Raw genomic sequence first — 225,705 nt, forward strand, 5'->3', positions numbered from 1 at the left:
TCGCGGCCCACATTGCCTGTGGCGCCTACGACAACAACACGGTAGCCCATGTTAGGTTCTCCTAGAATTTGGTTTTGGACATGTCCTTATTGGACGTCGGCCATGTAGCGTGGTTTACGGATAAGTGAAATGCCTTTGGCATGATTTATTGTTAACAAGGGCGTCAAAAGGAGTGATTTGCGATGAAATTAGGTGTTTTGGCAACGATTGGCGTGGTTTTTGCGGGGGCAGCCTTTGCTGATTCTGCGGTTGTGACGGATGTGGATGCGCGAAAATCGGGGGAAACGTGGACGTTTTCGGTGACGATCAAACATGCTGATACGGGCTGGGAGCATTATGCCGATGGATGGGGTGTGTATTTGGAAGATGGCACGGAGCTGGGGTATCGGGTGCTGCATCATCCTCATGTGAATGAGCAGCCTTTCACGCGGTCTTTGAGTGGGGTGAAGGTGCCAGCAGGGGTAAAGCAGGTGGTGATTGTGCCCCGTGACAGCAAGCACGGTGTTGGCGAAGGGGTTTCGGTGGCTTTAAAGTGACGCGCGACCTGTTAACTGAAATCGTTTTCTATGAAACGGAAGTTTGGCAAGCCCTTGTGTCGGGTGAAGCCGAGCGGGATGCGGCCTTGTTATCTGACGCATTCCTTGGTGTTTACGCTGATGGGTTTGCGACAAAAGCTGATCATGTGGGGCAGTTGTCTGATGGTCCAACGATTTTAACGTTTTCAATAGATGATGCCCGTGTGATGGCAGTAGGGGCCGATCACGCGCTGTTAAGTTACTGCGCAACATTTACGCGTGTGGGGCGCGACGCATCGGACGCGATGTATGTGAGTTCCTTGTGGCGCCGACAAGACGAGCGATGGATCAATGTGTTTAGCCAAGACACGGCTGCGGACAGGTCAGCACCGATTCAATTATAGGTAAATTGCGCTTATTTGAGGCACTACTCTTAATTCAAAATAAGGGTGATTAGGGCATGTTTCCGTAACGTTAGGCTGGGCAAAACGGACCGAATCACGCCAGAGGCTTGCATGTATCTGTCGCAATGCCCACGTGGGTGACGATAGGGAAACGCACGTCGTGAGCTGCCGCTGTTTAGACGTGTAAGAGTATGGGGTACTGATATGACGCTTGTGATTGCTGCAACGTTTACGATGGGTTTGATCGCTGGTTTTGTTTTGCTGGCACTGATGTTGGCATTCTACGGATAGAGCGCCGCGTTTCACCGAATTCTGAAATTTGGAACAGGCCATCTGTGTGATGGCCTGTTTGTGCTGTCTTACATGGCTGCGCCAAACAGGTTGCCACCTGTAATAACATGAATACCTCCGTCGAGCGGCAGGATTGCACCCGTAACATAGGCCCCTGCTGGGGAACACAGGAACAGCGACGCGCCTTGGATATCGGAGGGTTTGCCGATACGGCCCAGCGGGACATCGCCGCCGACGGCTTTGGCTTGTTCTTCTTTGGCGGTGGCAAAGGCTGTCATTTTGGATTGGAAGGGGCCGGGGGCCAGTGCGTTTACGGTGACGCGGTGCCCTGCCAGTTCTTTGCCGAGAATTGCGGTGAGGTGATGTACGGCGGCCTTGGACGCGGAGTAGCTGTAGGCGCCATCAGCCAGCGGGTGTTTGCCCATGACAGAGCCGAGATTCAGCACGCGTGCAGGGTCTTCATCCGTTGCGGTTTTGATCAGGATTGGCAGAAGCTGTTGAGTAAGGTGGGCAAGGCCCGCCACATTCACGTTCATGACCTTTTCCCAAGCGGAATGTGGAAATTGGCCGAGCGGTGCGCCCCAGCTGATACCTGCGTTGTTCACAAGGATATGGAGGTCGTCGGTGCGGTTGTTGACCTCGGCGACGATGGCGTCAATGCCGTCTTCGCTCCCGACATCACCTGAAAAGGCTTCGACGCTGCCTGATGGGTTTGTGGCGTTGATCTGGGCTGCCGTGTCTTCCACTTGATGCAGTTTGCGCGAGCAGATGATGACGCGGGCGCCTGCGTGGGCAAAACCATGGGCCATCATGGCACCAATACCCGAGCCGCCCCCCGTGATAAGCGCCGTTTTGCCAGAAAGACCGAAAAGTTCGTTGAGCATGCTGTGTTCCTTTGTGCCGTAGCGGATTTGTTGACAGTTTAGGACGTGCGCTATTCTGATGCCAAGCAAATAGCCGCAAGACTGCGCGTTGGACGCGGCGTCACATGAAAAGGACCAAGCCATGAGCGATCTGCCAAACGAGACATTTTCCGTTATTCAAAAACTGGATGGGTATTCTGGCCGATCCGAAGGCCCTGTGATTGAGGACGCGGCGGAGTATCTGAAGGATGGGATGTTGCCGATGCCAACACCGGGCAAAGGGCAGGTGTTGATCAAGCTGCGCATGGCGTCGGTGAACCCGTCCGATCTGCATTTCATTAAAGGTGAATATGGCCAGCCACGGGAGCAGGGGAAGGCCGCTGGATTTGAAGGCTGCGGTGATGTTGTGGCCGCGGGTGAAGGTGCCGAGCATTTGGTGGGACAGCGCGTGGCGTTTGTAACCACAGGGGCGTGGTCGGAGTATTGTGTGACTATGGCGATGATGTGCATTCCGCTGCACCCCTCTGTGAAGGACGAGGACGGCGCAGCGCAGATCGTGAACCCGCTGACGGCTGTGGGTATGGTCGATATCGCCGAAAAGAATGGCGATTGTTTTGTGATGTCGGCTGCGGCGAGCCAGCTTGGGAAACTGATGCTTGGATTGGCCAAGGATAAGGGGTTAAAGACGATCTGTTTGGTGCGCCGTAAAGATGCAGCTGATGCGTTGATGGCGCTGGGCGCGACAGTTGCTTTGGACGTGACAGCGGATGATTTTGATGCGCAATTCGCGGCGGCGTCCCGTGAGCATAAACCACGGGTTTTCCTCGATGCGGTGACGGATGCGATTTCGGAGCGGGTGTTCACGATGATGCCGAACCGCGCGCGCTGGGTGAGTTATGGGAAGCTGAACCCAGAGCTGTTTCCGATGACGCAGATGGGGCAGTTGATTTTCCAATCCAAAGTGATCGAAGGCTTTTGGCTGACACCGTGGATGCAGGCCAATGGGGCCGAGATGCCACGGTTTGCCAAAGAGGTGCAGACGCGGTTTGCAGACGGCACGTGGAAAACAGATGTGGCGACTTATCTGCCGCTGCGGGATGTGGTGTCTGGATTGGCTGCGGCAACGCAGATCAAAGACGGCAAGATCATGATTACACCGTGAAGGGGTGATCACCATTAACAGCGGGTTAACCTAGACGCGTCTTCTATGACGCGTCGTAGTTAACGATTTGGTAATTTGTGCAGAAGTCTGTCCGAGCGTTCGAAGGGATTGCTCGTTGTTTCAGCGCATGCAGATTAAACCGCTTCGGCCATACCGTTCATTTTGTTGAACAACACGCGGGATTCCTTTTGATCCAGGGTCATGCGCGCGGTTTCCGTATGCAGGATTTGTGAAACGTCAAAATCATTTGCCATGATCCAAGACCGTGGATGTTCTTGGGTTTGTTTGGGTACATCACCAAGGAATAGACTTTCTGTCCAAGCGCCAGCGGAGCCGATTAGCTCATGACGGTCGAGCAGCAGTTGAAAGTATTGTGGAGGGCGTTTGCGGGCATCTTCGTAAATGCCAAGGTGGCCGACGCAGCTGCGGGCAGGCGCAAGCACATCTGGCGTGCCAAAAATCATGTCCGCAAAGATTGATGTGAGGAATACGCGGTGCATGCCGCAGAACCGTAATTCGGTGTCATTGCCAATGCTGTCTTTGGGAAACACGATGGGCCGCAGTTCGGGTTGGCGGATCATGTCCCAGCGGGACACGGTATAACTGCCAATACCGCGCAGGGGCACAAATTCAGCATCCTTGGTCATGACAAAATCGCCAGGCTGTAGAAACTCTACGGGCAATTCGCCCTTGTCCGTTGTGATCGGCGTGCCTGCCAGAATGCTCGAAACGCTTTGCGGTCGCCCAGTTAGGTCCGCGTCGGCGGATTGACGGATGGCGGGGTCATAAACGGGGGTGTTTTCCACCGTAAGGGGCATTGAATGATCTAAGGACATTGGCAGCACTCATAAAGCTAGGGACACTTTTTATTAAAAATAACTTTACCCATTGAAGGGGCCGAAATGAGGCAAAACACCCCGAAAATCGCCCTTAAACGGGGCAAGTTTGAGGCATTGTTTCCGCCGTTAGGACAATGATCCCCATATGAGATCGCGCGTCTGTTTTTTGGCATCAGTGCAAAAGGGACTGGCGATCACTTTTCGGTGATTCCTAGCGCGTTAATGATACGTCACAGTGCGCGCGAGCCTCGTTTCATTCTATCCGCAGTGTGTTTCTGCTTGTCATTGACCTTCTTCTTATTTGGGTAGACCATACCGAAAAGGCGTTTGACGAAGGGTCCTGCAATGAACACTGTTTTTATCCAAATCCGATGCAAGCCTGGCAAGACCTATGCCGTTGCGGATGAAATTGCGTTGCGTGAAACCTATGCTGAATTGCATTCCACCAGCGGTGATTATGATCTGCTGCTCAAGCTGTATATTCCAGAGGGCGAAGATACAGGGCGATATATCAATGATTACATCCTTGATATCGATGGGATTGAACGCACCCACACAATTATGACGTTTAAGGCGTTTTAAACCTTATTGCCGATACCAAACCAGTTGTGTGCCAGAGGCGAGGATTTTGCCGTCTGTGCTGAACAACTGCATAGTTTGATCGTGGAATTGGTTGTGCATGCGGTTGGCATCCACCACGCCGAGCAAATGGCTTTCTCCTTGTCGGGCCAGATCGTCTGGTGTGGCGAGGAAATGTGTGGTGAGCGTGACCGTTCCCATCGGTTCCATCGTGCCGCGAATTTGGATCAGGCGTAGAAAGAAGCAATCTGCCAGCGCCGCCAGCGACAGATAATCGAGCGGACGGCGCGGGGCATCGGCGAGCCAAACCCGTGTTTGGCTGTCCCCCAATGTTTCGCGTGGTGTGCCGAGCCCTTCGGGGCCGCCGTTTACAAAGCGGTAATCGTATCGGTTGGTCCATTGGAGCGGAATGATATTGCCCATCGGCGTGATGTCTTGGGCTGGGGGCACGTCTGGCATGGGCGCGGGTTGGTGGCTGAACGTTTCAGACCGATTGCCCATCACGACGGACGACGTGGCGATGATCGTGTCGCCTTGGGTCAGTTCGGTGGACCAGTGTTGGATGTATTTTCCTGCCCGTTGCAATTTCGTTGTGATGCGAAATGCGCCTGCACCGAGCCCTGTGCAAAAATTGACGGTTTGGGACACGGGTGTGCCCGCACCGCGGCTGTCTGACAGGACGCTGTTCAGTAGGGTTGCCGCCACGATGCCACCATATGCGCCGACCATGTTGGCGTAATCGGGGCTCGATTGCCCAGACCATTCGCCCGGTGCGGTTTCAGTGAGGGCAATGGCGGTGTCGAAAACAAGATCAGTCATGGCACGACTATGCGTGCGGGGCCATCGTAAGGAAACTGTGACGTTTCGTCAGGGCTGTGTGACGCGGGCTTGCGCGGGGGTCATACCTGTCCAGTTTTGAAAGGCACGGTAGAACGAGTTTGGATCGCGGTAGGCCAGCAAGTAACTGACTTCCTCCACGCTCATGTCGTGTTTGCGCAGATAGTGGAGCGAGAGATCAGACCGCGTGGTATCTAGCACCATCTGATAGGTGGTTCCTTCGGCTGCGAGTTGACGTTGCAACGTCCGCTTTGAGATATGCAAGCGCTGGCAGGCGTCATCCGCCGTGTGTTTCCCGCTGGGCAGCATTTTGTGCAACGTGGCGCGCAAGCGATCAGTGGTTGGCGTGTCTTTTTCGTGGATCGCGAGCTTTCGTGTCAGGTCTTTTTCGTAATAGGCCCACAACAGATCATTTTCTGTAACGAGGGGCAGATCCGCAACAGCGGAGTCAAAGGTCACAGAGACTTTGATACCGTGTTCCACTGGTGTGCCAATAAAGGATTCAATCTTGGCAATGCCGTCTACGGTATGGGGCAGTGTGGCGTGCCGTGGCGTGATGGTTTCACCCGTCGTGGTGCGCAGCAGTTCCACGAAAAACACAATATCCATCGCGCCGACCAATGGGGGCAGTGGTAGTGTTGGCAGCGACGATTCCATTGTCACAGTATAGGTTTCAGCCGTGCGCGTTGTTGTCAGTTTGAATGGCCCCGCGAGGGGTTTAAACACAGCGATCCGATCAAATCCTTCGGCGACCGTGTGCGAACAGGTGAAGGCAAGGATAATTGGGCCTGAATTCCCATTGGCCAACGCCTTTCCCAAAAGGATCGGCAGATCGTCGCCCGTGTATTCTTTGGCTGAAGCATCCCAAAGGGCAAACATCTGTTCCGGAGAAACACCCGGATCATCGGTATCGAAATAATCCGCAGGCAGGCCAGAGCGGCGCAGGATGTTTTGCGGCGATACGCCAAGCGAGGCGCACATGTGCTGCATCTCGTTTGCGATGTAATATTTGGTACGGGGTTGCATGGCCTGATTTTACGAAATGCGGTGCGAAAGAGAATGGGCTTCACGGGTGTTGGCGCGATTTGTTAGTGTTTTGGCGCGATTTGCAAGTTTCCTTTTGTGGGTGGTTCGGTATCTTGAAGCCACGCCACACCGCAGATGGAGGATTTTGTGATGAAGCTAACCGTGAACGGAACCGAGCACACGCTTGATGTTGAACCCGAGATGCCGCTGTTGTGGGCGCTGCGCGACGAGCTCAAGATCACAGGGCCGAAATACGGATGTGGCATTGCCCAGTGCGGCGCTTGTACGGTGCATGTGGACGGCACTGCGGTGCGATCCTGTTCCATCAATGTGGGCGATGTAGACGGGGAAATCACAACCATCGAAGGATTGGGCACACCCGCCGCGATGCACGCGGTTCAAGAAGCGTGGGTCGAACATCAGGTGGCGCAATGTGGGTACTGTCAGGCTGGGCAGATCATGCAAGCCGCATCCTTCCTCGATTTTAACAGCGAGCCGACGGATGCCGATATTGACGCGGCCATGTCCGCGAACCTGTGTCGGTGCGGGACCTATCCGCGCATTCGCGCCGCCGTTAAATCCGCAGCCAAAAAACTGAACGAGGCATAATCATGGGCAAGTTGAGAACAATTGGTCGTCGTGCATTTTTAATTGGGTCTGCTGCCGTTGTGGGTGGCGTGGCCTTTGGCGTTTATGCGGTGAACAGCCCGAATGCGAACCCGAACCTAGCTGATCTGGGGGATGGGGAAGCGAGTTTTAACCCGTGGGTGCGGATTGATGGGGAGACCATCACACTGATCACGCCGCATGGGGACAAAGGGCAGGGTGTTGTCTCTTCCCAGGCGGCCTTGATCGCGGAGGAGATGGATCTGGAGCTGGGGCAGTTTGAAACCAGTTTTGGCAAACCTGATGCGGCTTATTGGAACACAGCGATGGGGGGAGAATTGGCCCCGTTTGCAGCCACGGATCAGTCTGCAACAGCGGAAACTATGCGGTCTATGATGGGCGGTTTGACGAAACTGATCGGGCTGCAAGGCACGGGTGGATCGACCACCATTCCTGACAGTTTCGACAAGCTGCGCAAAGCGGGTGCAGTGGCGCGTGAGACCCTGAAACTGGCCGCATCACAACGCACGGGCGTGCCTGTTGATCAGCTAAAGACGAAAGCGGCGGCGGTTATTTTGCCAGATGGTACGTCGATCAAATATACGGATTTGGCGGCGGAAGCGGCAACGCTTGATCCAGTGATGGATGTAACGCTGCGCGACCCAAGCGAATGGCGGTTGATCGGGAAGCCGATGCAGCGGTTGGATATTGTGGGCAAGTCCACGGGCACGCTGCCTTACGGCATTGATATTGAAGTGGACGGCATGGTTTATGCCGCCGTGCGCACCAACCCGCGCCAGGGTGGATCGATCGAAGGGTACGATGCGACCGAAGCGAAAAAGATGCGGGGAGTGTCCAATGTTCTGGACATCACGGGTGGTGTGGCTGTTGTCGCCGACAATACTTGGCGGGCGTTTCAAGCGGTGGATGCGATTGATGTCACATGGGGTAAGGCCCCCTATCCAGCGGAGCAGACAGATCATTGGGCGGCATTGGCCGAAAGTTTTGGGCCAGAAAAGCTGGATCGTGAATGGCGCAATGACGGTGATGTTGAAACCAAGATTGGCGGCGAGGATGTGATTGAGGCGGAGTATCGTTCCCCTTACGTGGCGCATGCGCCGCTCGAACCGCTCAACGCCATTATTCGCGTGACGGATGACGCGGTTGAGGTGTGGACAGGCCACCAAGTTCAGCGTCAGTTGCAGCTGATTGTGGGTGGTGTCACGGGGCATGCGCAGGATCAGGTGATTTTGCACAACCAATATATGGGCGGCAGTTTTGGCCATCGGTTGGAGTTTGAGCACATCAAACAGGCCGCCGAGATCGCAAACCAGATGCGCGGCACGCCTGTAAAACTAACATACAGCCGCGAAGAGGATTTCGCACATGACTTCCCACGCCATATTGCGATGGGGCGGGCGAAGGGCTCGGTTGCGGACGGAAAAGTTGTGGCACTTGATCTGAATATTGCGGCACCCTCGGTGATTTCTTCGCAGATGGGGCGGGCGAATATTCCAGCGGCGGGGCCTGATTCACAGATTGCGGCGGGGTCTTGGAACAATCCTTACGGCATTCCAAACTTCCGCATGTGTGCATTTCGCGCCGCAGAGCTCGCGCCGACGTCTTCTTGGCGGTCCGTCGGAGCGCCAGCGGCTGGCTTTTTCTTTGACACATTTCTTGATGAATTGATCCATCAGGCGGGCGCTGATCCGATGGAGGAGCGCATTCGTTTGATGGCCGACCCTGTGTCTCGCAAAGTGCTGGAAGCGGTTGCTGAAATGTCCTCTTGGGGCGGGGAGTTGGGGCCGAACAAGGGCCGCGGCGTTGCCTTTGTTGAGAGTTTCGGTGTGCCGACCGCAGAGGTTATTGAAGTGACCAACACCGACGCTGGCATCAAGATTGATAAGGTTTGGGTGGCTGCGGATGTGGGCACCGTGGTGGACCCGATCAACTTTGAAAACCTCGTGCAAGGTGGCGTTGTCTATGGTCTTGGCCATGCGATGAACTGTGAGATCACCTATGCTGATGGGATGGCGGAGCAGGAAAATTATCACGCGCATGAGGCGATGCGGTTGTACCAATGCCCAGATATCACGGTGAAGGGGTTGGAAAATCAGGCGCAAATTCGTGGGATTGGCGAACCGCCTGTGCCGCCTGCGGCCCCTGCGCTGGGCAATGCGATTTTTGCGGCCACAGGGCAGCGGTTGCGTGAAATGCCTTTCAACAAATTCATCGATTTTGTTTGAGGTTGGGCATGAAAATTAAAGCAATTCTTGCCGCTCTTTTGATGGCTGCGCCTGTCGCGCAGGCCGAAGAGATTGATATTGTTGTGCCTGAAAATGTGTCAGAGGCGCAGGGTCTTGAGGCATGGGCGCGGATGTATGAGGTGGTGTCGCACCCCCGTTGTGCGAACTGTCATGTGGGCGAGAGCGATCGGCCCATGTGGTCTGGCCCGACCTATGGCAAGGCGCGACCCCATGGCATGAACATTCGCGCAGGGGAGAGCCGTATTGGGGTGGAAACGTTGTTATGTTCTACCTGTCATGTGGGCACTGCTTCGGACGAACCGCATACGCCCCCAGGGGTTGATGGTGACTGGCGGTTGGCTCCACCCGAGGCGGCATGGTTTGGCAAAGGTTCTGCCGAGATTTGCGCGCAACTGCGCAATCCAGAGACCAACGGTGGGCGCACATTCGAAGAAATCGCCAGCCATTTGGGCCATGATGTGGTATTGCACTGGGCGTGGAAGCCCGGCGGTGGCCGAGAGCCAGCACCCTATTCGGTGCAAGAACATGCCAATGACGTTTTGCTGTGGGGCGCGGCCAATATGCCCTGCCCAGAGGAGTAAGAGATATGGAACAATCCCAAAGCCCGTTTCGTTTGGCAGCATTGGTTCTGCTGGTATCGGCGGTATTGCACATCGTGGTCATCGCTGTGTCTGGCGGTGGATTTTTGGTGCCGATGATCGTCGGCGCGGTTATGTGGTTTGTCATCGGTGCAGGCCTGCAACGGGGCATGCGCTGGCTGGCACACATCGCGTTTCTGCTGGCCATGATCGGCGGCGTTTACGCGATGGGGGCTGGCATGGGGCAGACGGGGCTGACACGTATGGCGCTGTTTGGCATCATGGCTGCGGATTGGATCGCGGCGGTAATGCTGTTTGGGGCGCTGTGGAAAGCGCCGCAGGCTCAACAATAACCATAATAGCCGTTAGAGAAGCTGCAGTATTCTTCAGCGTGACCGGCATCGAGGATCATTGGTGCGATGTCTTTGCCACCGAGATAGCAGGTGGCCACAGTGCGTTTGTATTTGTCGACCACGACAAGATCGCAGTTTAGGCGTTTGCCTTTGATGAGATTGGTGACAAATGCGCGCGCGGCTTTCCCCTTGGGCGTGTCGCGTTCGGCAGCGTCAATGCCCCAGATGCGAATGGCCCAGCGGTGTTCTGACATTTTGAACGTGTCCCCATCGCTGACCCATGTGACGCGACCTGAAAAAGTTTGGTTTTCGATAACGGTTGGGGCGATAAAGGCCGTGATTATCAGGATGATGGGGAGGTTTAGGAAGAAGGACAGGACGTTCATGCTGATTGGATACGAGTGCGAACCGTGTGGCGCAAGAGGTGTGGGCTCTTGATTTTTGTTCCAAACATCTGTCGGGCAGCGCTCAGACGCTCTCAGAGTTTCTGCGAAACACCTGCCGCTATGCGAAGTTGGGTGGATGACGCGAGCAAGTTTGGCGACTTGCTCTGTGGTGCTGCCGGGGAGATTTGAACTCCCGACCTCTCCCTTACCAAGGGAGTGCTCTACCCCTGAGCTACGGCAGCGTCCTAGAATGGCGCGGTTTTAGCGGAAATGCGTGCATATGCAAGCGTAAACTAGACGTTCTGGCAAGTGTGATGTACAGACGTCTGCATGGGCAAGACGCAAGCAGATAAGGGGGCTCAGATGTCCCCAAAAGAAAAGAAAGCCGCTGAACGGGCGGAACGGTTGCGCAAGCAATTGCGTGAGAATTTGCAACGTCGAAAACAACAAACACGCGGACGCATCAGCGACGCGGATAAAGAGACTTAAAGGGCAGCGCGTATGGACAGCATTATCGTTAAGGGGAATGGCCCCGTGAATGGGCAAATTCCAATTGCGGGGGCGAAAAACGCGTGTTTGACGTTGATGCCTGCCACGTTGTTGTCCGAGGAGCCGTTGACGCTGACCAATGCGCCGCGGTTGTCTGATATCAAAACGATGGCGGAATTGTTGGCCTCGCTTGGCACGGAAGTGGCGGGTTTGCAGGATGGTACGGTTCAGGCGCTGGGCACGAAAGAGATTACCAACCACGTGGCGCATTACGATATTGTTCGTAAAATGCGGGCGTCGAACCTTGTTCTGGGGCCAATGTTGGCGCGGATGGGCCATGCGGTTGTGTCCTTGCCAGGGGGCTGTGCCATCGGGGCGCGGCCGATGGATATTCACACCGATGCGCTGGAAAAAATGGGCGCGACGATTGAGTTGAAGGACGGGTATCTGCACGCCAAGACATCTGGTGGGTTGAAAGGAGCCGTTGTGCCATTGCGGTTTGCGTCTGTTGGGGCGACCGAGAATATTTTGATGGCGGCGACCTTGGCCAAAGGCACGACTGTGATCGAGAATGCGGCCAAAGAGCCAGAGATTGTGGATTTGGCGGAATGTCTGCGCAAGATGGGTGCGCAGATCGAAGGCGAAGGCACAAGCCGCATTGAAATTCAGGGTGTAGACCGATTGCATGGTGCGACGCATCCTGTTGTGACGGATCGCATTGAGCTTGGAACTTATATGCTGGCCCCTGCCATTGCAGGGGGTGAGGTCGAACTGCTTGGTGGGCGGCGCAATCTTTTGGATGCGTTTTGTGACAAGCTGGAAGAGGCTGACATTTCTGTCACTGAAACCGCCACGGGTTTGAAGGTAAAGAACAAGGGCTCACGGGTTAAAGCGGTGAATGTTAAAACCGAGATTTTCCCTGGCTTTCCGACCGATTTGCAAGCGCAGATGATGGCGTTGTTGTGTACGGCAGAAGGTACGTCTGTGTTGGAAGAAACCATCTTTGAAAACCGATTCATGCACGCGCCAGAACTGACGCGCATGGGTGCGAATATTGAGGTTTCTGGTGGCACAGCCACGGTGCATGGTGTGGATCAGTTGAAGGGCGCGCCTGTGATGGCGACTGACCTGCGGGCGTCTGTTTCGATGATCCTCGCGGGCCTTGCCGCAGAAGGCGAAACGATTGTCAGCCGTGTCTATCACCTTGATCGTGGATACGAAAAAGTTGTGCGCAAATTCAGCGGCATCGGCGCACACATAGAACGGGTTTCTGACTGATGGTTGATGATGCACGTTTTGAAGATGGAGCCGAGAAACCGCTGCGCCTAAAGGCACAAGATTCCGAAGATTTGGTGGCGATTTCTGCGGTGCTGCAAGATGCGGTTTTGCCAGTATCCGAAATGCAGTTTCAAGCAGGCGAGCAGCGGTTTGGACTGCTGGCCAATCGGTTTCGTTGGGAAGACGTCGATGCTGCGGCGGCGTCAAAACGGGCTGTGGAACGCGTGCAAGCGGTTGTTGTGTTTGATAGTGTGTTGAAGGTGCGGTCTTCGGGGCTGGACCTGAAAGACAAAGAGCAGGTGATTTCTGTGCTGTCCATGACGTTTGAAGCAGGCGAGGATGGAGCGGGTACGGTTGTGCTGACACTGGCTGGTGATGGTGCAATTGCGCTCGATGTAGAATGTGTGGAGGTGACGTTGGCCGATGTGACGCGGCCTTATATCGCGCCGTCTGGTAAGGTTCCTTCGCATCCTGCTTGAGCCTGTGCCTGTGCGCGGGTAAGACCGTGGCAGGAGACACCACATGCCGATTTTTCTGAACAGTTCTGATTCTGATTTTGCCGCTGCATTCGAGGGCTTGCTTCATATGAAGCGGGAGTCTGACGCGGATGTGGATGCTGTTGTGGCGGACATCCTTGCGGATGTTCGGGACCGTGGCGATGCGGCAGTGATTGAGCTGACGGCGAAGTTTGATCAGCTGGACCTGACAGCAGACACGTTGGCGTTTACCCGCGAAGAGATTGATGCGGCGATTGAAACAGTTCCGAGCGCAGAGCGGGACGCGTTGGAGTTGGCGGCGGATCGTATTCGGGCCTATCACGAACGGCAAGTTCCAGAAGATGCTTGGTGGACAGATGACAGCGGCGCACAGCTTGGGTGGCGTTGGACCCCTGTTGAGGCGGCGGGCCTGTATGTGCCAGGTGGGCTGGCGAGTTACCCGTCGAGCGTATTGATGAATGCGATACCTGCCAGCGTGGCAGGGGTGGAAAATCTGGTCATTTGTGCGCCGACCCCGCGCGGAGAGGTGAACCCTTTGGTGTTACTGGCGGCACGATTGTCGGGTGTAGAAACAGTTTACCGTATCGGCGGGGCGCAAGCAGTGGGCGCGATGGCCTATGGCACGCAGACGATTGCCAAGGTGGATAAGATTACAGGGCCAGGCAATGCGTTTGTGGCGGCGGCGAAACGGCGGGTGTATGGGACCGTGGGCATTGATATGATTGCGGGTCCGTCCGAGATTTTGGTGATCGCGGATAAAGATAACAATCCTGATTGGATCGCGATGGATTTGCTGAGCCAAGCGGAACACGATGAAAGTGCGCAGTCGATTTTGATCACGGATGATGCGGCATTTGGCGAAGCGGTTGTGGCGTCTGTTGAGGCCGCGCTCGAAACGCTGGAGCGGCGCGATATTGCGCGGGCAAGCTGGCGGGATTTCGGGGCTGTGGTTTTGGTTAAGGATTTGGACGAGGCCGCCGCGCTGTCGGATCGGATTGCACCTGAACATCTGGAGTTATGTGTTGCGGACGCCGAGGCCTATTCCAAGAAAATCCGCCATGCGGGTGCGATTTTCATTGGGGCGTGGACGCCCGAAGCGATTGGTGATTACATCGGTGGACCAAACCATGTGTTGCCAACGGCGCGGTCGGCGCGGTTCTCTTCTGGGCTTAATGTGCTCGATTTTATGAAGCGAACGACATTGGCACAAATGACGCCAGCGGCATTGCGGGCGATTGGGCCGGCGGCGGAAACGTTGGCAAAGTCAGAAAGTTTGCAGGCCCATGGCCTGTCGGTTCGAGCGCGACTCGAGCAATTAAATGAAGGTACTGAGTGATGGCTGAGATGTCGAAACTGATCCATGTTGAACTGGACGATCGTGGTTTACCCGCCCCCACACCAGAAGTGGAGCGGGAGCGTAAAGTGGCGTTGTTCGATCTGATGGAAGAAAACGTGTTCGGTCTGGTTCAGCGAGGGGATAAACCTGTGCCAGAGGGGCCGTATCGGTTGATGTTGTCGATCAAGGATCGCCGTGTGGTCTGTGATGTGCGCACCGAAGATGGATCGCCCGCATCGGAATTTCATCTGTCTGTGTCACCGTTGAAGCAGGTGATTAAGGATTACTTTCAAATTTGCGAAAGCTATTTTGATGCAGTGAAAAAGCTGCCTCCCGCCCAAATCGAGGCGATTGATATGGGGCGGCGCGGCATTCACGATGAAGGTTCGCGCCAGTTGTTGGAGCGGCTGGACGGTAAGATCGAAACAGACATGCCGACCGCGCGACGACTGTTCACCTTGATCTGCGTTTTGCACATGCGCGGATGATATGAGCGAGCTGTTTCAACCCCAATCGGTCCTGTTTGCCTGTGACCACAACTCGATTCGGTCGCCGATGGCCGAAGGGTTGTTAAAGCAGCATGTGGGCACGTCGATTTTTGTGCAATCGGCGGGGGTGAAAGGGGACATGGAAATCGATGGATTTGCGATCAATGTCTGCCGCGAAGTGGGCGTGGAATTGTCCCGCCATCGCACGCGATCTTTTGATGATCTGATGGAATGGGGTGATGATCTGGACAGCTATGACCTGATCGTGGCCTTGTCCCCCGCAGCGCAACGCCGCGCACTGGAATACACGCGGTTTTATTCGCTTGAGGTGGAGTATTGGCAAACAATGGACCCCAGCGGATTTGGCGATAATCGTGAAGCAAAGCTGAACCAGTATCGTTTGGTGCGCGATCAGATTGCCCATCAGATTCAACAACGTTTTACGGCGGTTTAAACAGGAAAGACACATGACGGTATTGATTGCAGGTGGGGGCATCGCGGGATTGGCGTTGGGTCTGACCTGCCATCAAATTGGTGTGCCGTTCAAAGTGTTCGAAGCCGTGCCCGAGATCAAACCACTGGGCGTGGGTATCAATTTGCAGCCCACTGCGGTGCGCGAATTGTATGATTTGGGGCTGGAACACGCTTTGCCCAAGATTGGGGTCAAGACCCGCGATTATGGAATGTATTCGAAATCCGGTCGGCAAGTTTGGCTGGAGCCGCGGGGCACCTGGGCGGGATATAACTGGCCGCAATATTCAGTGCATCGAGGCGAATTACACATGATGTTGCACCGCACGCTGATTGAACGGGCGGGAGCGGAATGTGTGGAAACAGGTTGGTCGGTACAACGGTTTGAAAACACAGCAGATGGGGCGGTGTTGCATCTGACACATCGGGATGCTTCCCAAAAACAGGCAGAGGGTGCGGTGGCCATTGGGGCGGATGGAATCCATTCAGCCATTCGCAAACAGATGCAACCAGATCAGGGTGAACCGCATTGGGCAGGGCATGTTTTGTGGCGCGGCACAACACAAGCCAAGCCGTTCAAAAGCGGCGCGTCGATGGTGATGATCGGAAACAATGATGTACGGTTTGTGTCTTATCCCATTAGTGCAGCAGATCCAAAAACAGGTTTGGCCACAATCAATTGGATTGCGGAGTTGAAGTTTGTTCCCGGGGATGCAGGGGAGCGCGGAGACTGGAACCTGAAGGCGAACTTGGATGATTTTCTGCCCCAAATGGCGGCCTTACAAGCGGAATGGATTGACATCCCCGCGCTGATTAAGGGCGCGAAAGCAGTGTATGAATACCCAATGGTGGATCGCGATCCGATTGAAACATGGACCGATGGACATGTGACGCTGATGGGAGATGCGGCGCATGCGGCCTATCCCGTTGGATCAAATGGTGCTGGTTCTGCAATTATTGATGCGCGGCAGTTGGGCGTGGCGTTTCTGGATCACGGGGTGAATGCAGCGGCCTTGCAGGCCTATGAAGCAAAGATGTTACCGCCGGCATCCAAAGTGGTTTTGATGAACCGTGGGTCGGGGCCAGATTCGATTTTAGGTGTGGTCGAAGAACGCTGCGGCGGGGTGTTCGACGACATCGAAGATGTGATCCCCAAAGCAGAGCTGGCTGCCCATGCGGCCAAATATAAGGCGGCCGCAGGGTTTGGTATTGCCGAAACAAATGCTGCCCCACAGACCATAGCGACGGGTGCAAAAGTGCGCTGACCGTTGTGTCATGTTTTATGACTAAATTTCGGCTATCCAAAACCGAAGAGTCATAAAACTCTCATTTCTTGAAATAACTTGGTTTTCTTTTGTTGGATTAAGCACACTAACCACTATAGGTCTTCCATTGAATAGAGGATCAATCAATGGACCATGAGAAACAAACAATCCTTTCGTTGCGATATTGGAAGCTGGAGCCAATTCCGCTTCAAGCCAACTTGGGAAAGTAATTTCCTCAAAAATTTTGACTAAAACAGTCTCTCCAGCTGGAATCACAACCTCTTTCTCAGATTCAATAAATTCACGCTCGCCATTTTCATCTATTCTTGCGATGCCGTGGGCTCTCGTATCGTAACTTGAAACCTCCAAAAAGTCTGGGTCGAAATTGGTGATTTCGACTTCTTCAGATTTCCCTCTAAACTCGTAGGAGCCGCTTGGATTGTTGCCAAACACTTCTAAGATGTCATCATGACGTAATTGCCGGACCCGTTTCCCCAGAAAATCTTCGTTCTTTTTCTTCCCCAAAAGACGTTCCATAAAAAATTGATGGGTATTTTGGGAACCTGCTTCCAATTCGTTAAACACTGCAAGAAGAACATCGGATTTGACACCAAGTGGACCAGCAATTTTTTCGGCCAACTTTTCTGATAAAGAACGACTACCAGATTCAATTCTACTCAGATATGATTGACTAATGTCGCACTTGAACGCCAATTGCGCCTGCGTCAGACGTTTTTGATGCATCAAGTCGCTCATTATTTCGCGAAATGAAGTCGCTGCTTTTGCCGTGTTTTGCTGTGAAGAATCAACCGACATAAATCACTCCGTATACAGTTGCAAAAATCGTACACACCGCTGCCGTGAAAATGACGCCCTTGAAAATCCGATCCGGAATGGAACGGGGACGCTCGTTTTTATTCATATTCATTTTAAGCCTCCAAGCTAGATGGTTATGCTCGCCTCGCTTGGTGCGCTCTACTTGGCGCTTGTCATAGATATATGACTATAATTTGATATCTGTCAACAATCATGACAATTCTCTTTTGACTGTTTCCGTGATGAAAACTGGCAATTTCCTTAGTAAACTTTGATATTTTATATGTGTAGTGAGAACGAAATAGGAACTACACAATATGTAGGTCGTCTGTCTAGAGAAATTTTTGTCATAAATATTTACAAAATTCATAAAAGGGGAAGCTATGCCCCCCTTTTGCTTTGAAAGATTGTGTCAGGAAAAATTACAGGCTGGATTGCAGCTCTGCGATGATGGCGTCTGTCATTTCTGAAGTAGAGACAGGTTTGCCGCCATCCGCTTGCATCAGATCGCCTGTGCGAATGCCTTTGGCGAGCACTTTTTCGATAGCGGATTCCAGACGCGTGGCTTCTTCGCCTTGGTCAAAGGAGTAGCGCAGCGCCATGGCGAGAGACAGGATACAGGCGCAGGGGTTGGCTTTGCCTTGGCCCATGATATCTGGGGCGGAGCCGTGGACGGGTTCGTACATCGCCTTCGGGCGGCCGTTTTCCATCGGCGCGCCGAGTGAAGCAGACGGCAACATACCAAGTGAGCCTGTGAGCATCGCCGCACAATCAGACAGGATATCGCCAAACAGGTTGTCCGTGAGGATCACGTCGAATTGTTTCGGGGCGCGGACCAGCTGCATCGCGCCGTTGTCGGCGTACATGTGGGACAGTTCCACATCGGCGTAATCAGCTTCGTGAACGGCCGTCACCACTTCGCGCCAGAGGATGCCGCTTTCCATGACGTTGGCTTTTTCCATGGAGCAGACTTTGTTGTTGCGCTTGCGGGCCAGTTCGAATGCGGAACGGGCCACGCGGTCGATTTCTGCTTCGGTGTAGCGCTGAGTGTTGATGCCAACGCGTTGGCCGTCTTCTTCAAAGATGCCGCGCGGTTCGCCGAAGTAAGAACCAGATGTCAGTTCGCGCACGATCATGATGTCGAGGCCAGAGATCAGCTCTGGTTTCAGAGATGAGAAATCGGACAAGGCGTCAAAACACTGGGCAGGGCGCAGGTTCGCAAACAGATCCATTTCCTTGCGCAACCGCAACAGGCCGCGTTCTGGTTTGACTGAGAAATCCAAATCGTCGTATTTCGGGCCACCTACAGCGCCGAGCAGAACTGCGTCGACCTCTTGTGCTTTGGCCATGGTGCTGTCGGCTAAAGGTGTGCCGTGTGCATCGTAGGCTGCGCCACCGACGAGGTCTTCGGACACGTCAAATTTCATGTCACGTTTATCGCCGAACCATTCGATGACGCGCTGTACTTCGGTCATGACCTCTTGGCCGATTCCGTCCCCTGGCAAGATCAACATTGATGGAGTGTTCATGGTCCCGTGTCCTTTTCAAAAATATCCACCGTGTCCTAAGTCGCGCGGGTCATAGGGTCAAGCGATCTGCGTTTCAATGTTCCCCAAATACTTAAAATCACAACCGTGCGGGCAAATGATCCGCCAGAAAGTCAAACACGCGGCGGACGCGGGCGGAGGTGCGCAATTCTGTGTGGGCGGCGAGCCAGACAGGGAGAGAGGGGAGCTTGAGTTCTGGCATGACCTCGATCAGGTTATATCGCTCCGCTTGGCGGCGTTGGGATGCGCCGATGCCGACGCCTGCGCGGATGGCCTCCAAATAGGCGACTTGGTTGTCGATGCGAAAGGCGAAATCTTCGCGTTTGGCCTGCATGCCAAATTCCGCCATGCCGCGAATGATCAGATCGGATTTGTCGTAACCCAAAACAATGTGGTCAGCGAAGTCTTCGAGACCTTTGGGTGTTCCCTTGCGATCCAGATAGGGTTGCGCGGTGAACAGGCCGATTTCGATCTCGCCAAGTTTGCGGGCGATCAAGTCTTGTTGGTCAGGTTGGACCATGCGCACGGCGATGTCGGCTTCGCGCATGGACAGGTTTTCGCTGGAATTGGTGGCGACCAGTTCGATTTGTAATTCGGGTTCTTGGTCCAGCAGCTCTGCCAAGAGTTCGGGCAGAATGTATGTGGCGACAATTTCGGATGCGGTGACGCGGACTGTGCCGCGTAGCTCCTCGGCTTGGCCTTCGGTGATCAGGCTGATTTTTGCGGCCGCCGCTTGCATAGTGCGTGCGTGATCCACCAGCGCAGTGCCCGTTGGCGTAAGGGTATAGCCAGAGGTGGCCCGTTGAAACAGCACCGCGCCCAGCTGGGTTTGCAGCTGTTCAATGTGGCGCCCAATGGTGGGCTGACTGCGCCCTATTGCACGCGCCGCGGCGGAGTAGCTGCCCGTTTCGGCCACGGACAGAAAGCTTTGCAGAAGGGTCCAATCGAAAGTTTGCATGTTTACTTTATACATTTTTGTATAGTCAAAATGCAAGTTATGGGAATTTCTATACAAAATTGGATTGAATAGGTTTGGGTTAGACAGTTTTGGAAAGGAAACGATATGACACAAACTGCTTTAATCCTTGGCCCGACGGGTAAATTTGGGCGCAACATGGCGTTGGCTTTTGAAAATGCAGGGTGGGCCGTGCGGCGATTCGATCGCAAAACGGATGATTTGCTCACCGCAGTGAATGGTGTGGACGTTATCGTGCAGGGCTGGCATCCGTCTTATGAATTGTGGGCCAAAGACGTGCCCGTGCTGACCGCGCGGGTGATTGACGCGGCGCAGCGATCAGGGGCCACAGTGTTGATCCCAGGCAATGTGTATGTGTATGGCGCAGACGCACCTGCCGTATGGAACGAAGACACACCGCACGCCGCGACAAATCCATTGGGGCGCATTCGCACGGAAATGGAAGCCACCTTCAAAGCCAGTGGCGTGCGTACAATTATTCTGCGCGCAGGGGATTTTCTGGATACCGTTCCATCGGGCAATTGGTTTGATAGGATCATTGTTAAGAACCTGTCTAAAGGGAAGTTCGCCTACCCCGGGCCCACGGATATCCCACGGTCTTGGGCGTATTTACCAGATATGTGCCGTGCGTTTGTGATGCTGGCTGAAAGACGGGCAGAGCTGCCTGTGTTTACCACGCTGAACTATGAAGGGTACACGATGAGCGGGCAGCGGATGGCGAAGATTCTGGGGGTAAATGCAGGGCAGATGAGTTGGTGGCCGCTGTATCTGCTGATACCGTTTTGGAAGCTGGCGCGGCCAATCATCGAAATGCGGTATCTGTGGAATAAACCGCATCAGATGGACGGATCTGCTTTGCGTAAGCTGTTGCCCGATTTTGTGGAAACACCGATGGAAGAGGCGGTGCTGACTGCCGCATCATTCCAGATCAACCCAGACCAGCCGATGATCGGAGGACGCGCGACCGTCTGACCCGATCCATTCATATCCTAATTCATCAGGGGCTGGCCAAAAGACGCCGGCCCCTGTCACGTTGAGGGCTGTGGATGGAAGCACATAATCCACGCGCAGGTTTCCAGGGCCACCTTTGTCACGCCAATCGGCGGTGTCGGTGGCAGGGTCGGTTTTGTGGTTGTTGTTTGCGCCACCTTGGGTTTGCGCCGCAATTGCACCGCCGCTTGATCGGGGTTCTGGGTCCGTCACGTAGCCAGCGGTGAGTAGGGTTTGAATGGCGTCGTGGCTGCCGTCCCCATCATTTGGATCGGCGTTCAGATCGCCAAGGATTGCGAATCTTGCATCCGCATCAAATGTGTCGCGGATGTAGCGATCCCAAAACAGAATCTCGGCGCGGTTGCGTTTGCCGTTGCGATCTTCTGGTCCATCAAAAACGGGGGGTGTGGGATGGGATGCTAGGATGTGTAGCGTATCCCCTGTTGGCAAGGCGATGGGCACATCCCAGTGTCCCTTGGACGACAGGCGCAAACTGTTCGCGGCGGCGTCTGTGGGAAACAGGGATCCATCCGCATTGCGCGGCAAATCCGTATCGGGAACGTCTTTCCACAGGATGTCAGAAAAATCCTTCGTCTCTGCCAAGAGAACGGGATAGCGCGACACAAGAGCCATGGCATATTGGCCGCGAAAATTGCCAAACCCGTGGGCATCGGCGGGACCACCAAGTTTGCCATCGCCGTTCATGTCCATGCCACTGGGCAGGCCCACGTTCTGTGGCGGTGCATAGGTGTAGGGGTATCGAATACCCTTTCGATCACCGATGTCTTGGGCCAGCAGATCAAGAAACGCGATCAGCGCGAGGTTTTCGTAATCGTGATCCAGTTCGTTGATCAGCAAAATGTCAGGGCGCACCGTTTGAATGATGGCAACTACATTGCGGATTTGGGGATCGTTAAGCTGTTGAATATCCCGCAGCAAAAGGCCCGGACCTTTGCGGGTGAGTGACGCGTTGAAGGTTGCGATGCGCACGGGTTCAGCGTGAAGAGCGGTGCTGACCCAGACGAAAGCTGTGATCAGGACCCAACGAAACATTATGTGTCCTGTTCCTGTTCCAAATTCATCTGACCCACCAGATTTGCCACTTTATAAAGTGCTACAGATCGCAGGATAGACGCGGCTGGGACAAAGCACCAAATAGCGATCATCCACAAAAGAAGGAGCGAGTTGGTGGCCGTGATCGGTTGTAGCGGGCCCATAAAGACCAGCGCGGCCTGTGGAATCAAGAACGGTAAGCTGAGCCCGATGACCATGCTTACCAATGCGGATTGGCGCAGAGTTTGTTGGGTTTCGTCGTCAATGTTGCTGTCAAAATTTGGCATGTTCACCCAAAGGTTAAAGTTCTTGGCCTTTAGCGGCCAATGGAACATCCAAATAACAGTGCTGAACAGGATCAATGCCAAGAGCGTGATAGACAGCGCCAAAGCAGCGGCGTTTGAAAGCAAGATGCGGCCTTCGGTTTCCAGCTCTTGAGTCAGAGCATTAAAGAAGACGAGCGGACTGCCAGAAAATTCCCAGATGTTTGCGCTGGTGACGGCAAAGGATGACACGGCAATGGTGGTTGCCGTTTGTTCGACGGTGCCACGGAACGCAAATGCGATGGCCGTTAATAGCAATGCCAGCAACGCAAATCGGATACGGTTGTAGGGTGCGGCAAAGCGGAATTCGATCAGGCTGGGTGTGGTGAAGCCGTATTCAAACACAACAAAAGCCGCAGCAATCGCCGCCGACAAAATCGCAAGATCCGCCGCATTGGGGGATATTTCGGGTAATACAATCGCCGGCAATACAATCATTGCGGCAACTAGGGCGGCCCTTACGGACGCGCCTGCAAGCCTCGTCAACACTGCTCTCATCCTCTCGCCCAGTTCGTGCTGGGCTTTTGTATAGGCCTAAGCCTTATTTATGCCTTAATGAAACCGAAATTGGATTCTCGATCAAGACAAGATGGATAAAATTGTTAGGAATCAGAGGGTTTTGGGGCGGTGCTGTAGTAATCCTGCACCACCACAATATGGCCACATTTAACCGTGGCCATATCTATATATAGTGTGTGAGCGGATTTAGGCCCAAGGCGTCTTTGCGGCGTAGGTTGCCTCAAAGCTGTCGATGGATTTTTCCTTTTGCATTGTCAGGCCGATGTCATCTAAGCCATTGGCAAGGCAATGCTTTTTAAAGGCGTCCACTTCGAAAGAGAACTCGGTTCCATCGGTGGAGGAAACGGTTTGGTTTTCCAAATCCACGGAAATGCGTGCGTTTTCACCGCGCTCTGCGTCTTCCATCAAAACATCAACGGCTTCCTTGGGCAGAACCACGGGAAGGATGCCATTTTTAAAGCAGTTATTATAAAAAATGTCTGCAAAAGATGTTGAGATCACAACCTTGATGCCAAAATCTTTGAGCGCCCAAGGGGCGTGTTCGCGGGATGAGCCACAACCAAAGTTATCGCCAGCCACCAGAATTTCGGCAGAGCGATAAGCAGGTTTGTTTAGAACGAAATCTGCGATTTCTGATCCATCGCGGTTAAAGCGCATTTCATCAAACAGGTTCGCACCAAGGCCCGAGCGTTTGATGGTTTTCAGGAACTGCTTTGGGATGATCATATCGGTGTCGATATTGACCAGCGGCATTGGGGCAGCGACGCCCGATACGTTTTCGAATTTTTCCATCTGATCTCTCCTTAACCGAATTCACGGATGTCTGTGAGTTTACCCGTTACCGCTGCGGCGGCGGCCATGGCGGGGGACACGAGGTGGGTGCGGCCTTTGTAGCCTTGGCGGCCTTCAAAGTTGCGGTTGGAGGTCGACGCGCAGCGTTCACCTTCGGACAGCTGATCGGGGTTCATGGCAAGGCACATGGAACAGCCCGCCATACGCCATTCAAAACCAGCCTCTTTGAAGATGTCGGCAAGGCCTTCTTCTTCGGCTTGGGCGCGGACAAGGCCAGAGCCTGGAACGATCATGGCGCGCATGCCGTCCTTAATCTTTTTGCCTTTCAGAACCTCAGCTGCGGCACGCAAATCTTCGATGCGGCCGTTGGTGCAGGAGCCGATGAACACGGTGTCGATTTCAATGTCTGACAGTTTAGACCCTGGTGTCAGGCCCATATAATCGAGCGAGCGAGCCACCGCTTCGGATTTGCCTTCTGGGAAATCACTGGGGGATGGAACAACCGCATCAATGGGCAGCACGTCTTCTGGCGAGGTGCCCCATGTAACGGATGGTGCAATGTCTTCGCCCTTGAGAGTGATGACTTTGTCAAAGTGTGCGCCTTCGTCTGTGTAAAGCTCTTTCCAAGCTGTCACAGCCATTTCCCATTCGGCGCCTTTGGGGGCGTGTGGGCGACCTTTACAGTATTCGAACGTCTTTTCGTCAGGGGCGATCAGGCCAGCGCGTGCGCCGCCCTCAATCGCCATGTTACAGACAGTCATGCGCCCTTCCATGGACAGTTCTTCAATGGCTTGGCCACAATATTCGATCACATATCCTGTGCCGCCAGCTGTACCTGTGACACCGATCACGGACATGGTGATATCCTTGGCTGTAACGCCTGGACGCAAAGAGCCCGTGATTTCGACTTTCATGTTTTTGGATTTTTTCTGAATCAGCGTTTGCGTGGCCAGAACGTGTTCTACCTCGGATGTGCCGATGCCATGCGCCAATGCGCCAAATGCGCCGTGGGTGGCGGTGTGGCTGTCACCGCAAACAACTGTCATGCCTGGCAAAGTCCAGCCTTGTTCTGGGCCAACGATGTGGACGATGCCTTGGCGTACGTCGTTCACCGGATAGTAGTGCAGGCCAAATTCCTTGGCGTTTTTGTCCAGCGCCTCTACTTGGATGCGGCTGTCTTCGGTCATGGTTTCGGCGTTGGCGCGATCCAGTGTTGTTGGCACGTTGTGATCTGGCACAGCGATTGTTTTTTCAGGAGCGCGCACTGTGCGGCCCGCCATGCGCAGACCTTCGAATGCTTGGGGTGAGGTCACTTCGTGAACGAGGTGGCGGTCAATGTAGAGCAGGCATGTGCCGTCTTCGGCTTCGTGGGCAACATGGGCGTCCCAGATTTTATCATAGAGTGTTTTAGGTGCGGACATTTTGTATCCTCCGGCTGGAAATTTTGGCTGTGAGTTTAGGGGCGTAAAGGAATTACGCCGATAGCCCTGTGATGCGCGCAACGAGGCCGCCGTGGAAACGCCACGGCAGGCGGGTGCGGTCATCCATTGTGAATCTGATCATCATGGGCAGGGCATACCGTGTGGTAGGGATTCTCGCAAGGGGGGACGGTGTGAGAGGAATGCCCCTTATCAAATGTGGAAAATGCGTTATCCTGTAGGAAAATAATGAGAGCAGGCCCGTGGACGAAGACGAAACAAAACCAAGTACCGAAACAGTGACACCACCCGAAAGCACGGAGCCCGTGGCTGAGCTGCCAACGGTAGCGGAGCAATCTGCTATTGTTTTGGATATGTTTGACAAATTGGCCACGCGTTTGATGCAACCGTGGTCGGCGTATCAGTTGATGATCATTCTTGGGGTGATCTTTGTGGCGTGGTGTATCGCCCAATATTATCGCCCACGGGTGCGTGCAGCACTTGGCGCATCAAATGGGCTGCCAAAGTGGTTTTTGCGGTTCTGTTCCGTTCTGACGAAGTGGATGTGGCTGCTGGTGTTTGTAGTGTTGTCGTGGACCGTTGTGTTCGTGATGCGCGAAATGACTTGGCCGAGCCGATCCTATTTCGTGACCATTGCCGCGACGCTGGCGATGTGGTGGCTGGTGGTGGTTGTGACCACGCGGTTGATCCGTTCCAAATCGGCGCGATCTGTTGTGCGATGGCTGGTCGGCATATTTGTGGTGCTGGAGATTTTTGGCCTGCGCGAAACGGCAGCCAATGCACTGGATACCATCGCGCTTGATACTGGGGGCACACGGGTTTCGATGCTGACCGTCTTGGTGGCGGTTGTGTCGTTGGCGGTGCTGTTTGTGGTGGCCAGTTTCCTATCGAAAATCGGATCACGGCGGATCAACGGGATCGAGGATATGTCGCCGTCGATCCGTGTTCTGATGAACAAGGCCTTGCAATTGGGTCTCTATACGATTGCGTTCCTGATTGGTTTGCGCGTGGTTGGATTTGATATTGGCAATCTGGCGCTGTTGTCGGGTGCGATTGGTCTGGGTATCGGGTTTGGCTTGCAGAAAATCGTGTCGAACCTTGTGTCGGGTGTGATCATTCTGCTGGATAAATCCATTAAGCCTGGGGATGTGATTTCCCTTGATGGGACGTTTGGTTGGATCACGCAATTGGGCGCGCGCTATGCGTCTGTTTTGACGCGCGATGGGCGCGAATATCTGATCCCGAACGAAGATTTCATCACCAGCCAAGTGATCAACTGGTCCCATTCATCCGATCTGGTGCGTTTGGAAATTAAGTTTGGCGTGGCCTATGACAGTGATCCCCACATGGTGAAAAAGCTGGCGTCCGAGGCGCCATTACAAGTGTCACGCGTGGTAAAGATTCCAAAACCCGTGTGTCACATTGTAAACTTTGGGGATAGCAGCATTGATTTTACGCTGCGGTTTTGGATCCGTGACAGCACCGCTGGCCTGACCAATGTGCGGGGGGATGTATATTTGGCGCTGTGGGATACGCTGAAGGAAAACGAGATTGAAATTCCGTTCCCACGCCGCGATGTCACGATCCTGAATGATCCCCCGACACCTGCGCCTTTACCCAACGATTAAACTGAATGCGCCAAACGGCGCGGGCTTGCATCGCGCTTGTTTGGTTAATTTTCCTTTAACGCCGACACGTCCAAATAGACGTGTCGGCGTTAAGGGTTTGGTAAGGTGTGGGTTGGGAAATGTGAGTGATGTTCGCATGGAATTTCGTAAAACGCGAAAAAGGCATTTAACCCGCCAAAGGAATGAGAGTAGCGTGTGGCAAACCGCAAGGAGGTCCTTATGTCAGCCCAATTCGCCGCCCCAACAGATGCCGCAATCCCAATTGATGTGATTGCCTCAGATCAGTTTGAAACCTTTGAACAACAGGCCGCGCCTGAAACTGTTGCGTGGGCAAAGGCGAATGGGTTTACAGGCAAATTGGGCCAAGTGCTGTGTGTGCCATCGGGGAGCGGTATTTCACGGGCGTTGGTCGGTTGGGGCACAGAGAAAACGCGCACAAGGGATCGGCTGCATTTTGGGTACGCCGCGGTCAAACTGCCCGAAGGGGTTTATGCCATTGCTTCAGGTTTAGAAGATGACGCGCTGAACGAGGCTGCTTTGGCGTGGTTGTTGTCTGGTTATGTCTTTGATCGCTACAAAAAGAAGTCAGCTCCCAAGGCGCGGTTGGTTGCGCCACAGGGTGTGGATGCTGCACGGATAGAAGCGATTGTGGCAGGGGATTTCCTGACCCGTGATCTGATCAACATTCCTGCATCGGACATGGGACCAGAAGCGTTGGAGGCGGCGTTCCTAAAGGTTGCGCAGGAACATGGCGCAACAGCACAAGCGATTTGTGGGGATGATCTGTTGGCGCAGAACTTTCCGATGGTGCATGCAGTAGGGCGAGCATCCGATCAGGCGCCGCGCTTGCTTGATATGGTTTGGGGGGACGACACTGCCCCAAAGATAACGTTGGTGGGCAAAGGCGTTTGCTTTGATACGGGTGGCTTGAACATCAAACCTGGGGCGTCCATGGGATTGATGAAAAAGGATATGGGCGGCGCGGCAACCGTGCTGGGTTTGGCGCATATGATTATGACGCTTGGCATTCGGGTGCGATTGCGCGTGATTGTGCCTGCGGTGGAAAATTCGATTTCCGCAGGGGCGTTTCGTCCGCAGGACGTGCTGACATCACGCAAAGGTTTGACTGTCGAGATTAACAACACGGACGCCGAGGGACGGTTGGTTTTGGCGGATGCGCTGGCCTTGGCGGATGAAGAAACCCCTGATCTGTTGGTGTGCAAAGCAACGCTTACGGGGGCTGCGCGTGTGGCGCTGGGGCCAGATGTAATGCCGTACTATACCGATGATGATACGCTCGCCGCCGAGATCGCAACAGCGGGCGCTGCGGTGGCTGATCCTTTGTGGCGGATGCCGTTTTGGGAAGCGTATGAAGGGATGATTGAACCTGATGTGGCAGACCTCGACAATGCGCCTGCGGGTGGGTTTGCAGGGTCGATCACGGCGGCACTGTTCCTGCGTCGCTTTGTGGAAAACACTGCAAATTTTGTGCATTTGGATATCTATGGTTGGACCCCAAGCGCAAAACCTGGACGGACGAAAGGCGGGGCCTGTATGTCGGCCCGCGCCATGCTTGAAGTGATCGAAGCGAGGGCGGCCAAGTGATGGATCGGCGTGACTTTCGGTGCAATGGGACCGTGGCACATGCCAGTCTAAAAGGGCAGGTTGACGGTGTTGCGTTCGTGGATGGGCAGGCACAATCAGTTGCCGCGTCGGTCGCGGATTTGCTGGTGGCGCCGAATGGGGTATTGGATCGGCAGTTGATCTATGGCGAACGGTTTTGTGTGCTGGATTATCAAGACGGATTTGCGTTCGGCTTTGCGGTGCCCAGCGGCTTTGTTGGGTACGTTAGGCAGGACCAGTTGCAGGATCAAACCGCACCGACCCACCGTGTCGTGACTTTGGGTGCGCACATTTATCCAACGCGATCTATCAAGACGACGCCGGTAATGGCGCTGCCGTTTGGGGCAGTGATGCAGGCATCGGATCAGGCTGATGGTTTCTGGCGCGTTGGGGATGGATATATCCCCGTGCAGCAAGTGCAGGAAATTGACACCCACGAGGATGATACAGCTGCTACGGCACTGCGTTTCTTGGGTGTGCCATACCTTTGGGGCGGGGACAGCAATTGGGGGCTTGATTGTTCGGGGCTGGTGCATGCCGCTTTGCGAGCTGCGGGACGGGATTGTCCGCGCGACAGTGATCAGCAAGAGGCGTTTTTTGCCCCTGCTGACGGGCCAGCGCAGCGCGGTGATTTGGTGTTTTGGAAAGGCCATGTTGGCATGATGGTGGATAGGGACACCTTCGTTCACGCCAACGGACACCACATGGCGACCACGCTGGAGCCACTGGATGTGGTTAAAGCGCGAATAATGCAAGCAGAAGGCAAAGAGGTGACGTCGATCAGACGCCCCTAGTCAATTGCGCGGATGAGTTTGCGTTCCAACACGCGCAGCACGGTTTTCAGATCATTGCCGCGTTTCAAGATACGGCCATCCATACCGATAATGCAGTACATACCCTGCTTGCCCGCCAGTTTTGGGCGTTTTTCAATGCGGTAGAGCGCGTGTTCGGCTGTGCGGCGAAAGATCGAGAAGACCGCGACGTCGCGCAGGGCACTGATGCCATAATCACGCCATTCGCCTGCGGCCACCATACGGCCATAGAGTGAAATGATCGGACCAAGTTCTGTGCGATGAAAGTGGATCGCATCCGGAGCTTTGCCAGCAGGAAATTTGGTCACTGTGTGCATGTTCATGATCGGAGTTTGGGCCGTGTAAATGTTAAAGGCAAGTAAATATGCGTCGAAATTGCGGCGCGAAAAGACCCCTTTCTTGCCCCATTTGGATCACAGAATCGTCGCGTTAGGGTGCGAAAAGTGACTCACGCGTAAAGTGAGTAACGAGTAACAGCCCCGTACAGGCCGCCGTGTGTTGGCGAAGCTGGCGGGGTATTTCTCGGCTCACTTTTCGCGTTTTAGAAGGACCCTTTAGACGGAGCGCTCGCATAGGAATGATTGGAAAGGTATTGAGAAATCAAAATTTCACAATATTGCCTTATTCCTTCCCTGCATTTGCCCCGTTTGACCAGCATTCCTTTAGACAGAGCTGAAATATTGCTTGCATCCGACGCGGCGGCCATAACAGCCCCCACCCTTGATCGCCGCGTCGGATCACTTTCTCAAAACATCAAAAAAGGCCCCACGCGGTTCAGCGTAAGGCGTTTGCGATTCAAAAGATGACGGGATGCCGAATAGTCGGCGTTAGTTCATCTGAACATCGAGCTGATATTGCCCATTGTTCAACTCACCAAACATTGCGATGACCTCTGGGTGATCCACAGGTGCGCCAGACGTGTCTGAGACAAGATTTTGTTCGGATACATACGCCACATAATAAGAAGAATCGTTTTCAGCCAAAAGGTGATAAAATGGTTGTTCCTTGCGGGGACGTGCGTCTTCGGGGATGCTTTCCCACCATTCTTCAGTATTGGAAAAAGTTGGGTCCACGTCAAAAATAACACCGCGAAACGGGTGTTTGCGGTGGCGGACAACCTGTCCAATCGTGAATTTTGCTTCTGCGTGCAGCATCTTCGAACGTACTTCCCCAAACTCGAATCCCAACGATCCGATTGACATTTTGTCTTAAATTGGCGGAAAGATTGCAAGCAATTTTAAGGAAACAGTAGATGGCCCTTTTCTTAACAGTTCTGCAAATTGTGGCACCTGTTTTCCTTTTGGCGCTGATTGGCGTGGTCTGGGTTAAGCTGGGGTACGAGTACCGCGTGGCCTTTGTTACGCGGCTGGCAATGACCATTGGCGTGCCTGCGCTTATCTTTACATCGTTGATGAAGACAGAGATCGAACGGGGTGCTTTGTTCGATGTGGTTTGGGCGAGTTGTGCGGCCTACGCCGCTGTTACCGTTGTGTTTTTTGTTCTGGTAAAGCTCGGTCGATTGGATGTTCAAACCTTTCTTGCTCCTCTGATCTTTGGCAATACAGGCAATCTTGGTTTGCCACTGGCGTTGTTCGCTTTTGGGGAGGTGGGGCTTGGCTATGCCGTGGTGATTTTCGCGGTGATGGGGATTTACTCATTCACCTTTGGCATTTGGCTGGTGTCCGGTGGCGGATCCCCGCTCAAGGTGATTAAGGAGCCGTTGGTGGGGGCGACGCTGTTGGGCGGGTTGTTCATGGTGCAGGGCTGGCAAACGCCGATTTGGTTGACCAATACGTTGGAGCTGATTGGGCAAATGGCGATTCCGCTGATGCTGATTACGCTTGGCGTGGCTTTGGCCAGGCTGACACCTGAAAATGTAATCCGTGCGGTGGTGTTGTCCCTTGTAAAAGTGGTGATTTGTGCAGGGTTGGCGTTTGGAATTGGGCAATATTTTGAACTGGCGCCTGTGGCATTGGCTGTGCTGGTTTTGCAGGTGTCCACGCCTGTAGCTGTCACATCTTATTTGTTGGCAGAAAAATATGGGGCAGAGTCAGGTGAAGTGGCGGGCCTTGTGGTTGTGTCCACGCTTTTGTCGGTTGTGACAATTCCGATCACATTGGCGTTTTTGGTTTAATTGAGGCCACCAAACTCTTTATTTTTACACGCTAATAGTGTATTTCATCCTCAATACCGACGTTAGATCGGATGATGAGGCAGATATGAAATATAGCACGATCCTAATTGCGGTCCTGATCCTTGCCGCCTGCTCAGGTGGACGATCCGCACCGCCCCGAAATCTTGATAATGCGTGTGTCATGCTGAAGGAACGCAAGGGTTGGTCCCGCGATCTGAAAGCGATGGAACGCAAATGGGATGTCCCACGCGAGGTGATCCTTGCCACGATTTACCATGAGAGCCGATTTGTCGCCAAAGCCCGCACGCCCCGCAAATATGCGTTGGGTGTGATCCCGATGGGGCGTCAATCTTCGGCTTATGGTTACAGCCAGGCGCTGGATGGAACGTGGGATTGGTACAAAAAATCCACGGGCAAACGGTTTGCGCGCCGTGACAATTTTGGTGACGCGGTGGATTTCATGGGTTGGTACATGAACAAGACCAAGGAAAAGACCGGCGTGTCAAAATCCGATGCCTACAACCAGTACCTTGCGTATCACCAAGGGCACACAGGGTTTAACCGTGGCAGTTATCGCGGCAAACAGTGGTTGTTGAATGTGGCGGCGAAAAACCGAGCGCGTGCAAACATGTACGGGCAGCAACTGGCCACCTGCCGCCGACGGTAAAATGCAGTGACCTCCGTTAGCGGAGGTCGCCTTCTTTCACGATACGATCAATATCAAACAGGCGACCCGAAATGCGGGTCGTTTTGTCCAACTCCCCCAAAATCACCGTGGTTTTTTGCCCGCTTTCGTCTGTGACAATCCATTGGCGTAGTTCGGTTGGGCTGTCGGTGAAGACCAGTTTCACGTTGCCAAAGTTCGGGTTTTCGGGGTCTTGGGCCGTGATAGTTGTGGCGGTTCCATCGTGTTGATGGGCGGTGACCATGCCGCTGGCATTTAGGTTCACATTCCTTTTCAAGATAATGTGCAGCGGTGTTTTGTGCAGTGGATATTGTTGCGGGCCCGCGTTGGAACGATTGTCGAAAATGGCCAATCGGCTTTGCCCTGCAATGACCAGCGCGTCGTTGGGGGGTTCATATTCAAACCGCATCCGCCCAGGACGTTTGAGGTAAAACGTGCCTTTGGACAGGGTGCCATCAGGGTTCACTTGGGTGAACGCGCCCTTGGCGTTTGTGAGATTGTTCAAGTATTTCGAAATCTCGGCCAAAGACAGTGGCTTGGTATTAGCCAATGCCGGCGTTGCGAGCGGGAGCGCTGCAAGAGCGCCAAGAAAGGATCTTCGTTTCATCAGGTTAATATAGGGGGCGCGGGTCAGGGAAAAAACCCCGTCTGTAAACAAACCGTTGTGAGTCCCGCCGTGCGGCGGAATCTCGCTTTAGTGCTGTTCAGGGACGAGGATTTCACGTTTGCCCACATGGTTGGCTTGGGACACAACGCCCTGATCTTCCATTTCTTCGACCAGCTTCGCCGCTTTGTTATAGCCGATGGACAGCTTGCGCTGAATATAGCTGGTGGAGCATTTGCGATCTTTGATGACGATGGCCACAGCCTGATCGTAGAGCGCGTTTTCCCCGTTGGTGTTGCCACCAAGGCCAAGAACCGCGTCGATATCGCTTTCTTTGTCGTCAGCTGGGCCTTCGACCACGCCTGACACATATTCGGGTTCGCCGAATTGTTTCAGATGATTGACCACTTCTTCCACTTCTTCATCCGATGCAAATGGGGCGTGAACACGGGTCACTTTGCCTCCGCCCGCCATGTACAACATGTCGCCCATACCGAGCAGTTGCTCCGCACCCATTTCACCCAGAATGGTGCGGCTGTCGATTTTTGACGTCACTTGGAACGAAATCCGCGTTGGGAAGTTCGCTTTGATTGTACCGGTAATCACGTCAACGGATGGACGCTGGGTCGCCATGATCAGGTGAATGCCAGACGCACGGGCCATTTGGGCAAGGCGCTGAATGCAGGCTTCGATTTCTTTGCCTGCAACCATCATCAGGTCGGCCATTTCATCCACGATCACAACGATGAAAGGCATTTTTTCAGGTGTAAAGGTTTCCGTTTCAAACACGGGTTCGCCCGTGTCATCGTCAAACCCTGTTTGTACGGTGCGGGTGAAATCCTCGCCTTTGGCCAGCGCTGCCTCGACACGGGCATTGTAGCCGCCGATGTTGCGCACGCCCATTTTGGACATTTTGCGATAGCGCTCTTCCATTTCGCCAACAACCCATTTCAAAGCGACAACGGCCTTTTTCGGGTCGGTCACTACGGGGGATAGAAGGTGTGGGATGCCGTCATACACAGACAGTTCCAGCATCTTTGGATCGATCATAATCATGCGGCATTCTTCTGGTGACAGCTTGTACAGCAGTGACAGGATCATCGTGTTGATCGCCACAGATTTACCAGAGCCTGTCGTACCTGCGATCAGCAAGTGAGGCATTTTCGCAAGGTTTGCGATTTGGGATTTGCCGCCGATGTCTTTGCCAAGCGCAAGAGGCAGACCGTGATCGCCATCGCCGTAATCACGGGATGCCAGCAGTTCGCGCAACAATACTGTTTCGCGGTTTTCATTCGGCAGTTCGATGCCAATAACGGACTTTCCGGGCACGGTAGATACACGTGCGGACAGGGCCGACATAGATCGCGCGATGTCATCGGCCAAGCCGATCACGCGGGATGCCTTGAGGCCTGGCGCGGGTTCTAGTTCGTACATGGTTACAACGGGGCCAGGACGTACAGATACGATATCGCCTTTGACACCATAGTCATCGAGCACGCTTTCGAGCATACGCGCGTTTTCTTCCAAAGCTTCGTCAGACAATTGATGGCGAACGATGGTTGTTGGGTTTGCCAACAATTCCAGCGGTGGTGTTTCATAGTCTGTTTGTGGCTGCTTAAACAGGCTCGGCTGTGCCTCTGCTTTGGCTTTTTTGCTTTGCTGAACAGGGGCTTGCGATCGTGGCTTCACAACAGATTTTTGTTCTGTGGCGGGCGCACGGTGGCGTGACATAAATGTTGGAATGGGCTGTTCTTCTTCTGCACCACGAGATGCGCCACCCAGTGACGGGGCCGCTGGGTCTTCAAAATCGGGTTGTTCGCGAAAGATGTTTTCTGTCACGACAGGTTCATCGGCAACGCGCAAAGTGCGGGCGCGCAGAACTTTGGACTTAATGGCATCGTTGATGCGATTGCGCACACGATCTTGTTCTTCGTCATCTTCAGCGGTGAGATCAATGACTTCATCAAGATCACTGGCAGGGGCATCTTTGCGCAGGGTTGGAAGTTTGAATTTTGGCACAGACCAAGATTTGGCTGTTGGTGCTTGCTCTGCTGGCTTGCCCCCTGTTGCGGGCTCTTCTGGCATGCCGCGCAGGGTTTCAACAGTTTGGGTTTCGGCGTTTGCTTCGCGACGGGCATCAATCGTTGCCTTAGCCGCCAATGCCCCTTTGGCCCCACCGCGTGCGACAAAGCCAAGAATGGTGACAATCGACGCGTACGTCAGGATAATCGCAATCAACGAATAATGTGCGATGTAACGCAGTTCTAATTTTGAAAAACCAAGTGTAAACAACCCTGTTACAATGAACAGCGCACCCAAAGCCAAAGACACAACGATCAAACGAATGGTCAGGCTGAGCGGAACCAAATCCATCACAATGCCAAGGGCGGCGTCCCCTGACAGGCCGCCAAGACCAAAGCCATGAGGCCAGATAGACGGTGGCACATGTGTGGCAAGGAAAATGGCGCTGACTGCCAAGAAAACAGGGATCACAACAGCGCGACCGATGAGGCGCGTATCGCCCAGATGCAGGACAAAGCGCGTACCCCACACAAACAACAAAAGTGGCATGCACCAAGAAGCCCAGCCAATGGCAAGGATTAGCTTGGACGCGATGCCTGCGCCAAAAGCGCCGAGCATGTTTTGAGCGGGTTGGGATGTGGCCGAAGACCAACTGGGATCCGTGGGGGAATACGACCACAGCATCGCAGCAAACAGAATGGAAACGGCCACCATGGCCAATCCAATCAGTTCACGACCGCGTTTGCGGATCGCTTCTTGCATGTGTGTTTCCAAAAGTGGATCGCGTGACCGTGTTTGATACGCCATGTCCCTATCCCTCGTACAAATGGCGGCGAATTTCGTGCAATCCGCGCGTCATGTCATCAATTGGCGCGACCATCGCTGCACGGATATATCCGTGACCTGGATTGTGGCCGTCGACCTCTCTTCCTAGATACGCCCCGGGGAGTACTTTGACTCCAGACGCTTTCCAGAGTTTCAATGTGGCTTCTTCGCTGTCCTTCACGGGGAGCCACAGGAAAAACCCTGCTTGCGGTGGGACGTAGCCGTCCACATCGCCAAAAATCTCATCTGCCAGTTTGAATTTCGCACCGTACAGGGCGCGGTTTTCCACCACATGATCTTCGTCGCGCCAGCAGCGGATTGCGGCGTGCTGCAGTGGCAATGGCAGTGGTGTGCCTGCATAATTGCGCAGCTGTTTCATGGCCGCGATGTTTTGTGGGCCACTGGCGGCGAACCCAGACCGAAGACCGGGCAAATTGGATCGTTTGGATAGAGAATGAAAAATCACCAACCGTTCAGGGTTTGCGCCCATTTCGGTGGCAACTTCGATTGCACCCGTTGGGGCGTCGCCGCGATAAATCTCGGAATAGCATTCATCGGCAAAGACACGGAAATCATGTTTTTCAGCCAATTCCAGTAGGTTGCGCCAGTATTCTGATGTGGCCACAGCCCCTTGTGGGTTTGACGGTGAACACAGATACACAATGGTTGTGTTGTCGAGCGTTTCAGCGGACACCGTGGAAAAATCAGGCAAAAACCCATTTTCGGCGGTGGCGTTTACATAAACAGGGTTCGCGCCAGCAGTCATGGTGGCCACAGCGTAGACCTGATAAAACGGGTTGGGCATCAACACGTTTGGACGCTTGCCGTTTTTCACTTCGGGGCAGGTGGCGATACAGGCGTTGAACAGCCCTTCGCGTGTGCCGTTCAGGGTGATGATTTGCGTCGCTGCATCTAGTTTTACGTTGAACCGCTTGTTCACCCAATCGGCAATCGCAGACAACAGTTCAGCCGAGCCGTCATTGGGGGGGTAATTGGCAAAACCCGCTGCGTTCTTAACGATTTCTTCGGTGATAAACGTGGGAAACGGGTGTTTTGGCTCGCCCAAAGACATAGCCAATTCTTCTCCGCCTGCAGGATGGGAATCCAACAGCGCGCGTAAACGCGGGAAAGCGTATTCTGGCAGGTTCGAAAACCGCTCTGGAAATTGCATGTCTGCCTCAGGGTCTGGGGTCTAAACGCCCCGTTTGACTACACTTTAGCCAAAAGAGGCGGTTGCGCCAAATGTCTTTTGGCGATCATGGCAAATCTGTGGCTTTTTTGTCGTCTAGGCTGGGATTATGGCCTACCCGCGAAGGGCGGCTTCCATCGCATTGCCGATACGCAGCAGTTTTGCTTCGGAAAATGGGGCAGATAGAGCCATGAGCCCGACGCTTTTCTCATCCGTTGGCAAAGTCAGGGCGCACAGGCCCATCAGATTGCCGATACGGGTGTTGCGCAAGGCAAGCAAGTTCACGCGTTGATAATATTCACTGTCCGTTTCAAGCCGTTGTACATTTGGCGGCATCACGGGGGATGTAGGTGCGATAACTGCATCAAATGGCGCGGTTAGGGCGTTGTATTCGCGCCGCAATTGCATCATGCGTTTTTGCGCCCGCACGTAATCGACAGCTGAGTGGTTGAGGCCAATGCGGAACCGCTCGAGGATTTCAGGGAACATGACATCAGGGGTCGCTTCGATTTCTGTTTTCCATTCTGCGTAGGCTTCGCCTGTGAACAAGACGCTCGAAAGACCGAGGGCTTCAGGCATGAAAGGAATGTCGAGCTCGGTGATTTTTGCCCCTGCGGCGGTCAGTTTTGCAACGGTGGCGTCAAAGCCTTTCATCACGGTTGGGTCCACATCGTCGAGCGCGGATGTTTTGCAGATGGCAAAGTGGCGCCCCGCAAGTGTGGTGTTTTTTAAATCAGGAGCAGTGCCGCCTGTCATGGCTGCCAACAGGTGGCCAGCGTCTTCGACAGAGCGGCAGAGCGGGCCGATTGTGTCAAAGGATTCTGCGAGCGGGACGACGCCATTGAGAGAAACGAGTGTGGCAGTGGTTTTCAGGCCAACCAGATCGTTCCACGCGGAAGGAATGCGAACAGACCCGCCCGTGTCCGACCCGATACCAGCGGCAGCGGTGTTAAATGCCACGGATGCAGCCGCGCCAGAAGAGGAGCCACCCGGTGCGGCATCGTGATTATTAACGCAAGGAGGGGTAGCGGTGATTGGGTTCACTCCAAGGCCAGAAAACGCCAGTTCGGACATGTGGGTTTTCCCCATGCAAACCAGCCCGGCGCGGGTGGCACTGGCCAAGCATTCGCCGTCATGCTGAGGGACGCGGCCAGACAACAGATCGGAGCCTGCTTTGGTTTCTATCCCTGCGGTATCCACAAGGTCTTTCCAAGAAATCGGAACGCCATCCAACAACGAGCGGCGCAAGCCCATATCTGCGCGGGATTTGGCGGCGTTTGCTTCGGCCATGGCGCGATCGCGGGTGACATGGGTGTAAATTCGACTACTGAATTCGTGGGATTCAGCCGCATTAAGGTATGTTTCTGTCAATTCAACGGGATCAATATCGCCAGCGGCGATGCCACGGCCAAGGTCGCTTGCGGTTGCGGAAAGCCAAGTGTCTGACATGAGAAACCCTTTCGTCTTTTTCGTGACCGTAGCGGCGGAATGCCCAATGGACAATCCCAGCATTTGGGGCATATCTGGCGTATGAGTTTTGATACGGATATCCTGATTGTTGGCGGTGGGCTGAATGGCACGGCGCTGGCCTTGGCTTTGGCGCAGGTTGGTTTTGACAGCGTGATTGTTGACGCAATGCCAGTGGACGCGCGCAAAGATGCTGCATTTGACGGGCGGGGGTATGCGCTGGCGCTAACGTCACAACGGATGCTGCGCACGCTTGGCGTGTGGGATGCGGTGGCGGCCGACAGCCAGCCGATTTTGGATATCAAAGTGTCCGATGGGCGGCCAGGTGAGGGGGCATCCCCATATTTCGTGCATTTCGATCATACAGAAATCGAAGAAGGCCCGATGGGGCACATGATTGAGGATCGTTTTTTGCGCCGTGCCTTGCTGGATGGGATCGTAGCGGCGGGTCATGTGACCCATTTGGCAGGTGCTTCGGTCGTGGCGCATGATGTGGATGCTGGCGGTGTGACCATTACGCTTAAGGATGGGCGAACGTTGCGCGGGCGGATGTTGGTGGGCTGTGATGGACGGCAAAGTGCGGTGGCGCAGCGCAGCGGTATTCGGCGGATAGGTTGGCAATATGCGCAATCTTCGCTTGTGTGTGCGGTTGAACATGACTTGCCCCATCAAGGCTGTGCGCATCAGTTGTTTATGCCTGCTGGGCCGCTGGCGATTTTACCGTTGCCAGGCAACCGGTCTTCGATTGTGTGGACCGAAACTGCGGATCGGGCGGATGTCATTCACGGGCTGTCAGATGCGGAGTATCTGGCCTGTTTGCGTCCTTGTTTTGGCGAGTTTTTGGGGGATGTTTCGCTGGCAGGGGAACGTTTTAAGTATCCGCTTGGCTTGTCTTTGGCGCAATCTTTTGTGGCGGACCGTGTGGCCTTGGTTGGGGACGCGGCCCATGGCATTCATCCATTGGCTGGGCAGGGATTGAACCTTGGCCTGCGCGATGTGGCGGCATTGGCCGAAGTGCTGGCAGATGCGGCACGGCGGGGGCAGGACATAGGGTCACTCACAGCGTTGCAACCCTATGAGCAGTGGCGGCGATTTGATACGGCGGCTTTGGCTGTGGCAACGGATGGGATCAATCGCGTGTTTTCGAATGATAATCCGTTGTTGCGTGGTCTGCGGGATTTGGCGCTGGGGGCGGCAAATGCGGCCCCAACGGTGCGGCGCACAATGATCCGACAGGCGGCGGGATTAACGGGAGATTTGCCCCGATTGATGCAAGGCCGCGCGATTTAATCCAAAATTGGGTTCTTGTGCAATCGACGTATTCCTTAACGAATTCTAAAAGCCGACACGTCCAAATGAACGTGTCGACGTTAAGGGTTTGGTAAGAGGTGAGTGATGATTTTAGTGCAGCAAAAGAGATAGGATTACGCGAAAATTGCGTTCCAGAAAGGCGCTGAGTTAGTCCAATTTTCGCGCCTCATCGATCAGCAAAATCGGAATGCCGTTTCGGATCGGAAATGCCAGCTTTGCCTGAGGCGAGATCAATTCTTGCGCATCGGAATCGAGCGTGAGCGTGCAGTGTGTTTCGGGGCAGATCAGTGCCTCGAGCATTTTAACGTCGAATTTGGTTTCTGCTTGGCTCATTGCAAAAGATCATCGCCTGGATCGCCCGCCACTGCAAACTCCATCAATGTAACCAGAGTTTCACGGCGGTTCGCCAAATCAGGGGCTTCTAACAGTGCTTGTTTTTCGGCCGGTTCGAACGGGCACAACATCGACAGAGAGTTCACCAGTAATTCTTCGTCCGCCTCCTTGAGGCTGTCCCAATCGGTGGACAAAGACGTGGCATCGAAAAACCGCGACAGGGTTTTTAGAAATTTCGGTCGATCAAAGCGGGTGTCCACATCCGCACCGCCCCGATCCGCAGCAAAGCTGGACCAATCCACATCAGCGGTAAGATAGGGTTTAAAGCCGTGGTGCGCTGCAACCAAACGAAAGCGGCTGATCCCAGAAAGCGTGATCAGATACCGCCCGTCTTCGGTTTCAGAAAAAGATGTTATGCGACCCGCGCAGCCAATTTGTTGCAGACTGGTTTCCGTTTTGCCTTTGGGCGTTTCGCGTGGCTGGATCATCCCAATCAGGCGATGATCGGTTTTCAACGCGTCTTCGATCATGGCCAGATACCGCGGCTCAAAAATATTGAGCGGCAAGCGTGCCCGCGGCAAAAGCAGTGCGCTTGGCAGCGGGAACAAAGGAATGGTCGATGGAAAGTCAGTTATGGTCATCATAGGTCTGACATAGCCCTTTGATCGGTTTAGGCAAAAATCATCGACGACAATTTGCGACGGCCTGTTTTGGCCATTTCGTCCATCGGGCCGAGGCTGTCGAAGATTTTGAAAAGCTGTTCCTTCGCCGCGCCATCATTCCAGTCGCGGTCACGGCGAAACAGTTCTAAGAGCTCGTTGATGGCCTCTTCCATTTTGCCATCGCCCACATAGACAGTGGCGAGTTCTTGACGCGCGGCGTGGTCATCTGGGTTGGCTTCCAGTTTTGCCAGCAACTCCCCTGCTTCGCCTGCGTCTGCGGCACTGGCGGCCAATTCAAATTGGGCTTTGGCGGATTGTACATCGCTGTCTTCCGCAATTGCGGCAGGGATGTTCAGAACAAGTGTTTCGGCTTTTTCCAAATCGCCAAGCGCCATCAACGCGCGGATCAAACCTGCATAGGCCCCTGCATTTTCGGGTTCTTCATCCAGAACCGCAACAAAGGTTTGTGCGGCGTCTTCGGCAGCACCTTCGGCCAGCATTTCTTCTGCGGCGATCACAGCATCTGCCAGACCATTGTCCTGTTCTGGGGCAAGGTCGGCCATTTTTTTCACAAAGGCTTCGACTTCGGATGGGGGCAACGCGCCTTGGAATCCGTCAATGGGTTGGCCGTCTTGAAAGGCAAAGACCGTTGGAATGGATTGCACGCGCATTTGGCTGGCGATCATTTGGTTTTCGTCAACGTTGATTTTCACCATCTTTACCTTGCCGCCAGCTGCGGTCACTGCCGCCTCGAGCGCGGGGCCTAGCGTTTTGCATGGGCCACACCACGGGGCCCAGAAATCAACAATCACAGGCGTGGATTTCGATGCTTCGACAACATCGTCCATAAAGGTGGTTTCGTCCGTGTCTTTAATCAAATCACCAGCGGGGGCGGATTGGTTTGCGTTCAGTTCGAGCATTGGTCTCTCGTTTCAAAAATCTGAGGTTGATGCTGATTTAGGGGATTAAGCGCCACGCGACAAGGGTTCAGAGAAAAGCCTGCGGCGGTTTCAGACAACCCGTTAATCCTGCGGGCAACACCAACCACGCCCCCGCCGCATAAAGTTTGCGGGTTAGGTGGGGTTCGGTGCTTGAAAGGGTCACAGAAATGCGGTTGCCGCCCGTGACGGCCGTATCATCGGGCAAGTTCGACATAAGCGCGTTCGAAGGAAAAAACACCAATGCCCCGGGCGCAGCGTCCGTTGCCCACATAACACCCGCGGAAAGGGTTAACCATGCGGCGGCGATCACGCTAGTAATCGAATATATGTTCCAGCGTTGCATCTGTTCCTTCCAATGCGCGAATGACAGTGTGAAGATCGGTCAGTTGTACATCCACGAGCCATCGCAGATCATCATAACCCTGACGTTGCAGCGTGGCCAGCACGGGCAAGTCCGCAAGTATATCAGGACGATCAAAGCCTGTGATCGTGATCATGATTTCATCATTGCCGGCAATTTCGCTGATGCGTCCGCCTTTGGCTGCGATCTGGCGCAGGATATCGGTAAAGGCGGCATAGCGGGGCGTGTCGATTTCGGTTCCATCTGGTGTGGCACGGATCACTGTGACGCCGTCAATGCCGCGGAGTTCTTCGACCGTGAGATTGTTCACGATGGAGCGAATGGTTAGCTTGGCTTGACCCGTGGTTTCGACGGCTTTGGCAATTGCTTTTGCGTATTGCGCTTTTGCGCCAAATTCGAGCCCAAGTGCAAATTGCCGTTCCCGATCGCGCAGTGTTTCAGGGCCAATGGCCTTTAGCTCTGCGATGTCGGATGGAAAGTCGTATTTATACCATGGGATTTGGTGCAGGAACTCCGCATAATCGCGGGCCATTTGTGCAGAGGCCTTATCGCTAGCAGATCGCCCACCGACCCATGTGAAAAACCGCCCGATGGTTTCTTCATAGGCCGCTTTGGCGAGCAGTTCGGCGGTGAAAGACACACCGATCACGTAAACCATGTTTTTAGTATCAGGCGCCCCGCCGTGATTGTCAGCGGTTTCTGTTAGGTTACAGAGTGCAGACCAAAACCCTGATATGGAACGCCAATATCCAAATTCGTGCGGATTTCCAGTCTCTAGCACTTTGGCGTAATCGTCATAGGCAAAGACAATGTGCCATTCGGGATAAGTTAGATATGTGGCGGATTCATCGCGATGATCTTCTGCTGCGATTTGGGGCTCGAACGCCTCGTCCATCACATCGCCCCGGCAAGCAATTTCGTTGTAGCCGACGGGGGCCAACAGGCCGATCACAAGAATGACCAGCAACAGGATCAGCCGCGTTGTCCACCGCCACAGAAACCGCATCACTTACGATCCCACATCCAAACCGCGAACAAGGCGAAACCGCCAAGCGCAAGGTGAGGGAGATTGTTGAAGACTTTGAACATGAATCCAAGATCTTGGATGCCGTAGTTGAAAATCCCAAAGTCGAGGTAGCCTGATCCTGTAATCAATCCCAAAAGGCCATCGCCGAGGTAAAGCGCCCCAAAATAGGTGAGGAAAATACGCGCCGCGCGATGAGACATAAGGCCCGCGATCAATGCCCAAAGAGCAGAGAAGAAGTGCAGACTGTCGTCAAAAATATCGAGTGCGAAGATGCCAAATGCGAGACCTTCGGCATCGGTAAGACCGGGGATGTAGTTGAGCGACGCGGCAATCAACAAAGATACCGTGTAGCCAAAACAGATATAACGGAGTGTGGTCATCAGAGGTCTGCCATGTAGGTGTCCCACAGTGCATTGCGGAACAGAAGTTGCGGATCAAGCGCACGTTTCGCGGCGGCGAATTGCGTGGCGGCGGGGTAGTTTTGGATGAACTGATCTTGTGTGGCGTGCAATCGGTACGGCAAATAATACGCCCCACCAAGCTCTGCTGTGCCTTGGATCAATTCACGGGTCATGCGGGCCATATCGGCCTCGCCTCGGGCTGTCATTTCTTGGGAAAACAGCATCACACAGGCGATGCGATCCACGGGGGCATAGGACAAAACCGCCTCGTTATCAGGGGCCACATAACGCAGGGTGATGTTGAGGAGCTCTTGATAAGACCCTGGAATCACGCGTTTACATACATCAACCCACTCCGCAAAACGGCTCGGTTCGATGAAGTATTCGTGCAGGATATCGGTGCGAGTCGGATCGCGATCATCAAGGGTGACAACAGGTTCGTTGATCAGACTGTTACGGGTGACTTCGCCCGCCGTCAGCTTGGCTTGCAGATCGGTTTCCACCCACCAACGGCGGCGTTTTACACTCTCATGGCCGAGCTGCGCGCGGAAGAGGTTACGGGCAAATTTTGAGACGAAGCCAGAGCCGCTGGCGGGCGGCAGATCATCTTGGTTTTCGGTGGGGCGATAGGTGATCATCAGAGCGTTATCAAAGAAATCCCGCTTATCCACGTTCATGCGACCGTAGGCCATTTGCACAGTTGGGTCCTTGAGCACTGCCATGAATTTGGTGCCAAACTCTTTGCCAGACATCTCTTCGAACGTGGGCAGAAGGCGGGCATTGGGGACCATCTCCACGTCCATTTCGGTGATAAGACCCGTGAGCCCATATCCCCCCATGGTGAGGTTGAAAATGTCCTGATTTTCGCTACGCGAGCAGGTTATCAGCTCTCCGTCGTGCATCAGCATTTTGAAACTGCGCGTTGTGCTGCCCATTGCGGAATAAGGCACGGGCCAGCCGTGCGCGTTGACACAAAAAGTGGATGCAATTCCGAAATCATTGTTCGATTGCATAACCTTGGGGCCAAAACCGATGGCGTCCATTTGCTTGATGGCACTGTCCCAGCGCAGGCCAGAAGAACACCGAAAGGTGCTGTTGGCGGTGTCTGGTTCGAACATGTCCGTCGCCAGTGTGATGGCATGGCCGTCACGGGGGATGGATTGACCACCCATGGAATGCCGTGCGGCGGACAGGCTGACGGGGCGTCCTTCGGCCTTGGCAGTTTTCAACTCGTCACGCAGGATTGACACCAACCCTTGGCCAGGATCCTGTTTCACAATTATATGCTTGTGAACGGGCGTTTCGGACAGACCGCTTGCATCGTTCAAAGTGATCGGTTTTTCTTTGCTCCAAGGCTCTGGTTGCAGCGATGTTGTGCCGTCCAACACAGGGACCTTAGGCCCGTATTTGGCGCCAAAATAGCCGCCTATCAACGCCCCTGACCCAAGCAGGAGGGCGCGTTTCGTAATGAGGTTCATAATCGTCCCCTAAGTTGAAATGACCTTAGGTCCAGTCTGATTCAACTTGGGGGGTGTTGCAAGCGTTGCAAGAGAATTGCCGTAAAAGGTGCGTTGATGCGTGACTTAATCAACATCAAATGTTGCAAATAAAGGTGCGTGATCGCTTGGTTTTTCCCAGCCACGCGCATCGCGCAAGACGCGGGATGAATGTGCTTTGCCCGAAATATCGGGGGTTGCCCAGATGTGATCGAGGCGGCGTCCCTTGTCTGCGGCGTCCCAATCGCGGGCGCGATAGGACCACCATGTGTAAAGTTTGCCCTCTGTGATGTCTTGACGTGTGACATCGACCCAGTTGCCTGCATTTTGGGTTTCTGCCAGTGCTTCGACCTCGATCGGGGTGTGGGATACGACCTTGAGCAATTTTTTGTGGTCCCAAACATCATCTTCACGTGGAGCGATATTCAAATCCCCCACAAGAACGGATTTTTGCATGGCTTCGGCTGTGAACCAGTCCCGCATTTCAGCAAGGAAATCCATTTTGTGCCCGAACTTTTCATTCTTTTCACGATCCGCCACATCGCCCCCTGCTGGGACATAAAAATTGTGGATTGTCATACCATTAGGAAGCTGCGCTGACACATGTCGCGCGTCCCCTTTTTCACAAAAATCGCGGTGGCCCGTGTCAATCAGAGGATGTTTGGACAAGATCGCCACGCCGTTATAACCCTTCTGCCCCCGCGCAACCATGTGGGGATATCCAAGGGCGGCAAAGTTTTCGGTGGGGATCAGGTCAACTGGGCTTTTGCATTCTTGCAGGCACAGAACGTCTGGTTGTTCCTGTTTAAGCAAATCCAACACAATGGGTTCACGCAAACGGACGGAGTTGATGTTCCATGTGCAAACGGTGATGGGCATAGGCGCGGTCCTTGATGAGTTTCGCGGACCGTAGCGGATGGAATTACTCGCTGCCACCCGAAATTTGCGCCAAGGCCCCGAGCAGGTGTTTGTGGAACAATTCGGAATTTTCGATCTGCGGGATATGGCCGATGTCTGGCATAACATCAAGCGTGCTGCCCGCGATCAATGAGTTGAGGGTTTGACCGACATCGAGAGGGGAAACTTCGTCTTTGTCGCCCCAGATAAAGGCCGTCGGCATGGTAAGTTTTGCGATTTCATCCTTGCGCGTTGAAAGCGCGTCTTTGGGTGGCACCAACAGATCAACGAGCCAATCCGCATGAGCGGCAGTTGTGCCTTTGCGGATCATCGGTTGTTGCAAAACGGTGGCGTATTTCGACACGTCTAGGGATTTATCGTAAATAAACGATTTGATTAGGCTTTCTGTCATTAGCCCATTGGTGGACGTGAGCGCTACACCTGCGCGGCGGACGTATTTGCTGCGGGCCGGCAGTGGCAATGTGTCGGGCCCAGTTTCATGCGCGTTCAGGCCGACGGCCCCTGAAACGATAACCAAGCCCGCAAATTTTTCAGGCGCCAGCAAGACAGTTTCCAATGCGACAGAGGCGCCAAAAGAATGGGCTACGACGATGGGTTTGGTCCCCAGCGCATCAACAGTGGCAATAATGCGGTTGGCCTGCGCCACGCGTCCATAATTGCCATCTGGTGCGCGATCACTGTACCCAAAAGGGGGCACATCAAGCGCCAGCGCGTAATAGTCATTGGCGGCGATAATATCTGCTGTTTCCTGCCAATATCCACCCCAACTGCCAGTGCCGTGAATCAGCAAAACGGGCGTATCCGTGTTGGTTCCGGTGGGGGTGATATGGACGGTCAGTTCGCTCGTTTCAACGCGCAGGCCATTTTCAGGCAGTATGTCCGCGAGTTGTTCTGTTTCGCGCAGCTTCACGCTCGCCCAAAGTGCCGTGCCGCAAATGAAAACAATGAGGAGGAGGGCGTAAATAGCATAGAGCAAAAGTTTTTTCATATCTTAACGTAACGCCGTGGTAGCGTTGCGCAAACAAAAAAGACCCGCCAAAAGGCGGGCCAGTCCGGGGAGAAACTATGAAAAACTCCAAGGGAAATTTTATACGTTCAGGCGATAACCACCTGATTCTGTGACCAAAAGCCGTGCGTTGCTGGGATCAGGCTCGATCTTTTGACGCAAACGATAGATGTGTGTTTCCAACGTATGGGTTGTGACACCCGCGTTGTAGCCCCAAACTTCGTGCAACAGCACATCGCGGGCAACCACACCATCTTGGGCGCGGTAAAGGAATTTAAGAATATTCGTCTCTTTCTCGGTCAAACGAATTTTCTTTTCATCCTCTGTAATCAACATCTTAGAGGCGGGTTTGAAGGTGTATGGTCCAAGATTAAACACCGCGTCTTCAGACTGTTCATGCTGGCGCAGCTGCGCACGAATGCGAGCGAGCAGCACAGGAAATTTGAACGGTTTTGGCACATAGTCGTTTGCACCAGCATCCAAGCCGAGGATCGTGTCGGCGTCTGTGTCGTGACCTGTCAGCATCACAATTGGGCATTTCACACTCTGTTTGCGCATCAGGCGGCACAGTTCGCGGCCATCCATATCGGGCAGGCCCACGTCCAAAAGCACCAAATCATAAAGGGCTTCTTTTGCGCGTTCTAAACCAGAGGCACCATCTTCGGCCTCGAATACATCGAAATCTTCGGTGAGAACCAGCTGGTCGGCGAGTGCTTCGCGCAGATCCTCATCATCGTCTACCATCAGAATTTTTTTAACGTTGCTCATCTGTCAACTCCTTCGCTTGAGTTGAAGTTGCGCTGAAACAGAGTTTTGAGCAATCCGCCTCACAGGCATGTGTCGAAAACCGATCAAATGTTTCACTTCTGACCGATCACAGATATAGAAAGCGAAGGAAATGTTTCAAAATGCAGGAACGAGATGCCGTTTTCCGTAACATTAGACGAAAAGATTGCGCGTGCGCGGGCTGATTTGCGGATTGGCGTGCCGATTGTGCTGCGGGATGGGACCACGGATTGGGCTGTGAGTGCGATTGAAACGCTAAGTTCCGAACGATTGGCTCAGATTCGCGATATGTCGGGTGCGTTGCATTTGGCGTTAACGGATCGACGCGCGGAAACGCTGGCCGCACCCCCCTATGATGGAGATTTGGTGCGCATTGCCGTACCAGCAGATGCACCCGCCACGTGGGTTCACGCGATGGCGGACCCGTCATTGGACCTGCAAGTGCCGATGAAAGGCCCGTTTCAATACATGCGCGAGGGACAAGCCATTGCGGATCGCGCGGCAATATCATTGTGCAAGGGGGCTGGGTTGTTGCCAGGGGCTGTTTTTGCGCCGATGTCTGGGGCGATGGATGGTTTGGTGCAGTTGGATGTATTTGATGTCATGGCAGCGGCGGCGAAACGGATGCCGCTTGATCTGATATCTGGGGCGCGGGTTCCATTGTTGGCGTCCGAAAACTCCAAGGTGCATGTGTATCGCAAACGGGATGGTGGCGAAGAGCATTACGCGATCGAGGTGGGCAACCCCGCGCGGGATCAACCCGTTCTGTCGCGGTTGCATTCGGCCTGTTTTACAGGCGACATAATGGGATCGTTAAAATGTGATTGCGGCGCACAGTTGCAGGCGGCCATGGCGCAGATCGGGGCAGAGGGTGCAGGTGTTTTGCTGTACTTGAACCAAGAGGGCCGTGGAATTGGGTTGGCCAATAAGATGCGGGCGTATTCGTTGCAGGATCAAGGATTCGATACGGTAGAGGCCAATCACCGCTTGGGTTTTGAAGATGATGAGCGGGATTTCAAGTTGGGCGCTGAGATTTTGCGCGCACTTGGGTTCAAATCCACACGGTTGATGACGAACAATCCCTCCAAAGTGGCCAAGATGGAAGAAGCAGGGGTTTCTGTGGCGGAGCGTGTTCCCTTGCAAGTGGGGCGCACCACGCAAAACACGGATTATTTGGACGTGAAAGCCAAAAAAAGCGGACACCTGTTTTGACACGGTTTGATGACTTGGTGATCACGCGCTGGGGCGCACGGTTTCAAGGTGTGACGATGCCCTGCGCTATTGGGCGCGGTGGCATTGGTGTGAAAGGCGGTGAAGGGGATGGAATCACCCCTCGCGGCACGTTTCAGATTATGGGCTGTGGGTATCGGCCTGATCGGATTGGGTTTGATGCACCAAATGTTCATTGCCAACCCATTGCGTTGATGGATGTGTGGTCGGATGATCCGCGCGATCCTGACTATAATCACAGCACCGATCTTCGAACCCATCGGTTTAGCCATGAAAGACTGCGCCGCGCCGATCCGCTTTACGACATTTTTGTTATCCTTGATTATAATTTTCCAAACGCGGTGGCGGGCAAAGGCAGTGCAATCTTCCTGCACAAGTGGCGTAAGCCACGGCACCCAACTGAGGGCTGTGTCGCGTTTCGTGAAGATGATTTGGTGCGGATTTTGGTGAACTGGAAGCCAAAATCGCGGGTCGTGATCCGCTAGCTGTACGTTCTATCGCCAAAAATTGCAGAGCCGACGCGGATGTGGGTTGCCCCCAATGCAACGGCGCGTTCAAAATCGCTGCTCATGCCCATTGAAAGGCCATCGATGCCGTTTCGTTCCGCAATTTTGCGCAAAAGGGCAAAATGCAGGCTCGGCTCCTCGTCCACAGGCGGAATAACCATCAAACCCGCAATGGTCAGATCCATATCACGGCATTCTTTGATGAACGCATCGGCCTCGGCGGGCAGAACGCCAGCTTTCTGATCTTCTTCGCCGGTATTGACTTGGATGAACAAGTCAGGGGATTTGCCCTGCGCCTGAATTTCGGAAGCAATTTTACGGGCGAGTTTCGGGCGATCCACGGCATGGATGGCATCGAACAACTCTACTGCGGCTTTAACCTTGTTGGTTTGCAAGGGGCCGATCAGATGAACATCGACGGGGCCAAATTCTGCGCGAAAGTCGGGCCATTTGCCTTGGGCTTCTTGGACTTTGTTTTCGCCAAACAGGCGGTGTCCTTGTTCCAGAACTCCATGCACGCGTTCATTTGGCTGTACCTTTGACACAGCGATGAGTTTCGTGCTGCCGATGTCACGCCCTGCGGCGGCTTCGGCTTTTTCGATGCGGGATTTGATATCTGATAGGGACATAAAACCTATGTGGCGCGAGGCAGATCATTCGGCAAGTCTAAAAATCCGAATGCACAAAAAGAAAGAGCAGGCCGGAGCCTGCTCTTCCAATAAGGTATTTCATCTTCAAATTAGAAGTTGAAACGAACACCCAAGTCAGCACGAGTGTTGTCGTTGAAGCTTTTGGAAACACCACCAGCCAGAACCGCACCACCCAAGGAGTGTGTGAAGCCGATACCGTATACAGTGTCTTCAGTTGCGCCAACCAGTGCTTGAGAAGCTGCGGAGTCGAAGTCTGTGTTACCAACGAAACCAGTGATAGATGTATCACCGAAGTCGTAAGAACCGGACAGAACAACTTTGCCGCCGATGTCTTCCAGATCGGAGTATGCCAAAGACACACCGAAGTCACCGATGGAACCAACAACAGATGCGGATACCAAGTCACGTGCTACGCCACCGATAGTCGCTGCGTCGTCTGCGTAACCAGCAGCAACAGTCCAGTCGCCGAAGTTGTAGTTTGCAGCGATTGCATCTTCAGAACCGTTGGAGAGGTGATCACCTGTGGAGTCTGTAGACAAGGATACGCCGAAGCCACCTACGTTGAAGTCCAAGCGAACAACGTCACCTGTGTTGCCACGGGATGAGAAGGAGTTCACGTAGAAGGACGCGCCGGAACCGAAGGAACCGATGTTGAATGACAGGTTCTGCCAGCCAATACCTGTCAGACCTACGTTACCGTGTGCGTAGTAGTTCAGACGCTGCATCATAGCGCCGTCAGCGTTACCAACTGTGATACGGAATGTGTCGTTACCCATCCATACGTTCGCAGAAGAAACTGGCAATGTTGCATCGCCTTCTTGTGAACGCAGACGAATGCGACCACCGAATTCCAGGCCACCGTCTGTGGAACCGGAACCGTCGATGTTGATTGTCATACGACGTTCGATTTTTGTGGAGCTGCCGCCAGCAACGTCGCCAGCTTGCTCGTTGTATTCGATACCGAAGCGACCGCCACCGGAGAGTGTTACGCCGCCAGCGTGACCGTCAGCATATGCCATAGAAGCAGAAGCGACGAGTGCTGAAGTAGCAAAGAGAACTTTTTTCATAGTTTTCCCTCGTTTGAGTTTAAAAGGTGCACCTCAATCCGAGGAATCCGGAAAGAGTGTTACTGCTTTTCACTCTGCGAGGCCTGAATTTCAAGCGGATGTAGGAAGGATCGGAAGATAAGGGCAAAATTGGTGCATTGATGCCACAGTAATTTTTCTGGCCCTTTTAAAAGGAAATGAAGCAGGCATCACGCAATAATAACTTGTCCGATGCAGGAACTAACGGTAAACGAGTGAAACAGCTGAAAAGCTCGGGGCAGAGAGTATGAATACTATATATATGAAAGCAGCGTTGATTGGCACACTTTGTGTTGCCTTGTCTGGCTGTGGTGGGTTCAGAAATTCCAGTGCGGGGGGCAGCGGCCTGTTTGGCGGCAATCGCCCATCGGGTTTGGCGCAACAACAAGCGGCCAATGAAAACCCGAGCGCAGGTGCGCAATTGCGCGCGTTGGGTGAGGATGGAAACGAAGCTGTTTCCATTTTTGATGCGCTGCGCTCTCCTGATCAAAACGTTAATGTGCGTGTGAACAAGTATTTGTGGAACGCTTCGTTGGAAACACTCAGCTTTTTGCCCGTTGAATCAGCTGACCCGTTTACAGGTGTGCTGGTTATGGGCTGGGGTCGCGCCCCGGGAAGCAGCCGTCAGTATCGTGCAACCGTTCTGGTTCAGGACCCAGCCTTGGATGCGCGGTCTTTGAAAGTGTCCGTTCACACGCGTGGCGGTACGGCAAGCGCTGAAACTGTTCGTCGTATCGAAGATGCGATTTTGACCCGTGCCCGTCAGTTGCGTGTGCGCGACAAAAACCTATAACGCGGTACATACCGCCCGTAGAAGAATCAAACGCCGGGCAAATGTCCGGCGTTTTGCTGTTTAAGGAAAAAATGAATGTCACGTTATAATGCACGTGTAGTGGAGCCAAAGTGGCAAAAAGCTTGGGATGAGGCAGGCGTTTTCAAAGCAGAGCGCGATGAAAGCCGTGACAAATACTATGTGTTGGAAATGTTCCCCTATCCATCTGGGCGGATTCACATGGGCCACGTGCGCAACTATGCGCTGGGGGATGTAGTGGCGCGGTATAAGGCGGCACAAGGTTTTAATGTCTTGCATCCAATGGGATGGGATTCATTTGGTTTGCCTGCCGAAAATGCGGCGATGGAAAAGGGTGTGCATCCGGGCGAATGGACATACCAGAACATCGCGGACATGCGTGCGCAAATGAAACCGATGGGTCTGTCGATCGATTGGTCCCGAGAATTGGCCACCTGTGACCCTGAATACTATGGTCAGCAACAGGCTATGTTTATTGATTTCATGGAAAAAGGCTTGGTCTACCGCAAAAAGGCGGTGGTGAACTGGGATCCTGTGGACATGACCGTTTTGGCCAACGAGCAGGTGGAAGCTGGCCGTGGATGGCGGTCTGGTGCGTTGGTGGAGCGTAAGGAACTGACGCAGTGGTTTTTTAAGATTTCCGCGTTTTCCGAAGAGCTGTTAAGCGCAATTGATGATCTGGAAGGCTGGCCCGATAAGGTGCGGTTGATGCAGCGTAACTGGATCGGCAAATCCCGTGGTTTGGAATTTGCCTTTGAACGTACGGATGGTGGCGACAAGATCGAGGTTTATACCACGCGGCCTGATACGTTGAACGGTGCGAGCTTTGTGGGCATTTCGCCTGACCATCCGATTGCAAAGCAGTTGGAGGCGGATAATGCCGATGTGGCGGCGTTTGTTGCGGAATGCCGCAAGGGTGGCACGACAGAAGAAGCGATTGAGACCGCGCCGAAGTTGGGGATGGATACTGGGATTCGGGTGAAACATCCGTTGTATGCGGATCAAGAACTGCCTGTTTGGATCGCGAACTTTATCCTGATGGACTACGGCACAGGGGCTATTTTTGGCTGTCCTGCGCATGATCAGCGGGATTTGGATTTCTGCTGCAAATACGATTTGCCTGTGATTGATACGTTCTTTGCGTTGGATGATAACACGCCTGTTGCAAATACGGCGTTTGTTCCGCCTAAGACGGAAAAGGTGAAATGGGTCGACCATTTTGCGGGTCTGGACGTGGCGACAGGGCAAGAGGCGATTGATGCGACTATTGCTTATGCTGAGGACAAGGGTTGGGGCACGGGCACCACAAACTATCGTTTGCGTGATTGGGGTGCGTCACGGCAGCGGTTCTGGGGGTGTCCGATCCCTGTTGTGCATTGCGAAAGCTGTGGCGTGGTGCCTGAGAAGAAGGAAAATCTGCCTGTTGAATTGCCCAAAGACGCGACATTTGATCGGCCCGGCAATCCGCTGAACTGGCATCCAACGTGGCGTGATGTGCCATGCCCGTCTTGTGGTAAACCTGCGCAACGTGAAACGGATACGATGGATACCTTTGTGGATTCGTCGTGGTATTTTGCGCGCTTTACGGCACCACGAGCCGAAACACCGACTGTGGATGAGGATTTGTCCTATTGGATGAATGTGGATCAGTACATTGGTGGGATCGAACACGCGATTCTGCACCTGTTGTATTCCCGTTTCTTTGCCCGCGCCATGAGCGAAACGGGGCATATGCCAAAATCCGCGATTGAGCCGTTCAATGCGTTGTTTACGCAAGGGATGGTGTGTCACGAAACTTATCAGGACCCAGACGGAAAGTGGTTGAACCCCGAAGACATCAAGCCTGTGGATGGTGGGTATGAAACAACGGACGGGCGGCCAGTAACGGTTGGTCCGTCAATCAAGATGTCCAAATCCAAGAAAAACGTTGTCGATCCAGAAGATATCATCGACCAGTTCGGTGCGGATACGGCCCGATGGTTTGTTCTGTCCGACTCCCCGCCAGAACGGGATGTGGAATGGACCGCATCAGGTGCAACAGCGGCGTGGAAGCATATCAACCGCGTATGGACGCTGTGTGACACGATTGCAGAGATGCCAGAGGGCGCGGGCGAGGGTGACGATAACCTGCTGAAAGAAATGCACAAAGCCATTCACGAAGTGACCATGAACATCGAAAGTTTCGGGTTTAATGCGGCGATTGCAAAGCTTTATGGGTTCACCAACACATTGGCGAAATCCAAAGCAGGCAAAGCCGCCAAGCGCGAAGCAATTATGGCAATGGCACAGTTGATGGCGCCGATGACCCCGCATTTGGCCGAGGATATCTGGGCGCATCTGGGTGGTGAAGGTCTTGTGGCGCAGGCCGCTTGGCCCAAAGCGGACGAGAGCATGTTGGTGGATGACACGGTGACTTTGCCGATCCAAATCAACGGCAAACGCCGCGATGAAATCACCGTTGCAAAGGATATGCCCAAGGAAGAGGTTGAAAAACTGGTTCTGGCAAACGAGACTGTAATCAAGATGCTGGATGGGGCAGAGCCCAAAAAGCTGATCGTTGTGCCAGGGCGGATTGTGAATGTTGTTGTTTAACCGAAGACATATGTTGGCGCTGGCCCTTGGGTTGGGTGTTTCGGCATGTGGATTTGAACCTATCTATAAACAGGGAACAACAGCTTCGGCGTTGCAAGGGCAGATTGATATTGATCTTGTCAAAGGGCGCAACGGGTTTGAATTGCGCGAAGAGCTGGAAAACCAGCTTGGCTTTGCCGACGCAAACGCGCCTTATATTCTGACGTTTAAACTGACCACCACGGAAACTGGTTTGGCGGTGACCGAGGATGAAGGCACGACCCGAACCAATTTGAACGGAGTGGCGGCCTTTACCGTGCGCCGCCGCGATACGGGGACAGTGGTGTATCAGGACAGCGTAAAAAACGTCACCGCCTATGGCACCACATCTGCGACGTTCCCATCTGCGGTGGCCAAGCGGGATGCCAACACCCGATTGGTGAAGGCGCTGGCAGGGCAAATTGCCAATCGCATTGCCATCACATCGGACGACTGGGCCACATGAAACTGGCAGGTGGGCAGGCGGCCGCGTTTTTAGCAAAGCCTGACGCGGGCAAATCTGCAATTCTGCTTTATGGTATGGATTCCATGAGAGTGGCGCTGAAACGCCAGCAAGTGATCAAAGCATTGGTTGGCGCACAAGCCGAAGAAGAAATGCGCCTGACCCGTATCGAAGCGGCAGAGCTGCGCAAAGAACCCGCATTGGTTTTGGATGGAATTAAGGCGCAAGGGTTTTTCCCTGGTCCCCGCGTTGTGTTTGTTGAAGGGGCGGGGGATGGCCTGACGGCGGTATTGGAAACAGCGCTGGGTGAATGGGCAGAAGGGGATGCAACACTGGTTGTGACCGCCAGCAGTCTGAACGCAAGGTCCAAACTGCGCAAAGCATTTGAGGGCGATCAACGCGCCGTTGCTATTGGTATTTACGATGACCCCCCCGGACGGCCTGAAATTGAGCGTTTGGCAAAAGAAGCCAAGCTTGGCGATTTACCCCAAGGGGCGATGGACGCGTTGATGCAGTTGGCCCGCACGCTCGACCCTGGTGAATTGAACCAGACAATTGAAAAGCTGGGGCTGTATAAATACGGCGATAACACGCCAATCACAGGCGAAGATATTGATGCCTGTATGCCCGCCACCTCGGATGCGAATCTGGATGATGCGGCCCATGCTATTGCCGAAGGGCGCACGGGTGATGTGGTTCCGACGCTGAAACGGCTGTCGGGGCAAGGCGTGAACCCAACGGCCCTGTGCATCGCGGCCACACGGCATTTTCGCACATTACATGCGGCGACCACGCACCCGCAGGGGCCTGATACGGCGCTGGCACGTGCGCGACCACCTGTGTTTGGGCCGCGCAAAGATCGGCTGGCACGGCAGGCTCGGCGGCTTGGCGCGAATAAGGTGGAAAAGGCACTGACCGAATTGATGAACACGGATTTGCAGTTGCGATCCAGCCAAAAGCCGCCAGAAATGGCACTGGTGGAACGCACGTTCATCCGCATTGCAATGCTACAAAGGAATTAACCATGTACACACTGATTGGCACACCAAAGGCACGTCCGTTTCGAGTTTTATGGATGATGGAAGAGCTGAGCGTTGAATATGACGTGCTGCCGCTGTCCCCAACCGACAAGGCGGCGATGGCAGAATATAACCCGACAGGGAAGGTTCCTGCGCTCAAGGATGGGGATGACATCATCATCGATTCCGTGGCGATCATGCAGTATCTGGCAGACAAACACGGCGGTTTAACCTTTAAGGCCGGGACAATTGAACGGGCCAAACAGGACAGTTTCACACAGTTCATTTGTGACGAGATTGATGGGGCGTTGTGGACCGCAGCCCGCAACAGTTTCGTGAACCCAGAAAATCAGCGTTCAACGGATATCAAACCGGTTTTGATGTGGGAATTTGAACGATCCATCAACGCGCTAGAAACCCGTTTGGGGGACAACGATTTCTTTATGGGTGATACCTGCACCGTTCCTGATTTGCTGTTCACGCATTGCGCGGGATGGGCACGAAATGCAGGGTTCCCGTTCGAAAGCAAACCGCTGCGTGCGTTGGTAAAACGGTGTTTGGAACGGGATGCGTACAAGCGCGCGGATGCCGTCAGGAAAGCCGCTTAATGTAGTCTGCGGCAGCGCGACCTGCTGTGCGACCTGTGGCAAGACAGGCGGTGATTAGATAGCCGCCTGTGGGCGCTTCCCAATCCAGCATTTCGCCCGCGCAGAATGAGCCAGATTCTGATGCCAGCATGAAGTCAGCTGTTAAATCCGTTTGGCGCACACCTCCTGCAACGGATATTGCAAGATCGAGTGGGGCCGTCCCTGTGTAGGGAATTGGCAAAGACTTTACCGTTTGCGCAAGTGCATCGCGCGGTGTGGCGCGGGCAAATTCCATCACAAGTGCAGATTTCACTGCATCGAGCTTCAGTGACTTTCGCAGAATGTTTGCGAGGCTCGTTTTGGTTGATTGTTTGTCAATACGGGCCTGCAAAGCGGCAGTGGTTTGATCTGGCAGAAGGTCGATTTGCATCGGTTCGCTGCTGCGCAATCCTGTTGAGAATTGATAGACGAGCGATCCTTCGAGGCCTGATTTTGACAGCACACATTCGCCTTTGCGTCTGTCGTTTCCAACCGTCATGGCGATGTTTTTTAATGGTGCGCCAAAGAGGGGGGCCATGTGATCGGACCAGTCCACAGTGATCCCCATGTTAGATGGTTCAAACGGGGCTGTGTCGATACCGCGCTGGGCGAGGATATCAGTCCACATGCCATCAGACCCAAGCCGCGCCCAGCTTGCGCCGCCAAGGGCCAATACAGTTGCTTTTGGCGTGACAGAATGCAGGCCGTTTGGTGTTTCAAAGATGAATATGCCTCCCGTCCATTCGACCCAGCGCCAACGGGTTTGGAATGTGACGCCTTTGTCGGACAGTCGGTTCAGCCATGCGCGAAGCAGTGGAGATGCTTTCATGGCTTTGGGAAAAACGCGGCGGGTGGAGCCGATGAATGTGTCTTGGTCTAAGCCTTGTGCCCAGTCGATAACGGCTGTGTTGTCAAAGGCTTCGATGCTGGGTTTTAACCAATCCGCAGCAGACCCAAAAGCTGCGATGAAATCAGCAAATGGTTCGGACTTCGTCAGGTTCAGCCCTGATTTACCTGCCATCAAAAACTTGCGGCCTACAGATGGTTTGCCATCCGCCACCGTCACAGAATGCCCTGCATCCGCCAGCATTTCAGCAGCCATCAGGCCTGCAGGACCCGCACCGATGACCAGCGCGTCGGTCATTCAGGGGCCTTTGGAAAGCCGCCTTTGATTTCCACAACACGCTGCGGATATGGAATTTCGATGTTGTTGTCCTTGAGCGCGTTCCAAATAATGAACAACACATCAGAGGTGTATTTATTCGGCCCGTCGTCGATGCCTTCGACCCAGAATTCCACCGCAAAGTTGATGCCGCTGTCGCCAAAGCCGCGCAATTCGCAATCGGGTGGGAAGGGTTGGTCAAGCACATCTTTATGTTTGGCCACAGCCTTTTCCACAATGTCAGGGATCAGGTTGATATCGGTGTCATAGGACACTGAAAAATCCGCCTCATACCGATTGGCCGAGCCGCTGTCAGAAAAGTTGGTGACGCGGGTGATGATGAAGTCTTCGTTGGGCACAACAATCCAGCGCCCGTCATAGGTTTCCAAAATGGTGGCTCGCGCGGTCATTTTGATAATCGTGCCTGCCTCACCGCCATCGAGTTCCACGTAATCGCCGACGGTGGCCTGCCCTTCGAGCAAGAGAATGATGCCCGAAATAAAGTTTGACGCGATTTTTTGCAGACCAAAGCCGAGACCAACACCAACCGCACCCCCAAGGATGGCGAGGGAGGATAGGTTGATGCCCATGATGTTCATCAAGAGCAGGAAAGCCGTCCCGAAAATAATCAGTTCAACGGCCTTGGCGGCCAGCTCACGGGTGGCGGGGCGCATGTCCTCTTGGGTTTTGATATAGGAGGCGGATTGGCTGTTGGACCAACTGCCAAGCCAGAACAGAACCGAGCCGAACACCACGCCGCGGATCACGGCCAAGGCTGAAAATTTGATGTTGCCCACGCCGATGATAAATTCGGACAGGTACAGAAGGACAGGATCAAGAATGCCCAGCGCATAGAGGATGGCGAAAGGGATCAGGATGTATTTACCGATCAATTTCAGGAACGGATCATAGATGATCTGCTGCACAAAAATACGCGCGGCCAGAAGGATAAACAGGCGTTTGCCAAAGGCAATAACCGCGCCTGACCCAAACAAAGATCGCGTGATTTGTTCACCGATACCCGTGAACGCATAGGCGAGCAGCGGCAACAGAAGGGGCAGAAAGATCAACACAAAACGCCGCGATGTGGCGATGATATTTTCTTGCTCCGCAGGGGGTGTCAGCAGACGGTTGAGAACGGGTTCGAGCCGTTTGGCCGCAAATTTGGCGGCAAAATATGCGACCAGTAGCAGGCCGAATTGAGACCATGCGGCGGGGCTGGTGAGCCAGCCAAGCGCAAGGTCGCGGCCCATGCCCCAGTATTCCATTGCGGTTTGTACAAGAGGATGATCAAAATTCATGGCCGTTCCCAGACTTGACGCGCAGCCCATTTGCGCTTTGTGATCTTCTAAACAGAAAAAGGTGTGGATGACTATGGGTGTGATGATTGACGGGCAGTATTTTGCAGAAGATCCTGCACCAGAAAGCCCATCAGATGGGGAGTTTCGGCGCAAAGCATCAAGCATTCGCAACTGGATTGGCGAAGATGGTTTCACGCCAGAGGCTGGGCGCTATCATCTGTTTGTTGCGTGGAATTGCCCGTGGGCACATCGGGCGTTGCTGACCCGTGCCGTGCTGGGATTGGAGGATGCGATTTCTGTGTCCTATGCCAAACCACGGCGCACCGATCAGGGTTGGGTGTTCGATGCAAACGGTGCGTTTTCTGATCCGTTGTTCGGCGTGGCAGCTGTGCATGAGGTTTATGCGAAACACATGCCCGCGTACACTGGGCGGATCACTGTTCCTGTGTTGTGGGACAAACAGACGGGTGTGATCGTCAATAACGAAAGCGCCGAAATTATTCGTGTGCTGAACACTGCATTTGGCGGCGATTTATACCCTGACGATTTGGCCAAACAGGTGGATGCGTGGAACGAGCTGATCTATCCAACTTTTAACAACGGCGTCTACCGTGCTGGTTTCGCGCGCACTCAAGAGGCGTATGACAAAGGCGTGGCGGATGTGTTTGCAACAATGGATAAAGTCGAGGCGCATTTGGCGGAGTCGCGATACCTGTGTGGGGATCACTTTACCGAGGCTGATGTGCGGATGTTCCCAACCTTGGCGCGGTTCGATGTGGCCTATCACTATGCGTTTAAATGCAATCTGCGCCGTTTGATGGATTACCCAAATCTTTGGGCCTACGCGCGGGAGATTTATCAGATGGACGGTGTGGCGCAGACGGTCAATTTCGATATCTACAAACAGGGGTATTTTTCACCGTCTGAATTGCGCAATCCATTGGGTATTGTACCCGCTGGTCCGAGCATTGATTGGGATGTGCCGCATGGACGCGGATGATCCGATTTGCCCGCTGTGTTTGCGGCCCATCCCGCCGCACGCAAAACAGAGCGAACATCATTTAATCCCCAAGCTGAAAGGCGGGGCGAAGGGGCCGCGCGTGTTGCTGCACCAGATTTGTCACAACGAAATCCACGCGAGTTTGAGCGAGGCAGAATTGGCACGAGAATATAATACGCCAGAGGCTTTGCGCGGGCATGAAAGGTTAGGCAAGTTTGTGAAATGGGTAAGCAAACGCCCAGCTGATTTTCATTCCAAGACGCCAAAGCGTCGACGCTAGGGACTTGTCTTGGGACGGTGTCCTGCGCTACTCGTTTCTATATGAAACTTGATCCCATAAATATCCGTATTCTTGAAATCCTGCAAAAAGACGCAGATCAACCGCTTGATGCCTTGTCCGAACAGGTGAACCTGTCGCGCAATGCCTGCTGGCGGCGGATTAAGATGATGGAGGAAGAAGGCTGGATCAAAGGACGTGTTGTGCTGCTGGACCCGATGAAGCTGGGGTTGAAACTGTCGGTTTTTGTGCAAGTGCGCACGGACAGTCATGATGCGGATTGGATGGAGACTTTCGCCAGCGCCGTTCGCATGATGCCACAGATCACAGGGGCGTACCGCATGACGGGCGACCTTGATTATCTGTTGCATATTCAGGTGGCGGACATGGCTGACTATGATGCGTTTTACAAACGTTTCATCGCCAAGGTGCAGGTGTCCGATATGTCCGCCAGTTTTGTGATGGAGCAGGTCAAGGAAACGACGGCGTTGCCCCTTAACGCCGTGTGATCCGTTTGATCGCTTCGGCGTTGTCGAAATAGGCGGCCTCGTAACAATCATTCAAGTCATCGGCTGACAGATCGTCGAACAGACGTTTGATGGCCGCGATGCTTTGGGGTTTCGCAGTAGCTGCGTCCAGCGTCAGGCTTTCAAGCGTATCATCGAACGTGTCGAGGTCCACGATACGGTCGATAAGGCCGATGCTGAGCGCTTCGTCTGAGGCGAGTTTTTGCCCTGCCATCAAGATTAATTTTGCCCGCGCGGGACCGACCAATGTGGCCATGCGTTTTACGTCGTTGGGTTGCGGAAGAAATCCGCGTTTTAGGACGGGGTAGAAGAATTTCGCCTGCGGTGTCGCGATGCGCATGTCACACGCGAGTGCGAGGGCAAAGCCGCCGCCAGCGAGCGTGCCGTTCAGGGCGGCGATGGTCAGGCAAGGCAGGTCTGCGATGTTTTGTGAGGCATTAACCCACACCTGATCGCGCGTGAATTCAAACATATCTTCGCCGTTTGAAACGTCCGCCCCTGCACAAAACACACGATCCCCCGCACCCGTGATAACAAAGGTGCGCAGATCGGGGTCTGCATGGGCTTCGGCGGCGACATCTGCGATGTCTTGCAGCATCTGTGGTGTCAGGGCGTTTGCCTTGTCAGGGCGGTTCAGGGTGACGCGCCACTGGCCACTGTCGCGGGTTACGTCGATCATGATTGGCCCAATCGGTTCAGAATTTCAGGGTCGCTTTGGCGCACAACATCGCCAAGATAATCGTCAGCGTCTGAAGTACACATCCATGCCAGCGTGTCGGCAATAACGGATGGCGGACGATGATCTTCCCATTCCAGTGTGCTGACGGGATTCACGCCTGATTTTTTGATGATACGCTGCATTTCTGTGGCCACTGTCCCAGGGGACAGAACCAAAGCGCGGATGCCGTTTTCGCCTTCTTCGCCGTGCAGGCAGGCGTTCAAATGGTGAACTGCGGCCTTTGACGTATTGTAGTGGGACCATCCTTCGAGAGCTGAGGTGGCCGCCCCTGAACCGATCGTGATAATTGTCCCGCCGCCTGCGGATTTCATAACTGACACGGCCGCGCGCATGCCATAGTAAACACCCTTTACGTTCACGTCGATCACCTTATCCCACGCGGCCACATCCGAAGATTCCAATCGCGAAACGGGATCCAAAAGGCCCGCGTTGTTGATGAGCACATCGACGCCGCCAAATTGAGATTGCGCCAGATCAATGGCCGCTTGGACTTGACCAAAAACAGCAACGTCTGTGGCCAGCGCGATTGCGGTTCCCCCATCTGCGTTAATCTCGTCTGCGATGCGTTCAATGTCGCCTGTAGAACGCGCGCACAACAGGACCTTAGCACCAAGCTCTGCAAATTTGCGGGCCGCAGCCTCGCCGATGCCGCGGCTGGCGCCGGTGATGATGACGGATTTGTTTTTCATGGATTTATGCCTTTACAAAACTATAGCCTTGGCCGGCCCGTTCGAGCGTGCCGATGTTGGGTTGCAGCATATGACCGCCAGACATCAACATGCCGTCCGTGGCGATCATATCAAGTGTGCGTTTGCGCGTCGCACGTGCCGTGTCCATGTCGATATCAAAGGCGATGCCGATCTCTGGGTTGGCAAATTGCAGGGTTTGCGCATGGGCAATATCACCTGTATGGGCAAAGCTGTCTGACCCATCATTGGCGATGAATCCCATGTGACCCGGCGTGTGGCCTGGTAGATCGAGCGCGGTGATGCCGCTGATCAATGTATCGCCAGCCTTAACCTGTTCGGTTCGACCCGCATATGCCGCGATGCTGGCTTGGGCAAGACCCTGCCATTGCTGCAAGGTTTCGTCGGTGAACACTTCTTTTGACCAAAACGCATGATCTGCTTCGGAGACAAGCATCTGTGCGTTTTGAAACACGGCTTGGCCGTCTTGAGTCAGCGCACCTGCAATGTGATCGGGGTGTAGGTGGGTGAAAAACAGGTGCGTGATATCGGAGTTAGCAATGCCCGCTTCGCCCAATGCGCCACTCAGAAAACCGCAGGTTTCGCCGAACAGGTCACGAGGGCCAGCGTCGACCAACATAGTGTCGCCGCCCGACTTTACGATGAAGGCGTTGAAATTGGTATCGATGGTTTCTGTACCCGCACTTTTAAGGATATCGTTGATCGCAGCTTCTTCCGTTCCTGGGAAAAGCTCTGCGCCAAATTGTGTGGCACCGTCTGTTAAAGCGATGATTTCAATATCGCCGATTTTGGTAGAATTGATGCGAGACATGGGTTTCCTCCGTTCAAGGGTTAGCGATCGTCGCCTGACACATCGTTGTCCGCGATAAGATCTTCGTCGTCGCTGGCAGATAGAGCCGCCGCGCCGATGGCTTCTTTTTCTTTCTTCGACAGGTTTTCCGCGCCATCACCTGCCAAACGAACGGTGACTTCGCGGTGGGCGAATTTAATGCCTTCGCGTTCAAACAGATCGCGGATTTCGGCAAAGACCCGTTTGCGCAGAACCCATTGATCGCCTGGCTTGGTCATGAATTTCACGCGGATAATCATGGCGCTGTCCTGCATTTCAATCACGCCTTGCGATTTCAGCGGCTGAATGAACTGGCTGCCGACCACTTCGTCTTCGAGCAGTTGTAGGCCAAGTTTTTTGATCAATTTGCGCACCTTTTCCACATCGGTGTCATAGGTCACGCGCAGGGGCAGTTTCATCATCACCCAATCACGGGAAAAGTTGGTCAAATGCTGAATTTCACCAAACGGAATGGTGTGCAGCGGTCCAAGATGGTGGCGCAACTGGAAGGAGCGAACGGAGATTTTTTCCACCGTGCCTTTTACTTCGCCCACGTCGATGTATTCGCCTTTGCGGAAGGCGTCATCGAACAGGAAGAACGCACCAGAGAAGATGTCGCGCACAAGAGCCTGCGCACCAAAGCCGATGGCTAGACCAACAACACCAGCACCTGCGAACAGGGCGGACACGTTAATACCAAGGTTGGTGAGCGCAATGAGCGCAAATGTTGTGAAGATGACCACAAGTAAGAAATTTCGGAACAATGGCAACAGCGTGGCGAGCCGCGATGCACCGCCTGCACCGCCTTCGTCTCCAGGCGCAACTTCGATCTCTTCACCGCCTTCTTCTGCGATTTTTTGGTCGATCCAGATGCGCACAAAGTGATAGATTACATAGCCGATGAACAGGATTGTCACGATGTCATAGCTGCGGCTGACAAGCCCTTCGGACATCATGCTGATGTCGATGTGCCAAATGCGCGTAATGGCCCAAGCAGCCGCGATCACCGCGAGGATGTTGGCAACGCGGCGGGACAAATCCTCAAACGTGCGCAGTTTGTGGGTGTGTAAAAAGGGTGAAAACTCGTCCTCTGGAACCTCTTCTTCGGCTTCGGTGTCTTCTGGTTCCCCGTCTTGTTCGGCCTCTTCGACACTTTCTTCGTTGGCACGCTCTTCGGCCAAGCGAGCCTGATATTCCTGCATCTGGCGCTGTCTGCGGAAAATCCGTTCAATGATGTAACCAACGATGGCATAGACAACCAGAATGGTCAGAAGGATCAAATAGAAGCCAGAGATCAGTGGGCTGCCGAGCTCTTGTGCTTCGATCAGGCGGTAGGTCATTTCGGCCCATGCCACAAAGAAATAGATAATGATCACAGGGGCCCATGCTTTGGATGCAAACCGTGCAGGCACTGATGCTTCTTCATAGGTTTCACCCGCAAGGATCGCCCCAGAAATGGCTCTGCGGTTGGACACAACCATGCCCACGTTCAGGAATACAACCATCAGTGTCAGGAAGGATGTCATCAAGGCATGAATGTCATAAGACAGCCCCAGTTCCTGCATCCAAGCGCAGAAATTCACCACAATCACAGATATCGAGGCAACGGTGAGCAGCCAGAAAAACAGTTTTCGGGCGTCATTGTCCTCGAAATGTGGGATGCGATATTGCGGCAGATAAGGCGATAGAACCATGCGCCAGACAAAGACAACGCCTCGGGACATGAAGTAGGTGACATAGATGTAGGCAACGGTCAGGCGCACAGTGCCGTCTTCGGCCTCGCCAAAAATAGCAAAGCCGATGCCGTAGGACACAATCACAACAAGGACCAATCCAACCAATGCGATCAACGTACGCAATAACAGAATTGGCAGTTTGTCGATGTATCCTTTGGGGTCGGGCTTTTGCAGTTTGTAGAACCGTGGGCCCACCAACATACGACCATAGAATATCCCCACAAGAAATTCAGCCGCGAGCAAGAATCCAAGGGTCGAAAACAGGATATTGAAATAATAGGTATAGCTGCCAGATGGGCTCTGGCCATTTAGAATAAATACAACCTCTTCAAAGGCTTCGGGCGCACGAGCAACGCGGTTTCGCAAAGTTGTGCGAAAGGCCGCCGCCCGTTCCTGCGATTTCATCAACAATGATTCTTGGACGCGTTCTTCGAGCGTTTCGGTCTCGGCATTTGTTTCGCCATCTGGATTGATGACGATCACCTGCATTCCCGCTTCAGTGGCGGATTTTACGATATCATCCATCGGTGACGGGTCGGTTTGCGCCGCGCCCAAACTGGCCCAAACAGCCAAAGCCAAGGTTGCAAAACAAAGACGGATAGTTGCCCAAATGGTCATTTGTGACCCTTAATTCACTGGTTTAATCGGCGAAAACACAGGACGGCAATCCCAGCACTGCGTTTCGAACATAACGACCCTAGCGTCTATCTAAAGTCACGAGGCGTCAAGAGACTGTGATGACTTGCAACGAAAGGTTTTAATGATGCCGCAAAGGCTTACCTGATCTTAATGTTTGTTGGAATGGCACAAAGTGCGTGGCGTCACGGTCAAAACAGGCGTAAATATGATTCTTGTCGGTTCAATTCCGACTTTGCTGCTGCACTAGAAAAAGGTGACCGTCATGGGGGCGATTGAAGCATTCAAAGCGCAAAAGGCGGATCGACCGCCGCGCGTGCTTTTGTACAGCCACGATACGTTTGGGCTGGGCCACTTGCGCCGTTCGCGCACCATCGCGGGTGCGTTAACGGCTGCGGATGCGGGGTTGTCCGCACTTATCCTTACAGGATCACCAGTTGCGGGGCGTTTTACCTTTCCTGATCGGGTGGACCACATCCGTTTGCCAGGGGTCACAAAGTTGGAAGACGGCACTTACGCATCCGAAGCACTGGGGCTGGACATTGATGAAACAACGGCATTGCGGGCGGGTTTGATCCGCACAGCCGTGGAAAAGTTCGAACCTGATTTGGTGATTGTCGACAAAGAGCCGACTGGGTTTCGGGGCGAATTGGAAGACACTTTAAAGTGGCTGCAAAAAGAAACCTCTACCAAGATCGTTCTTGGTTTGCGCGATGTTCTGGATGAAGGCGAAGCCTTGGCCGAAGAATGGGAACGCAAAGGCGCGCTTGATGCGATGCTGAAATATTACGATGACATTTGGGTTTACGGGCTCAAGTCGATCTATAACCCGCTGCATGGGCTGGACGTGCCAAAATCCGCGAAATCGCGGATGCACTGGACGGGATACTTGCGCCGTGAAACGTGGGATTACACGCCAGACACATCCGTTGAACCCTACATCTTGGTCACCCCAGGTGGCGGTGGCGATGGTGAAAAGTTGGTGGATCAAGTGCTGCGTGCTTACGAATCCGACCCAACCCTGTCACCAAAAGCACAGATTATTTATGGACCGTTTTTGTCAGGCGACACACGAACCCAATTCGAAGACCGTGTGGCCAAACTGGATGGGCGTGTTGTTTCGCTCGGTTTTAACAGCAAGATGGAAAACCTGATTGCAGGGGCCACGGGTGTCATCGCCATGGGTGGATATAATACCTTTTGCGAAATTTTGTCATTCGACAAACCCGCCATTATCATGCCGCGCAAACGACCACGGTTGGAACAATACATCCGCGCGGCCCGTGCGGAACAGTTGAACCTTGTTCGGATGCTCGACCCTGATCGTGACGGGCTTGGCACCTCTGTGATGGTGGATGCCATTCGTGCGTTGCCGGATCAAAACCCGCCGAGCGTCGGGCAGTTCCCTGATCTGTTGGACGGATTACAATCCATTGTGGACCGTGTGGACTCCTTGCTGCACCCCAAAGGGGCGAAAGCGGCGGAATGACGGCTCTTCACGCTGAAACAGCACCCAAACTGGCGGTCGTGGTCAAAGGTTGGCCGCGTTTATCCGAAACATTCATCGCCCAAGAATTATTGGCACTGGAGCAGGCAGGCCACCATTTCGACATTTGGTCTTTGCGGTTTCCAACCGACAAAAAACGCCACCCGTTGCACGATCAGATCACGGCAGATGTGAAATACCTGCCAGAATACCTGCACCAAGAACCCGCCCGTGTAACCCGTGCATGGGCCAAGGCGCGGCGGTTGGCAGGCTATAAAACTGCTCGCAAAATCTGGTTGCGCGATTTGTGGCGCGATCCCACACGCAACCGTGTGCGGCGCTTTGGGCAGGCCTGCGTTCTGGCCACTGAATTGCCACCAGAAACACGTGGGCTCTATGCCCATTTCTTACACACACCTTCGTCTGTGGCGCGGTATGCCGCAATTATGATGGGCATTGATTGGTCCTTTTCCGCCCACGCCAAAGACATCTGGACTTCCCCTGATTGGGAGATTGAGGAAAAGCTGGAAACAGGCGTTGGCGGCGCGGCCTTTGGGGTGACCTGCACGGGTTTTGGCTCGACCCATTTGCAAGCCATGGCCCAAGACGCAAGTCGCGTTGAATTGTTGTATCACGGTCTTGATCTGGATCGTTTTCCAGCGCCGCCCGATGCGCGGGACCCATCAGATGTGTTTCGCATCCTGTCCGTTGGGCGTTTGGTGGAGAAGAAAGGATTTGATCGTCTGATCGAAGCCTTTGCCTTGTTGCCTGCGGATATGAATTGGCACTGGACCCATATTGGCGGCGGTGGTTTGAAAGATGAATTACAAACCTTGGCACAAGAAAAAGGTGTGCTGGACCGTATTGATTGGCGCGGTGCGTGTGACCAGCCAGAGGTGGTCGCGGCAATGCGCAGCCATGATGTGTTTGTCTTGCCGTCGCGGATTGCCGATGACGGGGACCGCGATGGCCTTCCCAATGTATTGATGGAGGCCGCATCGCAAAAGCTGCCGATCCTATCCACGCCCGTATCTGCAATCCCAGAGTTTATCACATCGGGCACCCATGGTTTGCTTGTCGAAGATGCTCCGCAAGACATGGCACAGGCCATGGTCGATTTGGCTCAGGATTCAGACTTGCGGACGCGGTTTGCCGATGCGGCCTATGATCGGTTGGTAGCGGACTTTGGTGTAGATGCTGGCATCGCGCAATTGTCGAAACGATTAAAGGCGCTGCTGGCATGACGCCAAACATCGCTTTTTATGCTCCTCTGAAATCCCCGCGACATGAGACACCATCGGGGGATCGTACCATAGCCCGTGGGGTGATGAATGCCCTGTCAGCGATTGGCACCGTTGATCTGGTGTCAGAGCTGCGCAGCCGCGATGGGGCGGGGGATGCAGCGGTGCAAGCCAATCTGATTGAACAGGCGAACGGTGAAGTTGAGCGCCTGATTAACATTGGCGGTTGGGATGCGTGGGTAACCTATCACAATTATTACAAAGCGCCTGATCTGATTGGGCCAGCGGTTTGTGCGGCATTGAACATCCCGTATCATGTGATCGAAGCAAGTCGCGCGTCCAAAAGGTTGAACGGCCCATGGGCTGCGTTTGCTCAGAGAGCAGAGGCGGCTTGCGATGCGGCCCGTGTGATTTACTATTTCACCCAACACGATCACTTTGCCTTGAATCGTGACAAACCAGCGGAGCAATCTTTACTGCATCTAAAACCATTCTTGGACCAAGATGACTTGCCTGATCCAACTGTGGGCAAGGCGGCTAAGGCTCTGTTGGCGGTTGGTATGTTTCGGCACGGGGATAAGCTGCAATCTTACACGAACCTTGCCGCAGCTTTGCATCATGTCACAACGCCCGATTGGACGCTTGCGATTGTGGGGGATGGTACGGCAGAAGATGCCGTGCGTGCGTTGTTCGCTCCGTTCGGAAACAAAGTCTCTTTCCTTGGCAAATTACCCGCCGAAGGCGTTGCGCAGCAGATGCAAAAAGCGAATGTTTTTGTGTGGCCCGGTGTGAACGAAGCCTTTGGAATGGTTTATCTCGAAGCACAGGCCAACGGCATTCCAGTGGTTGCAGAAGATCGCCCTGGTGTGCGTGATGTGGTTGGCTCTGCCAGCACGCTGACCCCGCAAGATGATGCGCAGGCCTTTGCTGCGGCCATTGAAGCGGCATTCACCAATTCGATGGATGCAAACGCCCATCGAAATTTTATTTCCAATGCGCATCTACGTGGCTCTGCCGTGCAAACTCTGCGGTCCACACTGGCATTCAAAACGGGGGCTGCATGACTCAACTCGCCATTATCCGCCATGGCCACACGCCGTGGAACCGTGCGGGTCAAATCCAAGGCCGCACTGACATCGCGCTAGAAGACCAAGCCGCCGCGGACTTGGCCAAGTTGAAATTACCAGCGGAGTGGGAGCAGGCGGATCTGGTGGCCAGCCCTTTGCTGCGTGCGGTGGAAACCGCGCGTTTGATCGCGGATCGTGAACCTGCAACCGTGCCAGCCTTAACGGAAATGGATTGGGGCGATTGGGAAGGCAAGAAAGGGATCGCATTAAAAGCAGACCCGAACTCTGGTTTTCGCGATATCGAAGACTGGGGCTGGGATTATCGCCCCCCAAATGGTGAAAGCCCGCGCGATGTTTGGGCCCGTCTGGCCCCTTGGGTCGCCACATTGAAAACGGATACGATTGCGGTGTGTCATATCGGGATCATGCGTGTGTTAATGGCGCAAGCCACGGGGTGGGATTTCTCTGGCCCCGCGCCGTTTCAGATCAAACGCAACCGTCTGTTTGTAATGCAGATGCAGGATGGTGTGCTGAAGGCAAGCGGTGATCCTATTCGGCTGGAGGTGCGCTAAGTGGCCCGCGTTTTGATCAGTGTGACGCATTTGTTGGGCACGGGCCATCTAAGCCGTGCGCTGACCCTTGCGCGCGCATTTGGGACGGCAGGCCATGAAGCCCATGTGATGTCTGGCGGCATGCCAGTGGCGCATTTGCCTACGGATGGGGTCACCCTGCATCAACTGCCGCCTGTCAAATCGGACGGTGTGAATTTCACTGATCTTTTGTGTGAAAATGGTCCAGTCGATGACACGTATTTGCAGGCACGAAAGCGGGCCGCGATCAACACTTTGACCAAGGTGCGCCCTGATGTTTTCATCACCGAGTTATATCCGTTTGGTCGCCGCGTTTTGAAGGCCGAGTTTCTGGCGATGTTGAACACCGCGCGCGATATGGCGCCAAAACCGCTGATCCTGTGCAGTGTGCGTGATATTCTCGCCCCACCTTCCAAGCCGAAAAAGGCACTGGAAACCGAAGCGGTGATCGCAGGGTATTACGATGGCGTTCTGGTACATTCGGTTGGTGAAATCACGCCGCTTGATGTCAGCTGGCCCGTAACGAATATGCTGCGCGAAAAACTGCTTTATACAGGGTATGTAGCCCCAGAATTGGCCCCTGCTCATCCCCAAGGTGTTGGCACAGGGGAGGTGCTGGTCACAGCAGGTGGCGGTGATGTGGGCATGGGCCTGTTTCGCGCCGCGCTACAGGCAGCCGCGCTGGACCCAGACACGCCGTATCGTGTTTTGGTCGGGGGTGCGGCGGCGCAATCCAACATCGCAGCGCTGTTTGATGAAGGCCTATCGGACAATGTGACCATTGAGCCGACCCGCCCCGATTTCCGCCAGATGTTACCCTTAGCCAAAGCGGCGATTTGCATGTGCGGCTACAATACGGCACTGGATGTTTTGCAAAGCGGTCTGCCTGCGGTGTTTGTCCCCTTTGATGCGGGGGGCGAAGTGGAACAGACGTTGCGAGCCGAAAGCCTATCAAAAACGGATGGATATGCGGTGATTAAATCCAGTGACGCCAATGGTGAAACACTGTCTGCAGCGCTGCGATCTGTGTGTGCGATGGATGTAAGGCCAATGGAGGAAGGACAGTTTCAAGGGGCTGCGCAAACGGTTCAAAGCGTAGAAAATAAGCTGGCGGCGATGCGATGAATTGGCAGGCGTTAGAAGCAGAATTTGACGCATGGCGCGCGGCTGATCTGATCCTGCCGTTCTGGTGGCGCGATGATGATGCGGTCACGGTGACCCCGGCTTTGCATGATTTGTTGTCCCTGTCCCAGCGGGTGGAAATCCCTGTTCATCTGGCCGTTATTCCCAATGATTTGCAGCCTGATTTGGCCTCTTTTGTAACCAAATCAACCTTGATCCCGATTGCCCATGGTTTTGCCCATAAAAACCACGCGGATGCGCCTGCGAAGAAGTGTGAATACCCAGAAAACCGATCCTTTGTCGCCGTTCAAACGGAATTGGTCGCGGGGCACAAGACCCTTCGAGATGCTTTTGGTGATGACCTAGCGCCGATGTTTGTGCCCCCATGGAATCGGTTCGCACACGACTTTCTCAGCATCCTGCAAGATATTGGTTACACGGGGTTTTCTACCTTTACACCCCGCCGCCAAAAAAACGCTGCCGACGGTTTGGAACAAGTGAATACGCATGTTGATCCGATTGACTGGCGCGGTGCGCGATCCGTGGTGGCGTTGGAGCCGATTTTGGATCACACGGTACGCAGCTTGCAGGATCGGCGTTTGGGTCGGGCGGACAACAGCGAGCCGTTTGGATTTTTGACCCATCATCTGGTGCATGACCCCGCGATTTGGGCGTTCTGCGAACAGTTTTTAACGGCATTTGCCAAGGGTCCAACACGGATTTGGACCGCCCAAGAACTAATGAAAGGATAATGAAATGAGCAGGTTAGACAGTATGTTGCGGCGGTTCACGGCGCAGCGGGACGGGTTGAATTGGGCCGCAAGCCTGATCAAGGGCGTGGAGGGCGATGCGCTCGACATGGGGCTTGGGAATGGGCGGACTTATGATCATATGCGGGAAATTATGCCAGAGCGGCGGCTGTGGGTCATGGACCGCGTGCTGCAATGCCACCCGAGCTGTGTGCCGCCTGAGGAGGACTTTTTGCAAGGCGAGGCCGAAGAGGGTCTTGAACGACTTAAGAAAATAGGCGCTAAAATCTTGATTTCGCACTATGATTTTGGGTTTGGGGTGAAGGAAAAAGACGTGGAAGAAGCAGCACGGTTCAGCCCCCTGATCGCCGAGATCATGGCCCCAAGCGGGGTGATCGTGTCAGGCCAGCCGCTGGTGGGTTTCGACGCCGTAAAAGGACCAGACCACATCGCACCCGATCGGTATTATTTCTATCGCACGTAAGGGCGCACGGTGGGGTAAAGTTTGGGGGCCAGACGGGTTTTGTGGAAAAAAGCAAACTAGCCAGAAACGTACCAGACTTTGCCCATACACGGCGTTGTGAGGTGGGGGATGGACGAGTTTATTCTGCTGCGATCTGTTTTGTTGATGCAGCTTCGATTTGTGAAAGTGTATCTTTAAGACTGTTCGCAAGATGCCAAGCCAAAACTGGCGGTACGGCATTACCGATCATTCTTTCAGTCTCTCGGAGTTTCGCTTTGAATATGAAGTTGTCAGGAAAGGTTTGAAACCTTGCTGCTTCCCTCATTGAAATACGTCTTGGTAGGCAGTAGTGAAATTGGTTATTGCCATGGCATTCAGCTCTGATTGTGTGCGAAGTCTTTGTCGGATCTAGTCTTCTACCGCCTTGGTCACTACTTTTACGTGCCAAAGACCATATATGGTTAAATTCAGCATCTTGCTCTCTAACCTCTAAGTCACCTATTGCATCACGCGATGTTATCCATGAGTGTTTATCTAAAAACTCCATAGGTGGAGTAAAAGAGGTTGCGTTGTTCTTTACTCCTACGATGAATACACGCTCACGCCTTTGGGGCACACCAAAGTCAGCGGCATGATACAGTTTATAAGAAACTTCGTAGCCTAAGTTGGAGAAGTCTTGTAACACTTGCTTCAAGGACTCTTCATTATACTTGTAGAGTAAACCTCGAACGTTTTCAGCAACAAACATGCTAGGTTTCATTCTGTCTACGGCTTGCACCATTGCTTTATAGAGCCCACTTCGCTCTCCAGAAACGCCAGCCCTTTTGCCGTTGATGGAAATATCTTGACAAGGAAATCCCCCAACAACTAGATCACAATGCTCAGGTAAGCTGTCAAAATGATCCCAAACATCCCCAACGTGAATCGAGTGTCCAAGGTTGTATTTGTATGTGTCACATGCGTACGCGTTGAGGTCGTTCGCCCAGACTATTTTGAATGGTTGTTTTGCAAAATTCTTCTTTAAAAATTCAAAGCCACCCAAAAGACCTAAATCCATGCCGCCGCACCCACTAAACATCGAAACAACTTTGAATTTCTTCTGCACTTGGTTCTCCTGAAGCTAAACTATTTGTCATCTCTTTTTGGATGATCTTGGTTAATTTTGTCTTCCAAAAATAATTCCTCTGAAGGCGTCCAATCAGTAGCAATTCGGTCAGCACGAATTAGCCATTCGGAAATTCTGTCAGCTGGTTCTGGCACCACTCCCCAATACTCTAAAAATAGGGCATCCTCAAGATATAGTGCAGCGTTTTTCATTTGAGATTGTATCCGACTTGTAGCGTCGCGAATAAAATTGCCTGTAGTGTCCGTTGTCATATAAAGTGGGACATCAGAGCGGCTTGAGCATTGGAGGCTCTGGCTCGTTAGTGTGATTGATTATGCTGCTTGTTTCTGATGTTGCAAGCGACGTTGTTTGATTGTCTGTTTCTTGATCCTCTTCCTTTCTCTCAGAATGGCTTTGTCGCGGCCGAAGTAGACATCGGCGGGTGTGACGTTGTTCAGGCTCTCGTGGTATCGTCGGTTATTGTAATAGTCGACGAAGGCCTCGATCTGGCGCTCGAGATCGCCGGGCAGATAGTAGTTTTCTAACAGCACTCGGTTCTTCATCGTTTGATGCCATCGTTCGATTTTGCCTTGGGTCTGTGGATGGAACGGAGCACCACGGACATGATCCATATTTTGCCCTTCCAGCCATTCGGCCAGGTCGCCAGATATGTAACACGATCCGTTATCGCTGAGCAGGCGTGGTTTGTGCCGAACAACCGCTTGGTCACAGCCTGATGCTGTCAGAGCGCGCTCAATCGTCTCGGTCACATCACTGGCCCGCATGGTTGTACACAGTTTCCATGAGATGATGTAGCGGCTGTAATCATCCAAGATCGTAGACAGATAATACCACCCCCAACCAATGATTTTGAAGTAGGTGAAGTCTGTCTGCCACATCTGATTGATGGCGGTGGTTTTATCCGTGAACTCGTTGGCTGCTTTGATCACCACGTAGTCTGGTGCTGTGATCAGGTCGGCTTCCTTGAGAATGCGATAAGCTGATGATTCTGAGACAAAATACCGCTTTTCATCGGTGTATTTGACTGCCAGCTCGCGCGTGCTCAGCGCCTCGTGTTCCAGCGCAAACGCGATCAGGTCGTCACGACGATCATCGGGGATGCGGTTCCAAACGGATTTAGGGCATGGCGATTTGTCAGCCAGCCGGTCAAACCCGCCTTCGAGATATAAATCATACCAGCGATAGAATGTGGTGCGTGGAATGCCCAGCATGTCGAGGGTCTGCTTGGTTGGCAGATGTGATCCCTCGACGGTGCGGATGACCTCCAGCTTCTCAGACGCAGGGTATCTCATTCCTCGAACTCCCCAGCCCCTGTCATGCTTTTTTTGAGAAGCCGGTTCTCAAGCGTCAGATCGGCCACGCATTCCTTCAAGGCCATAGCTTCTGAGCGTAGTTCTTTCACTTCAGGGGATGTGGCCTGACGCGCCGTATCGCCAGATAGACGGCGTTTGCCTGCTTCAAGGAATTCTTTCGACCAGCTGTAATACAGGCTCTCCGCGATGCCCTCCCGACGGCACAACGCTGAGATGCTTTCTTCTCCACGCATCCCTGCCAGCACAATGCGGATCTTCTCCTCCGCCGAATAGGTTTGACGTGTCTTGCGGCGGATGTTCTTTACCAATTTATCTGCAGACGCTTTGCTGCTTCCGGATTTCTTGTTCATCTTCACTCCATGAAGGTTACGATGAACCAGAAATCCTCCGTTGTTCAATTCCTCAAATCTGTCCCAAAGGCCCTGACGTCAGACAAGAGTGGCAACGTACGCGTTGGTTCGTCTGGGTTTTCACTTTCCAACCACCATAACCTTTCGCCTTTTTTCAAACGTGCACGTGCGTATTCACGAATCAATGGCATTTTGTCATTCATTGAGCGAGATCGAAATTCTTCGTAAGTTGTCCCCATGCTCTCAAACAATGGTCTTTCTGTTCCAATTTCGATCTCAAATCTAGGAACATGACTAGTTCGTACATGCATGATCGATGAACCGTAGTCTGCCCACCTAACCTCGGGTGTTCCTCCGAATTTTCCGTAGACAACATAGATTTGTTCAACTTCGAGTGCACGTTGGCCTTCTGAAACGGAATTTGCAATACAGCGCCATTTGTCACTTTCAGTTGCTTTCACCTCGACACCAAATTTCCCAATGGCAATGTCAGGAAAACCTTGATCGACATTTGGCGCAGTTTCCAACTCAGTCCCAGCCAGATGTTTACTCATGACTTGTCGAACTCGCTGCTCAAAAAGGCTGGGTTTGTGGTGCTCTTTGCTCTGTTTGCATTCAGTTGTTAGTTGCTCACAAATCGTTGTTAGTAGGCTTTCGAATTCTGTTTTTTCCAAATTAGCATCTCCTTTAGAGATACTGTGGATACTTTAAATTGATTCTTCCATAAATTCTTCTACCGCCCCACACTCACATACGTTAGCCCAGCCTCTTCGGCATCTTTCGGATCATACACGTTCCGCAGGTCCGCCATTCTTGGGTCTTTCATCACTTTCACCACGCGTTCTAAATCCAGTGCGCGGAATTCGTTCCATTCGGTGAGCAGGATCACGGCTTCGGCGTTGCGCATGGCCTTGTACGGGTCGTCTTGCCATGTGACGCCGGGCAGGAGGGCTTCGCCTTCCTTGAGGCCTTGGGGGTCGACCACGTGGACGTTGGCGCCTGCGCCGACGAGTGCGGGGACGATGGTGAGGGATGGGCTGTCGCGCATGTCGTCGGTGTTGGGTTTGAAGGTGACGCCGAGGACGGCGATTTTTTTGCCGTTTACGCTGTCGTCACAGAGCTGCATCACCTTGTCGATCATCCGGCGTTTGGTGGCCTCGTTGATATCAATAACTGCTTCGACGATTTGAATGGGGGCGGCGTGTTCTTGGCCGATGCGGGCGAGTGCTTTGGTGTCTTTGGGGAAGCAGGAACCGCCGTAACCGGGGCCCGCGTGCAGGAACTTGTTGCCGATGCGGGCGTCCATGCCCATGCCTTTTGACACGGATTTCACGTCTGCGCCGACCTTTTCACACAGGGCGGCGATTTCGTTGATGAAGGTGATCTTGGTCGCGAGGAAAGCGTTGGCGGCGTATTTGATCATCTCGGCGGATTCAAGATCGGTGTAGACGATGGGGGCTTCGCGCAGGGCCAGCGGGCGGTAGATTTTGGCCATGACATCTGTGGCGCGGTCGGATTCAACGCCGACGACCACGCGGTCTGGACGCATGAAGTCTTCGATCGCGGCCCCTTCGCGGAGGAATTCGGGGTTAGAGGCGACGTCGAAGTCGGCATCTGGATTTTCTTCGCGAATGATGCGTTCAATTTCGCGGTTGGTGCCAACGGGGACAGTGGATTTGGTGACGACCACGGTGTAGCCGTTGAGCGCGCGGGCGATTTCGCGGGCGGCGTCATAGACATAGGTGAGGTCGGCGTGCCCATCACCGCGCCGTGTGGGGGTGCCCACGCCAATGAACACGGCGTCTGCCTGTGCCACCGCGGTTGCGAGGTCGAGGGTGAAGGACAGGCGTTCGGCGGCCACGTTGCGGGCGAGCAGTTCGTCAAGGCCCGGTTCATAGATCGGGATTTCGCCGTTTTCGAGCGCGGTGATTTTTTCGGGCATCTTGTCGACGCAGATTACATCGTGTCCGAAGTCGGAAAAACATACGCCTGAAACGAGGCCAACATAGCCCGTGCCGATCATGGTTAACTGCATCTTATGCCTCTTAGAGTGCTTTTTCTTGCCTGTTATCCGCAGAATTGAGCGAAAATGTGGCGGGGTGCAAGGGAATTGCGGTTGCGTTGGGGGACAGGTAAGAGGTGTGAAAGATTTCACAAGGGTTAAGACATGCGCAAAATATTGATTACGGGCAGTGCTGGGTTTATCGGGTTTCATCTGGCGCAGTTGATGCTGGCGCAGGGGTGGCAAGTTCTGGGGGTCGATTGCCTGTCGGATTATTACGATGTGAACCTGAAAAAGCGGCGCCATGCGATGTTGTCCCAGAATGAGGGGTTTGCGAGCCTTGAGGTGGACATTCGGGAGTTTGATGCGTTGGAAGCGCCGGTGATGGAATTTGCGCCCGATGTGATTGTGCATTTGGCGGCGCAGGCGGGGGTTCGCTATTCCATTGAAAACCCACGCGCGTACATGGAGACGAACGTGATGGGGACGTTCAATATCATGGAGTTAGCGCGGGAATTAAAAGTGGATCACTTGCTGATGGCGTCCACGTCCAGTGTCTATGGCGCGAATGAAGAGATGCCATTTGATGAGACCGAGAAGGTGGACACGCAGATGACGCTCTATGCGGCGACGAAGAAGGCGAATGAGAATATGGGGCATTCGTATTCGCATCTGTGGGGGTTGCCTGTGACCATGTTCCGTTTTTTCACCGTCTATGGCCCGTGGGGGCGGCCTGATATGGCGTTGTTCAAGTTTGTGAAGAACGGGCTGGAGGGCAAGCCGATTGACGTGTTCAACCACGGCGATATGGAGCGGGATTTCACCTATGTGGTGGATTTGGTACGGGCCATTGGGTTGCTGGTGGATGCCGTGCCGCCGCAGGTGGATGCACGAGAGGATTGGACACCGCTGGATGGGGATAGCCTGTCACCTGCTGCGCCATTTCGAGTGATTAATATTGGCAACAGTGACAAGGTTCGGTTGCTGGATTTTGTTGAAGAGATCGAAGCCGCAATCGGTATGAAGGTCGAGCGCAATTACATGGATATGCAGCCAGGGGATGTGCCCGCCACTTGGGCGAATTGTGATTTGCTGAAGCAGTTGGTGGGCTATACCCCTGAAACGAATGTGCGCGAAGGTGTGCGGGCGTTCGTGGACTGGTATCGGGATTATTACAATGTGTAAGGCATCATTGGAGCCTGTCGTGCTGACACTGAAAGACGCGAAAATTGCTGTGATTGGGTTGGGCTATGTCGGCCTGCCCTTGGCGGTGGAGTTTGGCAAGCAGTTTCCGACTGTTGGGTTTGATGTGAATGCCAGCCGTATCAATGAGTTGCGGGATGGTGTCGATGTCACGCGTGAAGTCACTGCTGCGGAAATTGCGGCGGCGGATCAAGTGTCTTTCACGGCGGAGCTCGATGATATCCGCGATTGCAACGTCTATGTTGTTACGGTTCCAACGCCTGTGGATGACTACAAGACGCCCGATCTGTCCCCGTTGTTGGCTGCGAGCGAAACAGTGGGGCAAGTGATCAGCGCAGGCGATGTGGTGATCTTTGAGAGCACGGTTTATCCGGGTGCCACAGAAGAGGATTGCGTGCCTGTGATCGAGGCGGTGTCTGGGCTGACGTATAACGCAGATTTTTGGGCGGGCTATTCGCCCGAACGGATCAATCCCGGCGATATGGAGCGGCGGTTGCCGAGCATTGTAAAGGTTACGTCTGGCAGCACGCCACAGGCGGCGGATTTTGTTGATGCGCTCTACACCGCGATTGTCACGGCTGGCACGCATAAAGCACCGAGCATTGCGGTGGCAGAGGCCGCAAAGGTGATTGAAAACACGCAGCGGGATTTGAACATTGCGCTGGTGAATGAGCTGGCGCTGATTTTCCATCGGTTGGGCATTGATACGGCGGATGTGTTGGCGGCCGCGGGGACCAAATGGAATTTCCTGCCGTTTAAGCCGGGTCTTGTGGGCGGGCATTGTATCGGTGTTGATCCCTATTACCTGACGCATAAAGCACAGGCGGTTGGCTATAACCCCGAGGTGATTTTGGCAGGGCGCCGGATCAATGACGACATGGGCAAGGTTGTGGCGTCTGAGCTGATTAAGGCAATGATCCGCAAAAGCGCACCCATCCAAGGGGCCGATGTTTTGGTGATGGGGCTGACGTTCAAGGAAAACTGCCCTGATCTGCGCAACACCAAAGTGGTGGATGTGATTGCCGAGTTAAAAGAATATGGCATCAACGTACATGTCACCGATCCAAATGCCGACCCTGCAGAGGCCAAGGCAATTTACGGAATTGATTTGCTGAAAACGCCAGAACAAGGCGCCTATGACGCGGTTGTTTTGGCGGTGGCACATGATGATTTTGCCAAGGATGATCCAGCGAAAATTCAGGCGCTGTGTAAAGACCCCAGCGTGATTTACGATCTGAAGCACGTGCTGCCCAAAGAGATGTCTGATTTGCGGCTGTGATCGTAATGGGATTGGGGCAAATGTGATCGGCTAAATCCCGCGCAACGCTTGTTATTTTTGAATTCTGCGCGTTTACTGAACCCGTGGCCACAGGGAAGGCCGCAGGGAAACGGGACACGCGCATGACTGCCGATACAAAACCACTGTTGCAGGTGGAAGATTTGTCTATTGGATTTGGGAACAACCCGCCAATCATTACGGGTGTGAATTTCTCGGTGAATCGCGGAGAAACGTTGGCGTTGGTGGGGGAAAGCGGATCAGGCAAGACGATCACTTGTCGATCCATTTTGCGCGTTTTGCCCAAAGCGGCAGTTATTCACGGGGGGACCGCGCGGTTTACCAGTGGCGATAAGTCTTATGAGATGCTCTCCATGGACGAACGTACCTTGCGCGATGTGCGGGGCGATCAGATTTCGATGATCTTTCAAGAGCCGATGCACAGCCTGTCGCCGCTGCATAAAATCGGGCATCAGGTGGCAGAGGTTTTGACCCTGCATCGTGGGCATTCCAAAGCCAGCGCGAAGAAGGAAGTGATTGAGAAGTTTGAACGTGTTGGGTTCAAACAGCCAAAACGGGCGTTCAGCGCGTATCCGTTTGAATTGTCAGGGGGGATGCGGCAACGGGCAATGATTGCAATGGCGATGATCGCAAAGCCCGATTTGTTGATTGCGGATGAGCCGACCACGGCACTGGATGTAACAACACAGGCCCAAGTGTTGGACCTGATCAAAGGGTTGCAGGAAGAAACCGGCATGGCAGTGATCTTTGTGACCCACGATTTGGGCGTGGTGGCGAATATTGCTGATAAGGTTGTGGTGCTGCGCAAAGGCCGTGTGATGGAAAGCGGGCCGTGTGACGATGTGATCGGCAATCCTGGTCATGCCTATACCAAGAAACTGTTGGCGGCAGCCCCTGCGATCCCGCACGAAGCGGAACCAACGGCGGCGCGGGTTGTTGAGGACCCAGTTTTACAGTTGGAAGGGATCAACAAAACATTCCTGTCGCGATCAGGGTCGTTCTTTGGAAAGACTCGCGAAATCGAAGCCGTTCGGGCGGTGAACTTTACGGTGGAGCGAGGCAAGACCTTTGCGATTGTGGGGGAGTCCGGATCGGGCAAATCCACGGTGGCGAAAATTGCGCTGGGCGCACAGCCCGCAGATGATGACGGCGGTGTTGTTCGATACTGGGCCAAAAAGGGTGAGCCGCCTGTGGAGGTGGGCAATCTGGATGCGCGCGGTCGCCGCAAATTCCAACGTGAGGCCCAAATGGTGTTTCAAGACCCGTTTTCGAGCCTGTCACCGCGTATGCAGATTATCGACACGCTGACCGAACCGTTGGTTATTCACGGCATTGGATCGCGGTCCGAGCAAAAGGATCGCGCGGCGTGGTTGCTGGAAAAAGTGGGGCTCGACAAGAATATGCTGCGCCGTTTCCCACATGCGTTTTCGGGTGGGCAGCGGCAGCGTTTGTCCATTGCGCGGGCGTTGGCATTGAACCCGTCTTTGCTGGTGTGTGATGAGCCGACATCGGCGCTTGATCTTTCGGTGCAGGCGCAGGTGCTGGAGCTGTTGGAAGAGATCAGGGATGAGTTTGGTCTGAGCTATTTGTTTATCAGTCACGATCTGGCTGTGGTGGCGCGGATTGCGGATGAAGTGGCAGTGATGCGGCAAGGGCGGATTGTGGAACAGGCTGCACCTGACGTGTTGTTTACTGCCCCGAAACATCCCTACACAAAGGCGTTGATTGCGGCCTGTTTGGAAGCGGACCCCAGCCAGAAGATTGATTTGCGTGCTGTGGCGCTTGGTGCGGGGGATCCGCACACGTGGCCGCAGGATTATGCGATGCAGGGCAATGAAATGCCCAATCTTGTTGAAGTGGAACCAGGGCATATGGTTCGGGTGAACACATGAAAATTTGGACACAAATAGTGGCAGCGGCCGCGCTGATTGCTGCACCGATGATGGCATCGGCGCAGGTGGTTCAGTTGCAGGAAAGCGACTTTTGGAAGGTTGAGGTCGAAGCAGGGACGATGGACCCGATTGGGTTGCGGATTCCGCAATCTCCTTATGTGGTGGATATGACCGCCAAAGGCCGCAGTTATGGCAAGCAGGGTGGTACGCTGAGCACGATGATCACGCGGTCCAAAGACGTGCGCCAGATGGTGGTTTATGGCTATGCACGGCTGGTGGGATATAACGAAAAATACGAGCTGGTTCCTGACATTTTGCAATCGGTTCAGGTGGCTGAAGGGCGGATTTTCACGTTCAAACTGCGCAAGGGGATGCGGTGGTCGGATGGAGAACCGTTCACATCAGAAGCGTTCCGTTATTGGTGGGAAGATGTGGTTAACAACGAAAAGCTGGCACCCAAGGGGCCGCCATCCTTTTTGAAAGTGGACGGAGAGTATCCGCGCGTTTTGTTCCCAGATGAAACCACGGTGATGTTCATCTGGAAGGCCCCAAACCCGGGCTTTTTGCCCCGTCTGGCCCAGGCGCGGCCACCGTTTATCTATCGACCTGGGCATTACCTGAAACAGTTTCATGGGGATTACGCTGACCCTGCAAAATTGAAAAAAGCGGTGCGCAAAAAGAAAGTGCGCAGCTGGGCGGCGCTGCACAACAAAAGCGACAATATGTATAAGTTCGACAATCAAAGCTTGCCGACTTTGCAGCCGTGGATCCCTGCGGATACAGGTAAAGAAAGCCGTCGGTTGTTTGTGCGCAATCCGTATTACCACCGTATTGATGCGAAGGGTGTGCAGCTGCCCTATATCGACACGGTGGAAATGAGCATCGTGGGCGCAGGCCTTGTGGCGGCAAAGACCAATGCGGGTGAGTCAGATTTGCAATCGCGCGGGCTGAATTTCAAAGATGTGCCAGTGTTGAAAAAAGGTGAGTCAGAGGGCGAAGATTATTCGGTTTATCTGTGGCCCAATGGGACGGCGAGCCAAATTGCGATTTACCCGAACCTGAACCACGCCGATCCAATCTGGGCCGAGATTTTGCGCAATCGCGATTTTCGCCACGCACTATCGCTGGGCATTGATCGGCGTATCATTAATCGCGCACTGTATTTTGGATTGGCATCAGAAGGCAACATGACGGCCTTGCCAGTGAGCCCGTTTTACAACGAAGACAATCTGAAATCTTACGCGGAATATGATCCAGAACGGGCGAATAAAATTCTGGATGATTTGGGATACACTGAACGGCGTGCCGATGGCATTCGGGTGTTGCCTGACGGGCGGCCTATGCGGATTTTGATTGAAACCGCTGGGGAACGCCAAGAGGTGGAAAACGCCTTGCAGATTATCACAGACACGTGGCGCGATATCGGGATTGAAATGGTTATGCGACCGTTGGATCGTGATATCTTGCGCCAGCACGTGTACAGTGGGCAATCCATGGCCGCAGTTTGGTTTGGCTGGGACAATGGCATTCCAACGGCGGGGACATCGCCAGAATATCTTGCGCCGCGTGCGCAGGATTTCTTTAGCTGGCCAAAATGGGGGCAATATCATCAAACTGGTGGTCAGGCAGGCGAAGCGATTGATATGCCTAAACCAGCACGTTTGATGTTGTTGTCTGAGCAATGGGAAAAGACGACGGATGAGGGCGAGCGATCCGCCATCTGGGAAGAGATGCTGAAAATCCACGCGGAGGAAATGTACGCGATTGGTATTTTATCAGAAGCGCCCCAACCCGTTGTTGTGTCCAAAAAGCTGAAGAATGTGCCAAAGGTGGGTTTGTGGGCTTGGGAGCCTGGAGCGCATTTCGGAGTTCATCGCATGGACGAGTTTTACTTTAGCGGACAGGGCATCAACTAATGCAAATTCTGCAATATGCCGTCTATCGGTTCATCACAATGTTGGCCACGCTGGTGGTGGTTTCGGCGCTGGTGTTTTTCATCATGAACCTGCCGCCCGGCGATTATCTTTCGAACCTGATTGCCGAGTTACAGGCCACAGGCCAATCGGATGGGATCGACAAGGTAGAGTTTTTGCGGCGTGAATATTCGCTCGATCAGCCGTTGTGGAAACAGTACCTGATTTGGATGGGGTTCTTTCCTGGGCCGAATGGATTTTCAGGCATTATCCAAGGGGATTTTGGTTGGTCGTTTGAATTTGACCGACCCGTTTCAGAAATCGTTGGCGGTGCGTTGTGGCTGACGGTTTTGGTGAATGTGGCAGCGGTGCTGTTTGTGTATGTGGTTGCTTTGCCGCTGGGTATTCTGGCGGCGGTGAAATCCAAAACTTGGGTGGATTACACGTCTGCATTTATCGGGTATTTGGGTTTGGCGACGCCGAACTTTCTCCTCGCCCTGATCCTGTTTTATTATGGCCATAAATATCTGAACTTGCCTATTGGTGGGTTGATGGCACCTGAGTTTGAGGGAGAACCGATGACCCCTGCAAAGGTAAAATCCGTGTTGCTACACCTGATTATTCCGACCTTTGTGATTGGGACATCTGGGGCAGCGGCGATGATGCAGCGGTTGCGGGCCAATATGCTGGACGAGTTGTCAAAGCCTTATGTCGATACGGCGCGGGCCAAGGGTGTTGGACCGACGAAGCGGGTCTTGAAATATCCGTTTCGCATGGCGTTGAACCCGTTTGTGGCGGATATTGGCAACCTGTTGCCATCGTTGATTTCGGGATCGGTTTTGGTGTCGGTTGTGTTGGGTTTGCAGACCATTGGGCCTGCGTTGCTGACGGCGTTGAAATCGCAGGATCAGTTTTTGGCAGGGTTCATTTTGCTGTTTGTGGCCGCGCTGACGTTGATTGGGACGATGATTTCGGATGTGCTGTTGATGCTGCTTGATCCGCGTATTCGGATGGGAGGCCGCAAATGACCGACCAAGCGAACAAACATTTCATCGACGATGCGCCTTATGACGCGGATGAGGATATCAAAGCACTGGATCGGCCAGATTTGGATGCGCCAAATTGGCTGTTGATCTGGCGCAAGTTTAAGCGTCACAAGCTGGGGTTTTATTCAGGCATTTTCCTGTTTTTGGCCTATGTTAGTCTGCCGTTTGCGGGGTTCATTTCGCCTTATACACCGAACGAGCGCAATGCGGATCATCTGTATGCGCAGCCCCAAAGCATCAACTTTTGGCACGAAGGGTCGTTCATCGGGCCTTATGTGTATCCGATCACGGCCAAGCCTGATTTGGTGAATTTCCAGTGGAAATACATCAAAGACACGACAAGCCCCGCAAAGTTGAAATTCTTTTGCGAAGGGCGAGAATACAAGCTGGCGGGTTTGATCCGATCTGACACGCATCTGTTTTGTGCGCCCGAAGGGGCCACCGTGTTCTTATGGGGTGCCGATCGGTTGGGGCGCGATATCTTTAGCCGGATTTTGTATGGGGCGCAGTTGTCCCTGACGGTGGGTTTGATCGGCATTACCGTGTCGTTCATTCTGGGCATCAGCATTGGCGGCATTGCAGGATATTTTGGCGGGCGCACGGATTGGACCGTGAACCGCATCATCGAGATTTTGCGGTCCTTGCCCGAGCTGCCGTTGTGGTTGGCCTTGTCAGCCGCCGTGCCGAGCCATTGGGGGCCAGTGGCGGTGTTCTTTATCATTTCGATTATTTTGGGGCTGCTCGATTGGCCAGGATTGGCGCGTGCGGTGCGGTCGAAATTTTTGGCCTTGCGTGAAGAAGAATTTGTGCGGGCTGCCGAGATGATGGGCGCAAAGCCAGAACGGGTTATTCGCAAGCACTTGCTGCCGAACTTTGCCAGCCATTTGATTGCCAGTGCGATGCTGTCGATCCCAGCGATGATTTTGGGGGAAACGGCGCTGTCGTTTCTTGGGCTCGGCCTGCGGGCCCCTGCGGTGAGTTGGGGTGTGATGTTGAATGACGCGCAAAACCTTGCGTCGATCGAGATTTACCCGTGGACGGCGATCCCGATGTTGCCTGTGATTGTGGTGGTGTTGGCGTTCAACTTCCTTGGGGATGGGTTGCGCGATTCACTCGATCCTTATTCGGATCATTGATCGGGGCCTGAGGTTTGCTCATTAAAAAACCCACGCAGAGCGGATCTGCGTGGGCTTGTTTTCGTAGGGGTACTGGCGTTAGCCGAGCATCCCTGTGCGTTCCAGCACCCAGTAGAAAGCCAAGATTGCGATGGCTGCGGAAGCTGGGACTACGATGACTTTGTGATACCAATCTTTGTGGCGGAACCAGAGCCCTACGGCAAAGAAACAGATTGCGATCACGGCAAGCTGGCCGATTTCCACACCGATGTTGAATGCGATGAGGGCTGGGATGAACTGGCCAGATGGCAAACCAAAGTCACCAAGCACAGAGGCAAAGCCAAGGCCGTGCAGCAAGCCAAACCCGAAGATGACAAAGGGTCGCCATGCGTTGAGTTTATCGGTGAATATGTTTTCCACGGCGATAAAGACGATAGAGGCTGCGATCAGCGGTTCCACGATGTTGCCTGGAATGTTTACGTACCCAAGCGCACCGAGCGCCAGTGTGATGGTGTGGGCAAGCGTGAACATTGTAACCTGCACCAGCAAGGGGCGCAGTTGTGTGGACAGCAGGAACAGACCAATCACGAACAAGATGTGATCGAGACCTTTGGGGATAATGTGGTCAAAGCCAGCGATGATGTAATCCACGAACACCTCGCCAAGGCTTTGGGGCTTGATGTTGCCCAGATCAACAGTGGCTGTTGTGGCGCGTGGCACAAAGTCTGCCAGTGTTGGTTCGGGAAATTCAGCGCTGTTGGGCACAAAAACCCGCAGGACGCTGTCGCCGTATTGTGGCGGGTACGTCCATGTCATTTCGCCTGCGTCATCTGGCAATGTGGCCGTAAAGCTGAGCGTTGAAAAACGCGCCACGGCCACATCCCCTGTTTCTGGGATTTCAGCGGGCTGTGCCGTGAGGGCTACGGGTGTGCCATCCACAGTCAACTTCAGACTGTCGCGATATGTGTCTGCGAAAGGCGCATATGCTGTGGCAAGGTCCGCTGCAGACAAATCGCGCAGGCGTAAATATTCAGCGGCCCCTTCTTCGGTTTCGCCGCTGACGTCTTCGTCGGCGGTACCCGACACCAGCGATTCAACGTTCGCTTCGATGCTGAGGATAATGTTTTGGCCTTCGACGGTTACGTCGATGATTGCAGGCACATTTTCGTGGGCGCGTGCGGGTAATGCCATCGTGAGGACGGCGAAAAGGATGGCAAAGACGCGAAGCGCGCTATATCTGTGGAATGTCATCATTTTGAAGAGGTCTTCTATGTTCAAGTTTCGTGGTTTTTGTCTATTTATGGCAATTGTTTTGGCAGGTCCATCACTGGCCCACGAATTTTGGATGGAGGCCAAAGACTACACTGTGGAAGAAGGTCGCCCTGTGGAAGTAGAGCTGCGGGTGGGGCAGAATTTTGGCGGGTCTGAATATCCGTTTTTAAAACAGCGGTTCAAATCCTTTAAGGTGAATGCGGGTGGTAAGACACGCGGGTACAAAGGGACCGCCGGGGATAAGCCTGCTTACAAAGATAAAGAGCCAGCGGCAGGTTTGCAGGTATTGGCCTATCATTCGACTCCGGACACTTTGAAATTTACCAAATCCAAACCCGATCTTTTGGCCACATATCTAAAGGCAGAGGGGCTCGATTTTGTCTTAAAACAGCACCGTGCGGATGGCCTGCCCGAGGTGGATATTTCCGAGATTTATTCGCGCAACGCAAAGGCGCTGGTGCAGGTTGGGCCCTATCAAGGGGGGGCGGATCGTGCCATGGGGATGCCGTTTGAGCTGGTCGTGCAAGGGTCGCCTTATGACGGGGACACATCTGTGACGATTAAGCTGCTGTGGCAAGGTAAAGCGATGCCGAATTACCCGATCAATGTGTTCACAAAAAAGGGCGGGACGAAACAAACGCGGGTGCAGACAGATGGCAATGGGCTGGCCACCGTGCGTTTTGCGAAAGGCACGCGTGTCTTGCTGAATTCAGTGCGCATCAAACGCCTGCCAAAAGGCAGCAAGCATTTCTATGAAAGCTGGTGGGCGTCTACGTCGTTTGGGTGGTAGTATTTCTTGATATGACTTTACTTTTTCATAAGTAATTTTGTTAAAAAGAGGTAATTTTGTAAATAAACGTGGACTTGTTTCATTCCGCGCCCCAACGTTGCCCAATTCGATCTGACACAGCATTGATCAGACGGACACGCCGAAGGGGCATTTCATGAAGCATCGTCTATTTTCTGTTTTTCGTAAACCGCGCATTTTTGTGCATGATTTTTTCAAACAAGGGGTAGGGGCATCTGCGCTGATCACGCTTGGGCTGGCCTTGGTTGCGCCAACCACTGCCGTTGCTGGGCTAGAGGCGCGGATGTGCCTGAACATTCCGCAAGGGCATAATTTTGATTCCGATAGCGGGTTCATGGTTGTGGTGCGCAAGGCGCCCGCTGGTGCGACAGACACTGTTCCCAAATACTATTTGGACGCCAAGATTGGCGCCGGCGATATCAAACTCGGGTTGAATGTACCGTCAAACATCAAACTCGATGACGGCAATATTTTTGGGTTTAACGGTAAAACCTTGAAGGTCGGTCCCACATGCAAGACGTTCGCGCTGGGCACAACGGGCGAAAATGCAATAGATGCTTTCTCGCTTGAGGCAGATACGCAAATTGATGCAATGCTGCTGAATTTTAACGATTTCTGTGCAGATGAATTGAACCTTCAAATCATCAAAGATGGCGTTCTGCAAACCACTGCGCGGTTTTTGAACAGCAAGCAAAGATGCTGGGGCGATGATTTTGCCGGAGCCAAGCTTGTTCGCCGTATGAATGTCGTCAATTTTCAGGATCTTCGGCCAAAGTTGAAGTTGAGTGAATCGTCCGGCCAGTGGGAGGTTTTGTGCCGCATGCTTGAGTGCAATTTCGCCAAGACTATTTCAAACACAAATGCAAAATCCGATTCTGAAACGAATTCAAAGACGCATTCGGATAAAGTCACAGAATCGATCAAGGCGGGTTTGAAGGTCGAAGGGTTCAGTTCGGAGGTGTCGATCAGTCATGAAAGCATGGAAAGTGTTACGCGGTCTGTCACAGAGAATATCTCAGAAAGCATGACGCGATCCAAAACGTTGAAGGTTGGGTATGATCAAACGCAGCGTAAGGATTTGAATATTGCAAGCATTTGGCAATATTCGTTGAACAACACCATGTCCAATGGGGATCAGGTAAAGATTTATACGGATTATTACGGATGTTCGTCGGAATCCTATGCGCCGATGTTTGCGCCCGGATCCATTGATGCGGATCAGTCCTGTCAGGGCGGGTTGGTCGGGTTGAATCGGTATTCGCAGCATGAAGACTACGGAATTGATTGCAGCGCGGACGGCTGTATCGCAAGTGGTCCAGGATGCGACCTAGCCACCGTACAGGGACAGTGTTCGTTCCCGCGCGAGGATGCAATGAAGCTGTGTGACGCACATAAGGAATGTAAGGCGATTGTGTGCAATTCAGCGCTCGCCGTTTGCCAAGCACGGAAAGTCACCGACCTAATGGCTTGGGGCGGAATAAAAAGTTACATCGCGGAATAGGTAAATTGGGGCGCTTTGAGCGCCCCTATTTTGTCAGCGCGCAGCCTTCCACAGTAATCCTGTGCATATAGCGGCGGTGGCCTGCGTAATCGTTGATGGCTTTGTGCCAAAGCGCGCGGTTGTCCCACATGGTGATGTCACCTTCTTGCCAGCGCACGCGGCATTGGTAATCGGGGTTTTGGCAATGCTCGAAAAGGAAGGCCAAAAGCGCCTTTGATTCCGGTTCTGCGAGGCCTTCGATGTGGGTTGTGAAATCGGGGTTCACATAAAGTGCTTTGCGCCCAGACAACGGGTGCGTGATGACCACGGGATGCAGCGCGTCTTGGGTGGCTTTGTCCTGGTTGTGTAGGCGGCCGCCCTTGGCCTGTTCATGATCAAGCGTTGCCGCGCCAAAGGCGTGGCGCGAGGAATGCCATGCGCTGAGCCCGCCAAGAAACGTTTTCATTGGATCAGACAGCGCGTCATAGGCGGCGTATTGAGATGCAAAGCAGGTGTCACCGCCATAGGGGGGCAGATCAATCGCATGTAGGATCGAACACATGGCAGGGGCCGTGTCATAGGAATGATCGGTGTGCCACATTTCGCCAATGGCGGTTGTGTCGTCAGGATTTTTCAGAACCACCGCAATGTTCGGGTGAGACTCCAGCGGGGTGAAAAAGCGGTTCACGTTGATGTCGCCCCACCGCTGCGCAAACGCGATATGATCGTCGGGCGTGATGGTTTGGGCGCGAATGGTGATGACGGAATGGTCGATGAACGCTTGGCGAATGGTGGGCCAATGATCGTCATTGCGCACATCTGCACCGTGGATTTCTGCACCCACGGTGCCTGTCATGGGGATGACGGTTGGCACCATGGTTAGGTGCCTTTGCGCACCAATCGAATGATGAACAGCAAGATGACCGCGCCGATGGTGGCGTTGATGATGTTACCGATCAAACCGCCGCCGATCACCAAACCGATGCGGGGCAGAATAAGCGTGGCGATAAAGGCCCCCACGATGCCGACGACGATGTTGCCAAGCAGGCCAAAACCAAATCCTTTGACGATGAGACCCGCCAGCCAGCCCGCAATTGCGCCGACAATAATTAAAACCAGAATGCTTGTGATACCCATAAGTATGCTCCTTTTGATATGAGAAGCATCGCGTGTTCACGGGGATAGCGCAAGGGAATTGATTGCCCCTAACGGTTGGCCCTTTGGATCGCGTTGCGGAGTTTTTTGCTGGTGCGGCGCATTTCGGATTTGATGGCTTTGCTTGGAGTGCGGCTGTTGCCTGTCACTGCAACGCGGACGTTGTGGGCAAAGACCAATCGGTCTTTCACAAACACAAAGGACGTTTCAACATAGATCGGGATGGTCACAACGCCGATCAATTCGTACCCAGCCAGAACCACAAAGGATTTTTGTGTCGGGTCGTTGGCGACCAGATCGAGCGTTGCAGCGGTTTTACCGCCCGCGTTTTTGAAAATGCGGTCTATCAGTTTGGGGTTCAAATCGCCCGTTGCGGATGTGCCTTTGCCACCGTTCACGCGGTGTTTTACACGATTGAAGACTGCGGCAAACAGTTGTTCGTACACTTCGGCATTGCTGCGATCCTTGCGGGAGCGAATGCTTGCGCCATAAAGGAAGATGCCTTCGTCAAACTCGCCCGCCTTTTCCAGTGGTTCGATCTTTTTGGTTTTGAAATAGAGCGACGGGAGCGGTTTGGCGTTGCCGTCTGCGTTTTCGTATTTGGGGGGAACGGGCACGCGGATCACCGCGTCGTTTATCTGCAGGGATTGGGCGAATGCGGGGAAGGTCGCGCCCAGCGATAGGATCACGATCAGCAGAAGGGTGCGCATAATAAGGCTCCGTTTTGGGTAGCATTGCGCGGATTGTGGCTGGGTACAACCCTGTGTGGTGGGGTTAGCCGCAGGGTTCAGCCGCCATGTGGGTTTGCTGTTACAGCGCGCCATTAAGGCGTCGGAAGGTGGGGTAAAACCCCACCCTACGGTTTACTGTTTCGGGAAGTAATCCTCGCAGTCGCCTTCGCGGTAGACATCTGCGGTACAGCAGTGCAGGCCGCCGCCAAAGGCGTAGGCGTCGCGCAGATCAACTGGGATGACTTCGAGGCCGAGTTTGTCCATTTGCTCTTGCTGGTAGACTTCGGAGGCTTCGACGCAGACGGTTTTGGGATCGAGCGCCAGAACATTCATGGACAGCCAAGTGGAAGAGTAGCACAAGGGCGGTGGGGCGTTGTGTGCGGGTTGCGCCGCATCGACGATTTCCCAGCCGTTGTCGTTGAACATCTTGCGCTGTTCTTCGGGCAGGCGGCGCTGTGGGTTGTTTAGGATCAGACCCGGACGCAGCGGTGTGAACGTGGCGTCGATGTGGATCGGATAGGGATCCCCAGGGAAATTCACGGTGTGAACGCGGTGATCGGGGAAGTGACGGCGCAGCCATTCGATGCCCTTGAGGTTCGTGGTGAAGCCGTGCTGTACGACGAGGTCTTTGCCAAAACGCAGAACGTCGGCGGCATCGAACAGGGGTTCTTCTTCGGTGGTGACGAAGAATTTCTTTTCGGCCCATTCCAGACGTTTGGCCACACCGATTTTATCGGACAGGTAATCGGGGTGGTAATCCGCATCTGTCAGGCGCGGTTTTGGTGCGGCTTCGTGGCGGAAGTTGGTGTCTTCTTCCCAGTACTGCTGCATCAGCGGGCGGTAGCACAGGTATTCAAACCAGCGGCAGCGATAGGACATGGTGGCTTCGAGAATTTCGTGACCCACTGTCAAAAGCACATCGCGCGGCGGCATACAGCCGAATTGGCTGTCTGTGTGGAAATCAGGCGTGGTGGCGGGTTTGGAAAAATCTGTCGGCGTTGGACGATCCACGCGGATGCCGCGCTTTTCCAGCATGGACGCAAAGTTGTCGAGCAGCTCGTTCGCTTTGTCGATGGTTTCTTGCGGGCGGCGGCCCCATTGGCCGCGCATGTCGGAATCCTCTGGCACTTTGGCGTCGAGCGCGGGTTCTTCGGGTGGAATATGGCAATCATCGGCGCGGCCCACGATCACGTGGCGCAACGGATCCCATTCGTTCCAGCTTTTGACTTCGGTTTTATCTGGTGACCATGCCATGATTGAAATCTCCGTTATGCATTCCCATTTGTCACAAACAGAAAAGGGTCGTAAATTCAACGGAATTTTACCCCTTCGTTGCGGAAATTATGGGCCAGAAAGGATACCCTATGGCTGTTGTTCGAATGTTGCTGGTTGGAGTGGTGCTGACGCTGATGTCGTTTGGCCCTGTTGCAGCGCAAAATATGGCGGAAACCGTGCTGCGTGAATTGGTGCAGGAATTGGGTCCGTCAGGGGCGAAGATCAGCAAACGTTCACAAACCGCGGTGGAAAACGGGGTGGAGTGGCGCGATGTTGTGATCACGCTGCCGCGTATTCAGGGGCGATTGGAATTGCCGTTTCTGCGGGCCGTGGAGGTGGAAAACAACGCCGTGGCGATCACTTATCCGGACACGATCACAGGTGTGGCAACGCCCGTGCGTGGTTTGCCAGCGATACGGATGACGGTGACAGGTGCGATAGATCATGTGATCCAGAAACCTGGCCGTGCGCAGGTGCATGACGTTCGGATGGATGGGGTCACTGTGACCTTGGTTGGTACGAAACCAGCATCGCAGGCCATCCTGACGATTACGGATTTCGACCTGAAACATACCGAAGATGTGGGTGTGCCGCTGCGTTTGAACCGTATTCGTGATGTGCCCATGTCAGGTGCGTTTGATCTGCATGTGTATGGCGGGCTCGCGGCGCTTGATCTGTTGATTGGTATGGGCGAGGTGAGCGAACAGCAGGGGGATTTCGCGCGGATGGTGGCCAGCATGTTTGCCGTAAAAGGTGCAGAGGGCGAGGATCATCTGAACGTGAAAATCGAAGCGCGCAAAAATGGCGCGTTTTTGATCAACGGCAACCCGCTTTAGACTCCCGTTCTTATCAAACAAAATTGAAGCGGCAGGGTTTTGTCACCCTGCCGTTTGCCGTATTGGTGTGGGAACGATAAGGAAACGAGCATGACACAGCTGGCAGATTTGGCACAACGGGTTTTGGACGCGGCAAATGCGGCGGGCGCAGATGCGGCGGACACGCTGATTGCGAAGGGGACATCGGTGTCAATCGAAGTGCGCGAAGGGGCGTTGGAACATGCGGAACGTTCCGAGGGGATTGATCTGGGTCTGCGGGTTTTGATGGGGGCACGCCAAGCCTGTGTTTCTATTTCAGATGACAGCGCCACCAGTATTGCCATGATGGCCGAGCGAGCCGTTGCCATGGCCAAGGAAGCCCCCGAAGACCCAACCTGTGGATTGGCCGAACCTGATCAATTGGCGCAGAATTGGGATGTCGATGCGCTCGAATTATTCGATGGGGGCGAAGCACCCAAGGCCGAAGAGCTGCAGCAGATGGCGATTGAGGCCGAAGCGGCGGCGCTGGCGGTGGACGGGGTATCCAAAGTGCAGGCGTCTGGTTCAGGTTTCAGCGATACATCGTTGTTTTTAGCTGCGACAAATGGGTTTCAAGGTGGGTATCGGCGCGGGTCTTATTCCACATCCTGTGTGGCCATTTCAGGCGAAGGTCTGACGATGGAGCGGGATTATCATGGTGAGGCGCGCAGTCATTTGACCGATCTACCAAGTGCAACAGAGATTGGCCGTTTGGCAGGGGAGCGCGCGGTTGAACGGGCTGGGGCGACGCGGCCACCGACGGGTGCGTATCCGGTTTTGTTTGATGAACGGATCGCGGCGAGTTTGGTTGGGCATCTGGCAGGGGCTGTGAACGGGTCGGCCATTGTGCGCGGCGCGAGTTATTTAAAAGACTCACTGGGGGAACAGGTGTTGCCCAAAGGAATGTCGCTGATTGAGAACCCATCGCGCCCTCGTGTGGCGGGCAGCCGCCCGTTCGATGGGGAAGGGTTGCCTGTGGCAGAGCGGGCCATTGTGAAAGACGGGATTTTGCAAGGTTGGACCCTTGATCTGGCGACGGCGCGCAAACTCGGCATGGAAAGCACGGGCAATGCGAGCCGTGGGGTATCGTCGCCGCCATCGCCATCCACGGGGAATTTGACCCTGACCCAAGGGGATCAAAGCCGTGAGGATTTGATTGCCATGATGGGCACGGGATTGGTGATTACGTCGATGATCGGGTCTACGATCAATCCAAACACAGGGGATTATTCGCGCGGGGCCGCAGGGTTTTGGGTGGAAAACGGTGAAGTGATTGGCCCTGTGAATGAATGCACTGTGGCGGGTAATCTATTGGATATACTGAAAAATATCACACCCGCCAATGATGCGCGTCAGCACCTGAGCCGCGTTGTGCCGAGCCTGTTGGTGGAAGGATTGACCATTGCCGGCGCATGATCTGGACCTGTTGTTGGATGCGGCCAAGGCGGCGGGCGATATCGCGTTGAAGCATTTCAAGAACGATCCAGAAGTGTGGGAAAAAGACGATGATCAGGGGCCTGTGACGGTGGCTGATTTGGCGATCAATCGCATGTTAGAGGCCGAGTTGCAGGCGGCGCGGCCCGATTACGGTTGGCTGTCCGAAGAGACCGAAGATTCAGCGGCGCGATTGGGGAAAGAACGGGTGTTTATCCTTGATCCGATTGATGGAACGCGGGCGTTCATCATGGGGCATGAGAATTTTGCGCACTCCTTTGCAGTGGCGCAAAATGGTGTTGTCACAGCGGCGGTTGTGCATATGCCCGCAAAAGAAATGACCTTTGCTGCGACGCGCGGGGGCGGGGCGACGATGAATGGTGCGCCCATCACGCCAAGCGATGTGGCAGAGCTGGCGCAGGCGGAGATTTTAGCGGCGAAACCGATGATGGATGCGGGGTATTGGGCGGGGGGTGTGCCCCCTGTGAAGCGGAATTTCCGATCCTCGCTGGCGTATCGGTTGTGTTTGGTGGCCAAGGGTCAGTTTGACGCCATGATCACATTCCGCCCTGCGTGGGAATGGGATGTGGCCGCAGGGGATTTGATTTGTACCGAGGCAGGGGCCTGCGTGTTTGATGCCAAAGGGGAAACGCCGGTTTACAATTCTCCAGCTGCAAAAATTCCTGGAATGATCGCCTGTCCGTCCCAATTGAAAGCGCCGTTTTTGGCGCATTTGGTGGTCTGATGCAAACATGGCATACTTTAGTGGTGTTAGGATTGAACTGATGCCTTCAAAGAGCCTGAGCGAAACCCTGTTGCGTGGCGCTGCGCGGATCACAGAGCCGTTGGCCCAGCACGAGTTGGCGCGGCGTGTGGCCCGTGGTGACGAAGACGCCAGCCGCGTGCATGAACGCCGTGGCAAAAGTGATATCGCGCGGCCCGATGCCCAGATAATTTGGTTTCACGTCGAAGGCTTAGAGGGTGCGCTGCATTTGGCGGGAGTGATCCAGCAGTGTCGCGATGAGATGCCAGACATTCAGTGTTTGGTGACGACGCAGGATCAAATTCAGGATTTTGTGTTTGCGCTGCGCATGCCTGCCGGTGTGCTGCATCAATACGCGCCGTTTGATAAACCTGCGGCGGTGGAGCGGTTTTTGGATCATTGGAAACCTGATCTGTGCGTCTGGGCCTGTGATCGGTTGATGCCTGTGATGAATGCCGAAGTGGCGGCGCGAAATATTCCTGCGGTGCTGGCGAATGTGCGCGATGTGGACAAAGGCAATCCGCAATTTCGGTGGCTGCCGAGCATCGGTAAACCTGCGCTGAACAGTTTTGCGCAGATATTGGTGGCCCATGAAGACGCGCTAAAGCAGATGCAGCATTTTGGGGCGGACGCGACGGTTATGGGTCCGTTGCAAGAAGAGGCGTTGGCGTTGACCCATGACGAGGCACGTCGATCACGATTGTCAAAACAGCTGGATGGGCGGCCAGTGTGGTTGGCCGCCAAAATTGGCGCGGATGAGATTGCGCCGATTTTGGAAGCGCACAAAAAGGCGCTGCGCCAGACCCATCGGTTGATGCTGATCGTTGTACCCTCTGATCCTGATGCCACGGATGCGGTGTGTGCCGCCTGCGAAGACTATGGGCTGTATTACAAAAACAGTCATGATTTAGATGACTTACCGCCCAGAACGGATGTGATCGTGGCCAAGGGATTTGATGGTCTTGGTATTTGGTATCAATTGGCGGCGGTGTGTTTTTTGGGCGGATCACTGGCAGCACGTGGCGGGCATACCCCGCTGGAGGCGGCGAATTTGGGATCGGCAATTATCCATGGGCCGCATGTTGATAATTTCGCGGATATCTATTTGCGTCTGCAAAACGCCGGTGCAGCCATTGAAGTGGGATCGGTGGCGTCTTTGGTTGAAGCGGTGACAGAATTGGTTGTGCCTGATCGCGCGGCGGAAATGGCCCATGCTGGTTGGATGGTTAGCTCTGAAGGGGCGGATGCGACAGATGCGTTGGTTGCGGCGATTTGGGATCATTTTCCGATGGGGGCCACATCATGAAAGCGCCTGTGTTTTGGTTTAACTCGCCTGAAAAGCCGGGTTTGTGGCCACGGGTGTTGCACCCTTTGTCGATTCTGTGGCGTGTTCTGAGTGATCGGAGGCAACGAAAGGGCAAACACGAACAGGTGTCCGTGCCTGTGATTTGTGTTGGCAATATCAATGTGGGCGGTACAGGTAAGACGCCCACGGTGATTAAATTACAATCTGTTTTCAACGAATTGGGCGTGACAGCGCATGTGATTTCCAAGGGCTATGGCGGGTCCGAAGAAGGGCCGTTGCGGGTGGATGAAGCCGTGCATACGGCCAGCGATGTGGGGGATGAGCCGTTGTTGCTGGCGGCGTTCGGGCCGTGCTGGATTGCCAAGGATCGTGCGGCGGGGGCCAAAGCTGCTATTGATGCGGGGGCCGAGGTTTTGATCCTTGATGATGGGATGCAGAACCCTGATCTGGCCAAGGATTTTACGATTATGGTTGTGGATGCAGGCGTTGGATTTGGCAATGAACGCCTTTTGCCCGCAGGGCCGCTGCGCCAGAGCATTGCAGATGGTTTGTTGATGGCGGATATGGTGTTGAGCATTGGGCCGCAGGATGCGCAGCGTGCCTTTGCAAAGGCGCAGGATGGTCTGGCGGGTCTGCCGCATTTGAAAGGTGCGCTTGAGCCGCTGGAAACAGGAATGTTGTGGCATGATTTGCGTGCCTTTGCTTTTGCGGGGATCGGGCGGCCGAAAAAGTTTTTTGATACGTTGCGCGCCACGGGGGCGAACGTGGTGGAGACGCGATCTTTTGGAGACCATGAAACATTATCAACCACGCTGTTACGCCGTATGGAAATGGAAGCCGCCAGTGCAGGGGCTCAGATGGTGACCACCGAAAAAGACGCCGTGCGATTGCCCAAAGACTGGCGCCACAAGGTGATTACGCTGCCTGTGCGATTGCAGCTTGATGATGAAGACCGCCTGAAGGAAGCCGTTTCTAATCTTCTAAATACATAAATGTTGCCGTGGCGAGGGCGGCAGGTTTCGGGCTACCTTCGGACTGAATGGTAAGGCGGCAGGTGGCGAGCTTGCGGCCATTGCTTTCAATTTCGACGGTGATGTTGGTGTCGCCCATGGGCAAAGGGCGCAGGTAATTGACCGATAAATCCACCGTGGTGCAGTTTCGAAACCGCCCGTTTGCCCCTGCCAGTGCGATCACCGTGGCGGTGTCTGCGGCAGCGGCAATGGCTTGACCACAGATCAGCCCCGCACCTGGCCCACCGCGCAACGCCAGATCGTCGTTTGCGGGCAACACAAAGGTTGCGGTGGTTTTGGAAAACGACTTCGGCATGAGGTTTTGGGCCAGCACCCACGGGGCAAATGCCTCTGACAAAAGCGTTTTGCCATCTTCGATTGAAAAGCCAGTGTCAGACATGTTTCCCCCGTGGTGATCCAATTTTTTCGCGTTATAAGAGGATCATGACGCAGGGGACTTTTCAGAGCAAGCAAGCGATTGCCCAATTGGTGGAACTTGACCGCATTCGTGTGTGGTCGGTTGTGATCACCATTTTCGGTGATGCCGTGGTGGATCGTGGTGGCACAGTTGCATCGACCACTTTGGCGGCATTGATTGGTGAAATGGGCATTAAGCCAGAAGCGTTTCGCGTGGCTATGTCGCGGTTGACCAAAGATGGTTGGGTTGTTCGATCCAGACGCGGGCGGTTGAGCTTTTATCAATTATCCGCAAAGGGGGTATCGGTTTTTGGACCTGCAACCAAACGGATTTATGCCCCGTCTCCGGGATCGGCGGATGGCTGGCGATTGGTGGTTTTGCAAAATGCCGCTGATGATGCACCAGAAGATGCTGTTGCGCTGGGCGGGCGCACGTATTTGACCAAACGGCGGGATCATGTGGCGGATGGATTGGTTGTATCTGGGTCATTTGTGACCGTACCCGACTGGACCAAGGATCGCATTGGCACGCCAGAGGTTGCCCGAGGGTATACCGAACTGCGAGCCGTGTTGCAGGGGCTGTCGGTGGCCCATGCGACCCCGATGGAAGCCGCCGCGTTGCGGGTGTTGATTGTGCATCAATGGCGGCGTTTGGTGCTGCGCCATGCGGATTTACCACTGTCGTTTTTTCCAGATGAGTGGCAAGGCGAGGCCTGTCGTGCGCTTGTGCGCCAATTGTTGGCGGATTTAGCCCCTGCTGCGAACGCGTGGTTCGATACCGAGATACCCTAGGGTTTGCTGCGCCAACCCGCCAAAGATTTGAAAACTCAGAAGGAGAGTAAAGATGAATTCGACTGTTGACCCACATGGTTTGATGGAATTTTCGGTGGTCTTTACCGACCGTTCGCTGAACCACATGAGTAAAGCGTTCCAATCTGTCATGCTCGATATTAATGGCATGTTGAAAGAGGTGTACAACGCCGACGGTGTTGCGATTGTGCCGGGGGGCGGGACCTATGGCATGGAAGCGGTGGCACGCCAGTTTGCAGACGGCAAAAAGGTGATGGTCATTCGCAATGGATGGTTTTCCTATCGTTGGACACAGATTTTCGAAGCAAGCGGCATTGTGGCGTCTGAAACTGTGATGAAGGCGCGGCGGACAGCCAATGCCACGGCTTCCCCTTTTGCCCCTGCCCCAATCGAAGAGGTTGTGGCGAAAATTCAAGAAGAGCAACCCGATGTGGTGTTCGCACCGCACGTAGAAACATCGAGCGGGATGATCCTGCCTGACGCGTATATTAAGGCGATTACAGATGCGGTGCATTCCTATGGCGGGATGTTCGTTCTGGATTGTATCGCGTCTGGTTGTGCGTGGGTGGATATGAAAGAGGTTGGTGCGGATGTGCTGATTTCTGCGCCGCAAAAGGGCTGGTCTGCGTCGCCATCTGCGGGGTTGGTGATGATGTCCGAACATGCGCTGAGCAAAATCGGGGAAACACAATCGAGCAGTTTCGCGGTGGATTTGGGCAAGTGGTATTCCATCATGCAGGCCTATGAAAACGGGGGGCACGCGTATCACGCGACTATGCCTACGGATGCGCTGCGCGCGTTTCGCGACACGATGCTTGAAACCAAGGAATATGGGTTCGACAAAGTGCGCGATGAACAGTTGGAGCTGGGTGCAAAAGTGCGGGCGTTGTTGGCGGAAAAAGGGATCGTTTCCGTGGCAGCGGATGGCTATGGCGCGCCCGGGGTTGTTGTTTCCTACACGGATGATCCTGCGATTCAGAACGGCAGCAAGTTTGCAGCTGAGGGTATGCAAATTGCGGCAGGTGTGCCGCTGATGTGTGACGAGCCAGAAGATTACAAATCCTTCCGTTTGGGTTTGTTTGGGCTCGATAAGTTGCATGATGTGGACGGGGCGGTTAACAAATTGCGAAAGGCGTTAGACGCCGTTTTGTAAAAGGAAGACCCATATGACCGCTGTGACGATTGAGATCGAAAACGAAATCGCGATTGTCACGGTGGATAATCCGCCTGTGAATGCGCTGGGCCATGCAGTGCGCGTGGGTTTGGCAGAGGCCGTTGCCAAAACGGACGCAAATGATGCGGTGCAGGCGGTTGTTCTGATCGCAGCGGGCCGCACATTTATGGCGGGCGCGGATATTTCTGAATTTGGCAAGCCGTTGGCAGAGCCGGGGTTGCCTGATGTTGTTCTGATGATCGAAGGTGCGCGGAAACCTTGGGTTGCGGCCATTCATGGAACGGCGCTGGGCGGTGGTTTAGAAGTGGCGCTTGGCTGTCATTACCGCGTGGTGGACCCCAAGGCGAAACTGGGTGTGCCAGAAGTGCATTTGGGCCTGATCCCAGGTGCAGGTGGCACGGTGCGATTGCCCCGTGTGGTGCCCGTGGCCAAAGCGGCAGAGATGGTTGCGACGGGTAAGCCGATTGGCGCGAAGGATGCCGCAGCCTGTGGGCTGGCGAATGCCGTGGCGAAGGGTGATTTGCGCGCGGATGCCGTGACCTTTGCGCAAGAGATTGCTGGGAAAGATCTACCTGTTGCTCTGGTGGATCGAGATCCCGTTGCACCGCTCGATCCCGAGGCTTGGGGCACGGTCGCTGGAAAACTGGTGGCCAAGGCGCGGGGGCAGAATTCAGTTATCCGCGGGGTGGATGCGGTTGCGGACGCGGTGCGTTTGGACGGACCCGCCGCATTAGAAAATGAACGTGCCATTTTTATCGAATTGATGGAGGACCCACAATCTGCAGCATTGCGGCATGTGTTTTTCGCTGAACGGTCCGTGAGCAAAGTTGCGGCAATCAAAGGTGTCGCGCCGCGTGATTTGCGCCATGTGGGTGTGATCGGTGGCGGCACAATGGGGGCTGGTATTTGTGTGGCGCTGCTGTTGGCGGGCTTGTCTGTTACGATGATCGAACGGGACAATGATGCGCTGGCGGCAGGGCAGAAACGTGTGGCGGATACGCTGAGTGCAAGCGTGAAACGTGGGCTGATATCCGAGGACAAACGCACCGCGTTGCTCGGTATGTTTGTGGGCGATTTTGTTTACGATGCGCTTGATACCGTTGATCTGGTGATCGAAGCGGTATTCGAAGACATGGACGTGAAAAAACAGGTGTTCGCCGAGCTGGATCGTGTGACCAAGCCCGAAGCGGTGCTTGCGACGAACACGTCTTATCTGGATGTGAACGAGATCGCGGCGAGCGTGAAAGACCCAAGCCGCGTGATCGGGCTGCACTTTTTCTCGCCCGCGCATGTGATGAAGTTGTTGGAGATTGTACGCCCTGATGAGCTGGCGGATGATGTGCTGGCGACGGGGTTTGCGCTGGGCAAGATGTTGCGCAAGATTTCTGTGCCTGCAGGGGTTTGCGACGGGTTTATTGGCAACCGAATCCTGACAGCCTATCGTCGTGAATGTGATTACATGGTCGAAGATGGTGCGGCACCCGAAGAGGTGGATGCCGCGATGAAAGCCTATGGATTCCCGATGGGGATTTTCGCCATGCAGGATATGGCTGGGCTCGATATCGGCTGGGCCGCACGCAAACGGCGGGCCCCAACACGCGATCCGAACGAACGGTATGTGCGGATTGCGGATCGGATTTGTGAACTGGGGCGGTTTGGGCAAAAGACAGGCAGTGGGTGGTTCAACTATCCCGATGGGTCGCGCCGTGGGGAGCCCGATCCGATTGTCGAGGCGATCATCATCGAAGAAGCGGCCGCCAGCGGCGTGACACGGCGCAGCTTTTCCGCCGAAGAAATCATCGAACGCATTTTGGGTGCGATGGTGTCCGAAGGCGAGGCGATTTTGGCTGAGGGCATCGCGCAAAGTGCGGAAGCCATTGATGTGGTGATGATCAACGGATACGGATTTCCGCGTCACAAAGGCGGGCCGATGTTTGCTGCCAAGCAAGGATAAACGTTACATCACACCAATCGTTGCAAGTGATACGATTTATGCTATCTTGACCAAAGGCGTTTGGGATTCGGCTTGTAATTCCGATAGAAACGTTACAAAAATCAGAATTAGAATGGCATGTTGTAACGCAATAGCCACATCAACTGGGAGAAACTGATGTCTAAATTCACAAATTTTTTGGCAACCACTGCCATCGCACTGTCCGCGTCTGTGAGTGCATATGCACAAGACACAACGCTGCGTATTTCAAGCTGGGCTCCGCCAAGCCACGGTATGAACGCATTCATGTGGCCAAAACTGACCGAAATGATCGAAGCGGCAACAGATGGCAAAGTGACAGCGGAAATCAAATACGGTTTGGCGCCTCCGCCTGCGCAAATGGATCTGATCCTTGACGGTGCTGCGGATATAACGTGGATTTTCCACGGCTATAACCCTGGTCGTTTTGTGGGCACAAAGTTGATCGAACTGCCAGGTTACGAGGGCAGTGCCGAGGCGGCATCTGTGGCACACTGGCGTGTTCACGAGAAGCACCTTGCGGCTCTGAACGAGCACCGCGGTGTGAAGCTGATTGGTTTGATGACACACGGCCCAGGCCAAATGCACACAAACAAAGAAGTGTCTTCGCTGGCTGATCTGAGCGGTCTGAAAACACGTATCGGTGGCGGTGTTGCTGGCGATGTGGGTGCAGAGCTTGGCCTTGTTGGTATTCGCGTTCCAGCGCCGAAAGTGTACGAAACGCTCGATTCTGGTGCGGCGGATGCGGTTGCGATGCCAATGGAGGCGCGCAAAAGCTTTAAGTTGGTCGAAGTTGCCAAGAACTTGTACGAAGTGCCAGGTGGTTTGTACCGCGGATCTTTTGCGGTTGTTATGAACCAAGAAACGTTCGACAGCCTGCCAGCAGACGTGCAAGAGGCACTGGATAGCAAAGTGTTTGGTGAAGCCTTGAGCCAAATGGCGGGTGCGGTTTGGGATCAAATCGACACAGCAGGCCGCGAAGCAACAGCAGCAGCCGAAGGCAACACAATGCAAGTTGCATCCGATGCTGATCTGGCTGCATTCAATGCCATCGCAGACAAAGTGATTGCCAAGGTAAAGGCAGAGCTGGCTGAAAAGGGCGTCGATGCAGAAGCCGCCTATTCCATGGTCGTTGAAGAAATGGCGAAATAAGATAATGTCCGACGCGAAGATATGCTTTGCGTCGGACGTTCGTTGAGGAAATGATGACACAACTGGCCAACCTCATCCGCATGGCAGCACAGCTGCCTATTTTTATGTCCTGCGTTGCGCTGTTCTTTTTAATGGTGATGACGTTTTGCGACGTGATCTTGCGATCCACGATTAATGCCCCGATTGAAGCTGCGACCGAGCTGACGCGGATGTCGATGGCGATTCTGGTGTTTTCCGTGATGCCTGTGATGTCGTTTCAGGGCGGCCATATTAATGTTGATTTGTTGGATGGTCTGTTTGATCGGCTGCGATTGGATCGTTGGCGTGATGTTGTGATTTCACTGGCCTGTGGTGTGATGCTGTATTGGCCCGCCAGCCGTGTGGTTGTTTTGGCTGAACGGGCGCGATCCTATGGTGATGTTACAGAATATCTGAACTGGCCTGTGTTCTACGTAAGCTGGTTCATCGCGATCCTTACCTTTTTGACCATGGGCGCGTTGATCCTACGCGGCCTTGTCCTGATCTTTGCCCCCCAAATGTTGGAGCCTGCGAAATGACCGAGTCACTGATTGGGTTTGGTGCCGTATTGGTGCTTGTGTTGCTGCGGATGCCGATTGCATTTGCGATGGGTTTGGTTGGCATGATTGGCTTTATGCTGGAAACCAGTTTTCGCGGGTCCATTTCTATGGTTGCGCGGTTGATGATTGATGCCTCGCAGGATTATGGCCTGTCAGTGGTTCCCCTGTTCATTCTGATGGGGTTGTTTGTGAACAAAGGCGGTATCAGCCGCGAGTTGTACCAAGTTTCGAACGCATTTCTGGGCCATTTCCGTGGTGGTTTGGCCATGGCGACGATTGTGGCTTGTGGCGGGTTTGCGGCGATTTCGGGATCGTCGCTGGCAACGGCGGCCACCATGTCCAAAGTGGCCATGCCAGAGATGCGCAAATTCGGCTATGCCGATAGTTTAAGCACCGCATCCATTGCAGCGGGCGGGACGCTGGGCATTTTGATCCCGCCGTCTGTGATCCTTGTCATTTATGGTTTGTTGACCGAAACCTCGATTGGGAAGCTGTTTATTGCTGGGATTATTCCAGGGTTCTTGGGGATCGTGTTTTATCTGATCGCCGTGAAATATTCCGTCACTCGTAACCCAGAAGCGGGCCCTGCTGGCCCCCGTGCCACCCGCGAAGAACGCATCCAAGCGTTGTTGGGGGTTTGGGCGGTTCTGTTGCTGTTCTTTTTGGTGATTGGCGGGCTGTATGGGGTTTTGAACTTCTGGCCAATCAATCTCGCGTTTTCACCGACCGAAGCGGCGGGCATGGGCGCGGCGGGTGCGTTCTTGATCGCGCTGTTCCGTGGCAGCCTGTCGTTTAAAGAAACCTTTGAAGTGCTGCGCGAAACGTCGATCACAACGGCATCTTTGTTCAGTGTGCTGATCGGGGCGTGGATCTTTTCAAACTTTGTGAATGTGGCGGGCCTGCCCGAAGCGTTGCGCGGTGCGGTTACCGCCTATGACGTGCCGCCGTGGGTTGTTATGGCACTAATCCTTGCGATTTACATTGTGCTTGGCTGTATCTTTGAAAGCCTGTCGATGCTGCTGCTGACTGTGCCGATTTTCTTTCCGCTGGTGGCGGGCGAAGGCGGCCTTGGTTTTGATCCGATTTGGTTTGGGATCATCGTGGTTGTGGTGACCGAGATCAGTTTGATTACGCCGCCTGTCGGGTTGAATGTGTTCGTGCTGAAAGGTGTCGTCGGGGATGTGTCCACGGGCACGGTGTTCAAAGGTGTGACACCGTTCTGGGTGATGGATATTCTGCGGCTGGCGCTGTTGCTGGCGATCCCCGCGCTGGCGCTGTACCTGCCGTCACATATGTCGGGCTAGGGCGGTCGCGCCCTAGGACTTTTTCAAGACTTCATCCGTATGCGCACCGAGTTTTGGTGCGGCGGTTTCCATGGCCAGTGGGCTTTCGGAGAACCGCATGGGGGATCGGATGGCAGGCAAGCCTTCAAGCTCCATCTGCATCCCGCGCGATTGAACATGGGGGTCGGCGAACAACTCGTTCATGTCGTTGATCGGGCCGGCGGGAACCACGTTTGCTTCGCAAGCGGCAAGGATTTCTGCCTTGGTGTGTTTCACGGTTTCTGAACGCAAAATTGGCACAAGGGTATCGCGATTGGTGACACGTTTTGGGTTTGTGTCAAAATCTTCGTGGGTGGCCAGATCAGGGCGACCCAGAACATCGCAAAACCGGCTGTATTGGCCGTTGTTGCCGCAGGTGACGATGACGTGGCCATCGGACGTGGGGAACACTTGATACGGCACAATATTAACGTGCGCATTCCCCGTGAGGCCCGGTGCCTTGCCTGTGGCGAGCGTGTTGAACCCTTGGTTCGCCGTAACCGCCGCGGCCACATCCAACAGCGCCATGTCGATCTGTTGGCCGCGCCCCGTTTTTTCGCGGTAAGCAAGGGCCGCTTGGATCGCGATGACGGAATAAAGCCCAGTGAACACATCGGTGACGGCCACGCCGTATTTCTGTGGCTCACCCCCAATTTCCCCTGTGACAGACATAAGACCAGACATACCCTGCATCAGAAAATCATAGCCCGCACGAGGCGCATAAGGGCCCGTTTGGCCAAAGCCTGTGATGGAGCAGTAAATCAGACGGGGATTTGCGTCTTTCAGGCTGTCATAGTCGAGGCCGTATTTGGCCAAACCGCCCACTTTGAAATTCTCGATCAACACGTCCGCTTCGCTGATCAGACCCAGCAAATCCGCTTTGCCTTCGGGGGTGCGGAAATCAATGATGACGGATTTTTTGCCCCGATTGCAGGAATGGAAATATCCTGCGGCTTTGTCGTCACCCCGATCAATGAACGGAGGGCCCCATTTGCGGGTGTCATCCCCTTCTGGGGCTTCGATCTTAACCACTTCGGCTCCGAGATCGGCCAAAGTTTGGCCCGCCCATGGACCTGCCAAAATGCGGGCAAGTTCGACCACGCGCAAACCGTGAAGAGGAGCATGAGACATAAAAAAGGCCTTCCGAAACGATACAAGTTTCGGAAAGCCTAACGGTTCTGGACCACCGCTGCCAGAGCGGAGTGTGCTTAGAGCCTTTCGCGTTAAATCTGAATCACTTGGTGGTCGTTGAAAGACCTGTCAGCAACTGAGATGGAATGCGTTTCGCGAAACGCTTTAGCTGCCGAGTTCTTTTTCGATCAATTCGGACAGGTCAGCGTAAGACATGTTGGAATATTTGGTTCCGTTCACAAACAAGGTCGGTGTGGAGTTCACATCGTCTTTTGTTGTGGTTTCTTGGAACCGTGCAACCAAGGCTTCGGCCATGGCTTGGTCGTTCAGGCAGGCATCCATTTGTTCGTTGGACAGGCCCGCAAGCAACCCGATTTTACGCATTTCGCCAACAACCGCAGGGGCGTCACCTGCACGCGACCATTCTGGCTGGCGTTTATACAGCATATCGGTGATGCCAAAGAATTTTTTGTCATCACAGCGAGCAATCATGGATGCCCAAAGACCAAAACGATCAAAATACACATCGCGGTAGATAAAGTTGATCTTGTTCGTGTCGATATAGTTCGCCTTTAGCTGCGGATAGGTGTTCGCATGGAAGCTGGCGCAATGGGGGCAGGTGTAAGATGCGTATTCCATCACTGTGACGGCGCTGTCTGGATTGCCCAAGGACATTTCTTTCACTTGCGCGGCCTCTTGCGCGAAAGACTTTGTGCCAAGAAGGGGTGTTGCGGCCATCGCGGCCAAAGCTGTTCTGCGGGTGATCATGTGAAACCTCTTTCAATCAATTTCGGGGTTTGGTTTTGATGTTTTCACCCAATGCTACCAAGGCAGCGCGAAGACCTTCGTTTTCCACGTTTGAAACGGTGGATAATACTTCGGCTTTTTCTTCGGGTTTCAACGTTCGTTTCTTTGGTGTTTCAGGGTCAAATCCTGATTGCGGTTCTGCAAACCCTGTGGGGGAGGTTTGCGTGATGTGAATGCGGCTGATTGCGGCATAGCCATAGGTGGCGTTCACGCGCTCTTTGATCTGGGGCAGTTGCATTTGCACCATAGGGGCGTTGGCCCCTGTGGTCAGCAACGTCAGCGTCGCCCCCATGCCCTGACGGGTATATCCCACCTTAACAGGGCGGGCGATCTTAGCGATGGATGTGCCGGCAATTTCGGCCCAATGCGTCAGCAGGCGCGTTTCGGAGAAGCCCCGTTTTTCGGATGCTTTGCGGATTTGCGTGCTCAGAATGCCACCCGTTTGCGCAAAACCACGGCTCAAGCGTTTGGCGCGCTTGGGCTGGGATGTGGTTTTTTGCGTTTTCGCGGCCGACATGGTGTTTTAACCTTTGATTCACACTACCTTACGGTGACTTAAGATGTATGTCACAGATTACACGGGCAAGGGACGATAAACATTGCGTTATAATGCAGCAGATCAGGCCCGCGTTTTGCTGGATTGGTACGATGTCCATGCCCGCGATATGCCGTGGCGCGTGCCACCCAAGGACCGCAAGGCGGGCGTGACCCCTGATCCCTATCACATTTGGATGTCTGAGGTGATGTTGCAGCAGACAACTGTGGCGGCTGTGAAGGACTATTTTCGCAAATTTATCCGCCGCTGGCCGACCGTTTCTGATCTGGCAGGGGCCGAAGATGCGGACGTTATGGCCGCGTGGGCGGGCCTTGGCTATTACGCGCGGGCGCGCAATTTGCTGAAATGTGCAAGGGTCGTTGCGGATGATCTAAATGGCGTGTTTCCAGACACTTATGACGCCTTGCTGAAGCTACCAGGGATTGGTCCTTATACGGCGGCGGCAGTAGCATCGATTGCGTTTGATCGCCGTGCTGTGGTGTTGGATGGCAATGTGGAGCGGGTGATGGCGCGGTTGCATCGCGTGGAAGAGCCTTTGCCCGCGTCCAAAGAAACCCTGCGCGGATTAGCTGATGGCCTAACGCCCGATGACCGCTGTGGGGATTACGCACAGGCGGTGATGGATTTAGGGGCGACGATTTGTACACCGCGTTCCCCTGCCTGTGGGATTTGCCCGTGGATGGAGGGGTGTGCAGGGCGCCAAGCTGGGGACGCAGCAGATTTCCCACGCAAGACGCCGAAAAAGCCAAAACCCGTGCGCCAAGGGGTGGCGTTCGTGGCGATCCGTGCGGATGGGGCGGTTTTGATGGAACGCCGCCCTGATAAGGGGTTGTTGGGCGGGATGCTCGGTTGGCCCGGAAGTGAATGGCGCGAAGAGGTTTTGCAGGGCACACCGCCGATGACGGGTGATTGGGTGGAACAGGGCGATGTGCGCCACACGTTTACGCATTTCTATCTGGAATTGGCGGTGTTTGTGGCGCGGGATGTAAGCGGGAAGCCAACCGTGGGGGAATTCCTGCCCAAAGAACAATTCTCACCGTCCGATTTGCCCACTGTGATGCGCAAAGTCTGGGATGTGGCGGCAAAGGGTTAAAGCAGGATTTGCGGAACCTCGCGGTTGACCGTGCTGCCCGAGAGTGGGTCCCCCAGCAAATGACGCGCAATGCGATGGCCTGAATGCACCGCGGCTTGGATCGTGCCTGGAACCAGCGCATCGCCGCAAAGGGTTACTTTGTCTGTACCGATCAAACCGCTTGTTTCATTGAATAAACTGTCATTTGGAACGCGATGGCCAACGGTGATGATCTGTCCTTCAATACGTGTCTTTTTCCCCGACAGCGTATTTAGAAGGGTCTGATCTTGGATGGTTGAATTCACATGCAGTGGGATGTTCAGCGATTGCAATCGGTCAATGATGCGGTCTTGTTCCAATGTCATATCTGTCCAGCCTGCCACAACGGGTTGCGCGGTGGCATAGCGGACATCCGCGCCATCAAGGCGGAGTTTTTCTGCAATGGCGCTGGCCATGTAGAAGTGATCGTCGTCGTAAATTGTGATGGGGCCGTCGATGGATTTGCCGTTTAACACGTCCTCAACAGAGGGCACGTTTGGGGCGCTGTGCCATGTTGCCCCCGTAGCGATGACGATGTGATCCGCATCAAATTCTGCGATGTCAGATGCGGATAGTGGGCTTTCAAGGTAAAGGTTCGCATCGCTCGATTGGGCCAGTTGATAGGTGCGGTAGTCGCGCACGCGGGCCCATGACGACAGGCCAGGTAATGCGCTTTCGCGCGTGACGCGGCCCCCTGCAACTGCGCTCGCTTCGGCGATGGTGACGGTGTGTCCTGCGCGCAATAATGTCCACGCGCATTCGAGCCCTGCTGGGCCGCTGCCGACGATGAGATAGGATTTCTTGCGACTGGTTTGTGGAATGATTTCTGGATGCCAATTGCGCCGCCATTCTTCGGCGATGGTGGGGTTTTGTGTGCAGCGCAATGGCACCCCGTAGGCATCCATCGATACGCATATGTTGCAGCCGATACATTCGCGGATATCGTCTAAGCGGCCTTCGCGGATTTTATTTGGCAAAAATGGGTCTGCGATAGAAGGGCGTGCGCCGCCGATAAGATCAAGCCGCCCCTTTTTGATGTTGCTGACCATTGTGTCGGGTGTGGTGAAACGGCCGACGCCCACCACGGGTTTGCTGGTGACGGATTTCACAAAATCCATGAATGGCAGTTGATAGCCTTCATCCGCGAAACGGGCGGTTTGGCTGTCGGCGGGCCAGCCAGCGATGTTGATGTCCCACAGGTCGGGCAGTTCTGCCAGCGCTTCGATCACATCGCGCCCTTCGCCCGTGTGGCGGATGCCATTGGGTTTGTCGGGTTCGTCGACGCTGAACCGCAGGGCAACGGCACAATCGCCAGCGGCGATTTCAAGCGTGTCTTCAAGGGTTTCACGCAGCAGGCGGAGGCGATTTTCGAAACTGCCGCCATATTCGTCTGTGCGGTGATTGATGTTGGGGGAAAGAAAATGGTTAAGCAAAGACAGATCGTGGGCGGCATAAACATACAGAATATCGTAGCCTGCCTTTTTGGCCCGCCGTGCCGCAGCGCGGTGATTTTCACGGAATTTGGTTATGTCTGCTTTGTCCATCGCGCGGGTGAACATGGGGATTTCCGGACGCAGGATGTGGCCGCCTGATGGTCCCTTTACGGGTAGGCCAGAATGGTAATTCCGTGCGCGCATTCCGCCGTGGGCGAGTTCGATGCCGACGCGTGCGCCATGTGTTTTGATCGCTTCAACATTGGCGATGTGGCGTGGTAGGTCGGCATCGTCCCAGATGCGATCAAGCGGGTGATTGCCCATATCTGCATCGGGCGAAATTTCGGTCATGGGGTTGATGACTGTGCCCCAACCGCCTTCTGCCTTTGTGGCGCGCAGGGCGATAGAACCGTTTGGTTCGTGCCAGCCATGACCCGTAGCATGGGGCACGGCGTAGAACCGATTTGGCGCGGTTACAGGACCAATTTGAACGGGTTCAAACAGGATATCGTAAGGGGATGTCATACTTTGACAGTGCCGTCCGCGACCCAAGCGTCAAAAATTTGGAGCGCGGCATCGGCAAAGGCCTGATCGTTGATGTGCGCGTCTATTTCGGTATAGGCGATAGGGTCTTTCATGACCTTGCGCACCTCATCCGTGAACGCGGCAAGGCCGTCTGGATCATAGGCCACGTCGCCTTCTTTGTCCCATTCTTCAATGCCTTGTAGAGGCATAATAAAGTGCGTAGGTGCAGCAGATTTTGCCATGCGTTCGGCCACCGCCTGTGCCGTTTCACGGCGTTCTTCATTGTTGAGCGCGGAAGATTTAATCAGGCGATTATGTTCGTGAAACGGGCGGTCGGCATAACGGTCTGGGATGTCTTGCCAGCCCGCAAAGTCGATCAGGTCGAGGCACCCTGGGGCAACGATTTGAGGGGTGTTTGCTTTGCCCGCGTTCAACATACGATCCGCACCGCCGTTGATGACCGAACCTGCCAAAAGGTTGCCAAGTTCGGGCAAGGCGAAATCCATGACGCAACAGAATTTGCCTTGGCGGGCGAGGGATTCAAACGCCATGCCGCCCATGCCCGTGGCGTGGAAAATCGCAACCTCAAAGCCGCGTTCTTCCAAAGCGGGTTTCAGAAGTTTCATGTATTTGAGGCAGGAAGAGCCAAGCGAGGTCATGCCCACAATGGGGCGATCGTTTGCGGGAGGTTCCACGGCACGTGCCGCGCCAAGAACCGCACCTGCGGCTTGGGACAGGGATGCTTTGCACACGGAATTGAGGCCATAGAGCCCACCTGCCCAAAGGATCATTTGAATGTCAGCAGAGAGGCGATCCGCAGGAATGATGGGGGAGAATGAAACGGTGGAGACCACGTATTTTGGAACGCCCATCGGCAAGGCCTGACAAATATCGAGCGCCACATCTGTGCCCATCGTGCCGCCAAGGATCACAACGCCGTCGAATTTACCGTCACTGTGGAGTTTTGCGGTCAGGGCTGATGCGCCCCGTGCCATGATCTGCATGGCGGTGTTTTCATCCCCTGAATCGATGGCCGCTTGGATCGAGCTGTCCGCCGCCGCGGCCACATCATGTTTGGTGATATCACAGGGTTGCGAAGGATCACCCAAGACGCTGATATCCATAGTTAACACGCCGCCACCTTGGCTTGTGATGCGTTCGGCCATGTACAAAAGTTCGTCGTCTTTGGTGTCATAAGTGCCAACGATCAGGATGGTTTTTTCAGACATAAGCGGGTTCCTTTTCTAACCAATTTGCAACGGCTTGCGTGGCGTTTGCGATATGTTCAACATTGCGCTGTTCTGCATTGGGGATGTCCATGCGCGTGACAATCCAGCCCACATAAGTGCAGGCGCGTAGGGCAATGAACAAAGGCAGATGTGTAATGTTGATCGGGCGGACAGACTGATAGCCGTCAATCAGGGCTGTGGTCAGCGCGGCTTCCATCGGTTCACCTTTGAGGCGGAAAATAGTGGTGGCGAGTTCGAACAAACGATACCCGTGGCAGCCGTCGTCAAAGTCGATCAGATGCAGCGTGTCACCATCCACCAAAACGTTTTCGCGCAGGAGATCGGCATGGATCAGGCCATAGTCATGATCACCTTTGGCCAATGCGGCGGTTGCGCGGGTGCGAAAGGTTTCGAGCAGTTCTTTTTGCCCATGTGCAAGGGTTGGGTTTTCCCAGAAACGGCCCCAAAGAGGCGTTTCACCAAGCAAGCCATCAGAATCCCAATTTGGGCGCGTGAAATCGGCAGGCGGAGTCCATGCGTCAGAGGCAAGATGCAGCCGTGCCATAGACTGGCCAAGTGTGTGGAAGGTGCGTTCAGGGTGTTCAAGGTCAAGCGGTGTGCCATGAGCGCCAAGCTGTTTGCCAGGCAGCCAAGAAAGCATATCAAATTGCACGCCGTCGATAACCACAAGATGATCGCCGTCCTTGGCTTCGATGGGTTGTGGAACGTTCAGGCCTGCTGCCTCTAGTGCGGCCATCCAGCTAAGTTCAGATGCAAGCTGTGGATTGGTGCGATAGCCAGTGCGGTGCTGGCGTAACGCGTAATCGCCGTTGGGCGTTGCAACGCGGTAAACCTTGTTTTCCCGTTCCGCTGCCAGCGCCACATGTGTGGGCCGAATTGGCCAGTGTGACAGGGCATCGTTTACCCGTTTCATGGCTGTAAATCCGTGAGAACCGCATCAAGTGTGTCGATCAGATGATCCGCATTGGCACGGGTGAATTGCAGATTGGGGCGGATTTTCAAGGTATTGTAGTGAACGCCGATTTTGTTCAGAAGGATGCCGCGATTTTTCAGCTCTTCAATCACGCGCAGGATGTATTCGGTGGCAGGGGTTTTGGTTGATTTATCGCTCACCAGTTCTGCGCCAAAGAACAGACCTTTGCCGCGTACATCACCAATGGTTTCGTGTGTGTTTGCAAGCTCTTGAAGCATGGATTTCGCGTAAGTGCCCACATCTTCGGCTTGTGCCATCAGACCCTCGTTTTCGATCACATCCATCACAGCCATGGCGGCGGCGCAAGACACTGGATTGCCGCCAAAAGTGTTGAAATAGCGAAAGGCGGTGCGGAAGGTGTGCATGATGTCGGCACGGGTGACGACCCCGGCGATGGGGTGGCCATTGCCCATGGGTTTGCCGATGGTCACAACATCAGGTGTGATGCCTTGATACTGATGGCCCCAGAAGTGTGAGCCGATGCGGCCGAATCCAGGTTGGACTTCATCCGCAATGAGGATGCCGCCAGCCGCGTGGACAACTTTGAGTGTGGGGTCGAGGAAGCCTGCGGGCAGATCGGGGAAGCCTTCGTTGGCGAAAAATGGGCAGAGAATGAGGGCGGAGAATCCGTGTTCTGTGGCCTCAAGCTCTTTGATCTTGGCACGGACTTGATCGGCGAAATATTGGGCGGGATCGTTGCCTGCGGGGCGATAGCTGTCAGGAGTGTCGACGAAACGGATGTGGTTGGCTTGGCCCAGCTTTGGCGTGTTGGTTTTGGACAATTGTGACACGGTCGATGTGTTGCCGTGATAGGTGTGATCGGTTGCGATCAGGCCTGTTTTGCCCGTCATCGCTTCGGCCATGCGCAGGGCCACGTCGTTTGCTTCGGACCCAGTGCAGCACAAAAGCGCGGTATTGAGTGGATCGTCAAATGTGGCGGTCAGACGTTCGGCGTAATCGAGGATACCTTCGTGCAGATACCGCGTATGGGTGTTCAGCGTCGCGGCTTGTTTCGCGATGGCCTCCACCACATGAGGGTGGCAGTGACCCACGTGCGGCACGTTGTTGTAGCAATCGAGATATTTCTTGCCGTCCGCATCCCACAACCAAACGCCGCTGCCGCGCACCAAATGCACGGGGTCGTCGTAAAACGTGGACATGTTTGGACCGAGGGTTTTGTCGCGCCGATCAAGGAGGGATTGCTTGGTGGTCACAGCTGTATCCATGCGGTTTTGAGGTTGGTGTATTTGGACAGCGCATGGAGCGATTTGTCCGACCCGTTGCCTGATTGTTTGTGCCCGCCGAGCGGCACGGTGTTGTCTGCGCCGCCATAGGTGTTCACATGCACAACGCCTGCTTGCACCGCGCGTATCATGCGGTGCGCACGTGACAGGTTCGCGGTCCAGACCCCAGCGGCAAGGCCGAGGTCACTGTCGTTGGCGAGGCTGATCGCTTCTTCTTCGCTGTCGAATGGGGTGACGGCGAGGACGGGGCCGAAGACTTCACTTCTGAACACGGTGTTGGTGCGCAGAACGTTTTGCAAGATCGTAGGGGCCATATACGTGCCGCCTGTTTGTCCGAGGATACGCGCGCCGCCTGTGATAACTTCTGCCCCTTCCTTGATTGCGGTGGCAGTGAGAGAGAGGTTTCCCGCCAATTGGCGTTCGGAGTTTACCGCACCGATTTGGGTTTCAAGATCGAGAGGATCGCCAACGCGCAAGGCTTCGGCGTGTTGTTTCAAGGCCGCAACGAAATCATCGTGGATGGACCGTTCAACCAGCAGGCGCGAGCCAGCCACGCAGACTTGGCCAGAATTGCGAAAGATGCCCGCAGCGGACACTTTGGCCGCTTGGTCCAGATCAGGCGCATCGGCGAAAACAATGTTGGGGGATTTGCCGCCAAGTTCGAGGTAGACACGTTTGAGGTTGGATTGGGCTGAAGCTTCGAGCAATTTGCGGCCTGTGACCCCCGATCCTGTGAAAGCCAGCACGTCCACATCCATGCTGCGGGCCAATGCGTCGCCCGCAATGCGACCATCCCCTGTGACCACGTTGAACACGCCATCGGGCAGGCCCGCGGCGGATGCGATTTCGGCGAGGTGGAGGAGGGAAAGCGAGGCGGTTTCGGCGGGTTTCAGGACCACGGAATTTCCCGCAGCAAGCGCGGGCGCGAGTTTCCATGCGCCGATCATCAGGGGGAAGTTCCACGGGATGATCGCGCCCACAACGCCCACGGGTTCGTGGTGGACAAGGCCAAGGGTGTTCGAAGCCGTCGGGGCGATTTCGCCAGACACTTTGTCGATGGCTTCCGCGTAGTACCGGAAGGTTCCTGCGGCGGAGCCTGCTTCGGCTTTGTACGCCATGGCGAACTCTGTGCCGTTGTCACGAATGCCGAGGATGGACAGCGCAAGGGCGTCTGCTTCAATCCCGTCTGCGATGGCGAACAGGATTTTTTTGCGCGCGGCGGGGGGCAGGTTTGACCAACGGCCATCGTTGAATGCAGCGCGAGCAGAGGCGACGGCAAGGTCCACTTCGGCGGATGTGGCGTTGGCGATTGTGGTCAGGTCGGACCCGTCGATTGGAGATGTAACACCCATGGGCTCGGCACTGCCAGCCACCTGTTTGCCGTCGATGAACAGGCTTTGTGGTGCGATGGTTTCTGCGCGGATCGCGTCGATTTCGGCTTGTGTGGTCATTGGGTTTGCTTTGCTTTGTGGTCCAGCCAGATACGGCGGAAATGGCCAGCGAGGACGATCAGAATCAGACAGAACAGAACGAAGGCGATGGGGCGGTCGATCATGTCGAAAGGTGTTTTGACACGCAGCATAGAGGTGCGCAGTTTCGCCTGCATAATCTCGCCCAGTACCATGCCAAGGATGATTGGAACGATGGGCAGGTTCAGGCGTTTCATGATGTAGCCCAGCACGCCGATAAATGCGGCCATAATGCAATCCGTGGCCGAGTTGCGCAGGGAATAAACGCCGACGAACGACAGGGTGAGAATCACGATGCCAAGGAACCGCGTGGGGATTTGGATGATCTTGAGCAGCAGATTTGTGGAGAACAAAAGGAAGATGAAAACCAAGATGTTCAAGATCAGCAGGGCGATGTAGAGCGCGACAACAAAATCTAGTTGGCCGCTAAACAGTTGCGGACCAGGGACCACGTTGTGAACATAAAACACCGATAGCATCATGGCAGTGAGAGCTTCGCCTGGGATGCCAAGCGCGAGGAGCGGGATCATTGCGGCGGGGGGAACGGCGTTGTTGGCTGCTTCGGATGCGATCAGGCCCTCGGGGGAGCCGTTGCCGAATTGGTCAGGCGTTTTCGAAAGACGACGGGCCGAGGTGTAAGACATGAATTGTGCAGTGAATTCACCAACGCCCGGGATCATGCCCATGATAACGCCGAACGAGGCGCTGATGGACACCACGCGTTTGTGGCCCATTAATTCTTTGAAGCCTTGGAAGATGCCACCTGTCAGGGCTTCTGCCTTGGGGGAATTGTCTTTGTCGATCAGCAGAACAAAGGCTTGGGAAATGGCAAACAAGCCCAGCACGACGACGATGAGGTTCACGCCGCTGGCGAGCCAGCTTTGTCCGAAGGTGTAGGTTTTGGAATAGTCGAGCGCGAGGCCAATGGTTTGTAGCCAGATGCCAAAGAACGCCATGGCCGCTGCGATCAGGGTTTGGCCACGATGGGCCACGATCACAAGGACAATGCCAAGGAGAGCCGCGAGAAAGATTTCGCGGCTGCCGAAGTTTTTAGCAAAACTGGCGAGCAGCGGGGAGAGAAGGATCAGGCAAAGGATTGCGAAGACGCCGCCAAAGAAGCTGGCGGAATAGGCGAGCGCCAATGCGCGGCGGCCTTCGCCCCGTTGTGTCATTGGGTAGCCGTCGTATGTGGTAAGCGCGTTTACTGCCGTGCCGGGTGTGTTGATCAAGATGGCTGGAATTGCGCCGCCGTACATGGACGAGCCGTATATGCCAAGAAGTGCGGTGAGCCCCACAATGGGATCAAAGATGAATGTGGCGGGCAGCAGAATGGCGATGGCCACCGCTGCGCCAACCCCTGGAATTGCGCCAATAATGACACCACCGATGGAGCCGATCAGCAGCGCCACAAGCACATCCCAACGGGCGAGAATGCCAAAACTAGAGAAAAGAACATCCATCAGAAATACACGATCATAAAGTTGCGCAGGGCGTCTGGCAGATATTCATAGGAGGCCGCCCCTGGAATTTTGACTTGGAGCAGCGTTTTAAACACCACGACGATGGCCAGCCCCGCGATCGCAGCCCAACATAGCATTTTGCCACTGCGGTATCCCATGCGCAGAGCAAGGGTGACGGTGAAGACAATGGTACAGGGCAAATAGCCGATCAAAGGAACAGCAAAAACATAGACCATGAACCAGCCCACAAATTCGAGCGCGCGAACCCATGTGAAGAATTCACCCAGCGTCCCCGCGACACGATGTTTGTAGCGGGTGAACAGATGCAAGCCACCAAAAAAGGTCATGCCGAACACACCAATCCCGGGCCAAACAGCGGGCTGGGCAAAGAATTTGCCTTTGGGATTGAATTTGGCCTGCTCGCCCAGTTGCGAGAGCAAGAATGCAGAGAAAATGAAAAACACGGCGACGAAAAGGATTTCACCAGATTTGGTTTTGATGGTGCCCGTGGTCATCATGTGCCCCGCAAGGTGGTCGGAATAAAAATGGCCGACCTCAGTGCTGAGATCGGCCAAAGATCGAAATGATTACTCGATCATTGCGTTGACTTCGCCCAGTTTGGCGCGGTCTTTTACGATGCGATCAGCAGAGGTTGTGGCATCCTGCCAGTACACAGCGGCCCCTGTTTCAGCAGCCAGCTTTTGAGCACGCTCGGACATCATTGTTTTCTTGGCAACAGCGATGATTTTGTCGCGCACGTCTTGAGGTGTTTCTTTGCGTACAAACAGGCCGTTCCACAAATCAATTGCCAAGTCTGGTGCAACTTCGGCAACGGTTTGCGTGTCTGGTGTTTGCGGCAGGCGCTCTGGTGTCATGGACACAAGCACGGTCACATCGTCAAGACACGGTTGGATCAGTTGCAGCGTGGTGTTAATCACATCCGCGTCGCCTGAGGCCAGCGTGTTACAATCCAGCGCGTCAAAGGCTGCTTCTGAACCCCACTCAAATCCAGCGGCTTTGGCATAGGCCAAAGAGACTTTTGTTGGAACCAGTGGCGCACCAAAGTGGCCGAGCGCGAGGTCGTTTGTTTTCGCGTGTTCCGCCATTTCTGGAAGTGTCTTGTAGGGCGCGTCTTTGGAGGCAGCCAGAACAAATGGATACGTCAAAAAGATGCCCAGCGGGTCAAACTTTTCTGGCGCCAATTCTGGAATGCCGATCTCGTGACCAATCAGTGGAACTGCGATCACGAAAGAGCCGATGGTGTAGCCATCCGCAGGTGCGTTCGCCACTTCGATTGTGCCTGGGAATGGGCCGCCGCCGCCACCTGGTTTGTTCACGACTGCGGCTGCAACACCGTATTCTGCCTGAAAGTCTTCGGCGATCATGCGTGTCAGCACGTCTTCCAGATCACCCGGAGGCCATGGAACGATGAAATTCACAGGCTTTTCGGGGTATTCGGCAACGGCTGGCGCAGCAAATGTTGCGGCCGTCAGCGCAGCGGTCGCTGCTACGGTCAGAAACTTGTTCATGGGGGACTCCCTGTTGTCCTTGTTCGTTTTGCCGTTGGATCATTATTCAATCCAGCGGTTGAAATAATGATTGCGCAATCCTAGTGTTGCTGTCAAACAAAAACCGTATCATTTGCAACGAAGGGCCAATTTGTGAGCACCGTCGACAAGGCATTGGGAGTGTTGGAGCTGTTCTCGGAGACGCGAACCTCTGTCGGCCTGTCCGAGGCAGCGCGGTTGTTAGAGCGGGACAAAGCCACGGTGCAGCGGTATTTGGCGGCGCTGGAATCGCAAGGGTTTTTGGAACAAGACCCTCTGACGCGTGGGTATCACCTTGGCCCAGCTGTCACACGGCTGGCGATGGTGCGGGAACTGACGTATCCTGTTGAATCTGCGGTTAAAAATGTTTTGAAGCAATTGGTTCAAGATACGGGGGAAACCGCGCATTTGACCCATATCCAAGACGGTGGTCTGAGCGAGGTTCAAATCGTTGAAACCACGGTCAAAGGCACGCGAGTTTATATTGACCCAGCAGCGTTGCTACCGCTGCATGCCACGGCGTCTGGGATTGCGTTCCTGAGCCAAGTTGACCCTAAACAAATTGCCTCCATGCTCGGCCGTTCATTTGAACGGTTTACCCAAGACACCCCTGCAAACCGCGAATCGGTTCTGGCAGCGGCGAAAGCGGCACGGGATGCTGGGTTTGCGCGGGCGGTTGGGACATTTGAAACCGATGTGGTGGGAACGGCGGCCCCTGTGTTCAACATGAACAACGAAGTCTGCGGTTCCATCGCGGTGGCCGCTCCAACGTCACGATATGATGCACCTGTTGGCCAGCAAATCGCGGAATATGTGATGGAAGCGGCCAAAGTGATTTCCAGAATTTACGGCGCACGAGATGCGCGCGCTCAACACGCGGCGGAATAGCCGCCTCGAAAGGACGAAACCATGAAAGACGATAACTTTTTACGCGAAAACAACGCCCGTCACATGTGGCATCCGATGGGGCATCAAGGCCAGCAACAGGCAAATCCGCCTGCGATCATTACGGGTGCATCAGGGGTGCGGATTTCGGATATTGATGGACATGAAACCGTCGATGCCGTGGGCGGTTTGTGGAATGTGAACCTTGGGTATTCCTGCGATCCGATCAAGGAAGCGATTTCAAATCAGTTGAACCAGCTGCCCTATTATTCTTCCTTTGCGGGCACGTCGAATGATGCCGCGATTGAGCTGTCTTGGATGCTGCGCGAGTTCTTTGCACCCGAAGGAATGGGGCGGGCGTTTTTTACATCTGGCGGGTCGGATAGCGTGGAAACGGCGCTGCGCTTGTCGCGCCAGTATCACAAGATTAAGGGCGAACACACGCGGACCAAATTCCTGAGCCTAAAGAAGGGCTATCACGGCACGCATTTTGGTGGGGCGTCGGTGAACGGGAACAACAAATTCCGCACGGCCTATGAGCCGCTTTTGCCCGGCTGTCGCCATTTGCCCGCGCCCTATACCTATCGAAATCCGTTCAATGAAACGGACCCCGCAAAGCTGTCCCAGCTGATCCTGCAAGCGGCGGAAGACGAGATCATGTTCGAAGGGCCCAACACCATCGCGGCCTTTATTATGGAGCCTGTTCTGGGTGCTGGTGGCATTATGGTGCCCCACGAAACCTTTATGCCTGGGATGCGGGAGCTGTGTTCCAAGCACGGTATTCTGATGATTGCGGATGAAGTGATTACAGGCTTTGGGCGCACGGGTGATTGGTCTGGGTCGCGGCACTGGGGCGTGCAGCCTGATTTCATGTGTACGGCCAAGGCGATCACCAATGGGTATTACCCGTTTGGAGCCTGTATGATTGCCGATCATGTGGCCGAGGTGTTTGAGCAATCGGGTGCCGAAGGGTTTATTGGGCATGGTTATACCTATACCGCGCACCCCGTTGGGGCAGCGGCGGCGATTGCCTGTTTGAAAGAAACAGAGCGGCTCGACGTGAAAACCAACGCGACCGCCCGTGGAACGCAGATGTTTGAAGGCGCGAAAAAGCTGATGGAAAAACACAGCGTGATTGGCGATGTGCGCGGTGGGCACGGTTTGATGACGGGCATCGAATTTGTGCAGGACCGCGCGACGAAAGCGCCGATGGATCCGAGCTTTGGTCTGGCGGTTCAAAAGGTAGCTTATGAAAACGGGGCGATGTTGCGGGCCTCTGGCCCCAATATCCTGCTGTCACCGCCACTGGTGATTTCCGAAAGCGATGTGGATGTGATCCTCAATGCGATTGATGCGGGGCTGACTGCGGCAAGCGCATAACAGGTTGCGGCAAGTGTAAGCAGTGCTTGCAATTTGATTTGTTCGCGACTCCGTTTCATGGCAAGTTGCGGCAAAAAGCTGGAGCAGCCATGCAAAACCCTGTCCGAACCGATCTGATTGCGGCGTTGCCGTTTTGGATCAGCCTGACTTATGTGCCCATTCTTGCATTGGCGGGATGGCAAGGGGGGGCTTGGCTGTGGCTGACGCCTGTTTACGGTTGGTGGGCTACGTCGATCATTGATTTTGTGGCAGGGCTGCGTACCGATAATCCTGAAGTGGATGCCACAGATGAGGACCTAAAATGGTACACGGCGATCACATTGATTTGGCCGTTTGTACAGGCGGTGTTGGTGTTTGGCGCGCTGTATTATGCGACCCATACGGACCGATTGACGACGGCACAGGCGTGGATTTTCATGGGGACGGTCGGGGTTGCCACTGGGTCCATTGGGATCAATTATGCCCATGAATTGATGCACCAAAAATCGCGGTTTGAACGGTTCTTGGGGGATTTCCTGATGACCATGGTTCTGTACGGGCATTTCCGCAGTGAGCATTTGCTGGTGCATCACCGTTATGTCGGGACGCCGCGAGATCCTGTGACGGCGCGATATAACGAAGGGTTCCATCGGTTTTTTCCCCGTGTGGTTGTTGCCTGTTTTAAATCTGCGCTGGGGGCCGAAGCGGCGATGTTGGCACGTAAAAATCTGCCTGCGACGCATCGCAGCAATCCGTTTTGGAAATATGCCGCGTGGCAGCTGGGATTCTTGGTTCTAGCTTTCGCGATCGGGGGCTGGACGGGTGTTGGTATGTTTATCTTGCAGGCCTATGTGGCGGTGATCCAATTGGAAGTTGTAAATTACATTGAGCATTATGGCCTGACCCGTCGTCATTTGGGCGAGGGGAAATACGAGCATGTGTTGCCGCGCCATTCGTGGAATGCATCGCATCGATATTCGAACTGGATGTTGATCAATTTGCAGCGCCATTCGGACCATCATTATAAGCCGAACAGACGGTTTCCGCTGTTACAAACCTATGGCGAGGATGAAGCGCCGCAACTGCCCTATGGGTATCCGATTATGACGATCATGGCGATGTTTCCGCCCCTGTGGAAACGGTTCATGAACCCGCGCGTGCGCGATTGGCGGCGCAAGTATTATGCGGATGTGGAGGATTGGCATCCTTACAACAAGGCGCTCAATCCGCTGCCACGGTAGGTGAGTATTTTAAGACCAAAGAAACGGGGCGCGGTGTTTCATCCGCGCCCCTATGCGTTTTTAGGCGACGTCGAATTCGAGCGGTTTGACCTGTTGGAACATGCCCGTTGCTTCAAGCTGTTTAAGCACGTCGTCGTTGGGTTGTGCGTCAAGGTATAGGAGCGCGATTGCGTCTGCGCCTGCTTCGGAGCGGCCGAGCGTAAAGTTCGCAATGTTCACGCCGTTTTCGCCCATGGTCTGGCCCAGTGTCCCGATGATGCCAGGCACGTCTTCGTTGGTGGTGTAGAGCATGTGGCGGCCTACCTCGGCGTCAATGTTGATGCCTTTGATCTGGATGAAACGGGGTTTGCCATCGCTGAACACCGTGCCGGCGATTGTGCGTTCCATGGTAGGGGTTTTCACCGTGAGCTTGATGTAGCTGTCAAAGACGCCCGATTTTTCCTGCGTGGTCGTGGAACACTGTATCCCGCGTTCGGTAGCGAGCACGGGGGCGGAGACCATGTTGACCTCGGGGTTTTGCGCCTTCATCACCCCTGCAATGGCGGCGGAGTTGAGCGCCTTGGTGTTCATTTCGGCCACTTTACCATCATAAAGGATGTTGATGCTTTCGATGGCTTCATCCGTCATTTGGCCGACAAACGCGCCAAGGTGGCTGGCGAGTTTAACGAAGGGTGAAAGGATCGGGGCCTCTTCTGCGGTGATGGAGGGCATGTTGATGGCGTTGGTGACCGCGCCGTTGTTGAGGTAATCGCTGATCTGTTCGGCCACTTGCAGAGCGACGTTTTCCTGCGCCTCTGTCGTTGCCGCGCCAAGGTGGGGCGTGACCACCACGTTGGGCAGGTTGAACAGCGGGGAGTCTGTGGCGGGTTCGACGGCGAAAACGTCAAAAGCAGCGCCAGCGACGTGGCCTGATTTCAGGGCTTCGGCCAGCGCGTCTTCGTCCACGAGGCCACCACGGGCGCAGTTTACGATGCGTACGCCTTGTTTCATTTTTGCAATCGCTTCGGCGTTGATCATGCCTGCGGTTTTGTCGGTTTTTGGCACGTGAAGTGTGATGAAATCCGCGTTGGCGAGCAGTTCATCGAGCTCCACTTTTTTCACGCCGAGGTCTGCTGCGCGTTCCTCTGACAAGAAGGGATCATAGGCGAGGACCTTCATTTTCAGGCCTAGTGCGCGGGAGGCGACGATGGAACCGATGTTACCTGAGCCGATAAGGCCGAGGGTTTTGCCCGTCAGTTCAACCCCCATGAATTTGGATTTTTCCCATTTGCCTGCGTGTGTTGATGCGCTGGCTTCGGGGATTTGGCGGGCCACGGCGAACATCATGGCGATGGCGTGTTCGGCGGTGGTGATGGAGTTGCCGAACGGCGTGTTCATTACGATCACACCTTGGCGGCTTGCTGTGTTCAGATCAACGTTGTCGACGCCAATGCCAGCGCGGCCAATGACTTTCAAATTGGTAGCGTTCCGCAGGATTTTCTCGGTGACTTTCGTGGCGGAACGGATGGCGAGGCCATCGTATTCGCCGATGCGTTTGAGGAGTTCCACCTTGTCTTTGCCGAGGTCAGGTTCGAAGTCGACTTCGATGCCATTGTCGCGGAAAATTTGCACGGCGGTGGGGCTGAGTTTGTCAGATACGAGGACTTTAGGGGCCATTTTGGGCGTTCCTTTTGTGTGTTGATTCAAGTTGATAGAGGCCCCGCGTCATGCGCGGGGCAATCAATTTTATTGATTGATCTCGGTGTTGAAGGCCCAGTCGATCCACGGCATCAGCGCCGCGATGTCAGAGGTTTCCACGGTGCCGCCGCACCAGATGCGCAGGCCAGCAGGGGCGTCGCGATACGCGTCGATATCAAACGCAACGCCCGCGTCATCGAGCCGTTTTGCAATGGCCTTGGCAAAGGCCGCGCCGTCGGTGATGCGGTCGTCCACGAATTTCAAGCAGACTGAGGTGTTGGACCGTGTGGCGGCGTCTTCGGCGAGAAAATCGACCCACGGGGTGACGTCAACGAAGTCTTCGATGGCGGCGAGGTTCGCGTCAGCGCGGGCTTTCAGGCCCTTTTGGCCGCCAACGGATTTGGCCCAATCCAGTGCGAAAAGGTAGTCTTCGACACAAAGCATAGAGGGAGTGTTGATCGTCGCGCCTGTGAAAATGCCGTCGATCAATTTGCCGCCTTTGGTGAGGCGGAAAATCTTGGGAAGCGGCCAAGGCGGGGTGTAAGATTCCAATCTAGCCACAGCCCGTGGAGAAAGGATTAACACACCGTGCGCGGCTTCGCCGCCGAGCACTTTCTGCCAAGAAAATGTGGTGACATCGAGTTTGTCCCACGGGAGGTCTTGGGCAAACGCGGCGCTGGTGGCATCGCAAATTGTTAAACCGTCGCGATCAGCGGGAATAAAATCGCCATTTGGAACGCGAACGCCCGAAGTTGTGCCATTCCATGTGAATACCACATCATCGTTAAAATTCACTGAAGAGAGATCAGGAAGTTGACCGTAGTCTGCGTGATGGTGGGTTACGTCAAGCTTCAATTGCTTGGTCACATCGGTGACCCAACCTGCGCCAAAGCTTTCCCATGACAGCATGGTCACGCCGCGTGCGCCGAGCAGAGACCACATGGCCATTTCAACCGCGCCAGTGTCAGAAGCGGGCACAATGCCGATCTTGTAATCGGCGGGAACGCCCAGCACCTCGCGGGTGGTTTCAATGGCGGCTTTGAGCTTGTCTTTGCCAATGGCGGCCCGATGGGATCGGCCCAAAGGAGCGTCGATCAATGCAGTGACGGACCACGTAGGTGGTTTCGTGCAGGGGCCAGAAGAAAAACGGGGATTGTGCGGACGGGTGTCCGGTTTTGGATAAGTCATCAGTGGTAACCTTACAGTTATATGCCCTTCGTTGGGGAAGGGTGTCCCACCTTTGCGTCTATGCGTGTTTTTTCGGGGCTGCAACAAGAAATGCTGGTGTTTGTGCCGTTTTTCGCAAATAAGGCGTCGGAAACAACACCTGAGATGGATGCTGAAATGTACGTTGCGACCCTTATTTGTTTGCCTGAAAACCACCGTTTGAACGCGGAATTGGTGATGATGGTGGGGGACAAAATAAATGCGGATGGGCACGACTGGTTGGCGGAACATGAAGCTGTTGATCTGTTTTTTGACCGCGAAGTCGAAGGATTCGAAGTGCTGTGGCGCGGGTTGGAACGAATGGGAATCGATTTCTGTGTGCAGCCTGTGGCGGGGCGTCGCAAATCGGTGTTGTTGGCGGATATGGACAGCACGATGATCGAGCAGGAGTGCATTGACGAGCTGGCCGCCGAAGCGGGCGTTGGGGAGCGTGTTGCGGGCATTACAGCGCGGGCGATGAATGGGGAGTTGGATTTTGAAGCGGCGCTGGCGGAACGGGTTAGTCTGTTGAAAGGATTGCCGATTTCGGTGATTGAAAAGGTGCTGGAAAAACGAATTACGTTGATGCCTGGGGGGCCCGAGTTGGTGGCGACGATGCGGGCAAACGGGGCCTATGCGGCCTTGGTATCTGGCGGGTTTACGGATTTCACCAGTGCGATTGCGGCGCGCTTGGGGTTTGATGAAAATCGCGCGAATACGCTTTTGCAAGAAGGGGGAAAACTGACGGGGGAACACGGTTTGCCAGTGCTGGGAAAGCAGGCAAAGGTGGATGCGTTAAACGAGATTGTGGCGGCGCGGGGTTTGACGCCCGCCGACGTGATTGCGGTGGGGGATGGGGCCAATGATTTGGGCATGTTGCATCTGGCGGGATCGGGGGTGGCGCTGCATGCGAAACCTGTGGTGGCGGCGGAGGTTTCGTTGCGGTTGAACCATGCCGATTTGACGGGTTTGTTGTATTTGCAGGGGTATAAAAAGGCGGATTTCGTTAACCGATAAGCGCCGTTTGTTAAGGGCGCTGCGTTAACCGCCTGCGAAAAACAAGAAAAGCAAACCACCCAGAAACAAGGGTCCCGTGAGTATGGGTTCCATGTGTGTTAACGGGTGTTGCGTAACGGTCTGTTAAGACCTTTCGATATTTCCGCTGCGCTCTGGCACGCCGAATTCTTGGAAACAAATATCGGCCAGTTTGGCGATTCCGTCTTTAATGGTGTCGATGGATGGGTGGCCAAAACAGATGCGAATACGGTGCGTGTTGGCAGGGCCGTCCACGGACCATTCGGAGCCAGGATTGATGACAACACCCTGAGCGGCGGCCACGGTGAACAGGCGGTCGGTATTGACGGATTTTGGCAGAGTGACCCAAAGGTAGATGCCCGCAATCGGGGGATCGTATTCGGCGGCCGCACCGAAATGTTCGTCGAGCGCGGCAGTGAGGGCCGCTGCCTTGGCTTGCAGGATTGGGCGGGTTTTGGCCAGATGCGCGTCGAAGTGTTTGGGCAGGTATTCCGCCAGCGTCATTTGTTCGAGCGCGCCTGAGCCTGCATCGGTTTTCAGCGGTAGGATGTGCCCCATCAGTGGCCACGGCGCGATGAGGTATCCGACGCGCAGGGCAGGGGCGATGGTTTTGGAAAAAGTGCCGCAATAGATAACGCGGTTTTCCGTGTCGAGCGCGTGGATCGCGGGCGGGCGTGTGCCGTCGAATATCAGATCGGCGTAGCAGTCGTCTTCGAAAATCGGGACGTTGAATTTTTTGGAGAGCGCGAGCATTTGGTGGCGGCGGTCCACGGGCATGACCGTGCCTGTGGGGTTTTGCACGGTGGGGATGGTGAAGATATATTTCGGCGTGATGTTTTGCGCGGCGAGGGTTTCAAGCGTGGTTTCCAGCGCGTCCATTTTCATACCGTGCTGGTCGAGGTCGATCCCGATGTAGTTGACGCCGAGGGCGCGAAGTTTTGAGAGGGCGCCTGCGTAGTTGCCAGCCTCGACGATCACGGTGTCCCCTGCGTTGAGGAGTGTGGCGTTCACAAGGTCGATGGCTTGCAAGGAGCCGCTGGTGAGGAGGACCTCGTCAGGGGTGACTTGCATCTTGGCGGATTTGGCGAGGCTCGAGCAGATGAACTCGCGCAAGGGAAGGTAGCCCTGAGGGCCGCTGTTCATGCCGTATTTGCCCATGGCCGTGCCCTCGCGTTTGAGGACGGTTGCCATGGCATCGGCGAGGTCGTCTGCGGGGACGGAAGGTTCGTCGATGTTGCCGCCGACGAAGTGGTATTTGGGGAGGCCCGCGTAGGGGGCGGCGGAGGCGGTGGCTTTGGTGGAGAGGGTGAAGGTCATGGGGGGGCTCACAGGTCAAATCAAAGAGGAGTGGGACGTGAAGGTCTGGTAGATTACTTTAAACCACGATCTAATGTCAGACGATGATTTTCAAGACGCTGATTTTGCAAAGGCTGTGCTCTTGCACGGGGCTTTCAGGCGGGTTCAAGTAATTCTACTTTGAGAATAGTAATTGCAATGAAAATAACCTAAGGTTTTTGTGTGATATTTTCACGAATGCCAAATTCTTAAATAAAACCTCAATTGAAAGGGAGTAATTATGTCAGCTTCAGACACAGTAACATACTCAATCGGACTTTTGGATCAGAGCCAAAAGCTGCATTTTGCGGGTGCCGAATTGGCGCTGAATTATTCAGGCAGCACAGGATATTATGATTGTTCTGGTGGCACGTTGTCGGGTGGGGGGCTCGACGCAGTTACCTTAACCAATTCCATTCCGCAGTGCCCCAATTCATACCAATTGACGGGTGTGTCAGGCACAACAAATGTCAGTGCGTCGTGGGTTGTTCCCACGGGTGAAACATATTCTTCGCCACCCAGTTCTTTGATCGGCACAATGTTTATTGGTGGTGTTACCTACTTTTTGATGGGTATCGCGAAAGACGGTGATGCGGTTCAGTCGGGTAATTCGCGTGAAGCGGCACAAACGAAATTAGCCGATGCGGCGGCATCGCAGGATGGGTATGCGCATACGGTGGGAGGCCTGTCGTCGGGGACATCCATTAACGGTGATCTCGTTGAATTTGACACATCGTTTAATGCCACGGGAAAATCAGTTTCAGCCTTTTTGGTCGCTGGGTTTATTTCGATCCCTCCATTTGGGCGCATTGGTCTTACGGGATCGCTTCATATTGATGGGGCGGACCAGAAGGTGTTCGGTGGTCCGTCGGGCAGTATTATCAACTATGTCACATATGATAATCCGTGGAGCGCCCAGACGAGCGGGACAGATGCGGGGACGACGATCTATTTTGCGACGGGTATCAATGCGCCGAACAATGCAACGATTGGAACAATGATTGAGAACGGCACGCAAACGTTTTTTATTGGTCCTGCTCCCGTGTCTGTTACTTAGCCGCTTATGGGTAGAAGTGAAGAAGGCCCGTCAGAAATAGGGGGCCTTCTTTACTGTTTCTGATCGGACACTGTTCGACGTTCACCGACTGCGTTCGCTACTGGGAGGCGCCGCTTATTTTCAAGTTTCGCAAAAATATTCAAAAAATAATACCCAAAGTCTCAATAATAATCAAAATGCCCCAAAATTTCCCCTCTGGAATCATCTGATGCGGCAACTGGCCCTACAGACTCTGGCGCGAATATTGGCTTAAAGGGCCAAATCCATGGGGCGGGGGATTCTTGCGCCCTTTTTTGGTATCTGGCCGCGCATTGTGCGCGACACTTAAAGCGTGCGCGGATGCGCGCAACAACTAAAGGACGTTCACTCATGAAAATGACAACCGAAGAAGCTTTTGTAAAAACTCTGCAAATGCACGGCATTGATAATGCTTTTGGGATCATCGGCTCTGCCATGATGCCGATCTCTGACATCTTCCCTGATGCGGGCATTACGTTCTGGGATTGTGCGCACGAAACATCTGGCGGCATGATGGCTGACGGCTACACACGCGCCACTGGTAAAATGTCCATGATGATCGCGCAAAACGGCCCAGGTATCACAAACTTTGTGACAGCTGTTAAGACGGCGTATTGGAACCACACACCTGTTCTGCTGGTGACGCCACAGGCAGCGAACAAGACAATTGGTCAGGGCGGTTTCCAAGAGATGGAACAGATGAACCTGTTTGCCGATTGTGTGGCGTACCAAGAAGAAGTGCGGGACCCATCCCGGATCGCAGAAACACTGAACCGTGTGATCATGCAAGCCAAGCGCGCGTCTGCACCTGCGCAGATCAACGTGCCACGTGATTTCTGGACACAAGTGATCGACATCGAGCTGCCGACAATCGTTGATTTTGAATTGCCACAGGGCGGTGCTGATGCGGTTCAGTCTGCGGCTGATTTGCTGTCTAACGCGAAATTCCCAGTGATCTTGAACGGCGCGGGTGCGATCTTGTCCAAAGGCGGTATCGAAGCGTCCCGCGTGTTGGCGGAAACTTTGGATGCGCCAGTTTGCGTTGGCTACCAGCACAACGATGCGTTCCCTGGCAACCACCCATTGTTTGCGGGTCCTTTGGGCTATAACGGGTCCAAGGCCGGTATGCAGTTGATCAAGCAAGCGGACGTTGTTCTGTGCTTGGGCACACGTTTGAACCCATTCTCCACTCTGCCGGGTTACGGCATGGAGTATTGGCCAACAGAGGCGAAGATCATCCAAGTGGACATCAACCCTGACCGTATTGGCCTGACCAAGAAGGTGACTGTTGGTATCGTGGGTGACGCGGCGAAAGTGGCCGAAGGTATCACAGCGAAATTGTCTGACGGTGCAGGTGATGCGGATCGTGACGCACGCAAAGCAAAGATCGCAGATACGAAATCCAAGTGGGCGCAAGAGCTGACATCCATGAACGAAGAGCAGGATGATCCAGGCACAACTTGGAACCAGCGTGCCCGTGCGGACAAGCCAGACTGGATGTCCCCCCGTATGGCATGGCGTGCGATCCAAGCTGCGCTGCCAGTTGAGGCGATCATCTCGTCCGACATCGGCAACAACTGTGCGATCGGGAACGCATACCCATCTTTCAACGACAGCCGCAAGTATCTGGCCCCTGGTCTGTTTGGCCCATGTGGGTACGGCCTGCCGTCCATCGTTGGTGCAAAAATCGGCCAGCGTGACACGCCAGTTGTCGGTTTCGCGGGTGACGGTGCGTTCGGGATTTCCGTGAACGAACTGACAGCGATTGGCCGTGGCGAATGGCCAGCGATCACACAGATCGTGTTCCGCAACTACCAGTGGGGTGCTGAGAAGCGGAACTCCACATTGTGGTTCGATGATAACTTTGTTGGCACTGAGCTGGACGAAGATGTGTCTTACGCGGGTATCGCACAGGCCTGTGGTCTGAAGGGTGTTGTTGCTCGTACTCAGGAAGAGCTGACTGCGGCGCTTGACCAAGCGATCAAGGATCAGATGGAGAACGGTGTAACAACACTGATCGAAGCCATGATCAACCAAGAGCTGGGCGAGCCATTCCGTCGTGATGCGATGAAGAAGCCAGTTGAAGTTGCTGGCATCAGCAAAGACGACATGCGCCAGCAGGTTGTTTAAGCCCTAGCGGTTTTAGAGATTGGAAAGGGCTCCGTTCGCGGGGCCCTTTTGTTTGTGCTGTTTGGAAAAAATGTTGCCATTTTGTTCTATGTTCGATAGCCATGATTCATGCTGCTGTCTGATGATCTTTTCCCGCAAATCTTGCCGGCTGGTGTGACCTATCTGCCGAATTACCTGTCCGATTCGCAGGAGCGTCAGTTGATGGCGCGGATTGAGGAAGGGCCGTGGGATTTAACGTATGCGCGGCGGCGCAAGCATTATGGCGCCGCTTATCACAGCGCGGGGCAAATACCGCCGTTGCCTATGCCTGCGCGGTTGACGGCGCTGGCGGTGCGGCTGTGCAAAGAGGGCGTGCTGCCCTATGCGCCGCGCAGTGCGCTGATCAACGAATATTTGCCAGGCCAAGGAATTGCGGATCATACGGACCGGGCCGATCGGCCTGGAGGCTGTGTTGTTTCGATTTCCATGGGGTCGGGGGCGGAAATGCGATTCACTGAACCGTGTGGTCGGCGGCATCTGATTTATTTGGAGCCGCGGTCATTGATCCTGTTTCAAGGGGCCGCGCGGGACGTTTGGCAACATGGAATCGCGGGGCGTCACAGTGACCGCCATATGGGGTTAAATCTGCCACGCGAGCGGCGTGTTTCCATTACCATGCGCTGTGGCCCTGATAATCCACTTGCACAGAGTTAAGACTGCCAATATAGCGGTCAGCGGAGACGTGGCCGAGTGGTCGAAGGCGCTCCCCTGCTAAGGGAGTAGGCGGGTTGAACCGTCTCGAGGGTTCGAATCCCTTCGTCTCCGCCATCACATCTAAGCTATTGATTTGTATGGTTGAAAATGGGTGTGGTACACCCTATTGCGTGGTACATGATGGACCACATGAAGCCCTCACTAAGCGCGTCAGGTATTCAAGAGCCTGACATGCAGTATCTCATCAAGCCCCGAGGGCGGGGGTATTCTCTTCGCATGGTCACTCCAGAAGTGCTGATCGGCACAGGAAATCCTTGGACAGGCAGGAAGTTCGGACGAGAAATCAAACTCGGGCTAAACACCAGAAGCCACGCTGAGGCTATTCGCTTGAGGGATGTTCGTATTGGCCAGATAAGGCAGCTTGAAGCTGATGCCCTTGCTGACACTGGGAAGAAGAGCATTGGTCGTATCATCGACTTGTCTCCTGAAAGTGCTTCTGAGTGGCGGCAGATGCGCAATGAAGCCGAAGACCTTGATGCCTTAGATCACGTTCTCACAGACCAGTTGGACAAGGCTGCCGCAGCTGGACTAGTTGAGCAGGTCAACACCTTCGCCAAGATCGTGTTCAGGGGTGCTGTCCCCTTAGATCAAGCATTGGAGATGTACCTAGAGGAAAGAGCTGAAGGCAATCCGTTTGGCTACGACCCTCTCGCCATCACAACAGCGTTGAATGTCCGCTCATCGGTGAAGTACCTGATAGCGTTCTTGGGAGTTGAGCAGCCTACCTTACACGACGTGACCCCTGACAAGGTGTTCCAGTTCAGAACGGAGTACCTGCCGCTTGTGGTCAAGGTGAAGGCAGGGACGATTGCCAAGCACATGACGTTGCTTCGGGGGATGTGGGCATGGGCCATCGCTGACAAGAAACTGCTCAAGACGAAGAGTGGACGACCAATCCGCAACCCGTGGATCATCGAAGAGAAAGGGACACCCAAGAAGAAAGCGACCAAGAAAAAACCGGAGGACGCAAGGACAGCGTTCACGTCCGAGCAGGTCACTAAGCTGTTCTCTGGGTTCCCGCAGTGGGGCAGCAGGCAAGGAGACCTCTTACGGCTGGCGTTGGCGACCGGATGCCGAGTGGATGAGGTCGGCTCACTCATGCTGAAGCACGTCGAAGAAGACGGCTCCGGCTTTGACGTGATGAAGGGGAAGACAGACAACGCACAGCGGTTCATTCCGCTGGTGGATGACGCCCAGCGCCTTATGACACAGCGTATCAACATGGTCAGGGAGATGCAGACGGGAATACACTTCGCGGAGCAACGGCTTTTCCCAGAGTGGCCCCTGAAGCCTTCTACACAGAAGGTCAACTCAGCTTCGCAGTGGTTCACACGCTACAGGCGCAAAGTGCTGGGCGAAGAGACAAACGGCAAGTTGGCGATGCACTCCTTTAGGCATACGTGGAGGACAACTGCTAGGAGGGCCGGGGTGCCGGAAGATCGTATCTACGAGGTAGGAGGCTGGGAGGGGCCAAGAAATGCTTCGCAAGTGTATGACCACGGCTTAACCAAGGAGCTGCTTAAGGATGTCCAGAGAACGGTCTGGGACGCCTTGAAGGAGGCCGGATACCTTGAGGCGTTCTGATAACCCCCACCATTGAAGCTGCCCCATGACACCAAGGGGTTAGGTTCCACCATCAAACTGAGTTCCACCATTGAAGATAACCAGCAGGTGTTCGGAGTGACGGCTCCGGTGTGACGCCTCGCTGGTCTCTTCGGCTGGTCCGTGGCTTCTGCTTCGGGTTCCCGTGGACGAGGCGTGATAGCTTCGGCGGGATCCTGAGGCAGGGCTTTTGCCATCGCTTAGGTGTGCAACTACTGACTGTGCATTCTGCACAGGCTGGGACCAGCGATTTGGACCCACTGAACCGAAGAGAAACCCAGAAATGACTAAAGAAAAACAAGGGGTTAATCGCCCCAAGCGTATGCGCTTGCCCCTCAGTCAGCTGACAACAGAGCCTGACACGTTCCAGTTCCGCGAGTTTGAGACGGTCGAGGACCACGTGCGCAGCCTGACAGATGCGATCAAGGCGGGACATGTGTTGGACCCAATGACGGTCTGGAAGCGAGGTGAAGCTGATCATGTTGTAGTGGACGGACACCACCGCCACGCAGCCTACATCCGAGCTGGACACACAAAAGCTGTCCCTGTCGTTGTCCACGAATGCAGCGAAACCGACGCTGTACTCTTGGCGCTGAACGAGAACACGAAGACCAAGCTGCCCATGACCAAGACGGAGCGCGACAACGCGGCATGGCGTCTGGTCTGTTCCGACCACAAGCTCTCAAGGGCGCAGACCGTCAAAGCAACGGGCGTCAGCGATGGGACCGTCGCCAAGATGCGACGACATCGAACGGTATTGGACGATCAAGAGGCCGAGCTTCCTGATTCTTGGTGGATGGCAATGCGGGCCGTGAAGGGTATCGAGCAAGAGGAATGGGACGAGGACATGCAAGAGCAGGCGATCGAAACAAGGGCGAAGGCACTGGACGACGCGATAGGCAAAGAGCTTGGGCGTATGGGAAGCCGCCAATGGGAAGCAGTTGCCCGCGTCCTTGAGTGGCGACTGTCAAAGCAGGTGCTGGCTTACGTCGTTGACGAGCTGCGTGAAGACGACGAGGACGAAGAAGACCTCCCGTTCTGAACCGCAGCTTGTTTGAACTGCAAAAATCTCAGCTGCTTACCACATACACGGCAGATGGGCTTTCTCCCCCATGGGGTTGCGCCGAGGGTGTGGGGGCAGACGATTAGGGGGGGGGTGGGCCACCCGCAAGGACAGCCCGCCCTCACCGCGCTCAGCGATGCTCCGTGTGTCTCTCCACAGCCACGACATGAGCTGGTGTCAGGTAGACCCGAAGGCTACCAAGGCAGAGAAGATACTCCCTACCATTGGAGCCGTGCAAGACTTCCCATTCGATGCGGCGTGTGGTGACCGTGTCGCGCTGGGCATAGATGCGGCCAAGGAAGGGAATGGGCAGGTAGAGAATGTCTGTCATGTTTGCGTGTCCGAGTTGGTTTTGACGACGCAAGGCTCTGAAACCAATGCCAACTTGCATAGATCACCTTGCCCTGACGAGTAGCAGTAGGGGACGAGAAAGACTCTGCGACAACCTGACTCAGCTCACGGCCCAATCTCCCTTTGTCCGTTAGGGCATAGGTTAACGTACAAATAGGTCCATGTCCGCAGGGGTGTCCGTAAGGGTTGACATGCATCATCGTACACTATTATCAACGTACATAACCCAATCGGACACATGAGGACAACATGAGCAAGACCATCCTGTACGCACGAGTTTCCACCACGGACCAAACGCTAGACCACCAGAGGGCGCAGGCAGAGGCAGCAGGCTTTGTGATCGACGAGGTGGTGGCGGACCACGGGGTCTCAGGCGTTAGCACGACGCTGCAGGAGCGGCCTGAGGGGAAGCGGCTGTACGACAAGCTCCGCCACGATGACACGCTTGTGGTCCGCTGGGTGGACCGACTGGGCCGCAACTACCAAGATGTTACGGACACGATCCGCCACTTCATGCGGCAGGGTGTCGTGGTGAAGACGGTAATCAATGGGCTGACATTCGACGGGGCCACACGGGACCCCATGCAGGAAGCCGTACGCGACGCTCTGATAGCTTTCATGGCCGCGACGGCACAGGCGCAGGCAGAGGCCACGAAGGAGGCTCAGAAGGCGGGTATAGCGGCTGCAAAGCAGGACGACACCAAGTACCGAGGCAAGAAGCCCAGCTATGACCGAGAGACGCTAGGTGTTGTCGTGGACATGCTGGGCAGTGGAGCGGGTGCATCGGAGATAGCTAAGGCAACAGGGCTGACACGCCAAACCGTATTACGCATCCGAAAGGACCCTGCGTCGGCTGAAGAAGCCTTAGCCAGATGGGCATTGTAGCCCGCGCTGCATGGAAGGGCGGAATGGCCCTTGCAATCACTCACCTTTTCCATTTCTCTCGCATTTGTGTTTCACGCCAAAGATGAAAAGGAAACGAAAACAATGGCTAGAGTAGTGACGGTCTTGGGTTGGGTGCTTCTCGCAGGAGGGGGCGCATTGGTGCTGCTCGGCCTTGCGGGCATCGCAGTGAAGGAAGGGCTTTGGGCGGCACTTCAGATGCTCAGCCCGTTCAATGTATCCAACTTCATCGTAACGGCTATCACCCTTGCTCCCGGCATAGCTTTGATCACTTGGGGGCAGAAACTCAAGGAAAAGCAACGGACACAAAGCAGCTAGGAGCGGGAACATGTGGAAGTGGATAGGAAGGGTCTTGGTCGTGGCTGTAGTCGCGTTTGTCGGCTACGGAGCATACGACTACTACCGAGCTGACTTGCATACACGACCGGACATGCCGCCGGGAGCCTTCTCGATCTCGTACAAGAACGGCTTGAGGGCCATACTGGTAGGGGTGCCGAACGAGAAAGAGACCCGTCGCTACTTTGGCTACACGGCAGACGTCCCGTTCTACATCGAAGACGCGTGGGCTTTCTGCACACCTCCTGAGGGGAATGAGAAGCAGGAAGCGGAGAAGTTCATCAAGGAACACAGCGGACCCGGTGAGCGGTTCGAAGTCGTATGCCGAGTGGAGGTGGACGACGAAACTGTGATCCGTGGTTTCATCACTTCGGTTCCCCGGCTTTGACGTCTGGTCGTTCGGGTAGATTGCAATGGATGTTTGTGTGGTCCATCTTGAACTTAAGCGCGTTGTGTACCACAAAGTGCATGTAAGTGTCTGAAACTATTGAGGCTGTTCGAAATGAGATCGTCTCCCTTCGTCTCCGCCAGACCACCATTCTCATCGATATCACTGAGTTGCGTTCAACCCCGTTTGGGCTCTTCACCCTTTAATAAATCATTCTGATTTAATTATTGACATGTTGTGAAATCATCGACAGGTTTCGCGGGCTTATGGGAGTGTTTTGAGCAGATGGCGCGGGATTTGAGTGGTTTGGGGCGAGGGGATGCGTGGCGTGGGTCTAATCAGGGCGGGATGCGGGCGTATAATGAGCGTCTTGTGCTGTCTTTGATCCGTGAAAACGGGGCTTTGGCCAAGGCGGAGATTGCTCGCAGTACGGGGCTTTCGGCGCAGACGGTTTCGGTGATCATGCGCGCGTTGGAAGCGGATGGGCTTTTGGTGCGCGGCGCGCCGGTGCGGGGCAAGGTCGGTCAGCCGTCTGTGCCCATGGCTTTGGCGAAAGATGGGGCGTTCTTTTTTGGGCTCAAGGTTGGGCGACGCAGTCTTGAGATGGTGTTGACTGATTTTTTGGGGAACGTGCTGCATCGTGTTCGGGCCCGTCATCCGTATCCAAAACCTGAAACCACCGTGCAATTTGCATCTGACGCCATCGCGCAAATGACGCAAAAGCTGCCGCCAGAGCATCGGTCGCGCATCGCTGGGCTGGGCATTGCCTTGCCGTTTCAGCTTTGGGATTGGGCAGCGGCGGAGGCCGAAAGTGCCACGTCTATGCAGCGGTGGAAGGGCTATGACATTGCCAAAGCCATCGGTGCAGTGTGTGCGTTTCCAGTTTATGTCTGCAACGATGCGTCGTCGGCGTGTGGGGCGGAGTTGGTTTTTGGGAATCTGAACACGCCGCGTGATTTTCTGTATGTCTTTGTTGGCTATTTTGTCGGAGGTGGCCTTGTTTTGGACAATGGGGTGTACACGGGGCGCACGGGCAATGGGGCGGCGTTGGGGTCTTTGATGGTTTCCACCCGTGGCGGCGATATGCGCCAGTTGGTTGAGGTGGCATCATTGTCCGTTTTGGAACAGGCGTTGGAGGCGCGCGGGGATCAGGGGTTAATGGTCTGGGACGATGTGGCCCATTGGGACGTGCCAAAGGTGCCGATGGATGCATGGTTGGATGATGCGGCACATGGCATTGCTCAAGCGATTATGGCATCGGTCTGTTTGGTTGATGTTGGGCATGTATTTGTTGAGGGTTGGATGCCTGAAACGATGCGCAGTGATCTGGTGCAGCGTTTGCGTGCAGAGATTGCAAAAATATCAGCGGCAGGTGTGCAAAAGCCTGTGGTTGCGGAAGGGTCGATCGGGCCTGATGCGCGTGCGCTTGGGGCGGCGAGCCTTCCTTTATCCAAACGCTTTCTTGTTGAGCGAAATTCCTATCAGAAAGGTCCAGTTCAATGATTTTATGTTGCGGTGAAGCGCTTATCGATATGATCCCGACGCCTACAGACATCGGCACAGATGGATTTGTGCCCCATGCGGGTGGGGCGGTGTTTAACACGTCTATCGCGCTGGGGCGATTGGGGGTGCAGGTGGGACTTTTGACGGGGGTGTCCAACGACATGTTTGGACAACAACTGACCGAGGCGTTGAAAGCCAGCCATGTGGATGCGTCGCATGTTATCAGGTCGGATCGCCCGACAACGCTGGCCTTCGTGCGTTTGCAGGATGGTCACGCGACCTATTCGTTTTTCGATGAAAATTCTGCCGGCCGTATGTTGGGGTTGGATGATCTGCCCCAGATTTCAGAGGATGTTTCGTCTTTGTATTTCGGCGGTATCAGTTTGGCCTGTGAGCCAGGGGCCAAGACGTATGCGGCGTTGTTGGCGCGTGAAGGGCAAAGCCGAGCGGTGATGATTGATCCCAACATTCGCCCGCAGTTTATCGAAGATGTTGATATCTATCGTACGCGGTTGCAAGGGATGATGGCGCAGGCGGATATTGTTAAGGTGTCCGACGAGGATTTGAACTGGATGGTGGAGGGGCCACAGGGGTTAACGGCGAAGGTTCAATGGTTGCAGAAGCTGGGGTCAAGTGTGGTTATTCTGACGCGCGGCAGCGAAGGTGCCACGGGGTTTCTGAGCGATGGAACAGAGGTGACTGTGCCGGCGCAACGTGTGAAGATTGTTGATACGGTTGGAGCAGGGGATACGTTTAATGCGGGCGTTCTGGCAAAGTTGAGCGCGTTAGGCGTATTGCAAAAATCAATGCTGAAAACTCTGTCTGGCGATGTTTTGGCCGAGGCGTTGGAACATGGGGCGCGTGTGGCGGCGGTGACCGTTTCGCGGGCTGGTGCGAATCCGCCGTGGGCAGATGAACTTTGAAAAGTGCGGTGTTTGACAGCCGCCCGAAAAGCGAAGAAAAACAGAAAAGCCTTGACCTATCGTAAATGACAAACGTAACTTTTAAGTTATCGCGCGTTAGTATTTTTATGATCAGGTGTCAAAGTGGTTCAGTCGAAAATTCGCAATATGGAAGAATTTGCCGCTGTGAGTGGCATTTCGCGCCCGACGGTTTCGAAATATTTTAACGATCCCGATAGTGTGCGTGCATCGACCCGCGAAAAAATCGAAGCAGCTTTGAAGAAGCACGATTACCATCCGAACGTGTTTGCGATGAACCAGAATCGGCGCACAACCAAGAACATCGGGGTTGTTGTGCCAAACCTTGCTGACCCGTTTTTTTCAGAGATCGGGCGGCGTGTGGAGCTGGCCTGTATCGACGCTGGATTTAGCCCGATTTTGTTGAGTTCGCATGGGGATCCAGAGTTGGAGCGCAGCAACCTGAATTCTTTGCGCTCATTGAAGCCTGCGGGTGTGCTGCTGGCCCCGTTTGGGCGGATGTCGGACGAGGCCAGTGTGAAAGCGTTTAGTGAAGATATCCCGCTGGTTTTGTTTGATGCGAATATGCCAGATATCGGGCAGGCCTTTGTTGGGACGGACAACTTTCAAAGCGTCAATTTGATTGTGGAATACCTGTGTCGCAGCGGTGAACCGCCTTGTTTCTTTGAGATGAAGAATCCGATGAACCCGAATGCGAACAAGCGGCGCCAAGCCTATGTTGAAAGCATGGAGCGGCATGGGCATGAGCCAAAAATCCATCAGGCGGAAGGCGAAGGTTGGAATTTTGAAGAGATTGGCAGCACCGAGGGTGGGCGGCTGTTGTCGAGTAAAGCGTTTGAGACGAATACCATCCTGTGCAGCAACGACCGTTTGGCGATTGGTCTGCTGGCATCGGCCTATGGGCAGGGGTATCGGGTTGGACACAGTGCCGAATGCCATTTGCGAATTGCGGGGCACGATGACCATCCGTTCGCGCAATTTACCTGCCCACCGCTGACGACGATTGCGCAAAATTATGAGGCCATCGCGAATCGCGCTGTGGGTGAGTTGTTCGCCATGTTGGAGAACAAAGCGAGCGCGACAGACCGTGTAGAAACACTGTTTGAGGGCCGACTTATCATGCGAGGCTCTGCGTAAGTTGTTGTTTGTGCTTTGGCATTTAGCAAATTTTACGCGTGATAAATTTTAATTGACTTCGCGATAGCTTACCAGCTAGCTTATCCTCAGTCACCACCCGAGGAGGAAATCAGGGATGTCTATTAAGAAGTCACTTTATGCCGCGACGGCACTTTCATTGCTTGCATCAGGCACCGCATTTGCGGACGGCCATGCAAAGGAACTGACAATTGCGATCGTGAACAACGGTCACATGATCAACATGCAAAAAGTTGCAGAAGCGTACACAGAAGAAACCGGCGTTAAGTTGAACTGGGTTTCTTTGGAAGAAGGCGTTCTGCGCGAGCAAGTTACTTCTGACACTGCGACAGGCGGCGGTCAGTACGACATTATCAACATCGGCATGCAAGAAGCACCAATCTGGGGTGCGGCAGGTTGGATCGAGCCACTGAACTTTGGCGCTGATTACGACATGGACGACATTCTGCCAGCAATTCGCGCGGGTCTGTCCCACGAAGGCACAATGTACGCGGCACCGTTTTACGGCGAAAGCTCCATGGTTATGTACCGCAAGGATCTGGCCGATGCGGCAGGCGTGACCATTGCTGACAACGACAGCTGGGACAACGTGAAGAAAGCCGCGATGGCAATGCACGACCCAGACAACGGCGTTTACGGTGCGTGTTTGCGCGGTAAGCCAGGTTGGGGCGACAACATGGCGTTTGTCACAACGATGGTTAACTCTTTCGGTGGCGCTTGGTTTGACAAAGATTTCAAACCAACAATCGATTCTGACGAATGGAAAGCGGCTATCAACTTCTACGTTGATCTGCTGGGCAACTATGGCCCTCCAGGCTCCGAAGGGAACTCCTTCAACGAAATCCTCGCGCTTTACAACGAAGGTAAGTGCGGCATGTGGATTGACGCCACAATCGCGGCGTCTTTCCTGACAGTTGACGGCGTTGCATACGCACAATCACCAAACGCTGGTAACCCAGTTGGTGCGAACTGGTTGTGGGCATGGGCCATGGCTGTTCCTGCTGGCACAGAAAATGCAGAAGAAGCAAAAGCATTCATCGAGTGGGCGACGTCTAAAGACTACGTTCAAGCTGTAGGGAACCACCCAGACTTTGGTTGGGGTTCTGTTCCAACAGGTCAGCGTGCGTCCACATACGCTCTGCCAGAATTCCAAGCGGTTGCAGGTTTTGCAGCAGCTGAGATGGCCGCGATTGAATCTGCTGCTCCTGAAGCAACAGACCTGAAGCCATACGTTGGTGTTCAGTTCGCAGCGATCCCTGAATTCCCAGAGGTTGGTTCCGCAGTTGCACAAGAAATCGCAGCCGCGTTGTCTGGTGCGAAATCTGTAGACGAAGCCTTGGCCGCGTCTCAAACAGCCGCAGCATCCATCATGGAAGAGGCTGGCTACTAAGCCGACCCTGCAAAAATTGGAAGGTCCGATCTTTTCGGGCCTTCTATCCCAACACTTTCGCTGCCTGCATGTCGTGTAAATGACCATTGCCAGCGACCCGAACATCGCCAATTCTCTAGTCTCATTGAAACATTGCGAACACTGTGCTTCGCGGGGGTCCTTCGTCATGTCTAACAGAACGCTTCCACGCTTGCTTCAATCTCCAGCGGTTCTTCTGCTTTTGGTTTGGATGCTGGTTCCACTTTCGATGACGCTGTATTTTTCGTTTATCCGGTATGTGTTGAACAGCCTGCGCAAGCCAGAGTGGACGACGCCTGCGTTGAGCAACTGGCGCGGTTTTGGGAATTATGAATTTGTTCTGAATTCCAAAGACTTTTTGTTCGCGATTAAAAATAGCCTTTTCATTGTGGGCAGCATTTTGTTCCTGACGGTTACCTTGGGTGTTTTGATCGCCGTGTTGATCAACAAGTCCTTTCGTGGGCAGGGGATTGTGCGGGTTCTTTTGATTTCGCCGTTCTTTGTGATGCCAGCGGTAAACGCGGTTTTGTGGATCAACATGATCCTTGATCCTGTTCTGGGTTTGCAGGGTATCGCGGTGGCGGGGCTGAACGATCTGATCGACGGTATGAGAGCCGCGCCGATTGTCGGAGGTTTCTTTTCCCTGTGGCCAGAGCTTGCGCCGATATCATTCCGCGCAACGCAAACATCCGCATATGCTGTGATCATGATGGTCACGTGGCAGTGGACCCCGTTCGCCGTGCTGATTTTCATGACATCGTTACAGTCAGAGGATCAGCAACAGAAAGAGGCGGCGATTTTGGATGGGGCGGGCGCGTGGTCGCAGTTTCGTTTCCTGACCCTGCCGCATTTGGGGCGTCCCATTGCGATTGTGGTCATGATCCAAGCGATTTTCCATCTGTCGCTGTATGCGGAAATCGAAATCGTAAGCCGGGGCAACGGCAACAAAAACCTGCCCTATCTGATCGGTGAATTTGCCAACAACAACATTGGTGCCGCAAGCGCCACGGGCATTTTCGCTGTCATCCTCGCCAACATCGTCGCGATCTTTTTGCTGCGCATGGTTGGCAAGACGTTGATGGAATAAAGGAACATCCAATGGCAATTGTTGCACAAACCTCAAAGTATGGACAATTGGGCCGCACCATTCTGGCTTGGTCTGTTGGGCTGTTGTTCTTCTTTCCGATCTTTTGGCTGGTTTTGACCAGCTTTAAGACAGACGCGGATGCGGTGAAGCCCGAGTTTCTGATCTGGTTTACGCCGACGCTCGAAAATTATCTCAACATGACGGAAAACTATGATTACTGGCGCTTTGCGACCAACTCGGTGATTACGTCTGTGTTTGCCACGATCTTTGCGCTGGCGGTTGGAATTCCCTGTGCGTATGCCATGGCGTTTAACCCCGCGCGTGGAACCAAAGATGTATTGATGTGGATGCTGTCCACCAAGATGCTGCCTGCGGCGGCGGTGTTGTATCCGATGACATTTCTGACCAAGAGCATTGGTCTGTTTGACACGCATTTCATGGTTATTGTGGTTCTGTGTCTGATCAACCTGCCCATCGTGATTTGGATGCTGTTCACCTATTTCAAAGAAATCCCGAAAGAGATCATTGAAGCAGGGCAAATGGACGGGGTGAACACCTGGGGGGAAATTCGCGAAATTCTGATCCCGCTGGCATGGGGTGGTATCGCATCGACCGCGTTGTTGTGTTTCATCTTTTGCTGGAACGAAGCGTATTGGACGGTGCGGTTGACGACGACGGATGCTGCAACGCTGTCTAAGCTGATTGAGGGGAACCGCGCGCCAGAAGGATTGTTCTTTGGTCGCCTGTCTGCGGTGTCTGCGGCTGCGGTTGGTCCGATCATCGTATTGGGTTGGTTCTGTCAAAAACAACTGGTGCAAGGTCTGACCTTTGGCGCTGTTAAGTAATTCCGAAAAATAGGAAAGAAATCATGGGACAAATTACGCTCGAACAAGTGACCAAGAGTTTTGGTGACACCGAAGTGATCCCACCATTGGATCTGACAATTGAGGATGGTGAATTTGCCGTGTTTGTTGGCCCATCGGGGTGTGGTAAGTCCACGCTTTTGCGTCTGATTGCGGGATTGGAAGACTGCACGTCTGGGCGTGTGTTGATTGATGGTGAAGATGTCACGCAGGTTTCGCCGTCCAAGCGCGGGTTGTCGATGGTGTTTCAGACATATGCGCTGTATCCGCATATGACCGTGCGCAAGAACATTGCCTTTCCTATGCGGATGGCTGGACTGAGCGAAGACGAGCAGAACAAGCGTATTGAGGCGGCGGCGAAATCGTTGAACCTGACAGATTATCTGGACCGCAAGCCAGGGCAATTGTCTGGGGGGCAGCGTCAGCGTGTGGCCATTGGCCGTGCCATTGTTCGTGATCCGTCTGCGTTTTTGTTTGATGAACCGTTGTCCAACCTTGATGCCGCGTTGCGCGTTGGGATGCGTTTGGAAATCACCGAAATGCACGAGCGTATGAAGACCACGATGATCTATGTGACGCATGATCAGGTCGAAGCGATGACCATGGCGAACAAGATTGTTGTGTTGCAGGCGGGTGTTATTGAACAGGTTGGCAGCCCGCTGGAATTGTACCACCGCCCGCGCAACAAGTTTGTGGCTGGATTTATTGGCAGCCCAAAGATGAACCTGATCGAAGGTGCAGAGTCCGCGAAACACGATGCGCACACCATTGGCATTCGTCCAGAACATGTGCAGGTGTCAAACACTGAAGGTTTGTGGGAAGGCCGTGTCGGGGTTGCAGAACACCTTGGGTCTGACACGTTTATTCATGTTCATGGGATTGATGGCTGTGATCCGATGACCGTGCGGGCCGCAGGCGATGTGACGTTTAAGCATGGCGACAAAATTTATCTGACGCCTGACGTGACGCAGATTCACAAATTTGATGCGGCTGGCCTGAGGATTGAGTGATGCAGCTGGCTGGTAAAACTGCACTGATTACGGGGGCTGCGCGCGGGATCGGGCGGGCTTTTGCCGAAGCGTATGTTCGCGAAGGTGCGTCCGTTGCCATTGCCGATATCGACATGGCGAGAGCCACAACAACGGCGGCGGAGTTGGGGGGCAGCGCGGTCGCCGTTCAAATGGATGTGACGGATCAAGCCAGCATTGATGCAGGGGTCAGCGCGGTTATTGATGCGTTTGGCCATATCGATATTCTGATAAACAATGCTGCGATTTTCACGGCAGCGCCGATTGTTGAAATAGAACGTGCTGCGTATCAAAAGGTGTTCGATATCAATGTGTCTGGCACGTTGTTCACCCTGCAAGCGGTGGCCAAACATATGGTGGAGCGTGGTCAGGGCGGTAAGATCATCAACATGGCCAGTCAGGCCGGACGGCGCGGTGAACCGTTGGTGGCGGTGTATTGTGCCACCAAAGCGGCCGTTATCAGCCTAACGCAATCCGCTGGTTTGGATTTGATCAAGCATGGCATAAACGTTAACGCGATTTCCCCTGGGGTTGTGGATGGGGAACACTGGGACGGCGTAGACGCATTTTTCGCGAGATACGAAAACAAAGAGCCAGGGCAGAAGAAACGTGAAGTTGGCGAAGGTGTGCCGTTTGGGCGAATGGGGCGGCCCGAGGATCTGACAGGTATGGCCGTATTTTTGGCAAGTGATGCGGCGGATTATGTCGTTGCGCAAACTTACAATGTGGATGGTGGACAATGGATGAGCTGATCTCTCTTTCGAATGCAACGCTTGATCAATTGTCGATCGAACGTCCCCAGTATGACCGCGAAGCGCTGACGGCTGGTATTGTTCACATCGGCATTGGGAACTTTCATCGGGCGCATCAAGCATGGTATTTGCACCGTTTGATGCAGGCAGGCGCGGCGCATGATTGGGCGATTATCGGTGCAGGTGTGCGCCCTTATGATGCGGCCATGCGTGAAAAACTGTTGGCGCAAGATTGTTTGACGACCCTGATCGAGCTGGACCCGCAGGCTGTGTCTGCTGAGGTTGTTGGTTCTATGATCGATTATTTGCCGATTGAAGCGGATAACGGGGCGTTGATCCAGAAAATGGCTGATCCTGCCATTCGGATTGTGGCCATGACCGTGACCGAGAGCGGATATTATATTGATCCTGTGACCAAAGGGTTTGACGGTGCGCATGGGGATATTCGCCATGATGCGACGCATCCTGATACGCCGCGCACGGCTTTTGGTGCGATTGTCAAAGCGTTGCGCCTACGCCGTGCTGAGGGGCATGGTGCGTTTACCTGCCTGAGTTGCGATAACCTGCAAGGAAACGGCGATGTCCTGCGCCAGACCGTCGTGTGTTTGGCCCGTGCATCTGATCCTGACTTGGCTGATTGGATTGATGCAAATGCCAGTTTTCCCAATTCTATGGTGGATTGCATTGCCCCTGCCACTGGCCCCAAAGAGCTGGCGTTGGCGGCAGATTTTGGGATCAAAGATACGGTTGTCGTCACGCATGAATCGTTTCGCCAGTGGGTGATCGAAGACGATTTTTGTGCAGGCCGCCCCGATTGGGACAAGGTTGGTGCAACGTTTTCGGATGATGTGCATGGGTTTGAAACCATGAAAATTCGTATCCTGAATGCAGGGCATCAGGTGATTGCGAATGTGGGCGATATTCTGGGGCTTGAAACCATTGCAGAGTGCATGGCGCATCCCGCCATTTTAGCATTTTTTGGCAAGGTTCAACGGGCCGAGATTGCCCCAACGGTGCATGCGGTTCCGGGTAAGACACCTGCGGAATATGTGGACCTGATTGAAACGCGTTTTTCCAATCCGCGCATCATAGACACCACGCGCCGTGTGGCGTTTGACGGATCAGCCCGTCATCCAGGGTTTGTTTTGCCGATTTTACGGGACCAGTTGGCGGCGGGGCGTTCGGTTGAGGGACTTGCGCTGGTCGAGGCGCTGTGGGCGCGGATGTGTGAAGGAACGCGCGAAAATGGTTCGGTGATAGCGCCCAACGATCCGATTTGGGATGATCTGCAAAGGGCGGCAGTGGCGGCGAAGGATCGCCCAGCGGCGTGGCTGGAGCAAAAGAACATCTATGGCGATCTGGCGCAGGCGCAGCCTTTTGCGGATGCGTTCAACAGATGGTTGTCCGTGATTTGGGCCTATGGTTGCGAAGATGCCTTGGCCAAATACGCCGAAGAAATGCGCATTGAAACGGTGGCTTAAACCCGCGTTTCAGGTGTTAGAAATTGCGAAAATGGCCCTGCCATGCGCGATTTGATCCTTAGCGTGACCATTTGATCGAACAGCCCATGGACGGCGTTTGCTGTTTCGGGCCGTGGCCCGTTTTGGCAACCATGCGCATAGCATTCAACAGTTCTGGGGTCGTGGCGTTGGGCTGGCCCATGGTGCCATCGTCCAGACGCCCGCGATATTGCAGGCCGCCGTCTGCGTTAAACCCAAAAAAGTCAGGCGTGCAGACCGCGCCGTATGCTTTGCCGACGGATTGGTCTTCGTCTACGAGATAGGGGAATTCCCAGCCATATTCGGCGGCGGTTTTCAGCATGTTTTCCGGGCTGTCTGCGGCGTAGTCGCGGTAGTCGTTGGACATTACAGCCAACACATTTACGCCCTCGGACATTAGGGTTTTGGTGTCTGCTGCGAGGCGATGACCGATGGTTTTCACATAGGGGCAGTGGTTGCAGATGAACATTACCAAGAGTCCGTTGTCGCCAAGGTGATCGGACATGGTGAAGGCATTGCCGTTTGGATCGGACAGGGTGAAGTTGGGCGCTGGCCAGCCGAAATCGCAGATAGGTGTGTCGAGAAGCATGGGATTGATCCTTTGTGTTATGCTGAATTTAGGGTGTTTGCCTGTGCAAGAAAAGGATTAGGATTTTTGATTGTCGGCCGTGATGTGTATAGGTTGGGCGGATCACGAGGGAAGGCCGTATTAGATGATTGGGAATGTGTTTAATCTGAAACAGCTGGAGGCGCTTGTTTGGGTGGCGGACCTTGGCACGTTTCGCAAAGCGGCGGCGCATTTGAACACGACGCAGCCGAATATTTCGTCGCGGATTGCAGGATTGGAATCTGCGCTGGGGGTGGTGTTGATGCAGCGCGATGCTGGGTCTGTGCGGATGACGGCGAAGGGGGAAGATATCCTGTTGGAAGCGCGCAAGATATTGCGACAGGCGGAAGGGTTGTTGGCGGTGGCGGAGCGGCCCGATTTGATTGAGGATCGGTTGCGGTTGGGTGTGACGGAGCTGGTGGCGTCCACTTGGGTGCATACCTATTTGCGGCGGCTGAAGGATATGTATCCATCCGTGAGCGTGGAGTTGACGGTAAATCTGTCACGCGATCTGGATCGGGATTTGGCGGCCCGCACGTTGGATTTGACAATCCAAACAGCCCCCTTTGCCAGCAAGGCGAGCGGGGTGATTGAGCTGGGCACGTTCGATTATGTCTGGGTCGGAACGGCAGAGGTTTTGGACGGGTTAAAGGGGCGGGTGCGCGTGGCGGATTTGATCCCGCGGTCGATCCTGACCCATGCTCGCAATACGCAGGCTTACGCCGAATTGGTGGACTATGCCGAGGCGCGAAACCTGCCAACCACGCGCTTTGTGCCGAGCAACAGCATGGCGTCCTGTGTGCAGATGGCGATCAATGGGTTGGGGGTTGCGTTGTTGCCACGTTCTCTGGTGCAGCCCGATTTGGATGCTGGCCGATTGCAAGACGTGAGCGTTGATTGGACACCCGCGCCATTGCGATTTGCAGCGCGGTATCAAGCGGAGCGGGTGGCAGGGTATGTGGCCCATTCGGCGCAATTGGCGGCGGATGTTTTGGCTGAGCTATAGAATCAATATTTTTTATCACATATATATTTATAAATAATTTGAAGCTATTCCACGGAACCGTCAAAATACCCCCAATCATACAAAGGTGAGTCTGATGGCGAAGAAGTCTGTTCGGTTGGGTGTGGATATCGGTGGCACGTTTACGGATGTGGTTCTGGAATCGGGTGGTGAGAGTTTTTCCACCAAGGTTTTGACCACCTACATCGCGCCTGAAAATGCGATCATTGATGGGATGCAGCAGGTTTGCGCGAAGGCAGGGATTGCGCCATCTGACATCGGGCAGATCATTCACGGAACCACGCTGGCCACGAATGCGTTGATTGAACGGCGTGGGGCCAAGACGGCGCTGATTACAACAAACGGGTTTCGCGATGTGATTGAAATGCGCACCGAGAGCCGATTTGAGCAGTATGATTTGAACCTAAACTTGCCAGAGCCGTTGCTGCCACGCCAGATGCGCTATACCGTGACGGAACGTGTGGATGCGACGGGTGCTGTGTTGATCCCGCTGGATCGGGCCGAGGTCGAAGCGGTTGTGGATCGGGTTGCGGCGGCTGGGTATGACAGCGTTGCGATTGGTTTGATCCATTCGTATTTGAACGATGCGCACGAGCAGATGGTGGCCGAGGTTGTGGCCGAAAAAATGCCAGATGCGATGATTTCGATTTCATCTGAAGTGTCGCCGCAGATGCGCGAATATGAGCGGTTCAATACCGTGGTGGCGAACGCCTATATCAAGCCGCTGATGAAATCTTATCTTGGGCGTCTGGAAGGACGGTTGCGGGACGAAGGTGTGGATTGCAACATCTTCCTAATGCATTCGGGCGGAGGGATCATTTCCATCGAAAGCGCGGCGGATTTCCCTGTGCGATTGGTGGAATCAGGTCCTGCGGGCGGTGCGGTTTTCGCGGCGAATATCGCGGCGCGCTATGGGCTGGATAAAGTGTTGTCGTTTGACATGGGCGGGACCACGGCGAAGATTTGTTTGATCAAGGATCAAACACCCAAGACGAGCCGAGTGTTCGAAGTGGCGCGGACCTATCGGTTTAAGAAGGGATCGGGGATGCCGATTTCCATTCCCGTGATTGATATGGTCGAAATTGGCGCGGGCGGTGGATCGCTGGCGCATGTGGATTCGATGCGGCAAATTCGTGTGGGACCAGAGAGCGCGGGATCGGAACCTGGGCCAGCCTGTTATGGGCGCGGTGGGGATAAACCCGCGGTAACGGATGCGGATTTGTATTTGGGGAAATTGGATGCCGACAACTTTGCGGGTGGGTCGATTCAGTTGCTTAGGGACCAGTCTGAGGCCGCGCTGAAGACGGTTTTGGGTGAGCCGCTTGATATGGATGCACGCACGGCGGCGTTTGGATTGGCGGAGGTTGTGGATGAAAACATGGCGAACGCGGCGCGGGTTCATGCGGTCGAAAACGGTGAAGACCTGTCCGAATACACAATGATTGCCTTTGGCGGTGCGGCGCCGCTGCATGCGGGGCGGCTGTGTGAAAAGCTGGGTGTGGAACGGTTGTTGGTTCCCCCTGGTGCGGGTGTTGGGTCTGCCATTGGATTTCTGCGCGCGCCGTTTTCGTTTGAGGCGAACCGTTCCGTTTACATGAAGTTGTCAGATTTTGACGCGCCGCGCATTCAGACGCTGTTGTCTGAATTACAGGCCGAGGCGACGGGTTTTGTGCGTAACTGTGATGCAGAGGCGGAGATCCTGTCAGAGTTTAAGGTTTACATGCGCTACACAGGGCAGGGTTGGGAAATTCCGATTGTGCTGACGCAGGAGCAAGCGATGAATCCTGATGCGGCCACGTTTGAGCGGCTGTTTGAAGAGGATTATACGAAGCTGTTTGGACGCACTGTGACGGGGCTGGATATTGAAATCACGGTTTGGTCGGTGAATGCAACAACGCCGCCTGAAGTGGTTGAGCCTGTGGCACAGAATGAGGCTGGCAAGTCTGCGGTGATGAACGGCAAGCGGTCGTTCTTTGATCCAGCCGAAGATCGGATGGTGCATTGTTACAAATACGATCGGACGAAGTTGAAGGTCGGTGGCTTTATCAAAGGCCCCGGTGTCGTGTTCGAAGACGAAACCACGATCATCATTCCAAGCAGCCGAAATGCGGTCCGTCAGCCTGATGGGTGCATTGACGTCACATTGAAAGCGGAGGGTTAAGCCATGGCGCAACAAAGTTCAGCCGTTGCCTATCAGGTAATGTGGAACCGTCTGATTTCTGTGGTCGAAGAACAGGCGCAGGCGTTGGTGCGTACGGCGTTTTCGACGTCTGTGCGTGAGGCGGGCGATTTGTCTGCTGGGGTCTATGACACGCATGGCAACATGTTGGCGCAGGCGGTGACCGGCACGCCCGGCCACGTGAACGCCATGGCGGATGCAGTGGCGCATTTCATTCGGCGCATTGGGCGACAGAACATCATGGAAGGGGATGTGTATATCACCAATGACCCGTGGGAGGGCACGGGGCATTTGCACGATATCACCATGGTGACGCCTTCGTTTCATAAGGGCGTATTGGTCGGGTTTTTCGCCTGTACCGCGCATATTGTGGATATTGGTGGGCGTGGCTTTGGGGCCGATGCGCACAGTGTCTATGAAGAGGGATTGTATATTCCAATCATGAAGTTCGCGGCTCAAGGTGATGTGGATGAAACGCTGGTGCGGATCATTCGGGGCAACGTGCGTGAGCCTGATCAGTTGATCGGGGATATCTATGCGTTGGCCACTTGTAACGAGATTGGGCATCGCCGTTTGATCGACATGATGAGCGAGTTTGATCTGGATGATCTGGACGGGATTGCAGAATTCATTTTGGAAAACTCCCGCCGTGCCACCATTGAACGGATTGCGGCGCTGCCACAGGAATCCGCCACGGGGGAGCTGACAGTGGATGGGTTTGATACGCCGATCACGTTGAAGGTGAAAGTGTCCGTGAAGGGGGATCGGATTGTATCCGATTTCACGGGGTCGTCTGGGCTGGATAAGAAGGGGATCAACTGTCCGTTGGTTTATGCCAAGGCCTATGCCTGTTACGCGCTAAAGGTGGCGATTGCGCCTGAGATTCCGAACAATGCGGCGAGCCTTGCGCCGTTTGAAATTGAAGCGCCTGAGAACACGATTGTGAACGCGCTGCATCCTGCACCCGTGGCATTGCGCCATATCGTGGGGCATTTTGTGCCTGACGCGGTGTTCAATGCGTTTGATAAAATTGTACCTGGGTTGGTCCCTGCAGAGGGGGCTGGGTGTTTGTGCAATTTCCAAGTCTCGTTGCGGCCACGCACCGATGCGCCCGCGCCAAATGATGCGGTGCGTTCCGAAGTGCTGACGTTCAATTCGGGCGGGTCTGGTGCGCGTCCTGAACATGATGGGCTGAACGCGACGGCGTTTCCATCAGGTGTGATGACCATGCCTGTGGAAGCAACCGAACATGCGGGGCCTGTGATCATTTGGCGCAAAGAATTGCGTCCAGATAGCGGGGGTGCGGGGCAACGCCGTGGGGGACTTGGCCAGTTTATGGAAGTGGGCGCGCGCGAAGGGCATGAGTTTGACATTCAGGCCATGTTTGATCGCGTGGATCATCCTGCGCAGGGCCGCCGTGGCGGTGGTGTGGGTGCGCCAACGACGATTGCCCAAGATGACGGGACCCAAATGAACGGTAAGGGCAAACAGTTTGTGCCCCATGGGCGCAAAGTTATGATGGCGTTTCCAGGGGGTGCGGGATACGGCGATGCCGCTGATCGGGACCCAGACATGGTGAAACGGGATTTGGCGCGGGGATATATTTCTGCGCAAGTTGCAGCCGAGGATTACGGTCTGTCGGCAACGGATATTGAAGCGGTCGAGGCCGCGATTGCATCTGGGGAGGATGTGTAATGGCGGGTCAAACGCAAGCACCGAAGCAAACGAAATACGATGTGGTGATCGTCGGCGGAGCGATCATGGGGTCATCGACCGCGTGGTTCCTGAGCGACAATAAAGATTTCAACGGATCGGTTTTGGTCGTTGATCGTGATCTTACGTTTGAGGCCTGTTCGACAGCGCATACGAACAGCTGTATGCGGCAGCAGTTTTCGTCTGACCTGAACGTGCGGATCAGCCAATTTGCGGCGGATTTTGTAAAGAATATTCGCACCTATATGGGGGGGGATGAGCGGGTTCCAGAACTGAGCATTCGCAACTTTGGCTATATGTATTTTGCGGACAACGAAGGCTTTGCTGATGTGTTGCGCGAGAGCCAAGCGGTGCAGGTTGCGGCGGGTGCGGGCACTGAAATCCTGAACGCGGCAGAGATTAAGAAACGCTATCCGTTTTATCAGGTGGATGACATTGTGGCGGGGTCAATCAACACGGTTGATGAGGGGTTCTGGGATGGAGCCGCCGTGTTTGATTGGTGGAACCGCCAGTCACGCGAGCGCGGTGTGGAATATGTTGAAAACGAAGTGGTTGCGATCACCAAAAACGCGGGCGGAACGCAAGTTGAGAGCATTACACTGAAATCGGGTGAGGTGATTGCCTGTGGTCAGTTGGTCAATGCTTCTGGTCCGCGTGCGGTGGAAACGGCGCGTATGGCTGGGGTGGAATTGCCCGTAGAACCGCGCAAACGATACACGTGGATTTTCAAGGCGGATCAGCCGCTCGATCAAGACCTGCCGCTGACGATTGATCCGTCTGGTGTGCACGTGCGTGAAAACGGTGGTGGCACGTATCAGGCAGGTGGGCATGACTATGAAAAGCCCGATTTGGCGGTTGGGTATGATGATTATCAGATGGATTATTCCCTGTGGGAAACCCAGATTTGGCCCATCGTTGCGACTCGTATTCCCCAGTTTGAGGCAGTGAAGATCACCGCAGAATGGGCGGGGCATTACGCGATGAACACGTTTGATCATAACGCGATTATGGGGCCGCACACGAAGGTTGAGAATTTTATCAGCCTGAGCGGATTTTCTGGGCATGGGTTGCAGCAATCCCCCGCGATGGGGCGTGGCACGGCGGAGTGGCTGACCTATGGCGAATATCGCACGTTGGATTTGACGCCGTTCAATTATGCGCGGATTCCAGAAAACCGTCCGATCATTGAAAAGGCGGTCATTTGATGAAATTGGAACGCAATCCGTTTGAGGCGGCGCTGAAGGCTGGGGAAAAACAACTGGGGCTGTGGATCAGCCTGTGCAGTGGGATTGGGGCCGAGGTGACGGCGGGGTCTGGGTTTGACTGGGCGCTGATCGACATGGAGCATTCGCCGAATGATTATCATTCGGTTTTGGCACAGTTGCAGGTGTTTGCCAGTTACGGCACGACGGCGATTGTGCGGCCTGATTGGAACGATACGGTTGCTGTGAAACGGCTGATGGATTTGGGTGTGCAGGGGTTGCTGTTCCCGATGATCCAGAGCGTTGAAGAGGCGGAGAAGGCTGTGGCAGCCACGCGGTATCCGCCCCTTGGGGTGCGGGGTGTTTCGGGAAATACGCGCGCGAATAAGTTTGGGCGCGTGTCCGATTATGTGGCGCGTGTGGACGCGGAAACCACGGTGATTTTGCAACTGGAAACCGCAAGCGCGGTTGCGCAAGCCGAGGCGATTGGGACGGTGGACGGTGTGTCTGGTGTGTTCTTTGGTCCTGCGGATATTGCGGCGGATATTGGGCTTGTCGGGAAGCCAATGGACCCTGCCGTCTGGGATTTGATCAAGCCAGCGGCGCAAAAGCTGATGGCCAAGGGCGTGCCTGTTGGAACGCTGGTGATGGACCCTGATTTTGCAGCAGAGTTGTTGAACGAGGGATTTACCTTTGTGGCCTGTGGATCGGACACGGGATTATTGGCTAAGGCGTCAGATACGCTATTGTCGACGGTAAAGAATAAACTGGAAGGATGAGATGATGAAGAAGATTGTACTGACAGGGGCCGCTGGGCGGTTGGGATCGTATCTGCGCGAACCGCTGAGCAAGATGTGTGATCAATTGGTGTCCACGGATATTAAGGACGACATCGGCAAGACGTATGACGGTGAGACATACATTCAGGGCGATCTGGCCAGCATGGATGACATGGTGAAGGTCATGGAAGGGGCTGAGATGGTCGTTCACATGGGTGCGTTTGTGGATGAAGGGCCGTTTGAACAGTTGTTGGGGCCGAACTTTGTCGGGTCTTACAACGTTTGGGAAGCGGGGTACAAAGCGGGTGTGCGGCGGATCGTTTACGGGTCGTCCATCCACGCGGTTGGCATGTATCCAAAGAACGAGTTTATCGGCACGGATGTACCGCATCGCCCTGATACGTTTTACGGTTTGGCGAAATGCTTTACCGAGGATTTGGGCCGCATGTATTGGGAAAAACGCGGGATGGAGAGCGTGCATATGCGTATCCTGTCCTGTGCGCAGCCAAACAATGCGCGCGCGCTGGGATCATATCTTTCGTACGATGATCTGATCCAGTTGGTGACACGTTGCATTGATACGCCTGTCACGGGGTTCGCGATTGTGTACGGTGTGTCGAACAACGACCGTGTGCCTGTTGATAACGCGAATGCGTCTTTCCTTGGCTATCGCCCGAAGGATAACGCAGAAGATGTGGCGGCAGAGGTTTTGGCGAATGAGCCCCAGATGGACCCACATGATCCGAACCACATGTGTCACGGTGGGCCGTTCGCGGGTGTCAGCCTTGGCAACAGTGGCTTGGCTGGCATGAATGTAATTCAGGACGCAAAAGAAACATGACACCGTCTTTGTAAAGGGCGGTGTATCGCCCTTTACAAGTGACATTTCGACAGTCTTAATCCCTTCTAAGCCGTGTGTCTTGGGAGGGATTTTTCATGTCCAGTGATCCGTTATTGCAGCCGTTTCAGCTGAAGCATTTGACGTTGAAAAACCGGATTATGACGACAAGCCATGAACCCGCGTATCCCGAGGACGGGATGCCCAAGGAGCGGTATATCGCGTATCATGCGATGCGGGCCAAGGCGGGCGTTGCCTTGGCGATGACGGCTGGATCGGCGGCGGTGAGCCGTGACAGCCCGCCCGTGTTCAACAATATTCTGGCGTACCGAGATGAGGTTGTGCCGTGGATCAAACGGTTGACCGATGGTCTGCACGAACATGGCTGTGCGGCGATGATCCAGTTGACTCATCTGGGGCGGCGTACGGGATGGGACAAAGGCGATTGGCTGCCTGCGGTCAGTTCGACTCATGACCGTGAACCAGCGCATCGGCGGTTTTCCAAGCTGGCCGAAGAGTGGGATATTCCGCGCATTATTTCCGATTTTGCCGATGCTGCCGAGCGGATGAAAGCGGGCGGCATGGACGGTGTGGAGATTATGAACCACGGGCATTTGCTGGATCAGTTCTGCTCGCCCCTGAGCAATCAATTGGACGGGCCTTATGGTAACGGGTCGCTGGAAGATCGCATTCGCCTAACCATGGATGTGTTGCGTGCAGTCCGCGCGCGTGTGGGTGATGATTTTGTGGTTGGCATTCGCATGGGGGCCGATGAAGCAGAGGCGGGGGGTGTCACGCCCGAAGAAGGTGTCAAGATTGCCGAACACCTGAAGGCGAGCGGGTTACTGGATTATTTCAATGTAAACCGTGGGCGCATTCATACTGACCCTGCGATGACAGATATGATCCCTATTCAGGGCATGCCTTCGGCGCCGCATTTGGATTTGGCGGGGTCTATTCGGGCGGCGACGGGAATGCCTGTGTTTCATGCGGCGCGTATTCCTGATGTGGCAACGGCGCGGTATGCGGTGCAAAGCGGGCAGTTGGATATGGTAGGCATGACGCGGGCGCATATGGCGGATCCGCTGATTGTGCAAAAGATCATGGCAGGGCGCGAAGATGATATTCGGCCCTGTGTTGGGGCGACCTATTGTTTGGATCGCATTTATGGGGCGGGAGAGGCGCTGTGTATTCACAACGCGGCCACGGGGCGTGAATTGACCATGCCCCATGAAATTCCCCCTGCCAAAAAGGCAAAGAAAGTGGTGATTATCGGGGCAGGTCCTGCGGGGTTAGAGGCCGCGCGGGTGGCTGCTGAACGGGGGCACAGCGTGACGGTGTTTGAAGCACAGCCCGATGCGGGTGGGCAGGTGTGTTTAACCGCGTTGAACAAACGCCGTGTCGAGATGATTTCCATCATTGATTGGCGCATGGCGCAATGTGCGGCGCGGGATGTGGAGTTTCGGTTCAACACTTGGGCTGATGTGGAGGATGTGACAGCGCTTGCGCCTGATGTGGTGATTGTGGCGACCGGCGGTTTGCCCAATATCGAGCTGTTTGAAACAGGCCAAGACGCGCCCCATGTGGTGAGCGCGTGGGACATTATTTCGGGGGATGTGAAACCTGCCGAGCATGTTTTGATTTACGATGAAAGCGGCGATCATCCTGCGTTGATGGCGGCAGAAACGGCGGCGGAATCTGGAGCCAAGGTGGAGGTGATGACGCCAGATCGCACCTTCGCGCCAGATGTGATGGCGATGAATTTGGTGCCGTATATGCGCAGCCTGCAAGACAAGGATGTGACCTTCACGGTGACGCGGCGTTTGACAGGTGTGGAGCGGGACGGGAATAAGCTGACCGCGCTTGTGGGGACGGATTACAGCGATTTGGTGACGCGCCAGTCATATGACCAGATCGTTGTGAATTACGGTACGATGCCAAATGCGGATTTGTATTTTGACCTTGTGGCGCAGAGCAGCAATTTGGGCGAGGTGGATTACGATGCGTTGATCGCAGGGCAGCCCCAAACAGTTGATCGCAATCCAGATGGGGCGTTTCAGTTGTTTCGGATTGGGGATGCGGTCGCAGCGCGCAATACGCACGCCGCGATTTACGATGGGCTGCGGTTTATGAAGGACGTTTAGGCAACGTCTTCCACTGGTCCGCCTGCTTTTTGCCACGCGCCAAAGCCGCCTTCGATGTGGGCGACGGGCTGTAGCCCCATGTCTTGGGCCAGTTGTGCAGACAGGGCCGAACGCCATGCGCTGGCGCAGTAGAACACGTATTTCTTGTCCTGATTAAAGATGTCTTTGTGGTAGGGGCTGTCGGGATCAATCCAAAATTCCAGCATCCCGCGTGGGCAGGAAAACGCGCCTGGGATTTTACCGCTGCGTTGCAATTCGCGGATATCGCGCAGATCGACGATCACTGTGTCATCGCGACCAACCAGATCGAAAGCGTCTGTTGTGGGGATGATTTCCACTTTTGTGTTGGCCTCTGCGACCATGTCTTTGACGTGTTTGGTGATGTTTTGTGCCATGGGTTTGTTCCTAATAGGGTAGACCGACGTAGTTTTCAGCGAGATTGGTTTGTGCGGCTTGTGAGGTTTCGAGGTGGGACAGCTCTGCCTCTTGGATGGCTTGATCAAAGGGGGATTGATCAGGGTAGCTGTGCATCATTGTGGTGAACCACCAGCTGAACCGAATGGCGTTCCACACCCGTTTCAGCGCGGTTTGTGAATAGGTGGCCAAGCCGCCGTTTTCCCCGTGATTGTAATGCTGATCCAAAGCAGTGAACAGGTAATGCACGTCTGATACGGCGAGGTTGAGCCCTTTGGCCCCTGTGGGTGGCACGATGTGGGCGGCATCCCCAACCAGATACAGGCGACCCCATTGCATGGGTTCGGCCACGAAAGAGCGCAGAGGAGCGATGGATTTTTCGATGCTGGGGCCTGTGATGATGCTGTCTGCGGCATCGGTTGGAATGCGGCGGCGCAATTCATCCCAAAAGGCATCGTCGGACCAGTGTTCGATTTTGTCGGTGACGGGGGCTTGGATGTAATATCGGCTGAGGTTGGCATTGCGCATAGAACACAGGGCAAAGCCCCGTTCGTGGTTGGCATAAATCAGTTCATGGCTGACGGGCGGTGTTTCGGACAGAACGCCGAGCCAGCCAAAGGGATACACCCGTTCAAATTCGCGCAGCACGTTTGCGGGGATGGATTTGCGGCTGACGCCGTGAAATCCGTCACACCCTGCGATGTAATCGCATTGGATGGTTTTGGTTGTGCCGTCTTGGTCAAAGGAAACCGAAGGCGTGTCTGTGTCCAATCCGATAGGGGTGACGTTTTCGACGTTGTGCAGGAGTGTTGCGCCTGCATCTGTGCGAGCGGCGTAGAGATCGGCGGTGACTTCGGTTTGGCCATAGACCATGACCTTTTTACCGATCAGTGCATTGAAATCTATGCGAAAGCCACGGTTTTTGGCGGATAGAAATGTGCCCGTGTGTTCAAAGCCTTCGGCGTTCATGCGCGTGCCAACACCCGCTTTGCGCAGCATATCAACCGTGCCCCATTCCAGCACGCCCGCGCGGATACGGCCCAGCACATGGTCACGGGATTGGCGTTCCAGAATGATCGAGGAAATGCCAACGGTGTGGAGCAGTTGGGACAGCAAAAGGCCAGAGGGGCCACCGCCTATGATGCAAACTTGGGTGCGCATTTAGTCACTTGCGTAAATTCGTTTAATGCACTGTGACCCAGCCTGCGCGGTTAATCAATTTCTTGTTTTGCCAATTGGCGTTCGCGGTACATCGTGAACAGACCTGCGGCAAGGATCACCAGCATTCCGAACACGGTCCAGAAATCGGGGATATCGCCAAACAGCAACCAGCCGAGTGCGATGGCCCAAATCATCACGGTGTAGCGAAACGACGATACGACAGCGACATCGCCAATGCGCATGGTGGCAACGGCGCAGTAATATCCGACCATCAGAAACACCGCTGCAATGGCGAGCGAGGCGATTTCAAAGCTGCTGGGTGTTTGCCAGTTTTGGGTGACCAAAACACCAATGCCGCCAGTGACCATAATTGCGACCGAGGCGACAAAGGCGACGAGTAGGGATGGGATGGACGGGCTGAGCTGGCGGGCGGCCAGATCGCGTAGGGTGACACAGGCAACAGCCACAAGCCCCAGCAGGGAATAGGCGTTAAACCCTGCAAGACCAGGGCGCACGATAATCATCACGCCCACAAACCCGATGATAATGGCCGCGATGCGTTTGCGCCCGATGGGTTCGTTCAGGAACAGCGCGGCGGCAAAGGCGATGGACAGGGGCAGGGCTTGAAGGATGGCGGTGATGTTAGCAAGGGGCAGGTTAAACAGTGCCGTCAGGAACGCCATGGTTGCGCAAATTTCGGCCAAGGAACGAATGCTAATCAGCTTTGCGTCACGCAGTTTTGGCATGTGCGCAAAGGCCCCGAAGGCATAGGCGAACAGCCCCATTAAGCTGACTGCGAATATTCCACGGATAAAGATGGCTTGGAACAGGCCAAGGTCTGCGCCGCCGTATTTCATCGCGGCATCGTTGAGCGTAAATCCTGCCATTGATGCGGTCATCAAGGCGGCCCCGTGCATGTTTGGGGACAGGGCCATTGTGTTAGGCGACGCCGAGGGTAAGCAATTGCATCAGGGTCACAACGCCAACGGGTTTGTCGTTTTCGATGACAAAAGCCGCCGAGATTTTGTTGCTTTGTAATACGTGCAGGGCACGGGCGCTGAGTCGCTCGGGTTCCAAAAAGATGGAGCCGGGCGTCATCAAAGATCGCGCATGGGTTTCCCACATGGCGTCTTTCATGGAGCCGTCTGAGTTGGCTTCGAGATAGCGGCGAATGTCGCCATCGGTGATCACCCCTTGCAAGGCGCCTGCGTCATCTGTCACGCCGACAATGCCCAAGGTTTTACGGGAAATTTCGCCCACGACTTCGATCACTGGGGCGTCGGTGTGGACCAAGGGGATATTGTCGCCTTTGAACATAATATCGCTGACAGGGGTGAGGGCCGCGCCGAGTTTGCCCCCTGGATGAAAATCGCGGAAGCTTTCTTCGGTGAAGCCTTTCATTTTCAAGAGGGTGATGGCGAGCGCGTCACCAACGGCCAACTGCATGAGCGTGGATGTGGTGGGGGCAAGATTGTGCGGGCAGGCTTCTTTGGCTTTGGGCAAGACCAGCGGGGCATCAGATGATTTGGCCAATGTGCTGTTTGCGCCGCCCGTAATGGAAATCACGGGAACGCCAAAGCGGCGGGCATAAGACAGGATATCAGAGAGCTCTTTGGTTTCGCCTGACCAACTGAGCAAGAGGACCACATCGTTGGTGTGGATCATGCCAAGATCGCCGTGGCTGGCCTCGGCCGGGTGAACGAAATAGGCGGGGGTTCCTGTGGAGGAAAAGGTCGCGGCGAGCTTGCGGCCGATGAGCCCGCTTTTGCCAACCCCTGCCACGATCAAACGGCCCTGCATTTCGGAGATCAGGCCAAGTGCGCGGTCCAGCGCGGCGGACAACTCGGGTGTGGAGAGCGCGGATTTCACCGCCTCCAACCCGTGAAGATTGGTGTCGATTACGTCAGCGATAGATGTGCGTTGGTCCATGGTGGCCTCTTTGAAGTGTCCCTGACGGGTTAATTGGTCTGGCCATGCAGCACAACCCTTGGGTCGTTTTGCATCAGGGTGGTGACAAACTGTTTTTCGGCGGCAAAGTCGTGGGGCACTTGGTTTGCGGTGCGCCGCCCAGATAAGGATAGGCTGGCAAAGAAATCAAAGCCGAAGAGGTGGATGGCACTTGCGTTTGATTGAGCCGCGAGGTTGATCAGCATCGCACCTGTGGTTGGGGGTGCGCCAAGGGTTTTTGCCATATCATCCCAATCGGATTTTGGATGCAGGTAAAACCCGTTCGCGCTGGCAAGGCGGTGGCGCACGCGTTTGCGTTTTTTGGCCATCCATAACAGGCGTTTTGGGGCGCGATCCGTGATGATGGATTGGGCAACAGGCATACCAAGGCCGAGCCATGTGGTTTTTGTTCCGTGGCTTTCAGCGCTGGGCAAAGGGGCGGCGTGCATGCGGATGATGATGTCGCACGCGTCGATGGCCGCGCCGTGCATTTGGTTCGTGAGGCTGCGCGCGTTGCCCACGACCGCGACGGATTTGCCGTTGAGTTCGGACATCAAGGTTTCTTGGCTGGTGGAGAATTGTTGCAAGAACAAATCGCCGCGCAGGATGCGGTTTATGGCAAAAAAGGTGGCGTTCATGACGGACGCTCCATCGCGGTGATGATTTGGTCAAACAGCGCAGTTGGGTTTTCAATGGGGGGGAATGTTGCACGCGCGTTTTGGGCGAGGGTTTCGGCGGTGGTTAACGCTGTGCGCAGGTCGGATGCCAGTGTTTGGGGTGTGGTCAGTTGGCAGGCGTTTGCTGTGGATAGGGCTGTGTACTCTGCCGTGAAGTTATCGGTCATGGTTCCCGTGACAATCGCGCTGTTGGCGCGGATCGGTTCATAGGGCGTATGGCCGCCGATATCGGGCACGATGGAGCCGCCGACAAAAGTGACGGCGGCCAATGCGTAAAGCTCTGGCAATTGGCCGAGCGTGTGAGCGATGCTGATAGATGTGTCCGCAGGATCGCCGAGAGGTTTGGGATTATGCCCTGCGGATTTTGCCAGTGCTGTAATGTCAGGGGCGCGGTGCGGGTGACGTGGCGCGATGATGAGTTTTAGAGATGGATCAGTTTTGGACAGTTCGGTGAAGGCCGCGATGATCGGCTCATCTTCGCCTTCGTGCGTGGATGCGGCGAGGATTGTTTTGGCGCGGTCAAATTGTGAAACCAATGCAGGGTCTGTGCTGGGCAGGCTGACCAAAGATTTGAAATTCGGCAATGTTGTCACGAATTTGGATGGATCGAGCAGGGTGCGAAACCGTTCAGCCGACTGTTCGTTTTGTGCAAAAATTGCTGTGAAATGATGCAACCCCGTGGACGTGCCGAGTTTGGCAAAACGCTTGGCTGACGTGGCCGACATGCGGGCGTTTAATCCGATACAGGGAATGCCGCGTGCGCCGAGGGCGGCAAAACGGTTCGGCCAAACCTCGGTTTCGATGTTGGCGAATGCGACGGGCTGCCAGTGGTTTAGAAACCGTTTGAGGATCGAAGGGATATCGAGCGGTGCGGCCTGTAGGATTGCGGGCACGTCATCCCAATGTTTCGCAACGTCGAGCGCATTGGGATTGTTGGTGGTGATCAACAGGCGGTGATCGGGTTTTGCGGCGGCGAGGTGGCGCAGAAACGGGCGCACGGCGGACAATTCCCCAAGGGAGGCGGCGTGAATCCAGATAACAGATTGAGGCGGCTTGGCCTGTGTGGCGTGGCCCAATCGATTGTGTGCCACATCGCGGGATATGGCCCCGCCAAGGCGTTGCACATGGACCCAGATGCGCAGGGGCAGGGCGGCCATCAGTGTAAGAAAACGGATCAGCAACGCGCAGCAACCCCAGTGGAAAACCTGCCCCGTTGTTGCTGATATCGGACGGCTTTGTAAAGAGTTATGCGTTTGGGTGCGGCGTGGCGTGGATGCGCCGATGGAGATGGAGGTGTGGTGAGGTGGTGGTTATGGGGTGGAATTGGGTGGCGAAAAGGACCGTTGTCACGGGTTGTTAACCCTTCAGCAACCTGTCAAACCTATGCCAACAGAGCAGACATAAAAAGTAAGATGTTGGACGATCAGAACGCCCCTTTAAAGCTGTTGTCAGAGGTGTTTGGCCATGCGGATTTCCGCGATGGGCAGCGCGATATCGTGGATGCGGTGATTGCAGGGGAAAACACGCTGGCGATTATGCCGACAGGGGGCGGGAAGTCGTTGTGCTTTCAATTGCCTGCGCTGTGTATTGACGGTGTGACGGTGGTGATTTCGCCGTTGATTGCGCTGATGCGGGATCAGGTGCGGGCGCTGAATGCGTTTGGGGTTGCGGCGGGGTCGCTGTCTTCTGGGAATACCGAAGAAGAAACCGAAGAGGTGTTTCAGGCGCTGGATGAAGGGCGGCTAAAGCTGCTTTACATCGCGCCAGAGCGGTTGGCGAACCCTGGCACAGTGATGTTGCTGCGCAAAGTAAACACGCGGTTGATCGCGGTGGATGAGGCCCATTGCGTGAGCCAATGGGGCCATGATTTCCGCCCCGATTATCTGCGCATCGGGGCGTTGCGTGATGATTTGGGTGTGCCGTTGGCGGCGTTTACGGCCACGGCAGATGCGGAAACCCGCGAAGAAATCGTGCAGCGGTTGTTTGGCGGAGTTCCACCATCGACGTTTTTGCAAGGGTTTGATCGGCCCAACATTCATCTGGCCTTTGCCCCCAAAAACAGCCCGCGCAAACAGTTGTTGGATTTTGTCGCGGCGCGCAAAGGGCAATCGGGCATTGTGTATTGTTCATCGCGCAATAAATGCGAAACGCTGGCCACGGCACTGCGCGAGGCGGGGCATTCGGCGCTGCATTATCATGCGGGTATGGAAAAGGATGATCGGCGGTTGGCGGAAACGCGGTTTCAGCGTGAAGATGGGCTGATCGTCGTGGCCACAATTGCGTTTGGCATGGGTGTGGACAAGCCCGATATTCGCTGGGTGGCGCACGCGGATTTGCCCAAGTCGATGGAGAGCTATTACCAAGAGATTGGCCGTGCTGGTCGCGATGGTGCGCCTGCGGATACGCTTACGCTGTATGGGGCGGATGATGTGCGCCTTCGTCGTGCGCAGATCGACGAAGGGCTGGCCCCAGCGGATCGCAAAGAGGCGGATCATGGGCGGTTGAATGCGTTGTTGGGTTTGGCCGAAGCGCGGCGGTGTCGGCGGCGCGTATTGTTGCGGTACTTCGGGGATGACATTGAAAGCTGTGGCAATTGCGATTTATGCGCCAACCCCCCAAGCGTTTTTGACGGGACCGAAGCGGTGCGCAAAGCATTGTCAGCGGTGCTGCGCACAGGGGAGTATTTTGGTGCGGGGCATTTGATTGATGTGCTGCGCGGAACCATGACCGACCGTATCAAACAACGTGGCCATAATGATTTGCCCACGTTTGGGATTGGTCAGGAATATGACAAATCGGAGTGGCAGGGGATTTTCCGCCAGATGATGGGGTATGATCTGATCCGCCCTGATATGGAACGGCATGGCGCATTTCGGATGACCCAACGGGCGCGGCCGATTTTGCGCGGCGAAGAGAGCATTGAACTGCGCAAAGATACGGTGGTGAAATCCCGTGGTGGGCGGACCCGTGTTAAGGCCATGGTGGCCCAAGAGGATGAGCCTTTGTTGTCTGCATTAAAAGCGAAGCGCCGCGCGTTGGCTGAAGACATGCAAGCGCCCGCCTATGTGGTGTTTCCTGATGCGACCCTGATTGCAATGGCGACAGAGCGGCCCAAGGACATTGACGGGTTTGCCAAATTGCCTGGCGTGGGTGCCGTGAAATTGGAGCGCTACGCCGCGCCATTTTTGGAAGTGATCAACGGTGCCACGGAAGAGGTACACCCCGCACGGCGCAAATTGGCGGGCCGAGATGCGGGGGAGTTGTTTGATCGATTGCAAGCGGCGCAAGTGCGTCTTGCCCATGGGGAAAGCGGGCTTGATACATTTTTGAACTGTTCAAATTCGACGCTGGCCAAGATCGCGCAGGCCAAGCCTGACAGTGTGGATGCGCTTGAACGTATTGGCGGTGTGGGCCCTGCGAAGGCAGCGCGATTTGGGGCTGCGTTTTTAGAGGAAATCGCGGCGGAGTAGGCCGCGAATTTGTGATGACCTGCGCCTGTTTTTCACATGGAGGTCCGCAGATAAATACCCTACAAAGTTCAAAAGATTTGGAGGCGTATCATGCTGGCAGTTCTGTCCCCTGCGAAAAAATTGAATTTTGATGAAACGCCAGATGGGTTGATCGAAACCTTTCCTGACTATCAAGAAGATGCCAATCGGCTGTCGCGGATTGCCAAAAAGCTCAGCGTGTCCGAGTTGCGCGATCTGATGAAAATTTCCGAAGATTTGGCGCAATTGAACCGCAAGCGGTTCCAAAGTTTTGCCAAAGAATCCACGCAAACGAACTCTAAGCAGGCGATGCTGGCTTTTGCAGGGGATACCTATGTTGGGTTGGATGCAGAAACGATGGATGCCGCCCAACAGGCCTATGCGCAGGATCATTTGCGTATTCTAAGCGGGCTTTATGGGGTGTTGCGCCCGATGGATCGGATTCAGCCGTATCGGTTGGAAATGGGCAGCCGTCTTGCCAACAAAGAAGGGCCGACGTTGTATGCGTATTGGGGGACAAAGCTGGCTCAGGCCATGGACGAAGCATCGGGTGGGGCACCTGTGGTGAATTGTGCCAGCACGGAATATTTCAAAGCGGCCAATCAAAAGGCAATGAAATCCCCCGTGATCACACCGTCCTTTAAAGAGGACAAAGACGGCGAGCTGAAGATGATCGGCTTTTTCGCGAAACGAGCACGGGGTGCGATGGCGCGGTACATGATTGAAAACCGTGTTGAGACCGTTGAGGGGCTGAAAGATTTTGATGTGGATGGATATAAATTCCAGCCGAAATTATCTGATGAAGCAACGCTGACGTTTACGCGCAAAGCGGCCTAGTGAATTGTTCTACTGTTTTTAAAAACATTTAACATGCTCAACTATAAGTGGTTGACATGACTTGAAAAACAACAGCAATAGAACCTCATGTCATTGCTCGCGAAGAACCGTAATTATCGGCTTTTGTTTTCAGCTTCTGCTATATCCAATCTTGGGGATGGCGTATCTGCATTGGCGTTTCCTTGGCTGGCTTCGCTGATTACGCGTGACCCCTTTATGATTGCAACTGTTGCGTTTGCTACGCGACTGCCGTGGTTGTTGTTCACGCTGCCTGCGGGGGTGATTACGGATCGGGGGGATCGCCAACGGTTGATGGTGATGGCCGATTTGTTGCGTCTGTTGTTAACGGCAGGTGTGGTGGCGTTGATTGTTTCTTTGCCCGATCTGCCGCCACCGTCGGGTGCGGGGTGGTATATTCTGGCCTTGTCTGGTTTGGCGTTTCTGCTCGGTTCTGCCGAAGTTGTGCGCGATAATGCGGCGCAGACGGCATTGCCGTCAGTGGTGGAATCCAATGATCTGGAACGGGCGAACGGCCAGATGTGGAGCATCGAGCAAATCATGGGCAGTTTCGTAGGCCCGCCTTTGGCTGGTTTTCTGATCGCTTATGCGGTGCCTGCGCCATTTGCGCTGGATGCGATAACATTTGCGCTGGCGGCGTGGGTGGTTTGGTTGATCACTGTGCCGCCGCGCCGTGCGCCCGTCAAACGCAGCCTGTATGAGGAAGCCAAAGAAGGGTTTGTTTGGCTGTGGCAGCATCCAAAGTTGCTGCGTTTGGCGGTAATGCTTGGGTTTTCTAACATGCTGTCGATCATGGCGCTGACGATTTTGGTGCTGTTTTCGCAAGAGATTTTGAACTTGTCTGGCTTTGGCCATGGCTTGCTGCTGACAGCAGGGGCAGCGGGTGGTGTTGTGGGGGGCATCGTGTGCCCCGCGATTGCCCAACGTCTGGGGGCAGAGCGCAGTTTGCACATGGTTTTGTTGCTGTTCCCCACGATGTTTGTGGTCATTTATCTGACATCAAATGTTTGGGTGGTGGCCATCGCACTGTTCATTGAAATGTTCGCCGCTTTGTTGTGGAATGTGGTGACGGTGTCGTATCGGCAGCGGCTGATTCCAGATGATTTGCTAGGACGCGTGAACAGTATCTATCGGTTCTTTGGCTGGGGCTTGATGCCTGTGGGGGCATTGCTGGCGGGGGCTGTTGTGGCCCTTGCGGAACCGAGCCTGGGGCGTGAATTGGCGTTGCGGTTGCCTTATGCTTTGGCGGGCGGTGTTGCGATTATGTTGGCGGTTTACGGGTTTGCGCGGTTGCGTCTGTAACGCGGTGCTTTAGCCAAAATCCCCATGACAGAACCAACCGCCCGAATATTCGCGGGTTTTGGTTTCAAACAACCACAATCGTTCCCCTGTTTTGGTTTCAATGCGCCAGTAATCCCGTGTGCCCCCGCGCCAGTTTGGGTCGTCCAGCCACCATTCAGGTGACAGACGTTCAGGGCCCGTGGCGGTGTGAGTGTGAAATTCGCGCCGTCGCCAGCGAAAGCATCGTGGCGGGGCAGAGGGTGTTTCGCCCGCGTCTTGGATGGTGACGATTTCGGGTTGGAACAGGGTGATTGGACGGCGCAGCGGGGATTGGGGCCAATCGGTTGCAGGCGCACAATAGGCGGCGGCCATACGTGTTGCGGTTTTTTCGGGGATGTGGCTGTCGGCAGGGTGCAGGCGGGTGATGTTTTCCAGCCCAATGCGTGCGCCCAGCCGCCCCATCAGATCGGCCATGCTGTTGCCGCCGTCGCGCAATTTGCGCGCGGTTTCCACCGCATCGGCGTGCCCTTTGTGTTGAATATTCGTCAAAGGTTCGGTCACGCAGGCCTCTAGCCGAAGGGTATCAATGCCAAAGCCAGGGTCGAGATCGGGCAGGCGCAGCAACAAAAGCGGGCGCATGCGGTCTGGGTCGTGGTTGGGGCGGGCCAAGCCCACTTCGATGATTTGCGTGGTGTGGTCTGTGCGAAAACACCACAGCCGCAGTTGCCGTGCCCCGCGCCCTGCTTTGCGCAGGCGATCACAGAGTGGGGGGAGCAGGCGATCAATGCCCGCGCGAATGTCTTCGTCGAGCCCAATGGGATCGGGCAGGGACAGGCGGGCGGCAAAATGATGGGTGCGTCGTGCGGGGGAAATGGGTTCTGGGTCTGCGCCCAGCGCCTGATCCAGCCGCAACACCACATCACGGCCAAAACGGCGCACAAGGGAGGCGCGGGGTAGGCCGATCAGATCCGCGATGATGCGCACACCCAAACGGTTGAGGTTGGTACAGGTGTCGCGCGGCAGGCGTAGGGCGGCCACGGGCAGGGGGGATAGGGCAGCGCGGGTTTGGCCCGCTGGAGCAATGGTGGGGGCGTTTGTGTCACCGTTCAATCGTGCGGGGGCTGATCCGCCCCGTTCCCAATTGCGCCGTTTAAAGGCGCGGGATCGTGTGGCGCGGGCTTCTTGTTCGATGGCATCCCCTGAGCGATGGGCCTGTGCCGCCTGTCCTGCAAACCTGGCCAGCGCCCAAGCCGCACCAGGAGTATCGGCAATGCCGAGCAATCCTGTCAGGCGCAGGTGCAACAAATCTTGGGCAATGGCATCTGCCAGCCCCGTTTCCCCGCCAAACAGATGCGCGCATCCCGTGATATCAAGGAGAAGGGAGGCTGGAGATTCTTCGGCCACCCAAGGGGAATATTTCCCTGCCCAGCGGCGCAATCCAGCCAGAAATCCCGCCTCTTGCAATGGGTTTTCGGGGGCGGTCATCAGGTTGGGGCAAAAGGCGCGGGCATCAGACAGGGATTGGCCAACGGCCAACCCTTGGGCGCTGGCCTCTGCTGAGAGGCACGCCAAAGACAGGGCATTGCCGTCTTGTGCGACAATGGCGAATGGGTTGAGAATGGCCCCCCGATGGCTGCGCAGAACACGTTCTGCGGCCAAGTGGGGGAACCAAATGGAAAGAATTCGACGTGATGGCATGACAGATAAGTTACAAATGTTCCCTATTTGTTCTTATCAAGATTCGCATGCCAGAGTCGAGCCTGTTTTTGACAGAGGGCAGGATCAGGGTGCAGCGGTTTCCATGTAGGATTCGAATTTTTCGATGCTGGGGATGTGCAAGCTACGTTTGATGCGGAAGGCGACGCCTGCTTTGCGCATTCGGCCCATTTCGCGTGCCACGCTTTCACGGGATGAAAACACCACAGATGCCATTTGTGACTGGGTTGGGGGGCGGTCGATGATGACCTCGTCTGCGTCCCCTGCGCGGCTTTTGGCGAGACTCAGGATTTCGCTGCGCAAACGTTGATCGGCGGTTTTGGCATTAAAATCCACCACCCGTTTAGACAGCCGACGCAGGTGGCCGATCATCAACATCAATAAGGCGTAACTGACGTCTGGGTTGGTTTTCACAACGGCGCGGAATTGTTCGGCGGACAGGCGTGCCACGAGGCTTTCTTTTTCGGCGACCACGTCAGAGGAGCGGGGAGCTTCGTCCAGTGCCGAAAATTCGCCGATACAATCGCCGTTGGAAAAGGACAGAAACGACACTTCGCGCCCTGCATCGGTGTAAATCGTGGCGCGCACGGTTCCATCAATGACAAAGAACACGTCACTGCTATCGCTGTCTTCGGCTGAAATTATCAGTGTTCGCGGGGCGTATTTGCGCACGCTCCAAAGGGAGGACAGTTGTTCCCATGATTGATCGTCTATGCGGCCGAGGAACGTTTGGTGTGGAAACGTTAGTTCATTGCGCAGCATCTTATACTCCCCCCGTCGTATTAGCCCTACGGGGATAGATTTAGCGGAGTTCCCAAGAAAAAGCACGAAATCCGCAAAAAAACTTTGCCGAGGTCGTTTTTAGACTTGCTTTGATGAAATAATCTGTGAAATTTTCATGATAAATTTCACGCATGGAGAATCATGCCAGACACATCGACATATCTATCTGCATCCCTTGGGGCGGATTTGCGGGCATTGCGCAAAGCGCGCCATGTGACGTTGGTGGATTTGGCGGACACATGTGGAAAATCCGTTGGCTGGTTGAGCCAAGTGGAGCGCGATATTTCTCATCCTTCTATCGAAGAGCTGAAAACGCTGGCGCAGGCGTTAGACGTTTCCGTGTCGATCTTTTTCGGGCAAGCGCCAGCGGTCCCTGAAGAAGAAGGGTATGTGGTGCGGTCACAGGCGCGCCGACGTGTTGGGGCTGGGGACAACGGGTTGGTCGAGGAATTGTTGTCGCCTGATTTGACCGATGATTTTGAGATGTTTCATTCTACGTTTGAAGCAGGCGCAGAGATGACGAAATTCGAAACCCGCCCAACCCAAGAGGTGGCTTATCTGATTTCGGGGAAATTACGGTTGTGGGTTGGTGCGCGTCAGTTTGATGTGGAACCAGGCGACAGTTTTCGCATTCGCGGAGAGGCCTATCGCTGGGCCAATCCATGGGACGAAGATGCAAAGGCGATCTGGGTGATCGCCCCGCCTGTGTATTAAGGGAGCTGGAAATGAACAAAGGATCCTGTTTGTGCGGTGCTGTGCAATACCAGTTGGAAGGGCCATTGCGCCCGTCCGTGGCGTGTCATTGCACGCAATGTCGCAAAACCAGCGGGCATTATTGGAGCGCGACACAGGTGCCAACGGAAAAGTTCACCATCACCAAAGACGATGGTTTGAAGTGGTTCCGATCATCCGACACCGCACGGCGCGGGTTTTGCACCGACTGCGGCAGTTCTATGTTTTGGCAGTTGGACGGTGAGGATGCGACATCTGTAGCGTCTGGAACGTTAGACGGGCCAACGGGCATCACGACAGAGCAGCACATTTTTGTGGCGGACAAGGGTGATTATTACGACATCGAAGAGGGTGTCGAGAAGGTTGCGCAATACTGATGTGGGATGTTCTGACCAATTTTGACCCTGCTGTGCTGATCGCGTTTATTGGCGCAGGGTTGTTGTTGAACATCACGCCCGGTGCGGATTTCGTGTTCGTGTCGGCATCAGGCATTTCGGGTGGGCCGCGTGTTGGCATGGCTGCGGCGCTGGGCATCAATTTGGGCGTTGGGGTGCATATTGTTATGGCGGCTGCGGGGGTTTCTGCGGCGCTGATTGCGTATCCTGCGGCCTATAGTCTGATCAAATATGCGGGGGCGACGTATTTGGTTTTCTTGGCGGTTCAAGCGTGGCGATCCACAGGTGAAATTGGCGAAGGCCATGCAGCCACGCGATTGCTGCCTGCGGTGAAACGTGGGTTTTTAACCAATATTCTGAACCCGAAAACGGCGCTGTTCATATTCGCGTTTATTCCGCAATTCACCGATCCCGCCATTGGCCCGATCTGGATGCAAATCCTGATCCTTGGCGCACTTTTTTTGCTGTTTGGCTTTGCCTTCAGCCTGTCACTCGGCGTGGCTGCGGGGGTGTTTTCAAATGCCCTGCGTGCCCGCGTCAAAACTTTAAACAAAATAACTGCACTTTTGTTTGGCGGCTTGGCTGCGAAACTCGTGCTCGACTAAAGGGAGACTCTGATGTCTGAATTACCAACAACGGCCCGCGTGGTCATCATCGGTGGGGGTGTCGTGGGCACTTCCACGCTGTATCATCTGGCCAAAGCGGGCTGGAAAGACTGTATCCTGCTGGAAAAGAACGAGTTGACCGCGGGGTCAACGTGGCACGCGGCTGGCAATGTTCCGAACTTTGCGGGCAGCTGGGCCGTTATGAACATGCAGCGGTATGGTGCTGCGATGTATCGTACGCTGGGCGACGATGTAGATTATCCGATGAACTATCACGTGACGGGTGCGCTGCGATTGGCGCATTCTAAAGAGCGGATGCAGGAATTCGAAAAAGTTGCTGGCATGGGCCGCTATCAAGGTTTGCAGATGGATATTTGCACGCCTGCGGAACTGAAAGAATTGAACCCGTTCATTGAAACACACGATTTGGCGGGTGGTTTGTGGGATCCGCTGGATGGGGATATCGACCCTGCGCAGTTGACCCAAGCGCTTGCCAAAGGCGCGCGAGATGCGGGTGGCCGCATTGAACGCTTCTGCCCTGTGATCGACGTTGAAAAAGACGGCGATGAGTGGGTGGTAAAGACAGAAAAAGGCGACATTCGCTGCGAAAAGATCGTGAACTGTGCGGGCTATTACGCACAGCGCGTGGGCGAGATGTTCAAGAAACATGGCGGCCGCACAGTGCCGATGGTTGTGATGTCGCACCAGTATTTCCTGACCGAGCCGATTGCAGAGCTGGAAGCCTGGACCAAAGAAAACGGTCGTAAGATGCCAATGATCCGCGACGTGGATTCATCCTATTACCTGCGGCAGGAAAAGACGGGCCTGAACCTCGGCCCGTATGAGCGGAACTGTAAGGCGCATTGGGTGACGCCTGATGATCCGATGCCAGAGGATTTCAGCTTCCAGCTGTACCCAGATGATCTGGAGCGGTTGGAGTGGTACATTGAGGATGCGATGGAGCGTCTGCCATTGTTGGGGACAGCTGGCGTTGGCCGCAACATCAACGGCCCGATCCCGTATGCGCCTGATGGGTTGCCTATGATCGGCCCAATGCCAGGTGTGAAGAATGCGTTTGAAGGGCATTCCTTTACCTTTGGGATCGCCCAAGGTGGTGGTGCAGGTAAGGTGCTGTCCGAATGGATCATGCACGGCGAAACAGAAGACGACATGTGGGCCGTCGATCCGCGTCGTTACACCGATTATACCGACCATGATCACTGTTTGGCCAAAGCGCTGGAAACATACGGCCACGAATACGCCATGCACTTCCCGCATTACGAATGGCCCGCCGGGCGCGACAAAAAACTGTCGCCGAACCACGACAAGGTCAAAGAGCTTGGCGGTGTTATGGGCGCGTTTAACGGTTGGGAGCGGGCCTGTTGGTTTGCCAAAGACGGGGATGATACTTCGCTGGAAAGCACCGAGACTTGGGGTCGTGAAGGGCCGTGGAAAATCCGTGTGCAAGAAGAATGCGAAGCGGTGCGCGATGCCTGTGGTGTTCTGGACCTGCCAGGGTTTTCACGGTTCTGGATCCAAGGGGAAGGCGCCGATGATTGGCTGCGTGGCTTTGTAACGGGTGGCATCCCGAAAGCGGGGCGCATGAACCTCGTTTATGTGTCTGACAGCCGAGGGCGTATCCTGACCGAACTGTCCTGTATCCGTTTGGAAGAGAACAACTTCATCTTGATCACGGCCGCCACAGCGCAATGGCATGACGGGGACATGATCCGCAATGCCGTGCCAGAAGGTGTGACCGTTCGTGAAACAACAACCGAGCGAGATACGCTGATTGTGACGGGTCCAAAATCGCGTGAAGTTCTGTCTGGCATCACTGATGCGGATTTGGATGCAGGTTGGTTGACCCATCAACGGGCCACAGTTGCAGGACAAAAAGCGTTTTTGATCCGTGTGTCCTTTGCGGGTGAGCTCGGCTGGGAAATCCATGCTGAGAATGAATATATGCCGCCGATTTATGACGCTGTTTTGGCCGCTGGGGCCAAACCGTTTGGCATGTATGCACTGGACAGCTTGCGGATCGAGAAGGGCTATCGTGCGTGGAAAGGTGATTTGTCTACGGATTACTCCTTGCTGGAAGGTGGCTTGGAGCGCTTTGTGAAGCTGGACAAACCGTTCGACTTTACTGGTAAGGCGGCGATCCAAAATGAAAAGCAACAGGGCCGCAAGCGGGCGTTTGTGACGCTGATCGTGGACAGCGATTTCGCTGATGCGCCGTATATGTCCACGATCTGGAATGGCGACAAGGTTGTGGGTGAAACCACGTCTGGGGCGTGGGGCTTCCGTGTGAATGCCTCTGTTGCGCTGGGCATGGTGCAGGTTGATCTGGCCGAGCCTGGAACCGAGTTGGAAGTGGAAATCTTTGGCAAGCGTTGCAAAGCGGTTGTGCAAAAAGATGAAGCACTTTGGGATCCAACCAACGAGCGTATCCGCGCCTGATAGGACTGGCCCTGGAGCAACTCCGGGGCTGTTCGCAAAACAAAAAAGGCCCCGCATCAGGTGCGGGGCAGTTTGAGAGAGAAACAGATGCCAGAGATTACCATTCTTGATGGCGGTATGGGCCAAGAGTTGATTGCGCGGGCCCCCGAAGGACCCACGCCGTTGTGGGCCACGCAGGTGATGATGGATCATCCTGATATCGTGCGCGATATTCATGGGGACTATTTCGCTGCGGGTGCGGATGTTGCCACGGCGAACACCTATGCGGTGTTGCGGGATCGTTTGGCCAACAATGGGATCGAAGATCAGTTCGAAGCCCTGCACCAGAAAGGGCAAGAAATTGCACGGGCGGCGCGGGATGCACATGGGGCTGGCAAGGTTGCCAGTTCGCTAGGGCCGTTGGGGGCGAGTTATCGTCCTGACTTGGCGCCAGAAGTGGACGTGTCCGCGCAAGCCTATGCCGAGATTGTGGCGTTGCATGATGCGCATGTAGATTTGCACATCATTGAAACCGCGTCTGGTTTGAAATTGGCTGAAGGGGCGTTGGCGGGCTGTGTCGATGCGACAAAGCCTGTTTGGATTGCACTGTCGGTGGATGATGCGGATGGCACGAAACTGCGGTCTGGCAATGCGTTGAAAGATGCGTTGCCGCTGCTCGATAATTACGCGCCTGCGGCGGTGTTGATCAACTGTTCCACACCAGAGGCCGTGTCCCAAGCCCTGCCGATTATTGGTGCGCATGGTTTGCCCTTTGGGGCCTATGCCAATGGGTTCACCAAAATTTCGGATGCGTTCAAAGTGGTCAATCAGGTGGTTGATACTTTGAAGGCCCGCTCGGATTTGGGGCCAGAAGCTTATGCTGATTTTGCAGAAGACTGGGCCGAGATGGGAGCGACCATCATTGGCGGATGTTGCGAAGTTGGGCCTGCCCATATCGCAGAATTGAAACGGAGATTTGGGTGACGCCATCGGCGATAACACCCGTTCACAACTGACAACTGCGCAAGGGCGCAAACACAGAGGTAAAAACATGACAAACGTACCAAGCCAAGCGCGAGTGGTGATTGTAGGTGGTGGTGTGATCGGCTGTTCGGTGGCCTATCACCTGACGAAACTGGGTTGGAAAGACGTGGTTTTGTTGGAGCGTAAACAGCTGACGTCCGGCACGACGTGGCATGCGGCGGGGCTGATTGCGCAGTTGCGTGCGACGGCGAACATGACGAAGCTGGCGAAGTATTCACAGGAACTTTACGGCAATCTGGAAGCGGAAACGGGCGTGGCCACAGGGTTTAAACGCTGTGGTTCCATCACGGTTGCGCTGACCGAAGAACGCAAAGAAGAGATTTTCCGTCAGGCGACCATGGCGCGCGCGTTCGGGGTCGAGGTGGAAGAGATTTCGCCAACCGAAGTGAAAGAGCGTTACGAGCATCTGAACATCGATGGTGTGACCGCTGGCGTGTGGTTGCCCCTTGATGGGCAGGGCGATCCTGCGAACATCGCGCTGGCACTGGCCAAAGGTGCGCGCAACGGCGGCGCCAAGGTGATTGAGCGCACCAAGGTAACGGGCATAGCAAAAGAGGGCCGCAAGGTCACGGGTGTCGATTGGATCGACGAAAACGGCGAAGCTGGGCACACAAAGGCCGACATGGTGGTGAACTGTGGCGGTATGTGGGGCCATGAAGTGGGCCGTATGGCGGGCGTGAATGTGCCGCTGCATGCCTGTGAGCACTTCTACATCGTGACGGAAGCGATTGAAGGTCTAACCCAGATGCCTGTGCTGCGGGTTCCTGATGAATGTGCGTATTACAAGGAAGACGCTGGCAAGTTCCTTTTGGGTGCGTTTGAACCGAATGCAAAGCCATGGGCCATGAACGGCATTCCTGACAATTTTGAATTTGACCAACTGCCAGAGGATTTCGATCACTTCGAGCCGATTTTGGAAGCGGCCTGTGAACGTTTGCCGATGTTGGCAGAGGCGGGGATTCACACGTTCTTTAACGGGCCAGAATCTTTTACGCCTGATGATGCGTATCATCTGGGTCTTGCGCCTGAGATGGATAACTTTTGGGTGGCGGCTGGGTTTAATTCCATCGGTATTCAGTCCGCTGGTGGCGCAGGTATGGCGCTGGCGCAGTGGATGGATGAGGGGCAAAAGCCGTTCGATCTGGGCGATGTAGACATCAGCCGAATGCAGCCGTTTCAGGGCAACAAGACCTATTTGTTTGAACGGTCCAAGGAAACGCTGGGTCTGCTCTACGCCGATCATTTTCCCTATCGCCAAAAGGCAACGGCGCGGGGTGTGCGGCGCACGCCGTTCCATCATCACTTTCTGGAACGCGGCGCGGTGATGGGCGAGATTGCAGGTTGGGAACGGGCCAACTGGTTTGCCCGTGAAAACCAAGAAGCCGAGTATCAGTACAGCTGGCAGCGTCAGAACTTTTTCGACAATGTGCGCGAAGAGCATATGGCTGTGCGTCAGAATGTTGGCATGTATGACATGTCGTCGTTTGGCAAAATCCGTGTGGAAGGACGCGATGCCGAAGCGTTCATGAACTATATCGGTGGGGGCGATTATTCGGTGCCTGTAGGCAAGATCGTTTACACGCAATTCCTCAACAATCGGGCGGGAATTGAATCGGATGTAACTGTCACACGCATGTCGGAAACCGCATATTTGGTGGTGACACCTGCGGCGACCCGTCTGGCGGATCAGGTTTGGATGGAGCGCAATCGGGGTGATTACAATGTGGTGATCACCGATGTGACAGCTGGCGAAGGTGTGCTGGCGGTGATGGGCCCACGGTCGCGCGAATTGTTGCAAGCAGTCAGCCCGAACGATTTTTCAAACGAGGTGAACCCGTTTGGTACAGCCCAAGAAATTGAGATTGGCATGGGATTGGCGCGGGTCCACCGCGTGACCTATGTGGGCGAGCTTGGCTGGGAAGTGTATGTTTCTGCGGATCAATGTGGCCATGTGTTTGAAACGCTGGCCGAGGCTGGTTTCGATTTCGGTATGCGCCTGTGCGGGATGCACATGATGGACACGTGTCGTATCGAAAAAGGTTTCCGCCACTTTGGCCATGATATCACCTGCGAAGATCATGTTCTGGAAGCGGGGCTCGGTTTTGCGGTGAAAACCGATAAGCCAGAATTCATCGGGCGCGATGCCGTACTGCGCAAGAAAGAGGCGGGCCTGAGCCAGCGTTTGTTGCAGTTTAAGCTGAAGGATTCAGAGCCGCTGTTGTATCACAACGAAGCCGTCATTCGCGATGGTGAGGTGATCGGGTATCTGTCGTCTGGTGGGTATGGCCACCACGAAGGCGCAGCGATGGGCATGGGCTATGTGCCTTGCGAAGGCGAGGCGCTGGCGGATGTTTTGGCATCGAACTATCAGATCGAAGTGGCGGGCGTGCGTGTGGATGCAGAGGTATCCAGCAAGCCGTTTTACGATCCAAAGGGTGAGCGAGCGAAAGCCTAGGCCAACAAAGCACTCACTGTGGCGGCGGCGCGCAAACCTTCTTTGTGCGCCCCCGAAACCGTTCCTTGCTCGCCGATGCTGGTGGCTTCACCCGCAAGGAAAATACGGTTCGCGATGGGGGTGCGCAGGGCGCTGCGGGTGTTTGCTTTGCCAGGAATAGTGCCGGAGTAAGAGCCGAGAACCGTTGGTTCATACCCCCAGCGGGAGGCGTGGCCTTTGATAAAGCCGTTTTTGATGTCGTGGCCGAAAACATCGCTCATTTCTGACAGCGCAAAGTCGATCATTGCCTGTTCCCCTTGGGATTCGAGCCAGTGGCCAAATCCGCCGCCGATTTCGAAATAACACAGCCCTGTGCCACCTGAATTGGTGAGGACTGCGCCGCCTTTGGGGCTGCCGTTATGGCGTTCTGTCAGGTGATAGCCGACCCAAGTGTCCGCTGGTGTGTCGATGGTGCCGTGACTGAATTGCAGCGCGATGTGGTTGTAGCTGCCAAGGGTGATATCGGAAATGGCCGACACCAGTGCGCTGTCCATTTTTGGACGAATGTCCAATGTGCCGCTGGCAAGAACACCTTGGGACACGGTGAGGATCATGGCCTTGGCACGGATAGGGCCACCGCTGGTTTGCACGGTGACGGTATCACGATCTGCGTCGATGGATGTGACGGTGGTGTTTAGCGTTACAGGCACATCCGCCCAGTGATGCGCGACCAGCGTGCCAAACCCTTGTTTGCAAAACCAGTCTTCGCCTTCTTCAGCAATGTACCAATCCAGATCGGACACGTTTTCCAAATCCCGCGCCATGGACAAGGAGCCGATCATGGCTTCGCTGGTGAGGGTCCATTCGGTTTGGGGCTGTCTGATATAGGTTGCGACGCGGTCGTTGCCTGCTTGAGCAGAGTCAAACAAGGCTTTGAACATGCGGGCGTGTTCGGTTTCAAGCGCGATGGTGTCAGTGGGATTTAGCGGTTTGCCCTTGTAATAGGCCTGCATGTCGTCTGGCTGTTTATACATCGTGAACCCGTGGGATTTTCCGATATCCACAAACGGGTTGAGCGCGATGTGATGCAGCCAATGTGCGCCAAGATCATAGGGCACGCCAAAGGTTGTGGTGTCGGTAAACACCCGCCCGCCAATGCGATCCATGGCTTCGATACAGACCACTGAATGCCCCGCACGCATCACCGCATCTGTGGCGGCCAATCCTGCTGCCCCTGCGCCAATGACGATAACGTCTGTGTCCGTGGTTTTTGCTGTTGTGCCCGTACCGACCAGCGCGGCGGTGGCCAAAGCGGAGTGTGTGAGTGTGCGTCGGGTCATTGTCATGAGGCATCTTTGCATGGGTCCAACAGGAGCTTAGCTGGGGTCATGTCATATTGCCAGCGGTGGTCTGCTTTCCCTTTCGGAGCAATCCCGTTAAGTCAGCCCTATGCGTCAGCCGTTTGTATATACGCCGCCCACAGGGCCGATTGTCATATTGCATGAAACCGATACGGTTTTGTTTGTGGACAAGCCTGCTGGATTGTTGTCCGTGCCAGGGCGTTTGCCCGAACACAGGGACAGTTTGCTGGGGCGGCTAGAGGCGCAAATGCCCAACATTCGCCTAGTCCATCGGTTGGATATGGACACGTCTGGCGTGATGGTTTTTGCGAAATCAGATCAGGCACAGCGCGACATAAATCGGCAATTTGAACAACGTAGTGTGCGCAAAACCTATTTGGCTGAAGTGTCGGGGCAGATCGCTGATGCGGGAACCGTTGATTTGCCGTTGATGGCCGATTGGCCAAATCGTCCACTGCAAAAAGTAGATGCTGCGGGTAAGCCATCTGTCACCCATTGGCGGGTGCTGGCGCGGCGGGACCAAAGTTGCATTGTAGAACTGACGCCCGAAACAGGTCGCAGTCATCAGCTGAGGGTTCATATGGCAGCGCAGGGGCACGCGATTGTAGGGGATGTGTTTTACGCCAGCTCAGATGTGGCGGCGCGGTCTGATCGGTTGATGTTACATGCGCATTGTTTGGGTTTAAAGATGCCAGGTGACGATGCGGTTTTTAGTGTCTCAGCGTCGTGTGAATTTTTTGCGACGGAACAGATACCGTGATCCCGTATCACGCGCGTAAAACCATAGCAGGGACAGATCATGAAAAAATCACTTACCATAACAACGTCAATTTTTGCTTTTGCCGCGCTCACTTTGATTTTGGCCGGAGCCTCTAAGCCCAATCGTGTGTCCATAAAAGTAAAAGGGGATGAACGGTGTATTACGTCAAACGGATCGCCTAATCACGCCATTGGGCAGTTTCCAAACAAGGGCAATCCACACCGATTTAAAGCGCGCAAAGTATCGCTTTGCATGGATGCTACACCTGCATTGACAGGGCGCACCGAAACCCGTGTTCCCATGTCGGGTGTAACGCTTACGGGTATTATCATCCGCCCGGGGACCGCGGATTGGTATGATGCCAGCAAACCGCGTGGTCACAGCCGCAACCGTGCCTCTGGTTGGAACCTAGAGGCGATGGGCAGTTCTGAAAAACTGGGGCTTGATGCGAACAATGCGCATGTGGATCATCGCGGCGTGTATCATTATCATGGGATGCCAACGGCACTCATCAACATCAACGGAAGCTCATTGATGGGATATGCGGCGGATGGATTTGAAATTCACTATGTCGGGAGCAAGGCTACATCGTCTTATGTGCTGAAATCTGGGACGCGGTCAACGGCCCCAAGGGGGCGTTATGATGGCTCTTATGTTGAGGACTGGCGTTTTGCCAAGGGTGCGGGAAATTTGGACGAATGCAATGGTGGCATGGTGAATGGTCGCTACGTCTATTTTGCTACGGACAGCTATCCGTTCTTTCCGCGCTGTTTCAAAGGCACGGTGAGCCGTGATTTTACGCGCCGCTGACTTGCGGCGGGGGATGGGGCGCGTTACCTCTGGCGGCAAAGGAGCTTTGCCATGTCACATACCCCGATTGATGCCGAACGCCTGACCGCTGATTTGATTAAATGTGCCTCCGTTACGCCCACCGAAGGCGGGGCGTTGGTGCTGTTGGAGCAGGTGTTGTCGGACGCTGGCTTTGTCTGCACGCGCGTTGATCGCGGTGACGTTTCAAACCTGTTTGCCCGCTGGGGGCAGGGGGCCAATGGGCGCACGTTTGGGTTCAACGGGCATACGGATGTTGTCCCTGTGGGCGATGAAGATGCGTGGACGGTGGACCCGTTCGGAGCTGAGGTCAAAGATGGTTTCATGTACGGTCGCGGCGCGACAGATATGAAATCGGGCGTTGCGGCGTTTGCGGCGGCGGCCATTGATTTTGTGAAAATGACACCGCCTGATGGGTCGATTGTTTTGGCGATCACAGGGGATGAAGAGGGTGTCGCGGTGGATGGTACGGTTGCGCTGCTCGACTGGATGGATGCGAACAACGAACGGATGGATCATTGTTTGGTGGGGGAGCCAACAAGCCCGAACACCATGGGTGAAATGATGAAGATCGGGCGACGTGGGTCCATGACCGCGTATTTCACGGCAACGGGGGTGCAGGGGCATTCGGCCTATCCGCATCGCGCGAAAAACCCGCTGCCAGCGATGGCGCAGTTGATGGCCACCTTGGCGGCCCATGAACTGGACGAAGGGACGGAGCATTTTGATCCATCGACGTTGGCGGTGACAACGATTGATACGGGCAACCCTGCCAATAATGTGATCCCAGCGCAGTGTCGTGCAACGGTGAATATTCGGTTCAATGATACTTGGACATCGGATGCGTTGATCAATTGGTTGACCCGCGAAATGCAGGGTGTGGCCAGCCTGTTTGATATCGAAATTGATATGAAAACGCAGGTCAGCGGCGAGAGCTTTTTCACGCCACCTGGTGAATTGTCCGCACTGATTGGTAAAGCGGTGAAGGCGGAAACGGGGGTTCAGCCAGAGCTGTCCACAACGGGTGGCACATCGGATGCGCGGTTTGTGAAAAACCACTGTCCTGTGGTGGAGTTTGGGCTGGTTGGGAAGACCATGCACCAAGTGGACGAACGGGTTGAGGTGGCGCAGATTCATCAGCTGAAGGCGATCTATTCGCGCATTCTGGCCGATTATTTCGCGTGAGGCGTCAGCTTTACATCATGGTGAAAGAACCCCATCCAGGCCGTGTGAAAACGCGGCTGGGGCGGGATTTGGGCCTGACCCGTGCGGCGTGGTGGTTTCGCCATCAAACACGCCGCCTGATCCGTACTTTGGCGCGTGATCCGCGCTGGGATACTGTATTCGCAGTTTCCCCAGATATCGAAGGCTTGCAAAGCCGCGTTTGGCCTGCAGGAGTTATGCGACAGCCCCAAGGCACAGGAAATTTGGGTGATCGGATGGCGCGGATTTTTCGATCTGCCCCCAGTGGTCCCGTGGTGATTATTGGTGCGGATATTCCAGATGTGACCCCGCGTCTGATTGCCAAAGCCTTTGCCGCGCTTGGGGATCATGATGCGGTTTTTGGGCCCGCGCCTGACGGTGGGTTCTGGTTGATTGGGTTGAAGAACACAAAGCCCGCGCCCCGAGATCTGTTCAAAGATGTGCGCTGGAGCAGTGAATATGCTCTAGGTGATACGCTGAAAACGCTGGGGCATTTTCGGGTGGCGCAGATTGATACGTTGCAGGACATCGACACGATTGATGATCTAAATACCACAGGGACTGTGTAAATTTGTCTCATACATAAGTAATTTAGTCATAAATAACTTGAAGCGGGCAGAAGCGCCCTAATTAAGGTTCTAATGAACGCCAAAAATAGGAGAGATTATGGCTACGCGCGTATTTGGGATGTCAGCAGAGGTCGCGGGGGGTGTTGCCCTTGCGATGGGTGCTTTGCTTGGACTGTTCTTTGAAAATGTTGGTTTTCTTGCGCCCATTTATGATGCGTTGCTGAACCTGAAAACAACGGTGGCCATTGGGGATTTCAAAATTTCGAAGCCCTTGTTGTTGTGGATCAACGACGGTTTGATGGCGATCTTTTTCTTCCTCGTGGCGTTAGAAATCAAACGTGAAGTTATTCGCGGGGCTCTGTCCACATGGTCGCGTGCGGCGCTGCCTGTGTATGGCGCGGTTGGGGGCATTGTGTTTCCCGCGCTGATCTTTATCGGCATCGTTGGTATCGACAGTGCAGAGGCGAACGGGTGGGCCATTCCGGCGGCCACCGACATCGCGTTTGCGCTGGGCGTGTTGGCGTTGCTGGGAAATCGTGTTCCGTCTGAGCTGAAAACGTTTTTGTTGGCGCTGGCGGTTGTGGATGACTTGGCCGCGATCATGATTATTGCGGTTTTCTTTACATCATCCTTGTCGATGTATGCGTTGACCATTGCGGCCATGGCGCTGGCAGGGTTGGTGATTTTGAACCGTTCAGGCGTCACAAAAGGTGCGCCTTATATTATTCTTGGTTTGATCCTTTGGGCATCGGTTCTGAAATCTGGCGTTCACGCAACACTGGCGGGTGTGGCGCTCGGTTTTGCGATTCCGCTGGCGCCTGGCAAAGATGGCCGTTCGTTGTTGCAGGACTATGAACATGCGTTGCACCCTTGGGTAGCGTTTATGATTATGCCTGTGTTTGCCTTTGCCAACGCGGGCGTGCCCCTGTTCGGCTTTAGCTGGTCTGACCTGTGGCAGCCGTTGCCGCTTGGCATTGCGGCTGGCTTGTTCATCGGTAAGCAAGTCGGTGTGTTTGGCGTTGCGTGGGTGGCGATCAAAACTGGTTTGGCGATTAAGCCTGACAGCATCACCTATCGCAAACTGTATGGGGCATCGCTGTTGGCAGGTATCGGTTTCACCATGTCGCTGTTTATCGGTGGCCTTGCGTTCGAAGATGTGGAGCATCAGAACCTTGTCCGTTTGGGCGTTCTGGTTGGGTCCATCTTGTCTGGTGTGCTGGGTGCCATCGTCTTGGCCTATAGCCGCGAAAACGCCAAAGTAACGGTGAGCGAGGCGTAAATTCGCCCCTTGCACGATTGGCAATGACCTTTCATGCCCCCCGTGATATCTGGGGGCATGAAACAATTACCGACCAAAGAACAGGTTCTTGACTGGATCAAGGACAACCCGACCAAAACCAACAAGCGCGATGTAGGTCGTGCATTTGGGATCAAAGGCAGCGCGCGGATCGAGCTGAAGCGGATCCTGAAAGAGCTGACCAATGAAGGTCACATTCAAAAGAAACGCAGAACGTATCACAGCGCTGACGAATTGCCGCCCGTGTCTGTGTTGTTGGTGCTGCCTCCTGATGCCAACGGCGATATGACCGCCGCGCCGATGGAATGGAAGGGCGAGGGCGATGCGCCGCGCATTCTGATCATGCCATCAAAGGGTGATGTGACCTTGGGCGCGAACGACCGTATTCTGGCGCGTTTGTCGCCATCTACGGAAGAAGATTTCAAATACGAGGCACGGGTGATCCGCAAAATTGGATCAGGGCCGCAGCGTATTTTGGGGATTTATCGCGTTGGGTCCGAAGGCGGGCGATTGGTTCCCGTGGACAAGAAATCAGACCGCGAGATGATCGTGCCTGCGGGTGAAACAGGCGGGGCAAAAGACGGCGAGCTGGTCGAGGCCGAGAGCCTGGGCAAACAGCGGCAAGCGGGTCTTGGCCGTGTGAAAATCGTCGAGGTTCTGGGCGACCCGATGGCGCCGAAATCCATTTCCCTGATTGCGATCCACGAACATGGCATTCCCGATCATTTCCCCGATGATGTGATCGCAGATGCCGAGGCAGCCAAGCCTGTGCCGCTGGGGGATCGTACTGATCTGCGTGATTTGCCGTTGTTTACGATTGATCCGTCCGATGCGCGGGATCACGACGATGCCATTTGCGCGATTCCTGATGAGGATAAAAAGAACGCAGGCGGCCACATCGTTTGGGTGGCTATTGCGGATGTGGCCCATTACGTGCGGCCCAATTCACCGCTGGACAAAGAGGCACGCAAGCGGGGGAACTCCAGCTATTTCCCGGATCGTGTTGTGCCGATGTTGCCAGATGCCTTGTCTGGGGATTTGTGTTCGTTGCACGAAGGTGTGGATCGCGCCTGTGTGGCGTTGCGCATTGTGCTGAATTCCGCAGGCAAACGGTTGGAGCATGAATTTCATCGTGGCCTGATGCGATCCCCTGCCAGCCTGTCCTATGAGCAGGCGCAAGCGGCGGCGGATGGCACATATGACGACGCGACAGAGCCGTTAAAAGGGCCGATTGCGGACTTGTTCGCGGCCTATGCCAGTGCCGTTAAGGCGCGCAATGAACGCCAGCCCCTGAACCTTGACCTGCCAGAACGCAAGATTGTTCTGTCTGACGAAGGTGTGGTCACAAGTGTGGCGTTCCGTGATCGGTTTGATGCGCATAAGTTGGTCGAAGAATTCATGGTCATGGCAAATGTTTGTGCGGCGGAAACGTTAGAACAGAAACAGCGCCCGTTTCTGTATCGTATCCACGAAGAGCCAAGCCAGGAGAAGCTGGATGCCCTGCGTGAAACAGCGGATAGTGTTGGATTGCAATTGGCCAAAGGGCAGGTGTTGAAAACCATGCACCTGAACAAACTGCTGGATGCGGCCGCAGGAACGGATGATGCTGAAATTATCAATATGACCGTGCTGCGATCCATGACGCAGGCGTATTATGGCACGGGGAACATGGGGCATTTCGGGTTGAACCTGCGCCGCTATGCGCATTTCACCTCGCCCATTCGCCGCTATGCGGATTTGATCGTACATCGTGCGCTTATCACGGCGCATGGCTGGGGGGATGACGGATTACAGCCAGTGGATATGGACCAAATGCAAGACACGGGCGAATGGATTTCCCAGACCGAGCGGCGATCCATGCTGGCTGAACGCGATACCACGGATCGATATTTGGCAGCGTTTTTGGCAGAGCGTGTTGGCAATGAGTTTTCGGGCCGTGTGTCTGGTATTGCCAAGTTCGGGCTGTTTGTGAAGCTGGATGAAAGTGGTGCGGATGGGATGATCCCGCTGTCATCGCTTGGGCGGGAGTATTGGGTTTATAACCACGAGGCAAAGTCGCTGACGGGGGATAAATCGGGCCGCGTGATTTCCGTTGGGATGCCCGCCACTGTGCGATTGGCCGAAGCTGCGCCGTTGACAGGTGGGTTGCTGTTGGAACTGCTGGATGTGGATGGCAAACCGTTGCCAAAATCATCTGGCGGCAAAAAGCAATCGACCAAACGCAAGGGGCGACGTGTGGTCAAGGGACGCCGGCGCAAGAAGAGTTAAGCAAGCATCAATCGCGCGATCAGCGTGGTTGCGGCAATGGCTGAAAGGGCGAGCGCGTAGGGACGCAGTGTGTGGCGTTCCATGCGGTGGGCCAACGGCATTGAAACCGCAAGACCAAGGGCGATGGCGGGGAGCAAACTGCCAGCGAAGATCAGGTGTTTTGCGGTTATCAGTCCTTGCCAAGCTAGGGCTAAAACCGATGAACACATGCCCCAAAAGAAAAACGCATTCTGCATGGCGCGGGCGCGTTTTGCGGGTTCGTGTTGATACAGCAGCGCCATGGGGGGTGCGCCAACGGCGGTGATGGTTCCCATGAGGCCTGCTGCGATGCCAGCGGTGACAAGGGTGGTTGATTTGATTGCAACGCGTAAGCCCGACAGGCTGAGCAGGATGCCGATCAAGACCGCGACACCTGTTAGCCCCGCGATCAGGTTCACATTCGTGATGGATGCAGCAACCATGGCGGCGATGACTGCGCCGAGGGCTCGGCCAAAGAAGCCTGGGATAATTTCAGCGCGGGTGAGGGCGGAGAAGTCCACTGCGATAGACGTGAGGCCAACTGTGATGCCAAGAAGGAGCAATCCTGCAGGCAAAAACTGTGGTGCGACAAGCGCGATCAGCGGGGCGGCGACAATGCCAAAGGCTTGGCCCGAGAGGCGTTGAATGCCTGAAGATAAGAGCACCGCACCAAAACACGCAGACCAAACGGCAAAGCTGATGTCGAGGCGGGCGAAGAGATCAGTCATAGATCGAAATTTCGATCAGGTTTCGATCGGGGTCGCGGATGTAAAGGGATGTGATCGGGCCTTGTGCTCCTGTGCGCGATACGGGGCCGTCGATTACGGAAACGCCTGCTTTGGCAAGGTGGGATTGCCATGTGGCCAAAGGATCATTTGTTAACAAACACAGATCGGCGCTGCCTGTAGTGGGTTTTTCTGCGTGGGGTTTAAACGGGGACGCGGCGGCGTGCAGGTTGATCTTTTGCGCGCCGAATTTCAACGCAGTGCGCGTGCTGCCGTCTGCCACGGGGAATGTTTCGACGGTCATGCCAAGCACATCGCGGTAAAATGCGGCGCTGCGTGAAATATCGGCGACCGTTAAAACCAAATGATCGAGCGCGGTGACGTTTACCATGTTTTCCTCTGCATAATCTGCCTTGCGTATACCGTGCGATCCGTTCCAAGAATAGCCATATGACTGCGATTGGAAAAACCAAAGACATTTCGGACATCTTGGACCCTGCACGCGCGGCGGCCCTGCATGTAACGCTTGATCTGGCGGGGCCAGCGCCCGCGCATGGGGATCCGCTGCCGCCGTTTTGGCATTATGCGTATTTTTGGGAAAGCCTACCGCCTGCGGGGTTGGGGCGGGATGGGCATCCGCGCACAGGGGATTTCATTCCTGATCTGGGGCTGCCACGGCGCATGTGGGCGGGGGGCAATTTGGCGTTTCTTGCACCCCTTTTGATTGGGCAAGCGGCGCAGAAGAAAACCAAGATTGTCGATGTTGTGCGCAAAGTTGCGCGATCTGGACCGTTGGCTATTGTCACACTGCGCCACGAATTTTCTCAAGATGGCCGCCTGTGTGTGACCGAAGATCAGTCGTTGATTTATCGGGCCGAAGCGGCGGGGGGAGGTGAGAAGCCAGTACCCCCTGTGGCGCCGACGGATGAAGCTGTGAAGCAATCGCGCAGGTTTTCATCCACGGATTTGTTCCGCTATTCCGCGTTGACGTTCAATGGCCACCGCATTCACTATGACCGTGACTATGCACGAGATATCGAAGGGTATGACGGGTTGATTGTGCATGGCCCGTTGTTGGCGCAGGGACTGTTGAATTTGGGGCAGAGCCTGTTGGGTGATGTAAAGACATTCCGCTTTCGCGCCACGGCACCGCTGTTTGACCATGAAGAGGTTACGTTTTGCGCCAAGCCAGAGGCCGAGGGCGTTTCCCTGTGGGCGCGTGGCCCAGATGGGCGCATGTGTTTGACGGCAACGGCAACGGCGACGGCTACTTAGCCATGTGCCAATCAAGGGTGAAGCTGTCGGGGATTTCGACGGGGTCATTATGGATTTGCGCCGCAACAACCTCGCCGATTTTATGGGACAGACCAAAACCGATTTTGAATGCGCCAAGGGCCGTGTAAATGCCGCGCAGGTTTGGCACGGGGCCAAGCATTGGGTCACGGCGGCGGGCCTTGGGGCGGATGCCAGACCAGCGGTGTAGGATGGGCGCATTCGCAAGGATCGGGCAGATCGCGCGGGCTTTTGCGACCACTGTGTCGAGTAGATGATCCGTGCCGTCCACCGTCCATGTGTTTTCGGATGTGGAGCCGACTGCAACCGTGCCATTGGAGTGGGGGATGATGTAGACGCCATCGGCATAGATTTGCGGGTGATCGCCCATGTCAGCGTCAAGCAGGGCGGCTTGCCCTTTGACCCCTGATCCAGGATTCAGCGCGGTGTGTGGGGCGATAAGGTCAAACCCCGAAACCCCTGCGGACACGATCACGGCGTCTGCTTTCGCGATGCCCCAAGGTCCCGAAACGCCATGGTCTGACAAGGCTGTCACGGGGTGGTTTTCCAAAATCGTTACGCCAAGAACCTGACACGCCAAGGCCAGTGATGCGGTGGCCTTTGCGGGGTTTATGCGGGCCGACAGTGTGTCGCGCACCACGCCCAAGGGGGCGGTGTCTGAGGCCATGGTTTCTGGGCGATCTTCCACCTGCCAGTGATATTTCCCCTGCCACACATCCAATGCGGATTGGGATCGGGCTGCGGCCAAGGCCAGTGCTTTTTGGGATAAAATCGGCTGTAATCGACCAATGCGGCCATAGCCTGATTGCAAGCCAGAGGCCGCATCCACATCGCGCCAGAACCTATGGGCGGTGTCCAAGGCTTCGAATTGGAATTGCTTTTTGGGGTTCCATTGATCGGGCACATGGGGGGCGAGCGCGCCGACGATGCCGCCGCTCGCCCCTGCGCCAACGGTTGCCGCGTCATACACCGTTACCTTGTCGCCACGGCGTGCGCAGGCATAGGCACAGGCCAATCCCCATATTCCAGCGCCAATTACGATCACTTGCATTGCGGCTTCCTTTCGTCTGGTTTCTGACCTAGAGCATTGGGCCATGAGCGACCAGAATGAATATGCGGCCCTTGAATGGCGGGATGGGAAAATTCCCATCGCAACACGGTTTGATGACCCGTATTTCTCGCTCGATAATGGAATGGCAGAAACGGAGTATGTGTTTCTGGCGGGCAATGGATTGCCGGATCGGTTTGGCACGGGGTTTCACATTGCAGAATTGGGGTTTGGCTCTGGCCTAAACCTGTTGTGTGCATGGAAAGCGTGGCGGAGTGCGGGACAAACCAGCGCGTTGCGGTTTACAAGTTTTGAGGCATTTCCAATGGCCCCTGCGGATATGGCAGCGGCCCAGGGGGCCTGGCCCGAGTTGGCGGATGAAGTGGCGGAGTTTGCGCAGATTTGGGATGCAGCGGCGGGGCGTGCCATTTGCGATACGCTGGATGCGCGGGTGATTTATGGGGATGCGCGTGTAACGCTGGCCAATTGGGATGGGGTGGCGGATGCGTGGTTTCTGGATGGATTTTCCCCTGCAAAGAACCCCGAATTATGGGAGCCTGATTTGATGGGCGCGGTTGGAAAACACACAGCGGTTGGTGGAACCTTTGCCACATATACGGCGGCAGGGCATGTGCGTCAGTCGTTGGCGGCAGCAGGGTTTGATGTGGAGCGGATCAAAGGGTTTGGGCGCAAACGCCATATGACACGCGGGGTGTTGGCATGACGCAACAAAACGCGCGAGCGGGCATTTGGCTGATGGTGGTGGCGACCTTTGTGTTTGCCACGCAGGACGGAATTTCGCGACATCTGGCCGAGAATTACAACGTGTTTATGATCGTGATGATCCGCTATTGGTTCTTTTTGCTGTTTGTTGTGAGCGTTTCGAAGATGCGCACGGGCAGTGTGGGGGCAACGGCACGCACCTCGCAACCGTGGTTGCAGTTTTTTCGTGGGGTGCTGTTGGCCTGTGAAATTCTGGTTACGGTGATTGCGTTTACGTTTCTGGGGTTGATCGAAGCACACGCCATATTCGCAGTTTACCCGCTGATTGTTGCGGCCCTGTCTGGCCCGATCTTGGGCGAAGCGGTGGGCTGGCGGCGCTGGGCGGCGATTTCAGTGGGCTTTGTTGGAATGCTGATCATTCTGCAGCCGGGCTTTAAGGTGTTTTCACCCTATTCACTGATCGCGGTTGGCGGCGCGTTTTTGTTTGCGCTTTACAATCTTCTGACTCGATTGGCGGCGGCCAAAGACACGGCAGCCACCAGTTTCTTTTGGACGGGTGTTGGTGGGTTTGTGATTATGACAGCCATTGGTCCTTTTTTTTGGGAACCCATGAGCGGCACAGATTGGCGGTGGATGGCGTTGTTGTGTGTAACGGGTGCAACGGGGCATTACCTGTTGATCAAAGCCTATGAAAAGGCCGAGGCCAGCACCGTGCAACCATTCGCGTATTTGCAGCTGGTGTTTGCATCGATGATTGGCGTTTCGGTTTTTGGCGAGTCGCTGCCGATGTCCACCATAGGGGGCGCTGGATTGATTGTGGTGGCTGGTATTTTCACGCTGTGGCGTGAGCAGGTGGCCAAATCCTAAGGCCCCGTTCTGTACATCGGACGCATTTCGGCGCGTCGTTGTACTTTAAAACACAAAAGACGTTTTAGCCACGCGTTAGATCGCGGGTCAGGCGAATGGGTTCCACTTCGCCGCTGAGGCGCATCCGATAAACGTGCAGGGATTCAATGACGCGCATCACATAGTTGCGGGTTTCGCGGTAGGGAATGTGTTCGATCCAATCCACTTGGTCGATCAAACTGTCGCGGGGATCGCCGTAGGTTTCGATCCACTGATCCACACGATTTGGCCCTGCGTTGTAGGCGGCAAAGGCCAGCACATAGGAGCCTTCGTAAATTTCCAGCAAACCGCCCAAATACGCCGTGCCAAGTTTGGCGTTATAGCGCCAATCGGATGTGAGGCGGTTTTTGGAATATTCCACACCGATGTCGCCAGCCACTTGTCGTGCAGTGGCGGGCATGACTTGCATCAATCCACGCGCGCCAACGGGGCTGACGGCTTCGGGATTCAGTTCGCTTTCGCGTCGTGCGATGGCCATGGCGACTTCGGGGTCTACGTCCACGGAATAGCGGGCCAGTTCAGTGACAGGGAAATAGCTTTTGGGAATGACAAAGCCGCGTTTTGCGGCCTCTTTCGCGACGCCAAGGGCAACGAACGGGCGGTCATATTCAAGCGCGAGTTCTGCCAGTTGCGCGGTTTCCACTTCGTTTGTGGTTTCGGCCACATGAGAAAAGAACCACCGCATGAGATTTTGTTCTTGGGCGTGGTGTAGCAAAATTCCTGCGCGAACGACGCTGGAGTTGGCCAAGCGGCCTTCGCGCCAATCGGGCACTGTGATTTTGCCTGTCAGGCGTTCATCGGGTTCTGCACCGAGCCGTTCTGCGGAGAGTTGGCCATAAAAGCTGGTTTGGTATTTTGCGCTGAGGTTGAACGCATCAACGGCGGCGTCAAAATCTGATCTGCGTTCTTCGGCGCGACCAATCCAATAGCCAGCACGACCAAGGCTGACGGGTGTTTTCACTGCATCGCGATGATTGCGGAAATGAATCACGGCCTGTTCGGGGGCGTCCAGTTTCGTGAGGGATATAAACCCTGCCAACCATTCCAAATCAGCGTAATCTGCACCAGATTTCAAACCGTGCTGACTGGCGAGCCAATAGGCCAATTCTGTATCGCCCATGCGCATGGCGCGGCGGGCAAACCCACGGCGGCGCGGGCCCCATTTTTCTGGAATGCCCAATGTCGCCGTGTTGGTGGATTGTTCAACCAACAGTTTCTGCGCGTCATCCCAGCGGCCTTTCTTTACACGCCATTGGAACCGATCATAAGCCAGCCCGCCATCTGATTGCAGGGCTTTTGGAACCTCGGCGATGACGGCGTCCACGCCTTTACTGGCCCGTTGCAAAGCGATGCGCGCTTGGGCAAGTTTTTGTTGATCAGGTGTGATCAGCGGTAACATGCGGCCTGCTTCGCGGGTGTGGCCGCCCCATAAAAGGAAATCCATGCGGCGCTGATGGTAGCGCGACAGACTGCCCGCAAATTTATTTAAAAGCCCCGTCATTTCGTGTTGTTGCAGGGTCAGTGTGGTCCAGGCCCGAATGGCTTCGGCGCGGGCATCTGCCGTGCGGCCTTGGGCGGCAAATGCTTCGGCGAGGCGCAGCGAACCGGTTCCTGTCTGGGGCAGTTGATCGCGAAAATAAGCGCGCACTTCGGCGGCATTGTGATTGGGCGGGATCGCGGCCTCTCCACGGCGGCGCAGCCGTTTCAGGCCGGGCCAATCGGGGTTGTCGCGCAAAAATTCGGTGTATTCTTCCCAATGTCCTTCGCCGCGGCGCAAGCGTTGCCATGTGACAAGGGTGCTGCCCACGGGATCAGACATCTGGCTGGCGTAATGGTCTGCGGTGACCCAATCTTCGGATGCGACAGCGCTAAAGGCGGTTGCCAACAGATCGCCGTCTTCCTCTTGAGCGGTTGCGCCAAGGGGCAAAAGGGCAAAACACCCTATCCATCCAGCTGTAAGCAGTGACCGCAATTATCCCCCCAAAACGCGAATTTAACGCAGCTTGTACCCTATTTCATTTCGCCAACGGATCAATTCAATTTTTCGTTGCTCTGTTTGGCGTTTCGTTTTGGTAAATTCCCTGTTATCTGAACATTGAATCAACCCACCCAAATCGGAGGCAATGCCATGTTCAAAGGGTCCTACGTCGCGCTTATCACCCCGTTTGCTAACGGTAAGGTGGACGACAAGGCGCTGAAACAGCTTGTAGAGTGGCATATCGCTGAAGGGACACACGGTATTGTGCCTGTGGGAACTACGGGTGAAAGCCCGACGCTGAGTCATGAAGAACACGATCATGTGGTGAAAACTGTGGTCGATACTGCGGCGGGGCGTGTGCCTGTGATCGCGGGTGCTGGATCAAACAACACAGCAGAATCGCTGCGTTTGACAGAATCAGCCAAGGCCGCTGGTGCAGATGGTGCGCTGGTGGTGACGCCGTATTACAACAAACCAACCCAGCGCGGTTTGATCGCACATTTCGAAGCAGTGGCAGAAGTTGGCATCCCCATCATCATCTATAACATCCCGCCGCGTTCTGTGATTGATGTGGTTCCAGAAACCATGGGTCTGCTGGCGAAGCACAAGAACATCGTGGGCGTGAAAGACGCCACAGGCGATTTGGCTCGTGTGTGTGCGCAGCGTCTGCACTGCGGTGAAGACTTTATCCAGATGTCTGGCGAAGATGCCACAGCACACGGGTTTAACGCCCAAGGTGGTGTTGGCTGTATTTCCGTGACGGCAAACGTGGCCCCAAAATTGTGTTCCCAGCTGCAAGAAGCAACGCTAGCAGGGGATTACGCCACGGCGCTGAAAATTCAGGACAAGCTGATGCCATTGCACGGTGCGGTGTTCACAGAGCCAGGGCTGGTTGGCGCAAAATACGGTGTGTCCGAATTGGGCCATTGTTCTGATGAGGTTCGCTTGCCACTGACGACCCTAACGGATGAGACAAAGGCCAAGATGGACGCTGCAATGCGTCATGCGGGCCTTAAAAACTAAGCCATGAAAACACCCACATACGACATACACCTTGTGTGTGGGTGTACTGGCGCGGGGAAATCCACGTATTCTTTGCGTTTGGCCGAAGACCTGCGCGGGGTTCGGTTTGCCATTGATGAATGGATGCAGCGTTTGCACAACGCGGACAAACCAGACGAACTGCGGTTTGAATGGTTTTATGAGCGGGTGCAGCGCAATTGTTTGCAAATGCGAAAAATGGCGCAGCAGATTGTGCCGCTGGGCACGCCGTGCATTTTCGACTGTGGCTTTACCAACAGCCATGAGCGGGCAATTTTCACCAATTGGGCCGAGGAGCATGGATTTTCGATCCAGCTCCACTATGTAGACGTCCCAAAGGACATACGCTGGCAGCGGGTGCTCAAGCGAAATGCAGAACAGGCGGAAACCTTTCAATTCGAAGTGACCCGCGAAATGTTTGACGGCATTGAAACCATGTGGGAACCGCCCAGCGAGAAAGAGATGCACCAATTTCATGGTGTAAGAATTGAAGACTAATGGCTGCGAAGAAGAAAAAAGCTGATCCAAACAACAAGCTGATCGCTGAAAATCGGCGGGCGCGGTATGACTATGCCATCGAGGATACGGTGGAATGTGGCATGATGTTGATGGGGTCCGAGGTGAAATCCCTGCGCGATGGTGCGGCCCACATCACCGAAAGCTATGCCGCGATTGAAGACGGAGAATTGTGGCTGATCAACAGTTACATCGGGCTTTATGCGCAGGCAAAAACATTTGGCCACGAAGAACGCCGTCGTCGTAAATTGCTGGCCTCCAAACGCGAAATTGCGCGGATGTGGCAGGGGATTGGCCGCAAAGGGATGACGTTGGTTCCATTGAAATTATACTTCAATGACAAAGGGCGCGCGAAGCTGTTGCTGGGTCTGGCCAAGGGTAAAAACCAAGCCGACAAACGCGAAACCGATAAGAAACGCGATTGGGCTAAGCAAAAGAACCGTCTGCTGCGCGATCACGGTTGAACAGAAAAACACCCACCAGCCTTTGGGAGGTACTGATGGGTGTAATAGGGCGGCGGTGAACCAATGGGTTGGTTATGCGCCCCGATTGTGTGTTTTTGCATAGAGTTTTGCGACTGTTTTGCTGGCTGTTTTTTCGCACAGGCAAGGGATCAACGCATGAACAAGTGCCGCACCTGCGGCAACCATGAGCGTGGCGGCAAATTTTGTCGCGAACAGTAGGTGTTCAAAGTAAGTTTCATCAACGGATGCAGGGTGGTCTGTAAAAATCTTAGCAATCATGGCGTGTCTCCTTTGATACAAAAGTACCGTCAATTTGCATGTATGCGGTCCCAATGTTGCAAGATTTTGGTAAATATTTGTGACTTCGTCCCTAATTATGAAATTTAAATAGAAAATTGTCCCTATAGGTATTATTGAACATATTTTGCGCGCAAATTCTTGAAAATCGCTTGGCCTTATCCAAGTAGGAGTTACGACAACGCACGATGCGTTGCAAAAACAGGGGAAAATTATGGATCTTACAGGAATTCTAGTACAAGTCGTCGCGGGTGCCGTTGGTGGTAACGCGGCGGGTGCGGTTTTGAAAAACTTTAACCTTGGCTTGGTCGGCAACACGATTGCTGGCCTTGTTGGCGGTGGTCTCGGCGGGCAGATTATTTCTGCGGTTGCTGGTGGCAACCTAGACGGTATCGCAGGGGACATTGCTGGCGGTGGTGTTGGCGGTGCGGTTGTTTTGGCCGTGGTTGGCATGATCAAATCGGCCATGAACAAAGGCTAAGGTCTTTGGTTTCGGTTCTGGGCTGACCCAAAGCCCAAAGGTGCACAAAAGCGCGTTTTGGTAAAAGCCAAAGCGCGTTTTCTTGTTTGACTGGCCCTTGAATCCTGCGGCGTGCGGGGCTAATGCGGGATAAACTCCTAATAGGTTGTGGTTATGTCGCGAACTGATCTCAAAACGCTCGTATCAACGGACTGGTTGGCGGATCAGATCGGAGAGCCTGATCTGCGTGTGTTGGATGCGTCATGGTATCTGCCTGCGCAAAATCGCGACCCCAAGGCAGAATACGCAGAGAGCCATATTCCAGGTGCGCGGTTCTTTGACATTGATGCTGTGTCTGACAGCAATTCAGATTTGCCCCATATGGCCCCGCCTGTTGAAAAATTCATGTCGCGGATGCGTGCGCTTGGCGTTGGGGACGGGCATCGTGTGGTTGTTTATGATGGCGCTGGATTGTTTTCTGCGGCCCGCGTGTGGTGGTTGTTCCGCCATATGGGCCAAGACAACATTGCGGTTCTGGACGGGGGCTTGCCGAAATGGATTGCCGAAGGACGCCCTACCGAAAGCACTGCACCGGTTATTCGGGATCGTCACATGACCGCCACGCGCAATCCCGCGCTGGTGAAAGATGTTACGCAGGTTGCATTGGCATCAAAGTTGAACCAAGCCGAAATCATTGATGCGCGCGCCGCAGAACGGTTTCGTGGCGATGCGCCAGAGCCGCGCCAAGGGTTGCGGGCAGGACATATTCCCAATTCCAAAAATGTGCCGTTCACCACGTTGTTGAACGAAGACAAAACGATGAAATCCCCCTTGGAATTGGCCAGTATTTTCGAAGCCGCTGGCGTTGATCTGGATCGCCCGATCATCACGTCTTGCGGATCAGGAGTGACGGCGGCGGTACTGTCGCTTGCGCTGGAAATTATCGGCCATCGGGATCACGCGCTCTATGACGGGTCGTGGACCGAATGGGGCAGCTATGACGATTTAAAAGTGGAACAGGGTTAGTGCTTGTTACTAAGGTACACGCCCGCAACTAGGATAAAGCAATGCTTGAAAACCTCACGCAGCAACCACCAGACAAAATCATTCAGCTGAGCGGCATGTTCCGCGCAGATGAGCGGGATACGAAAATCGACCTTGGGGTTGGTGTGTACAAAGACGCAAACGGCAACACGCCGATCATGCGGGCCGTTAAAAAAGCCGAACAGTTGCTGTGGAATGAAGAAACCACGAAATCCTATACCGCGTTGGTGGGCGATGGCGCGTTTCACAAGGTGATGGCCGATTTGGTTCTGGGTGACAGTGTTTCATCCGATCGTTTGGCGTTTGCCCATGCTCCAGGTGGCACGGGTGCGATCCGCCAGATTTTGGAACTGATCAAAGTGGCGAGCCCTGATGCAACCGTTTGGATGTCTGATCCAACGTGGCCAAACCACCCTGCGATGGTTAAAGGTGTGGGCATTCCGATGCGCACTTATACCTATCTGAACATGGAAACCCGCACCGTAGATTTTGACGGCATGATGGAAGATTTGGCGCAGGCAAAGGCAGGGGATATCGTGATCCTGCATGGGTGTTGTCACAACCCAACGGGCGCAAACCTGAACCAGACACAGTGGGGCGAAGTGGCCGATCTGTTGGTGGCTAAGGGAGCGGTTCCGTTTGTGGATATCGCGTATCAAGGGTTTGGCGATGGCCTGCAAGAAGACGCGTTTGGCGTGCGGTTGTTGGCGCAGCAATGCCCAGAGATGCTGATTTCGGCGTCTTGTTCCAAGAACTTTGGCATATACCGCGAACGCTGTGGACTGGTGATTACTGTGTCCAAGGATGCGGATAACACGGCGCTGGCACAAGGGATGTTGTCGAGCCTGAACCGTTTGAACTTTTCCTTCCCGCCAGATCACGGGGCGCGGTTGGTGACGATGGTTCTGTCCGATCCAGAGCTGCGGGCCGATTGGGAAGCGGAACTGGAAGAAGTGCGCACAGGCATGTTGAAACTGCGTAAGCAGTTGGCAGATGCGCTGCGAGCGGAAACCGGCTCTGATCGCTACGGGTTTATCGCGGAGCATCGCGGCATGTTTTCCCGCCTTGGTCTGAGCGAAGAACAGGTCGTCAAACTGCGCGAAGATCATGCGATTTACATGATCGGGGACAGTCGTTTCAACGTGGCTGGCCTGAACGAAAAGTCCATTCCTGTGATCGCCAAGGCGATTGTTGCAGTTGGTGGGTAAATCATCCAAGTGTGAAAAATTTGAACCGCGCCTGCCTTTGGTTGGCGCGGTTTTTTTATGACACCATCGCTTGCATTTGCACCGCGTTCAACACTTTGGGTGCAGGCACGTTGATGAGGCGTTCGGGTGTCAATTCGACACCGCTGAGCAGCCAGTTTTCCACGATTTTTGTGCCAATGGTGTGCCCAAGCCAGCGGGGTTTGTCGCCCGTGCCTGAAAACCATTCGCCGTGGTCAAATTTTGTGGTCATTAGGGTGCGTTGATCGGGCCACATCGCACCCAGCACATCATCTGATAGAGCTTGGTCCCAGGGTTCGGGTTGGCTGTCAAACACCAGTCGTACGAATTGTGCGGCCAATCCTTCGCTGACCATCGCGCCGCCCAAAGTAAAGCCGTAACCAGGGCCAGCGGCCCGCATGGCACGATGCGCTGTGTTGACCATCTGACGTTTGACCAAACCGCTTTTGAGGGTTTGAGAAAAATTTTCGTTGTAGGGATCAAACACCAGCGTGGCCAAATTCGGCCGTGCAATTTCGGCGCGCATGCCTGTTTCGGGGGTGACGTTTTCATTGCCCCGTTCAATCAGGATATCCATGGCGTCAGGGCGCACGAAAGGTGACATCAGGCGATGGGCATCGTTGATTTGCGCGGTGATCCGATCTTGCCAAGCGGTCAGATCGCCCGTTGCTTCGAGCCAGTGTAATGTCCAACGCGCCAAAATGGCCCCCAAGAGAATTAGAATCGTACCCCGCATCATAGAAAGCCGCGCCCTTGTGCCAAGAGTGTTGCGCAACATCACCATCCCCCGTTTCATGGATGCAACAACTTGGCGGTTGTCCCTTGTCATTCCTGCGCGTGCGAGCTATCCCGCGCCAGCCTGACATCAGGCGAAAGTGTCCGCTACCTTTTCAAAACGGAGTAATGAAATGTCTCGTGGTTTGGTCATTGGCGTTCTCGCCATGGCGGCGGTTGTCGTCGCGTCGAATATTCTTGTGCAGTTCTTGTTGGGCGATTGGCTCACGTGGGGTGCATTTACCTATCCCATTGCGTTCCTTGTCACTGATGTGATGAACCGCGTTTACGGTGCGCCGATGGCACGCAAGGTTGTTTTTGCGGGCTTTGTGGTTGGCATCATCTGTTCGTTTATCGGTACGCAAATCATGGGCGAATTTGGTCCGCTGGTGACATTGCGCATCGCGATTGGGTCTGGCACCGCGTTTTTGGTGGCGCAATTGGTTGATGTGTTCGTATTCAACCGTCTGCGCAGTGGTGCATGGTGGCGTGCGCCGCTCGCATCTACCCTTATCGGGTCATCGCTTGATACTGCCATTTTCTTTACGCTCGCGTTTTCGGCCAGTTTTGTATTTCTGGAGCCGATGAACGATGTGAGCTGGTCTTGGGAAGTTCTGCCGATCCTTGGTCTGGGGCCAGAGGCACCATTGTGGGTCAGCCTTGGGATTGCGGATTGGTTGGTGAAACTGTCACTCGCGCTGATCGCGCTTATTCCGTTTCGTGTGTTGGTTTCACGTCTGTCGCCCACAACAAACGCGGTCTGATTCCGCCCTTTGCCCACAAAATATTGTGTGAAATGCAGAAAGTTCTTTGCGTTTCACACAAGACGTGGCACGATTCTGATGTGGATCACATGATCTGCGCTTTGAACAATCAGAAAGGAGGTGCCAATGATTATTGGGAAACAGGAGCAGCTGGTTAAGGTTACACGCGAGGTGCGCGTTTAGGGGGCAGCCCTTCTACTCACGAGCCTGGCTTCGGGATCTTATGATCTTGCTTGCCACCTCCAAATCTCGAGAAGAGCCCCGACAGATTTGTCGGGGCTCTTTCCGTTTTTCAAATCAATTCACGCAATTTGCTGCGGGCGCGACTGATGCGTGACATGACCGTGCCGATGGGCAGGTTTAGCCGATCCGCCATATCTGAATAGGACAATCCCGCATTCACCCTCAGGCGCATGACTGTGCGGTATTCTTCGGGCAGGCGGCCAATGGCAGCCAGAGTTTCCACGCAAGCCAGTTCCGCAAAGGCATCCGCGGTTAGGTCCGCAGGCTCGTGATCTTCTATGGGGAGCATGGACGGTGCCCGCCCCCGTTTGCGGGTCTGATCCAAAAACAAGTTGCGCAAAGTGCGCGCCATATAAGCGCGGGGGTTTTCCACATCTGACAGACAGGCATCACGGCTGAGGATGTGCAACACAACGTCTTGCACCAAATCCTCTGCCTGTTCACGATTGCGGGTCAGGTGGTGCGCGTAGATCAGCAAATCTTCGAGGTGATCGAACAATTTATCAGGGTTCATGGGGTGGCTCCGAAAGGGTGAGGGATGGATCGACCATAGAGGCTCTGCGTCCCAAGCCGTTAGGTCAGAACCCGCCCACAGCCAATTTCCGCTCGCCCTAGGGGTGTGACGCGGCAGGTTTCTGCCATCTAAAATCGTGCAGGGAATATCATCCCCCGTTTTTTCGTCTTTAGGGTCAGAGGGCGCAATCTGCGGGCCTCGTAAACAACACGAATAGGAGAATTCTATGCGTAAACTGGTTTTGACTCTGGCAACATTGGCTGCCACCGCATCTTTTGCCACTGCAAAAGAGATGTCCGAAATGGACGTAAACGAAGATGGCGTGCTGAGCGTTGAAGAGTTTGCGGCAGGTCACAGCGAAGTGGACCCAGCGGTATTTGCCGCAATTGACGCAAATGAGGATGGATTGATTGATCCATCCGAATACGAAGCCGCAACTGGCGAGGGCGGTGTTTTGGCAGAAGGCTAAACATGTGTTCCATTAGGTTTGAGCCATGTAAATAAGGTGTTCAATTGGAGTGCGCTGGTCCCAGTTAAGGACCGCTGCAAAGGCCAAGGGCACCGATGGGTCAGACTTTTGGAATGTGCCTAAAAACGAGAAAGGGCCAGCAGGTGACGCTGGCCCTTCCTTTTTGCGCGTCATCTACGGGGACTGTAGGGCCGCACAAAATTGGAGATACCCCTGTTTAACGCAGCAATGATGCAAAGCGAAAACACATTGCATCGCGGTTCTGTGAGAGCCTGTGACAGGCCTGCGTTCTGTGTTAAAATCCCATGATTATGCGGATTAACGACGACATCACCCTAGAGGATTGGGAACTGAGTGAGAGCTTTCACCGCTCCTCTGGCCCAGGTGGTCAGCATGTGAACAAAACGTCCAGCGCCGTAGAACTGCGGTTCGAGGCGGCTCGTTCGCCAAACCTGACCCCAGCCGTAAAGGCGCGGTTAAAACGGCTCGCTGGCCGCCGCTGGACCAAAGACGGGGCAGTGATCGTCACATCCGAAGCACACCGCAGCCAACTGATGAACCGCGAACTGGCACAAGAAAAACTGGCAGAGTTAATCCGCGCGGCACTTGTGGTTCCAAAGCGGCGGATCAAAACAAAACCCACGCTTGGCAGCAAGCGACGGCGGCTTGAGGGTAAAAAACAACGCGGCGAAGTGAAGAAGCTGCGCGGTAAGGTGACGGGGGATTAAACCTCCACCTCGATCTTTTCCTGATCGCCGACACCAAACACGCGTTTGTAGCGGGTGATTTGATCTTGTGGGCCCATGGCTTTGTTGGGGTTGTCGCTGAGTTTCACGGTGGGGTGGCCGTTGGCGGCGACCGCTTTGCAGACCAGTGAAAACGGGGCGAGTGCATCATTTGGAACGAGCCCGCGGAAATCGTTTGTGAGTTTTGTGCCCCAGCCAAAGCCGGTGCGTACGCGGCCTTCGAATTGTTTGAACAGGTCCATGATTTTGGTGTCATCGAGACCGTCTGAAAAGATGATCAGCTTTTCGCGGGGGTCTTGGCCGCGCGCGGTCCACCAGTCAATTGCAGTTTCTGCGGCGATGGCGGGGTCGCCGCTGTCCACGCGGATACCTGTCCAATCGGACAGCCAATCAGGCGCGTTATCAAGAAAACCTTTGGTTCCATAGGTGTCGGGCAGAATGATCAGCAGGTTACCATCGTGTTCATCCTGCCAGTCTTGCAAAACCTGATAGGGGGCTTGGGCCAGTTCTGCGTCATCCTTGGCGAGTGCGGAGTAGACCATGGGCAATTCGTGGGCGTTTGTGCCGATGGCTTCGACTTCGCGGCGCATGGCAATCAGGCAGTTGGACGTGCCTGTAAAGCTGTCACCGAGTCCTTCGCGCATGGCTTGAACACACCAATCTTGCCACATGAATGAATGGCGGCGGCGTGTGCCGAAATCTGCAACCCGCAGGTTGGGCTCTTGGCGCAGGCGTTCGATCTTTTCCCAGAGTTTGGTCATGGCGCGGGCGTAGAGCACTTGGAGTTCGAATTTCCCCATGTCTTTCAATACAGCACGCGAGCGCAGCTCCATGATAATGGACAGTGCGGGGATTTCCCACAACATCACCTCTGGCCATGTGCCCTCAAACGTGAGTTCGTATTGCCCGTCGACCTTTTCAAGGTGATAGGCGGGCAGGCGCAAATTCTCAAACCACTCCATGAAATCGGGGCGGAACATCTGACGTTTTCCATAGAATGTGTTGCCGCGCAGCCATGTGCTTTCACCCCGAGAGAGGGAGAGGGAGCGCACGTGATCCAGTTGTTCGCGCAGCTCGCCTTCGTCAATAATGTCCGCAATGCGCAGGGTTTTGGTGCGGTTGATCAAGCTGAACGTGACATTGGCGTCTGGTTTGTTGCGAAACACCGATTGGCACATCAGAAGTTTGTAAAAATCTGTGTCGATCAGGGACCGCACAATCGGGTCGATCTTCCATTTGTGATTGTACACACGGGTAGCGATATCGACCATGATGCGGCCTTTCGAATTGGGTTAACCGAGTTAAAGCAGGGGTTTATTCGGTTGTCCAGCTAGGCGAGTTTTACCCCAGCGGATTGCATTTCCGCAAGCGCGGCCGCGAGTGAGCCGCCAAGGTCAATGCCGCGGCAGGCGGATTCGATGACGGTGACGTCTTAGCCGAGTTTTGCGCCGTCGATGGCCGAGAATTTCACGCAGAAATCGGTGGCGAGGCCAACCATGGTGAGGGCGGTGACACCGCGTTCTTGAAGATAGCCGTGCAGGCCCGTTTGGGTTTTGTGATCGTTTTCGAAAAACGCAGAGTAGCTGTCGATTGCGGGATTGTAGCCTTTGCGCACGATCATATCGGCGCTGTCGGTGTTAAGGCCCGATTTGAACGCTGATCCCGTGGTGCCGATGACGCAGTGGCGCGGCCAAAGGACTTGGGTGCCATAGGGCATTTCGGTGGTGGAGTAGGGTTCTGCGCCATCGTGATTGTCGGCAAAAGACGAATGGTTTGAGGGGTGCCAATCCTGTGTCAGAACCTTGACCGCAAAGTCATCCTGCATGGCGTTTACGGGGGCGATAATTTCATCGCCACCGTCCACGGCCAGTGCGCCGCCGGGGCAGAAATCGTTTTGAATGTCGATCATGATGAGAGCTTGGGTCATGGGTCTGTTCCTTATGGTTAAGGATTTATGGGCCGTAGTCTGGTATTTTGCAACGGCGGGGGCTATATCGCCGCCATGTCACAGATTGTTGTTGCCGCTCTTTATCATTTCACCCGTTTTGAGGACCACAAGGCCCTGCAAGGCCCGCTTCAGGCTGTTTGCGATGCAGGGGGTGTGAAGGGGTCGTTGTTGCTGGCGTTTGAGGGGATCAACGGCACCATTGCGGGACCGCGCGCAGGGATTGATGCGGCCTTGGCGGCCATTCGGGCGTTGCCTGGGTGTGCGGATTTTGAGCACAAAGAAAGCTTTACCGACGAGATGCCGTTTTTGCGCATGAAGGTGAAGTTGAAGAAAGAAATCGTCACCATGGGGCAGCCGCAGGTGGACCCGACGGCCAATGTTGGGAACTATGTTGAGGCCGAGGATTGGAACGATCTGATCGCACGCGACGATGTGGTGGTGATTGATACGCGCAACGATTACGAGGTTGCGATTGGCACGTTTGAGGGGGCAGTTGACCCCAAGACGAAATCCTTTGGCGAGTTTCCTGCGTGGTGGGAAGAAAACAAAGATCGCTTTCACAACAAGAAGGTGGCGATGTTTTGCACGGGAGGGATTCGGTGTGAGAAATCAACGAACTATCTGCTCGGTGAAGGGGTGGATGATGTGTATCACCTGAAGGGTGGTATCCTAAAATACCTTGAGAATGTGCCCGAGGAAGACAGCACGTGGGACGGGCAGTGTTTCGTTTTCGACAGCCGTGTGTCCGTTGGGCACGGGTTGAAAGAGGGCGAGTACGAGCTGTGTTTTGCCTGCCGTATGCCGCTGGCCCCAGCGGATTTTGATCGGCCTGAATATGAGCATGGCGTGACGTGCCATCAGTGTTTTGACCAGCATTCAGAAGAGCGTAAAGAGCGGTTCCGCGAACGGCAAAAACAGATCGCGTTGGCGGCGAAACGTGGGACGCAGCATATCGGGGGTTAGGCGGGTGCAGCCCTGAGCGGGCGTTCCCTGATGGGCAAATGGAGTATGGCCGACAGTGCGCCGACGCCGATGCCGACCCACCAGACGATGGTGTATGTGCCGTAAAGATCATAGAGCGCGCCACCGAGCCAGACGCCCATAAAACCGCCGAGTTGATGGCTGAAGAAGACGATTCCGTACAAGGTTCCCATGTAACGCAGGCCGTAGATGTGCGCGATCAGGCCTGATGTGAGCGGCACTGTGGCGAGCCAAAGAAGGCCCATGAGGAAGCTGAAAATCACCACGGTTGTGGGGGTGACAGGGGTCATGATGAACCAGATGGATACGAGCGTTCGACCTGTGTAAATCATTGCCAATAAATACTTTTTCGGGAAGTGTTTGCCGAGCATCCCTGCGCCCACAGTCCCGATGATGTTGGCCAAACCGATGATGCCGATCGCCACGCCGCCAAGGACTGTGGTGGTGGAAATGCCGATGGTATCAAGCAGGCTGCCCGAGGCGATGGGGCCGCAGATTTCGGTGATGAAAGCCGGGAAGTGCGCGGTGATGAAACCGAGCTGATAACCGCAGGAAAAGAAGCCAAGGAAGATGAGCGAATAGGTCGGGTCTTTGAATGCTTTGAACAGCATTTGGGACATGGTTTCTTCGAGCTCTGCCTTGGTGGCGACAGGTTCGCCCTTGAGCAAAGGCAAAAGGAAGATGACGCTGAGAATGGCAGCCGCGAAAATGAGGAAGACGCTGGACCAGTTCATTTGAGTGAGCAGGGCGGCGGCGATTGGGGGGCCGATGACTTGGCCAAGGGAGCCTGATGCGGTGGCAATGCCGAGAACGAGAGAGCGGTTTTCATCACTGGCGGCACGGCCAACGATGGCGAGGATGACGCCAAAACCTGTTCCTGCGATACCGAATCCCACAACAATTTCAAGAAGTTGATGTGCGCCCGGTGTGGTGGCAACGGAGGATAGAACAAGGCCAGCGGCGTAGGTGAGCGCACCAAGGAAGATGGCGCGACGGTCGCCGAATTTTTCGGCGATGGCAGCGAAAATCGGTTGGCCGATGCCCCAAGCGAGGTTCTGTATCGCAATGGCGAGCGAGAATTCGGAGCGTAGCCAGCCGAACTCTGACGCGATCGGGATTTGGAACACGCCAAAGGACGCGCGAATGGCAAAGCCTGTCATCAAGATCAGGCAAGATGCGATCAGGATGGGTGTGAAGATTTTTGATTGCGCGGTCATCAGGTCGGCCTTTGTTGCGGGCAGTGCCACGAGTTGTTAGGAAACTCTGACCAAAGAACACACAAATGCGCAAGGTTTTATCGGTGATGACCACCCTAACGGAATTTTATGAAGACCGCGTTAAGCGGGGGGACTTGCTTCGTGACCCTGCACAAGTTGCGGTGCTGGGGCTGTTTGATGGTGTTGCTGAACGGATGCAGAAACCTGTGAAAAAAGGGCTGCGCGGATTGTTTGGAAAGTCTGCCGATCCTGTGAAGGGCTTGTACCTTTATGGCGGGGTTGGGCGTGGGAAATCCATGCTGATGGACATGTTTTTTGACGGGGTAGATGAACCGCGCAAACGACGGGTGCATTTTCATGCGTTTATGCAAGAAATTCATGCGCTTATGCACAAGGCGCGGCAAAAGGGTGTTGAAGACGCGATTGTGCCTGTGGCGGAGGAGGTGATTGAGTCCTCCCGACTGTTGTGTTTTGACGAGATGCAAATCACCGATATCACCGATGCGATGATTGTGGGGCGGTTGTTTGAAAAGCTTTTCGCGGCAGGTGTTGTGATTGTTACGACTTCGAACAGGCATCCTGATGATTTGTATAAGGATGGGTTGAACAGGAACCTGTTTTTGCCATTTATTTCAATGATTAAGGAGCGGATGGAGGTTTATAACCTCGACAGTGAAACGGACCATAGGCAGAACCGATTGCAAGGACATAAGACGTATTTCGCGCCCATTGATGAAGCGGCGGAAATGGCGATTCAGCGGGTTTGGACGGATGTGGCAGGGGGCAAACGCGAACCCCTGATCCTGCACCATAAATCGCGCGAGATTGTGCTGCCTGCGTTTCACAATGGGGTGGCGATGGCCACGTTTCGCGAACTGTGTGGTCAGCCGCTGGGGCCAGGGGATTATCTGGCCATTGCACAGGCGATTAGGGTGCTGATCTTAAAGGATATTCCACGACTAAGCCGTGAAGGGCAGAATGAGGCGAAACGGTTTGTGACACTGATTGATGCGCTGTACGAAGCGCGCGTGAAGCTGATCGCAAGCGCGGCGGCAGAGCCAGAACAGTTGTACGAAGCAGGCACAGGGGCGTTTGAGTTTGAACGCACGGCCAGCCGTTTGCGGGAAATGATGTCTGCTGATTGGGGTGCGCAATAGGCACCGTTCGCGCCGTTAAGGTCACACTGCGTGGCAGTTTTGCCGAAAAAAGCAAACCACCCAGAAACAGGGGTCCCGCAGGTATGGGTTGTGTGTTGCGATTTTGAAAAGCGCATTGGTTAACGGCAGAAGGGCAACACGCAACGGGCGAGATCCGAAGATCCCGCCCGTCACCTTTTAATCGGTCAGTTTGACCAAGTCGGTCATCAAACCTTGGGTCCCGTTGTGGACTGTCAGTTTGTCGACTTTGCCTGCAACGACTTCGAGAGCTTCCAGCTCTTTCAATCGCAACATGACGGGGTTTTCCGCCATCACTTTTGCGGTGTTCAAAAGCGAACGCGTTGCGTTCGTTTCTTCACGCCGACGGATGACGTTTGCTTCCGCCTCTTTTTGGGCCGCTACAACCGTGTTCAGGATGTCGCGCATTTCGCCAGGCAAGATCACGTCTTTCAACGCGATGTCGCCCACTTCGACGCCCAGTTTGATCATCTCGGTACGCACAGCGGCGGCTGCCTCTGCGCTGATGGCGGCTTTGTCGCCCAGCAATTCATCGAGGGTCTTGGTCCCCAATGATTTCCGGAACGCCAACTGCAATGACCGGTGCAACGTTTCGACAAAGTCGTTGGTTGCGGTGGTCGCAAGAACCGCGTCAGTGACGCGGAACTCCGCAGAGAGGTTGACCCGAACCGTCACGCGATCCCGCGTCAGGATTTCCTGACCCGTTACCTCGTGTGTGCGTTGCCGCATATCGACGGTTTTCATCGTGGTCACGCGGCCTGCTTTCCAGAACCAATGTGACCCCGCGTCGAGCGTGCGATCAAATGCGCCATCCACGAAGAGCAAACCAACCATGCCTGTGTCCACTTTGAACGCAGTCAATGCGAGGGTTTTGCCTGCTTGCATCAACCGCATCGCAAGGGTGCGATTAACGGCCAAATCACCAGAGACGTCGATGCGATCCGTGACCCAAGGGCCCGCGTCTGTCCACAACACGAGGCGGGTGCTAGGCATAACAACATGCGTGACCTGCCCGTTGCGAGACACGACAACCAGTTCGGTGTCGGTCGCGGTGACCTCTGTCAGGTGGGCGCTTGCCAGTGCAGGGTTGGCGCGGAACAAGGGCTTTTCATGTTCGGATACGAAACGGCCATCGGCCAAATCGAACCAGTTAAAAAGCGTCCCGCGCCGCTTCACAGCATGGCGGCCAGCGGTCAGGATATCGGTGAAGATACCGTCGCGCGTCACCAAAACACGGTGGTTTTCTGTTACGGTCAGATGGGTTTTACCCATCAGCCGTTCGAACAATTCTTTCATTTGCATCATAGTCTCCAGTTCATTTGCTAACGCATGTGCGAAAGTCTCCTTTAAGGTTTGTGGTTGCGCCGTTTGTGGCGCGGGTTGCGCACTGCGTGGTGCAGCGCGGTTTGGGCGGGATTGCCCAAATGGCGGGGCGCTGTTGCCAGCGCAGGTGTAAGGTGGACACCGAAACCAGCCTGCCGTTTGGCGTGGCGGACGTGCGGATCAGGGGCGTCTGGCGAAGGTGGGTCGGGCGGTTTGATCGAAATCAAAACGCCGTCTTCCGCCATTGGCAGAACGCATGACCAACACGTCGGCCGCCCCAAAGGACAAGACATGCTGTTCCAGCCTGTTGCCGTGCAAGCACAACATCAGCTGGGCGAGTCTGGCTTGCGACCAGCCTCGGTATCCGAAAAACTACGACCAAAACGTAGTGAGGACTCGAACCTCGCCCTTTGCAGGGTTTCCAGGGTTTGAAGGGTGGACTTGAACCACCAGCCAATAGATTAAGAATCTACTGCTCTACCGTGTGAGCTACATCAACGATGGTGCATATGTCTGGATTCGAACCAGAAAAGACCTGTTCCATACGCGATCCCGCAGATTGATCCAGCTTTGGCATACGCGGCGGCAGAGCCGTGCGCACCGAAGGTTTTCGCGAAAACCTGTCGTTAAAGTCTGTCCCTTGTAAGCGGGAGTTGCCGTTTACGCAGGGGCAGGATTCGGTTCAACAGTTAATTTTTGGATTTGTGCTGATTTGAAGATTGTTGCTGCATTGCAGCATTGCGTGATAATTGGGTCACGTTGAATCACGGGCCCCGGCGCGGGGCCGGGGCGGTGGTTTTTGGGGGGAATTAGCGGACGCGGCTGCGGAGGAATTTGAGCGCGGCTTTGTCGGCTTTGCCCGATGGCTGGACGCCTGCTTTGATTTGCATGTCAGACAGGGCGTCGATGGTTTTGGGGCCGATGATGCCGTCCACATCGCCAATGTCGTAGCCTGCTTTCAAAAGCAGTTCTTGTACTTCGATCTTTTGGGGCAGTTTCAGGGCGTTGGGGCCACGGGGCCATTCGCGGACAAATTCACCGCCGCCGTTGATTTTATCGGCCAAATGGCCAACCGCCATCGCGTAGGAGTTGGCGTTGTTATAGCGTTTGATAACGAAGAAATTGTTGAACACGGCAAAGGCAGGGCCATCCGCGCCAGCGGGCAGCAGGATCGCGGCCTTACCTTTGTTTGGGATGCGTTTGCCGTTCACTTGGACCACGCCCAATTCGGCCCAGCGGGCAGGCGTTGCTTTGACCTTGAGGGACGCGTTGCCGTAATTGAAGCCCTTGGGCAGTTTTACTTCGACGCCCCAAGGTTGGCCTTTGGTCCAGCCGTTGCGTTTGAGGTAATTGGCGGTAGAGGCCAATGCGTCATCGGGTTTGCGCGGGTTCCACACATCGCGTTTGCCGTCGCCTGTGAAATCCACGGCGAGTGCGTCAAAGGAGGTGGGGATGAATTGGGTGTGACCCATCGCGCCTGCCCATGAGCCGAGCATACGATTTGGGGTGATGTCGCCTTTTTGGATAATCTTGAGCGCGGTCAGAAGTTGGTTTTCACCGAATTTCTGGCGGCGGCCTTCGTAGGCGAGTGTGGCGAGGGCTTCGACGATGTTGATGTCGCCCATGTTGGACCCGTAAGAGGATTCGAGCCCCCAGATGGCGACAACCACGGACCATTCCACGCCGTAGGTGTTTTCAATGCGGCGCAGCAGTTTTTTATGTTTTTTCACCATCGCCTTGCCGTTTTTCACGCGCTTGGGGGATGTGGCCGTGTCGAGGTAATCCCAGATTTGGCGGGAAAATTCGGCCTGTTTGCGATCTGATGCGATGACGCGGGTGTTGAGTTTCACGCCTTTGAATGCGCGGTCATAGGTGCGGGCGGAAATTCCACGCGCCAATGCTTTGGCACGGAAGGATTTGACCCATTGTTCGAATCCAGCCTGCGTTTGCGCGACTTCGATGCCTTGGTATTTTGGCGTTGTGGGGGTTGGTGCGTCTGTCACGGTGGCGGCTGCCTGTGCAAATACGGGGGCGAGCGCCAGGGTGACGCCCAGTGTGAATTTTTTAAACATGCGATGCTCCTGCTCTGATCGCCTTTTATTATTGGAGTGGAGTATACTTGGGATCGCGCAGCGGCAAAAGCAAATTTATGTGTTGGTTTTGTCGGCGGAATCATGCGCTTGGAGTTCGGCCAAGAAATCGCGCAGCAGGGAGGTGCGATGGGGGCGGAAGGATTGATCGGTGGGGGTCAACTTTGTGATCCGATCAGCGCGAAAGGCGCGGAACCCTTGGCGCAATTGGCATTTGGCGAGCAGCATGAGCGTGTGGTCCATAAAGACGAGAGACAGGGGCCAGATGATGCGTTCGGATTGCGCCCCTTTGGCATCAGCGTAGTGGATGTGGACCGCCTGTTCGTTACGGGCGGCCATGCGCAAGGCGGCCACGTCTATCGTGATCTTTGGCCGCTCGTGGAATCGTTTGGCCGATAGAACCGAGTTTTGCATTTGACGCGAGAGGCGGTCCGGTAGGGAAGCAGCGAGTTTGGCGAGGGCATTTCGGGCGGCGTCTGCCAAAACAGGATCGGCCACTTCGATCACTTCGCGCAGCCCCAGAACGAGCGCTTCGGTTTCGTCTGTGTTAAACAGCATCGGCGGCATGGCGGTGTCTTCGACAAGGGAGTAGCCATAGCCTGCGGCCCCGTCGATAATTGCGCCTGACGCGCGCAGACTGTCTATATCGCGGTAGATGGTGCGCAGCGAGACATTGAGTTCTTCTGCCAATTGGGACGCCTGTACCGGAGGTGACAAGAGCCGCATGAGTTGCATAAGTTGTAGGAGTCGTTCTGATTTAGCCATGATGTAAGCATAGTATAAGCTGCTGACACAAAATGACAGTAGGCGTGAGCTAGGGTTGGGAAAAAGGAGACACGTTATGATGAAATTGTCGGTTTATCCCGCTGGGTTTGGTGAAATTTCGGGGAGTCCGTTCGCGGCCAAGGCGATTGCGTTGATGGAGCTGTCGGGTCAGGCCTATGCGTTGGATGTAAACCCTGATCCGCGCAAATCCCCCAAGAAGAAGTTCCCGGTGTTGCAAGATGGAGCGCAGGTGATCCCTGATAGTGACCAAATTCGCGATCATCTGGAATCTGCCTATGGCGTGGATTTTGAAGCGGGGCTGAGCGAGGCGCAAAAGGCGGTGTCGCGAATGGTTATCCGTACGTTTGAGGAAAATGTGTATTTCGCGATTTTGGCGAGCCGTTGGATGAACGACGATCATTGGGCGCTGGTGAAAGAGGAGTTCTTTAGGGGAATGCCCCCCGTGATTGGTGGGTTCATCGCCAATGCTGTGCGCAAAGGGGTTGTGCGCCAATGTATCGGCCAAGGCATGGGACGCCATTCAGAAGAAGAACAAGTGGCGCGTGTGGAAAAGGATATTGCAGCGTTTTCGGTGTTGTTGGGGGATAAGCCGTTTTTGCATGGGGATGCGCCGACGGGCGCGGATGCCAGCGTGGTGCCGATGTTGCGGGCGATGGCGGCGTTTCCAAAGCAAAACAGCCTGAGCGATTTGGTGCTGAAAGACCCAGTGCTGATGGCCTATATCGCGCGGGGCAAAGAGACGATGTATCCGTCATGAAACCAGAGATTAAACGTGCGTTTGATGCGGTTGAAGCGCCAGAGCGGGAAACGTTATTGGCGGCGCGGGATCTGATTTTCGATTGCGCGGGGGACATCGCGGTTGAGGAGTGTTTGAAGTGGGGGCAGCCGTCGTATGTTGCGCCCAAGGGTTCAACGCTGCGGTTGGGGGTGACCAAGGCAGGGCAGGCGGCGATTTATGCCCATTGTCAAAGTTCGATTGTGTCGGATTTTGCCGCGCAATTTGGAGCGGATTTTGAGATTGAGGGCAACCGTGCCGTGATGTTGGGGGATTTCACGCCAGAGGATCAGGACAAGCTGCGTGCCCTGATCCGTCATGGACTTACCTACAAAGTTAAATCGTAGACTTCAGCTTTTCCATCAGGCCATCGACCGCGTTTTGATAGCTTTCTTCTTTGAGCGAGCCATCATCGTTGAATGCTGCGTAGCTGGCCGCGACCGCCACAAGGGGGCCGTGCAGCAGACGGGGCTGAAATGCGGTGAGGCAGAGGCGCAGAGAGTTGAGCGCCATAACGCCGCCTGCACGACCCGCAGTTGCGGACATGATTGCGACAGGTTTGTCGCCCATTGGCATGGGTTTGATGCGGCTGATCCAATCGAGCGCATTTTTCAGAACACCCGACAGGTTGCCGTTGTATTCGGGCGTAGAAATAAGGATCGCATCCGCGCCTTGTACCTGATCGTAGAGCGTTTGAACCGCGGCAGGGATGCCTTCGTTTTCTTCGATGTCACCATCGTAGAGAGGCAAGTTCAGGTCTGCGAGCGTGTAGTCGCCCCCGAAGGATTTCGCAGCAGCGGCAAGCAAAAATGTGTTGTGGCTGTTTTTGCGAAGGGAGCCAGAAATACCAAGAAGTTTTGTCATGAGATGTGCCTTTGAATGTTGAAGTTGTAACAAAGCTAGGCCGAATGTTGGCGACTTCCAAGGCAATCCGTGCCGAACAAACTGTTCGTTTGCGTATACGCAATTTTAAACTTCGGGAGTGTAACGTGCCTTATTGCCACAAAAATCGGCTTTTTGTTTCCAAATCGCGCACAATCGTTGTGAAACAGGCTGTGGGTGCGTATGGTTCTGGAAAAACAACAAACGGCACGCGGATCAAGCGTGCAAAGTAAATCGAGGGTAGTGACGTGGCAGGCAAAGAGTATCAAATCGCAGCGTTGTGGATGGAAGGAAGCCTGAGCTTTCTGGAGCAGTTGTGTCTGAAATCCTTTGTGGATGCGGGGCACCATGTGAAGCTGTATCACTATGGCCCATTGCAAAACGTGCCAGATGGGATGGAATTGGCAGATGCGTCTGTGGTTTTGCCGCGAACGGATTTTCTGGCCCATGCGCGCACAGGCTCCCCTGCGCTGCATTCTGACTTGTTCCGCTATAAAATGCTGGAACAGGAGAAAGACACGATTTGGGCGGATACGGATGCCTATTGCATGAAGAAATTTGAAACGCCGAACGGGCATTTCTATGGCTGGGAATCCGAAAAGCACATCAATGGTGGGGTTTTGGGTCTGCCGTCTGATTGTGACACATTGGGGGAGTTGCTGGAGTTCACATCCGATGAATTCGCGATCCCGACGTGGTACGGCGATGAATACACGCGCGAGTTGGAAGAAAAGCGGGATGCAGGAGACCCCGTTCATGCGTCCGAGCAGCCCTGGGGTGTTTGGGGGCCACATGCGGTGACGCATTTCCTGCACAAAACGGGCGAGGCGAAATACGCCCTGCCGCAAGAGGGTTTGTATCCTGTCACCTACAAAGATCGCCGCAACATGTTGAAGCGGAATTTCGACATGACGCCGTATATCACGGAAAACACGTTTTCTGTGCATTTGTACGGCCGCCGTATGCGAGCGCGTTTGGTTGAGAAAGAGGGCGGTGCGCCCCATCCCAAGAGCCTGTTGGGGCAGTTGATTAAGAAGCACGACATTGACCCAGAGGCAGCCCCGTTGCCCCCGTCACGGGCGCAGAAAGCGGCCGCCGAGGGCCGCGTTGAAGAAAAGACGCCAAAGGTAAAGGTGCCAAAGGCGGCCAAGTCGAAGCCTGTGATCACGGTGCCCAAAGTTGCGCCGATTGATCAATCGGAACGGGCGGGCATTGGACTAGTGAACCTGACCGATATTGCGGACAAGTATGAGGTGGATAAGGGCAGCAAGCGGCATCGGTATACGGACATGTATCAGATGCTGTTTTCACCCCTGCGCACCCGCAAATTGAATGTGATGGAAATGGGCCTGCAAGATGGTGGGCCAGAGCATGAGTTCCCAGTGAATCGCAAAACCACGGATGCGCCGAGCATTCGCATGTGGCTGGAGTATTTCCCAAAAGCCGAGGTTTTTGGTTTGGATGTGTGCGATTTCAGCTGGTTGAAAGAGGATCGGTTCACGTTTGTGCAGTGTGATATGGACGCGCGTGAAAACATCGCGACCGCCGCAAAAGACCTGCCAAAGATGGATATCATCGTGGATGACGCGAGCCACGCATCGCATCATCAGCAAAACGCGTTTTTGGAGTTGTTTCCAAAGATGGCATCTGGCGGGATTTATGCGATTGAGAGCCTGCGCTGGCAGCCAAAGCATATGGAGACCAAAGGGTTCACCAAGACCGCCGATCTGTTTTATGGATATCAGAAAGACGGTGCCTTTTCCCATTCTGACAAAGAGATCGAAGCAGAGCTGAACGGCCTGCGCAAACATATCTCGGGGTGTTTCATGTATCAGGTGGGATATGACAAATCCCGCAAAGATCAGTTCATGGTTATCCAGAAACGATAAACGGTATGGCGTCCGACACGGAGCACATGGAAGACGAGCCGCTGGAGCGGGAAGTTGAAACAGGGATTATCCCTGATTGGTATCGTGACATTTATCCTGACGGTGAGCGGGATGGGTTTTACGAAAAGATCGGCGCGCATTCGTTGTGCTATGTGGAGCGCAATCTGAGCCAGTTGGTGATCACGTTTGATAACCTTGCCGAGGCAGGGCACGAAGGGTACGATCGCGAGGCCTGGGCATCAGGGTTTTGCAATTACAACAACTGGTCCCACATGGGGATTTTCGCGCAAGGGCCCACGTGGTTTCGCGATGAACGATTGATCCGCCGATTGGAAAAGCTGCGTGACGATGGGTTTTTTGAGCAATTCGGCTATGTCGCGTTGGCAGGGGCATCTATGGGCGGGTTCGCCGCCATGGTGTTTAGCGCGTTGATACCAGAAGCCACCGTGATTGCGTTTAGCCCCCAGACGAGCCTGAGCCGAGACATTGTGCCGTGGGAAACGCGATTCAGAAAAGGACACGGAGCGGATTGGACATTGCCCTATTCCGATGCGGTGCCCTGTATTGAAAGCGCCAACAAGGTTTACATCGTGTATGACCAGTTCGAAAAGCTGGACAATGAACATGCCAAGCGGTTGTCAGGGGACAATGTGATCCATCTGCGTGCCCCTGCGTTTGGGCATCGTACATCGCTGTTTTTACGCCGATTGGATGTGTTGAAACCTGTGATGGGCGAAGGTGTTCTGGGGACGTTGGATGCAGCACGGTTTAGCGAGATGATCCGTGATCGGGGCAAAATCTGGCTGTATCGCACGGTGATGGAGCATCATCTGTTGCAACGGGGTTTAGACGATTGGGTGCCGATTATGCAGGACGCATTCAAGCACCGCCGTTGGAAGATTAAGCAGGCGGAAAAACGGGCCGAGCGCCGTGCGGAGAAACGCGCATGATTTTAGGTGTGACCTGTTTGCGCAATGAAGGGCCGTATGTGGTTGATTGGATCGCGCATCATTTGGCGGCTGGGTTTGATCACATGCTGGTGCTGACCCACGATTGCGATGATGGCAGTGCGGAATTGCTCAATGCGCTGAGCGCGGATGATCGCATCACGCATCTGCCGTTTGAATTTAACGCAGACAAAACCGTGCAGTGGCAGGCGTTGAATATCGCCAAGAAACATCCGTTGGTGAAGGATGCGGAATGGGTGATGTTTTTCGATTGTGATGAATACATGAACCTGCCCGAAGGGAACGTGAAAACGCTGGTGGCCAGTATGCCGGAGGCGGAGGCGATTGCCTTTCCGTGGCGATTGTTTGGGGCAGCGGGGCAAGAGGTGTATGACACTGCGCCAGTAACGGAGCGGTTTCGCATGTGCGCGCCCCATGGGATGAATTATCCATTGTCGTGCCTGTTTAAGACGTTGTTTAAACCATCAGCGTTTCGCCAAATGGGGGTGCATCGTCCGCGCAACAAAAAAGATCAGGTGGCGGTTTGGTATGCGTCGAACGGGCAAAAGCTGCCCGATCAAATTGTGCAGCAGGATAAGGCGATTTCGCTGATGAATGCGGTGCGGTTTGATGAAGACATGGCGTATATGAACCATTATTCGGTGCGGTCTGCGCAAGAGTTCATGCTGAAATCTGTGCGCGGTTTGCCCAACCACATGGATCGCAGAATTGATCTGTCCTACTGGGCGGAGCGGAATTTCAACGTGGTCGAAGACACGGCGATTGATCGAATGGCAGATGCCACAGTTGTGGTCCGTGGTGAATTGTTGGCGCTGCCTGATGTGGACATTCTGCATACGGGCAGTTGTGAAGAGCATAAACGGCGGATTGCTGTGATGCTGGACGATCTTGAAAATGTGCGTCTGATCTGGCGGTTGGGATTGCTGGCAAGCAGCACGCCGCCACCGATGGATCGGGCCATGCGGTATATCAAAACTCAGATTCGGATGAAAAAATACAATGGCTAAGTCTGAGAAAAACGAATTACATCGCCGCCATATGAATGTGGTTGAGGCCGAGGGGATTGTCCTGTTGGACGCTGTTTCGGTGGTGCGGGATGACAAACGGATTGTGCATCTGTTTTTCCATTCTGATGCAGATACGTTGCGGGTGTTTCCCGGCAAAGATTTGTCGGTATTGGAAACGCGCAGCATTGGCGGGGCCACGTGGTGGACGTGTGAAACCTCTAAGTTGGAGGGGCCGCTGAAGATGGTGTTTGAGGACACCGCAGTCAAGATTGATCCTAATGTGGCCGAGTTGGACCTGTTTGCAGGCAAGAATTGTTTCGTGTCTGTGCGCAGTGGTGAAAGTGCCGAGGTGGTTCTGAGTTGGCTTGACTACCACATCCAGCATCATGATTTGCAGGGCGCGGTGATTTTGGATCGTGCGGAGCCAGGCACGGACAAGGGATTTATGCGCCGATTGCGCAAGGGTTTGAACAAATTGTCTGGTCCGTGTGAGGTGGTGTTGCTGAATGCGGAAACACCATTGGGGGATCCGAAACTGCCCCCCGAAGCGCACCCGTTTAATGCCCCTGATGCGCCGGGCAAAGACCGCATGGATATCCCTGACCCTGATGCTTGGGCATCGCCGATTTCACAGGTGATGATTTACGAGTTGATCCGCAATCGGTTCCTTGGGACCGCGCGCGCCGTGGCGAATATTGATGTGTATGATCTGATGATCGAAGGCCATGACACCAGCCTGTTTGATGCGGCGGTGGCCGCGGATACTGGGTTGATCCCGCTGGGTGGGCGGCATGTGTATCCGTGGCGCACGCGCAAAAATCGCCCTGCGGAATTTGGCGATCATATCTGTGTTCAGTTTGATGTGAAAAAAATGAAGGCGCGGTGGTGTATTGCGCCTGATGTGGCATCGGACGCGGCTATTTGGCGGCTGATCCGTGTGGGCAATGTGAATGCAAATGTGGATGATGCGCGGCTGTTTTATCGGTTCATGTCGTTGCGTCACCCCACGCCATCTGTGTCCAAGATCGTGCCAAAATCGAGCCTAGTGGAACATAAGCCGCTGATTGAATTGGCGCAAAAACGGTTTGGCGAAAAACCCGTGCGCATGCCTGTGATCAAGGCGGATTTAGACAACGGGCGCGGGCGTGCCTGTATCATGACCTGTATGAAAAACGAGGGGCCGTTCATTTTGGAATGGGTCGCGTATCACAAGGCAATCGGGTTCGACGATTTCATCGTTTACACAAACGACTGCACCGATGGCACGGATACGCTGTTGGATAAACTGCAGGAACGGGGGATTTTGCAGCATCGGGACAATCCGTACCGCGACGTAGATATGAAACCACAACATGCTGCCATGCACGCCGTTGACGACGAAGAGATCGTGCAAAAAGCCAGTTGGGTGGTGAACATGGATGTGGATGAATTCGTCAACATCAAGTGTGGGGATGGAACGCTTGATGCGTTGTTTGCAGCCGTGCCAGAAGCCAATATGTTTGCGATGACGTGGCGGTTGTTTGGCAATGGCGATGTGGAAGAATACAAAGACGAGTTGTTGGTGAAACAACTGACCCGCTGTGCGCCAGAGTTTGCCAATAAACCGCATCAAGCGTGGGGGTTTAAAACCCTGTACCAGAACAACGGGTTTTTCAAAAAGATGGGGGTGCATCGCCCCAAAGGATTGAACCCGCAATTGTGGGAGCAAATCCACTGGGTCAATGGATCGGGTGTGAAACTGCCCAAGGAAATTTACCGCAATGCGTGGCGGTCCACCACACAGACCTATGGCTATGATCTGGTGCAGCTGAACCATTATGCGGTGCGCAGTGCGGAGAGCTTTCTGGTGAAACGGGATCGGGGCCGCGTGAACCACGTGGATCGAGATCAGGGGCTGGCGTATTGGTTTCGGATGAACAACAACGCGGAGGAGGAAACCTCTATCCAGCGGATGATCCCGAAATTGCAGGCGGAATTGGACAAGCTGATGGCGGATGAAGAAATCGCGGCCATTCACCACGAGGCCGTGCGCCGCCACCGTGCCAAGATTGATGAGCTGCGGGCCACGGAAAAATACACTGCATTTTATGCGGATTTGATCGGGCCGCGTTTGCGCAAACTGTCCCGTCTGCATTCGCATTTCGGATCGAACGTGTTTTTGTCAGGCCCTGATGTGATCCCAGATGAGGTGGTGGATCAGGACCCCGCATCTGATTTCTTTTTCACGGTGGAAAAGGGCGAAACGAACCATTAACTCTGACAGAGCAAATGTGATGGTGACTGCGTAAGGGGTGGACATTGAAGTTTCGGATTTTCTTTGGCGCCCATCGGGCCGCGCAAGAGCATTTGGCCGCACAGTTGGGTGCGAACCGTGATCTGTTGGAGGCGAACGGCATTCTGTTGCCAGCAGAGGACGAGATGGAAGCGGCCGTTTGGCCTGCTATTCGTGCCATGCGTCGCAACAATGCGGATGAAAATACGCTGCCCAAGATGATCAAGAAACTGACGGGCGGCAAGGATTACAAAACCATTTTGATTGTGCGCCCGTCGATCAGCGGGTCCCCCCTGCGCCCGATCAAGGATGATATCATTTACCCGCGCGGCAGTGCCACGGTGGCACATTTGATCAAATTGATTGGGCAAGACGATGTGGAATTATTCTGTGCGCTGCGCAATCCTGCGAGCTTTCTTCCGTCTTGTTACAACGTGGCCTATATGAATGAGCCGACGCAAAGCTTGCAGGAGTTTGTGACGGTCAGTGATCCGTTTGCGCTGCGGTGGTCGGAATATTTGCACCGCGTGCAAGGGCGCGAGAGCGAGCTGCCGCTGACGGTTTGGACGTTTGAAGATTACCCTTATATCTGGCGCAGCGTGGCGCAGGCGTTTGCGGGTTTGCCCAACAAAGAGGATTTGGTTGCGGTGGATCATCCGCTGGATCAGGGGATGTCGTTAAAGGGTTTGTTGTTGATGCAAGAATACCTGAAACAGCATCCCGCCGAAACGGCATCAAAACGCAATCAGGTGGCGCAAAAATTTGAAGAGCGGTTTCCACCTGTGGCAGGAGAAGTGATTCCCGATCAGTGGCCCGAAGATTTGGTTAGCACACTGAGCGACAGCTATGATGATGACCTGTATTACATCGAGCGGATGGAAAATATTCACCTGATAAAACGCCCGATTTACAGGTGATTTAGCGGCTTTTCATCCCTCAGAGTTTACAAATTTTCCTGCGAAGGATAAAGGTGAACATGATAAGTAATTGTTTTTAAACAATTAATTGACAGGTCCATTTCTTAGTCATACGTTAAGGTTACATTAACGTTTGGAGTACCCTTTTTGAAAAACCTCATCATAACTGCCATCTTGGCTTTGACTGTATCTCTCCCTTATCAGGCCATTGCCCATTCAGGTGGCACAAACGCCGCTGGCTGTCATGCTGGGTCCAAACCCTATCACTGTCACTAATGCGTCCCGAGTGAAGGTGTACTGAGTTGGGGTGTACCGAGTGAAAACGTACTGAGTTCATGCTTACCGAGTGTCGGCGTACTGAGTTTCTCCCAAGTGAAGACGGGTTGAGGTGGAATGTCCCCCTCAACCCGTTTTCTTTTTGCGGTTCGTTTTTTCGCCTGCTGCCCATGACGGGTTCAGGGACCCGTTTTTAGATACAGATTGGAGACCCCCGATCAAGTCGGGGGCAATTGGCGGATGGATTAAAACTCCACCCCAATCTGCGCTTTGATCCCTGACCTAAATGGATGTTTCACCAGTTCCATTTCTGTCACCAGATCGGCGATTTCGATCAGTTCTTCTTTGGCGTTGCGGCCCGTTAGGACCACGTGGGTCATTTCGGGTTTTTCTTCGACCAGAAATTCCACCACGTCGTTGATGTCGATGTAGTCATAGCGCAGGGCGATGTTGATTTCGTCTAGCAGCACCATTTTGTTGCTTTCGTCGCGGATCAGTTCTTTGGCCTTTTCCCATGCGGCTTGGGCCATTTCGGTGTCGCGGGTTTTGTCTTGGGTTTCCCAGGTGAAGCCCTCGCCCATGGTGTGGAAGGCGCATTTGTCGGCGAATGTGCCAAGGATGAGGTCCCGTTCGCCCGTGGACATGCCGCCTTTGATGAACTGCACCACGCCGCATTTCATGTCGTGGGCAATGCAGCGAAAGATCATGCCAAACGCGGCGGATGATTTGCCTTTGCCTTTGCCGGTGTTGACGATCACGAGGCCCTTTTTATCGGTCTTGGTGGCCATGATCTTGTCACGTGCGGCCTTTTTCTTGGCCATTTTCATTGCGTGGCGTTCGGTATCTTCGGTCATGGCTTTCTCTTTCTTTTGTGCAGAAATACTTCCGCCGGAGGCAAATCGCCCTGTTAAGGGCTTATGGGGTGACGCGTGAGCGTCGCTTTTGGTTAACGGGTTGGGACAGGGAAATCCCCGCGGTAATCGTAAAAGCCGCGTTTGGTTTTGCGGCCGAGCCAGCCCGCTTCGACGTATTTGGTTAACAACGGACACGGACGGTATTTTGTGTCTGCCAGCCCATCGTGCAGCACGTTCATGATGGCAAGGCAGGTGTCGAGCCCGATGAAATCCGCCAGTTCCAGCGGCCCCATGGGGTGGTTTGCGCCCAGTTTGAGCGAGGTGTCGATGCTTTGAACGTTTCCGACCCCTTCGTACAGGGTGTAGATCGCTTCGTTGATCATCGGCATCAGAATGCGGTTCACGATGAAGGCGGGGAAATCTTCGGCGGTGGAGGAGGTTTTGCCGATCTTTTCCACGACCGCATTTACGGCGTTATAGGTTGCATCATCCGTGGCGATCCCGCGGATCAATTCCACCAGTTGCATGATCGGTACGGGGTTCATGAAGTGCAGCCCCATAAACCGTTCGGGGCGATCCGTGCGTGAGGCAAGCCGTGTGATGGAAATGGAGGATGTGTTCGAGGTCAGGATCGTATCCTTGCCGATATGGGGCAGGATGTCTTCGAAGATGGCCTGTTTGATCGTTTCGCGCTCGGTGGCGGCTTCGATGACCAAATCCACGGTGCCGCATTCTGCCAGTGTGGTCACGGGTGTGATGTTGCCAAGGGTGCGGGTTTTGTCGGCTTCGGTGATTGTGGACCGGGCGATGGCGCGGTCCAGATTTTTGATGACGGTTGCGATACCTTTATCAAGCGCGTCCTTGGAGATATCGTACAGGCGCACTTCGAAATCGGCGCCTGCAAAGACTTGAGCGATGCCGTTGCCCATTTGGCCTGCGCCGATCACGCTTACAGATTTGATGTCCATTGAAATATCCTGATGCTGTTGTCTTGCAACCTACACCTTGTGACGCCGCCTTCAAGGGATTTACCCGAAATTCGCAGTCCCTTCTAATTCGTGATGAGGGATCAGGCGGCTGTCTGCCACGGCGGCTTGGCGGTGAAAAACGATGGCTTGATAGGCGGGATCCATAACCATGGCGAGGAAGGCGTTGAGCGATGGATAGCGGGCGATGAAGGCCACATCCCATGTTTCATCTGATGGGCCGATCAGCATGGATTTGGGATCGCCGCGCCAGATGATTTCGCCGCCCACACCGGCAAATATGGGGCCGCTTTCTGTGCCGTAGGCTTTGTAGGCGTCTGCCCCTGTGCCGCCGCGCCCGTCTTTGTATTTCGCGGTGTCGTTCAGTTTTACAAGGTTCAGCATGTTCAATGGCTGCTCTCGGTCGAGCGATTTGAAGGCGGCGAATTGTTCAGGGGTCGGATCAATGTGCATTGTAGGCTCCTTTTCGCGGTCAGCTTAGGCAGAGGAGGGCTTCAATCAAGACCGACGTGGCGAAACATTCACCGGTTCGATCCAGTCCATGTGATCAAGAACCGCATCGGGAATGCCGAAATAGCGGAACATATCCGCGCCTAACCGCCCTGATACGGCATCCGTTTCGTAGCTGCGGAACACAACGGCGTCTTTGCCAAGGGCGGTGTACATGGTTTCGGTGAAGGTGTCCCATGCGAAGGGCAGGCCATTGGCGCGGCTGAATTTGCGCGGGGCAAAGGTGCGTTTTTTGTCGCGGAATTTATGGGCATGAACCGAGCGCAGCCAATCCTGATATTCGCGGATGTAGCAAAAGAACTGGGTTTCGACCTCGGCATCATCAAAGCCTGCTTGGATGGCGGGTAAGGTCAGGTGCAAAAACGGATAGAGCCCGTAAATTTTGGCCAGTGTGGGCACGGGGCCGAGCAGGTCTTCGCTGCTGATGAGGGTGTTTGGGGCGGTCAGGCTGCGGCCCAGTTCATAGGCGGTTTGGTGGATGGTCTGCAAAGAATTGGTCGCATCCTCGGAATTATGAACGCCAAGAGTAAACCGTTGAAGTGCATCAAACAGCGGGTCAGATTTTGGGAAAAACTGATGCGAGGGGGCCAGCAGATGCGCGTTGGTCTGCATCATCTTTTGAATATAGGTGGAGCCCGTTTTATGGGGGCCGATATGAATAAGCGCCTTTTTCATAGCCCATTCTTATCGTGGCTTTGCGCAAACAAAAAGCCCGCCAAAAGGCGGGCTTTTCAAAAAAATTGATAGAGGCTTAGAGTGCTTCTGTCAGAGCAGGAACTGCATCGAACAGGTCAGCAACCAGACCGTAATCCGCAACTTGGAAAATCGGTGCTTCTTCGTCTTTGTTGATGGCGACGATGACTTTGGAGTCTTTCATACCAGCGAGGTGCTGAATCGCGCCAGAGATACCCGCAGCGATGTAGAGGTCAGGTGCAACCACCTTACCTGTTTGACCCACTTGCCAATCGTTTGGTGCGTAGCCTGAATCAACGGCTGCGCGGGATGCGCCAACCGCTGCGTTCAGTTTGTCAGCCAAGGCTTCGATAATTGCGAAGCTTTCTTCGGACCCAACGCCACGGCCACCAGATACAACGATTTTCGCAGATGTCAGTTCTGGGCGATCAGAGGCCTGAACCTTATCTTCGATCCATGTGGACAGATCGTTTGCGCCAGCGGCTGCGATGTTTTCCACAGAAGCAGAACCACCTTCGGCAGCGGCGTCAAAGCCAGCGGTCCGAATGGTTGCAACCTTTGTGCCGTCAGAAGATTTGACAGTCTGGATCGCGTTGCCTGCGTAGATTGGACGTTCGAATGTATCGCCATCCACAACGCCTGTGATGTCTGAAATGACCATCACGTCGAGCATCGCTGCCACGCGTGGCATGATGTTTTTCGCATCTGTCGTGGCAGGCGCCACGATGTGGGAGTAATCCCCCGCAAGAGATACGATCAAGTCAGATGTGACCTCTGCCAGGCGGTGGCCGTATTGTGCATCTTCGGCGCACAGTACTTTGGACACGCCAGTGATTTTTGCAGCTTCAGCGGCGGCATCGGCACACGTTGCGCCACAGGCCAGAACAGTTACATCACCGAGGTTTGCACATGCGGACACAGCCTTGGCTGTTTGGTCCATGGACAATTCGCCATCGTTGATTTCAGCTAGAAGAAGAACAGCCATTAGATAACCCCCGCTTCGTCTTTGAGTTTCGCGACCAATTCGGCCACATCCGCCACTTTGATACCAGCCGCGCGTGCAGCAGGTTCCGCAGTGCCCACAACTGTCAAGCGTGGGGATACATCGACGCCATAGTCAGCAGCTGTTTTTTCATCCAGCGGCTTTTTCTTGGCTTTCATGATGTTTGGCAGGGACGCGTAGCGCGGCTCGTTCAAACGCAGATCAACGGTGATGATGGCTGGCATCTTCACTTTGATGGTTTGCAAACCGCCGTCCACTTCGCGTGTGACTGTGGCTGTGTCGCCGTCCACGTCCAGTTCAGAAGCGAATGTGCCTTGGGCCCAACCTGTCAGCGCTGCCAGCATTTGGCCTGTTGCGTTCATGTCGTTGTCGATGGCTTGTTTGCCAGCGATCACCAGACCAGGCTGCTCTTCGTCGATCACACCCTTGAGGATTTTCGCAACGGCCAGTGGCTCGATGTCGTTGTGAACATCATCCGCAGCAACCACGAGGATCGCGCGGTCTGCGCCCATTGCCAATGCTGTACGCAATGTTTCTTGGGATTGTTTTACGCCGATGGAAACCGCAACGATTTCCTCTGCTTTGCCCGCTTCTTTCAGACGGATCGCTTCTTCTACTGCGATTTCGTCAAACGGGTTCATGGACATTTTGACATTCGCCAGATCAACACCGCTGCCGTCCGCTTTAACACGTACTTTCACGTTATAGTCGATCACGCGTTTGACAGGCACCAAAACCTTCATTGCGTCTCTCCTGACATAAATTGTCCCGTTGGTGGGACAGGTTAGAATCTCGTCCTTCGCGTCTACAAAAATCTGGGGGGCGTGAATAGAGTTAAATCGACGCGGGATAGCGCTATGACGTCAAGTTATGGGGGTTTTTCTGGTTGGAATGGGTTTTTGAGAGAAATGTAACTTGTGTTGGCGGTTGGGGATGGTTTTTGGGATTCGCTGAAGGTGGGGCAAGGTGATGGCGTGGCTGTTCACAGGGGGGCGAAGTTGGGACAGTGGCGCGTTTCACCTTAGATCAATCGGAGGATCGCATTTGCTTTGCTCGAGAGTTCAGCGTCGTCTGAATGTTGTGCGGCATATTCTGTGATGTGGTTACGAAGCTGGTTGCTGTGATACCACTCCATGACCTGCTTCGCTTGCATGGTTTTTTCATCCCAAAACGCGGTGCGCCAGATTGAAGGTTTTCCCCATCTGACCCAATCTTTGTGGAGTATCTCGATAAGATCTCGTGGGTTCCAGCCCAAAAGTCTATCGGTCAGAGATGTTGGGTCAAATCCTGCATTCACAAACATACATAATACATCGTCCAGCATTCGCCCTTTGTCGTTGATTAAGCTATCAAGATAAGCGCATTTGAAATCTTCGAGAGTAGCATTTTGTGTCTTGGACCAACGATCCGTAAGTCCTGCGCCCAATCGCTCCAAAACGACTTCTTCTCCGACAGTTGCTGGGTCTTTGCCTTCGGCAAGTAGTTCCAAAACCCGAGGCATTACAAACTCGGAAATACCTTTATGCGCTACAACACCACCCGCCGCAGTAACTGCAGCGAAATACCAGTCAGATATGTAGTTTGCTCGAAGATCGCGGGGATTGTGGTTGAGAAAATCATCCTCAATCCACTCTTCCATACAGCAACGATGGCAGACGCCAAGGTCTTCTGGCGGGAGACATTTGAACGCTACGTAAGCCGCCTCGACTGTTCGAGCAAGTTCGGGCGTCATCTGTTCGCGCCTGGAACCCACAAGATATCGTCTGCGCCGTTGTTGTTGGCGACGCGGCCTGCGACGAAGAACCAATCTGACAGGCGGTTGAGGTATTTTACGGCGGCGGGGTTTACGGATTCGAGGGTGGAGAGTTCCACTGCGAGGCGTTCGGCGCGGCGTGATACGGTGCGGCAGACGTGAAGGTGTGCCGCGAGTGGGGCGCCGCCTGGCAGAATAAAGCTGCGCAGGGGGGAAAGATCGGCGTTCATGGCGTCAATTTCGCTTTCGAGCCGTTCTACCTGAGCATCGTTCACACGCAGGGGCGGGTATTCGGCGTTGGCGTCCTCTTCCATATTGGGGCGGCAGAAATCAGCGCCCAGATCAAACAGGTCGTTTTGAATGCGGGACAGTGCATCCGCCATATCGCCGTTTGCGTGCAGGCGGGCCATGCCAACGGTGGCGTTGGTTTCATCCACTGTGCCATAGGCTGTCACACGGGCAGAGTGTTTTGCCACGCGGTCCCCATTGCCAAGAGCCGTATCGCCAGCATCTCCTGTGCGGGTGTAGATTTTGTTGAGTACGACCATGTTATCCTCCTGCGCCGCGCAGAGCGACAAAAATCAAGATCAACGCAATGGCGACGGCTTGGCCGATAATCCGATAGCGCATCAGTTTATTGGCATATTTCTTGTTGAACTCGCCCCCCGTTGTAAATGCGCCAAGGCCGATCATAAGAACGACCAAAACCGCAAGGATCGCGAAAATAACTAGGTAATAGAGTGCGCTCATCAGGAACCGCCTTTCGTTTCCCCTGACATAAGTGTGTTGTCAAAAAGGGCCAGCATTTTCTTAGAAACGGACAAAAATTGCGTCAGACCAGCGGGTGGGCAACAACCGCCGCAGGGTGCTGGTGAGGCGCGTTGGCCATGTCACGAAATAGCGTGGGTTTGGGTTTGGGGATTCGATGGCTTTGATGAGGGCGGCGGTCACGGCCTCTGGTCCGAGTTCGCCGGGGTCTTTTTTGGTACCGACCTTTTTCAATTTATCAAGCAGGGTCGATTCATAGTGATCGCGCAAAAGGGAGTTTTCCCAATCGACCCATTTATCAAACTGGATGATCGCGTTTTTGCGGAAATCGGTTTTGATGGGGCCGGGTTCAATCAGGATTGGTTTGATGTCTGTGCCACGTAGTTCCAGACGCAGGGTATCTGTCATGGCTTCGAGCGCGAATTTGGTGGCGTTGTAAGAGCCACGATAGCGCAGGGCGGTCATGCCCAGCAGGGAAGAGCATTGCACGATGCGGCCGTGGCCCTGTTCGCGGAATGTGGGCATGAGTTGGTTGATCAGATCGAAGTAGCCGAAAAAGTTGGCTTCAAAAATCGTGCGCAGGGCATCACGGCTGAGGTCTTCGACGGGGCCAGGAATGGCGTAAGCACCGTTGTTGAACAAGGCATCAAGCGTGCCGCCCGTGGCATCCAAGGTGGTTTTGACAGCGGCTTTGATGCTGGCTTCGTCTTCGTAATCGAGCACGAAACTGGTCAGGCCTTCGGCGGTTAGTCTGTCGCAGTCTTTTTGCTGGCGGCAGGTGGCGAACACGCGCCAGCCGCGTTTTTGCAGTGTGTGTGCTGCGTCATAGCCGATGCCAGTGGAACAGCCCGTCAAAAGAATAGATTTCGCCATAAGAAAACGCCCCGAATTGATTGACCCTTGAGGGACAGCAATTCGCGGCGTTTTGCAAGTGTTGATTGGGT

At 54.5% G+C, this 225,705-nt stretch carries 223 protein-coding genes, 3 tRNA genes and 1 pseudogene (1 of these 227 cut by a window edge); 126 read left to right on the forward strand and 101 right to left on the reverse strand.

Annotated features, from left to right (window positions below; genetic code table 11):
* Positions 1-50 carry the 5' portion of an aspartate-semialdehyde dehydrogenase gene (locus tag QBD29_RS01780; RefSeq protein WP_280099625.1) on the reverse strand. The gene continues 973 nt to the left of window position 1, outside the view, so the window shows 50 of its 1,023 coding nt (coding positions 1-50); it begins with the start codon at positions 48-50; its stop codon lies beyond the left edge, outside the window.
* 132 nt (positions 51-182) lie between these two features.
* On the opposite strand from QBD29_RS01780, the gene QBD29_RS01785 reads away from it, so the two are divergent.
* Both QBD29_RS01785 and QBD29_RS01790 read left to right on the forward strand, forming a co-directional pair.
* A complete protein-coding gene (locus QBD29_RS01785; protein ID WP_280099626.1) occupies positions 183-536 on the forward strand; it encodes a hypothetical protein in 354 nt (117 codons plus the stop codon).
* Positions 533-919, forward strand: a complete 387-nt coding sequence (locus tag QBD29_RS01790) for a nuclear transport factor 2 family protein (RefSeq protein ID WP_280099627.1) — start codon at positions 533-535, stop codon at positions 917-919. Before QBD29_RS01785 ends, QBD29_RS01790 begins: the two co-directional genes overlap by 4 nt.
* A 359-nt stretch (positions 920-1,278) precedes the next feature.
* Here the strand turns inward: QBD29_RS01790 and QBD29_RS01795 are convergent, their stop codons facing one another.
* Positions 1,279-2,094 carry an SDR family NAD(P)-dependent oxidoreductase gene (locus QBD29_RS01795; protein ID WP_280099628.1) on the reverse strand — a complete coding sequence of 272 codons (816 nt, stop codon included), beginning with the start codon at positions 2,092-2,094 and terminating at the stop codon, positions 1,279-1,281.
* 121 nt (positions 2,095-2,215) lie between these two features.
* Between QBD29_RS01795 and QBD29_RS01800 the strand changes: the two genes are divergently transcribed.
* Positions 2,216-3,235, forward strand: a complete 1,020-nt coding sequence (locus QBD29_RS01800; protein WP_280099629.1) for a zinc-binding dehydrogenase — start codon at positions 2,216-2,218, stop codon at positions 3,233-3,235.
* Positions 3,236-3,369: 134 nt separating this feature from the next.
* On the opposite strand, the gene QBD29_RS01805 is transcribed toward QBD29_RS01800, so the two are convergent.
* Complete coding sequence (locus tag QBD29_RS01805; protein WP_280099630.1) at positions 3,370-4,053, reverse strand: Hint domain-containing protein; 684 nt, start codon at positions 4,051-4,053, stop codon at positions 3,370-3,372.
* 366 nt (positions 4,054-4,419) lie between these two features.
* Between QBD29_RS01805 and QBD29_RS01810 the strand changes: the two genes are divergently transcribed.
* Positions 4,420-4,656, forward strand: coding sequence for an Lrp/AsnC ligand binding domain-containing protein (locus QBD29_RS01810; protein ID WP_280099631.1), 237 nt, complete (start codon positions 4,420-4,422; stop codon positions 4,654-4,656).
* A 3-nt stretch (positions 4,657-4,659) separates the two neighbouring features.
* Here QBD29_RS01810 and QBD29_RS01815 read toward each other — a convergent pair whose 3' ends face one another.
* Together QBD29_RS01815 and QBD29_RS01820 are read right to left on the reverse strand one after the other, a co-directional pair.
* Entirely contained in the window at positions 4,660-5,472 is an 813-nt protein-coding gene (locus QBD29_RS01815) for a thioesterase family protein (RefSeq protein WP_280099632.1), read from the reverse strand.
* Between the two features lie 48 nt (positions 5,473-5,520).
* Complete coding sequence (locus QBD29_RS01820) at positions 5,521-6,516, reverse strand: AraC family transcriptional regulator (RefSeq protein WP_280099633.1); 996 nt, start codon at positions 6,514-6,516, stop codon at positions 5,521-5,523.
* Positions 6,517-6,666: 150 nt separating this feature from the next.
* Here QBD29_RS01820 and QBD29_RS01825 point away from each other — a divergent pair, with 150 nt between their 5' ends.
* Genes QBD29_RS01825 through QBD29_RS01840 form a run of 4 tightly spaced genes read left to right on the forward strand, consistent with a single transcriptional unit; the run spans position 6,667 to position 10,320 of the window.
* A complete protein-coding gene (locus tag QBD29_RS01825) occupies positions 6,667-7,125 on the forward strand; it encodes a 2Fe-2S iron-sulfur cluster-binding protein (protein WP_280101013.1) in 459 nt (152 codons plus the stop codon).
* A 2-nt stretch (positions 7,126-7,127) separates the two neighbouring features.
* On the forward strand, positions 7,128-9,368 hold the full coding sequence (locus tag QBD29_RS01830; protein ID WP_280099634.1) for a molybdopterin cofactor-binding domain-containing protein: 2,241 nt from the start codon (positions 7,128-7,130) through the stop codon (positions 9,366-9,368).
* An 8-nt stretch (positions 9,369-9,376) separates the two neighbouring features.
* Complete coding sequence (locus tag QBD29_RS01835; protein ID WP_280099635.1) at positions 9,377-9,970, forward strand: hypothetical protein; 594 nt, start codon at positions 9,377-9,379, stop codon at positions 9,968-9,970.
* 5 nt (positions 9,971-9,975) lie between these two features.
* Complete coding sequence (locus QBD29_RS01840) at positions 9,976-10,320, forward strand: hypothetical protein (protein ID WP_280099636.1); 345 nt, start codon at positions 9,976-9,978, stop codon at positions 10,318-10,320.
* Here QBD29_RS01840 and QBD29_RS01845 read toward each other — a convergent pair.
* Positions 10,311-10,706 (reverse strand): thermonuclease family protein, encoded by a 396-nt coding sequence (locus QBD29_RS01845; RefSeq protein ID WP_280099637.1) that lies wholly within the window; start codon positions 10,704-10,706, stop codon positions 10,311-10,313. The two genes, QBD29_RS01840 and QBD29_RS01845, sit on opposite strands and share 10 nt — an antisense overlap.
* Positions 10,707-10,873: 167 nt before the next feature.
* Positions 10,874-10,948: transfer RNA gene (locus QBD29_RS01850), tRNA-Thr, on the reverse strand.
* 121 nt (positions 10,949-11,069) lie between these two features.
* Here QBD29_RS01850 and QBD29_RS01855 point away from each other — a divergent pair.
* The 7 genes from QBD29_RS01855 to QBD29_RS01885 are packed head-to-tail and all read left to right on the forward strand — an operon-like array spanning position 11,070 to position 16,530.
* Positions 11,070-11,195: a hypothetical protein gene (locus QBD29_RS01855; RefSeq protein ID WP_280099638.1), complete on the forward strand. Its 126-nt coding sequence runs from the start codon at positions 11,070-11,072 to the stop codon at positions 11,193-11,195.
* Between the two features lie 12 nt (positions 11,196-11,207).
* Positions 11,208-12,473 carry a UDP-N-acetylglucosamine 1-carboxyvinyltransferase gene (gene murA / locus QBD29_RS01860; protein WP_280099639.1) on the forward strand — a complete coding sequence of 422 codons (1,266 nt, stop codon included), beginning with the start codon at positions 11,208-11,210 and terminating at the stop codon, positions 12,471-12,473.
* A complete protein-coding gene (locus tag QBD29_RS01865) occupies positions 12,473-12,952 on the forward strand; it encodes a DUF2948 family protein (RefSeq protein ID WP_280099640.1) in 480 nt (159 codons plus the stop codon). Before murA ends, QBD29_RS01865 begins: the two co-directional genes overlap by 1 nt.
* A 43-nt stretch (positions 12,953-12,995) precedes the next feature.
* Complete coding sequence (gene hisD, locus QBD29_RS01870) at positions 12,996-14,306, forward strand: histidinol dehydrogenase (protein WP_280099641.1); 1,311 nt, start codon at positions 12,996-12,998, stop codon at positions 14,304-14,306.
* Positions 14,307-14,314: 8 nt separating this feature from the next.
* A complete protein-coding gene (locus tag QBD29_RS01875) occupies positions 14,315-14,794 on the forward strand; it encodes a UPF0262 family protein (protein WP_280101014.1) in 480 nt (159 codons plus the stop codon).
* 1 nt (position 14,795) lies between these two features.
* Entirely contained in the window at positions 14,796-15,248 is a 453-nt protein-coding gene (locus QBD29_RS01880) for a low molecular weight phosphatase family protein (protein WP_280099642.1), read from the forward strand.
* 13 nt (positions 15,249-15,261) lie between these two features.
* Positions 15,262-16,530 carry a flavin-dependent oxidoreductase gene (locus QBD29_RS01885; RefSeq protein ID WP_280099643.1) on the forward strand — a complete coding sequence of 423 codons (1,269 nt, stop codon included), beginning with the start codon at positions 15,262-15,264 and terminating at the stop codon, positions 16,528-16,530.
* 21 nt (positions 16,531-16,551) lie between these two features.
* Here the strand turns inward: QBD29_RS01885 and QBD29_RS01890 are convergent, their stop codons facing one another.
* From QBD29_RS01890 to QBD29_RS01905, 4 genes are all read right to left on the reverse strand, one after another.
* Positions 16,552-17,346, reverse strand: a complete 795-nt coding sequence (locus QBD29_RS01890) for a helix-turn-helix domain-containing protein (RefSeq protein ID WP_280099644.1) — start codon at positions 17,344-17,346, stop codon at positions 16,552-16,554.
* Complete coding sequence (locus tag QBD29_RS01895; protein WP_280099645.1) at positions 17,336-17,458, reverse strand: hypothetical protein; 123 nt, start codon at positions 17,456-17,458, stop codon at positions 17,336-17,338. The genes QBD29_RS01890 and QBD29_RS01895 overlap by 11 nt, the downstream gene beginning before the upstream one ends.
* 310 nt (positions 17,459-17,768) lie before the next feature.
* Positions 17,769-18,875, reverse strand: a complete 1,107-nt coding sequence (leuB, locus tag QBD29_RS01900; protein ID WP_280099646.1) for a 3-isopropylmalate dehydrogenase — start codon at positions 18,873-18,875, stop codon at positions 17,769-17,771.
* Positions 18,876-18,972: 97 nt separating this feature from the next.
* Positions 18,973-19,851, reverse strand: coding sequence for a LysR family transcriptional regulator (locus QBD29_RS01905; protein ID WP_280099647.1), 879 nt, complete (start codon positions 19,849-19,851; stop codon positions 18,973-18,975).
* Positions 19,852-19,956: 105 nt separating this feature from the next.
* On the opposite strand from QBD29_RS01905, the gene QBD29_RS01910 reads away from it, so the two are divergent.
* Entirely contained in the window at positions 19,957-20,841 is an 885-nt protein-coding gene (locus tag QBD29_RS01910; RefSeq protein WP_280099648.1) for an epimerase, read from the forward strand.
* Here QBD29_RS01910 and QBD29_RS01915 read toward each other — a convergent pair.
* From QBD29_RS01915 to leuC, 4 genes are all read right to left on the reverse strand, one after another.
* Positions 20,788-21,912 (reverse strand): endonuclease/exonuclease/phosphatase family protein, encoded by a 1,125-nt coding sequence (locus QBD29_RS01915; protein WP_280099649.1) that lies wholly within the window; start codon positions 21,910-21,912, stop codon positions 20,788-20,790. The two genes, QBD29_RS01910 and QBD29_RS01915, sit on opposite strands and share 54 nt — an antisense overlap.
* Positions 21,912-22,673, reverse strand: a complete 762-nt coding sequence (locus QBD29_RS01920; protein WP_280099650.1) for a hypothetical protein — start codon at positions 22,671-22,673, stop codon at positions 21,912-21,914. Before QBD29_RS01920 ends, QBD29_RS01915 begins: the two co-directional genes overlap by 1 nt.
* Positions 22,674-22,940: 267 nt before the next feature.
* Positions 22,941-23,546: a 3-isopropylmalate dehydratase small subunit gene (gene leuD, locus QBD29_RS01925; protein ID WP_280099651.1), complete on the reverse strand. Its 606-nt coding sequence runs from the start codon at positions 23,544-23,546 to the stop codon at positions 22,941-22,943.
* 11 nt (positions 23,547-23,557) lie between these two features.
* The gene (leuC, locus tag QBD29_RS01930; RefSeq protein WP_280099652.1) at positions 23,558-24,967 is read right to left on the reverse strand and encodes a 3-isopropylmalate dehydratase large subunit; all 1,410 of its coding nucleotides are present in this window, start codon (positions 24,965-24,967) and stop codon (positions 23,558-23,560) included.
* 260 nt (positions 24,968-25,227) lie between these two features.
* Here leuC and QBD29_RS01935 point away from each other — a divergent pair, with 260 nt between their 5' ends.
* The 3 genes from QBD29_RS01935 (at position 25,228) to QBD29_RS01945 (ending at position 29,030) form a co-directional block, all read left to right on the forward strand.
* On the forward strand, positions 25,228-26,613 hold the full coding sequence (locus tag QBD29_RS01935; protein ID WP_280099653.1) for a mechanosensitive ion channel domain-containing protein: 1,386 nt from the start codon (positions 25,228-25,230) through the stop codon (positions 26,611-26,613).
* Between the two features lie 219 nt (positions 26,614-26,832).
* Positions 26,833-28,218: a leucyl aminopeptidase family protein gene (locus QBD29_RS01940; protein ID WP_280099654.1), complete on the forward strand. Its 1,386-nt coding sequence runs from the start codon at positions 26,833-26,835 to the stop codon at positions 28,216-28,218.
* Positions 28,218-29,030 carry an NlpC/P60 family protein gene (locus tag QBD29_RS01945; RefSeq protein WP_280099655.1) on the forward strand — a complete coding sequence of 271 codons (813 nt, stop codon included), beginning with the start codon at positions 28,218-28,220 and terminating at the stop codon, positions 29,028-29,030. The genes QBD29_RS01940 and QBD29_RS01945 overlap by 1 nt, the downstream gene beginning before the upstream one ends.
* Here the strand turns inward: QBD29_RS01945 and QBD29_RS01950 are convergent.
* Both QBD29_RS01950 and hspQ read right to left on the reverse strand, forming a co-directional pair.
* Positions 29,027-29,371 carry a DUF2794 domain-containing protein gene (locus QBD29_RS01950; protein ID WP_280099656.1) on the reverse strand — a complete coding sequence of 115 codons (345 nt, stop codon included), beginning with the start codon at positions 29,369-29,371 and terminating at the stop codon, positions 29,027-29,029. The two genes, QBD29_RS01945 and QBD29_RS01950, sit on opposite strands and share 4 nt — an antisense overlap.
* A 504-nt stretch (positions 29,372-29,875) precedes the next feature.
* The gene (gene hspQ, locus QBD29_RS01955; RefSeq protein WP_280099657.1) at positions 29,876-30,202 is read right to left on the reverse strand and encodes a heat shock protein HspQ; all 327 of its coding nucleotides are present in this window, start codon (positions 30,200-30,202) and stop codon (positions 29,876-29,878) included.
* Positions 30,203-30,300: 98 nt separating this feature from the next.
* Here hspQ and QBD29_RS01960 point away from each other — a divergent pair, with 98 nt between their 5' ends.
* Together QBD29_RS01960 and QBD29_RS01965 are read left to right on the forward strand one after the other, a co-directional pair.
* Positions 30,301-31,182, forward strand: a complete 882-nt coding sequence (locus QBD29_RS01960; RefSeq protein WP_280099658.1) for an AEC family transporter — start codon at positions 30,301-30,303, stop codon at positions 31,180-31,182.
* A gap of 85 nt (positions 31,183-31,267) precedes the next feature.
* Positions 31,268-31,849: a transglycosylase SLT domain-containing protein gene (locus QBD29_RS01965; protein WP_280099659.1), complete on the forward strand. Its 582-nt coding sequence runs from the start codon at positions 31,268-31,270 to the stop codon at positions 31,847-31,849.
* A 16-nt stretch (positions 31,850-31,865) separates the two neighbouring features.
* Here QBD29_RS01965 and QBD29_RS01970 read toward each other — a convergent pair whose 3' ends face one another.
* From QBD29_RS01970 to QBD29_RS01985, 4 genes are all read right to left on the reverse strand, one after another.
* Positions 31,866-32,417 carry an outer membrane lipoprotein carrier protein LolA gene (locus QBD29_RS01970; RefSeq protein WP_280099660.1) on the reverse strand — a complete coding sequence of 184 codons (552 nt, stop codon included), beginning with the start codon at positions 32,415-32,417 and terminating at the stop codon, positions 31,866-31,868.
* Positions 32,418-32,561: 144 nt separating this feature from the next.
* Complete coding sequence (locus QBD29_RS01975; RefSeq protein ID WP_280099661.1) at positions 32,562-35,300, reverse strand: DNA translocase FtsK; 2,739 nt, start codon at positions 35,298-35,300, stop codon at positions 32,562-32,564.
* 4 nt (positions 35,301-35,304) lie between these two features.
* Positions 35,305-36,489: an aminotransferase class I/II-fold pyridoxal phosphate-dependent enzyme gene (locus tag QBD29_RS01980; RefSeq protein ID WP_280099662.1), complete on the reverse strand. Its 1,185-nt coding sequence runs from the start codon at positions 36,487-36,489 to the stop codon at positions 35,305-35,307.
* Positions 36,490-36,621: 132 nt separating this feature from the next.
* Positions 36,622-37,956, reverse strand: a complete 1,335-nt coding sequence (locus tag QBD29_RS01985) for an amidase family protein (RefSeq protein ID WP_280099663.1) — start codon at positions 37,954-37,956, stop codon at positions 36,622-36,624.
* An 81-nt stretch (positions 37,957-38,037) separates the two neighbouring features.
* Between QBD29_RS01985 and QBD29_RS01990 the strand changes: the two genes are divergently transcribed.
* On the forward strand, positions 38,038-39,264 hold the full coding sequence (locus tag QBD29_RS01990) for an FAD-dependent monooxygenase (RefSeq protein ID WP_280101015.1): 1,227 nt from the start codon (positions 38,038-38,040) through the stop codon (positions 39,262-39,264).
* A 168-nt stretch (positions 39,265-39,432) separates the two neighbouring features.
* Here QBD29_RS01990 and QBD29_RS01995 read toward each other — a convergent pair whose 3' ends face one another.
* The 10 genes from QBD29_RS01995 to QBD29_RS02040 all read right to left on the reverse strand — a co-directional run bounded on the left by QBD29_RS01995 (position 39,433) and on the right by QBD29_RS02040 (position 47,198).
* A complete protein-coding gene (locus QBD29_RS01995; RefSeq protein ID WP_280099664.1) occupies positions 39,433-39,618 on the reverse strand; it encodes a Trm112 family protein in 186 nt (61 codons plus the stop codon).
* The gene (locus QBD29_RS02000) at positions 39,615-40,262 is read right to left on the reverse strand and encodes an LON peptidase substrate-binding domain-containing protein (RefSeq protein ID WP_280099665.1); all 648 of its coding nucleotides are present in this window, start codon (positions 40,260-40,262) and stop codon (positions 39,615-39,617) included. Before QBD29_RS02000 ends, QBD29_RS01995 begins: the two co-directional genes overlap by 4 nt.
* Positions 40,263-40,288: 26 nt before the next feature.
* The gene (trxA, locus tag QBD29_RS02005; RefSeq protein WP_280099666.1) at positions 40,289-41,200 is read right to left on the reverse strand and encodes a thioredoxin; all 912 of its coding nucleotides are present in this window, start codon (positions 41,198-41,200) and stop codon (positions 40,289-40,291) included.
* A gap of 67 nt (positions 41,201-41,267) precedes the next feature.
* Positions 41,268-41,564 carry a hypothetical protein gene (locus tag QBD29_RS02010; protein ID WP_280099667.1) on the reverse strand — a complete coding sequence of 99 codons (297 nt, stop codon included), beginning with the start codon at positions 41,562-41,564 and terminating at the stop codon, positions 41,268-41,270.
* A complete protein-coding gene (locus tag QBD29_RS02015; RefSeq protein WP_280099668.1) occupies positions 41,533-42,588 on the reverse strand; it encodes a hypothetical protein in 1,056 nt (351 codons plus the stop codon). Before QBD29_RS02015 ends, QBD29_RS02010 begins: the two co-directional genes overlap by 32 nt.
* Positions 42,588-42,989, reverse strand: a complete 402-nt coding sequence (locus QBD29_RS02020) for a hypothetical protein (RefSeq protein WP_280099669.1) — start codon at positions 42,987-42,989, stop codon at positions 42,588-42,590. Before QBD29_RS02020 ends, QBD29_RS02015 begins: the two co-directional genes overlap by 1 nt.
* Complete coding sequence (locus tag QBD29_RS02025) at positions 42,989-44,488, reverse strand: FAD-binding oxidoreductase (protein WP_280099670.1); 1,500 nt, start codon at positions 44,486-44,488, stop codon at positions 42,989-42,991. The genes QBD29_RS02020 and QBD29_RS02025 overlap by 1 nt, the downstream gene beginning before the upstream one ends.
* A gap of 105 nt (positions 44,489-44,593) precedes the next feature.
* Positions 44,594-45,385: an exodeoxyribonuclease III gene (gene xth, locus QBD29_RS02030; protein ID WP_280099671.1), complete on the reverse strand. Its 792-nt coding sequence runs from the start codon at positions 45,383-45,385 to the stop codon at positions 44,594-44,596.
* Positions 45,386-45,428: 43 nt separating this feature from the next.
* Positions 45,429-46,412 (reverse strand): alpha/beta hydrolase, encoded by a 984-nt coding sequence (locus QBD29_RS02035; RefSeq protein ID WP_280099672.1) that lies wholly within the window; start codon positions 46,410-46,412, stop codon positions 45,429-45,431.
* A gap of 99 nt (positions 46,413-46,511) precedes the next feature.
* Complete coding sequence (locus tag QBD29_RS02040) at positions 46,512-47,198, reverse strand: response regulator transcription factor (RefSeq protein ID WP_280099673.1); 687 nt, start codon at positions 47,196-47,198, stop codon at positions 46,512-46,514.
* Positions 47,199-47,351: 153 nt separating this feature from the next.
* Between QBD29_RS02040 and ribA the strand changes: the two genes are divergently transcribed.
* Positions 47,352-48,428, forward strand: coding sequence for a GTP cyclohydrolase II (gene ribA, locus QBD29_RS02045; protein WP_280099674.1), 1,077 nt, complete (start codon positions 47,352-47,354; stop codon positions 48,426-48,428).
* Positions 48,425-48,931 carry a L,D-transpeptidase family protein gene (locus tag QBD29_RS02050; RefSeq protein WP_280099675.1) on the forward strand — a complete coding sequence of 169 codons (507 nt, stop codon included), beginning with the start codon at positions 48,425-48,427 and terminating at the stop codon, positions 48,929-48,931. Before ribA ends, QBD29_RS02050 begins: the two co-directional genes overlap by 4 nt.
* On the opposite strand, the gene QBD29_RS02055 is transcribed toward QBD29_RS02050, so the two are convergent.
* Together QBD29_RS02055 and QBD29_RS02060 are read right to left on the reverse strand one after the other, a co-directional pair.
* Entirely contained in the window at positions 48,928-49,581 is a 654-nt protein-coding gene (locus tag QBD29_RS02055; protein WP_280099676.1) for a YggS family pyridoxal phosphate-dependent enzyme, read from the reverse strand. The two genes, QBD29_RS02050 and QBD29_RS02055, sit on opposite strands and share 4 nt — an antisense overlap.
* Before the next feature lie 110 nt (positions 49,582-49,691).
* Positions 49,692-50,669: a porin gene (locus QBD29_RS02060; RefSeq protein ID WP_280099677.1), complete on the reverse strand. Its 978-nt coding sequence runs from the start codon at positions 50,667-50,669 to the stop codon at positions 49,692-49,694.
* Between the two features lie 265 nt (positions 50,670-50,934).
* On the opposite strand from QBD29_RS02060, the gene QBD29_RS02065 reads away from it, so the two are divergent.
* The 5 genes from QBD29_RS02065 to QBD29_RS02085 all read left to right on the forward strand — a co-directional run bounded on the left by QBD29_RS02065 (position 50,935) and on the right by QBD29_RS02085 (position 56,198).
* Entirely contained in the window at positions 50,935-51,480 is a 546-nt protein-coding gene (locus QBD29_RS02065; RefSeq protein WP_280099678.1) for a DUF3576 domain-containing protein, read from the forward strand.
* Positions 51,481-51,555: 75 nt separating this feature from the next.
* Entirely contained in the window at positions 51,556-54,090 is a 2,535-nt protein-coding gene (gene leuS / locus QBD29_RS02070) for a leucine--tRNA ligase (RefSeq protein ID WP_280099679.1), read from the forward strand.
* The gene (lptE, locus tag QBD29_RS02075) at positions 54,077-54,574 is read left to right on the forward strand and encodes an LPS assembly lipoprotein LptE (RefSeq protein WP_280099680.1); all 498 of its coding nucleotides are present in this window, start codon (positions 54,077-54,079) and stop codon (positions 54,572-54,574) included. Before leuS ends, lptE begins: the two co-directional genes overlap by 14 nt.
* A complete protein-coding gene (gene holA, locus QBD29_RS02080) occupies positions 54,571-55,593 on the forward strand; it encodes a DNA polymerase III subunit delta (RefSeq protein WP_280099681.1) in 1,023 nt (340 codons plus the stop codon). The genes lptE and holA overlap by 4 nt, the downstream gene beginning before the upstream one ends.
* Positions 55,594-55,595: 2 nt before the next feature.
* Positions 55,596-56,198, forward strand: coding sequence for a glutathione S-transferase family protein (locus tag QBD29_RS02085; protein WP_280099682.1), 603 nt, complete (start codon positions 55,596-55,598; stop codon positions 56,196-56,198).
* Here the strand turns inward: QBD29_RS02085 and QBD29_RS02090 are convergent.
* Positions 56,182-57,360: a TIGR03862 family flavoprotein gene (locus tag QBD29_RS02090; RefSeq protein WP_280099683.1), complete on the reverse strand. Its 1,179-nt coding sequence runs from the start codon at positions 57,358-57,360 to the stop codon at positions 56,182-56,184. The two genes, QBD29_RS02085 and QBD29_RS02090, sit on opposite strands and share 17 nt — an antisense overlap.
* Positions 57,357-58,679, reverse strand: a complete 1,323-nt coding sequence (locus tag QBD29_RS02095; protein ID WP_280099684.1) for a mechanosensitive ion channel domain-containing protein — start codon at positions 58,677-58,679, stop codon at positions 57,357-57,359. The genes QBD29_RS02090 and QBD29_RS02095 overlap by 4 nt, the downstream gene beginning before the upstream one ends.
* A gap of 73 nt (positions 58,680-58,752) precedes the next feature.
* Here QBD29_RS02095 and QBD29_RS02100 point away from each other — a divergent pair, with 73 nt between their 5' ends.
* The 3 genes from QBD29_RS02100 to QBD29_RS02110 are packed head-to-tail and all read left to right on the forward strand — an operon-like array spanning position 58,753 to position 60,465.
* Positions 58,753-59,679 (forward strand): glutathione S-transferase C-terminal domain-containing protein, encoded by a 927-nt coding sequence (locus tag QBD29_RS02100; protein WP_280099685.1) that lies wholly within the window; start codon positions 58,753-58,755, stop codon positions 59,677-59,679.
* Entirely contained in the window at positions 59,666-59,959 is a 294-nt protein-coding gene (locus QBD29_RS02105) for an HNH endonuclease (protein ID WP_280099686.1), read from the forward strand. The genes QBD29_RS02100 and QBD29_RS02105 overlap by 14 nt, the downstream gene beginning before the upstream one ends.
* Positions 59,960-60,000: 41 nt before the next feature.
* Entirely contained in the window at positions 60,001-60,465 is a 465-nt protein-coding gene (locus tag QBD29_RS02110; RefSeq protein WP_280099687.1) for an Lrp/AsnC family transcriptional regulator, read from the forward strand.
* On the opposite strand, the gene QBD29_RS02115 is transcribed toward QBD29_RS02110, so the two are convergent.
* The 4 genes from QBD29_RS02115 to QBD29_RS02130 are packed head-to-tail and all read right to left on the reverse strand — an operon-like array spanning position 60,452 to position 65,112.
* Complete coding sequence (locus QBD29_RS02115; protein ID WP_280099688.1) at positions 60,452-61,162, reverse strand: enoyl-CoA hydratase/isomerase family protein; 711 nt, start codon at positions 61,160-61,162, stop codon at positions 60,452-60,454. The genes QBD29_RS02110 and QBD29_RS02115 overlap by 14 nt on opposite strands.
* Entirely contained in the window at positions 61,159-61,911 is a 753-nt protein-coding gene (locus tag QBD29_RS02120) for an SDR family oxidoreductase (RefSeq protein ID WP_280099689.1), read from the reverse strand. The genes QBD29_RS02115 and QBD29_RS02120 overlap by 4 nt, the downstream gene beginning before the upstream one ends.
* 4 nt (positions 61,912-61,915) lie before the next feature.
* Entirely contained in the window at positions 61,916-62,740 is an 825-nt protein-coding gene (locus QBD29_RS02125; RefSeq protein ID WP_280099690.1) for an MBL fold metallo-hydrolase, read from the reverse strand.
* Between the two features lie 20 nt (positions 62,741-62,760).
* The gene (locus tag QBD29_RS02130; RefSeq protein ID WP_280099691.1) at positions 62,761-65,112 is read right to left on the reverse strand and encodes a mechanosensitive ion channel family protein; all 2,352 of its coding nucleotides are present in this window, start codon (positions 65,110-65,112) and stop codon (positions 62,761-62,763) included.
* A 283-nt stretch (positions 65,113-65,395) separates the two neighbouring features.
* Between QBD29_RS02130 and QBD29_RS02135 the strand changes: the two genes are divergently transcribed.
* Genes QBD29_RS02135 through QBD29_RS02165 form a run of 7 tightly spaced genes read left to right on the forward strand, consistent with a single transcriptional unit; the run spans position 65,396 to position 71,869 of the window.
* Positions 65,396-66,619, forward strand: coding sequence for a glycosyltransferase (locus tag QBD29_RS02135; RefSeq protein ID WP_280099692.1), 1,224 nt, complete (start codon positions 65,396-65,398; stop codon positions 66,617-66,619).
* A complete protein-coding gene (locus QBD29_RS02140; RefSeq protein WP_280099693.1) occupies positions 66,616-67,860 on the forward strand; it encodes a glycosyltransferase family 4 protein in 1,245 nt (414 codons plus the stop codon). Before QBD29_RS02135 ends, QBD29_RS02140 begins: the two co-directional genes overlap by 4 nt.
* Positions 67,857-68,921, forward strand: coding sequence for a glycosyltransferase (locus QBD29_RS02145; protein WP_280099694.1), 1,065 nt, complete (start codon positions 67,857-67,859; stop codon positions 68,919-68,921). Before QBD29_RS02140 ends, QBD29_RS02145 begins: the two co-directional genes overlap by 4 nt.
* Entirely contained in the window at positions 68,918-69,496 is a 579-nt protein-coding gene (locus QBD29_RS02150) for a histidine phosphatase family protein (RefSeq protein WP_280099695.1), read from the forward strand. Before QBD29_RS02145 ends, QBD29_RS02150 begins: the two co-directional genes overlap by 4 nt.
* A complete protein-coding gene (locus tag QBD29_RS02155; protein WP_280099696.1) occupies positions 69,497-70,639 on the forward strand; it encodes a glycosyltransferase in 1,143 nt (380 codons plus the stop codon).
* Positions 70,636-71,388, forward strand: coding sequence for a polysaccharide deacetylase family protein (locus QBD29_RS02160; protein ID WP_280099697.1), 753 nt, complete (start codon positions 70,636-70,638; stop codon positions 71,386-71,388). Before QBD29_RS02155 ends, QBD29_RS02160 begins: the two co-directional genes overlap by 4 nt.
* A gap of 4 nt (positions 71,389-71,392) precedes the next feature.
* Positions 71,393-71,869: a class I SAM-dependent methyltransferase gene (locus QBD29_RS02165; protein WP_280099698.1), complete on the forward strand. Its 477-nt coding sequence runs from the start codon at positions 71,393-71,395 to the stop codon at positions 71,867-71,869.
* 118 nt (positions 71,870-71,987) lie between these two features.
* Here QBD29_RS02165 and dcm read toward each other — a convergent pair whose 3' ends face one another.
* The 5 genes from dcm to QBD29_RS02190 form a co-directional block, all read right to left on the reverse strand.
* Positions 71,988-72,953 carry a DNA (cytosine-5-)-methyltransferase gene (gene dcm / locus QBD29_RS02170; protein ID WP_280099699.1) on the reverse strand — a complete coding sequence of 322 codons (966 nt, stop codon included), beginning with the start codon at positions 72,951-72,953 and terminating at the stop codon, positions 71,988-71,990.
* Between the two features lie 20 nt (positions 72,954-72,973).
* Entirely contained in the window at positions 72,974-73,165 is a 192-nt protein-coding gene (locus QBD29_RS02175) for a hypothetical protein (RefSeq protein ID WP_280099700.1), read from the reverse strand.
* Positions 73,166-73,285: 120 nt separating this feature from the next.
* Positions 73,286-74,637, reverse strand: a protein-coding gene (locus QBD29_RS02180; RefSeq protein ID WP_280098781.1) for an IS3 family transposase whose coding sequence is annotated in 2 segments (ribosomal slippage) — positions 73,286-74,301 and positions 74,301-74,637 — 1,353 coding nt in all. Because the reading frame shifts where the segments join, the coding sequence is not laid out codon by codon here.
* 44 nt (positions 74,638-74,681) lie between these two features.
* Entirely contained in the window at positions 74,682-75,311 is a 630-nt protein-coding gene (locus tag QBD29_RS02185) for a hypothetical protein (RefSeq protein ID WP_280099701.1), read from the reverse strand.
* Between the two features lie 59 nt (positions 75,312-75,370).
* A complete protein-coding gene (locus QBD29_RS02190; RefSeq protein ID WP_280099702.1) occupies positions 75,371-76,672 on the reverse strand; it encodes a UDP-glucose/GDP-mannose dehydrogenase family protein in 1,302 nt (433 codons plus the stop codon).
* Positions 76,673-76,804: 132 nt separating this feature from the next.
* Between QBD29_RS02190 and QBD29_RS02195 the strand changes: the two genes are divergently transcribed.
* From QBD29_RS02195 to QBD29_RS02220, 6 genes are all read left to right on the forward strand, one after another.
* The gene (locus QBD29_RS02195) at positions 76,805-77,824 is read left to right on the forward strand and encodes an NAD-dependent epimerase/dehydratase family protein (RefSeq protein ID WP_280099703.1); all 1,020 of its coding nucleotides are present in this window, start codon (positions 76,805-76,807) and stop codon (positions 77,822-77,824) included.
* Positions 77,817-79,121, forward strand: a complete 1,305-nt coding sequence (tviB, locus tag QBD29_RS02200; RefSeq protein ID WP_280099704.1) for a Vi polysaccharide biosynthesis UDP-N-acetylglucosamine C-6 dehydrogenase TviB — start codon at positions 77,817-77,819, stop codon at positions 79,119-79,121. Before QBD29_RS02195 ends, tviB begins: the two co-directional genes overlap by 8 nt.
* A gap of 122 nt (positions 79,122-79,243) precedes the next feature.
* The gene (locus QBD29_RS02205) at positions 79,244-81,031 is read left to right on the forward strand and encodes an ABC transporter ATP-binding protein (RefSeq protein ID WP_280099705.1); all 1,788 of its coding nucleotides are present in this window, start codon (positions 79,244-79,246) and stop codon (positions 81,029-81,031) included.
* Entirely contained in the window at positions 81,028-82,947 is a 1,920-nt protein-coding gene (locus tag QBD29_RS02210) for an ABC transporter substrate-binding protein (protein ID WP_280099706.1), read from the forward strand. Before QBD29_RS02205 ends, QBD29_RS02210 begins: the two co-directional genes overlap by 4 nt.
* The gene (locus QBD29_RS02215; RefSeq protein WP_280099707.1) at positions 82,947-83,972 is read left to right on the forward strand and encodes an ABC transporter permease; all 1,026 of its coding nucleotides are present in this window, start codon (positions 82,947-82,949) and stop codon (positions 83,970-83,972) included. Before QBD29_RS02210 ends, QBD29_RS02215 begins: the two co-directional genes overlap by 1 nt.
* The gene (locus QBD29_RS02220; protein ID WP_280099708.1) at positions 83,969-85,126 is read left to right on the forward strand and encodes an ABC transporter permease; all 1,158 of its coding nucleotides are present in this window, start codon (positions 83,969-83,971) and stop codon (positions 85,124-85,126) included. Before QBD29_RS02215 ends, QBD29_RS02220 begins: the two co-directional genes overlap by 4 nt.
* Positions 85,127-85,204: 78 nt before the next feature.
* Here QBD29_RS02220 and QBD29_RS02225 read toward each other — a convergent pair whose 3' ends face one another.
* The gene (locus tag QBD29_RS02225; protein ID WP_280099709.1) at positions 85,205-86,296 is read right to left on the reverse strand and encodes a HupE/UreJ family protein; all 1,092 of its coding nucleotides are present in this window, start codon (positions 86,294-86,296) and stop codon (positions 85,205-85,207) included.
* A 79-nt stretch (positions 86,297-86,375) separates the two neighbouring features.
* Between QBD29_RS02225 and QBD29_RS02230 the strand changes: the two genes are divergently transcribed.
* Together QBD29_RS02230 and QBD29_RS02235 are read left to right on the forward strand one after the other, a co-directional pair.
* Positions 86,376-87,167: a DUF4198 domain-containing protein gene (locus QBD29_RS02230; protein WP_280099710.1), complete on the forward strand. Its 792-nt coding sequence runs from the start codon at positions 86,376-86,378 to the stop codon at positions 87,165-87,167.
* Between the two features lie 154 nt (positions 87,168-87,321).
* A complete protein-coding gene (locus tag QBD29_RS02235; RefSeq protein ID WP_280099711.1) occupies positions 87,322-88,686 on the forward strand; it encodes a hypothetical protein in 1,365 nt (454 codons plus the stop codon).
* A gap of 25 nt (positions 88,687-88,711) precedes the next feature.
* Here the strand turns inward: QBD29_RS02235 and QBD29_RS02240 are convergent, their stop codons facing one another.
* From QBD29_RS02240 to QBD29_RS02255, 4 genes are all read right to left on the reverse strand, one after another.
* Positions 88,712-89,542, reverse strand: a complete 831-nt coding sequence (locus QBD29_RS02240) for a TauD/TfdA family dioxygenase (protein ID WP_280099712.1) — start codon at positions 89,540-89,542, stop codon at positions 88,712-88,714.
* A 2-nt stretch (positions 89,543-89,544) separates the two neighbouring features.
* Positions 89,545-89,802, reverse strand: a complete 258-nt coding sequence (locus QBD29_RS02245) for a GlsB/YeaQ/YmgE family stress response membrane protein (RefSeq protein WP_280099713.1) — start codon at positions 89,800-89,802, stop codon at positions 89,545-89,547.
* A 68-nt stretch (positions 89,803-89,870) separates the two neighbouring features.
* A complete protein-coding gene (locus tag QBD29_RS02250; protein WP_280099714.1) occupies positions 89,871-90,530 on the reverse strand; it encodes a hypothetical protein in 660 nt (219 codons plus the stop codon).
* A gap of 153 nt (positions 90,531-90,683) precedes the next feature.
* A complete protein-coding gene (locus tag QBD29_RS02255) occupies positions 90,684-91,805 on the reverse strand; it encodes a serine/threonine protein kinase (RefSeq protein WP_280099715.1) in 1,122 nt (373 codons plus the stop codon).
* A 110-nt stretch (positions 91,806-91,915) separates the two neighbouring features.
* Here QBD29_RS02255 and QBD29_RS02260 point away from each other — a divergent pair, with 110 nt between their 5' ends.
* The 5 genes from QBD29_RS02260 to lpxK all read left to right on the forward strand — a co-directional run bounded on the left by QBD29_RS02260 (position 91,916) and on the right by lpxK (position 97,175).
* The gene (locus tag QBD29_RS02260) at positions 91,916-92,662 is read left to right on the forward strand and encodes a hypothetical protein (protein ID WP_280099716.1); all 747 of its coding nucleotides are present in this window, start codon (positions 91,916-91,918) and stop codon (positions 92,660-92,662) included.
* A 90-nt stretch (positions 92,663-92,752) separates the two neighbouring features.
* Entirely contained in the window at positions 92,753-94,096 is a 1,344-nt protein-coding gene (locus QBD29_RS02265; RefSeq protein ID WP_280099717.1) for a TldD/PmbA family protein, read from the forward strand.
* On the forward strand, positions 94,083-94,859 hold the full coding sequence (locus QBD29_RS02270) for a 3'(2'),5'-bisphosphate nucleotidase CysQ (RefSeq protein ID WP_280099718.1): 777 nt from the start codon (positions 94,083-94,085) through the stop codon (positions 94,857-94,859). Before QBD29_RS02265 ends, QBD29_RS02270 begins: the two co-directional genes overlap by 14 nt.
* A gap of 40 nt (positions 94,860-94,899) precedes the next feature.
* A complete protein-coding gene (locus tag QBD29_RS02275; protein WP_280099719.1) occupies positions 94,900-96,183 on the forward strand; it encodes a glycosyltransferase N-terminal domain-containing protein in 1,284 nt (427 codons plus the stop codon).
* A complete protein-coding gene (gene lpxK / locus QBD29_RS02280; protein ID WP_280099720.1) occupies positions 96,180-97,175 on the forward strand; it encodes a tetraacyldisaccharide 4'-kinase in 996 nt (331 codons plus the stop codon). Before QBD29_RS02275 ends, lpxK begins: the two co-directional genes overlap by 4 nt.
* Here the strand turns inward: lpxK and QBD29_RS02285 are convergent.
* A complete protein-coding gene (locus QBD29_RS02285; RefSeq protein WP_280099721.1) occupies positions 97,156-97,593 on the reverse strand; it encodes a PaaI family thioesterase in 438 nt (145 codons plus the stop codon). The two genes, lpxK and QBD29_RS02285, sit on opposite strands and share 20 nt — an antisense overlap.
* A gap of 44 nt (positions 97,594-97,637) precedes the next feature.
* Here QBD29_RS02285 and QBD29_RS02290 point away from each other — a divergent pair, with 44 nt between their 5' ends.
* The 6 genes from QBD29_RS02290 (at position 97,638) to QBD29_RS02315 (ending at position 104,600) form a co-directional block, all read left to right on the forward strand.
* Positions 97,638-98,402, forward strand: coding sequence for a PaaX family transcriptional regulator C-terminal domain-containing protein (locus tag QBD29_RS02290; RefSeq protein ID WP_280099722.1), 765 nt, complete (start codon positions 97,638-97,640; stop codon positions 98,400-98,402).
* A gap of 52 nt (positions 98,403-98,454) precedes the next feature.
* Positions 98,455-99,573 (forward strand): aminotransferase class V-fold PLP-dependent enzyme, encoded by a 1,119-nt coding sequence (locus QBD29_RS02295; RefSeq protein ID WP_280099723.1) that lies wholly within the window; start codon positions 98,455-98,457, stop codon positions 99,571-99,573.
* 13 nt (positions 99,574-99,586) lie between these two features.
* Positions 99,587-101,548 (forward strand): 3-hydroxyacyl-CoA dehydrogenase NAD-binding domain-containing protein, encoded by a 1,962-nt coding sequence (locus QBD29_RS02300; protein ID WP_280099724.1) that lies wholly within the window; start codon positions 99,587-99,589, stop codon positions 101,546-101,548.
* A gap of 156 nt (positions 101,549-101,704) precedes the next feature.
* Positions 101,705-102,718 carry a TRAP transporter substrate-binding protein gene (locus QBD29_RS02305; RefSeq protein WP_280099725.1) on the forward strand — a complete coding sequence of 338 codons (1,014 nt, stop codon included), beginning with the start codon at positions 101,705-101,707 and terminating at the stop codon, positions 102,716-102,718.
* A 50-nt stretch (positions 102,719-102,768) separates the two neighbouring features.
* A complete protein-coding gene (locus tag QBD29_RS02310; RefSeq protein ID WP_347936169.1) occupies positions 102,769-103,275 on the forward strand; it encodes a TRAP transporter small permease subunit in 507 nt (168 codons plus the stop codon).
* A complete protein-coding gene (locus tag QBD29_RS02315) occupies positions 103,272-104,600 on the forward strand; it encodes a TRAP transporter large permease (protein ID WP_280099726.1) in 1,329 nt (442 codons plus the stop codon). The genes QBD29_RS02310 and QBD29_RS02315 overlap by 4 nt, the downstream gene beginning before the upstream one ends.
* 12 nt (positions 104,601-104,612) lie before the next feature.
* Here the strand turns inward: QBD29_RS02315 and QBD29_RS02320 are convergent, their stop codons facing one another.
* The 3 genes from QBD29_RS02320 to QBD29_RS02330 form a co-directional block, all read right to left on the reverse strand.
* Entirely contained in the window at positions 104,613-105,749 is a 1,137-nt protein-coding gene (locus tag QBD29_RS02320; RefSeq protein ID WP_280099727.1) for a CaiB/BaiF CoA-transferase family protein, read from the reverse strand.
* Positions 105,750-105,914: 165 nt separating this feature from the next.
* Entirely contained in the window at positions 105,915-106,517 is a 603-nt protein-coding gene (locus QBD29_RS02325; protein ID WP_280099728.1) for a DsbA family protein, read from the reverse strand.
* A gap of 16 nt (positions 106,518-106,533) precedes the next feature.
* Positions 106,534-107,073, reverse strand: coding sequence for a DciA family protein (locus tag QBD29_RS02330; RefSeq protein WP_280099729.1), 540 nt, complete (start codon positions 107,071-107,073; stop codon positions 106,534-106,536).
* A gap of 82 nt (positions 107,074-107,155) precedes the next feature.
* On the opposite strand from QBD29_RS02330, the gene mutY reads away from it, so the two are divergent.
* Positions 107,156-108,205 carry an A/G-specific adenine glycosylase gene (mutY, locus tag QBD29_RS02335; protein ID WP_280099730.1) on the forward strand — a complete coding sequence of 350 codons (1,050 nt, stop codon included), beginning with the start codon at positions 107,156-107,158 and terminating at the stop codon, positions 108,203-108,205.
* Here the strand turns inward: mutY and QBD29_RS02340 are convergent.
* The 7 genes from QBD29_RS02340 to QBD29_RS02370 are packed head-to-tail and all read right to left on the reverse strand — an operon-like array spanning position 108,202 to position 117,017.
* Entirely contained in the window at positions 108,202-110,181 is a 1,980-nt protein-coding gene (locus QBD29_RS02340; RefSeq protein WP_280099731.1) for an FAD-dependent oxidoreductase, read from the reverse strand. The genes mutY and QBD29_RS02340 overlap by 4 nt on opposite strands.
* Positions 110,178-111,410, reverse strand: a complete 1,233-nt coding sequence (locus tag QBD29_RS02345; protein ID WP_280099732.1) for a Tm-1-like ATP-binding domain-containing protein — start codon at positions 111,408-111,410, stop codon at positions 110,178-110,180. Before QBD29_RS02345 ends, QBD29_RS02340 begins: the two co-directional genes overlap by 4 nt.
* Complete coding sequence (locus tag QBD29_RS02350; protein ID WP_280099733.1) at positions 111,403-112,344, reverse strand: homoserine kinase; 942 nt, start codon at positions 112,342-112,344, stop codon at positions 111,403-111,405. Before QBD29_RS02350 ends, QBD29_RS02345 begins: the two co-directional genes overlap by 8 nt.
* A complete protein-coding gene (locus tag QBD29_RS02355) occupies positions 112,341-113,618 on the reverse strand; it encodes an aminotransferase class III-fold pyridoxal phosphate-dependent enzyme (RefSeq protein ID WP_347936173.1) in 1,278 nt (425 codons plus the stop codon). Before QBD29_RS02355 ends, QBD29_RS02350 begins: the two co-directional genes overlap by 4 nt.
* Entirely contained in the window at positions 113,615-115,099 is a 1,485-nt protein-coding gene (locus QBD29_RS02360; protein ID WP_280099734.1) for an aldehyde dehydrogenase family protein, read from the reverse strand. The genes QBD29_RS02355 and QBD29_RS02360 overlap by 4 nt, the downstream gene beginning before the upstream one ends.
* The gene (locus QBD29_RS02365; protein ID WP_280099735.1) at positions 115,096-116,577 is read right to left on the reverse strand and encodes a tripartite tricarboxylate transporter permease; all 1,482 of its coding nucleotides are present in this window, start codon (positions 116,575-116,577) and stop codon (positions 115,096-115,098) included. The genes QBD29_RS02360 and QBD29_RS02365 overlap by 4 nt, the downstream gene beginning before the upstream one ends.
* Complete coding sequence (locus QBD29_RS02370) at positions 116,577-117,017, reverse strand: tripartite tricarboxylate transporter TctB family protein (protein WP_280101018.1); 441 nt, start codon at positions 117,015-117,017, stop codon at positions 116,577-116,579. The genes QBD29_RS02365 and QBD29_RS02370 overlap by 1 nt, the downstream gene beginning before the upstream one ends.
* On the opposite strand from QBD29_RS02370, the gene QBD29_RS02375 reads away from it, so the two are divergent.
* Positions 116,901-117,164: a hypothetical protein gene (locus tag QBD29_RS02375; RefSeq protein ID WP_280101029.1), complete on the forward strand. Its 264-nt coding sequence runs from the start codon at positions 116,901-116,903 to the stop codon at positions 117,162-117,164. The two genes, QBD29_RS02370 and QBD29_RS02375, sit on opposite strands and share 117 nt — an antisense overlap.
* Here the strand turns inward: QBD29_RS02375 and QBD29_RS02380 are convergent, their stop codons facing one another.
* Positions 117,165-118,106 (reverse strand): tripartite tricarboxylate transporter substrate-binding protein, encoded by a 942-nt coding sequence (locus tag QBD29_RS02380; protein ID WP_280099736.1) that lies wholly within the window; start codon positions 118,104-118,106, stop codon positions 117,165-117,167.
* 132 nt (positions 118,107-118,238) lie between these two features.
* Between QBD29_RS02380 and QBD29_RS02385 the strand changes: the two genes are divergently transcribed.
* The 3 genes from QBD29_RS02385 (at position 118,239) to QBD29_RS02395 (ending at position 121,609) form a co-directional block, all read left to right on the forward strand.
* A complete protein-coding gene (locus tag QBD29_RS02385; RefSeq protein ID WP_280099737.1) occupies positions 118,239-119,012 on the forward strand; it encodes an IclR family transcriptional regulator in 774 nt (257 codons plus the stop codon).
* A gap of 21 nt (positions 119,013-119,033) precedes the next feature.
* Entirely contained in the window at positions 119,034-120,389 is a 1,356-nt protein-coding gene (locus QBD29_RS02390; RefSeq protein WP_280099738.1) for an aminotransferase class III-fold pyridoxal phosphate-dependent enzyme, read from the forward strand.
* A gap of 89 nt (positions 120,390-120,478) precedes the next feature.
* On the forward strand, positions 120,479-121,609 hold the full coding sequence (locus QBD29_RS02395; protein WP_280099739.1) for an alkane 1-monooxygenase: 1,131 nt from the start codon (positions 120,479-120,481) through the stop codon (positions 121,607-121,609).
* A 60-nt stretch (positions 121,610-121,669) separates the two neighbouring features.
* Here the strand turns inward: QBD29_RS02395 and serA are convergent, their stop codons facing one another.
* Together serA and QBD29_RS02405 are read right to left on the reverse strand one after the other, a co-directional pair.
* Positions 121,670-123,265 carry a phosphoglycerate dehydrogenase gene (gene serA / locus QBD29_RS02400; RefSeq protein ID WP_280099740.1) on the reverse strand — a complete coding sequence of 532 codons (1,596 nt, stop codon included), beginning with the start codon at positions 123,263-123,265 and terminating at the stop codon, positions 121,670-121,672.
* 69 nt (positions 123,266-123,334) lie between these two features.
* On the reverse strand, positions 123,335-124,474 hold the full coding sequence (locus QBD29_RS02405) for a phosphoserine transaminase (protein ID WP_280099741.1): 1,140 nt from the start codon (positions 124,472-124,474) through the stop codon (positions 123,335-123,337).
* Between the two features lie 156 nt (positions 124,475-124,630).
* On the opposite strand from QBD29_RS02405, the gene serB reads away from it, so the two are divergent.
* Positions 124,631-125,509, forward strand: coding sequence for a phosphoserine phosphatase SerB (gene serB, locus QBD29_RS02410; protein ID WP_280101019.1), 879 nt, complete (start codon positions 124,631-124,633; stop codon positions 125,507-125,509).
* A 123-nt stretch (positions 125,510-125,632) separates the two neighbouring features.
* On the opposite strand, the gene QBD29_RS02415 is transcribed toward serB, so the two are convergent.
* Positions 125,633-126,844, reverse strand: a complete 1,212-nt coding sequence (locus QBD29_RS02415; RefSeq protein ID WP_280099742.1) for a PLP-dependent aminotransferase family protein — start codon at positions 126,842-126,844, stop codon at positions 125,633-125,635.
* Positions 126,845-127,103: 259 nt separating this feature from the next.
* Between QBD29_RS02415 and QBD29_RS02420 the strand changes: the two genes are divergently transcribed.
* The 6 genes from QBD29_RS02420 (at position 127,104) to QBD29_RS02445 (ending at position 133,464) form a co-directional block, all read left to right on the forward strand.
* Positions 127,104-127,919, forward strand: coding sequence for a hypothetical protein (locus QBD29_RS02420; RefSeq protein ID WP_280099743.1), 816 nt, complete (start codon positions 127,104-127,106; stop codon positions 127,917-127,919).
* Between the two features lie 369 nt (positions 127,920-128,288).
* Positions 128,289-130,067, forward strand: a complete 1,779-nt coding sequence (gene xsc, locus QBD29_RS02425) for a sulfoacetaldehyde acetyltransferase (RefSeq protein WP_280099744.1) — start codon at positions 128,289-128,291, stop codon at positions 130,065-130,067.
* A 108-nt stretch (positions 130,068-130,175) separates the two neighbouring features.
* A complete protein-coding gene (locus QBD29_RS02430) occupies positions 130,176-130,760 on the forward strand; it encodes an alpha-ketoglutarate-dependent dioxygenase AlkB (protein WP_280099745.1) in 585 nt (194 codons plus the stop codon).
* A gap of 22 nt (positions 130,761-130,782) precedes the next feature.
* Positions 130,783-130,874: transfer RNA gene (locus QBD29_RS02435), tRNA-Ser, on the forward strand.
* Positions 130,875-130,991: 117 nt separating this feature from the next.
* Complete coding sequence (locus tag QBD29_RS02440) at positions 130,992-132,404, forward strand: tyrosine-type recombinase/integrase (RefSeq protein WP_198133865.1); 1,413 nt, start codon at positions 130,992-130,994, stop codon at positions 132,402-132,404.
* A 301-nt stretch (positions 132,405-132,705) separates the two neighbouring features.
* Positions 132,706-133,464, forward strand: coding sequence for a ParB N-terminal domain-containing protein (locus QBD29_RS02445; protein WP_009810921.1), 759 nt, complete (start codon positions 132,706-132,708; stop codon positions 133,462-133,464).
* A 151-nt stretch (positions 133,465-133,615) separates the two neighbouring features.
* Here QBD29_RS02445 and QBD29_RS02450 read toward each other — a convergent pair whose 3' ends face one another.
* The gene (locus tag QBD29_RS02450; RefSeq protein WP_157041395.1) at positions 133,616-133,816 is read right to left on the reverse strand and encodes a hypothetical protein; all 201 of its coding nucleotides are present in this window, start codon (positions 133,814-133,816) and stop codon (positions 133,616-133,618) included.
* A gap of 269 nt (positions 133,817-134,085) precedes the next feature.
* Here QBD29_RS02450 and QBD29_RS02455 point away from each other — a divergent pair, with 269 nt between their 5' ends.
* The 12 genes from QBD29_RS02455 (at position 134,086) to QBD29_RS02510 (ending at position 145,681) form a co-directional block, all read left to right on the forward strand.
* A complete protein-coding gene (locus QBD29_RS02455; protein WP_009810920.1) occupies positions 134,086-134,721 on the forward strand; it encodes a recombinase family protein in 636 nt (211 codons plus the stop codon).
* A 30-nt stretch (positions 134,722-134,751) separates the two neighbouring features.
* Positions 134,752-135,057 carry a hypothetical protein gene (locus QBD29_RS02460; protein WP_280099746.1) on the forward strand — a complete coding sequence of 102 codons (306 nt, stop codon included), beginning with the start codon at positions 134,752-134,754 and terminating at the stop codon, positions 135,055-135,057.
* A 10-nt stretch (positions 135,058-135,067) separates the two neighbouring features.
* A complete protein-coding gene (locus tag QBD29_RS02465) occupies positions 135,068-135,463 on the forward strand; it encodes a hypothetical protein (protein WP_009810918.1) in 396 nt (131 codons plus the stop codon).
* Positions 135,464-135,748: 285 nt separating this feature from the next.
* Positions 135,749-136,966 (forward strand): ROK family transcriptional regulator, encoded by a 1,218-nt coding sequence (locus tag QBD29_RS02470; RefSeq protein WP_280099747.1) that lies wholly within the window; start codon positions 135,749-135,751, stop codon positions 136,964-136,966.
* Positions 136,963-137,889 carry a carbohydrate kinase gene (locus tag QBD29_RS02475; protein WP_280099748.1) on the forward strand — a complete coding sequence of 309 codons (927 nt, stop codon included), beginning with the start codon at positions 136,963-136,965 and terminating at the stop codon, positions 137,887-137,889. Before QBD29_RS02470 ends, QBD29_RS02475 begins: the two co-directional genes overlap by 4 nt.
* A 123-nt stretch (positions 137,890-138,012) precedes the next feature.
* Positions 138,013-139,044, forward strand: a complete 1,032-nt coding sequence (locus tag QBD29_RS02480; protein WP_280099749.1) for a LacI family DNA-binding transcriptional regulator — start codon at positions 138,013-138,015, stop codon at positions 139,042-139,044.
* Between the two features lie 115 nt (positions 139,045-139,159).
* Positions 139,160-140,452, forward strand: a complete 1,293-nt coding sequence (locus tag QBD29_RS02485) for a sugar ABC transporter substrate-binding protein (protein ID WP_280099750.1) — start codon at positions 139,160-139,162, stop codon at positions 140,450-140,452.
* 166 nt (positions 140,453-140,618) lie between these two features.
* On the forward strand, positions 140,619-141,557 hold the full coding sequence (locus QBD29_RS02490) for a sugar ABC transporter permease (RefSeq protein WP_280099751.1): 939 nt from the start codon (positions 140,619-140,621) through the stop codon (positions 141,555-141,557).
* Positions 141,558-141,568: 11 nt separating this feature from the next.
* Positions 141,569-142,402 carry a carbohydrate ABC transporter permease gene (locus QBD29_RS02495; RefSeq protein WP_280099752.1) on the forward strand — a complete coding sequence of 278 codons (834 nt, stop codon included), beginning with the start codon at positions 141,569-141,571 and terminating at the stop codon, positions 142,400-142,402.
* A 23-nt stretch (positions 142,403-142,425) separates the two neighbouring features.
* Entirely contained in the window at positions 142,426-143,430 is a 1,005-nt protein-coding gene (locus tag QBD29_RS02500; protein WP_280099753.1) for an ABC transporter ATP-binding protein, read from the forward strand.
* The gene (locus QBD29_RS02505; RefSeq protein ID WP_280099754.1) at positions 143,427-144,200 is read left to right on the forward strand and encodes an L-iditol 2-dehydrogenase; all 774 of its coding nucleotides are present in this window, start codon (positions 143,427-143,429) and stop codon (positions 144,198-144,200) included. Before QBD29_RS02500 ends, QBD29_RS02505 begins: the two co-directional genes overlap by 4 nt.
* A complete protein-coding gene (locus QBD29_RS02510) occupies positions 144,188-145,681 on the forward strand; it encodes a mannitol dehydrogenase family protein (protein ID WP_280099755.1) in 1,494 nt (497 codons plus the stop codon). Before QBD29_RS02505 ends, QBD29_RS02510 begins: the two co-directional genes overlap by 13 nt.
* A 58-nt stretch (positions 145,682-145,739) precedes the next feature.
* Here QBD29_RS02510 and QBD29_RS02515 read toward each other — a convergent pair whose 3' ends face one another.
* Positions 145,740-146,288 carry a thioredoxin family protein gene (locus QBD29_RS02515; RefSeq protein WP_280099756.1) on the reverse strand — a complete coding sequence of 183 codons (549 nt, stop codon included), beginning with the start codon at positions 146,286-146,288 and terminating at the stop codon, positions 145,740-145,742.
* A gap of 124 nt (positions 146,289-146,412) precedes the next feature.
* On the opposite strand from QBD29_RS02515, the gene QBD29_RS02520 reads away from it, so the two are divergent.
* From QBD29_RS02520 to QBD29_RS02550, 7 genes are all read left to right on the forward strand, one after another.
* A complete protein-coding gene (locus tag QBD29_RS02520; RefSeq protein ID WP_280099757.1) occupies positions 146,413-147,312 on the forward strand; it encodes a LysR family transcriptional regulator in 900 nt (299 codons plus the stop codon).
* Positions 147,313-147,406: 94 nt separating this feature from the next.
* A complete protein-coding gene (locus QBD29_RS02525; RefSeq protein WP_280099758.1) occupies positions 147,407-149,491 on the forward strand; it encodes a hydantoinase/oxoprolinase family protein in 2,085 nt (694 codons plus the stop codon).
* Between the two features lie 3 nt (positions 149,492-149,494).
* Positions 149,495-151,204 carry a hydantoinase B/oxoprolinase family protein gene (locus tag QBD29_RS02530; RefSeq protein WP_280099759.1) on the forward strand — a complete coding sequence of 570 codons (1,710 nt, stop codon included), beginning with the start codon at positions 149,495-149,497 and terminating at the stop codon, positions 151,202-151,204.
* Positions 151,204-152,427: an FAD-binding oxidoreductase gene (locus QBD29_RS02535; RefSeq protein WP_280099760.1), complete on the forward strand. Its 1,224-nt coding sequence runs from the start codon at positions 151,204-151,206 to the stop codon at positions 152,425-152,427. The genes QBD29_RS02530 and QBD29_RS02535 overlap by 1 nt, the downstream gene beginning before the upstream one ends.
* Complete coding sequence (locus QBD29_RS02540) at positions 152,427-153,203, forward strand: HpcH/HpaI aldolase/citrate lyase family protein (RefSeq protein ID WP_280099761.1); 777 nt, start codon at positions 152,427-152,429, stop codon at positions 153,201-153,203. Before QBD29_RS02535 ends, QBD29_RS02540 begins: the two co-directional genes overlap by 1 nt.
* 4 nt (positions 153,204-153,207) lie before the next feature.
* Positions 153,208-154,044 (forward strand): NAD(P)-dependent oxidoreductase, encoded by an 837-nt coding sequence (locus QBD29_RS02545; RefSeq protein ID WP_280101020.1) that lies wholly within the window; start codon positions 153,208-153,210, stop codon positions 154,042-154,044.
* Positions 154,045-154,139: 95 nt separating this feature from the next.
* Positions 154,140-156,185, forward strand: a complete 2,046-nt coding sequence (locus QBD29_RS02550) for an NADH:flavin oxidoreductase (protein WP_280099762.1) — start codon at positions 154,140-154,142, stop codon at positions 156,183-156,185.
* On the opposite strand, the gene QBD29_RS02555 is transcribed toward QBD29_RS02550, so the two are convergent.
* Genes QBD29_RS02555 through QBD29_RS02580 form a run of 6 tightly spaced genes read right to left on the reverse strand, consistent with a single transcriptional unit; the run spans position 156,182 to position 161,565 of the window.
* Positions 156,182-156,580 (reverse strand): rhodanese-like domain-containing protein, encoded by a 399-nt coding sequence (locus tag QBD29_RS02555; protein WP_280099763.1) that lies wholly within the window; start codon positions 156,578-156,580, stop codon positions 156,182-156,184. The genes QBD29_RS02550 and QBD29_RS02555 overlap by 4 nt on opposite strands.
* A 10-nt stretch (positions 156,581-156,590) precedes the next feature.
* Positions 156,591-157,760 (reverse strand): 4-hydroxybenzoate 3-monooxygenase, encoded by a 1,170-nt coding sequence (gene pobA / locus QBD29_RS02560; protein ID WP_280099764.1) that lies wholly within the window; start codon positions 157,758-157,760, stop codon positions 156,591-156,593.
* Positions 157,761-157,810: 50 nt separating this feature from the next.
* Positions 157,811-158,659 (reverse strand): DMT family transporter, encoded by an 849-nt coding sequence (locus QBD29_RS02565; protein WP_280099765.1) that lies wholly within the window; start codon positions 158,657-158,659, stop codon positions 157,811-157,813.
* 40 nt (positions 158,660-158,699) lie between these two features.
* On the reverse strand, positions 158,700-159,689 hold the full coding sequence (locus QBD29_RS02570) for a KpsF/GutQ family sugar-phosphate isomerase (protein ID WP_280099766.1): 990 nt from the start codon (positions 159,687-159,689) through the stop codon (positions 158,700-158,702).
* A gap of 29 nt (positions 159,690-159,718) precedes the next feature.
* Positions 159,719-160,345 carry a glycosyltransferase family 29 protein gene (locus QBD29_RS02575; protein WP_280099767.1) on the reverse strand — a complete coding sequence of 209 codons (627 nt, stop codon included), beginning with the start codon at positions 160,343-160,345 and terminating at the stop codon, positions 159,719-159,721.
* A complete protein-coding gene (locus QBD29_RS02580; RefSeq protein WP_280099768.1) occupies positions 160,342-161,565 on the reverse strand; it encodes a glycosyltransferase N-terminal domain-containing protein in 1,224 nt (407 codons plus the stop codon). Before QBD29_RS02580 ends, QBD29_RS02575 begins: the two co-directional genes overlap by 4 nt.
* A gap of 231 nt (positions 161,566-161,796) precedes the next feature.
* Here QBD29_RS02580 and recQ point away from each other — a divergent pair, with 231 nt between their 5' ends.
* From recQ to QBD29_RS02595, 3 genes are all read left to right on the forward strand, one after another.
* The gene (recQ, locus tag QBD29_RS02585; RefSeq protein WP_280099769.1) at positions 161,797-163,854 is read left to right on the forward strand and encodes a DNA helicase RecQ; all 2,058 of its coding nucleotides are present in this window, start codon (positions 161,797-161,799) and stop codon (positions 163,852-163,854) included.
* Between the two features lie 90 nt (positions 163,855-163,944).
* A complete protein-coding gene (gene yaaA / locus QBD29_RS02590; RefSeq protein WP_280099770.1) occupies positions 163,945-164,709 on the forward strand; it encodes a peroxide stress protein YaaA in 765 nt (254 codons plus the stop codon).
* Positions 164,710-164,796: 87 nt separating this feature from the next.
* The gene (locus QBD29_RS02595) at positions 164,797-166,029 is read left to right on the forward strand and encodes an MFS transporter (protein ID WP_280099771.1); all 1,233 of its coding nucleotides are present in this window, start codon (positions 164,797-164,799) and stop codon (positions 166,027-166,029) included.
* Between the two features lie 9 nt (positions 166,030-166,038).
* Here the strand turns inward: QBD29_RS02595 and QBD29_RS02600 are convergent, their stop codons facing one another.
* A complete protein-coding gene (locus QBD29_RS02600) occupies positions 166,039-167,667 on the reverse strand; it encodes a DNA polymerase Y family protein (RefSeq protein WP_347936184.1) in 1,629 nt (542 codons plus the stop codon).
* Positions 167,668-167,790: 123 nt separating this feature from the next.
* Positions 167,791-168,486 (reverse strand): Crp/Fnr family transcriptional regulator, encoded by a 696-nt coding sequence (locus tag QBD29_RS02605; RefSeq protein WP_280099773.1) that lies wholly within the window; start codon positions 168,484-168,486, stop codon positions 167,791-167,793.
* Positions 168,487-168,648: 162 nt separating this feature from the next.
* On the opposite strand from QBD29_RS02605, the gene QBD29_RS02610 reads away from it, so the two are divergent.
* The 6 genes from QBD29_RS02610 to QBD29_RS02635 all read left to right on the forward strand — a co-directional run bounded on the left by QBD29_RS02610 (position 168,649) and on the right by QBD29_RS02635 (position 176,174).
* Entirely contained in the window at positions 168,649-169,221 is a 573-nt protein-coding gene (locus tag QBD29_RS02610; RefSeq protein ID WP_280099774.1) for an XRE family transcriptional regulator, read from the forward strand.
* Positions 169,222-169,232: 11 nt separating this feature from the next.
* A complete protein-coding gene (locus QBD29_RS02615) occupies positions 169,233-169,616 on the forward strand; it encodes a GFA family protein (protein ID WP_280099775.1) in 384 nt (127 codons plus the stop codon).
* Positions 169,616-170,239 carry a LysE family translocator gene (locus QBD29_RS02620; protein ID WP_280099776.1) on the forward strand — a complete coding sequence of 208 codons (624 nt, stop codon included), beginning with the start codon at positions 169,616-169,618 and terminating at the stop codon, positions 170,237-170,239. Before QBD29_RS02615 ends, QBD29_RS02620 begins: the two co-directional genes overlap by 1 nt.
* Before the next feature lie 12 nt (positions 170,240-170,251).
* Positions 170,252-172,696: an FAD-dependent oxidoreductase gene (locus tag QBD29_RS02625; RefSeq protein ID WP_280099777.1), complete on the forward strand. Its 2,445-nt coding sequence runs from the start codon at positions 170,252-170,254 to the stop codon at positions 172,694-172,696.
* Positions 172,697-172,783: 87 nt separating this feature from the next.
* Positions 172,784-173,659 (forward strand): homocysteine S-methyltransferase family protein, encoded by an 876-nt coding sequence (locus QBD29_RS02630; protein WP_280099778.1) that lies wholly within the window; start codon positions 172,784-172,786, stop codon positions 173,657-173,659.
* Between the two features lie 67 nt (positions 173,660-173,726).
* Positions 173,727-176,174 (forward strand): FAD-dependent oxidoreductase, encoded by a 2,448-nt coding sequence (locus QBD29_RS02635; RefSeq protein WP_280099779.1) that lies wholly within the window; start codon positions 173,727-173,729, stop codon positions 176,172-176,174.
* Here QBD29_RS02635 and QBD29_RS02640 read toward each other — a convergent pair.
* A complete protein-coding gene (locus QBD29_RS02640) occupies positions 176,171-177,499 on the reverse strand; it encodes an FAD-dependent oxidoreductase (RefSeq protein ID WP_280099780.1) in 1,329 nt (442 codons plus the stop codon). The two genes, QBD29_RS02635 and QBD29_RS02640, sit on opposite strands and share 4 nt — an antisense overlap.
* Before the next feature lie 103 nt (positions 177,500-177,602).
* On the opposite strand from QBD29_RS02640, the gene QBD29_RS02645 reads away from it, so the two are divergent.
* The 6 genes from QBD29_RS02645 (at position 177,603) to rnr (ending at position 184,439) form a co-directional block, all read left to right on the forward strand.
* The gene (locus tag QBD29_RS02645) at positions 177,603-178,274 is read left to right on the forward strand and encodes an RluA family pseudouridine synthase (protein WP_280099781.1); all 672 of its coding nucleotides are present in this window, start codon (positions 177,603-177,605) and stop codon (positions 178,272-178,274) included.
* 39 nt (positions 178,275-178,313) lie between these two features.
* Positions 178,314-179,084 carry a YHYH protein gene (locus QBD29_RS02650; protein WP_280099782.1) on the forward strand — a complete coding sequence of 257 codons (771 nt, stop codon included), beginning with the start codon at positions 178,314-178,316 and terminating at the stop codon, positions 179,082-179,084.
* A gap of 51 nt (positions 179,085-179,135) precedes the next feature.
* The gene (gene dapE / locus QBD29_RS02655; RefSeq protein ID WP_280099783.1) at positions 179,136-180,287 is read left to right on the forward strand and encodes a succinyl-diaminopimelate desuccinylase; all 1,152 of its coding nucleotides are present in this window, start codon (positions 179,136-179,138) and stop codon (positions 180,285-180,287) included.
* Positions 180,284-180,874 carry a TIGR04282 family arsenosugar biosynthesis glycosyltransferase gene (locus QBD29_RS02660; RefSeq protein ID WP_280099784.1) on the forward strand — a complete coding sequence of 197 codons (591 nt, stop codon included), beginning with the start codon at positions 180,284-180,286 and terminating at the stop codon, positions 180,872-180,874. Before dapE ends, QBD29_RS02660 begins: the two co-directional genes overlap by 4 nt.
* A 97-nt stretch (positions 180,875-180,971) precedes the next feature.
* The gene (gene nhaA / locus QBD29_RS02665; protein ID WP_280099785.1) at positions 180,972-182,153 is read left to right on the forward strand and encodes a Na+/H+ antiporter NhaA; all 1,182 of its coding nucleotides are present in this window, start codon (positions 180,972-180,974) and stop codon (positions 182,151-182,153) included.
* 57 nt (positions 182,154-182,210) lie between these two features.
* The gene (rnr, locus tag QBD29_RS02670; protein ID WP_280099786.1) at positions 182,211-184,439 is read left to right on the forward strand and encodes a ribonuclease R; all 2,229 of its coding nucleotides are present in this window, start codon (positions 182,211-182,213) and stop codon (positions 184,437-184,439) included.
* On the opposite strand, the gene QBD29_RS02675 is transcribed toward rnr, so the two are convergent.
* Positions 184,436-185,185: a sulfite exporter TauE/SafE family protein gene (locus QBD29_RS02675; RefSeq protein ID WP_280099787.1), complete on the reverse strand. Its 750-nt coding sequence runs from the start codon at positions 185,183-185,185 to the stop codon at positions 184,436-184,438. The genes rnr and QBD29_RS02675 overlap by 4 nt on opposite strands.
* Positions 185,178-185,573 (reverse strand): VOC family protein, encoded by a 396-nt coding sequence (locus QBD29_RS02680; protein ID WP_280099788.1) that lies wholly within the window; start codon positions 185,571-185,573, stop codon positions 185,178-185,180. Before QBD29_RS02680 ends, QBD29_RS02675 begins: the two co-directional genes overlap by 8 nt.
* A gap of 59 nt (positions 185,574-185,632) precedes the next feature.
* Here QBD29_RS02680 and QBD29_RS02685 point away from each other — a divergent pair, with 59 nt between their 5' ends.
* Positions 185,633-186,457, forward strand: coding sequence for an acyl dehydratase (locus QBD29_RS02685; protein ID WP_280099789.1), 825 nt, complete (start codon positions 185,633-185,635; stop codon positions 186,455-186,457).
* On the opposite strand, the gene QBD29_RS02690 is transcribed toward QBD29_RS02685, so the two are convergent.
* Complete coding sequence (locus QBD29_RS02690; RefSeq protein ID WP_280099790.1) at positions 186,450-187,526, reverse strand: FAD-dependent oxidoreductase; 1,077 nt, start codon at positions 187,524-187,526, stop codon at positions 186,450-186,452. The two genes, QBD29_RS02685 and QBD29_RS02690, sit on opposite strands and share 8 nt — an antisense overlap.
* A gap of 43 nt (positions 187,527-187,569) precedes the next feature.
* Here QBD29_RS02690 and mnmD point away from each other — a divergent pair, with 43 nt between their 5' ends.
* Together mnmD and QBD29_RS02700 are read left to right on the forward strand one after the other, a co-directional pair.
* The gene (gene mnmD / locus QBD29_RS02695; protein ID WP_280099791.1) at positions 187,570-188,247 is read left to right on the forward strand and encodes a tRNA (5-methylaminomethyl-2-thiouridine)(34)-methyltransferase MnmD; all 678 of its coding nucleotides are present in this window, start codon (positions 187,570-187,572) and stop codon (positions 188,245-188,247) included.
* The gene (locus tag QBD29_RS02700; protein ID WP_280099792.1) at positions 188,244-189,113 is read left to right on the forward strand and encodes a DMT family transporter; all 870 of its coding nucleotides are present in this window, start codon (positions 188,244-188,246) and stop codon (positions 189,111-189,113) included. The genes mnmD and QBD29_RS02700 overlap by 4 nt, the downstream gene beginning before the upstream one ends.
* A gap of 64 nt (positions 189,114-189,177) precedes the next feature.
* On the opposite strand, the gene QBD29_RS02705 is transcribed toward QBD29_RS02700, so the two are convergent.
* Positions 189,178-191,124, reverse strand: a complete 1,947-nt coding sequence (locus QBD29_RS02705) for a lytic transglycosylase domain-containing protein (RefSeq protein ID WP_280099793.1) — start codon at positions 191,122-191,124, stop codon at positions 189,178-189,180.
* A 156-nt stretch (positions 191,125-191,280) separates the two neighbouring features.
* Here QBD29_RS02705 and dapA point away from each other — a divergent pair, with 156 nt between their 5' ends.
* The 3 genes from dapA to smpB are packed head-to-tail and all read left to right on the forward strand — an operon-like array spanning position 191,281 to position 193,151.
* Complete coding sequence (dapA, locus tag QBD29_RS02710) at positions 191,281-192,153, forward strand: 4-hydroxy-tetrahydrodipicolinate synthase (protein ID WP_280099794.1); 873 nt, start codon at positions 191,281-191,283, stop codon at positions 192,151-192,153.
* Positions 192,154-192,156: 3 nt separating this feature from the next.
* Positions 192,157-192,669 carry an ATP-binding protein gene (locus QBD29_RS02715; protein WP_280099795.1) on the forward strand — a complete coding sequence of 171 codons (513 nt, stop codon included), beginning with the start codon at positions 192,157-192,159 and terminating at the stop codon, positions 192,667-192,669.
* Positions 192,669-193,151 carry an SsrA-binding protein SmpB gene (smpB, locus tag QBD29_RS02720; RefSeq protein WP_280099796.1) on the forward strand — a complete coding sequence of 161 codons (483 nt, stop codon included), beginning with the start codon at positions 192,669-192,671 and terminating at the stop codon, positions 193,149-193,151. The genes QBD29_RS02715 and smpB overlap by 1 nt, the downstream gene beginning before the upstream one ends.
* Positions 193,152-193,223: 72 nt before the next feature.
* Here smpB and QBD29_RS02725 read toward each other — a convergent pair whose 3' ends face one another.
* Positions 193,224-193,430, reverse strand: a complete 207-nt coding sequence (locus tag QBD29_RS02725) for a DUF6356 family protein (RefSeq protein ID WP_280099797.1) — start codon at positions 193,428-193,430, stop codon at positions 193,224-193,226.
* Between the two features lie 232 nt (positions 193,431-193,662).
* Between QBD29_RS02725 and QBD29_RS02730 the strand changes: the two genes are divergently transcribed.
* From QBD29_RS02730 to QBD29_RS02740, 3 genes are all read left to right on the forward strand, one after another.
* Positions 193,663-193,929: a hypothetical protein gene (locus QBD29_RS02730; protein ID WP_280099798.1), complete on the forward strand. Its 267-nt coding sequence runs from the start codon at positions 193,663-193,665 to the stop codon at positions 193,927-193,929.
* Between the two features lie 153 nt (positions 193,930-194,082).
* Entirely contained in the window at positions 194,083-194,934 is an 852-nt protein-coding gene (gene sseA / locus QBD29_RS02735) for a 3-mercaptopyruvate sulfurtransferase (protein WP_280099799.1), read from the forward strand.
* A gap of 41 nt (positions 194,935-194,975) precedes the next feature.
* The gene (locus tag QBD29_RS02740) at positions 194,976-196,160 is read left to right on the forward strand and encodes an amino acid aminotransferase (protein WP_280099800.1); all 1,185 of its coding nucleotides are present in this window, start codon (positions 194,976-194,978) and stop codon (positions 196,158-196,160) included.
* Between the two features lie 55 nt (positions 196,161-196,215).
* Here the strand turns inward: QBD29_RS02740 and QBD29_RS02745 are convergent, their stop codons facing one another.
* Positions 196,216-197,007, reverse strand: a complete 792-nt coding sequence (locus QBD29_RS02745) for a DUF2268 domain-containing putative Zn-dependent protease (RefSeq protein ID WP_280099801.1) — start codon at positions 197,005-197,007, stop codon at positions 196,216-196,218.
* A gap of 79 nt (positions 197,008-197,086) precedes the next feature.
* On the opposite strand from QBD29_RS02745, the gene QBD29_RS02750 reads away from it, so the two are divergent.
* Positions 197,087-197,716 (forward strand): queuosine precursor transporter, encoded by a 630-nt coding sequence (locus tag QBD29_RS02750; RefSeq protein ID WP_280099802.1) that lies wholly within the window; start codon positions 197,087-197,089, stop codon positions 197,714-197,716.
* A 292-nt stretch (positions 197,717-198,008) separates the two neighbouring features.
* Here QBD29_RS02750 and QBD29_RS02755 read toward each other — a convergent pair whose 3' ends face one another.
* Entirely contained in the window at positions 198,009-198,473 is a 465-nt protein-coding gene (locus QBD29_RS02755) for an RNA polymerase sigma factor (protein ID WP_280099803.1), read from the reverse strand.
* Between the two features lie 226 nt (positions 198,474-198,699).
* Here QBD29_RS02755 and QBD29_RS02760 point away from each other — a divergent pair, with 226 nt between their 5' ends.
* Both QBD29_RS02760 and arfB read left to right on the forward strand, forming a co-directional pair.
* Positions 198,700-198,942 carry a hypothetical protein gene (locus QBD29_RS02760; protein ID WP_280099804.1) on the forward strand — a complete coding sequence of 81 codons (243 nt, stop codon included), beginning with the start codon at positions 198,700-198,702 and terminating at the stop codon, positions 198,940-198,942.
* A 308-nt stretch (positions 198,943-199,250) separates the two neighbouring features.
* Positions 199,251-199,670, forward strand: coding sequence for an alternative ribosome rescue aminoacyl-tRNA hydrolase ArfB (arfB, locus tag QBD29_RS02765; protein WP_280101021.1), 420 nt, complete (start codon positions 199,251-199,253; stop codon positions 199,668-199,670).
* On the opposite strand, the gene pncB is transcribed toward arfB, so the two are convergent.
* Both pncB and pncA read right to left on the reverse strand, forming a co-directional pair.
* The gene (pncB, locus tag QBD29_RS02770; protein ID WP_280099805.1) at positions 199,667-200,959 is read right to left on the reverse strand and encodes a nicotinate phosphoribosyltransferase; all 1,293 of its coding nucleotides are present in this window, start codon (positions 200,957-200,959) and stop codon (positions 199,667-199,669) included. The genes arfB and pncB overlap by 4 nt on opposite strands.
* A 59-nt stretch (positions 200,960-201,018) precedes the next feature.
* Positions 201,019-201,615: pseudogene (gene pncA, locus QBD29_RS02775) on the reverse strand (bifunctional nicotinamidase/pyrazinamidase).
* 75 nt (positions 201,616-201,690) lie between these two features.
* Between pncA and QBD29_RS02780 the strand changes: the two are divergent.
* Complete coding sequence (locus QBD29_RS02780; protein WP_280101022.1) at positions 201,691-202,599, forward strand: rhodanese-related sulfurtransferase; 909 nt, start codon at positions 201,691-201,693, stop codon at positions 202,597-202,599.
* On the opposite strand, the gene QBD29_RS02785 is transcribed toward QBD29_RS02780, so the two are convergent.
* The gene (locus QBD29_RS02785) at positions 202,596-203,834 is read right to left on the reverse strand and encodes an MFS transporter (protein ID WP_280099806.1); all 1,239 of its coding nucleotides are present in this window, start codon (positions 203,832-203,834) and stop codon (positions 202,596-202,598) included. The genes QBD29_RS02780 and QBD29_RS02785 overlap by 4 nt on opposite strands.
* 86 nt (positions 203,835-203,920) lie before the next feature.
* On the opposite strand from QBD29_RS02785, the gene zapE reads away from it, so the two are divergent.
* On the forward strand, positions 203,921-204,991 hold the full coding sequence (gene zapE / locus QBD29_RS02790) for a cell division protein ZapE (protein WP_280101023.1): 1,071 nt from the start codon (positions 203,921-203,923) through the stop codon (positions 204,989-204,991).
* Between the two features lie 177 nt (positions 204,992-205,168).
* Here the strand turns inward: zapE and QBD29_RS02795 are convergent, their stop codons facing one another.
* The 5 genes from QBD29_RS02795 to QBD29_RS02815 all read right to left on the reverse strand — a co-directional run bounded on the left by QBD29_RS02795 (position 205,169) and on the right by QBD29_RS02815 (position 209,187).
* The gene (locus QBD29_RS02795; protein ID WP_280099807.1) at positions 205,169-206,314 is read right to left on the reverse strand and encodes a slipin family protein; all 1,146 of its coding nucleotides are present in this window, start codon (positions 206,312-206,314) and stop codon (positions 205,169-205,171) included.
* 41 nt (positions 206,315-206,355) lie between these two features.
* A complete protein-coding gene (locus tag QBD29_RS02800; protein WP_280099808.1) occupies positions 206,356-206,625 on the reverse strand; it encodes a hypothetical protein in 270 nt (89 codons plus the stop codon).
* A gap of 132 nt (positions 206,626-206,757) precedes the next feature.
* Positions 206,758-206,831 (reverse strand) — tRNA-Lys (locus tag QBD29_RS02805).
* Between the two features lie 310 nt (positions 206,832-207,141).
* Positions 207,142-208,404: a lytic murein transglycosylase gene (locus tag QBD29_RS02810; protein WP_280099809.1), complete on the reverse strand. Its 1,263-nt coding sequence runs from the start codon at positions 208,402-208,404 to the stop codon at positions 207,142-207,144.
* Positions 208,405-208,479: 75 nt separating this feature from the next.
* Entirely contained in the window at positions 208,480-209,187 is a 708-nt protein-coding gene (locus QBD29_RS02815) for a YafY family protein (RefSeq protein ID WP_280099810.1), read from the reverse strand.
* 76 nt (positions 209,188-209,263) lie between these two features.
* On the opposite strand from QBD29_RS02815, the gene QBD29_RS02820 reads away from it, so the two are divergent.
* Entirely contained in the window at positions 209,264-209,965 is a 702-nt protein-coding gene (locus tag QBD29_RS02820) for a glutathione S-transferase family protein (protein ID WP_280099811.1), read from the forward strand.
* A complete protein-coding gene (locus tag QBD29_RS02825; protein WP_280099812.1) occupies positions 209,962-210,330 on the forward strand; it encodes a DUF1801 domain-containing protein in 369 nt (122 codons plus the stop codon). The genes QBD29_RS02820 and QBD29_RS02825 overlap by 4 nt, the downstream gene beginning before the upstream one ends.
* Here the strand turns inward: QBD29_RS02825 and QBD29_RS02830 are convergent.
* The gene (locus tag QBD29_RS02830; RefSeq protein WP_280099813.1) at positions 210,320-210,847 is read right to left on the reverse strand and encodes an NAD(P)H-dependent oxidoreductase; all 528 of its coding nucleotides are present in this window, start codon (positions 210,845-210,847) and stop codon (positions 210,320-210,322) included. The two genes, QBD29_RS02825 and QBD29_RS02830, sit on opposite strands and share 11 nt — an antisense overlap.
* A 266-nt stretch (positions 210,848-211,113) precedes the next feature.
* Between QBD29_RS02830 and QBD29_RS02835 the strand changes: the two genes are divergently transcribed.
* The 6 genes from QBD29_RS02835 (at position 211,114) to QBD29_RS02860 (ending at position 218,194) form a co-directional block, all read left to right on the forward strand.
* A complete protein-coding gene (locus QBD29_RS02835; RefSeq protein ID WP_280099814.1) occupies positions 211,114-212,754 on the forward strand; it encodes a hypothetical protein in 1,641 nt (546 codons plus the stop codon).
* A gap of 5 nt (positions 212,755-212,759) precedes the next feature.
* Positions 212,760-213,704, forward strand: a complete 945-nt coding sequence (locus QBD29_RS02840; protein WP_280099815.1) for a hypothetical protein — start codon at positions 212,760-212,762, stop codon at positions 213,702-213,704.
* A complete protein-coding gene (locus QBD29_RS02845) occupies positions 213,701-214,729 on the forward strand; it encodes a glycosyltransferase family 2 protein (protein WP_280099816.1) in 1,029 nt (342 codons plus the stop codon). Before QBD29_RS02840 ends, QBD29_RS02845 begins: the two co-directional genes overlap by 4 nt.
* The gene (locus tag QBD29_RS02850) at positions 214,722-216,983 is read left to right on the forward strand and encodes a glycosyltransferase family 2 protein (RefSeq protein WP_280099817.1); all 2,262 of its coding nucleotides are present in this window, start codon (positions 214,722-214,724) and stop codon (positions 216,981-216,983) included. Before QBD29_RS02845 ends, QBD29_RS02850 begins: the two co-directional genes overlap by 8 nt.
* Before the next feature lie 44 nt (positions 216,984-217,027).
* Positions 217,028-217,918 carry a hypothetical protein gene (locus tag QBD29_RS02855; RefSeq protein ID WP_280099818.1) on the forward strand — a complete coding sequence of 297 codons (891 nt, stop codon included), beginning with the start codon at positions 217,028-217,030 and terminating at the stop codon, positions 217,916-217,918.
* Between the two features lie 147 nt (positions 217,919-218,065).
* Positions 218,066-218,194 (forward strand): YHYH domain-containing protein, encoded by a 129-nt coding sequence (locus QBD29_RS02860; RefSeq protein WP_280099819.1) that lies wholly within the window; start codon positions 218,066-218,068, stop codon positions 218,192-218,194.
* Positions 218,195-218,439: 245 nt separating this feature from the next.
* Here QBD29_RS02860 and cobO read toward each other — a convergent pair whose 3' ends face one another.
* From cobO to QBD29_RS02910, 10 genes are all read right to left on the reverse strand, one after another.
* Positions 218,440-219,048: a cob(I)yrinic acid a,c-diamide adenosyltransferase gene (cobO, locus tag QBD29_RS02865; protein ID WP_280099820.1), complete on the reverse strand. Its 609-nt coding sequence runs from the start codon at positions 219,046-219,048 to the stop codon at positions 218,440-218,442.
* A 92-nt stretch (positions 219,049-219,140) separates the two neighbouring features.
* Positions 219,141-220,016, reverse strand: coding sequence for a 3-hydroxybutyryl-CoA dehydrogenase (locus tag QBD29_RS02870; protein ID WP_280099821.1), 876 nt, complete (start codon positions 220,014-220,016; stop codon positions 219,141-219,143).
* A gap of 60 nt (positions 220,017-220,076) precedes the next feature.
* Positions 220,077-220,487 carry a DUF1330 domain-containing protein gene (locus QBD29_RS02875; protein ID WP_280099822.1) on the reverse strand — a complete coding sequence of 137 codons (411 nt, stop codon included), beginning with the start codon at positions 220,485-220,487 and terminating at the stop codon, positions 220,077-220,079.
* A 45-nt stretch (positions 220,488-220,532) separates the two neighbouring features.
* Positions 220,533-221,219 carry a hypothetical protein gene (locus tag QBD29_RS02880; protein WP_280099823.1) on the reverse strand — a complete coding sequence of 229 codons (687 nt, stop codon included), beginning with the start codon at positions 221,217-221,219 and terminating at the stop codon, positions 220,533-220,535.
* A 76-nt stretch (positions 221,220-221,295) separates the two neighbouring features.
* Positions 221,296-222,222 carry an electron transfer flavoprotein subunit alpha/FixB family protein gene (locus QBD29_RS02885; RefSeq protein ID WP_280099824.1) on the reverse strand — a complete coding sequence of 309 codons (927 nt, stop codon included), beginning with the start codon at positions 222,220-222,222 and terminating at the stop codon, positions 221,296-221,298.
* On the reverse strand, positions 222,222-222,983 hold the full coding sequence (locus QBD29_RS02890; protein ID WP_280099825.1) for an electron transfer flavoprotein subunit beta/FixA family protein: 762 nt from the start codon (positions 222,981-222,983) through the stop codon (positions 222,222-222,224). Before QBD29_RS02890 ends, QBD29_RS02885 begins: the two co-directional genes overlap by 1 nt.
* Positions 222,984-223,261: 278 nt before the next feature.
* A complete protein-coding gene (locus QBD29_RS02895) occupies positions 223,262-223,972 on the reverse strand; it encodes a hypothetical protein (RefSeq protein ID WP_280099826.1) in 711 nt (236 codons plus the stop codon).
* Complete coding sequence (locus QBD29_RS02900; protein WP_280099827.1) at positions 223,969-224,541, reverse strand: cob(I)yrinic acid a,c-diamide adenosyltransferase; 573 nt, start codon at positions 224,539-224,541, stop codon at positions 223,969-223,971. Before QBD29_RS02900 ends, QBD29_RS02895 begins: the two co-directional genes overlap by 4 nt.
* Before the next feature lies 1 nt (position 224,542).
* A complete protein-coding gene (locus QBD29_RS02905) occupies positions 224,543-224,743 on the reverse strand; it encodes a twin transmembrane helix small protein (protein WP_280099828.1) in 201 nt (66 codons plus the stop codon).
* Positions 224,744-224,803: 60 nt separating this feature from the next.
* Positions 224,804-225,634, reverse strand: a complete 831-nt coding sequence (locus tag QBD29_RS02910; protein ID WP_280099829.1) for an SDR family NAD(P)-dependent oxidoreductase — start codon at positions 225,632-225,634, stop codon at positions 224,804-224,806.
* Between the last annotated feature and the right edge of the window lie 71 nt (positions 225,635-225,705).

It is taken from the genome of Amylibacter sp. IMCC11727 (genome assembly GCF_029854195.1).
In the GTDB taxonomy this organism is placed as follows: domain Bacteria; phylum Pseudomonadota; class Alphaproteobacteria; order Rhodobacterales; family Rhodobacteraceae; genus Amylibacter.

Excerpts from the sequence above, each read along its gene's own strand:
- QBD29_RS02330 (WP_280099729.1), bottom strand. The coding sequence starts at position 107,073 with ATGTCGGCCGCGAAAACGCAAAAAACCACATCCCAGCCCAAGCGCGCC.
- QBD29_RS01910 (WP_280099648.1), top strand. The coding sequence starts at position 19,957 with ATGACACAAACTGCTTTAATCCTTGGCCCGACGGGTAAATTTGGGCGC.
- QBD29_RS02430 (WP_280099745.1), top strand. The coding sequence starts at position 130,176 with ATGCTGCTGTCTGATGATCTTTTCCCGCAAATCTTGCCGGCTGGTGTG.
- QBD29_RS01885 (WP_280099643.1), top strand. The coding sequence starts at position 15,262 with ATGACGGTATTGATTGCAGGTGGGGGCATCGCGGGATTGGCGTTGGGT.
- QBD29_RS02755 (WP_280099803.1), bottom strand. The coding sequence starts at position 198,473 with ATGAACCCTGATAAATTGTTCGATCACCTCGAAGATTTGCTGATCTAC.
- QBD29_RS01915 (WP_280099649.1), bottom strand. The coding sequence starts at position 21,912 with ATGTTTCGTTGGGTCCTGATCACAGCTTTCGTCTGGGTCAGCACCGCT.
- QBD29_RS01795 (WP_280099628.1), bottom strand. The coding sequence starts at position 2,094 with ATGCTCAACGAACTTTTCGGTCTTTCTGGCAAAACGGCGCTTATCACG.
- QBD29_RS02110 (WP_280099687.1), top strand. The coding sequence starts at position 60,001 with ATGAAACTTGATCCCATAAATATCCGTATTCTTGAAATCCTGCAAAAA.
- QBD29_RS01875 (WP_280101014.1), top strand. The coding sequence starts at position 14,315 with ATGTCGAAACTGATCCATGTTGAACTGGACGATCGTGGTTTACCCGCC.
- QBD29_RS01785 (WP_280099626.1), top strand. The coding sequence starts at position 183 with ATGAAATTAGGTGTTTTGGCAACGATTGGCGTGGTTTTTGCGGGGGCA.
- QBD29_RS02265 (WP_280099717.1), top strand. The coding sequence starts at position 92,753 with ATGACACAGCTGGCAGATTTGGCACAACGGGTTTTGGACGCGGCAAAT.
- QBD29_RS02730 (WP_280099798.1), top strand. The coding sequence starts at position 193,663 with ATGGATCTTACAGGAATTCTAGTACAAGTCGTCGCGGGTGCCGTTGGT.
- QBD29_RS02240 (WP_280099712.1), bottom strand. The coding sequence starts at position 89,542 with ATGGTGCCAACCGTCATCCCCATGACAGGCACCGTGGGTGCAGAAATC.
- yaaA (WP_280099770.1), top strand. The coding sequence starts at position 163,945 with ATGCTGGCAGTTCTGTCCCCTGCGAAAAAATTGAATTTTGATGAAACG.
- holA (WP_280099681.1), top strand. The coding sequence starts at position 54,571 with ATGAAACTGGCAGGTGGGCAGGCGGCCGCGTTTTTAGCAAAGCCTGAC.
- QBD29_RS02595 (WP_280099771.1), top strand. The coding sequence starts at position 164,797 with ATGTCATTGCTCGCGAAGAACCGTAATTATCGGCTTTTGTTTTCAGCT.
- QBD29_RS02650 (WP_280099782.1), top strand. The coding sequence starts at position 178,314 with ATGAAAAAATCACTTACCATAACAACGTCAATTTTTGCTTTTGCCGCG.
- QBD29_RS02910 (WP_280099829.1), bottom strand. The coding sequence starts at position 225,634 with ATGGCGAAATCTATTCTTTTGACGGGCTGTTCCACTGGCATCGGCTAT.
- QBD29_RS01820 (WP_280099633.1), bottom strand. The coding sequence starts at position 6,516 with ATGCAACCCCGTACCAAATATTACATCGCAAACGAGATGCAGCACATG.
- QBD29_RS02165 (WP_280099698.1), top strand. The coding sequence starts at position 71,393 with ATGAGCAGGTTAGACAGTATGTTGCGGCGGTTCACGGCGCAGCGGGAC.
- hspQ (WP_280099657.1), bottom strand. The coding sequence starts at position 30,202 with ATGCTGCACGCAGAAGCAAAATTCACGATTGGACAGGTTGTCCGCCAC.
- QBD29_RS02250 (WP_280099714.1), bottom strand. The coding sequence starts at position 90,530 with ATGCGCACCCTTCTGCTGATCGTGATCCTATCGCTGGGCGCGACCTTC.
- QBD29_RS02000 (WP_280099665.1), bottom strand. The coding sequence starts at position 40,262 with ATGATGACCATAACTGACTTTCCATCGACCATTCCTTTGTTCCCGCTG.
- QBD29_RS02440 (WP_198133865.1), top strand. The coding sequence starts at position 130,992 with ATGCAGTATCTCATCAAGCCCCGAGGGCGGGGGTATTCTCTTCGCATG.
- QBD29_RS01940 (WP_280099654.1), top strand. The coding sequence starts at position 26,833 with ATGTCAGCCCAATTCGCCGCCCCAACAGATGCCGCAATCCCAATTGAT.
- QBD29_RS01985 (WP_280099663.1), bottom strand. The coding sequence starts at position 37,956 with ATGTCAGACACTTGGCTTTCCGCAACCGCAAGCGACCTTGGCCGTGGC.
- leuC (WP_280099652.1), bottom strand. The coding sequence starts at position 24,967 with ATGTCCGCACCTAAAACACTCTATGATAAAATCTGGGACGCCCATGTT.
- QBD29_RS02740 (WP_280099800.1), top strand. The coding sequence starts at position 194,976 with ATGCTTGAAAACCTCACGCAGCAACCACCAGACAAAATCATTCAGCTG.
- dapA (WP_280099794.1), top strand. The coding sequence starts at position 191,281 with ATGTTCAAAGGGTCCTACGTCGCGCTTATCACCCCGTTTGCTAACGGT.
- QBD29_RS02625 (WP_280099777.1), top strand. The coding sequence starts at position 170,252 with ATGTCTGAATTACCAACAACGGCCCGCGTGGTCATCATCGGTGGGGGT.
- QBD29_RS02205 (WP_280099705.1), top strand. The coding sequence starts at position 79,244 with ATGACTGCCGATACAAAACCACTGTTGCAGGTGGAAGATTTGTCTATT.
- QBD29_RS02685 (WP_280099789.1), top strand. The coding sequence starts at position 185,633 with ATGACTGCGATTGGAAAAACCAAAGACATTTCGGACATCTTGGACCCT.
- QBD29_RS01990 (WP_280101015.1), top strand. The coding sequence starts at position 38,038 with ATGAGTTTTGATACGGATATCCTGATTGTTGGCGGTGGGCTGAATGGC.
- QBD29_RS02450 (WP_157041395.1), bottom strand. The coding sequence starts at position 133,816 with ATGACAGACATTCTCTACCTGCCCATTCCCTTCCTTGGCCGCATCTAT.
- QBD29_RS02880 (WP_280099823.1), bottom strand. The coding sequence starts at position 221,219 with ATGAAAAAGGCGCTTATTCATATCGGCCCCCATAAAACGGGCTCCACC.
- QBD29_RS02140 (WP_280099693.1), top strand. The coding sequence starts at position 66,616 with ATGACGGCTCTTCACGCTGAAACAGCACCCAAACTGGCGGTCGTGGTC.
- QBD29_RS01815 (WP_280099632.1), bottom strand. The coding sequence starts at position 5,472 with ATGACTGATCTTGTTTTCGACACCGCCATTGCCCTCACTGAAACCGCA.
- sseA (WP_280099799.1), top strand. The coding sequence starts at position 194,083 with ATGTCGCGAACTGATCTCAAAACGCTCGTATCAACGGACTGGTTGGCG.
- QBD29_RS02105 (WP_280099686.1), top strand. The coding sequence starts at position 59,666 with ATGGACGCGGATGATCCGATTTGCCCGCTGTGTTTGCGGCCCATCCCG.
- QBD29_RS02605 (WP_280099773.1), bottom strand. The coding sequence starts at position 168,486 with ATGCTGCGCAATGAACTAACGTTTCCACACCAAACGTTCCTCGGCCGC.
- QBD29_RS02870 (WP_280099821.1), bottom strand. The coding sequence starts at position 220,016 with ATGGACATCAAATCTGTAAGCGTGATCGGCGCAGGCCAAATGGGCAAC.
- serB (WP_280101019.1), top strand. The coding sequence starts at position 124,631 with ATGTACGTTGCGACCCTTATTTGTTTGCCTGAAAACCACCGTTTGAAC.
- QBD29_RS01880 (WP_280099642.1), top strand. The coding sequence starts at position 14,796 with ATGAGCGAGCTGTTTCAACCCCAATCGGTCCTGTTTGCCTGTGACCAC.
- QBD29_RS02035 (WP_280099672.1), bottom strand. The coding sequence starts at position 46,412 with ATGAAAAAACTTTTGCTCTATGCTATTTACGCCCTCCTCCTCATTGTT.
- QBD29_RS02750 (WP_280099802.1), top strand. The coding sequence starts at position 197,087 with ATGTCTCGTGGTTTGGTCATTGGCGTTCTCGCCATGGCGGCGGTTGTC.
- QBD29_RS02215 (WP_280099707.1), top strand. The coding sequence starts at position 82,947 with ATGCAAATTCTGCAATATGCCGTCTATCGGTTCATCACAATGTTGGCC.
- QBD29_RS02190 (WP_280099702.1), bottom strand. The coding sequence starts at position 76,672 with ATGCAGTTAACCATGATCGGCACGGGCTATGTTGGCCTCGTTTCAGGC.
- QBD29_RS02800 (WP_280099808.1), bottom strand. The coding sequence starts at position 206,625 with ATGTCTTGTCCTTTGGGGCGGCCGACGTGTTGGTCATGCGTTCTGCCA.
- QBD29_RS02305 (WP_280099725.1), top strand. The coding sequence starts at position 101,705 with ATGTCTAAATTCACAAATTTTTTGGCAACCACTGCCATCGCACTGTCC.
- QBD29_RS02550 (WP_280099762.1), top strand. The coding sequence starts at position 154,140 with ATGTCCAGTGATCCGTTATTGCAGCCGTTTCAGCTGAAGCATTTGACG.
- QBD29_RS02315 (WP_280099726.1), top strand. The coding sequence starts at position 103,272 with ATGACCGAGTCACTGATTGGGTTTGGTGCCGTATTGGTGCTTGTGTTG.
- QBD29_RS01980 (WP_280099662.1), bottom strand. The coding sequence starts at position 36,489 with ATGCAATTTCCAGAGCGGTTTTCGAACCTGCCAGAATACGCTTTCCCG.
- QBD29_RS02195 (WP_280099703.1), top strand. The coding sequence starts at position 76,805 with ATGCGCAAAATATTGATTACGGGCAGTGCTGGGTTTATCGGGTTTCAT.
- QBD29_RS02125 (WP_280099690.1), bottom strand. The coding sequence starts at position 62,740 with ATGTCTCGCATCAATTCTACCAAAATCGGCGATATTGAAATCATCGCT.
- QBD29_RS02825 (WP_280099812.1), top strand. The coding sequence starts at position 209,962 with ATGAAACCAGAGATTAAACGTGCGTTTGATGCGGTTGAAGCGCCAGAG.
- QBD29_RS02175 (WP_280099700.1), bottom strand. The coding sequence starts at position 73,165 with ATGAAAAACGCTGCACTATATCTTGAGGATGCCCTATTTTTAGAGTAT.
- leuD (WP_280099651.1), bottom strand. The coding sequence starts at position 23,546 with ATGGAAAAATTCGAAAACGTATCGGGCGTCGCTGCCCCAATGCCGCTG.
- QBD29_RS02145 (WP_280099694.1), top strand. The coding sequence starts at position 67,857 with ATGACGCCAAACATCGCTTTTTATGCTCCTCTGAAATCCCCGCGACAT.
- QBD29_RS02290 (WP_280099722.1), top strand. The coding sequence starts at position 97,638 with ATGACGCAGGGGACTTTTCAGAGCAAGCAAGCGATTGCCCAATTGGTG.
- murA (WP_280099639.1), top strand. The coding sequence starts at position 11,208 with ATGGACAGCATTATCGTTAAGGGGAATGGCCCCGTGAATGGGCAAATT.
- QBD29_RS02325 (WP_280099728.1), bottom strand. The coding sequence starts at position 106,517 with ATGATCACCCGCAGAACAGCTTTGGCCGCGATGGCCGCAACACCCCTT.
- QBD29_RS02725 (WP_280099797.1), bottom strand. The coding sequence starts at position 193,430 with ATGATTGCTAAGATTTTTACAGACCACCCTGCATCCGTTGATGAAACT.
- QBD29_RS02820 (WP_280099811.1), top strand. The coding sequence starts at position 209,264 with ATGATGAAATTGTCGGTTTATCCCGCTGGGTTTGGTGAAATTTCGGGG.
- QBD29_RS01945 (WP_280099655.1), top strand. The coding sequence starts at position 28,218 with ATGGATCGGCGTGACTTTCGGTGCAATGGGACCGTGGCACATGCCAGT.
- smpB (WP_280099796.1), top strand. The coding sequence starts at position 192,669 with ATGGCTGCGAAGAAGAAAAAAGCTGATCCAAACAACAAGCTGATCGCT.
- QBD29_RS02225 (WP_280099709.1), bottom strand. The coding sequence starts at position 86,296 with ATGGCATTACCCGCACGCGCCCACGAAAATGTGCCTGCAATCATCGAC.
- QBD29_RS02610 (WP_280099774.1), top strand. The coding sequence starts at position 168,649 with ATGCCAGACACATCGACATATCTATCTGCATCCCTTGGGGCGGATTTG.
- QBD29_RS02275 (WP_280099719.1), top strand. The coding sequence starts at position 94,900 with ATGCCTTCAAAGAGCCTGAGCGAAACCCTGTTGCGTGGCGCTGCGCGG.
- QBD29_RS02415 (WP_280099742.1), bottom strand. The coding sequence starts at position 126,844 with ATGACCTTCACCCTCTCCACCAAAGCCACCGCCTCCGCCGCCCCCTAC.
- QBD29_RS02100 (WP_280099685.1), top strand. The coding sequence starts at position 58,753 with ATGGGTGTGATGATTGACGGGCAGTATTTTGCAGAAGATCCTGCACCA.
- QBD29_RS02690 (WP_280099790.1), bottom strand. The coding sequence starts at position 187,526 with ATGCAAGTGATCGTAATTGGCGCTGGAATATGGGGATTGGCCTGTGCC.
- QBD29_RS02445 (WP_009810921.1), top strand. The coding sequence starts at position 132,706 with ATGACTAAAGAAAAACAAGGGGTTAATCGCCCCAAGCGTATGCGCTTG.
- QBD29_RS02635 (WP_280099779.1), top strand. The coding sequence starts at position 173,727 with ATGACAAACGTACCAAGCCAAGCGCGAGTGGTGATTGTAGGTGGTGGT.
- QBD29_RS02875 (WP_280099822.1), bottom strand. The coding sequence starts at position 220,487 with ATGCACATTGATCCGACCCCTGAACAATTCGCCGCCTTCAAATCGCTC.
- lptE (WP_280099680.1), top strand. The coding sequence starts at position 54,077 with ATGTTGTTGTTTAACCGAAGACATATGTTGGCGCTGGCCCTTGGGTTG.
- QBD29_RS02020 (WP_280099669.1), bottom strand. The coding sequence starts at position 42,989 with ATGACCACACTCCGTTATATCTGTTTTGGCTACACGGTATCTTTGTTG.
- QBD29_RS02360 (WP_280099734.1), bottom strand. The coding sequence starts at position 115,099 with ATGACCACACAAGCCGAAATCGACGCGATCCGCGCAGAAACCATCGCA.
- QBD29_RS02885 (WP_280099824.1), bottom strand. The coding sequence starts at position 222,222 with ATGGCTGTTCTTCTTCTAGCTGAAATCAACGATGGCGAATTGTCCATG.
- QBD29_RS01835 (WP_280099635.1), top strand. The coding sequence starts at position 9,377 with ATGAAAATTAAAGCAATTCTTGCCGCTCTTTTGATGGCTGCGCCTGTC.
- QBD29_RS01920 (WP_280099650.1), bottom strand. The coding sequence starts at position 22,673 with ATGATTGTATTGCCGGCGATTGTATTACCCGAAATATCCCCCAATGCG.
- xth (WP_280099671.1), bottom strand. The coding sequence starts at position 45,385 with ATGCCCATCACCGTTTGCACATGGAACATCAACTCCGTCCGTTTGCGT.
- QBD29_RS02235 (WP_280099711.1), top strand. The coding sequence starts at position 87,322 with ATGAAGCATCGTCTATTTTCTGTTTTTCGTAAACCGCGCATTTTTGTG.
- QBD29_RS02535 (WP_280099760.1), top strand. The coding sequence starts at position 151,204 with ATGGCGGGTCAAACGCAAGCACCGAAGCAAACGAAATACGATGTGGTG.
- lpxK (WP_280099720.1), top strand. The coding sequence starts at position 96,180 with ATGAAAGCGCCTGTGTTTTGGTTTAACTCGCCTGAAAAGCCGGGTTTG.
- QBD29_RS02060 (WP_280099677.1), bottom strand. The coding sequence starts at position 50,669 with ATGAAAAAAGTTCTCTTTGCTACTTCAGCACTCGTCGCTTCTGCTTCT.
- QBD29_RS02255 (WP_280099715.1), bottom strand. The coding sequence starts at position 91,805 with ATGGCATGGTCACCAGATAAAACCGAAGTCAAAAGCTGGAACGAATGG.
- QBD29_RS02780 (WP_280101022.1), top strand. The coding sequence starts at position 201,691 with ATGTCACAGATTGTTGTTGCCGCTCTTTATCATTTCACCCGTTTTGAG.
- trxA (WP_280099666.1), bottom strand. The coding sequence starts at position 41,200 with ATGCTCGAACTGAACGCAAACCAATCCGCCCCCGCTGGTGATTTGATT.
- QBD29_RS02760 (WP_280099804.1), top strand. The coding sequence starts at position 198,700 with ATGCGTAAACTGGTTTTGACTCTGGCAACATTGGCTGCCACCGCATCT.
- QBD29_RS02345 (WP_280099732.1), bottom strand. The coding sequence starts at position 111,410 with ATGTCTGAAAAAACCATCCTGATCGTTGGCACTTATGACACCAAAGAC.
- QBD29_RS02530 (WP_280099759.1), top strand. The coding sequence starts at position 149,495 with ATGGCGCAACAAAGTTCAGCCGTTGCCTATCAGGTAATGTGGAACCGT.
- QBD29_RS01975 (WP_280099661.1), bottom strand. The coding sequence starts at position 35,300 with ATGGCGTATCAAACACGGTCACGCGATCCACTTTTGGAAACACACATG.
- QBD29_RS02220 (WP_280099708.1), top strand. The coding sequence starts at position 83,969 with ATGACCGACCAAGCGAACAAACATTTCATCGACGATGCGCCTTATGAC.
- QBD29_RS02500 (WP_280099753.1), top strand. The coding sequence starts at position 142,426 with ATGGGACAAATTACGCTCGAACAAGTGACCAAGAGTTTTGGTGACACC.
- QBD29_RS02630 (WP_280099778.1), top strand. The coding sequence starts at position 172,784 with ATGCCAGAGATTACCATTCTTGATGGCGGTATGGGCCAAGAGTTGATT.
- QBD29_RS02905 (WP_280099828.1), bottom strand. The coding sequence starts at position 224,743 with ATGAGCGCACTCTATTACCTAGTTATTTTCGCGATCCTTGCGGTTTTG.
- QBD29_RS02230 (WP_280099710.1), top strand. The coding sequence starts at position 86,376 with ATGTTCAAGTTTCGTGGTTTTTGTCTATTTATGGCAATTGTTTTGGCA.
- QBD29_RS02420 (WP_280099743.1), top strand. The coding sequence starts at position 127,104 with ATGTCAGCTTCAGACACAGTAACATACTCAATCGGACTTTTGGATCAG.
- pobA (WP_280099764.1), bottom strand. The coding sequence starts at position 157,760 with ATGCGCACCCAAGTTTGCATCATAGGCGGTGGCCCCTCTGGCCTTTTG.
- QBD29_RS02675 (WP_280099787.1), bottom strand. The coding sequence starts at position 185,185 with ATGACTGATCTCTTCGCCCGCCTCGACATCAGCTTTGCCGTTTGGTCT.
- QBD29_RS02095 (WP_280099684.1), bottom strand. The coding sequence starts at position 58,679 with ATGAATTTTGATCATCCTCTTGTACAAACCGCAATGGAATACTGGGGC.
- QBD29_RS02375 (WP_280101029.1), top strand. The coding sequence starts at position 116,901 with ATGCAAGCCACCAAAAAAGGTCATGCCGAACACACCAATCCCGGGCCA.
- zapE (WP_280101023.1), top strand. The coding sequence starts at position 203,921 with ATGACCACCCTAACGGAATTTTATGAAGACCGCGTTAAGCGGGGGGAC.
- QBD29_RS02285 (WP_280099721.1), bottom strand. The coding sequence starts at position 97,593 with ATGTCTGACACTGGCTTTTCAATCGAAGATGGCAAAACGCTTTTGTCA.
- QBD29_RS01865 (WP_280099640.1), top strand. The coding sequence starts at position 12,473 with ATGGTTGATGATGCACGTTTTGAAGATGGAGCCGAGAAACCGCTGCGC.
- recQ (WP_280099769.1), top strand. The coding sequence starts at position 161,797 with ATGTTGGACGATCAGAACGCCCCTTTAAAGCTGTTGTCAGAGGTGTTT.
- QBD29_RS02365 (WP_280099735.1), bottom strand. The coding sequence starts at position 116,577 with ATGGATGTTCTTTTCTCTAGTTTTGGCATTCTCGCCCGTTGGGATGTG.
- QBD29_RS02850 (WP_280099817.1), top strand. The coding sequence starts at position 214,722 with ATGGCTAAGTCTGAGAAAAACGAATTACATCGCCGCCATATGAATGTG.
- nhaA (WP_280099785.1), top strand. The coding sequence starts at position 180,972 with ATGGCTACGCGCGTATTTGGGATGTCAGCAGAGGTCGCGGGGGGTGTT.
- QBD29_RS02520 (WP_280099757.1), top strand. The coding sequence starts at position 146,413 with ATGATTGGGAATGTGTTTAATCTGAAACAGCTGGAGGCGCTTGTTTGG.
- QBD29_RS01960 (WP_280099658.1), top strand. The coding sequence starts at position 30,301 with ATGGCCCTTTTCTTAACAGTTCTGCAAATTGTGGCACCTGTTTTCCTT.
- QBD29_RS02465 (WP_009810918.1), top strand. The coding sequence starts at position 135,068 with ATGTGGAAGTGGATAGGAAGGGTCTTGGTCGTGGCTGTAGTCGCGTTT.
- QBD29_RS02010 (WP_280099667.1), bottom strand. The coding sequence starts at position 41,564 with ATGCAACGCTGGAACATATATTCGATTACTAGCGTGATCGCCGCCGCA.
- QBD29_RS02555 (WP_280099763.1), bottom strand. The coding sequence starts at position 156,580 with ATGGCACAAAACATCACCAAACACGTCAAAGACATGGTCGCAGAGGCC.
- QBD29_RS02575 (WP_280099767.1), bottom strand. The coding sequence starts at position 160,345 with ATGAACGCCACCTTTTTTGCCATAAACCGCATCCTGCGCGGCGATTTG.
- QBD29_RS01965 (WP_280099659.1), top strand. The coding sequence starts at position 31,268 with ATGAAATATAGCACGATCCTAATTGCGGTCCTGATCCTTGCCGCCTGC.
- mnmD (WP_280099791.1), top strand. The coding sequence starts at position 187,570 with ATGAGCGACCAGAATGAATATGCGGCCCTTGAATGGCGGGATGGGAAA.
- QBD29_RS02040 (WP_280099673.1), bottom strand. The coding sequence starts at position 47,198 with ATGAGCAACGTTAAAAAAATTCTGATGGTAGACGATGATGAGGATCTG.
- xsc (WP_280099744.1), top strand. The coding sequence starts at position 128,289 with ATGAAAATGACAACCGAAGAAGCTTTTGTAAAAACTCTGCAAATGCAC.
- QBD29_RS02130 (WP_280099691.1), bottom strand. The coding sequence starts at position 65,112 with ATGACCATTTGGGCAACTATCCGTCTTTGTTTTGCAACCTTGGCTTTG.
- hisD (WP_280099641.1), top strand. The coding sequence starts at position 12,996 with ATGCCGATTTTTCTGAACAGTTCTGATTCTGATTTTGCCGCTGCATTC.
- QBD29_RS02065 (WP_280099678.1), top strand. The coding sequence starts at position 50,935 with ATGAATACTATATATATGAAAGCAGCGTTGATTGGCACACTTTGTGTT.
- QBD29_RS01810 (WP_280099631.1), top strand. The coding sequence starts at position 4,420 with ATGAACACTGTTTTTATCCAAATCCGATGCAAGCCTGGCAAGACCTAT.
- QBD29_RS02795 (WP_280099807.1), bottom strand. The coding sequence starts at position 206,314 with ATGATGCAAATGAAAGAATTGTTCGAACGGCTGATGGGTAAAACCCAT.
- rnr (WP_280099786.1), top strand. The coding sequence starts at position 182,211 with ATGAAACAATTACCGACCAAAGAACAGGTTCTTGACTGGATCAAGGAC.
- QBD29_RS01805 (WP_280099630.1), bottom strand. The coding sequence starts at position 4,053 with ATGCCCCTTACGGTGGAAAACACCCCCGTTTATGACCCCGCCATCCGT.
- leuB (WP_280099646.1), bottom strand. The coding sequence starts at position 18,875 with ATGAACACTCCATCAATGTTGATCTTGCCAGGGGACGGAATCGGCCAA.
- QBD29_RS02785 (WP_280099806.1), bottom strand. The coding sequence starts at position 203,834 with ATGACCGCGCAATCAAAAATCTTCACACCCATCCTGATCGCATCTTGC.
- QBD29_RS02310 (WP_347936169.1), top strand. The coding sequence starts at position 102,769 with ATGATGACACAACTGGCCAACCTCATCCGCATGGCAGCACAGCTGCCT.
- QBD29_RS02085 (WP_280099682.1), top strand. The coding sequence starts at position 55,596 with ATGTACACACTGATTGGCACACCAAAGGCACGTCCGTTTCGAGTTTTA.
- QBD29_RS02455 (WP_009810920.1), top strand. The coding sequence starts at position 134,086 with ATGAGCAAGACCATCCTGTACGCACGAGTTTCCACCACGGACCAAACG.
- QBD29_RS02160 (WP_280099697.1), top strand. The coding sequence starts at position 70,636 with ATGAATTGGCAGGCGTTAGAAGCAGAATTTGACGCATGGCGCGCGGCT.
- QBD29_RS02380 (WP_280099736.1), bottom strand. The coding sequence starts at position 118,106 with ATGAACAAGTTTCTGACCGTAGCAGCGACCGCTGCGCTGACGGCCGCA.
- QBD29_RS02055 (WP_280099676.1), bottom strand. The coding sequence starts at position 49,581 with ATGTCCCTATCAGATATCAAATCCCGCATCGAAAAAGCCGAAGCCGCC.
- QBD29_RS02620 (WP_280099776.1), top strand. The coding sequence starts at position 169,616 with ATGTGGGATGTTCTGACCAATTTTGACCCTGCTGTGCTGATCGCGTTT.
- QBD29_RS01830 (WP_280099634.1), top strand. The coding sequence starts at position 7,128 with ATGGGCAAGTTGAGAACAATTGGTCGTCGTGCATTTTTAATTGGGTCT.
- QBD29_RS02680 (WP_280099788.1), bottom strand. The coding sequence starts at position 185,573 with ATGGTAAACGTCACCGCGCTCGATCATTTGGTTTTAACGGTCGCCGAT.
- QBD29_RS02470 (WP_280099747.1), top strand. The coding sequence starts at position 135,749 with ATGGCGCGGGATTTGAGTGGTTTGGGGCGAGGGGATGCGTGGCGTGGG.
- QBD29_RS02810 (WP_280099809.1), bottom strand. The coding sequence starts at position 208,404 with ATGTTTAAAAAATTCACACTGGGCGTCACCCTGGCGCTCGCCCCCGTA.
- QBD29_RS02475 (WP_280099748.1), top strand. The coding sequence starts at position 136,963 with ATGATTTTATGTTGCGGTGAAGCGCTTATCGATATGATCCCGACGCCT.
- serA (WP_280099740.1), bottom strand. The coding sequence starts at position 123,265 with ATGGCCCCTAAAGTCCTCGTATCTGACAAACTCAGCCCCACCGCCGTG.
- QBD29_RS02815 (WP_280099810.1), bottom strand. The coding sequence starts at position 209,187 with ATGGCTAAATCAGAACGACTCCTACAACTTATGCAACTCATGCGGCTC.
- QBD29_RS02090 (WP_280099683.1), bottom strand. The coding sequence starts at position 57,360 with ATGACCGACGCGCTGGTCATCGGTGCGGGTCCTGCAGGCCTGATGGCT.
- QBD29_RS02350 (WP_280099733.1), bottom strand. The coding sequence starts at position 112,344 with ATGAAACGGGTAAACGATGCCCTGTCACACTGGCCAATTCGGCCCACA.
- QBD29_RS02700 (WP_280099792.1), top strand. The coding sequence starts at position 188,244 with ATGACGCAACAAAACGCGCGAGCGGGCATTTGGCTGATGGTGGTGGCG.
- QBD29_RS02260 (WP_280099716.1), top strand. The coding sequence starts at position 91,916 with ATGGCTGTTGTTCGAATGTTGCTGGTTGGAGTGGTGCTGACGCTGATG.
- QBD29_RS02490 (WP_280099751.1), top strand. The coding sequence starts at position 140,619 with ATGTCTAACAGAACGCTTCCACGCTTGCTTCAATCTCCAGCGGTTCTT.
- QBD29_RS02545 (WP_280101020.1), top strand. The coding sequence starts at position 153,208 with ATGAAGAAGATTGTACTGACAGGGGCCGCTGGGCGGTTGGGATCGTAT.
- QBD29_RS02570 (WP_280099766.1), bottom strand. The coding sequence starts at position 159,689 with ATGGACCAACGCACATCTATCGCTGACGTAATCGACACCAATCTTCAC.
- QBD29_RS01800 (WP_280099629.1), top strand. The coding sequence starts at position 2,216 with ATGAGCGATCTGCCAAACGAGACATTTTCCGTTATTCAAAAACTGGAT.
- QBD29_RS02245 (WP_280099713.1), bottom strand. The coding sequence starts at position 89,802 with ATGGGTATCACAAGCATTCTGGTTTTAATTATTGTCGGCGCAATTGCG.
- QBD29_RS01840 (WP_280099636.1), top strand. The coding sequence starts at position 9,976 with ATGGAACAATCCCAAAGCCCGTTTCGTTTGGCAGCATTGGTTCTGCTG.
- tviB (WP_280099704.1), top strand. The coding sequence starts at position 77,817 with ATGTGTAAGGCATCATTGGAGCCTGTCGTGCTGACACTGAAAGACGCG.
- QBD29_RS02115 (WP_280099688.1), bottom strand. The coding sequence starts at position 61,162 with ATGATCGACGTAACCCGCGACAGTGGCCAGTGGCGCGTCACCCTGAAC.
- pncB (WP_280099805.1), bottom strand. The coding sequence starts at position 200,959 with ATGGTCGATATCGCTACCCGTGTGTACAATCACAAATGGAAGATCGAC.
- QBD29_RS02015 (WP_280099668.1), bottom strand. The coding sequence starts at position 42,588 with ATGCGGTTTCTGTGGCGGTGGACAACGCGGCTGATCCTGTTGCTGGTC.
- QBD29_RS02540 (WP_280099761.1), top strand. The coding sequence starts at position 152,427 with ATGAAATTGGAACGCAATCCGTTTGAGGCGGCGCTGAAGGCTGGGGAA.
- ribA (WP_280099674.1), top strand. The coding sequence starts at position 47,352 with ATGCCGTTTTCCGTAACATTAGACGAAAAGATTGCGCGTGCGCGGGCT.
- QBD29_RS02645 (WP_280099781.1), top strand. The coding sequence starts at position 177,603 with ATGCGTCAGCCGTTTGTATATACGCCGCCCACAGGGCCGATTGTCATA.
- QBD29_RS02485 (WP_280099750.1), top strand. The coding sequence starts at position 139,160 with ATGTCTATTAAGAAGTCACTTTATGCCGCGACGGCACTTTCATTGCTT.
- leuS (WP_280099679.1), top strand. The coding sequence starts at position 51,556 with ATGTCACGTTATAATGCACGTGTAGTGGAGCCAAAGTGGCAAAAAGCT.
- QBD29_RS01845 (WP_280099637.1), bottom strand. The coding sequence starts at position 10,706 with ATGAACGTCCTGTCCTTCTTCCTAAACCTCCCCATCATCCTGATAATC.
- dapE (WP_280099783.1), top strand. The coding sequence starts at position 179,136 with ATGTCACATACCCCGATTGATGCCGAACGCCTGACCGCTGATTTGATT.
- QBD29_RS01950 (WP_280099656.1), bottom strand. The coding sequence starts at position 29,371 with ATGAACATGCACACAGTGACCAAATTTCCTGCTGGCAAAGCTCCGGAT.
- QBD29_RS01905 (WP_280099647.1), bottom strand. The coding sequence starts at position 19,851 with ATGCAAACTTTCGATTGGACCCTTCTGCAAAGCTTTCTGTCCGTGGCC.
- QBD29_RS02395 (WP_280099739.1), top strand. The coding sequence starts at position 120,479 with ATGCAAAACCCTGTCCGAACCGATCTGATTGCGGCGTTGCCGTTTTGG.
- QBD29_RS02320 (WP_280099727.1), bottom strand. The coding sequence starts at position 105,749 with ATGTCTCATGCTCCTCTTCACGGTTTGCGCGTGGTCGAACTTGCCCGC.
- QBD29_RS01995 (WP_280099664.1), bottom strand. The coding sequence starts at position 39,618 with ATGAGCCAAGCAGAAACCAAATTCGACGTTAAAATGCTCGAGGCACTG.
- QBD29_RS02525 (WP_280099758.1), top strand. The coding sequence starts at position 147,407 with ATGGCGAAGAAGTCTGTTCGGTTGGGTGTGGATATCGGTGGCACGTTT.
- QBD29_RS02025 (WP_280099670.1), bottom strand. The coding sequence starts at position 44,488 with ATGAACCTCATTACGAAACGCGCCCTCCTGCTTGGGTCAGGGGCGTTG.
- QBD29_RS02895 (WP_280099826.1), bottom strand. The coding sequence starts at position 223,972 with ATGACGCCCGAACTTGCTCGAACAGTCGAGGCGGCTTACGTAGCGTTC.
- QBD29_RS02495 (WP_280099752.1), top strand. The coding sequence starts at position 141,569 with ATGGCAATTGTTGCACAAACCTCAAAGTATGGACAATTGGGCCGCACC.
- QBD29_RS02900 (WP_280099827.1), bottom strand. The coding sequence starts at position 224,541 with ATGGTCGTACTCAACAAAATCTACACCCGCACAGGAGATGCTGGCGAT.
- QBD29_RS02510 (WP_280099755.1), top strand. The coding sequence starts at position 144,188 with ATGGATGAGCTGATCTCTCTTTCGAATGCAACGCTTGATCAATTGTCG.
- QBD29_RS02295 (WP_280099723.1), top strand. The coding sequence starts at position 98,455 with ATGAATTCGACTGTTGACCCACATGGTTTGATGGAATTTTCGGTGGTC.
- QBD29_RS02715 (WP_280099795.1), top strand. The coding sequence starts at position 192,157 with ATGAAAACACCCACATACGACATACACCTTGTGTGTGGGTGTACTGGC.
- QBD29_RS02840 (WP_280099815.1), top strand. The coding sequence starts at position 212,760 with ATGGCGTCCGACACGGAGCACATGGAAGACGAGCCGCTGGAGCGGGAA.
- QBD29_RS02120 (WP_280099689.1), bottom strand. The coding sequence starts at position 61,911 with ATGAAAAACAAATCCGTCATCATCACCGGCGCCAGCCGCGGCATCGGC.
- QBD29_RS01895 (WP_280099645.1), bottom strand. The coding sequence starts at position 17,458 with ATGAATATGAATAAAAACGAGCGTCCCCGTTCCATTCCGGATCGGATT.
- QBD29_RS02845 (WP_280099816.1), top strand. The coding sequence starts at position 213,701 with ATGATTTTAGGTGTGACCTGTTTGCGCAATGAAGGGCCGTATGTGGTT.
- QBD29_RS02300 (WP_280099724.1), top strand. The coding sequence starts at position 99,587 with ATGACCGCTGTGACGATTGAGATCGAAAACGAAATCGCGATTGTCACG.
- QBD29_RS02405 (WP_280099741.1), bottom strand. The coding sequence starts at position 124,474 with ATGACTTATCCAAAACCGGACACCCGTCCGCACAATCCCCGTTTTTCT.
- QBD29_RS02615 (WP_280099775.1), top strand. The coding sequence starts at position 169,233 with ATGAACAAAGGATCCTGTTTGTGCGGTGCTGTGCAATACCAGTTGGAA.
- QBD29_RS02830 (WP_280099813.1), bottom strand. The coding sequence starts at position 210,847 with ATGACAAAACTTCTTGGTATTTCTGGCTCCCTTCGCAAAAACAGCCAC.
- QBD29_RS01855 (WP_280099638.1), top strand. The coding sequence starts at position 11,070 with ATGTCCCCAAAAGAAAAGAAAGCCGCTGAACGGGCGGAACGGTTGCGC.
- QBD29_RS02890 (WP_280099825.1), bottom strand. The coding sequence starts at position 222,983 with ATGAAGGTTTTGGTGCCTGTCAAACGCGTGATCGACTATAACGTGAAA.
- QBD29_RS02515 (WP_280099756.1), bottom strand. The coding sequence starts at position 146,288 with ATGCTTCTCGACACACCTATCTGCGATTTCGGCTGGCCAGCGCCCAAC.
- QBD29_RS02640 (WP_280099780.1), bottom strand. The coding sequence starts at position 177,499 with ATGACAATGACCCGACGCACACTCACACACTCCGCTTTGGCCACCGCC.
- QBD29_RS02210 (WP_280099706.1), top strand. The coding sequence starts at position 81,028 with ATGAAAATTTGGACACAAATAGTGGCAGCGGCCGCGCTGATTGCTGCA.
- QBD29_RS02150 (WP_280099695.1), top strand. The coding sequence starts at position 68,918 with ATGACTCAACTCGCCATTATCCGCCATGGCCACACGCCGTGGAACCGT.
- QBD29_RS02390 (WP_280099738.1), top strand. The coding sequence starts at position 119,034 with ATGAAAGACGATAACTTTTTACGCGAAAACAACGCCCGTCACATGTGG.
- QBD29_RS01825 (WP_280101013.1), top strand. The coding sequence starts at position 6,667 with ATGAAGCTAACCGTGAACGGAACCGAGCACACGCTTGATGTTGAACCC.
- QBD29_RS02565 (WP_280099765.1), bottom strand. The coding sequence starts at position 158,659 with ATGACCGCATCAATGGCAGGATTTACGCTCAACGATGCCGCGATGAAA.
- QBD29_RS02745 (WP_280099801.1), bottom strand. The coding sequence starts at position 197,007 with ATGACAAGGGACAACCGCCAAGTTGTTGCATCCATGAAACGGGGGATG.
- cobO (WP_280099820.1), bottom strand. The coding sequence starts at position 219,048 with ATGACCGAAGATACCGAACGCCACGCAATGAAAATGGCCAAGAAAAAG.
- QBD29_RS02135 (WP_280099692.1), top strand. The coding sequence starts at position 65,396 with ATGGGGGCGATTGAAGCATTCAAAGCGCAAAAGGCGGATCGACCGCCG.
- QBD29_RS01890 (WP_280099644.1), bottom strand. The coding sequence starts at position 17,346 with ATGTCGGTTGATTCTTCACAGCAAAACACGGCAAAAGCAGCGACTTCA.
- QBD29_RS02340 (WP_280099731.1), bottom strand. The coding sequence starts at position 110,181 with ATGACATCCCCTTACGATATCCTGTTTGAACCCGTTCAAATTGGTCCT.